This is a genomic window from Geodermatophilus bullaregiensis (assembly GCF_016907675.1).
Classification (GTDB): Bacteria; Actinomycetota; Actinomycetes; order Mycobacteriales; family Geodermatophilaceae; genus Geodermatophilus; species Geodermatophilus bullaregiensis.
Genome location: NZ_JAFBCJ010000001.1, coordinates 1 through 230,686, shown reverse-complemented (window position 1 = coordinate 230,686; position 230,686 = coordinate 1). Strand labels below are relative to the sequence as shown.

At 73.2% G+C, this 230,686-nt stretch carries 197 protein-coding genes, 1 tRNA gene and 3 pseudogenes; 103 read left to right on the top strand and 98 right to left on the bottom strand.

Features of this window, described 5'->3' with window-relative positions; translation table 11 throughout:
* Positions 1 to 33 precede the first annotated feature (33 nt).
* From JOD57_RS00995 to JOD57_RS00970, 6 genes are all read right to left on the bottom strand, one after another.
* Positions 34 to 1,119 carry a hypothetical protein gene (locus tag JOD57_RS00995; RefSeq protein WP_204690181.1) on the bottom strand — a complete coding sequence of 362 codons (1,086 nt, stop codon included), beginning with the start codon at positions 1,117 to 1,119 and terminating at the stop codon, positions 34 to 36.
* Complete coding sequence (locus JOD57_RS00990) at positions 1,103 to 1,699, bottom strand: sigma-70 family RNA polymerase sigma factor (protein ID WP_204690180.1); 597 nt, start codon at positions 1,697 to 1,699, stop codon at positions 1,103 to 1,105. Before JOD57_RS00990 ends, JOD57_RS00995 begins: the two co-directional genes overlap by 17 nt.
* A 75-nt stretch (positions 1,700 to 1,774) precedes the next feature.
* Complete coding sequence (locus JOD57_RS00985) at positions 1,775 to 2,215, bottom strand: ATP-binding protein (RefSeq protein ID WP_204690179.1); 441 nt, start codon at positions 2,213 to 2,215, stop codon at positions 1,775 to 1,777.
* A gap of 365 nt (positions 2,216 to 2,580) precedes the next feature.
* Positions 2,581 to 3,828 carry a polyhydroxyalkanoate depolymerase gene (phaZ, locus tag JOD57_RS00980; RefSeq protein ID WP_204690178.1) on the bottom strand — a complete coding sequence of 416 codons (1,248 nt, stop codon included), beginning with the start codon at positions 3,826 to 3,828 and terminating at the stop codon, positions 2,581 to 2,583.
* A 111-nt stretch (positions 3,829 to 3,939) separates the two neighbouring features.
* Positions 3,940 to 5,532: an acyl-CoA synthetase gene (locus tag JOD57_RS00975; RefSeq protein ID WP_204690177.1), complete on the bottom strand. Its 1,593-nt coding sequence runs from the start codon at positions 5,530 to 5,532 to the stop codon at positions 3,940 to 3,942.
* Between the two features lie 32 nt (positions 5,533 to 5,564).
* Positions 5,565 to 7,340, bottom strand: coding sequence for a PHA/PHB synthase family protein (locus JOD57_RS00970; RefSeq protein WP_204690176.1), 1,776 nt, complete (start codon positions 7,338 to 7,340; stop codon positions 5,565 to 5,567).
* Positions 7,341 to 7,619: 279 nt separating this feature from the next.
* On the opposite strand from JOD57_RS00970, the gene JOD57_RS00965 reads away from it, so the two are divergent.
* The 6 genes from JOD57_RS00965 to JOD57_RS00940 all read left to right on the top strand — a co-directional run bounded on the left by JOD57_RS00965 (position 7,620) and on the right by JOD57_RS00940 (position 13,600).
* On the top strand, positions 7,620 to 8,408 hold the full coding sequence (locus JOD57_RS00965) for an ABC transporter ATP-binding protein (RefSeq protein ID WP_204690175.1): 789 nt from the start codon (positions 7,620 to 7,622) through the stop codon (positions 8,406 to 8,408).
* Entirely contained in the window at positions 8,396 to 9,271 is an 876-nt protein-coding gene (locus JOD57_RS00960; protein WP_307824351.1) for an ABC transporter ATP-binding protein, read from the top strand. Before JOD57_RS00965 ends, JOD57_RS00960 begins: the two co-directional genes overlap by 13 nt.
* Entirely contained in the window at positions 9,268 to 10,158 is an 891-nt protein-coding gene (locus tag JOD57_RS00955) for a branched-chain amino acid ABC transporter permease (RefSeq protein WP_204690174.1), read from the top strand. Before JOD57_RS00960 ends, JOD57_RS00955 begins: the two co-directional genes overlap by 4 nt.
* Entirely contained in the window at positions 10,151 to 11,389 is a 1,239-nt protein-coding gene (locus JOD57_RS00950) for a branched-chain amino acid ABC transporter permease (protein ID WP_204690173.1), read from the top strand. The genes JOD57_RS00955 and JOD57_RS00950 overlap by 8 nt, the downstream gene beginning before the upstream one ends.
* An 8-nt stretch (positions 11,390 to 11,397) precedes the next feature.
* Positions 11,398 to 12,630 carry an ABC transporter substrate-binding protein gene (locus JOD57_RS00945; protein WP_239568014.1) on the top strand — a complete coding sequence of 411 codons (1,233 nt, stop codon included), beginning with the start codon at positions 11,398 to 11,400 and terminating at the stop codon, positions 12,628 to 12,630.
* A 148-nt stretch (positions 12,631 to 12,778) separates the two neighbouring features.
* On the top strand, positions 12,779 to 13,600 hold the full coding sequence (locus JOD57_RS00940; RefSeq protein WP_204690171.1) for a competence protein CoiA family protein: 822 nt from the start codon (positions 12,779 to 12,781) through the stop codon (positions 13,598 to 13,600).
* Between the two features lie 120 nt (positions 13,601 to 13,720).
* Here the strand turns inward: JOD57_RS00940 and JOD57_RS00935 are convergent, their stop codons facing one another.
* Entirely contained in the window at positions 13,721 to 14,041 is a 321-nt protein-coding gene (locus tag JOD57_RS00935; RefSeq protein ID WP_204690170.1) for a hypothetical protein, read from the bottom strand.
* Between the two features lie 170 nt (positions 14,042 to 14,211).
* Between JOD57_RS00935 and JOD57_RS00930 the strand changes: the two genes are divergently transcribed.
* The 4 genes from JOD57_RS00930 to cydC are packed head-to-tail and all read left to right on the top strand — an operon-like array spanning position 14,212 to position 19,958.
* The gene (locus tag JOD57_RS00930; protein ID WP_204690169.1) at positions 14,212 to 15,636 is read left to right on the top strand and encodes a cytochrome ubiquinol oxidase subunit I; all 1,425 of its coding nucleotides are present in this window, start codon (positions 14,212 to 14,214) and stop codon (positions 15,634 to 15,636) included.
* Positions 15,637 to 15,638: 2 nt separating this feature from the next.
* Positions 15,639 to 16,673, top strand: coding sequence for a cytochrome d ubiquinol oxidase subunit II (cydB, locus tag JOD57_RS00925; RefSeq protein WP_204690168.1), 1,035 nt, complete (start codon positions 15,639 to 15,641; stop codon positions 16,671 to 16,673).
* Between the two features lie 16 nt (positions 16,674 to 16,689).
* The gene (gene cydD / locus JOD57_RS00920; protein ID WP_204690167.1) at positions 16,690 to 18,348 is read left to right on the top strand and encodes a thiol reductant ABC exporter subunit CydD; all 1,659 of its coding nucleotides are present in this window, start codon (positions 16,690 to 16,692) and stop codon (positions 18,346 to 18,348) included.
* Positions 18,345 to 19,958, top strand: a complete 1,614-nt coding sequence (cydC, locus tag JOD57_RS00915; RefSeq protein WP_204690166.1) for a thiol reductant ABC exporter subunit CydC — start codon at positions 18,345 to 18,347, stop codon at positions 19,956 to 19,958. Before cydD ends, cydC begins: the two co-directional genes overlap by 4 nt.
* A 10-nt stretch (positions 19,959 to 19,968) precedes the next feature.
* Here cydC and JOD57_RS00910 read toward each other — a convergent pair whose 3' ends face one another.
* Positions 19,969 to 20,913 carry a quinone oxidoreductase family protein gene (locus JOD57_RS00910; protein WP_204690165.1) on the bottom strand — a complete coding sequence of 315 codons (945 nt, stop codon included), beginning with the start codon at positions 20,911 to 20,913 and terminating at the stop codon, positions 19,969 to 19,971.
* Between the two features lie 67 nt (positions 20,914 to 20,980).
* Between JOD57_RS00910 and JOD57_RS00905 the strand changes: the two genes are divergently transcribed.
* The 4 genes from JOD57_RS00905 (at position 20,981) to JOD57_RS00890 (ending at position 26,024) form a co-directional block, all read left to right on the top strand.
* Positions 20,981 to 21,652, top strand: coding sequence for a cysteine hydrolase family protein (locus JOD57_RS00905; RefSeq protein ID WP_204690164.1), 672 nt, complete (start codon positions 20,981 to 20,983; stop codon positions 21,650 to 21,652).
* 215 nt (positions 21,653 to 21,867) lie between these two features.
* Positions 21,868 to 23,025, top strand: coding sequence for an NAD(P)/FAD-dependent oxidoreductase (locus JOD57_RS00900; protein WP_204690163.1), 1,158 nt, complete (start codon positions 21,868 to 21,870; stop codon positions 23,023 to 23,025).
* A gap of 81 nt (positions 23,026 to 23,106) precedes the next feature.
* Entirely contained in the window at positions 23,107 to 24,636 is a 1,530-nt protein-coding gene (amaB, locus tag JOD57_RS00895) for an L-piperidine-6-carboxylate dehydrogenase (protein WP_204690162.1), read from the top strand.
* A gap of 65 nt (positions 24,637 to 24,701) precedes the next feature.
* Entirely contained in the window at positions 24,702 to 26,024 is a 1,323-nt protein-coding gene (locus tag JOD57_RS00890; RefSeq protein WP_204690161.1) for an ATP-dependent 6-phosphofructokinase, read from the top strand.
* 85 nt (positions 26,025 to 26,109) lie between these two features.
* Here the strand turns inward: JOD57_RS00890 and JOD57_RS26590 are convergent, their stop codons facing one another.
* Both JOD57_RS26590 and JOD57_RS00880 read right to left on the bottom strand, forming a co-directional pair.
* On the bottom strand, positions 26,110 to 26,883 hold the full coding sequence (locus JOD57_RS26590; RefSeq protein WP_204690160.1) for a PadR family transcriptional regulator: 774 nt from the start codon (positions 26,881 to 26,883) through the stop codon (positions 26,110 to 26,112).
* 288 nt (positions 26,884 to 27,171) lie between these two features.
* Entirely contained in the window at positions 27,172 to 27,657 is a 486-nt protein-coding gene (locus tag JOD57_RS00880; protein WP_239568009.1) for a VanZ family protein, read from the bottom strand.
* A gap of 114 nt (positions 27,658 to 27,771) precedes the next feature.
* Here JOD57_RS00880 and JOD57_RS24955 point away from each other — a divergent pair.
* From JOD57_RS24955 to JOD57_RS00865, 4 genes and pseudogenes are all read left to right on the top strand, one after another.
* Positions 27,772 to 28,302, top strand: a pseudogene (locus tag JOD57_RS24955) (DUF4956 domain-containing protein); the annotation flags it as partial.
* Positions 28,303 to 28,472: 170 nt separating this feature from the next.
* Positions 28,473 to 28,637, top strand: coding sequence for a hypothetical protein (locus JOD57_RS24950; protein ID WP_239573220.1), 165 nt, complete (start codon positions 28,473 to 28,475; stop codon positions 28,635 to 28,637).
* Positions 28,638 to 28,857: 220 nt separating this feature from the next.
* Complete coding sequence (locus JOD57_RS00870) at positions 28,858 to 29,436, top strand: hypothetical protein (protein WP_204690158.1); 579 nt, start codon at positions 28,858 to 28,860, stop codon at positions 29,434 to 29,436.
* Positions 29,437 to 29,604: 168 nt separating this feature from the next.
* A complete protein-coding gene (locus JOD57_RS00865) occupies positions 29,605 to 30,030 on the top strand; it encodes a hypothetical protein (RefSeq protein ID WP_204690157.1) in 426 nt (141 codons plus the stop codon).
* Positions 30,031 to 30,090: 60 nt separating this feature from the next.
* Here the strand turns inward: JOD57_RS00865 and JOD57_RS00860 are convergent, their stop codons facing one another.
* Positions 30,091 to 30,381: a DUF1540 domain-containing protein gene (locus JOD57_RS00860; RefSeq protein WP_204690156.1), complete on the bottom strand. Its 291-nt coding sequence runs from the start codon at positions 30,379 to 30,381 to the stop codon at positions 30,091 to 30,093.
* Positions 30,382 to 30,609: 228 nt separating this feature from the next.
* Here JOD57_RS00860 and JOD57_RS00855 point away from each other — a divergent pair, with 228 nt between their 5' ends.
* Positions 30,610 to 31,206, top strand: a complete 597-nt coding sequence (locus tag JOD57_RS00855; RefSeq protein WP_204690155.1) for a P-loop nucleotide/nucleoside kinase family protein — start codon at positions 30,610 to 30,612, stop codon at positions 31,204 to 31,206.
* 3 nt (positions 31,207 to 31,209) lie between these two features.
* Here JOD57_RS00855 and JOD57_RS00850 read toward each other — a convergent pair whose 3' ends face one another.
* Entirely contained in the window at positions 31,210 to 33,732 is a 2,523-nt protein-coding gene (locus JOD57_RS00850) for an HAD-IC family P-type ATPase (RefSeq protein ID WP_204690154.1), read from the bottom strand.
* A 113-nt stretch (positions 33,733 to 33,845) separates the two neighbouring features.
* Here JOD57_RS00850 and JOD57_RS00845 point away from each other — a divergent pair, with 113 nt between their 5' ends.
* Positions 33,846 to 35,429, top strand: a complete 1,584-nt coding sequence (locus tag JOD57_RS00845; protein WP_204690153.1) for a sensor histidine kinase — start codon at positions 33,846 to 33,848, stop codon at positions 35,427 to 35,429.
* Between the two features lie 97 nt (positions 35,430 to 35,526).
* Here the strand turns inward: JOD57_RS00845 and JOD57_RS00840 are convergent, their stop codons facing one another.
* On the bottom strand, positions 35,527 to 35,736 hold the full coding sequence (locus JOD57_RS00840; protein ID WP_204690152.1) for a hypothetical protein: 210 nt from the start codon (positions 35,734 to 35,736) through the stop codon (positions 35,527 to 35,529).
* 263 nt (positions 35,737 to 35,999) lie between these two features.
* Here JOD57_RS00840 and JOD57_RS00835 point away from each other — a divergent pair, with 263 nt between their 5' ends.
* From JOD57_RS00835 to JOD57_RS00785, 11 genes are all read left to right on the top strand, one after another.
* On the top strand, positions 36,000 to 36,890 hold the full coding sequence (locus JOD57_RS00835) for a PP2C family protein-serine/threonine phosphatase (protein ID WP_204690151.1): 891 nt from the start codon (positions 36,000 to 36,002) through the stop codon (positions 36,888 to 36,890).
* Positions 36,891 to 37,065: 175 nt separating this feature from the next.
* Positions 37,066 to 39,150: an elongation factor G-like protein EF-G2 gene (locus JOD57_RS00830; protein WP_204690150.1), complete on the top strand. Its 2,085-nt coding sequence runs from the start codon at positions 37,066 to 37,068 to the stop codon at positions 39,148 to 39,150.
* 127 nt (positions 39,151 to 39,277) lie between these two features.
* Positions 39,278 to 39,973 carry a cardiolipin synthase ClsA gene (clsA, locus tag JOD57_RS00825; protein WP_307824349.1) on the top strand — a complete coding sequence of 232 codons (696 nt, stop codon included), beginning with the start codon at positions 39,278 to 39,280 and terminating at the stop codon, positions 39,971 to 39,973.
* Positions 39,970 to 40,902: a DUF881 domain-containing protein gene (locus tag JOD57_RS00820; protein ID WP_307824348.1), complete on the top strand. Its 933-nt coding sequence runs from the start codon at positions 39,970 to 39,972 to the stop codon at positions 40,900 to 40,902. Before clsA ends, JOD57_RS00820 begins: the two co-directional genes overlap by 4 nt.
* 3 nt (positions 40,903 to 40,905) lie before the next feature.
* Positions 40,906 to 41,238, top strand: coding sequence for a small basic family protein (locus JOD57_RS00815; RefSeq protein WP_204690149.1), 333 nt, complete (start codon positions 40,906 to 40,908; stop codon positions 41,236 to 41,238).
* A complete protein-coding gene (locus tag JOD57_RS00810; RefSeq protein ID WP_204690148.1) occupies positions 41,235 to 42,122 on the top strand; it encodes a DUF881 domain-containing protein in 888 nt (295 codons plus the stop codon). Before JOD57_RS00815 ends, JOD57_RS00810 begins: the two co-directional genes overlap by 4 nt.
* A gap of 23 nt (positions 42,123 to 42,145) precedes the next feature.
* Positions 42,146 to 42,553: a glycine cleavage system protein GcvH gene (gcvH, locus tag JOD57_RS00805; protein ID WP_204690147.1), complete on the top strand. Its 408-nt coding sequence runs from the start codon at positions 42,146 to 42,148 to the stop codon at positions 42,551 to 42,553.
* Between the two features lie 262 nt (positions 42,554 to 42,815).
* On the top strand, positions 42,816 to 43,334 hold the full coding sequence (gene odhI / locus JOD57_RS00800) for an oxoglutarate dehydrogenase inhibitor Odhl (RefSeq protein WP_204690146.1): 519 nt from the start codon (positions 42,816 to 42,818) through the stop codon (positions 43,332 to 43,334).
* A gap of 4 nt (positions 43,335 to 43,338) precedes the next feature.
* A complete protein-coding gene (gene ftsR / locus JOD57_RS00795; RefSeq protein ID WP_204690145.1) occupies positions 43,339 to 44,100 on the top strand; it encodes a transcriptional regulator FtsR in 762 nt (253 codons plus the stop codon).
* A 92-nt stretch (positions 44,101 to 44,192) separates the two neighbouring features.
* The gene (locus JOD57_RS00790) at positions 44,193 to 44,678 is read left to right on the top strand and encodes a bifunctional nuclease family protein (protein ID WP_204690144.1); all 486 of its coding nucleotides are present in this window, start codon (positions 44,193 to 44,195) and stop codon (positions 44,676 to 44,678) included.
* A 299-nt stretch (positions 44,679 to 44,977) separates the two neighbouring features.
* Positions 44,978 to 45,553: a MerR family transcriptional regulator gene (locus tag JOD57_RS00785; RefSeq protein WP_204690143.1), complete on the top strand. Its 576-nt coding sequence runs from the start codon at positions 44,978 to 44,980 to the stop codon at positions 45,551 to 45,553.
* A 165-nt stretch (positions 45,554 to 45,718) separates the two neighbouring features.
* Here the strand turns inward: JOD57_RS00785 and JOD57_RS00780 are convergent, their stop codons facing one another.
* Positions 45,719 to 46,267, bottom strand: coding sequence for a VOC family protein (locus tag JOD57_RS00780; protein WP_204690142.1), 549 nt, complete (start codon positions 46,265 to 46,267; stop codon positions 45,719 to 45,721).
* 134 nt (positions 46,268 to 46,401) lie between these two features.
* Here JOD57_RS00780 and JOD57_RS00775 point away from each other — a divergent pair, with 134 nt between their 5' ends.
* Positions 46,402 to 47,391, top strand: a complete 990-nt coding sequence (locus JOD57_RS00775) for an AraC family transcriptional regulator (protein WP_204690141.1) — start codon at positions 46,402 to 46,404, stop codon at positions 47,389 to 47,391.
* A 10-nt stretch (positions 47,392 to 47,401) separates the two neighbouring features.
* Positions 47,402 to 50,392 carry an aminomethyl-transferring glycine dehydrogenase gene (gene gcvP, locus JOD57_RS00770; protein WP_204690140.1) on the top strand — a complete coding sequence of 997 codons (2,991 nt, stop codon included), beginning with the start codon at positions 47,402 to 47,404 and terminating at the stop codon, positions 50,390 to 50,392.
* A 61-nt stretch (positions 50,393 to 50,453) separates the two neighbouring features.
* On the opposite strand, the gene JOD57_RS00765 is transcribed toward gcvP, so the two are convergent.
* Positions 50,454 to 51,350, bottom strand: coding sequence for a DUF5701 family protein (locus tag JOD57_RS00765; protein ID WP_307824346.1), 897 nt, complete (start codon positions 51,348 to 51,350; stop codon positions 50,454 to 50,456).
* On the opposite strand from JOD57_RS00765, the gene JOD57_RS00760 reads away from it, so the two are divergent.
* Positions 51,316 to 51,999 (top strand): hypothetical protein, encoded by a 684-nt coding sequence (locus tag JOD57_RS00760; RefSeq protein ID WP_204690139.1) that lies wholly within the window; start codon positions 51,316 to 51,318, stop codon positions 51,997 to 51,999. The genes JOD57_RS00765 and JOD57_RS00760 overlap by 35 nt on opposite strands.
* A gap of 16 nt (positions 52,000 to 52,015) precedes the next feature.
* Here JOD57_RS00760 and JOD57_RS00755 read toward each other — a convergent pair whose 3' ends face one another.
* Both JOD57_RS00755 and coaA read right to left on the bottom strand, forming a co-directional pair.
* Positions 52,016 to 52,219 (bottom strand): DUF5999 family protein, encoded by a 204-nt coding sequence (locus JOD57_RS00755; protein WP_204695053.1) that lies wholly within the window; start codon positions 52,217 to 52,219, stop codon positions 52,016 to 52,018.
* Positions 52,220 to 52,487: 268 nt separating this feature from the next.
* Positions 52,488 to 53,450 carry a type I pantothenate kinase gene (gene coaA / locus JOD57_RS00750; RefSeq protein ID WP_204690138.1) on the bottom strand — a complete coding sequence of 321 codons (963 nt, stop codon included), beginning with the start codon at positions 53,448 to 53,450 and terminating at the stop codon, positions 52,488 to 52,490.
* Between the two features lie 115 nt (positions 53,451 to 53,565).
* On the opposite strand from coaA, the gene JOD57_RS00745 reads away from it, so the two are divergent.
* Entirely contained in the window at positions 53,566 to 54,390 is an 825-nt protein-coding gene (locus JOD57_RS00745) for a GNAT family N-acetyltransferase (protein WP_204690137.1), read from the top strand.
* Positions 54,391 to 54,406: 16 nt separating this feature from the next.
* Here the strand turns inward: JOD57_RS00745 and JOD57_RS00740 are convergent, their stop codons facing one another.
* Complete coding sequence (locus JOD57_RS00740; protein WP_239568003.1) at positions 54,407 to 55,309, bottom strand: serine hydrolase; 903 nt, start codon at positions 55,307 to 55,309, stop codon at positions 54,407 to 54,409.
* An 81-nt stretch (positions 55,310 to 55,390) separates the two neighbouring features.
* Positions 55,391 to 55,936: a YbhB/YbcL family Raf kinase inhibitor-like protein gene (locus JOD57_RS00735; protein WP_204690136.1), complete on the bottom strand. Its 546-nt coding sequence runs from the start codon at positions 55,934 to 55,936 to the stop codon at positions 55,391 to 55,393.
* A gap of 186 nt (positions 55,937 to 56,122) precedes the next feature.
* On the opposite strand from JOD57_RS00735, the gene JOD57_RS00730 reads away from it, so the two are divergent.
* Positions 56,123 to 56,872, top strand: a complete 750-nt coding sequence (locus JOD57_RS00730; RefSeq protein WP_204690135.1) for a beta-phosphoglucomutase family hydrolase — start codon at positions 56,123 to 56,125, stop codon at positions 56,870 to 56,872.
* A complete protein-coding gene (locus JOD57_RS00725) occupies positions 56,869 to 59,241 on the top strand; it encodes a glycoside hydrolase family 65 protein (RefSeq protein WP_204690134.1) in 2,373 nt (790 codons plus the stop codon). The genes JOD57_RS00730 and JOD57_RS00725 overlap by 4 nt, the downstream gene beginning before the upstream one ends.
* Positions 59,242 to 59,563: 322 nt before the next feature.
* Here the strand turns inward: JOD57_RS00725 and JOD57_RS00720 are convergent, their stop codons facing one another.
* The 4 genes from JOD57_RS00720 to JOD57_RS00705 all read right to left on the bottom strand — a co-directional run bounded on the left by JOD57_RS00720 (position 59,564) and on the right by JOD57_RS00705 (position 62,639).
* Positions 59,564 to 60,268, bottom strand: coding sequence for a M50 family metallopeptidase (locus tag JOD57_RS00720; protein WP_204690133.1), 705 nt, complete (start codon positions 60,266 to 60,268; stop codon positions 59,564 to 59,566).
* Positions 60,269 to 60,661: 393 nt separating this feature from the next.
* Positions 60,662 to 60,820 carry a hypothetical protein gene (locus JOD57_RS00715; protein ID WP_204690132.1) on the bottom strand — a complete coding sequence of 53 codons (159 nt, stop codon included), beginning with the start codon at positions 60,818 to 60,820 and terminating at the stop codon, positions 60,662 to 60,664.
* Positions 60,821 to 61,317: 497 nt separating this feature from the next.
* Positions 61,318 to 61,683, bottom strand: a complete 366-nt coding sequence (locus JOD57_RS00710; RefSeq protein WP_307824345.1) for a VOC family protein — start codon at positions 61,681 to 61,683, stop codon at positions 61,318 to 61,320.
* A 56-nt stretch (positions 61,684 to 61,739) separates the two neighbouring features.
* A complete protein-coding gene (locus JOD57_RS00705) occupies positions 61,740 to 62,639 on the bottom strand; it encodes an ABC transporter permease (RefSeq protein WP_204690131.1) in 900 nt (299 codons plus the stop codon).
* A 20-nt stretch (positions 62,640 to 62,659) separates the two neighbouring features.
* Between JOD57_RS00705 and JOD57_RS00700 the strand changes: the two genes are divergently transcribed.
* Both JOD57_RS00700 and JOD57_RS00695 read left to right on the top strand, forming a co-directional pair.
* The gene (locus JOD57_RS00700) at positions 62,660 to 63,610 is read left to right on the top strand and encodes an ABC transporter permease (protein ID WP_204690130.1); all 951 of its coding nucleotides are present in this window, start codon (positions 62,660 to 62,662) and stop codon (positions 63,608 to 63,610) included.
* A gap of 544 nt (positions 63,611 to 64,154) precedes the next feature.
* Positions 64,155 to 64,400 (top strand): hypothetical protein, encoded by a 246-nt coding sequence (locus JOD57_RS00695; RefSeq protein ID WP_204690129.1) that lies wholly within the window; start codon positions 64,155 to 64,157, stop codon positions 64,398 to 64,400.
* Positions 64,401 to 64,429: 29 nt separating this feature from the next.
* Here JOD57_RS00695 and JOD57_RS00690 read toward each other — a convergent pair whose 3' ends face one another.
* The gene (locus JOD57_RS00690) at positions 64,430 to 64,879 is read right to left on the bottom strand and encodes a hypothetical protein (RefSeq protein ID WP_239567999.1); all 450 of its coding nucleotides are present in this window, start codon (positions 64,877 to 64,879) and stop codon (positions 64,430 to 64,432) included.
* Positions 64,880 to 64,985: 106 nt separating this feature from the next.
* Here JOD57_RS00690 and JOD57_RS00685 point away from each other — a divergent pair, with 106 nt between their 5' ends.
* The 5 genes from JOD57_RS00685 to JOD57_RS00665 all read left to right on the top strand — a co-directional run bounded on the left by JOD57_RS00685 (position 64,986) and on the right by JOD57_RS00665 (position 69,337).
* On the top strand, positions 64,986 to 65,762 hold the full coding sequence (locus tag JOD57_RS00685; protein WP_204690128.1) for a glycerophosphodiester phosphodiesterase family protein: 777 nt from the start codon (positions 64,986 to 64,988) through the stop codon (positions 65,760 to 65,762).
* Positions 65,759 to 66,646 (top strand): lysophospholipid acyltransferase family protein, encoded by an 888-nt coding sequence (locus tag JOD57_RS00680; protein WP_204690127.1) that lies wholly within the window; start codon positions 65,759 to 65,761, stop codon positions 66,644 to 66,646. The genes JOD57_RS00685 and JOD57_RS00680 overlap by 4 nt, the downstream gene beginning before the upstream one ends.
* A 46-nt stretch (positions 66,647 to 66,692) precedes the next feature.
* Complete coding sequence (locus tag JOD57_RS00675; RefSeq protein WP_204690126.1) at positions 66,693 to 68,042, top strand: MFS transporter; 1,350 nt, start codon at positions 66,693 to 66,695, stop codon at positions 68,040 to 68,042.
* Complete coding sequence (locus JOD57_RS00670; RefSeq protein WP_204690125.1) at positions 68,039 to 68,788, top strand: thymidine kinase; 750 nt, start codon at positions 68,039 to 68,041, stop codon at positions 68,786 to 68,788. Before JOD57_RS00675 ends, JOD57_RS00670 begins: the two co-directional genes overlap by 4 nt.
* 204 nt (positions 68,789 to 68,992) lie before the next feature.
* Complete coding sequence (locus JOD57_RS00665) at positions 68,993 to 69,337, top strand: RNA polymerase-binding protein RbpA (RefSeq protein WP_204690124.1); 345 nt, start codon at positions 68,993 to 68,995, stop codon at positions 69,335 to 69,337.
* Positions 69,338 to 69,435: 98 nt separating this feature from the next.
* On the opposite strand, the gene JOD57_RS00660 is transcribed toward JOD57_RS00665, so the two are convergent.
* The 4 genes from JOD57_RS00660 to JOD57_RS00645 form a co-directional block, all read right to left on the bottom strand.
* On the bottom strand, positions 69,436 to 69,954 hold the full coding sequence (locus JOD57_RS00660; RefSeq protein ID WP_204690123.1) for an FxsA family protein: 519 nt from the start codon (positions 69,952 to 69,954) through the stop codon (positions 69,436 to 69,438).
* A gap of 41 nt (positions 69,955 to 69,995) precedes the next feature.
* Positions 69,996 to 70,790: a polyprenol monophosphomannose synthase gene (locus JOD57_RS00655; protein ID WP_204690122.1), complete on the bottom strand. Its 795-nt coding sequence runs from the start codon at positions 70,788 to 70,790 to the stop codon at positions 69,996 to 69,998.
* A complete protein-coding gene (gene lnt, locus JOD57_RS00650) occupies positions 70,787 to 72,433 on the bottom strand; it encodes an apolipoprotein N-acyltransferase (RefSeq protein ID WP_307824343.1) in 1,647 nt (548 codons plus the stop codon). The genes JOD57_RS00655 and lnt overlap by 4 nt, the downstream gene beginning before the upstream one ends.
* A gap of 185 nt (positions 72,434 to 72,618) precedes the next feature.
* A complete protein-coding gene (locus tag JOD57_RS00645; protein ID WP_204690121.1) occupies positions 72,619 to 74,157 on the bottom strand; it encodes an amidohydrolase in 1,539 nt (512 codons plus the stop codon).
* Between the two features lie 78 nt (positions 74,158 to 74,235).
* Between JOD57_RS00645 and JOD57_RS25960 the strand changes: the two genes are divergently transcribed.
* A complete protein-coding gene (locus JOD57_RS25960; RefSeq protein WP_204690120.1) occupies positions 74,236 to 74,763 on the top strand; it encodes a GNAT family N-acetyltransferase in 528 nt (175 codons plus the stop codon).
* Positions 74,764 to 74,769: 6 nt separating this feature from the next.
* On the opposite strand, the gene JOD57_RS00635 is transcribed toward JOD57_RS25960, so the two are convergent.
* Together JOD57_RS00635 and JOD57_RS00630 are read right to left on the bottom strand one after the other, a co-directional pair.
* On the bottom strand, positions 74,770 to 75,639 hold the full coding sequence (locus tag JOD57_RS00635) for a lysophospholipid acyltransferase family protein (RefSeq protein ID WP_204690119.1): 870 nt from the start codon (positions 75,637 to 75,639) through the stop codon (positions 74,770 to 74,772).
* A 29-nt stretch (positions 75,640 to 75,668) separates the two neighbouring features.
* Entirely contained in the window at positions 75,669 to 76,835 is a 1,167-nt protein-coding gene (locus tag JOD57_RS00630) for a carboxylate-amine ligase (RefSeq protein WP_204690118.1), read from the bottom strand.
* Positions 76,836 to 76,976: 141 nt separating this feature from the next.
* Here JOD57_RS00630 and JOD57_RS00625 point away from each other — a divergent pair, with 141 nt between their 5' ends.
* Positions 76,977 to 77,840 (top strand): hypothetical protein, encoded by an 864-nt coding sequence (locus JOD57_RS00625; protein WP_204690117.1) that lies wholly within the window; start codon positions 76,977 to 76,979, stop codon positions 77,838 to 77,840.
* Between the two features lie 18 nt (positions 77,841 to 77,858).
* On the opposite strand, the gene JOD57_RS00620 is transcribed toward JOD57_RS00625, so the two are convergent.
* The 3 genes from JOD57_RS00620 to JOD57_RS26580 all read right to left on the bottom strand — a co-directional run bounded on the left by JOD57_RS00620 (position 77,859) and on the right by JOD57_RS26580 (position 80,746).
* A complete protein-coding gene (locus tag JOD57_RS00620; protein ID WP_204690116.1) occupies positions 77,859 to 79,001 on the bottom strand; it encodes an Rv2578c family radical SAM protein in 1,143 nt (380 codons plus the stop codon).
* Positions 79,002 to 79,152: 151 nt separating this feature from the next.
* The gene (locus JOD57_RS26585; protein WP_204690115.1) at positions 79,153 to 79,632 is read right to left on the bottom strand and encodes an Lrp/AsnC family transcriptional regulator; all 480 of its coding nucleotides are present in this window, start codon (positions 79,630 to 79,632) and stop codon (positions 79,153 to 79,155) included.
* Positions 79,607 to 80,746 carry a M24 family metallopeptidase gene (locus JOD57_RS26580; RefSeq protein ID WP_204690114.1) on the bottom strand — a complete coding sequence of 380 codons (1,140 nt, stop codon included), beginning with the start codon at positions 80,744 to 80,746 and terminating at the stop codon, positions 79,607 to 79,609. The genes JOD57_RS26585 and JOD57_RS26580 overlap by 26 nt, the downstream gene beginning before the upstream one ends.
* A gap of 77 nt (positions 80,747 to 80,823) precedes the next feature.
* Here JOD57_RS26580 and JOD57_RS00605 point away from each other — a divergent pair, with 77 nt between their 5' ends.
* Positions 80,824 to 81,741 (top strand): 5'-3' exonuclease, encoded by a 918-nt coding sequence (locus tag JOD57_RS00605; protein ID WP_204694493.1) that lies wholly within the window; start codon positions 80,824 to 80,826, stop codon positions 81,739 to 81,741.
* A gap of 16 nt (positions 81,742 to 81,757) precedes the next feature.
* Here the strand turns inward: JOD57_RS00605 and JOD57_RS00600 are convergent, their stop codons facing one another.
* The 8 genes from JOD57_RS00600 to JOD57_RS00565 form a co-directional block, all read right to left on the bottom strand.
* Entirely contained in the window at positions 81,758 to 82,345 is a 588-nt protein-coding gene (locus tag JOD57_RS00600; protein WP_204690113.1) for a DUF4333 domain-containing protein, read from the bottom strand.
* 111 nt (positions 82,346 to 82,456) lie between these two features.
* Positions 82,457 to 85,303, bottom strand: coding sequence for a DEAD/DEAH box helicase (locus tag JOD57_RS00595; protein ID WP_204690112.1), 2,847 nt, complete (start codon positions 85,301 to 85,303; stop codon positions 82,457 to 82,459).
* A 160-nt stretch (positions 85,304 to 85,463) separates the two neighbouring features.
* Positions 85,464 to 86,384 carry a diacylglycerol kinase family protein gene (locus JOD57_RS00590; protein WP_204690111.1) on the bottom strand — a complete coding sequence of 307 codons (921 nt, stop codon included), beginning with the start codon at positions 86,382 to 86,384 and terminating at the stop codon, positions 85,464 to 85,466.
* 56 nt (positions 86,385 to 86,440) lie between these two features.
* Positions 86,441 to 87,403 carry a twin-arginine translocase subunit TatC gene (tatC, locus tag JOD57_RS00585; protein WP_307824342.1) on the bottom strand — a complete coding sequence of 321 codons (963 nt, stop codon included), beginning with the start codon at positions 87,401 to 87,403 and terminating at the stop codon, positions 86,441 to 86,443.
* A 20-nt stretch (positions 87,404 to 87,423) separates the two neighbouring features.
* On the bottom strand, positions 87,424 to 87,714 hold the full coding sequence (gene tatA / locus JOD57_RS00580) for a Sec-independent protein translocase subunit TatA (protein WP_204690110.1): 291 nt from the start codon (positions 87,712 to 87,714) through the stop codon (positions 87,424 to 87,426).
* Between the two features lie 107 nt (positions 87,715 to 87,821).
* The gene (locus tag JOD57_RS00575) at positions 87,822 to 88,049 is read right to left on the bottom strand and encodes a hypothetical protein (protein ID WP_204690109.1); all 228 of its coding nucleotides are present in this window, start codon (positions 88,047 to 88,049) and stop codon (positions 87,822 to 87,824) included.
* 10 nt (positions 88,050 to 88,059) lie between these two features.
* Positions 88,060 to 89,049 (bottom strand): helix-turn-helix transcriptional regulator, encoded by a 990-nt coding sequence (locus JOD57_RS00570; protein WP_204690108.1) that lies wholly within the window; start codon positions 89,047 to 89,049, stop codon positions 88,060 to 88,062.
* A complete protein-coding gene (locus JOD57_RS00565) occupies positions 89,046 to 90,023 on the bottom strand; it encodes a helix-turn-helix transcriptional regulator (RefSeq protein WP_204690107.1) in 978 nt (325 codons plus the stop codon). Before JOD57_RS00565 ends, JOD57_RS00570 begins: the two co-directional genes overlap by 4 nt.
* Before the next feature lie 113 nt (positions 90,024 to 90,136).
* Here JOD57_RS00565 and JOD57_RS00560 point away from each other — a divergent pair, with 113 nt between their 5' ends.
* Entirely contained in the window at positions 90,137 to 91,246 is a 1,110-nt protein-coding gene (locus JOD57_RS00560) for a DUF3866 family protein (RefSeq protein WP_307824341.1), read from the top strand.
* 130 nt (positions 91,247 to 91,376) lie between these two features.
* On the opposite strand, the gene pafA is transcribed toward JOD57_RS00560, so the two are convergent.
* Genes pafA through prcB form a run of 3 tightly spaced genes read right to left on the bottom strand, consistent with a single transcriptional unit; the run spans position 91,377 to position 94,560 of the window.
* On the bottom strand, positions 91,377 to 92,735 hold the full coding sequence (pafA, locus tag JOD57_RS00555; RefSeq protein WP_204690106.1) for a Pup--protein ligase: 1,359 nt from the start codon (positions 92,733 to 92,735) through the stop codon (positions 91,377 to 91,379).
* A gap of 56 nt (positions 92,736 to 92,791) precedes the next feature.
* Positions 92,792 to 93,712, bottom strand: coding sequence for a proteasome subunit alpha (gene prcA, locus JOD57_RS00550; protein ID WP_204690105.1), 921 nt, complete (start codon positions 93,710 to 93,712; stop codon positions 92,792 to 92,794).
* Positions 93,713 to 93,717: 5 nt separating this feature from the next.
* On the bottom strand, positions 93,718 to 94,560 hold the full coding sequence (gene prcB, locus JOD57_RS00545; protein WP_204690104.1) for a proteasome subunit beta: 843 nt from the start codon (positions 94,558 to 94,560) through the stop codon (positions 93,718 to 93,720).
* Between the two features lie 223 nt (positions 94,561 to 94,783).
* Here prcB and JOD57_RS00540 point away from each other — a divergent pair, with 223 nt between their 5' ends.
* Positions 94,784 to 95,467 carry a hypothetical protein gene (locus tag JOD57_RS00540; RefSeq protein WP_204690103.1) on the top strand — a complete coding sequence of 228 codons (684 nt, stop codon included), beginning with the start codon at positions 94,784 to 94,786 and terminating at the stop codon, positions 95,465 to 95,467.
* A 10-nt stretch (positions 95,468 to 95,477) separates the two neighbouring features.
* Here JOD57_RS00540 and JOD57_RS26575 read toward each other — a convergent pair whose 3' ends face one another.
* The 6 genes from JOD57_RS26575 to JOD57_RS00510 all read right to left on the bottom strand — a co-directional run bounded on the left by JOD57_RS26575 (position 95,478) and on the right by JOD57_RS00510 (position 101,981).
* Entirely contained in the window at positions 95,478 to 95,918 is a 441-nt protein-coding gene (locus JOD57_RS26575; protein WP_204690102.1) for an endonuclease domain-containing protein, read from the bottom strand.
* Positions 95,919 to 96,134: 216 nt separating this feature from the next.
* Positions 96,135 to 96,344 (bottom strand): ubiquitin-like protein Pup, encoded by a 210-nt coding sequence (locus JOD57_RS00530; protein ID WP_204690101.1) that lies wholly within the window; start codon positions 96,342 to 96,344, stop codon positions 96,135 to 96,137.
* Between the two features lie 132 nt (positions 96,345 to 96,476).
* The gene (locus tag JOD57_RS00525) at positions 96,477 to 97,466 is read right to left on the bottom strand and encodes an acyl-CoA dehydrogenase family protein (RefSeq protein ID WP_204690100.1); all 990 of its coding nucleotides are present in this window, start codon (positions 97,464 to 97,466) and stop codon (positions 96,477 to 96,479) included.
* Entirely contained in the window at positions 97,466 to 98,971 is a 1,506-nt protein-coding gene (dop, locus tag JOD57_RS00520; RefSeq protein WP_239567996.1) for a depupylase/deamidase Dop, read from the bottom strand. The genes JOD57_RS00525 and dop overlap by 1 nt, the downstream gene beginning before the upstream one ends.
* 139 nt (positions 98,972 to 99,110) lie before the next feature.
* Positions 99,111 to 100,835 (bottom strand): proteasome ATPase, encoded by a 1,725-nt coding sequence (gene arc, locus JOD57_RS00515; protein WP_307824338.1) that lies wholly within the window; start codon positions 100,833 to 100,835, stop codon positions 99,111 to 99,113.
* A 141-nt stretch (positions 100,836 to 100,976) separates the two neighbouring features.
* The gene (locus tag JOD57_RS00510) at positions 100,977 to 101,981 is read right to left on the bottom strand and encodes a tRNA (adenine-N1)-methyltransferase (RefSeq protein WP_443667575.1); all 1,005 of its coding nucleotides are present in this window, start codon (positions 101,979 to 101,981) and stop codon (positions 100,977 to 100,979) included.
* Between the two features lie 87 nt (positions 101,982 to 102,068).
* On the opposite strand from JOD57_RS00510, the gene JOD57_RS00505 reads away from it, so the two are divergent.
* From JOD57_RS00505 to JOD57_RS00495, 3 genes are read left to right on the top strand one after another with little or no spacing between them, the layout of a single operon-like run.
* Positions 102,069 to 103,001: a RecB family exonuclease gene (locus JOD57_RS00505; RefSeq protein ID WP_239567993.1), complete on the top strand. Its 933-nt coding sequence runs from the start codon at positions 102,069 to 102,071 to the stop codon at positions 102,999 to 103,001.
* Positions 102,890 to 103,573 (top strand): GNAT family N-acetyltransferase, encoded by a 684-nt coding sequence (locus JOD57_RS00500; protein ID WP_307824337.1) that lies wholly within the window; start codon positions 102,890 to 102,892, stop codon positions 103,571 to 103,573. Before JOD57_RS00505 ends, JOD57_RS00500 begins: the two co-directional genes overlap by 112 nt.
* A gap of 37 nt (positions 103,574 to 103,610) precedes the next feature.
* Positions 103,611 to 104,798: an amidohydrolase family protein gene (locus tag JOD57_RS00495; RefSeq protein WP_204690097.1), complete on the top strand. Its 1,188-nt coding sequence runs from the start codon at positions 103,611 to 103,613 to the stop codon at positions 104,796 to 104,798.
* On the opposite strand, the gene JOD57_RS00490 is transcribed toward JOD57_RS00495, so the two are convergent.
* Together JOD57_RS00490 and JOD57_RS00485 are read right to left on the bottom strand one after the other, a co-directional pair.
* Entirely contained in the window at positions 104,795 to 105,499 is a 705-nt protein-coding gene (locus JOD57_RS00490; protein ID WP_204690095.1) for an HAD family hydrolase, read from the bottom strand. The genes JOD57_RS00495 and JOD57_RS00490 overlap by 4 nt on opposite strands.
* 194 nt (positions 105,500 to 105,693) lie before the next feature.
* Positions 105,694 to 107,097 (bottom strand): threonine/serine exporter family protein, encoded by a 1,404-nt coding sequence (locus tag JOD57_RS00485; RefSeq protein WP_307824336.1) that lies wholly within the window; start codon positions 107,095 to 107,097, stop codon positions 105,694 to 105,696.
* 272 nt (positions 107,098 to 107,369) lie between these two features.
* Between JOD57_RS00485 and JOD57_RS00480 the strand changes: the two genes are divergently transcribed.
* Complete coding sequence (locus tag JOD57_RS00480) at positions 107,370 to 108,824, top strand: amino acid permease (protein ID WP_204690094.1); 1,455 nt, start codon at positions 107,370 to 107,372, stop codon at positions 108,822 to 108,824.
* A 110-nt stretch (positions 108,825 to 108,934) separates the two neighbouring features.
* On the opposite strand, the gene JOD57_RS00475 is transcribed toward JOD57_RS00480, so the two are convergent.
* The 3 genes from JOD57_RS00475 to JOD57_RS00465 are packed head-to-tail and all read right to left on the bottom strand — an operon-like array spanning position 108,935 to position 111,770.
* Positions 108,935 to 109,960 carry an NAD(P)-dependent alcohol dehydrogenase gene (locus JOD57_RS00475; protein WP_204690093.1) on the bottom strand — a complete coding sequence of 342 codons (1,026 nt, stop codon included), beginning with the start codon at positions 109,958 to 109,960 and terminating at the stop codon, positions 108,935 to 108,937.
* A complete protein-coding gene (locus JOD57_RS00470) occupies positions 109,957 to 110,715 on the bottom strand; it encodes a metal-sulfur cluster assembly factor (RefSeq protein ID WP_204690092.1) in 759 nt (252 codons plus the stop codon). Before JOD57_RS00470 ends, JOD57_RS00475 begins: the two co-directional genes overlap by 4 nt.
* Before the next feature lie 11 nt (positions 110,716 to 110,726).
* Complete coding sequence (locus JOD57_RS00465; RefSeq protein ID WP_204690091.1) at positions 110,727 to 111,770, bottom strand: amidohydrolase family protein; 1,044 nt, start codon at positions 111,768 to 111,770, stop codon at positions 110,727 to 110,729.
* 197 nt (positions 111,771 to 111,967) lie between these two features.
* On the opposite strand from JOD57_RS00465, the gene JOD57_RS00460 reads away from it, so the two are divergent.
* Complete coding sequence (locus JOD57_RS00460; protein WP_307824335.1) at positions 111,968 to 113,458, top strand: AAA-type ATPase lid domain-containing protein; 1,491 nt, start codon at positions 111,968 to 111,970, stop codon at positions 113,456 to 113,458.
* Positions 113,459 to 113,470: 12 nt separating this feature from the next.
* Here JOD57_RS00460 and JOD57_RS00455 read toward each other — a convergent pair whose 3' ends face one another.
* Positions 113,471 to 114,190, bottom strand: a complete 720-nt coding sequence (locus JOD57_RS00455) for a class F sortase (RefSeq protein ID WP_307824334.1) — start codon at positions 114,188 to 114,190, stop codon at positions 113,471 to 113,473.
* Positions 114,191 to 114,273: 83 nt separating this feature from the next.
* On the bottom strand, positions 114,274 to 115,041 hold the full coding sequence (locus JOD57_RS00450; protein WP_204690090.1) for a GVDTG sorting domain-containing protein: 768 nt from the start codon (positions 115,039 to 115,041) through the stop codon (positions 114,274 to 114,276).
* A gap of 281 nt (positions 115,042 to 115,322) precedes the next feature.
* Between JOD57_RS00450 and JOD57_RS00445 the strand changes: the two genes are divergently transcribed.
* The 3 genes from JOD57_RS00445 (at position 115,323) to JOD57_RS27165 (ending at position 117,947) form a co-directional block, all read left to right on the top strand.
* Entirely contained in the window at positions 115,323 to 115,997 is a 675-nt protein-coding gene (locus tag JOD57_RS00445; RefSeq protein ID WP_204690089.1) for a copper resistance CopC family protein, read from the top strand.
* Positions 115,994 to 117,475: a CopD family protein gene (locus JOD57_RS00440; protein ID WP_204690088.1), complete on the top strand. Its 1,482-nt coding sequence runs from the start codon at positions 115,994 to 115,996 to the stop codon at positions 117,473 to 117,475. The genes JOD57_RS00445 and JOD57_RS00440 overlap by 4 nt, the downstream gene beginning before the upstream one ends.
* Positions 117,476 to 117,635: 160 nt before the next feature.
* A complete protein-coding gene (locus tag JOD57_RS27165; RefSeq protein WP_204690087.1) occupies positions 117,636 to 117,947 on the top strand; it encodes a cupredoxin domain-containing protein in 312 nt (103 codons plus the stop codon).
* Here JOD57_RS27165 and JOD57_RS00430 read toward each other — a convergent pair.
* On the bottom strand, positions 117,911 to 119,260 hold the full coding sequence (locus JOD57_RS00430; protein WP_204690085.1) for an MFS transporter: 1,350 nt from the start codon (positions 119,258 to 119,260) through the stop codon (positions 117,911 to 117,913). The two genes, JOD57_RS27165 and JOD57_RS00430, sit on opposite strands and share 37 nt — an antisense overlap.
* 262 nt (positions 119,261 to 119,522) lie before the next feature.
* Here JOD57_RS00430 and pta point away from each other — a divergent pair, with 262 nt between their 5' ends.
* From pta to JOD57_RS00415, 3 genes are all read left to right on the top strand, one after another.
* Positions 119,523 to 121,592 (top strand): phosphate acetyltransferase, encoded by a 2,070-nt coding sequence (pta, locus tag JOD57_RS00425; RefSeq protein ID WP_204690084.1) that lies wholly within the window; start codon positions 119,523 to 119,525, stop codon positions 121,590 to 121,592.
* On the top strand, positions 121,589 to 122,785 hold the full coding sequence (locus tag JOD57_RS00420) for an acetate/propionate family kinase (RefSeq protein ID WP_204690083.1): 1,197 nt from the start codon (positions 121,589 to 121,591) through the stop codon (positions 122,783 to 122,785). The genes pta and JOD57_RS00420 overlap by 4 nt, the downstream gene beginning before the upstream one ends.
* Before the next feature lie 336 nt (positions 122,786 to 123,121).
* The gene (locus JOD57_RS00415) at positions 123,122 to 126,292 is read left to right on the top strand and encodes an NACHT domain-containing protein (protein WP_204690082.1); all 3,171 of its coding nucleotides are present in this window, start codon (positions 123,122 to 123,124) and stop codon (positions 126,290 to 126,292) included.
* Between the two features lie 131 nt (positions 126,293 to 126,423).
* On the opposite strand, the gene metH is transcribed toward JOD57_RS00415, so the two are convergent.
* Positions 126,424 to 130,224, bottom strand: coding sequence for a methionine synthase (gene metH / locus JOD57_RS00410; RefSeq protein ID WP_372440218.1), 3,801 nt, complete (start codon positions 130,222 to 130,224; stop codon positions 126,424 to 126,426).
* 139 nt (positions 130,225 to 130,363) lie between these two features.
* Here metH and JOD57_RS00405 point away from each other — a divergent pair, with 139 nt between their 5' ends.
* Positions 130,364 to 131,227 carry a PAC2 family protein gene (locus JOD57_RS00405; protein ID WP_204690081.1) on the top strand — a complete coding sequence of 288 codons (864 nt, stop codon included), beginning with the start codon at positions 130,364 to 130,366 and terminating at the stop codon, positions 131,225 to 131,227.
* A gap of 178 nt (positions 131,228 to 131,405) precedes the next feature.
* Here the strand turns inward: JOD57_RS00405 and JOD57_RS00400 are convergent, their stop codons facing one another.
* From JOD57_RS00400 to JOD57_RS00380, 5 genes are all read right to left on the bottom strand, one after another.
* A complete protein-coding gene (locus JOD57_RS00400; RefSeq protein WP_204690080.1) occupies positions 131,406 to 132,440 on the bottom strand; it encodes an HD domain-containing protein in 1,035 nt (344 codons plus the stop codon).
* The gene (mshC, locus tag JOD57_RS00395) at positions 132,440 to 133,696 is read right to left on the bottom strand and encodes a cysteine--1-D-myo-inosityl 2-amino-2-deoxy-alpha-D-glucopyranoside ligase (protein WP_204690078.1); all 1,257 of its coding nucleotides are present in this window, start codon (positions 133,694 to 133,696) and stop codon (positions 132,440 to 132,442) included. The genes JOD57_RS00400 and mshC overlap by 1 nt, the downstream gene beginning before the upstream one ends.
* Positions 133,697 to 133,845: 149 nt before the next feature.
* Entirely contained in the window at positions 133,846 to 135,363 is a 1,518-nt protein-coding gene (gene glpK, locus JOD57_RS00390; protein WP_204690077.1) for a glycerol kinase GlpK, read from the bottom strand.
* Positions 135,364 to 135,425: 62 nt separating this feature from the next.
* Complete coding sequence (locus JOD57_RS00385; protein WP_204690076.1) at positions 135,426 to 136,151, bottom strand: MIP/aquaporin family protein; 726 nt, start codon at positions 136,149 to 136,151, stop codon at positions 135,426 to 135,428.
* Between the two features lie 159 nt (positions 136,152 to 136,310).
* Positions 136,311 to 138,056 (bottom strand): glycerol-3-phosphate dehydrogenase/oxidase, encoded by a 1,746-nt coding sequence (locus JOD57_RS00380; protein WP_204690075.1) that lies wholly within the window; start codon positions 138,054 to 138,056, stop codon positions 136,311 to 136,313.
* A 175-nt stretch (positions 138,057 to 138,231) separates the two neighbouring features.
* Between JOD57_RS00380 and JOD57_RS00375 the strand changes: the two genes are divergently transcribed.
* Both JOD57_RS00375 and JOD57_RS00370 read left to right on the top strand, forming a co-directional pair.
* The gene (locus JOD57_RS00375) at positions 138,232 to 139,212 is read left to right on the top strand and encodes a sugar-binding transcriptional regulator (RefSeq protein WP_204690074.1); all 981 of its coding nucleotides are present in this window, start codon (positions 138,232 to 138,234) and stop codon (positions 139,210 to 139,212) included.
* Positions 139,213 to 139,280: 68 nt separating this feature from the next.
* Positions 139,281 to 139,997, top strand: a complete 717-nt coding sequence (locus JOD57_RS00370; RefSeq protein ID WP_204690073.1) for a maleylpyruvate isomerase family mycothiol-dependent enzyme — start codon at positions 139,281 to 139,283, stop codon at positions 139,995 to 139,997.
* Positions 139,998 to 140,000: 3 nt separating this feature from the next.
* Here JOD57_RS00370 and JOD57_RS00365 read toward each other — a convergent pair whose 3' ends face one another.
* From JOD57_RS00365 to JOD57_RS00345, 5 genes are all read right to left on the bottom strand, one after another.
* Positions 140,001 to 140,387 carry a VOC family protein gene (locus JOD57_RS00365; protein ID WP_204690072.1) on the bottom strand — a complete coding sequence of 129 codons (387 nt, stop codon included), beginning with the start codon at positions 140,385 to 140,387 and terminating at the stop codon, positions 140,001 to 140,003.
* Between the two features lie 107 nt (positions 140,388 to 140,494).
* Positions 140,495 to 141,241: an SCO1664 family protein gene (locus tag JOD57_RS00360; protein ID WP_204690071.1), complete on the bottom strand. Its 747-nt coding sequence runs from the start codon at positions 141,239 to 141,241 to the stop codon at positions 140,495 to 140,497.
* Between the two features lie 16 nt (positions 141,242 to 141,257).
* The gene (locus tag JOD57_RS00355) at positions 141,258 to 141,809 is read right to left on the bottom strand and encodes a DUF3090 family protein (protein ID WP_204690070.1); all 552 of its coding nucleotides are present in this window, start codon (positions 141,807 to 141,809) and stop codon (positions 141,258 to 141,260) included.
* Between the two features lie 41 nt (positions 141,810 to 141,850).
* Positions 141,851 to 142,555: a histidine phosphatase family protein gene (locus tag JOD57_RS00350; protein WP_204690069.1), complete on the bottom strand. Its 705-nt coding sequence runs from the start codon at positions 142,553 to 142,555 to the stop codon at positions 141,851 to 141,853.
* A gap of 201 nt (positions 142,556 to 142,756) precedes the next feature.
* Positions 142,757 to 143,590, bottom strand: coding sequence for an undecaprenyl-diphosphate phosphatase (locus JOD57_RS00345; protein WP_204690068.1), 834 nt, complete (start codon positions 143,588 to 143,590; stop codon positions 142,757 to 142,759).
* 179 nt (positions 143,591 to 143,769) lie between these two features.
* Between JOD57_RS00345 and JOD57_RS00340 the strand changes: the two genes are divergently transcribed.
* Both JOD57_RS00340 and JOD57_RS00335 read left to right on the top strand, forming a co-directional pair.
* Positions 143,770 to 144,750 carry an aldo/keto reductase gene (locus tag JOD57_RS00340; protein WP_204690067.1) on the top strand — a complete coding sequence of 327 codons (981 nt, stop codon included), beginning with the start codon at positions 143,770 to 143,772 and terminating at the stop codon, positions 144,748 to 144,750.
* Positions 144,747 to 146,705 carry an AAA family ATPase gene (locus JOD57_RS00335; RefSeq protein ID WP_204690066.1) on the top strand — a complete coding sequence of 653 codons (1,959 nt, stop codon included), beginning with the start codon at positions 144,747 to 144,749 and terminating at the stop codon, positions 146,703 to 146,705. The genes JOD57_RS00340 and JOD57_RS00335 overlap by 4 nt, the downstream gene beginning before the upstream one ends.
* A gap of 19 nt (positions 146,706 to 146,724) precedes the next feature.
* Here the strand turns inward: JOD57_RS00335 and JOD57_RS00330 are convergent, their stop codons facing one another.
* Together JOD57_RS00330 and JOD57_RS00325 are read right to left on the bottom strand one after the other, a co-directional pair.
* A complete protein-coding gene (locus JOD57_RS00330; protein ID WP_204690065.1) occupies positions 146,725 to 147,489 on the bottom strand; it encodes a DUF2470 domain-containing protein in 765 nt (254 codons plus the stop codon).
* Positions 147,490 to 147,573: 84 nt separating this feature from the next.
* Positions 147,574 to 147,834 carry an Rv3202a family protein gene (locus JOD57_RS00325; protein WP_204690064.1) on the bottom strand — a complete coding sequence of 87 codons (261 nt, stop codon included), beginning with the start codon at positions 147,832 to 147,834 and terminating at the stop codon, positions 147,574 to 147,576.
* Between the two features lie 139 nt (positions 147,835 to 147,973).
* On the opposite strand from JOD57_RS00325, the gene JOD57_RS00320 reads away from it, so the two are divergent.
* Entirely contained in the window at positions 147,974 to 148,177 is a 204-nt protein-coding gene (locus JOD57_RS00320) for a DUF5703 family protein (protein WP_204690063.1), read from the top strand.
* 28 nt (positions 148,178 to 148,205) lie between these two features.
* Here JOD57_RS00320 and JOD57_RS00315 read toward each other — a convergent pair whose 3' ends face one another.
* The 3 genes from JOD57_RS00315 to JOD57_RS00305 form a co-directional block, all read right to left on the bottom strand.
* Positions 148,206 to 149,159 (bottom strand): NADPH:quinone oxidoreductase family protein, encoded by a 954-nt coding sequence (locus JOD57_RS00315; RefSeq protein WP_204690062.1) that lies wholly within the window; start codon positions 149,157 to 149,159, stop codon positions 148,206 to 148,208.
* A 141-nt stretch (positions 149,160 to 149,300) separates the two neighbouring features.
* Positions 149,301 to 150,107 carry an SDR family oxidoreductase gene (locus JOD57_RS00310; protein WP_204690061.1) on the bottom strand — a complete coding sequence of 269 codons (807 nt, stop codon included), beginning with the start codon at positions 150,105 to 150,107 and terminating at the stop codon, positions 149,301 to 149,303.
* A 96-nt stretch (positions 150,108 to 150,203) separates the two neighbouring features.
* Entirely contained in the window at positions 150,204 to 151,526 is a 1,323-nt protein-coding gene (locus JOD57_RS00305; protein WP_204690060.1) for a M20/M25/M40 family metallo-hydrolase, read from the bottom strand.
* A gap of 87 nt (positions 151,527 to 151,613) precedes the next feature.
* Between JOD57_RS00305 and JOD57_RS00300 the strand changes: the two genes are divergently transcribed.
* Together JOD57_RS00300 and JOD57_RS00295 are read left to right on the top strand one after the other, a co-directional pair.
* Positions 151,614 to 152,726 carry a GGDEF domain-containing protein gene (locus JOD57_RS00300; protein WP_204690059.1) on the top strand — a complete coding sequence of 371 codons (1,113 nt, stop codon included), beginning with the start codon at positions 151,614 to 151,616 and terminating at the stop codon, positions 152,724 to 152,726.
* Positions 152,727 to 152,742: 16 nt separating this feature from the next.
* A tRNA-Leu gene (locus tag JOD57_RS00295) sits at positions 152,743 to 152,827 on the top strand.
* 416 nt (positions 152,828 to 153,243) lie between these two features.
* Here the strand turns inward: JOD57_RS00295 and JOD57_RS00290 are convergent.
* Positions 153,244 to 153,660, bottom strand: coding sequence for a hypothetical protein (locus tag JOD57_RS00290; RefSeq protein WP_204690058.1), 417 nt, complete (start codon positions 153,658 to 153,660; stop codon positions 153,244 to 153,246).
* 95 nt (positions 153,661 to 153,755) lie between these two features.
* Here JOD57_RS00290 and JOD57_RS00285 point away from each other — a divergent pair, with 95 nt between their 5' ends.
* The 9 genes and pseudogenes from JOD57_RS00285 (at position 153,756) to JOD57_RS00245 (ending at position 163,427) form a co-directional block, all read left to right on the top strand.
* On the top strand, positions 153,756 to 155,789 hold the full coding sequence (locus JOD57_RS00285; protein WP_204690057.1) for a hypothetical protein: 2,034 nt from the start codon (positions 153,756 to 153,758) through the stop codon (positions 155,787 to 155,789).
* A 797-nt stretch (positions 155,790 to 156,586) separates the two neighbouring features.
* Positions 156,587 to 157,768, top strand: coding sequence for a DNA cytosine methyltransferase (locus JOD57_RS00280; protein WP_204690056.1), 1,182 nt, complete (start codon positions 156,587 to 156,589; stop codon positions 157,766 to 157,768).
* A gap of 53 nt (positions 157,769 to 157,821) precedes the next feature.
* On the top strand, positions 157,822 to 158,238 hold the full coding sequence (locus tag JOD57_RS00275) for a very short patch repair endonuclease (RefSeq protein WP_204694483.1): 417 nt from the start codon (positions 157,822 to 157,824) through the stop codon (positions 158,236 to 158,238).
* Positions 158,239 to 158,294: 56 nt separating this feature from the next.
* Complete coding sequence (locus JOD57_RS00270; RefSeq protein ID WP_204690055.1) at positions 158,295 to 158,732, top strand: hypothetical protein; 438 nt, start codon at positions 158,295 to 158,297, stop codon at positions 158,730 to 158,732.
* Complete coding sequence (locus tag JOD57_RS00265) at positions 158,732 to 160,339, top strand: AAA family ATPase (protein WP_204690054.1); 1,608 nt, start codon at positions 158,732 to 158,734, stop codon at positions 160,337 to 160,339. Before JOD57_RS00270 ends, JOD57_RS00265 begins: the two co-directional genes overlap by 1 nt.
* A gap of 59 nt (positions 160,340 to 160,398) precedes the next feature.
* On the top strand, positions 160,399 to 161,562 hold the full coding sequence (locus tag JOD57_RS00260; RefSeq protein ID WP_204690053.1) for a serine/threonine-protein kinase: 1,164 nt from the start codon (positions 160,399 to 160,401) through the stop codon (positions 161,560 to 161,562).
* A 366-nt stretch (positions 161,563 to 161,928) separates the two neighbouring features.
* Positions 161,929 to 162,318 (top strand): annotated as a pseudogene (locus JOD57_RS00255) (transposase); the annotation flags it as partial.
* A gap of 32 nt (positions 162,319 to 162,350) precedes the next feature.
* Positions 162,351 to 162,638 carry a hypothetical protein gene (locus JOD57_RS00250; protein ID WP_204695052.1) on the top strand — a complete coding sequence of 96 codons (288 nt, stop codon included), beginning with the start codon at positions 162,351 to 162,353 and terminating at the stop codon, positions 162,636 to 162,638.
* A gap of 285 nt (positions 162,639 to 162,923) precedes the next feature.
* Entirely contained in the window at positions 162,924 to 163,427 is a 504-nt protein-coding gene (locus JOD57_RS00245) for a hypothetical protein (protein WP_204690052.1), read from the top strand.
* 7 nt (positions 163,428 to 163,434) lie between these two features.
* Here JOD57_RS00245 and JOD57_RS00240 read toward each other — a convergent pair whose 3' ends face one another.
* The 5 genes and pseudogenes from JOD57_RS00240 to JOD57_RS00220 form a co-directional block, all read right to left on the bottom strand.
* The gene (locus JOD57_RS00240) at positions 163,435 to 165,579 is read right to left on the bottom strand and encodes a CHAT domain-containing protein (protein ID WP_204690051.1); all 2,145 of its coding nucleotides are present in this window, start codon (positions 165,577 to 165,579) and stop codon (positions 163,435 to 163,437) included.
* Positions 165,580 to 165,623: 44 nt separating this feature from the next.
* A pseudogene (locus JOD57_RS00235) lies at positions 165,624 to 165,967 on the bottom strand (transposase); the annotation flags it as partial.
* 347 nt (positions 165,968 to 166,314) lie between these two features.
* Positions 166,315 to 168,054, bottom strand: a complete 1,740-nt coding sequence (locus tag JOD57_RS00230) for a DUF8724 domain-containing protein (protein WP_204690050.1) — start codon at positions 168,052 to 168,054, stop codon at positions 166,315 to 166,317.
* Positions 168,055 to 168,063: 9 nt separating this feature from the next.
* Positions 168,064 to 171,135 carry a helicase-related protein gene (locus JOD57_RS00225; protein ID WP_204690049.1) on the bottom strand — a complete coding sequence of 1,024 codons (3,072 nt, stop codon included), beginning with the start codon at positions 171,133 to 171,135 and terminating at the stop codon, positions 168,064 to 168,066.
* Positions 171,122 to 172,411, bottom strand: coding sequence for a sigma-70 family RNA polymerase sigma factor (locus tag JOD57_RS00220; protein ID WP_204690048.1), 1,290 nt, complete (start codon positions 172,409 to 172,411; stop codon positions 171,122 to 171,124). Before JOD57_RS00220 ends, JOD57_RS00225 begins: the two co-directional genes overlap by 14 nt.
* Positions 172,412 to 173,341: 930 nt before the next feature.
* Here JOD57_RS00220 and JOD57_RS26570 point away from each other — a divergent pair.
* The 4 genes from JOD57_RS26570 to JOD57_RS00200 all read left to right on the top strand — a co-directional run bounded on the left by JOD57_RS26570 (position 173,342) and on the right by JOD57_RS00200 (position 183,338).
* On the top strand, positions 173,342 to 174,841 hold the full coding sequence (locus JOD57_RS26570) for an AAA family ATPase (RefSeq protein WP_204690047.1): 1,500 nt from the start codon (positions 173,342 to 173,344) through the stop codon (positions 174,839 to 174,841).
* 920 nt (positions 174,842 to 175,761) lie between these two features.
* Complete coding sequence (locus JOD57_RS00210; RefSeq protein ID WP_204690046.1) at positions 175,762 to 176,049, top strand: hypothetical protein; 288 nt, start codon at positions 175,762 to 175,764, stop codon at positions 176,047 to 176,049.
* A 240-nt stretch (positions 176,050 to 176,289) separates the two neighbouring features.
* On the top strand, positions 176,290 to 182,172 hold the full coding sequence (locus tag JOD57_RS00205) for an AAA family ATPase (RefSeq protein ID WP_204690045.1): 5,883 nt from the start codon (positions 176,290 to 176,292) through the stop codon (positions 182,170 to 182,172).
* Entirely contained in the window at positions 182,169 to 183,338 is a 1,170-nt protein-coding gene (locus JOD57_RS00200) for a hypothetical protein (RefSeq protein WP_204690044.1), read from the top strand. The genes JOD57_RS00205 and JOD57_RS00200 overlap by 4 nt, the downstream gene beginning before the upstream one ends.
* A 156-nt stretch (positions 183,339 to 183,494) precedes the next feature.
* On the opposite strand, the gene JOD57_RS00195 is transcribed toward JOD57_RS00200, so the two are convergent.
* Entirely contained in the window at positions 183,495 to 184,400 is a 906-nt protein-coding gene (locus JOD57_RS00195; RefSeq protein ID WP_204690043.1) for a ComF family protein, read from the bottom strand.
* A 637-nt stretch (positions 184,401 to 185,037) separates the two neighbouring features.
* On the opposite strand from JOD57_RS00195, the gene JOD57_RS00190 reads away from it, so the two are divergent.
* From JOD57_RS00190 to JOD57_RS00180, 3 genes are read left to right on the top strand one after another with little or no spacing between them, the layout of a single operon-like run.
* Positions 185,038 to 185,988: a DNA-processing protein DprA gene (locus tag JOD57_RS00190; RefSeq protein ID WP_204690042.1), complete on the top strand. Its 951-nt coding sequence runs from the start codon at positions 185,038 to 185,040 to the stop codon at positions 185,986 to 185,988.
* Positions 185,967 to 186,557 carry an HAD family hydrolase gene (locus JOD57_RS00185; protein ID WP_204690041.1) on the top strand — a complete coding sequence of 197 codons (591 nt, stop codon included), beginning with the start codon at positions 185,967 to 185,969 and terminating at the stop codon, positions 186,555 to 186,557. The genes JOD57_RS00190 and JOD57_RS00185 overlap by 22 nt, the downstream gene beginning before the upstream one ends.
* The gene (locus tag JOD57_RS00180) at positions 186,554 to 187,660 is read left to right on the top strand and encodes a hypothetical protein (RefSeq protein WP_204690040.1); all 1,107 of its coding nucleotides are present in this window, start codon (positions 186,554 to 186,556) and stop codon (positions 187,658 to 187,660) included. Before JOD57_RS00185 ends, JOD57_RS00180 begins: the two co-directional genes overlap by 4 nt.
* A 121-nt stretch (positions 187,661 to 187,781) precedes the next feature.
* On the opposite strand, the gene JOD57_RS00175 is transcribed toward JOD57_RS00180, so the two are convergent.
* A complete protein-coding gene (locus JOD57_RS00175) occupies positions 187,782 to 188,924 on the bottom strand; it encodes a hypothetical protein (RefSeq protein WP_204690039.1) in 1,143 nt (380 codons plus the stop codon).
* Between the two features lie 1,244 nt (positions 188,925 to 190,168).
* Here JOD57_RS00175 and JOD57_RS00170 point away from each other — a divergent pair.
* Genes JOD57_RS00170 through JOD57_RS00160 form a run of 3 tightly spaced genes read left to right on the top strand, consistent with a single transcriptional unit; the run spans position 190,169 to position 192,048 of the window.
* A complete protein-coding gene (locus JOD57_RS00170; protein WP_204690038.1) occupies positions 190,169 to 191,101 on the top strand; it encodes a tyrosine-type recombinase/integrase in 933 nt (310 codons plus the stop codon).
* 25 nt (positions 191,102 to 191,126) lie between these two features.
* The gene (locus tag JOD57_RS00165) at positions 191,127 to 191,702 is read left to right on the top strand and encodes a hypothetical protein (RefSeq protein WP_204690037.1); all 576 of its coding nucleotides are present in this window, start codon (positions 191,127 to 191,129) and stop codon (positions 191,700 to 191,702) included.
* 22 nt (positions 191,703 to 191,724) lie between these two features.
* A complete protein-coding gene (locus tag JOD57_RS00160) occupies positions 191,725 to 192,048 on the top strand; it encodes a helix-turn-helix domain-containing protein (protein ID WP_204690036.1) in 324 nt (107 codons plus the stop codon).
* Positions 192,049 to 192,091: 43 nt separating this feature from the next.
* Here the strand turns inward: JOD57_RS00160 and JOD57_RS00155 are convergent, their stop codons facing one another.
* On the bottom strand, positions 192,092 to 192,556 hold the full coding sequence (locus JOD57_RS00155; RefSeq protein WP_204690035.1) for a nucleotidyltransferase domain-containing protein: 465 nt from the start codon (positions 192,554 to 192,556) through the stop codon (positions 192,092 to 192,094).
* A gap of 1,251 nt (positions 192,557 to 193,807) precedes the next feature.
* Between JOD57_RS00155 and JOD57_RS00150 the strand changes: the two genes are divergently transcribed.
* Entirely contained in the window at positions 193,808 to 194,185 is a 378-nt protein-coding gene (locus JOD57_RS00150; protein WP_204690034.1) for a hypothetical protein, read from the top strand.
* A gap of 227 nt (positions 194,186 to 194,412) precedes the next feature.
* The gene (locus JOD57_RS00145) at positions 194,413 to 194,607 is read left to right on the top strand and encodes a hypothetical protein (RefSeq protein WP_204690033.1); all 195 of its coding nucleotides are present in this window, start codon (positions 194,413 to 194,415) and stop codon (positions 194,605 to 194,607) included.
* A gap of 113 nt (positions 194,608 to 194,720) precedes the next feature.
* Here JOD57_RS00145 and JOD57_RS00140 read toward each other — a convergent pair whose 3' ends face one another.
* On the bottom strand, positions 194,721 to 196,031 hold the full coding sequence (locus JOD57_RS00140; RefSeq protein WP_204690032.1) for a hypothetical protein: 1,311 nt from the start codon (positions 196,029 to 196,031) through the stop codon (positions 194,721 to 194,723).
* Positions 196,032 to 196,534: 503 nt separating this feature from the next.
* Between JOD57_RS00140 and JOD57_RS00135 the strand changes: the two genes are divergently transcribed.
* Genes JOD57_RS00135 through JOD57_RS00125 form a run of 3 tightly spaced genes read left to right on the top strand, consistent with a single transcriptional unit; the run spans position 196,535 to position 204,635 of the window.
* On the top strand, positions 196,535 to 197,809 hold the full coding sequence (locus tag JOD57_RS00135) for a hypothetical protein (RefSeq protein ID WP_204690031.1): 1,275 nt from the start codon (positions 196,535 to 196,537) through the stop codon (positions 197,807 to 197,809).
* Positions 197,806 to 198,867, top strand: a complete 1,062-nt coding sequence (locus tag JOD57_RS00130; RefSeq protein ID WP_204690030.1) for a hypothetical protein — start codon at positions 197,806 to 197,808, stop codon at positions 198,865 to 198,867. Before JOD57_RS00135 ends, JOD57_RS00130 begins: the two co-directional genes overlap by 4 nt.
* On the top strand, positions 198,855 to 204,635 hold the full coding sequence (locus tag JOD57_RS00125) for a KH domain-containing protein (RefSeq protein ID WP_204690029.1): 5,781 nt from the start codon (positions 198,855 to 198,857) through the stop codon (positions 204,633 to 204,635). Before JOD57_RS00130 ends, JOD57_RS00125 begins: the two co-directional genes overlap by 13 nt.
* An 8-nt stretch (positions 204,636 to 204,643) precedes the next feature.
* Here JOD57_RS00125 and JOD57_RS00120 read toward each other — a convergent pair whose 3' ends face one another.
* From JOD57_RS00120 to JOD57_RS00110, 3 genes are read right to left on the bottom strand one after another with little or no spacing between them, the layout of a single operon-like run.
* Positions 204,644 to 206,788: a YidC/Oxa1 family membrane protein insertase gene (locus JOD57_RS00120; protein ID WP_204690028.1), complete on the bottom strand. Its 2,145-nt coding sequence runs from the start codon at positions 206,786 to 206,788 to the stop codon at positions 204,644 to 204,646.
* Positions 206,785 to 207,693, bottom strand: a complete 909-nt coding sequence (locus JOD57_RS00115; protein ID WP_239568818.1) for a protein phosphatase 2C domain-containing protein — start codon at positions 207,691 to 207,693, stop codon at positions 206,785 to 206,787. The genes JOD57_RS00120 and JOD57_RS00115 overlap by 4 nt, the downstream gene beginning before the upstream one ends.
* Before the next feature lie 13 nt (positions 207,694 to 207,706).
* A complete protein-coding gene (locus JOD57_RS00110) occupies positions 207,707 to 208,450 on the bottom strand; it encodes a vWA domain-containing protein (RefSeq protein WP_204690026.1) in 744 nt (247 codons plus the stop codon).
* Between the two features lie 672 nt (positions 208,451 to 209,122).
* Between JOD57_RS00110 and JOD57_RS00105 the strand changes: the two genes are divergently transcribed.
* The gene (locus JOD57_RS00105) at positions 209,123 to 209,440 is read left to right on the top strand and encodes an IolE/MocC family protein (RefSeq protein WP_204690025.1); all 318 of its coding nucleotides are present in this window, start codon (positions 209,123 to 209,125) and stop codon (positions 209,438 to 209,440) included.
* Between the two features lie 232 nt (positions 209,441 to 209,672).
* Positions 209,673 to 210,023, top strand: coding sequence for a hypothetical protein (locus JOD57_RS00100; protein WP_204690024.1), 351 nt, complete (start codon positions 209,673 to 209,675; stop codon positions 210,021 to 210,023).
* A gap of 168 nt (positions 210,024 to 210,191) precedes the next feature.
* On the opposite strand, the gene JOD57_RS00095 is transcribed toward JOD57_RS00100, so the two are convergent.
* Both JOD57_RS00095 and JOD57_RS00090 read right to left on the bottom strand, forming a co-directional pair.
* Positions 210,192 to 210,476 (bottom strand): hypothetical protein, encoded by a 285-nt coding sequence (locus tag JOD57_RS00095; protein ID WP_204690023.1) that lies wholly within the window; start codon positions 210,474 to 210,476, stop codon positions 210,192 to 210,194.
* A 360-nt stretch (positions 210,477 to 210,836) separates the two neighbouring features.
* Entirely contained in the window at positions 210,837 to 211,226 is a 390-nt protein-coding gene (locus tag JOD57_RS00090) for a hypothetical protein (protein WP_204690022.1), read from the bottom strand.
* A 1,434-nt stretch (positions 211,227 to 212,660) separates the two neighbouring features.
* Here JOD57_RS00090 and JOD57_RS00085 point away from each other — a divergent pair.
* Both JOD57_RS00085 and JOD57_RS00080 read left to right on the top strand, forming a co-directional pair.
* Positions 212,661 to 213,005 (top strand): hypothetical protein, encoded by a 345-nt coding sequence (locus JOD57_RS00085; RefSeq protein ID WP_204690021.1) that lies wholly within the window; start codon positions 212,661 to 212,663, stop codon positions 213,003 to 213,005.
* A 25-nt stretch (positions 213,006 to 213,030) separates the two neighbouring features.
* The gene (locus tag JOD57_RS00080; protein ID WP_204690020.1) at positions 213,031 to 214,203 is read left to right on the top strand and encodes a site-specific integrase; all 1,173 of its coding nucleotides are present in this window, start codon (positions 213,031 to 213,033) and stop codon (positions 214,201 to 214,203) included.
* A gap of 219 nt (positions 214,204 to 214,422) precedes the next feature.
* On the opposite strand, the gene JOD57_RS25940 is transcribed toward JOD57_RS00080, so the two are convergent.
* Positions 214,423 to 214,548 carry a hypothetical protein gene (locus JOD57_RS25940; protein WP_275582047.1) on the bottom strand — a complete coding sequence of 42 codons (126 nt, stop codon included), beginning with the start codon at positions 214,546 to 214,548 and terminating at the stop codon, positions 214,423 to 214,425.
* A gap of 305 nt (positions 214,549 to 214,853) precedes the next feature.
* Between JOD57_RS25940 and add the strand changes: the two genes are divergently transcribed.
* From add to JOD57_RS00065, 3 genes are all read left to right on the top strand, one after another.
* Entirely contained in the window at positions 214,854 to 215,873 is a 1,020-nt protein-coding gene (gene add / locus JOD57_RS00075) for an adenosine deaminase (protein WP_204690019.1), read from the top strand.
* A 483-nt stretch (positions 215,874 to 216,356) separates the two neighbouring features.
* A complete protein-coding gene (locus JOD57_RS00070; RefSeq protein WP_204690018.1) occupies positions 216,357 to 217,445 on the top strand; it encodes an SDR family oxidoreductase in 1,089 nt (362 codons plus the stop codon).
* A gap of 489 nt (positions 217,446 to 217,934) precedes the next feature.
* On the top strand, positions 217,935 to 218,372 hold the full coding sequence (locus JOD57_RS00065; RefSeq protein ID WP_204690017.1) for a DoxX family protein: 438 nt from the start codon (positions 217,935 to 217,937) through the stop codon (positions 218,370 to 218,372).
* 731 nt (positions 218,373 to 219,103) lie between these two features.
* Here JOD57_RS00065 and JOD57_RS00060 read toward each other — a convergent pair.
* On the bottom strand, positions 219,104 to 220,201 hold the full coding sequence (locus tag JOD57_RS00060) for a glycosyltransferase family 2 protein (protein ID WP_275582046.1): 1,098 nt from the start codon (positions 220,199 to 220,201) through the stop codon (positions 219,104 to 219,106).
* 181 nt (positions 220,202 to 220,382) lie between these two features.
* Here JOD57_RS00060 and JOD57_RS00055 point away from each other — a divergent pair, with 181 nt between their 5' ends.
* From JOD57_RS00055 to JOD57_RS00045, 3 genes are read left to right on the top strand one after another with little or no spacing between them, the layout of a single operon-like run.
* Positions 220,383 to 221,219: an ABC transporter permease gene (locus JOD57_RS00055; protein WP_204690015.1), complete on the top strand. Its 837-nt coding sequence runs from the start codon at positions 220,383 to 220,385 to the stop codon at positions 221,217 to 221,219.
* 3 nt (positions 221,220 to 221,222) lie between these two features.
* The gene (locus tag JOD57_RS00050; RefSeq protein ID WP_204690014.1) at positions 221,223 to 222,419 is read left to right on the top strand and encodes an ABC transporter ATP-binding protein; all 1,197 of its coding nucleotides are present in this window, start codon (positions 221,223 to 221,225) and stop codon (positions 222,417 to 222,419) included.
* Entirely contained in the window at positions 222,416 to 223,411 is a 996-nt protein-coding gene (locus JOD57_RS00045; protein WP_204690013.1) for a glycosyltransferase family 2 protein, read from the top strand. The genes JOD57_RS00050 and JOD57_RS00045 overlap by 4 nt, the downstream gene beginning before the upstream one ends.
* Here JOD57_RS00045 and JOD57_RS25935 read toward each other — a convergent pair.
* The 7 genes from JOD57_RS25935 to JOD57_RS00010 all read right to left on the bottom strand — a co-directional run bounded on the left by JOD57_RS25935 (position 223,313) and on the right by JOD57_RS00010 (position 230,003).
* A complete protein-coding gene (locus tag JOD57_RS25935) occupies positions 223,313 to 225,211 on the bottom strand; it encodes a glycosyltransferase (RefSeq protein WP_307824330.1) in 1,899 nt (632 codons plus the stop codon). The genes JOD57_RS00045 and JOD57_RS25935 overlap by 99 nt on opposite strands.
* A 39-nt stretch (positions 225,212 to 225,250) precedes the next feature.
* Entirely contained in the window at positions 225,251 to 225,901 is a 651-nt protein-coding gene (locus tag JOD57_RS00035) for a class I SAM-dependent methyltransferase (protein ID WP_204690011.1), read from the bottom strand.
* Positions 225,898 to 226,689, bottom strand: coding sequence for a class I SAM-dependent methyltransferase (locus tag JOD57_RS00030; RefSeq protein WP_204690010.1), 792 nt, complete (start codon positions 226,687 to 226,689; stop codon positions 225,898 to 225,900). Before JOD57_RS00030 ends, JOD57_RS00035 begins: the two co-directional genes overlap by 4 nt.
* Positions 226,690 to 226,700: 11 nt before the next feature.
* Positions 226,701 to 227,651, bottom strand: a complete 951-nt coding sequence (locus JOD57_RS00025) for a glycosyltransferase family A protein (protein ID WP_204690009.1) — start codon at positions 227,649 to 227,651, stop codon at positions 226,701 to 226,703.
* Between the two features lie 299 nt (positions 227,652 to 227,950).
* On the bottom strand, positions 227,951 to 228,904 hold the full coding sequence (locus JOD57_RS00020) for a glycosyltransferase family 2 protein (protein WP_204690008.1): 954 nt from the start codon (positions 228,902 to 228,904) through the stop codon (positions 227,951 to 227,953).
* Positions 228,901 to 229,557 carry a polysaccharide deacetylase family protein gene (locus tag JOD57_RS00015; protein ID WP_204690007.1) on the bottom strand — a complete coding sequence of 219 codons (657 nt, stop codon included), beginning with the start codon at positions 229,555 to 229,557 and terminating at the stop codon, positions 228,901 to 228,903. Before JOD57_RS00015 ends, JOD57_RS00020 begins: the two co-directional genes overlap by 4 nt.
* A 23-nt stretch (positions 229,558 to 229,580) precedes the next feature.
* The gene (locus JOD57_RS00010) at positions 229,581 to 230,003 is read right to left on the bottom strand and encodes an NAD-dependent epimerase/dehydratase family protein (RefSeq protein WP_204690006.1); all 423 of its coding nucleotides are present in this window, start codon (positions 230,001 to 230,003) and stop codon (positions 229,581 to 229,583) included.
* Positions 230,004 to 230,077: 74 nt separating this feature from the next.
* On the opposite strand from JOD57_RS00010, the gene JOD57_RS00005 reads away from it, so the two are divergent.
* Positions 230,078 to 230,686 (top strand): glycosyltransferase family 2 protein (locus JOD57_RS00005; RefSeq protein ID WP_204690005.1); only part of this gene is annotated, 609 nt, incomplete at its 3' end.

Genomic DNA, 230,686 nt, shown 5'->3' with positions numbered 1-230,686 from the left:
CGGCGTCCCCGGCGGTGGCGGTGCCGACGGCGGTCAGCGCAGCCCCCGGGCGACGGCGAGGACCTCGTCCTCGCTCAGCGAGCCGGCGACCCCGGTGACGACGCCGTCCTCGACCCACACCACGCCGGTCACGGTGCCGTCGCGGGTGGCCAGGACGGTGGCCTCCTGCCCGCCGACGTCCGCGGTGGAGGACGTGGCCAGCTCGGCGGGCACCGGCAGCGGCAGCGTGGTGCCGTCGGCGGTGAAGTCCTCCAGCTGCGCCGCCAGCTCGTCGGGCAGCCCCGGGAGGGACAGCAGGTAGTCGCGCGCGGTCTCGAACGGGACGCCGGAGGAGAACGCGCTGGGCGCGGTCACCCGGGCGACGACGAGCGCGGGCACGCCCCGTGCCTCCGACCACACGGCGGCGACACCCGGGCCGGCCACCAGCCGGAAGGTGCTGCCGTCGAGCCCGGCCGGCGGCGGGGGCACCGTCTCGCCGGCCTCGGCGGCCGCCTGGGCGGCCCGGTCGGCGGAGAAGGTGAACTCCGCGACCGCCTGCCCGCCCACGGTGTAGGCCGGCTCACCGGTCACCCCGGCGGGGAGGGCGTCCACCTGCGGCACGTCGAGGCCGGTCTCCTCCTCGGCGGCCGCGGCGTCGGCGACCTCGTGCACGCCGGGGTCGGTGACCAGCTCCAGGTCGCCGTAGGCGGAGAGGTCCGGCAGCCCGACCAGGTCGGTGCTGCTGACCGGGAGCGCGGCGACCTCCTCGGTGCGGAAGACCTGCAGCCAGTCGGCGGCGGCCGCGGCACCGGCCCCGCCCAGGACCAGGGCGACGCCGAGGGCGGCGGCCACGGGGCTGCGCAGGGCCCGGCGCCACCGCCGGGCCGGCGCCGGAGCGGGCGCGGCCGCCCGGCCCCGGGCGTCGGCGGCGACGTGCGCGGCGAACCGCCCCCACGCCAGGTCGACGTCGGGGGTGGCGGCCGCGGACAGCGCGGCGGTGGCGGCCGCGGCGTCCTCCCGGACGGCGGTCAGGCCGCGCCGGCACTGGGCGCAGCCGGCGACGTGGGTGCGGTCGTCGTCGGGGACGCCGGCCGGCTCGTCGAGCAGGCGGCGCAGGGTCCCGTCAGTGGGATGGCGCATGGCGGGTCAACTCCTCGCGAAGGGCGGACTCGGCGCGTCGCACGGTCGTGCCGACGCTGCCGGGGGACAGGTCCAGGGCGGCGGCCACGTCGGCGTAGCTCAGGCCGCTGTGCCGCAGGACGAGGGCGACGGCCTGCCGGCGGGGCAGCCGGGCGAGTGCGGCACGCACCCGGCCGTGCTCCTCGCGGACGACGACGGCGTCGGCGACGTCGGGCGTCTCCGACTCGCCGTCCGCGGCGGCCTCCTCGCGGGCCGTGCGGCGGCGGCCCGAGCGCAGGTGGTTGAGCGCCGTGTGGGCGGCGGCGACCGCCAGCCAGCGCGGCGCCTCGGCGGCCGGGACGGCGGTGCGGCCGAAGGCCAGGAAGGCCTCCTGGGCGACGTCCTCGGCCTCGTCCCGGGAACCGAGGACGCGGGCGGCGACGCCGACCACCCCCGGGTAGCAGGCGCGGAAGACCTGTTCAAGGTCGGCCCGGACGGCGCCCCCCGCACCCGCCACGGTCCCGTCCCTCCGTCCGGTGCGCCCCGGCGCGACCCCGCGCACCGCGGCGGCCGACAGGGCGGCGACCGGTGCCTGCCTCATGACGTCCACACCCTTACAGCACCGCCGCCGTCCCGGATGTGACACCGGCCCGTCCGGCCCCCGGCCGCTCCCGGGTCAGGTGGGCGGCGCGGGCCGCACCCAGGCCCACACGTGCTTGCTCACCGGGTCGCTCCACCAGCCGTGGGCCGCGCTCAGCCGGGCGACCATGTACAGCCCCAGCCCCCCGTGCGCGGGGTCGCGGTCGAGGGCCGGCGCCGGCCAGCGGTCGGGCGCGGCGTCGGTGACGTCGACCAGCCAGCCCTCGTCGTCGTGCGTGACGGTGACGTGCACGGGCCGGCCGCCGTGGCGCAGGCCGTTGGACGTGAGCTCCTCGAACGCCAGGAGCAGCCGCGCGAGGTCGTCCTCGCCGGCCCGCGGCGGAGCGGCCTGCCGGCGCAGCTCCTCGCGCAGGCGTCCCCGGTGGTGGGTGAGGTCGGCCGCCGCGGCGATGTCGCCGTCGTACACCGGGGTGGGCAGGGGTGGCGGTGGCTGCTCCTGCCAGAGCGGCGCGTCCATGGGTCCGTCCTCGGGGCCGGCCGGCCCCCTCGGGGGATCGACGTCGCGGGGCCCGGCCGCGGAGCGTCGTCGTGTCGGAACCGGATCCAGGGGCTGGTCGAGCTGGACGGCGCTGCCGACGTTACCCGGGTCACGGCCGGACGGCCCGCCCGGGCGCTCGGCGCGAGACGGGGAGCTGCAGCCGCGACGGGTGCGCGGCGTCGTGGGACACCTCGGAGCGGCACGGCCACCCGGCCGTCGCACCACGGCTGCCCGCACCCCGCAAGGGTGCGCGGGCAGCCGTGGTGCTCGGTGGTGCCCGGCCGGACGTGCCCGCCGGAGCCGGCCGGCGCGGTCCCGCCCCGCCGTCCCCCCGCCGGCGGACGTCAGAGCGCGGTGGCCGCCGCCGTGCAGGCGTCCTCCTGCTCGGCGACGAACGCCCGGAAGACCGGGTAGATCTCCTGCTCCCAGCGCGAGCCGGCGAAGACGCCGTAGTGGCCGACGCCGTCCTGCAGGTGGTGGCGCCGGCGCTCGGCCGGGATCCCGGTGCACAGCGCGTGCGCCGCCTCGGTCTGGCCGGGCGAGCACATGTCGTCATGGGCGCCCTCGACGGTGAGCAGCGCGGTGCGGGTGATCACCGAGGGGTCCACGGGCTGCCCGCGCCAGGTGAACACGCCGCGGGGCAGGTCGTGCTCCATGAAGATCCGCTGCAGCGTCTCCAGGTAGAACTCGGCGGGCACGTCCATGACCGCGCCGTACTCCTCGTAGAAGGAGCGGGTGGCCGCGGCGCGCTCCTCGTCGCCGGCGACCATGGCCCGGTACATCCCGAGGTGGGCCCCGAGGTGCCGGCGGGGGTTCATCGACATGAACGCCGTCAGCTGGGTGACCCCGGGGTAGACCCGGCGCCCGGCGCCGGCGTGGCGGGCCGGGACGGTGGTGGTGAGCAGCCGCTCGTACCGCGACAGCGAGTGGCGGTCGGCGGTGAGGTTGACCCGGTTGGGGTTGACCCGGGTGTCGATGGGCCCGGCCATCAGCGTGACGCTGCGGGGCTGGGCCGGGTCGTCGGCCGCGGCCAGCACGGCGACGGCGGCCAGCACCAGCGGCGCCGGCTGGCACACGGCCATGACGTGGGTGTCCCCGCCGAGGTGCCGCAGCGCCTGCAGCACGTGGTCGACGTACTCGTCGAGCCCGAACCGGCCGGCCGAGACGGGGACGTCGCGGGCGTTGCGCCAGTCGACGACGTACACGTCGTGGTCGGCCAGCAGGGTGCGGACGGTGGGCCGCAGCAGGGTGGCGAAGTGCCCGGAGATCGGGCCGACGACCAGCACCCGGGGCTGCTCGCCCACGTCCGGCTTGGCGAAGTGCAGGACGTCGGCGAACGGCGTCGACAGGGCCGACCCCACGACCACCTCGGCGCTGCGCCCGTCGACCTCCACCGCGTCGATGCCCCACTCGGGGCGGACGTGGGTGGGGCGCGCGTCGGCCACGATCCGGCAGGCGGCCCGCAGCCGGCGCGGGGCGGGCAGCCCGGCCAGCGGCGCCGGCAGGGCCTCGATGGCCCGCGCGGTCAGCGCGGACGTCGTCCGGGCCGGGGCGGTGAGCCGCTGCTGCCACTCGTAGGCGGTGTAGAGCACGGGACGGTCTCCCTCGGGGTGCGTGGGTCTGTGGCCCACGCCACAGCTACCCGACGGTAACCGACGGTTCCGCCACCGGCCCGTCCAGCCCGTCCCCGGCGTGCCGTGCCGTCACCCGGCCAGCCCGGCGTGCGCCGTCCGCAGCTCGCGCTTGAGGATCTTGCCACTGGCGTTCTTAGGGAGGGCGTCGGCGAGGACGACGTGCCGCGGCGTCTTGAAGCCGGCCAGCCGCTCCCGGCAGAACCCGACGAGCTCCTCGGGGGCGACCGTGGCGCCCTCCCGCAGCACGACCACCGCCGCGACCGCCTCGATCCACCGGGGGTGGGGGATGCCGAAGACGGCGGCCTCGGCCACCGCCGGGTGCTGGTGGAGGACCTCCTCGACCTCGCGGCTGGCCACGTTCTCGCCGCCGGTCTTGATGACGTCCTTCTTGCGGTCGACGACCGTGACGTAGCCGTCCTCGTCGGCCACGCCGAGGTCGCCGCTGTGGAACCAGCCGTCGCGGAAGGCCTCCGCGGTCCTCTCCGGGTCGTTCCAGTAGCCGGCGGTGGCGTGCGGGCTGCGGTGCACGATCTCGCCCTCGACGCCCGGGCCCACCGGCCGGCCCAGGTCGTCGACGATGCGGGTCTCGCCGTTGATGCAGGCCGTGCCGGCCGATCCCGGCTTGCGCAGCTGGTCCTCGGGGGAGAGGACCAGGGCCAGCGCGGACATCTCGGTCTGCCCGTAGAAGTTGAACAGCGCCATCCCGGGCAGCCGGGCGCGCAGCTCCTCGACCACGGCGACGGGCATGATCGACGCGCCGTAGTAGCCCTTGGCCAGCGAGGACAGGTCCCGGCGGTCGAAGTCGGGGGAGCGCAGCAGCCCGATCCACACCGTCGGCGGGCAGAACAGGCTGGTGATCCGCTCGCGCTCGACGGTCGCCAGCACGGTGGCCGGGTCGGGCCCGTCGAGCACCACGTTGGTCCCGCCGAGGTAGAGGTTCGGGTTCAGGAAGCAGTGCTGGGCGGCGACGTGGAACAGCGGCAGCGCGTGCAGGGCGACGTCGTCGGCGCCGTAGCGGCCGTCGACGATGCAGCTCACGTACTGGGTGACCAGGCTGCGGCTGGTCATCATCACGCCCTTGGGCCGCGACTCGGTGCCGCTGGTGTACATCAGCTGCAGCACGTCGTCGTCGGCGACCGGCACCTGCGGGGTCGAGGCGTCCGCGTGCGCGGTCCAGGCCTCGAACGCCTCCCAGCCCTGCGGCAGCGGCCCGCCGTCGCTGCCCAGCACCCCGCGCACCCGCACGGACGGGTCGCGCCCGGACAGCTCGAGCGCCTCCCGCGCCACCGGCAGCAGCGCGGACTCCGCGACGACGCCGACGGCTCCGCAGTGCTCCAGGACGTAGGCGACCTCACCGGCCCGGAGCATGAAGTTGACCGGGACGGCGATCGCGCCGAGCCGGGCCAGGGCGAAGGTGAGCACCACGTAGCCGTCGTCGTTGTGCGACAGCAGCGCCACCCGGTCGCCCTTGGCCACGCCCCGCGCGGTGAGTGCGTTGGCGGTCCGGTCGACGACGGTGTCGAGCTCGGCGTAGGTGTGGCTGCGGTCGCGGTAGCGCAGCGCCGTCTTCCCGGGGGTGCGGGCCGCCGAGCGGTGCAGCAGGTCGCCGAGGGCGTGCCGGCGGCCCCGGGCGACGGTGGTGGTGAGTTCTTCGTCGAACACGGTCGTCCTCCTCGTGCGCGGTCGGGACGGGGTCAGGCCGGCGTGCGGTCCCGGACGTAGGAGCCCGGCGCGGCCTCGAGCGGCGGGTGCGCGGCGTCGCCGGGGGCCTCGGGCGCCGGCCGCTCCTCCCCGGAGCGCTCCAGCACCCAGTCGGCCCACGCCTCCCACCACGTGCCGGTGCGCTTCTCCGCCGACGCGCGCCACCGCTCCGGGTCGGTGCCGGGCTCCCCGCCGATCCAGTAGCTGGCCTTCGGGTTGCCCGGCGGGTTGACCAGGCTGGCGATGTGCCCGGCGTTGCTGAGCACGTAGGTGGCCGGGCCCGACAGCAGCTCCGTCGTCCGGTAGCACCCGGTCCAGGGCGTGAGGTGGTCGTTGACCGCGCCGGTGACGAACACCGGGACGGTGATCCGGCCCAGGTCGACCGGGGTGCCGAGCACCGTCAGCGCGCCCGGGGTGGCGAGGGTGTTGGACCGGAAGACGTCGAGGAACTGCCCGTGCAGCCTCGCCGGCAGGTTCGTGCCGTCGGCGTTCCAGGCGAGGATGTCGAAGACCGGCGGCGGCTCGCCCATCAGCCAGTTGTTGACCACGTAGTTGAAGACCAGGTCGTCGGGGCGCATCCAGCTGAACACCGCGCCCATCGACCGGGCGGTGATGACGCCGCTGCGGCGGGAGTCGGCGCCGGCCAGCTCGAGCAGGCGGGGCGCGGAGAAGGCGCCGATCGGCGCGCGGGTGCCGAAGTCGAGCAGCGTCACGCCGTAGGACGCGGAGTGCACCCGGTGGTCGCCGGTGGCCGCGAGGTGGTTGAGCACGGTCGACATGAGGATGCCGCCGGCGCAGAAGCCGAGGGTGTTGACGTCCTCGGACCCGGTGACGTCGGTGACGACGTCGATCGCGCGCAGGACGCGGCGGGCGTAGGTGTCCATGTCCCAGTCGGCCTGCTCGCGGGTGGGGTTGCGCCAGCTGACCATGAACACCCGCAGCCCGCGGCTGGCCGCGTACTCCACGAAGCTGCGCCCGGGCCGCAGGTCGAGGAAGTAGTAGCGGCCGATCGGCGGCGGGATCACCAGCAGCGGCCGCTCCCGGACCGCCGGCGTGCTCGGGCGGTACTCGATGAGCTCGGCGACGTCGTCGCGGTCGACGACGTCGCCCGGCGTGAGCGCGAGGTCCTCGCCGACGGTGAAGGCGCTGCGGTCGGTCTGCGACGGCATCCCGCCGTTGTGCCGGACGTCGTGCGCGAACTGCCGCAGGCCGCGGACCAGGCTGGCGCCGCCGGTGTCGAACGCGCGCTTGAGCGCGGCGGGGTTGCCCGGCAGCGTGTTGGTCGGCGCGAGCGCACTGGTCAGGATGCCGACGGCGAAGCGGGCCCGCTCGACGTCGTGCCAGTCCCCGGCGGTGTGCTCGTACTCGTCGACCAGCCGGGACAGCTCGTCCCCGAGCGCCGTGTAGCCCTGCGCGAGGCGGCGGTACACGGGGTTGGCCGACCAGGCCGGGTCGCTGAACCGCTTGTCCCGCGGCGCCGGCCGGTGCTCCTCGCTCCCGCGGGCGACCGCCGCCCAGGTGCGGACCAGCCGCCCCGCCCCGCGGGTGACCGGCCCGGGCTGGGCCAGGGCCGCGACCACGCCCCGGAGGACGCCGGCCGCCGAGGGGACGCCGACCGGTTCGCCGCCCTCGACGACGCCGGCCGCCTCGTCCTGGTCGGCGGGGACCTGCTCGGCCGGGGCCCCACCGGTCGCCGGGCGCCGCCCCGACCGGGGGACCGGCCCGGACCCCGCCGTCCCCGTCGGTGTGGTGGTCGGTGTCGTGGTCATCGCGGGCTCCGGTCGACGCGGTGGACGTGCTCGTGTGCTGTGCCTACCCGCAGTGTCCAGCCCCCGGGTGTTCCCACCTCCCCGGACGGGTCGCAACGTGGCCGGCACCAAGGACGCAGGCCCCCGGCATGGGGTAGGGGCACACGATCGACGCCGCGGGAGTCGGACGGTCCCGGCTCGTATCACCGGCAGGTCACGGTCTCGCGTTCCTGCCGATCAGGGCTTGACCAGCCGCCTATCGTTCCGCCGCATGTGGTCTCCGTCACCTCCGGTCCGCCCGTGCTGACCGTCGACTCGCTCCAGGTGACCTACGGCGGCGCGGTCGAGGCCGTCCGCGGGGTCTCCATGGAGGTGCCCGACGGCGCCGTCGTCGCGGTCCTGGGCAGCAACGGCGCGGGCAAGAGCACGCTGCTGCGCACCATCTCCGGCACGCTGCGGCTGCACCGCGGCCGGGTCGACGCCGGCTCGGTGCGCCTCGGCGACGTCGACCTGACCCGCCGCGACCCCGGCCAGATCGTCCGCTCCGGCGTCGTCCAGGTGCCCGAGGGACGGCGCATCTTCGGCCGGCTCACCGTCGAGGAGAACCTGCGCGCCGGCGGCATGGGCAACCGCGACCGTGCCGCCAAGGCCGCCGCCGTCACCCGCGTGCACGACCTGTTCCCCGTGCTGCAGGAGCGCAGCGGGCAGCGGGCCGGGCTGCTGTCGGGCGGCGAGCAGCAGATGCTCGCCATCGGCCGGGCGCTCATGGCCAGCCCGCGGCTGCTGCTGCTCGACGAGCCCTCGCTCGGCCTGGCGCCCCGCGTCATCGGCCAGATCGGCGAGGTGATCGCCGAGATCAACCGGCAGGGGACGTCGGTGCTGCTGGTCGAGCAGAACGCCACCATGGCCCTCGGCGTGGCCGACCGCGCCTACGTCCTCGACGTCGGCAAGGTCTCCCTGGCCGGGGACGCCCGCGAGCTCGCCCGGACCGACGAGGTGCAGCGGCTCTACCTCGGCCACACCGGCGCCGCACCCGGGACGCGGGCCGCCGCCGCGCCCCGCCGCACGCTGTCGCGGTGGACGGCGTGACCGGCCCGCAGGCGGCGGACGGCGCCGTCCGCTCCGACGTCCCGCCGGTCGAGGTCGAGCACGTCAGCGTCGCGTTCGGGGCCATCCGGGCGCTCAACGACGTCTCCTTCACCGTCGCCCCCGGCGCCATCCACGCCGTCATCGGCCCGAACGGCGCCGGCAAGTCGACGCTGTTCAACGTCCTCTCCGGGGTCTACCAGGCCACCGAGGGCGAGGTCCGGTTCGGCGACGCGCGGCTGAGCGCCATGCGGCCGTTCCAGATCGCCGGCGTCGGCGTGGCCCGGGCGTTCCAGAACATCGCGCTGTCCGGGACGCAGACCGTCGCCGAGAACCTCATGCTCGGCCGGCACCACCTGACGAAGGCCGGCTTCCTCTCCTCCGGGCTGCGGCTGCCGCGCGCCACCCGCGAGGGGAGGGTGCACGGCGAGCGGATCCGGGAGATCGCCGAGTTCCTCGACCTCGGCGACAAGCTGCACACCCCCGTCGGCGTGCTCTCCTACGGCGACCAGAAGCGCGTCGAGGTCGCCCGCGCGCTGTGCATCGAGCCGCGGCTGCTGCTCCTCGACGAGCCGGTCGCCGGGATGAACGCCCAGGAGACCACCCGGATGGCCGACGCGATCCGGGAGATCCGCTCGGCGCTGGGGATCTCGGTCATCCTCGTCGAGCACGACATGGGCATGGTCATGTCCCTGGCCGACCGGGTGACCGTCCTCGACTTCGGTCGCCGCATCGCCGACGGCACACCGGCGGAGGTCCAGTCCGACCCCGAGGTCATCCGCGCCTACCTGGGCTCGGGCAACGAGGACAACCCCGCCGACGCGGTCGTCCACCACTCCACCGAGGCCACGGGGGGCTCGTCGTGACCCAGTTCCTGTCCCTGCTGCTCAACGGCATCTCGCTGGGCGCCATCTACGCGCTCATCGCCCTGGGCTTCGTGATCATCTTCAAGGCCAGCGAGGTCGTCAGCTTCACCCACGGGTCGCTGCTGCTGCTCGGCGCCTACACGATCGCCCGGCTGTCGGACACGCTCGGCTTCCTGCCCGCGGTGCTGGTCGGCATCCTCGTCACCGCGCTGGCCGCGCTGCTCGTCGAGCGGTTCATCATCAACCGGCTCCGCGGCGCGCCGGTGATCAGCCTGGCCATCGTCACCATCGGCGTCGACATCATTCTGCTGACGGAGCTGATCCGGCAGATCGGCCCCGACATCCTCAACGTGCCGCACCCGTGGGGTGGGGACTCCGTCCGCATCGGCGGCATCGGCATCAGCGAGAACCGGCTGATCGCGATGGGCGTCGCCGCGGTGCTCATCGTCGCGTTCTTCGCCGCCTTCAAGTACTCCAGCTGGGGCGTGGCGATGCGCGCCTCGGCCGAGGACGGCGAGGCGGCGGCGCTGATGGGCATCCGGCAGGGCCGGGTCTCGGCCCTGGCGTGGGTGGTCGCCGGCATCCTCGCCGCGGTCGCGGCGCTCTTCCTGGTCGGCGCCCCCACCCCGGGCGTGAGCGCGGCCGCCTACACCGTCGCGCTGCGCGCCTTCCCAGCGGCGATCCTCGGCGGCCTGGACTCCACCGGCGGCGCGCTGGTCGGGGGACTGCTGATCGGGATCACCGAGGCGCTCGCCGCCGGCTACCAGGAGCAGCTGTCCTTCCTGGGCCGCGGCTTCGGCGAGGTCGCCCCCTACGTCGTGATGATCATCGTGCTGCTGGTCCGCCCCTCCGGCCTGTTCGGGACCAAGGAGCTGACACGTGTCTGACACCCTCTCCGCGCCGGCCGGCGCCTCCCGCTCGACGGCCACCCCGGCCGGGTCGGGCCCCCGGCGCTCGCCGGCGCGGTTCCTCAAGCCGCTGCTGCTCCTCGCGGCCCTGGTCGTGCTGCTGGTCCTCCCGCTGTACGTGGAGGAGTTCTGGCTGCGCACCGGGTTCGCCGTCGCCGGGGCGATCGTCGGTGCCATCGGGCTCAACCTGCTGGTCGGCACCACCGGGCAGCTGTCCCTGGCGCACGCGTTCTTCCTCGCCGTCGGGGCGGTCAGCTACACGTTCATCTCCGGGGAGTCCGGCGGGCTGGGCACGCGGGCGGCGCTGCGCGGGCTCGAGCTGCCGCCGATCGTCGGCATGGTCGTGGGCGTCCTGCTCGCCGGCCTGGCCGGGCTGGTCTTCAGCCCGATCGCGGCCCGGCTGCGCGGCATCTACCTCGGCGTCGCCTCGCTCGGCCTGGTGTTCATCGGCGTCCACGTGCTCAACACCTGGACGCCGGTCACCGGCGGGTTCAACGGGCGCTCGGTGCCGGAGTTCTCCCTGTTCGGGTTCACCTTCGGCAACAGCGACCCGCAGCTGTTCGTCCTCGGCGTCCCGTTCCGGGAGGCCGAGCGGCTGTGGTACCTCGGCATCGTCCTGGCCCTGGCCGCCTACCTCTTCGCCCGCAACCTGCTGCGCAGCCGGCCCGGCCGGGCGCTGCAGACCCTGCGCGACAGCGAGGTGGCCGCCTCCGTCATGGGCGTCAACGTCCAGGCCTACAAGGCGCGGGTGTTCCTGGTCAGCTCCATGTACGCGGGGCTGTCCGGGGTCATGTACGCGCTGTCGATCGGCAGCATCGCGCCGGAGTCCTTCGGCCTCACCGTCTCGATCCTCTACCTGGCGATGATCGTGCTGGGCGGCCTCGGCTCGGTCGCCGGCGCGGCGCTGGGCGCGGCCTTCGTCACCGCGCTGCCGCTGGTCTTCCAGCAGTTCGCCGACGTCCTGCCCCTGGTCAGCGCGCCCGGGGAGGGCGGCATCTCCGCCGGGGTGGCCGCCCGCTACCTCTTCGGCCTGGCGATCGTCCTCGTCGTCCTCTTCGAGCCCGGCGGCCTGGCCGGGTTCGCCAACCGCTTCCGCCGCCGGGGACACGGTCCCGGCCGCGGAGCCCCGAGCGCCGCCGCGGGCTCGGACCCGAGCACCACCGTCCCCGACCCGTCCGATCCACCCACACGAGGGAGCAGCACCACATGAGAGCAGGAATGCGTCTACGGGGGGCCACCGTCCTGGCCGCTGCCGTCGTCGTCGCGGTCAGCGGCTGCAGCACCAAGGCACCGGAGAGCGGCGGCGGCGGGGGAGGCGGAGGCGGTGAGGGGGACGTCACCACCGACGTCGGCATCGAGGGCACCACGATCCGGCTGGGCGTGCTCACCGACCTGACCGGCGTCTTCGCCGCGCTGGGCCAGGACATCACCAACGGCAACCAGCTCTACTGGCAGGACAACCAGGTCTGCGAGACCTACGACGTCGAGCTCGACGTCCAGGACACCACCTACGTGCCGCAGACGGGCGTGCAGCTCTACAGCGGGATGAAGGACAACATCCTGGCGATGCAGCAGACGATCGGCTCGCCGATCAACACCGCGCTCGCGCCGGAGTACGAGGCCGACCAGATCGTCAACTTCCCGTCGGCCTGGGCGCGGACGCTCACCGAGATCCCGGGTACCGGTGTCCTCGGCGCCACCTACGACGTGGAGCTGGCCAACGGCTACCAGTACCTGTTCGACCAGGGGCTGCTGGCCGACGGCGACACCGTCGGGCACATCTACTTCGAGGGCGAGTACGGGGAGAACGGCCTGGCCGGCACCCGCGCCGTCGCCGAGGCCCGGGGCCTGGAGGTGGTGGAGGCGCAGATCAAGTCCACCGACCAGGACATGTCGGCGCAGGTCACCCAGTTCGCCTCGGCGGGCGTGGACGCCATCGTCCTGACCGTCGCGCCCACGCAGACCGCCTCGGCGGCCGCGGTGGCGCAGGCCTCGGGCCTCGACGTGCCGATCCTGGGCAGCAACCCGGTCTTCGCGCCCGGCCTGCTGCAGGGCCCGACCGCGCAGTGGCTCAAGGACCACCTGTACGTCGCCTCGCCGATTACGGCGTGGGCGGCCCAGCCCGAGCTGCTCGAGCAGTACCAGGCCGCCTACCCGAACACCACGCCGAGCCTCGGCGCGATCTTCGGGTACGCCATGGGCGACGTCATGAACCAGGTGCTGACCGCGGCCTGCGAGAGCGGCGACCTCACCCGCGAGGGCGTCACCGCCGCGTTCGGGGAGCTGGCCGACATCGACACCGGTGGGCTGCTCGTGCCCATCGAGGGCTTCGAGACGGGGGTGTCGCCCAGCACGCAGAGCTTCGTCCTGCGGCCGGCCGACGTCCCCGGCGGTGCCGAGGTCGTCCAGGACGCCTTCGAGGGTGAGCTGGCCACCGACCTCGCCGGCTAGTCGAGGACCCCTGCAGGGACCGCACACCGGCGCCTCCTCCTCCGGGAGGGGGCGCCGGTCGTGCGTCCGGACCCGGACGGGGCCGGCGTGGCGCGGTCCTGTCGGTGTCCCCGCCTACGGTCCCGTGTGCCGAGCCGAGGAGGGATACGTGTCCACCGACCTGCTGTGGGCGGTCACCGACGGGCCGGCGGGGACCCGCGCCGTTCCCGTGCCGGAGGACCCGTCCGCCGCGCGCCGGCTCCAGCGGCACGACGACCTCTGGTGCGCGCGCCAGGCCGGCGGCTGCGGCGGGCGGCTCCTCCTGCGCACCGGTGCGGGGGCGCGGCCGCACCTGGAGCACGACGGCCCCGTGTCGTGCGCGTTCGCCGGCGGTGGGGGCCCCTCGGCGGAGCGCGCCTACGACCACCTGCGCTACCAGCACGTCCTGACGGCGTGGCTGTCCGGGCAGGGTCACCGCCCGCAGGTGCGCACGACCCGCCACCGGGACGGGAGCACGGACCTGCACCTCGTGGTGGACGACGCCCGCGAGGTCCTGGAGGTGGCGCTGGCGCCCGTGTCCGACGTCGCCTGGCGGCAGCGCGACGACCGGCTGCGTGCCCGGTTCCCGCACGTGACCTGGCTGTTCGGCCCCGCCGCCGCGGCCGCCGCGGACACCGAGGCGGCCGTGCGCGGCGTGTCCCTGGTACTCCGGCGTCACGGCGCCGATCTCGCGGTCGGCGTCCGGGACGACGCGGGCGGCACGCGCTGGGTCCGGCTCTCGGCCTGCTCGCTGACCGCCGACGGCTTCTCCGTGCCGGGCGCGGACGACGCCCGCACCCGGCACGCCCGGCGCTCCGCGGACCGCGAGGAGTCGGCCCGGCTCAGGGCGCGGCAGGCGACGCGGGAGCCGGGGCGGGGGGCGCGCGGTCGCCGGCCGGCCGCGGCGCGTCCGTGGACGGCGCTGCTGCCGCCGCTGCCCTTCCCCGGCTGACCCGGGCACGGGGCGCCCGGCCGGCGGTGTGTGCACGCGTCGCGGTCGCCGGCCCGCCGGGAGCGCGGGACGTGCACACTCCGCGCTCCCGGCCGGCCGGGCCGACGCCGCCGCCGCGGGTCAGGCGGCCAGCGGGTGGTGGTGGCAGCGGCCACCGGCGGCGGCCCGCGCGGCGCAGGGCGCACCGGCCTTCGTCCGGCCGCCGCTGTCCCCGCACCGGGCCGGGCCGGCCGGCCGGGCGGGGGCCGGCACCGGGACCGGCCGGGAGAACGGCAGGACGACGGCGTCGCGGTCGGTCCCGGTCACGGCGTCGGGGGAGCAGGCCGGAGCGGCGGCCGCCGGCGCGGGGGCGCGGTGGGCGGCGAGCCGGCGCAGGGCCGCCGAGGCGGTCATCCCGGCGGCGAAGGCGGCGAGGGCGGTGGCGACGGAGCTGGCACGCATGCCCCTCTCATCGGCACCTTCCGGGCCCGAGTGGAACGGCCCCGTCTGCCAGGGCTTTCACGGTGCCACCGGGCGCGGCGCGTGACACGCTGGCCTCCCGGACGCCCTCTTCCCCCGCACCAGCCCCGTGTCGTCACCGCGCGTCCGGCCACACGGAACGAGGCCGCCCCTTGGACGTCGTCGAGCTCTCGCGGTTCCAGTTCGCCTCGACGAGCATCTTCCACTTCTTCTTCGTCTCGCTGACCGTCGGACTGGCGTTCCTCATCGCGGTGATGGAGACGATCGCCTACGTCCGCGAGGACCGGCGCCACGTCTACGAGAAGATGACCAACTTCTTCGGTCACCTCTTCCTCATCAACTTCGCCGTGGGCGTGGTGACCGGGATCGTGCAGGAGTTCCAGTTCGGGATGAACTGGAGCGAGTACTCCGACTTCGTCGGCAACATCTTCGGCGTCCCGCTGGCGCTCGAGGTGCTCATGGCGTTCTTCCTCGAGAGCACCTTCATCGGGCTGTGGTGGTTCGGCAAGGACCGGCTCAAGCCCTGGATGCGGCTGGGCAGCATCTGGCTGGTCGCGATCGGCACGCAGATCAGCGCCTTCTGGATCGTGCTGGCCAACGCCTGGATGCACCACCCGGTCGGCTACGAGGTGGTCGAGGGCCAGGCCCGGTTGACCGACTTCGCCGCCGTCGTCTTCAACTACAAGGCCTGGCTCTACTTCTTCCACGTGCAGGGCAGCGCCTGGGTGGTCGCGGCGTTCTTCGTGCTCGGCATCAGCGCCTTCCACCTGCTGCGCCGCCAGGACGCCGACGTCTACTCCCGCTCGCTGCGGATCGGGCTGGTCTTCGCGGCCATCGGCACGGTGTTCTCCGTCGTCAGCGGGCACACCGCGGGCCAGGCCGCCCGCGAGGACCAGCCGATGAAGTTCGCGGCGATGGAGGCGCAGTGGGAGACGTCGGACTCGCCGGCGCCGTGGTCGCTGGTCGCCTTCATCGACGAGGACGCGCAGGAGAACTCGTTCAACATCGAGATCCCCATCGTCGGCTCGGTGCTGGCCTACAACAGCCTCGAGGGCCGCTACGAGGGCCTGATCCCGCTCAACGAGGAGTACCAGGAGCTCTACGGGGAGGGGGACTACATCCCTCCGGTCACCTGGGTCTACTGGTCGTTCCGGATCATGGTCGCCGTCGGCTCGCTGCTGCTGGCGACGGCGTTCCTCGGCCTGTTCCTGTGGTGGCGGCGCAAGGACGGGATCGACACCACCCGCTGGTTCCTCCGGGCGCTGGTGCTGTTCATCCCGCTGCCGTGGGTCGCCAACTTCACCGGATGGATCGTGACCGAGATGGGCCGCCAGCCGTTCATGGTCTACGGCCTGCTCACCGTCGAGGAGGGTGTCAGCGCCAACACCGCCGGCGAGGTGCTCGCCGGCCTGGTCGGGTTGTGGGCGGTGTACCTGGCGCTGATCGGGCTGGACGTCTACCTGCTGTCGGTGACCGCCCGCGCCGGGATCCACCGCAAGCCGGAGGCGCAGCTGGTGGCCGCGCCGGCGCCGGACTACGAGAGCGTCGGGCACCAGGGGTACGAGAGGAGGAACTGACGGTGGACCTCGTCACCCTCTGGTTCTGGCTGATCGCCTTCACCTTCACCCTCTACTTCTTCCTGGAGGGCTTCGACTTCGGCGTCGACATCCTGCGGCCCACGCTGGCCAGGACCGAGCCCGAGGAGCGGGCGCTCACCGGCACCATCGGGCCGTTCTGGGACGGCAACGAGGTGTGGGTGATCGCCGCCGCCGGGCTGATGTTCTCCACGTTCCCCGTCTGGTACGGCGCGGTCTTCAGCGGCATGTACCCGCTGTTCGTGCTGATCCTGCTGGCCCTGCTGCTGCGGGGCGTGGCCTTCGAGTACCGCAACCAGGTCGACAGCAAGCGGTGGCGCGACCTGTGGGACTGGATGTCCTTCGCCGGCAGCGTCATCCCCTCGTTCCTGTGGGGCGTGATCATGGCCAAGATCATCGAGGGGCTGCCGGTGGGCCGCGAGGGCCGCGTGCAGGGCGGGTTCGCCGAGATGTTCACGCCGTTCTCGATCGTCGGCGGGCTGTCGACGCTGCTGCTGTTCACCCTGCACGGCGCGAACTTCCTGCTGCTGCGCCTGCACAAGGACACCGTCCTCTACAACCGCGCCCGGACGGCGGCGCTGCGGTGGGGCGCGCTGGCCACGGTCGCGATCGTCGGCTTCGTCGTCATGGGCTACGTGACCGAGGACCTGTTCGAGGACTTCGGCATCCTCCCGTGGGTGTTCCCGGTGGGCGCGTTCCTGACGCTGGCCAGCATCTGGCTGGCGCTGTCGCGGCGCAGGGACACCCTGGCCTTCACCATGAGCGGCCTGACCGTCCTGTTCGCCACGGTCACGGTGTTCATCGCGCTGTTCACCCGCGGCGAGGTGCTGCCCTCGACCATCGACCCGGACTTCGGCCTGACGCTGGAGGAGACGGCGAGCCAGAACTACACGCTGGTCCTGATGACCTGGGTGGGCGGGATCTTCCTGCCGCTGATCATCGGCTACCAGATCTGGAACTACTACGTCTTCCGGGAGCGCGTCCGCCCCGACGAGGGCGCCCTCACCCACGGCTACTGAGGGACCACGGTCACTGATGGGCCACGGTCCCGCAGGACGCCTGCTCGCCCTCCCGGGCCCCCGCCGGCTGGCGCTCACCTGCGGCGTGCTCGGCCTGCTGACCTGGGCGCTGGTCGTCGTGCAGTGGGCGCTGGTGGCCGCCTTCGTCAGCGCGGTGGCCGCGGGGGAGGCCACGCCGGGCGCCCTGGCCGGCGCCCTCGCCGGGGCCCTGGCCGCCTGGCTGGCCCGCGCCGGCCTGCTCGCCGTCCGCGACCGGGCCGCCGCGCGGACCTCCGCGCGGGTCCGCCGGACGCTGCGGGCCGCGCTGCTGCGCCGGCTCCCCGCCCTCGGTCCCGCGGCCGTGGAGGGCGAGCGGGCCGGCGAGCTGGTCACCACCGTCACCGAGGGCGTCGGCAAGCTGGACGGCGTCGTCGGGCGGCTGCTGTCCGGCGGGGTGGCGGCGGCCGTCGTCCCGCCGCTGGTGGCCGCGACCGTGCTGGTGCTCGACCCGGCCAGCGGCGCGCTGCTGCTGCTCACCGGCCCGCTGGTGCTCCTCTTCCTCTGGCTGACCGGCACCTTCGCCGAGCGGGCGGCGCGCGCCTCGTGGGAGACGCTGGCCCGGCTCGGGTCGGCGCTGGTCGACACCCTCCGCGTGCTGCCGACGCTGGTCGCCTACGGCCGGGCGCGGACGACCACCGGGTGGCTGGCCGACGTCAGCGAGGCCCACCGCGCCAGCACGATGCGGCTGCTGCGCGCCGCCTTCCTGTCGGGCTTCGTGCTCGAGTTCGGCGCGGTGCTGTGCACGGCGCTGGTCGCGGTCACGGTGGGCGTGCGGCTCTTCGAGGGGGAGCTGACGCTGCAGCGCGCCCTGCTGGTGCTGCTGCTGACCCCGGAGTTCTTCGCGCCGCTGCGCGCGCTGGGCGCCGACCGGCACGCCAGCCTGGAGGGGCGGCCGGCCGCCGAGCGGGTGTTCGCGCTGCTGGACACCCCGGTGCCGGCCCGCGGCACCCGCGCCGTCCCGCCGGGCGTCCCCCACGTGCGGCTGCGGGGTGTCACCCTGCGCCACGGCGGGCGGGCCGCCCTCGCCGGGGTCGACCTCGACCTGCCGCCGCTGTCGCGGACCGCGCTGGTGGGGCCCAGCGGCGCGGGCAAGACCAGCCTCGTCCGGGTGCTGCTGGGCTTCGCCGTCCCCGACGAGGGCGCCGTGCTGGTCGGCGGCGTCCCGCTGGCCGACCTCGACCCGGACGCCTGGCGGGCCGCGGTGGCCTACGTGCCCGAGCGGCCGTGGCTGCTGCCGGGCACCGTCGCGGACAACGTGCGGCTCGGCCGCCCCGGCGCCGCCGACGCCGACGTCGAGGAGGCGCTGGCCCGCGCCCGGCTGCTCGACGTCGTCCGCCGGCTGCCGCAGGGCCTGCAGACCCCGCTCGGCGAGGACGCCGCCCGCCTCTCGGGCGGCGAGCGGCTGCGGCTGGCGCTGGCCCGCGCCTACGTCAAGGACGCCGCCCTGCTCGTCCTCGACGAGCCGACCGGTCAGCTCGACCCGCAGGGGGAGCGGGAGGTGCTCGCCGCGCTGGAGGACGTCGCCGTGGGGCGCACGGTCGTCACCGTCACCCACCGGAGCGCGCCGCTGGCACTGCACGACCGGGTGGTGCTCGTCGAGGACGGCGCGGTGCACGAGCCGGCGGTGCCCCGGTGAGGGAGGTGCTGGAGCTCGTCCGGCTCCCGCGGACGGCGCTCGCGGTGGCGCTGGGGTCGCTCACGGTGCTGTGCGGCGCGGCGCTGCTGGCCACCTCGGGCGCGCTCGTCACCGGCGCGGCGCAGCGGCCCACCACGCTGCTCACGCTCATGCCGCTGATCACCGGGGTCCGCCTGTTCGGCGTCTCCCGGGCCGCCGTGCGCTACGCCGAGCGGCTGGTCACCCACGACGTGACCCTCCGGATGGTGGCGGGGGTCCGCGCCCGGCTGCTGGAGCGGCTCACGCCCCTCGCGCCGGCCGCGCTCACCGGTGCCCGGGGCGGCGAGCTGCTGTCGCGGGTGCGGGCCGACGTCGACGAGCTGCAGGGCGTCGTCGCCCGCCTGCTCGTGCCCGCCGGCGTCGCCGTCCTCGCCGGCGGGGTGGCGGTCACCCTCACCGCCCTCGTGTCGCCGGCCACGGCCGCCGTCCTGGCGGGGCTGCTGCTCCTGCTCGGCGTCGGCGTGCCGGCCGCGGCCGCGCACCTGGGCCGGCGGGCGGCGGTGGCCGCCGCCCGCGCCGACGCCGACGTCGCGGCCGACACCCTCGACCTGGTGCGCGGCCTGGCCGACCACCTCAGCGGCGACGGCGGCGCCACGGCCCTGCGCGGCCTGGACGCCCACCTCGCCCGGCAGGAGGACGCCGAGCGGGCCGCGGCCCGCCTCGCCGCGCTGACGACGGCCTGCCGCGAGGGCGTCCCCGGCCTCGGCCTGGTCGCGGCGCTGTGGCTGGTCGGGCAGGACGTCGCGGCCGGGACGACCAGCCCGCTGCTGCTGGCCGCCTGCGCGCTCGGGGTGCTCGGGGCCTTCGAGGCGGTCGGCGGGCTGGGGGCGGCGTGGAGCACCGCCGGGGGGATCCGCGCCGCCGCCGGGCGGGTGCGCGCGCTCGGCGGGCTGCCGCCCGCGGTCACCGACCCGGACGCGCCGCTGCCGCTGCCGCCGGGGTCGGCGCTGCAGTTCGAGGGGGTCGCGCTCACCCACCCGGGGTCGGCGGCGCCCGCGCTCGCCGGCCTGGACCTCACCGTGCCCGACGGCGCCAAGGTGGCCCTGACCGGGCGCAGCGGGGCGGGCAAGAGCACCGTCCTCGCGCTCGTCCTGCGCTCCCGCGACCCCGACGCCGGCCGGGTCACGCTCGGCGGCACCGACCTGCGCCGGCTGTCCCTCGCCGCCGTCCGGTCCCGGCTGGCGTGGGCGCCGCAGGAGCCGCAGGTGCTCGCCGGCAGCCTGGCGGCGAACCTGCGCCTGGGCCGGCCCGGCGCGTCCGACGCCGAGCTGGCCGCCGCCCTCGGCGAGGTCGGCCTCGGTGCCCTGCTCGACTCCGTGGGGCTGGACGGCTGGCTCGGCGACGCCGGCGAGCGCCTGTCGGCCGGCGAGCGGGCCCGCGTGGGCCTGGCCCGGGCCCTGCTCGCCCCGGCCGACGTGCTGCTCCTCGACGAGCCGACCGCGCACCTCGACCCCGACCTCTCCGCCCGGGTGCTCGCCCTGCTGGCCGGGGACCGGCGGACCGTGCTGCTGGTCAGCCACGACGCGGCCGCCCTGGACGGGCGGTGGCGGGTCGTCCCCCTGGACGGGTGAGGGCGGCCGGTCAGGGGAGCAGCAGCACCTTGCCCGTGGTGCGGCGGCCCTCGAGGTCCTCGTGCGCCCGGCGGGCCTGCGCCAGCGGCAGGCGCGCGCCGATGCGGACGTCGAGGCGGCCGGCGGCCACCAGGTCGAGCACCGCGCCGGCCCGCTCGCGCAGCATCTCCGGGGTGCGCGTGTAGGTGGCCAGCGTGGGCCGCTGCACGTACAGCGAGCCGTGCGCGGCCAGCCGCTGCACCTCCAGCGGCTCGGGCTGCCCGCTGGCCGCGCCGTAGACGATCATCCGCCCGGTCGGCCGCAACGCCCGCAGCCCGTCGGCGAACGTCGTGCGCCCGACGCCGTCGTAGACCGCCGCGGCGCCCTCGCCGCCGGAGAGCTCGCGCACCCGCTCGGCGAAGCCGTCGTAGCCGACCACGACCTCGTCGGCGCCCGCGGCCCGCGCCAGCTCCGCCTTCTCCTCCGTCGAGGTCGTGGCCAGCACGTGCCCGCCGCGGTCACGCACCAGCTGGGTGAGCAGCAGCCCGACCCCGCCCGCGGCGCTGTGCACCACCACCCACTCGCCCTGGGCCACGGGGTGGGAGTCGGCGGCCAGGTACTGGGCGGTGCAGCCCTGCAGCAGCACGGCGGCGGCCACCTCCGAGCCCACGCCGTCCGGGACGGGCACCAGCGCGGCGCGCGGCGCGGCCACCCGGGCGGCGTAGCTGCCCGGGACGCCGAGCCAGGCGACCCGCTCCCCGGTCCCCACGACGCGGCCGGCACCCTCGGCGCCCAGGACCGCGGGCGGGTCGGCGGTGTAGGGCGGGCGGCCCTCCCGCTCGTAGACGTCGCGGAAGTTGACGCCGACGGCCTCGACGTCGACCAGCACCTCGCCGTCCCCGGGCTCGGGGTCGGGCACCTCGCGGACCGTGAGCACCTCGGGCCCGCCGGTGCGCTCGTAGACCACCGCCTGCACGTCGCCTCCCGGGATCGGCTGCACCCCGTGCCTACCACCGGGCCGGGGACCCCGCCGTGCGGGGCTGGTGCCCGCCGCCCGCGGCTGGGACGCTCCCGGCATGCAGCGGGCCTTCGGCGTGGACGTCCCGGAGACGGTGGCCGAGATGTGCCGCCCGGGGGCCGGGGCCGTCCTGGTCTACGACGCGCAGGTGGGCATCCTGGCCCACGTCCGGGACCGCGAGGGGCTCGTCGCGCGGATCGACGACGTGCTGCGCGCGGCCCGCGCCTCCGGCGTGCCCGTGTTCTACGTGCGGCACGTGTCGCTGCCGCCGTCGCACATGGGGGTCAGCGCGCTGCGCACGGCGATGGCCTGGCAGCGGACCGACCGGGCCGGGGCGGTCACCGCCGCCTTCCCGCCGGACGCCGAGCACACCCGCATCACCGGTGAGCTGGCCCCGGTCGACGGGGAGCCGGTGTTCGACAAGCTGGGGATGTCGGCGCTGGTCGGCACCCCGCTGGAGGCCGCGCTGCGCGACCGCGGCGTGACCACGCTGCTGCTGGTCGGCGCCGTCCTGGAGATCGGCATCGAGCCGACCGCCCGGCACGCCGCCGACCTCGGGTTCCTGCCGGTGGTGGTCGAGGACGCGTGCGGGGTGGTCGACGAGGACGCCGCCCGGCGCTCGCTGGCCGCCCTCGACTACAGCCTGCTCAGCCACCGCTGCACCGCCGCCGAGGCCGTCGCCGCCCTCGGCGGGTGACGCCCGCGGCCGGCCGGCCGGGCGTCCTGGTCATCGGTGGCATCCGCGGTGTGTGCACGTGCCGCGGCCCCGCGGGCCCCGCGGCCGCGGTGCGTGCCCAGGACGTGCACGCGGGGATCGTGTCCCGCCGCGGCGAGCCACGCCTCCGGGGCCTGGTGCGGCGGCGTGCGCACACCCAGGATGGAGACCCGTACCCGCCTTCCAGGAGGACCCCGATGAGCCAGCAGGTGCCGTCGTCCGCGTCGGTCGTGGTCGTCGGCGGGGGAGTGGTCGGCCTGGCGACGGCGTACGAGCTGGCCCGCGCCGGGGTCCGCGACGTCGTCTTGGTCGAGCGCGACGCCCTGGGCTCCGGGTCCACCTGCAAGGCCGCCGGCGGCGTCCGCGCGATGTTCTCCGACCCGGTCAACATCGCGCTCGGCGCCCGCAGCCTGGAGACCTTCCGCGACTTCCCCACGCGCTTCGGCCAGGAGATCGACTTCGCCCCGGTCGGGTACCTCTTCCTGCTCGGCACGCCGGAGGCGGTCACCGACTTCGCGGCCGCCGTCGCCCAGCAGAACGCCCTGGGCATCCCCAGCCGGATGGTCGACGTCGCCGAGGCCCGGCGGCTGTCCCCGCTGATCAGCCCCGAGGGCCTGCTGGCCGCCGCGTGGTCGCCGGCCGACGGCCACTGCACCCCCGAGTCGGTGGTCCTCGGCTACGCCTCGGCGGCCCGCCGCGCCGGCGCCACCGTCGTGCCGCACTGCGCGGCCACGGGCATCGACGTCGTCGACGGGCGGGTCACGGCCGTGCACACGCAGGCCGGGACCGTCCGCACCGGCGCCGTCGTCTGCGCCGCGGGGGCCTGGTCGGCGCAGGTCGGCGCGTGGGCCGGCGTGGACCTGCCCGTCACGCCCCTGCGCCGGCAGGTCCTGGTCACCGAGCCGGTGCCGGGGCTGGACCCGCACACGCCGTTCACCATCGACTTCGGCACCTCCTTCTACTTCCACCGGGAGGGGCAGGGCCTGCTCATGGGCATGTCCGACCCCGACGAGACCCCCGGCTTCCGGCTCACCCGCTCGGACGCGTGGCTGCCGCGGCTGGGCGAGGCGATCGAGCGGCGGGCCCCGGCGCTGGCCGGCGTCGGCGTGGCCAGCGGCTGGGCCGGGCTGTACGAGATGACGCCCGACCACAACGCGCTCATCGGGCGGGCGAGCGGGGTCGACACGTTCCTCTACGCCACCGGCTTCTCCGGGCACGGCTTCCTCATGGGGCCGGCCGTGGGGGAGGTGGTGCGCGACCTGTACCTGGGCGGGCAGCCGTTCGTCGACGTCGCCGCCCTCGACGTCCGCCGCTTCGCCGGCGCGGGCGCCCGGCCCGAGCTGAACATCGTGTGACGGGCCCCGTGCCCCTCACCACCCGCACACCCGCGGCGGCACCCCGCACGGGGCCGCCGGAGACCATGGAGGACCCCACCCGTGACCACCCTGCCCACCGCCGAGGAGCTCCAGACCCTGGCCCGTGACGCCGCCGGACGCTGCGGCGTCGACCTCGACGCGGTCGCCGGCGACCACCCGGTGACCTCGCCGGTCAACGGCGCACCGCTGGCCTCGGTCCGCTGGGCCGGCGCCGGGGACGTCGACGGCGTGGTCACCCGGGCCGGCGCGGCGTTCCGGACGTGGCGGACGACGCCGCCGCCGGTGCGCGGCCAGCTGGTGCGCCGCCTCGGCGAGCTGCTGCGCGAGCACAAGGCCGACCTCGCCACCCTGGTCAGCCTCGAGGTCGGCAAGATCACCTCCGAGGCGGCCGGTGAGGTCCAGGAGATGGTGGACGTCTGCGAGTTCGCCGTCGGGCTGTCCCGCCAGCTCTACGGCCGCACCATCAGCTCCGAGCGCCCGGGACACCGGCTCATGGAGACCTGGCACCCACTCGGCGTCGTCGGCGTCATCAGCGCCTTCAACTTCCCCGTCGCCGTCTGGTCGTGGAACACCGCGATCGCGCTGGTGTGCGGCGACCCGGTCGTGTGGAAGCCCTCGGAGCAGGCGCCGCTGTCGGCCCTGGCCGCCGCCGCGCTGCTGGACCGGGCGATCGCCGAGACCGGCGCCCCGGCCGACCTGAGCCAGGTCCTGCTCGGCGGCGCCGACGTCGGCGAGGCCCTGGTCGACCACCCCGGCATCGCCCTGCTCTCGGCCACCGGGTCGACCCGCATGGGCCGCGCGGTCGGGCCGCGGGTGGCCGACCGCTTCGGCCGGTCACTGCTCGAGCTCGGCGGCAACAACGCCGCGATCGTCACGCCGTCGGCCGACCTCGACCTCACGACCCGCGGCGTCGTCTTCTCCGCCGTGGGCACGGCCGGGCAGCGGTGCACCACGATGCGCCGGGTCATCGCCCACGTCGACGTCGTCGACGCGCTCGTCGAGCGGGTGGCCGCGGCCTACCGGAACCTGCCGATCGGCTCGCCGCTGGCCGAGGGCACGCTGGTCGGCCCGCTCGTCCACGACGCGGCGTACAAGGCGATGCAGGACGCGCTCGAGGCCGCCCGGCAGCAGGGCGGCGAGGTCGTCGCCGGCGGCGGGCGGCGGCTGGCCGAGGAGGCCCCCGACGCCTACTACGTCGAGCCGGCACTGGTGCGGATGCCCGGGCAGACCGAGATCGTGCGGCAGGAGACCTTCGCGCCGGTGCTCTACGTCATGACCTACCGGACGCTGGAGGAGGCCGTCGCGATGAACAACGACGTCCCCCAGGGCCTCTCGTCGAGCATCTTCACCTCCGACCAGGCCGAGGCCGAGCGCTTCCTGGCCGCCGACGGTTCCGACTGCGGGATCGCCAACGTCAACATCGGCACCTCCGGCGCGGAGATCGGCGGCGCCTTCGGCGGGGAGAAGCAGACCGGCGGCGGCCGCGAGTCCGGCTCGGACGCCTGGCGGGCGTACGTGCGGCGGGCCACCAACACGATCAACTACTCCGGCGAGCTGCCGCTGGCGCAGGGGGTGGAGTTCCCCATCTGACACGCCGGGCGCGCGACACGCACCCAGTCGTCATGACGACTGGGTGCGTGTGGGAGCGTCCTCCCATGGTCGACCACGCGGACCTCGCCGTCCGCACGCTGGGCCCCTGCCGCATCGACTCCCCGCTCGCCCCGAGGCTGGGCGCGCGCGAGACGACGCAGCACTCCGTCGTCGAGGAGGACCGCATCCTCTTCGACGACACGATCTCCATGATCGGGTCGCGGGGGGTGCCGCTGGACCAGCTGCCGAGCCTCGAGCCCGGCGGTCCCCGCAAGAAGATCTACTTCGACCCCGCCAAGACCCGCGTCGGCATCGTCACCTGCGGCGGGCTGTGCCCCGGCCTCAACGACGTCATCCGCGGGCTGGTGCTCGAGCTGAGCCGGCACTACGGCGTCCGGCGGATCGTCGGCTTCCGCAACGGCTACCGCGGTTTCATCCCCGAGTTCGGCGAGGACGTCCTCGACCTCTCGCCCCAGGTCGTCATGCACATCGACGACGAGGGCGGCACGATCCTCGGCACCTCCCGGGGCAAGCAGGACCCCGAGGCGATCGTCGACGCGCTGGAGCGCCTCAACATCAACATCCTGTTCGTCATCGGCGGCGACGGGACCATCCGCGGGGCCATGGACGTCGTCTCCGAGGTCGAGGAGCGCGGGCTGAAGGTCGCCGTCGTCGGCATCCCCAAGACCATCGACAACGACATCCCCTACATCGACCAGAGCTTCGGCTTCCAGACGGCGATGTCGGAGGCCACCAAGTCCATCCACGCCGCCAGCGTCGAGGCCCGCTCGGCGCCCGGCGGCATCGGCCTGGTCAAGCTCATGGGCCGGCACTCGGGCTTCATCGCCTGCTACTCGACCCTGGCCAAGGACGACGCCGACTACGTCCTCATCCCCGAGGTGCCCTTCGCCCTCGACGGCGAGCACGGGTTCCTGGAGAACCTGCGGCACCGGGTGGAGGAGCGGGGGCACGCCGTCGTCGTGGTCGCCGAGGGGGCGGGGCAGGAGCACGTCGAGGGGGAGGAGCCCGGCCGGGACGCGTCGGGCAACGTGCGCTTCGGCGACATCGGCCGGCTGCTGCGCCGGAAGGTCGTCGAGCACCTCGACGCGCACGGCGTGGAGAACAACGTGCGCTACTTCGACCCGAGCTACGCCATCCGCAGCGTGCCGGCCAACCCCTACGACAGCGCCTACTGCCTGCGCCTGGCGCACGCGGCGGTGCACGCGGCGATGGCCGGGCGCACGGAGGTGATCGTCGCCCGCCGTCGGCGCCGCTTCGTGCACCTGCCGATGTCGCTGGCGGTCAGCCGCCGCAACCACGTCGACCCGCTCGGCGACCTGTGGATGTCGGTGCTGGAGGCCACCGGGCAGCCCGTCCGCTTCGGGTGAGCCCCAGCGGGGCCGGGCCCCGGACGCGGCCCGCCGCGGCGCTCCCGACGGGAGCGCTACGGCGGGCGGGGTGGGACGCGCCGGGTCAGGCCCCGGGGGTCTCGGCGGTGCCCGTGGCGCCAGGGCCCCCCGGCCCGTCGGCGAGCAGCAGGTAGAGCGAGCGGCGTGCCTCGGCGAGGACGGCGGCGGCCGCGGTGAGCTGCGCCTCGGAGCCCGTCCGGCCCACCTGGCGCACGGCACCGTGGACCTCCTCGAGCAGGCCGCGCAGGTCCGGGCCGGCCGCGCCGCCCCGAGCGCCGCCGAACGGGTCGGGCCAGGTGGCGCGGCGCTCCTCGACGTGTGCGCGGCCGGCCTCGGTGAGCGTCACGAGCTTGCGGCCGGCGTCGGCGGTGACGGTGGCCAGCCCCTCGTCCTCCAGCGCGCTGATGGTCGGGTAGACCGCGCCGGGGCTGGGGGTCCACCGCCCGCCGCTGCGCTCGGCGATGGCCTGCATGAGCTGGTAGCCGTGCATCGGCTGCTCGGCGAGCAGCAGCAGGACGGCGGTGCGGACGTCACCACGCGGCGCGCGCCCGCGGCCGCCGCCGCGGCGACCGCGCCAGCCGCCCTCGGGACCGCCGGGGCCGCCGGGGCCGCCGAAGCCGCCAGGGCCGAACCCCCGTGGGCCGAAGCCGCGGGTCCCGGGGTCTCCGGCCTCGGGACCGCCGGGGCCGGCGAAGCCGAAGCCACCCGGGCCGAAACCGCGGTCCCGACCGTGCGCGCCGCGCTCGTGGGGGTGGTGTCCGTGCGGCCGGTGCTGGTGACCGCCGCGGCCGGGGTGCCAGGGGCCGGGACGGCCCTCGGGGCTGGGGAAGGGGGACACGGGGACTCCTCTGTGTCGGTTGATGACGCTAACGATATATCGTGAGCCGTCTTCCGTCCAGCGTCGGATCGGTCCCGGCCTCCCGGCGCCCGGTCCTGGGCGCCGGGAGGCCGGCCAGCGGACGACGGCGGCGCGCTGCGTCGGGTGGCTGCCGGCCACGAGCAGTGCCTCGGTGGCGAGCTCGACCACGAGCAGGGTCGGGCCCGGCCCGGTCAGGACGGCGAGCAGCAGGTGGCCGGCGGCGAGCAGGCCGGCCGCGGGCGCGGCGTGGCGGGCCGCCACCGCGCCTCACGCCGTGCTGTCGGTGCCGGTCCGGTCGGCGGCGGCCACCAGCAGCCCGGCGAGGACGGCGCCGGCCGCGTTGAGCAGCGCGTCGACCGGGGACACCACCCGGCCCAGCGGCAGGAGGAACTGCAGCACCTCGATCGTGCCGCCGGCGGCCAGGGCCGCGACCGCCAGCCGGGCCGGGTGTGCCAGCGCGGGCCACAGCCGCACGGCCAGCGCGGCGGGGACGGCGAGCAGCAGCAGGTTGCCGACCAGCTGCAGCAGCGTGGTCGGGGACGCGAGCCCGGTGAGGTACCAGTGCAGCTCGGTGAGGGGCGCGCCCCACGCCCACCCGGAGCCCTCGGGCACGAGGGTCAGCGACGCCACGACCGCCAGCGCGAGGGCCAGCGCGGCGCCCAGGAGGAGGCGCCGGCCCGGCGCCTCCGGCACGGGGCGCGCGGTGCCGGGACGGTCGAGGACGAGCACGGGGGAGCAGGGGTCGGCGGCCATGGCCCCACGGTGCCCCCGGCGGCCGACGCCCTCCTGGACGCCGCCTGGGAGCCGGCTGGGAGGACGGCCTGCCGGAGCGGGCACTCACAGCGACCTCGGAGGCGACGCACGGTGATGCCCCGTCCGCGGCCCGCAACCTCCTCGTCGTCCCGCCGTCGACCCCGGGGAAGCCGGATGTCACCCCTCGCACTCTCCGCCGCCGACCTCGCCGCCATCGGCGTCCTGACGTTCGGCGTCTCCTTCCCGCGCCACCGCCGCCGTGACCTGGTCGTGGCCTACCTCGGCGTGGACGTCGGCGTCCTCGCCGTCTCCGCCGCGCTGAGCAGCAGCGGCGTCGGCGCCGGCCGGGGTCCCGGCCTCTTCGGCGTCCTGTCGATCGTCCGACTGCGCTCCACCGAGCTCGACCAGCACGAGGTCGCCCACTACGTCGCCGCCCTGGCGCTGGGCCCGCTCGGCGGCCGGGGCGACGGCGCGCCCACCCTGACCGCCGCGCTCGTGGCGCTGGTCGTCGCGGTGATGTGGGCCGCCGGGCACCTCCGCCTGCCGTGCCGTTATCGCCAACACCTCATCGCTATAGACATCGGGGTCACCGACGAGCCGACCCTCGTCGGCCACCTGGAGGCCCTGCTGGGCGCTCGCGTGCACCAGGTGACCGTGCAGCGCGTCGAGCTGGTCAACGACACCACCTGGGTCGACGTCCGGTTCGAGCAGCTCCCCGAGCGGGCGTCCGCGGCCGTCGCGGCAGAGGCGCGGCCACCCTGGACCCCACCGTCCCCGAGGGCATCGTCGTCCCCGTCGTCGCCCCCGACGGCACGGTGCTGGCCACCTGCACCACCCAGGTCGAGTCCTCCTCGCTGGTGTACTCCTCGGCCGACGTCCAGAGCGGCGGCGAGTACACCGTGGTCGGCGGCGGCACCGCCTCCGGCGAGGAGGTGGGCGGCCTGACGGACGAGGGGACGCCGGTGACGACGAGCTCGTGACCGCCACCGCGGGGGAGGCGCTCGCGGGCGGCCCGGGCGGCGGGCAGGGGGAGGGGTGTGCCGAGCACGAGGACGCGCAGGCGCGAGGGATGGGCGTCCGGTCGGCTCCTGCCCGCGGGTCCACAGCTGTGCCGTGGGACGTTGACAGCTTCGTCACAGGGAGAGGCGCCATCCTGGTGGCGAAGGCCGGAGAGCCCGGCCGCCGGACAAGGAGTCTCCCGTGCGCAAGAAGATCGTCCTCGCCACCACCGCCGGTGCGCTGACCCTGACCGGCCTGGCCTTCGCGGTGCCCGCGATGGCCGAGGAGGACCCTGCCTCGACGACCACGGAGACCTCCGCCGAGGACCGCATCCGCGACGCCCTGGAGGACCTGGTCACCGACGGCTCGATCACCCAGGAGCAGGCCGACGAGGTGGCCACCACGCTCGGCGACGCCGGCTTCGGCGGCCACGGCTGGTGGCACGGCGGCGGCGACCTCTCCGTCGTAGCCGAGACGCTGGGCCTGAGCGAGGACGAGCTGCGCACCGCCCTGGAAGCCGACGGGGCCAGCCTGGCCAGCGTGGCCGAGTCCCAGGGCGTGGCCGTCGAGGACCTCGTCGCCGCGCTCACCGCGGCCGTCCAGGAGCGCATCGCCGCCGCCGTGGAGGACGGCCGGCTCACGCAGGAGCAGGCCGACGAGCGGACCGCCGACCTCGAGACCTGGATCACCGAGCGGGTGAACGCGACCGACGCCGACGACGACGGGTGGCGCGGCGGTCGCGGTGGCCCCTGGTGGGGCCACGACGGCGACGACGACTGACGTCGGCTCCCCATCCCGGCCGGCGACCCCGGCCGACCGTCCCGTACGCCGAGCGGCGTCGCCCCGTCCCGGGCGGCGCCGCTCGGCCGTTCCTGCCGCCGGATCCGGGCTGGACGAGTCCCGGTGCGTGAGGTTAGCCTCGCCTCACCGGAACCCGAGGGGGCGGATGTGGGACTGCGACTGCCGGTCGGCGACGTGACCGTGCTGCTGGGGCCGCCCGGCGCCCGGCGCGGCGTCATGAGCGCGCTCGACGACGCCAGCGGCCGCTGCGCCTCCGGGCACGCCTCGGTGCGGGTGCACCGGCTGGCCGCCCACGCCAGCGACGGCGTCCACGAGCGGCTCGACGCGATCGAGGCCGTCGCCGGCCAGGGCGCCACGATCGTGCTCGTCGACCGCTTCACCGACGGGCTGGCCGCCCCCGATCGCCGCCGCCTGCTGGCCGCGCTGCGGCCGGTGGCCACCGCGGGCCGCGCGGTCCTGGTCGACGACGCCGACCCGGTCGCCGCCCTGGCCGTGGCCGACGGTGCGCTGCGCGCCGACCCCGCGGGCGGGCTGGCTCCCGAGCCGCTCGGGATCGACGCCCTGGCCTCCTAGGGGACCCCGGCGCCCCGGCGCCTCACGTGCTCGGCGCGGGACCCGCTGCCGGGTCAGGGCCTAGCGGGCCTCGTAGGTCAGGCAGTCGGCCGCGTCGGCCTCGGGCCCGACGCTGATCCCCGGGGCGGTGCACTCGAGCTTGTCGTTGTGCCTGCAGTCGGAGCGGTGGCAGGCGCCGACCATCCCGTTGCGGGTCATCCCGCCGCGGAAGCTGATCTCCACGAAGGTCCCGCAGTGGGCGTGGTCGCCGCCGACGGTGATGGCCCCGGCGTGGCAGTTGTGCTCGGAGTTGTAGGAGCAGCTGCTCACTGCGCAGTCCTGCACCGAGGGCATGTCCTGGAGAGAGGTCATGCGTCTGAGGCTGGCAGGTCCCCGACGAGCCCGCCAGCCAACTGAGGCTTGCCTGACCTGCGCCGACGGCCTCCGCCGGGGTCCCCGCCGGAGTCCCCGACAGGCCCCGCGCACCGGGGCCGGCGGGCACGTTCGGCGCCTCCCGGTCGTCTTCCCAGCGACCGCCCAGCGGCCTCCCGGCTCCCGCCGAGGACGGCAGAGCACCGTGGCCGTCAGGAGGTGGGGGAGATGACCGGGTCGACCGGGGCGCTGCCGCGCCCGGGCCTGTCCGAGCCCGTGCCGGACGCGCCCGCGCTGGTGGTGGTCGGCGGGCTGCCCGGCAGCGGGAAGACCACGCTGCTGCGCCGCGTGCTCGCCCGCGACGTGCCCGGCGTCGTCGGCGTGGACTCCGAGCAGGTCGCCGAGCGGCTGCGCGGGGCCGCGGCGCTCCTGCCCTACCGCCTGCTGCGCCCGCTGGTGCACGGCGCGCACCGCCTGCGCGCCCTGCGGGTCCTCGCCGGGCCGGTGCCGGTCGTCGTCCTCACCGACCCCTGGACCAGCCCGTGGTGGCGCTGGGCCGTGCTCCGGGTCGCGCGGCGCGCCGGCCGCGCGGTGCGACTGGTGCTGCTGGACACCTCGCCGGAGGACGCCGCCGACGGCCAGCGGGTCCGCGGCCGGGCGATCCCGCCCGGGCGGATGCGCCGGCACGCCGCCCGGTGGGAGCACGTGCAGCAGGCGCTGGCGGAGGCCGCCGGGCCCGGCGGGGCCGACGACGTCCTCGTCGTCGACCGGGAGCAGGCCGCGCGCATCCCCCTCGGCGAGGTCCTGGGCCGGATCGACGGCTGAGCGTCAGCTCCCCTGCGGGGCGAGGCCCAGCGCCCGCTCCAGCAGCCGGAACCGGTACACGGCGGTGAGGATCGCGAACCACAGCAGCAGCGCCGGCAGCACGGTGCGGAAGACCGGGTCGGCGGCGTCGGTGAGGCCGAAGTAGCTGGTGAGCACCGGCACGAACAGCAGCGCGGTGAACGCCACGACCAGCCCCACCACGAGCAGCGCCGGGCGCCGGTCGCCGTCGGGGCGGGTCCACGAGGCGAAGAACCGGTTCGGCGGGCGCAGGAACAGGATGAGCAGGAACGCTGCGTAGGACACGAACGTCGACAGCCCCGTCTGCGCGCCGATGGTGGCCGCGGCCTCGGCGAACCCGACGTCGCTGGAGGACACGCCGGTGTAGCGCTCGAAGTCGGCGATGCCGTCGGCGGGCACGTGGTCGCTGCTGAAGAACCCGAGGACCCCGGTGTAGAGCGTGGCGTACACGGCGACGCCGCCGGCCGCGGTGACCACCATCGCCGGGACCACGAAGCGCCACAGCGTGGTGAGCAGCTGGGGGTCCGGGCGCTTCGGGCGGGCCCAGGTGGTGAGGAACAGCGTGGGGACGCCGACGGTGAGCAGCGTGAGCCCGACCTGCGCGGGGGAGTAGGGGAAGCCGAGTCCCAGCATGGTGACGGCGACGATCACCAGGCCCTGGGTGCCGACCCGGGCGAGGAAGACCTGCATCGAGGTCCCGATGCCGGTGATGATCCGGCGGCCCTCCCGCTGCGCGGGCAGGAGGGCGCCGATCGCGTCCTCGGTGAGCACGATGTCGGCCACGTCGCGGGTCACCGCGCTGCCGCTGCGCATGGCCACGCCGACCTGCGCCCGCTTGAGCGCACGGGCGTCGTTGACCCCGTCGCCGATCATCGCGACGTAGCGGCCCTGCCGGCGCAGCGAGTCGACCAGCCGTTCCTTCTGCTCGGGGGCGACCCGGCCGAACACCGCGGTGCGCGCCACGAGCGCGTCGAGCTCCGGGTCGGACAGGGCGGCGAGCTCGGCGCCGGTCGCCGGCTCCCCGGCGGCCAGCCCGGCCTGCCGCGCCAGGGCCGCGACGGTCAGCGGGTCGTCGCCGGAGACCACCTTCAGGTCGATGCCGTCGGCGGCGAACCGGGCGATCGTCTCAGGCACGCCGGGGCGCAGCTCGTCGGCCAGCACGACGACGGCCAGCGGCTCGAGGGCGGGCAGGCGGGAGCGGCCGGCGTCGTCGCGCAGCGGCGCCGCGGGGTCGACGGGGCGGGCGGCGACCAGCACCCGCAGGCCCTGCGACGTCCGCGCGGTGACGGCCTCGGTCAGCGGCGCTCCGGACAGCGCCGGTGCGAGGCTGTCCGGCGCGCCCAGCACCAGCACGCCGTCGTCGGTGCGCACCGCGCTCCACCGCAGCGCCGAGGAGAACGGGACCTCCTCCCGCACCGGCCGTTCCTCGCCGGGCAGCGCCGCCGCCAGGGCCGCGGTGGTCAGGTTCGCCGCGGCGGTGCTGCGGGCCGCCGTCCCGACGAGGCGCTCCACCTCCGCCGCCGGCAGCGACCCGACCGGCACGACCTCGGCCAGGCTGAGCCGGCCGGTGGTGAGCGTGCCGGTCTTGTCGGTGCAGACGACGTCGACGTTGCTGATCGACTCCACGGCGTTGACCTGCTGCACGAGCGCGCCGTCGCGGGCGCTCGCGGCGGCGCCGATGGTGTAGGCCAGCGCGACGAGGAAGAACAGGCCGTAGGGCACCAGGCCGGACAGCACGGCGGTGGTCTGCACGACCCGCACCAGCGAGAAGCCCTCGAGCGCGGCCTGCAGCAGGATCGTCGCGCTCATCAGCCCGACCAGCACCATCACCAGCCGCACGACGAAGTCGATCCTCCGCTGCAGCGGGGTGGCGTCGGTGCTCACCCGCCGCACGTCGGCGGTCAGCCGGGAGGCGTAGCTCGCCGCGCCGACGTCCCGGGCCAGCTGCCACCCCTCGCCCCCGGCGCAGAAGCTGCCCGACAGCAGGTCGTCGCCCGGGCCCCGGGGCAGCGCCTCGGACTCGCCGGTGAGCAGCGACTCGTCGACCTCCACGGCGCCCTCGAGCAGCGGGCCGTCGACGACCACCTGGTCGCCGGGGCGCACGTGCAGCACGTCGCCGCGCACGACCTCGTCGGGGACCACCTCGACGTCGCGGCCGTCGCGGACCACCGTCACCCGGCCGCGGGAGAGCAGCTGCAGCCGGTCGAGCTTGCGCCGCGCGCGGATCTCCTGGACGGCGCTGATCGCCGCGTTGACCAGGCCCAGGCCGACGCTGGTGACCGCGTCGCTGTAGCGGCCCAGCGCCAGCAGCGCGGCGCCGATGGTGAACAGCACGGTGTTGAAGAAGTTGAAGACGTTGGTGCGCACGATCCTCGCGTAGCCGCGGGTGGAGCCGCGCGGGGCGGCGTTGCCCTCCCCGCGGCGGTACCGCGCCTGGGCCTCGGCCTGGGTCAGGCCCCAGCTCGGAGCTGCGGTGCCGGTGTCGCGAGGGGTCCCCGTCTGCTGCACGGTAGGAACCCTGACAGGCCGCACCGGTCGCAGCGCGGTGGCGGGCCGGGCGTCCAGCCGGTTCCATCCCGCCGTCCAGGTGATCCCCAGCCGCCGCGCGGACTCTGGCCGCCATGACGAGTGGTCCCCGCAGGCGGTGGTCGCTGCGGACCCGGCTGCTGTGGGCGTTCCTCGTGCCCCTGGCGGTGGTCCTGGCCGTCGTCGGGGTCGTGGCCACCACCGCCGTCCGCGGGGAGCTCGTCGACCAGGTCGACACCCGGTTGGCCGCCGCCGTCGCCCGCTCGGCGTCGGCCGACCGCGCGCCCGGCGGCGGGTACGGCCAGGACGGCGGTGCCCAGGGCGGCGGTGCTCAGGGCGGCGGTGCCCAGGACGGGGACGGGCCGGACTTCCTGCTCGCCCCCGGCCAGGGCGACGGCACGCTCGGCGCCCGCGTCGAGGACGGCACGGTCACCGAGGCCGCCGTCATCGACGTCGACGGCGACGGCGAGCGGCTGACGGCATCCCAGACCGCCGCGCTGGCCCGCGCGCTGGCCGCGGTGCCCGCCGACGGCGTCGCGCGCACCGTGGACCTCGGCGGCCGGGGGGACTACCGCGTCGTCGCCACACCGGCCGGGGGCGGCGAGGCGATCGTCACCGGCCTGCCGCTGGCCTCCGCCGAGGCCGCGGTGCTGCGCCTGGTCGTCGTCGGGGTGGCCGCCGGGCTGCTCGGGCTGCTCGCCGCGGGCGCCGTCGGGACGGTCGTCGTCGGCCGCACGCTGCGCCCGCTGCACCGGGTGGCCGCCACCGCCGGCCGCGTCGCCGCCCTGCCGCTGTCCAGCGGCGAGGTGCGGCTGCCCGACCGGGTGCCGCCGGCCGACACCGACCCGCGCACCGAGGTCGGCCGGGTCGGCGCGGCGCTCAACCGGCTGCTGGACTCGGTGGAGTCGGCCATCGCCGCCCGGCAGGCCTCGGAGACGCGGCTGCGCCGGTTCGTCGCCGACGCCAGCCACGAGCTGCGCACCCCGGTCACGTCCATCCGGGGGTACACCGAGCTGGTCCGCCGGCGCGGCGGCCTGCCCGAGGACGTCGACGCCCCGCTGCGCCGGGTGGAGGCGGAGGCGGTGCGCATGTCCGGGCTGGTCGACGACCTGCTCCTGCTGGCCCGCCTCGACGCCGGCCGGGAGCTGGTGGCCGGCGAGGTCGACCTCACCGGGCTGGTCCTCGACGCGGTCAGCGACGCGCACGCCGCCGGGCCGGACCACCGGTGGCGGGTCGACCTGCCCGGCGCCGCCGTCCTCGTCCCCGGGGACACCGCGCGGCTGCACCAGGTGCTGGCCAACCTGCTGGCCAACGTGCGCACGCACACGCCGGCCGGGACGACGGCGACCACCCGGCTGCGTGCCGAGGACGGGCACGCCGTGCTCGAGGTCGCCGACGACGGCCCGGGCATCCCCGCCGACCTGGTGGGCGGGGTGTTCGAGCGCTTCGCCCGCGGCGACTCCTCGCGCTCGCGGGCCGGCGGCAGCACCGGCCTCGGCCTGGCGATCGTGCAGGGCGTCGTCACCGGGCACGGCGGCACGGTCGGCGTCGACAGCGTCCCGGGCCGGACCGTCGTCACGGTGCGGCTGCCGGGTGCCACGGTGGCCGAGCCCGACCCCGACGTGGACGTCCCGGCCGAGGACGCCGACACGGCCGCGGGGGCAGCCACGATCAGGTGACCTGATCGTGGCGCGTCCTCCCCGGCCGCCCACCGTGGGGGAGGACGCGCTGCGGCGAGGGAGGACGAGGGTGGACCCACCGGAGCGGCCCGGCGGGTCAGGCGGGCACGAGCCGCCGGCAGTCGGGGCAGGGGTCGGCCGAGCCGAGCCCGCGGCGCCCGGACCACGCACCCTGGACGACGGCGACCGGCGTCCCGCACGCGGCCACCCACGGCGGCGGGCCGTCGGCGGCCTGCCGCGGGACGGCGTGTGCCCGGTCGCTCTCCTGGTCCCGGCCCGCCGCGTGGCCGCCGGCTGCGCTCGTCACCACGCCAGTCTCGCCCCAGCGCGCGACCCCGGCCTCGACCCGCTCACCACCTCCACGGACCACACCGAGGACCACTGCGTGAAGTCCTTCGGCCCCGGCCAGGAGGCCCGGACGGGCAACGCCTGGGAGGCCTACCGCGCGCCGCGCGGCCGACCCTCCCGGCCGCGCCGTCCGGGCACCGCACGCCGCCCGCGGGGAGCACCCCGCGGGCGGCGTGCGGCGTCCGGGTCCGGGACGCGCCTGCGCGCGCCATGCTGTCCGGCGTGACCGCCCCGTCCACCCCGCTGCCGTGGTTCCCGGCAGCCGAGGCGCCCGGCGGGACGACCGTGCCGGTCCGGCGACCGGCCGCCGGCGCGCTCGACCGGCTGGTGCTCGACCCCGCGGCGGTCTCCCTGGCCGGCCCGCGCGGGGAGGACCAGGACGCCGGCTGGGCCGGACCGGCGCTGCTCGTCGTCGCCGACGGGGTCGGCGGCGGATCGGGGGGAGCGCAGGCCGCCCGCCTGGCCGTCGACGAGGTCAGCCGGCGGGCCGCCGCGGCGCGCGAGACCGGCGCCGACGCCGCACCCGACGCGGGCCTGGCCGCGGCGGTCGCCGCCGCCGACGCCGCCATCCGCGCCGCCGCCGCGGGCGACCGCGCCCTGACCGGCATGGCCACCACGTGCACCGCCGCCGTCCTCACCCGCGACGGCCGCGTCGTCGTCGCGCACGTCGGCGACAGCCGCGCGCACCTGCTCCGGGGCGGCGTCCTCACCCGGCTGACCACCGACCACACCCTGGTGCAGGCCCTCGTCGCCTCCGGGGAGCTCACCGCCGAGGAGGCCGCGGTCTCACCGATGCGCTCGGTGCTGCTGCGCGCGCTCGGCGGGTCGGCCGACCCCGGGCCCGCCGACCTGCTCGCCGTCCGCGCGGAACCGGGCGACCGCCTGCTGGTGTGCTCCGACGGCCTGTCCGGGGTCGTGCCGGCCGACACCCTGCAGCGGGTGCTCACCGCCGAGCGGCGCCCCGCGGCCGCCGCCGCCCGGCTGCTCCTCGCCGCGCTGGCGGCCGGCACCAGGGACGACGTCACCGCGGCCGTCGGCGACGTCATCCCCGCCGGCTGGGCGAGCACCAGCGCGCAGGTGGTCGTCGGCTCCGCCGCGCCGCCGCCGGGCTGACCCGGCGCGCCCGGGGGTCTTGCCCGGGCCACGCGGCGGGAGGCAGGGTGTGACACGAGACACATCCCGTGACCGACCCGGGAGGCCCCCGTGCCCGACCCAGCAGTCGACAGGACCGATCCCGAGGGCGGTGGACCCGGCCGCCCGGCCGGGCACGAGCGGCCGGGCGGCCTCCGTGGCTAGGGACGTCGTCCCCGCGCCGGCCCCGCGCGAGCCCGCCCGGGTCCGCAACGTGGCGCTGGTCGGCCACGCCGGCGCCGGCAAGACGACCCTCGCCGAGGCCCTGCTCGTGGCCACCGGCGCCCTGCCGCGCATGGGCCGGGTCGAGGAGGGCACCACCTGCCTCGACAGCGACGACGTCGAGGTCCGCCAGCAGCGCTCGGTCACCCTGGGCGTGGCCACCGTCGAGCACGCCGGCACCCGCATCACCCTGCTCGACACCCCGGGCAGCCCCGACTTCGTGGGCGAGCTGCGGGCCGGGCTGCGCGCCGCGGACGCCGCGCTGTTCGTCGTCTCCGCCGTCGGCGGCGTGGACGCGGCCACCGTCCAGCTGTGGGGGGAGTGCGCGGCGGTCGGCATGCCGCGCGCCGTCGTGGTCACCCAGCTCGACCGCGCCCGCGCCGACGTCGAGGAGACCGTGCGGCTGTGCCGGCAGGAGCTCGGCGACGGCGTGGCATCGCTGCACCTGGTCGCCCGCGGCCCCGGCGGCTCGGTGAGCGGGCTGGTCTCGCTGCTCGAGCCGCACGTCGACGACGACACGCCGGGCCTGGAGGAGGCCGACCGGCTGCGCGCGGAGCTCATCGAGGGCGTCATCGGCGAGAGCGAGGACGAGACCCTCATGGACCGCTACCTCGCCGGGGAGGAGCTGTCGGTCACCGACCTCGTCGCCGACCTGGAGACCGCCGTCGCCCGCGGCTCGTTCCACCCCGTGCTGTGCGTGGCCCCGCTGGCCGGGATCGGCGTGACCGAGCTGCTCGACCTGCTCGTGGCGGCCTTCCCGTGTCCCTGCGAGCACGGCTGCCCGCCGGTCACCCGTCCGGACGGCCGCCCGGCGCCGGCGCTGACCTGCGACCCCGGCGGCCCGCTGGTGGCCGAGGTGGTCAAGACGACGACCGACCCCTACCTCGGCCGCGTCTCCCTGCTGCGGGTGTTCTCCGGCACGCTCACCCCCGACACCCCGGTGCACGTGTCCGGCCACGGCGGCGCGGAGCGCGGTCACCCCGACCACGACGCCGACGAGCGCGTCGGAGCGGTCTCCTCCCCGCTGGGGGCGGTGCTGCGGCCGGTCCCGTCCGCCCCGGCCGGCGACGTCTGCGCGGTGGTCCGGCTGACCTCGGCCGAGACCGGCGACACGCTGTCCTCGCCCGGCGACCCCCGGCTGGTCCCGCCGTGGGAGCTGCCGGTGCCCCAGCACCCGGTCGCGGTCGAGGCCGCCTCGCGCAGCGACGAGGACCGGCTGGGCCCGGCGCTGGCCCGGCTGGCCGCCGAGGACCCGACGCTGCGCGTCGAGCGCTCCCGCGACACCGGGCAGCTGCTGCTGTGGTGCGTGGGGGAGGCCCACGGCGAGGTGCTGCTCGAGCGGCTGCGCACCCGGCACGGCGTGGCCGTGACGACGGTGCCGGTGCGGGTGCCGATGGTCGAGACCCTCGGCGGCCCGGCCCGCGCCACCGGCCGGCTGGTCAAGCAGTCCGGCGGCCACGGCCAGTACGCCGTCGTGGTGGTGGAGGCCGAGCCCGGGCCGCCGGGGTCGGGCATCTCCTTCGAGCAGCGGGTGGTGGGCGGCGCGGTGCCCTCGCAGTACCACGGCAGCGTGGAGAAGGGGATCCGCGCGCAGGCCGCCAATGGGGTCAACGGCGACCGGCCGCTGGTCGACGTCCGGTTCGTGCTCGTCGACGGCAAGGCGCACTCGGTGGACTCCTCCGACGCCGCCTTCCAGTCCGCGGGGGCGCTTGCGGTGCGGGAGCTGGCCGCGGCGGCGGGCACGAAGGTGCTCGAACCGTGGTGCGAGGTCGAGGTCGTCGTCCCGGCCGAGCACGTCGGCGCGGTGATGAGCGACCTCTCCGCCCGCCGCGCCCGGGTCACCGGCAGCGACGCCGACCCCACCCGCGACCGCACCACCGTCCGCGCGGAGGTGCCCGAGGTGGAGCTGCTCGGCTACGCGGGGGCACTGCGCTCGGTCAGCCACGGCACCGGCTCCTTCAGCCGGCGGCCGCTGGGTCACGAGCCGGCGCCGGCGTCACTGGTCGCCGTCCCCGCCTGAGCGGCCCGTCCCGGGCACCGCCGCGAGCCCGCGGCGGGGGAGGGTGGAGTCCGGGACGGTGCGCCGCGGCCGGTCGTCGGCGGGGGACACTAGCCTCGGGCACGGTGTGCAGCGGGGTGGAGGTGCAGTGACGTCGTCGCAGGGGCGCTCGGCCGCCGTCCCGGCGTCCCCGGGACGGCCGGCGCCCGGCACGCCGCCGGTGCCCGACCGCAACGAGCTCCCCGACCGCGTGTGGACGGTGCCCAACGCGCTGTCAGTGCTGCGGCTGCTCGGCGTCCCGCTGTTCCTGTGGCTGCTGCTGGGCCCCGAGGCCGACGGCTGGGCGGTGGTCGTCCTGATGGTCTCCGGCGTCACCGACTGGGCCGACGGCAAGCTCGCCCGCGTCCTCGGCCAGTCCAGCCGGCTGGGCGCGCTGCTCGACCCGGCCGCCGACCGGCTCTACATCGTCGCGACGCTGATCGCCTTCGTGCTGCGCGACGTCGTGCCGCCGTGGCTGGTCGCGGTGCTGGTGGGCCGCGAGCTCGTCCTCGGCGTCGCGCTCCTGGTCCTGCGCCGGCACGGCTACCCGCCGCTGCAGGTGCACTACCTGGGCAAGGCGGCCACCTTCATCCTCCTCTACGCCTTCCCGCTGCTGCTGCTGGCCGACGGCGGCGGTGCGTGGACCGGCGTCGTCCAGCCGGTGGCGTGGGCACTGACCATCTGGGGCAGCGCGCTCTACGTGCTGGCCGGCGTGCTCTACGTCGTCCAGGTGCTCGGTCTGGTGCGCGCCGAGCGGGCGGCCGGCCCGGTCCGCGCCGGTGCCGCGGCCGGCTCCGCGCCGTGACCGCGCCCCGGCCGGGTGCGCCCGGTCGTGGCGGCCCGCGCTCGATGGGCGCCTCGCTGCTCGACCAGGTGCTCGCCGAGACCCTCGACCCCGCCTACGCCCGCGCCGCCGCGGCGCGCACGGCCCGCGCCGACGCCGGCGAGCCGCCGCACGCCGCGTGGCGCCGCCGCGGGGCGCCCGCGGCCGTCGCGCTGACCATGGCCGCGGCCGGCCTGCTCGCCGCCGTCACCTACGCCCAGGCCGCGTCCGGCGAGGAGGGCCGCGAGGAGGTCCGCACGGCGCTGGTCACGGAGATCCAGACCCAGTCCGACACCGCCGACGACCTCGTCGCCGAGCTCGAGTCGCTGCGCGGGCAGACGGCCGACGCGCGGGAGGCGGCCCTGGCCGCCAGCGCCGAGGGCCAGCGCGCCATCGACGACCTCGACGCCGCCGAGCAGGCCGCCGGCCTGGTCGCGGTGACCGGTCCCGGGCTGCTGGTCACCCTGGCCAACGCCGAGCCCGACGCCGACGCCGACCCGGTGGGCGGCGCCGAGGAGGACACCCGCGGCCGGGTCCAGGACGGCGACCTGCAGCTGGTCGTCAACGCGCTGTGGGCCGCCGGCGCCGAGGCGGTCGCCATCAACGGCCAGCGGCTGGGCCCCACCACCGCCATCCGCTTCGCCGGGGAGGCGGTCCTCGTCGACTTCCGGCCGGTCGCCAACCCCTACGAGATCAACGCCATCGGCGACCCGGACGAGCTCCGGTCGCGGTTCCTGGCCAGCCCCGAGGTCAACGCCCTGGCCGTCATCTCGGAGTCCTTCGGCCTGCGTTTCGAGTTCGCCCAGGAGGACGAGCTGTCCGTGCCCGCCGGGGGAGTCCCCGAGCTGCGATCCGCCGTCCCGTCCGCCGGCCGGCCGGCGGAGGCCGCCGCCACCGGCACGGGGGGCTGAGCGGTGCTCCCCGTCATCGGCCTGGCGGTCGGCATCGCCCTCGGCCTGTTCTTCGACCCGACCGTGCCGCTGTGGCTGCAGCCCTACCTGCCGATCGCCGTGGTGGCCGCCCTCGACGCGGTCTTCGGCGGCGCCCGGGCCCGGCTCGACGGGATCTTCGACGCCAAGGTGTTCGTCATCTCGTTCGTGTCGAACGTCGTCGTCGCCGGGCTGATCGTCTTCCTCGGCGACCAGCTCGGGGTGGGCGCGCAGCTGTCCACGGCGGTCGTCGTCGTCCTCGGCATCCGCATCTTCGGCAACGCCGCGGCCATCCGCCGGCACCTGTTCCGGGCATGAGCGACGACCCGCGTCCCGCGGAGGGCGCCGAGCAGCCCCGGCCGGCCACGGCGGAGGAGCCGCCCGCGGAGGAGCCGCGCGTCGAGGAGTCCGCTGCGGAGGAGTCCGCTGCGGAGGGGCCGTTCGCGGAGGAGCCGGTCGCGGAGGAGCCTCCTGCCGAGGAGCCCGCGGTGGGCGTCGCGCCGCCCGGCCCGTCGCGCCGCCGCCAGCGGCGGGTGGCCGGCGCGCTGATCGCCGTGCTCACCGTCCTGCTCGGCTTCGCCATCGCGGTGCAGGTGCGCAGCACCGGCACCGGCCAGGCGCTCGCAGGCGCCCGCGAGGAGGAGCTGGTCGCCATCCTGGACGACCTCGACGCCCAGGAAGCCCGGCTGCGGCAGCAGATCGCCGACCAGCGCGCGGCCCTGCGGGAGCTGTCGGACACCGACAGCCGCTCCGCCGCCGCCCTCGAGAACGCCGCCGAGCGCGCCGAGGCCCTGGCGATCCTCAACGGGACCGTCGCCGCCGAGGGCCCCGGCCTGGTCATGACCATCCGCGACCCCGAGGGACGGGTGCGCGTCGCCGACCTGCTCGACGCCATCCAGGAGCTGCGCGGCGCCGGCGCGGAGACCCTGCAGATCGACGGCGTCCGGGTGGGCGTGTCCACCGCCGTCACCGGCGTGCCGGGTGACCTGCAGATCGACGGCCGGCCGGTCGCCGCCCCCTACGAGGTCGTCGTCATCGGCTCGCCGCCGGACCTGCAGACCGCGATGGGCATCCCCGGCGGCGTGGTGGACCGGGTCGGCCGGCAGGGCGGCACCGTCGACATCGAGCAGCGCGACCGGGTCGTCGTCGACGCGTTGCGGCCCCTGGACGAGCCTCAATACGCTCAGCCGCAGACCGAGTGAGGACGACCCTGGAGACCTGCCGCATGACGACCACCCCGGACGACCGCCGCTACACCGACCAGCACGAGTGGGCGCTCGTGCAGGGGACCGAGGGGGCGGGGACGGTCGTCCGGGTGGGCATCACCGACCACGCGCAGGACGCCCTGGGCGACATCGTCTTCGTGCAGCTGCCCGCCGTGGGGGAGGAGGTGGCCCCGGGCAACCCGATCGGCGAGGTCGAGTCGACCAAGTCGGTCTCCGACGTCTACTCGCCGGTGGCCGGGGTCGTCTCGGCGGTCAACGAGGTGCTCACCGACACCCCCGAGACGGTCAACGCCGACCCCTACGGCGCGGGCTGGCTGGTCGAGATCACCGTGACCGGGGACGACGGCGACCCGACCGCCGACCTGCTCGACTCAGCCGCCTACCAGGCGCTGGTCGACGCGACCTGACCGCCCCCGGGTCCCCCGGCCCCCCCGGGGCGGTGCCTATGCTGCCCCTCGGGAACCGGCTCCGGCCGGCCCGCCGGGACAGCTGTGACGTCGCGCTGACGCCTGGTTGACCCTCGGGACGACCGCTGGTTCCATGACCCACGGCCCGCCGTGCCCGGCACGGCGGCCGACCCACGACGGACTGCCCGGTCCGTCGTCCGCCGGCCGCCCGCGGCAGACCCCCTCGCCCGCGGCGGTGCCCCCTGCACCGGAGGAGACAGACGTGCACTGCACTCGCTGTGGCCACGACAACCCCGAGGGCAGTCGCTTCTGCGCGCAGTGCGGCGCCGCCCTCTCCCAGGAGCGCGTCGGCGAGTCGACCAGCGTCATCCCGAAGGTCGGCGGGGAGGACTCCGGCGAGGTCCCCGAGGTGTCCGAGCCGGCCGCCGACGCGCACCTCGGCGCCGTCGAGTCGCTGCCGGCCGGGTCGGCCCTGCTGGTCGTCAAGCGCGGCCCCAACGCCGGCAGCCGCTTCCTGCTCGACCAGGACGTCACCACAGCCGGGCGCCACCCCGACAGCGACATCTTCCTCGACGACGTGACCGTCAGCCGCCGGCACGTGGAGTTCCACCGCGAGGGCGGCGGCTTCTCCGTGCACGACGTGGGCAGCCTCAACGGCACCTACGTCAACCGCGAGCCGGTCGACGTCGCGACCCTGGCCGGCGGTGACGAGGTGCAGATCGGCAAGTTCCGCCTCGTCTACCTGACCGGCCCCCGCACCGGCGAGCCCGCCGCCCGCTGAGCCGGTGCCCGGAGCGCGTGCCGGCGCGTCCGGGGACGACGCCGCCGGCGTCCACGCACCCCGCCTGACCATCGGCGCGGTGCTGGCCGCCCTCCGCGACGACTTCCCGGACGTGACGATCAGCAAGATCCGGTACCTGGAGAGCGAGGACCTGGTCCACCCGCAGCGGACCCCCTCGGGGTACCGGAAGTTCTCCCGGGCCGACGTCGACCGGCTGCGGTACGTGCTGACCGCGCAGCGGGACCACTACCTCCCGCTGCGCGTCATCAAGGAGCACCTCGACGCGCTCGACCGCGGGCTGCCGCTGCCGGGCACCGGTCCGGCGGTGCCGCCGCCGGCGCCGGGGCCGGACCGGCCGCGGCAGGGCACGGACGGCGAGCCCGCGGAGGCCGCCGTGCCCCCGCTGACGCCCGACGAGTTCGCGCGCGCCGCCGGCCTGGACCGCGACCAGCTGGCCGACTGCGTGCAGTTCGGGCTGCTCGCGCCCGATGCCGACGGGCGTCACCCGGCCGGCGACCTGCCCATCGCGCAGGCCGCCGCGGGCCTGGCCCGGCACGGGTTCGAGCCGCGCCACCTGCGGGCGTTCCGCACCGGCGCCGAGCGGGAGGCGGGGCTGGTCGAGCAGCTGGTCGCGCCGGTGCTGCGGTCGCGCTCGGAGGACGCCCGCGCCCGCGCCACGGAGAAGCTCGCGGAGCTCGCGGCACTGTCGGCGCAGCTGCACCGGGCCCTGCTCGAAGCACGCCTCCGGGACCTCCTGCGCCCATGAGTCCGGCGTACGGTGGAGGGGCTGCCGGACCGGCCGCCCCGCGGTCCCGCCCCGGCGCCCACCCGTACCGCCGCAGCTGAGGGAGCAACACCGTGCAGGAACTCAGAGTCGTCGGGGTCCGGGTCGAGCTGCCCGGCAACCAGCCGATCCTGCTGCTCAAGGAGACGCAGGGCGAGCGCTACCTGCCCATCTGGATCGGTGCGGTCGAGGCCGCCGCGATCGCCTTCGAGCAGCAGGGCGTGCGCCCCGCGCGGCCGATGACCCACGACCTGCTGCGCGAGGTCGTCCGCACGCTGGGTGCCGAGCTCGAGGCGGTCAACATCACCGAGATGCGCGACGGCATCTACATCGCCGAGCTGGTGTTCGGCGACGACCGGGTGGTCAGCGCCCGCCCGTCGGACGCCGTCGCCCTCGCCGTCCGCACCGGCGCGCCGATCTACGGCGCCGAGGACCTGCTCGACGAGGTCGGGATCGAGATCCCCGACGAGCAGGAGGACGAGGTCGAGAAGTTCCGCGAGTTCCTCGACCAGATCTCGCCCGAGGACTTCGGCGCCGGGTCCGGTTCCGGCGGGGCGTGAGCCCCACGGGGCGGCGGTGCCCCCGGCGGTGCTCCGCGCGGGAACGCCCGGGGCGGCCGGGACCCCACCCGCCTCGTCCGTCACACGCGTCCCGACCCGCGCGCCTCGGCTGCACGCCGGTGCCGCGAGTGCCGATACCACCCCCTCGGGGTGAGTGGGGCGACACGCCGCCCAGGTCAGTTGACCGCCCTGGGGGCCCGGCTTACGGTCGCGGACGACACCGGTGTTGCTCCTGTGACCACGCAGGCGACGCCGGACGACCGCCGCGCCCGTGGCGGGACGCGAAGGAGGACGCTGACGTGAGCGACCAGAGCGAGGGCTCCCAGGGTCAGCTCTTCAGCGACGCCGCCGTGGGTGCGACGGACTACGACGAGGTCGACAGCGACCTGGTCGGGTACCGCGGCCCCACGGCGTGTGCCGCCGCCGGGATCACCTACCGCCAGCTGGACTACTGGGCCCGTACCGGCCTGGTCGCCCCCTCGGTCCGCAGTGCGACCGGGTCGGGCACCCAGCGGCTCTACTCGTTCCGCGACATCCTGGTCCTCAAGGTGGTCAAGCGACTGCTGGACACCGGGGTCTCGCTGCAGAACATCCGCAAGGCCGTCGACCACCTGCGCAACCGCGGCATCAAGGACCTCGCCAACGTCACGCTGTTCTCCGACGGGGCGACGGTCTACGAGTGCACCTCGGCCGAGGAGGTCGTCGACCTGCTCGCCGGCGGCCAGGGGGTGTTCGGCATCGCCGTCTCCGGCGCGCTGCGCGAGCTCTCCGGTGAGCTGGCCGAGCTGCCCGCCGAGCGTCTCGACGGCGCACCGCTGCACGCCGCGGAGGACGAGCTGTCGATGCGCCGCCGCCGCCGGGCCGCCACCGCCTGAGCCGCCACCGCCTCGGCCGCCTCAGCCGCACCGCCCGAGCCGCACCGCGGCAGGCCCGCACGTCCCGGAGGGGGCGTCCCGCACCCGCGGGACGCCCCCTCCGGCCATGTCCGCGGGGGAGGACCGTGCACCCCCGCGGAGGCGCGCGGAGCAGCGCCGGTCCGGTCAGCCGTGCCCGGGAGCGGGGCGCGGCTCCGGCAGGGCCAGGAGCGGGTCGGTGTAGAGCTCGGGGTCCCCGGTCGCGGTGGCGCGGACGCCGAGGAAGGTCCGCGGGCCGGCCGCGTCGTGCACCACGCGCAGGGCGATGCCGTCCGGGTCGAGGAACTCCGTCCACGCGCCGTCGGCGTGCCGGCCACTGGTCCAGGGGATGCCGAGGGCGTCGGCGCGCGCCCGCACCCGGGCGGCCGCGGCCGCGTCGGCGGCCTCGACGATCAGGGGGTGCTCGCCGCGCAGGTCGGCCCGTCCCGCGGTGGTCGAGCGCAGCCGCAGCGCGACCATGTAGTGCGCCGACCAGTCGGCCAGCGCGCAGCCGGTGACCTGCCGCCCGTCGCCGAACTCGCGGACGTAGGCGAGGCCGAGCAGGTCGCGGTACCAGGCCGCGCTGCGGGCGAGGTCGCTGACCGGCACGGCGACGACCACGACGCCGGTCACGTCCCCCGGGTGGTCGGCCGGCCTGGTCCGGCTTGCCGCGGCGGTCTGGTCGAGGGTGGTCATGGTCTCGTCCTCCTGCTCGGGTGGATGGTGCTCACGGGCATGGACGCTAGGGAGGCGCGCGGGCACGATCCACGTGCCGCCGTCTCGCGTTCTCCTCCATCCGTCTCGCGGCGGCGACCCGGCGGGGTGTGACCGTGGACCTGCTCAGCTCGGTGCTCCGGGAGGTGCGGCTGGAGAGCGCCGCCTACCGGCTGCTGGAGCTGCGCGCGCCCTGGCGGCTGCGCTTCGACGGCGGCCTGCGGGGCGTGCACGTGGTCGCGTCCGGCCGGTGCGTCCTGCAGCTCGACGGCGAGCCGCCGCGCGACCTGGGCACCGGCGACCTCGTCGTCCTCCCGCAGGCCGACGCCCACGAGCTCGGCTCCGTCGGCTCGGCCGGCCTGCCCACCCTGTCGAGCCTGGACCTGGCCCGCCGGACGCCGGGCACCCACCTGGCGGCCGGGGGCGACGGCGAGCGCACCACCGTCGTCTGCGGCGCCTTCACCTTCGGCGACGCGGACCACCCGGCGGTCGCCGGCTTCCCGCGCTGCGTCCGCGTCCCCGCCGAGGACGGTCGGCCGCCCGGGTGGGTCGCGGGGGTGGCCGGCGCCCTGCTCGCCGAGGCGCGCGACGGCGGACCGGGCAGCGAGGTGGTCATGGCGCGGCTGTCCGACGCCGTGGTCACCCGGGCGCTGCGCCACCACCTGCAGACCGCCGACGAGCCGGGCTGGCTGCGCGGGCTGCACGACCCGCACGTCGCCCGGGCGCTGGCGGCCGTGCACGCCGACCTCGCCGCGCCGTGGACGGTGGCGGCGCTCGCCCGCGTGGCCGGGCTGTCCCGGGCCGCGTTCGCGGCGCGCTTCACCGCGGCGGTCGGGCAGCCGCCGGCGCAGTACCTCTCCGGCGCCCGCATGCGCCGGGCGATGACCCTGCTCCGCGCGGAGGGCGCGACCGCCGCGGGGGTCGCCTCCCGGGTCGGGTACGCCTCGGAGGCGTCCTTCGCGGTGGCCTTCACCCGGCACGCCGGCTGTCCGCCCGGTGCCTGGCGGCGGCGGGCCCGGAGCCGCACCGCCGCGGCCGGGGCCGTCCCCCCGCCGCCCCCTGTGACGCCGGTCTCGGCGGAGGAGGCGCTGGCGGGCCGCTGGTAGCGTCGCGGTAATGGCGGACGCTGCTGCTGGCCCCCTCCCCTCGCTCCGGTCCCTGCAGCCCGCCGGCTCCTTCGCCGGCCGGCACATCGGCCCGCGCGCAGGTGAGACCGACGCGATGCTCGAGACGGTCGGGCACCCCTCGCTGCAGTCGCTGGTCGACGCCTGCGTGCCCGAGGCGGTCCGCGACCGCGACGCGCTGAGCCTGCCCCCGGCCGCCGACGAGGCCGCCGTCCTCGCGGAGCTGCGCGAGCGGGCCGCCGCCAACGAGGTGTTCACCTCCATGATCGGGCTGGGCTACTCCGGCACGCACACCCCGGCGGTGATCCAGCGCAACGTCCTGGAGAACCCCGCCTGGTACACCGCCTACACGCCCTACCAGCCCGAGATCAGCCAGGGCCGGCTCGAGGCGCTGCTGAACTTCCAGACGATGGTCGCCGACCTCACCGGCCTGCCCGTCGCCGGCGCCTCCGTGCTCGACGAGGCCACCGCCGCCGCCGAGGCGATGACCCTGGTCCGCCGCGCCGGCCGCGCGAAGCCCGGCGCGGTGTTCGTCGTCGACGCCGACACGCTGCCGCAGACCCTCGCGGTGCTCGCGACCCGCGCCGAGCCGCTGGGCATCGGCCTGCACGTCGCCGACCTGTCCGAGGGCTGGCCGGCCGACCTGCCCGAGGCCGGCGCGTTCGGCGTCCTGCTGTCCTACCCGGGGGCCAGCGGCGCGGTCCGCGACCACCGGGCGCTGGCCGAGGCCGCGCACGCGGCGGGCGCGTCGGTCGTCGTGGCCGCCGACGTCCTGGCGCTGGCGCTGCTCGAGGCGCCGGGGGAGTGGGGCGCCGACGTCGCCTGCGGCAGCACCCAGCGCTTCGGCGTCCCCCTGGGCTACGGCGGTCCGCACGCCGGCTACCTGTCGGTGCGCGAGGGGCTGGCCCGCCAGCTGCCCGGCCGGCTGGTCGGGGTCTCGGTGGACGCCGACGGCGACGTCGCCTACCGGCTGGCGCTGCAGACCCGCGAGCAGCACATCCGCCGCGAGAAGGCGACGAGCAACATCTGCACCGCGCAGGTCCTGCTCGCGGTCATGGCCGGCGCCTACGCCGTCTACCACGGGCCCGAGGGGCTGGCCGCGATCGCCGCCCGCGTGCACCGCAGCGCGCTGGCGCTGGCCGGGTGGCTGCGCGCCGGCGGGATCGACGTCGTGCACGGCGCGTTCTTCGACACCGTGCAGGCGCGGGTGCCCGGCCGGGCCGACGAGGTGGTCGCGGCCGCCGCGGCCCGGCGGGTGAACCTGCGCCGCGTGGACGCCGACACCGTCGCCGTCGCCTGCGACGAGACGACGACGCCCGAGGTGCTGCGCCTGGTCGCCGAGGCCTTCGGCGTGCCCGCCGACGACGCCGCCCTCGACGACGAGGGCCCCGGCGCGCTGCCCGAGGGCCTGCGCCGGCGCACGCCGTACCTGACCCACCCGGTCTTCTCCGCGCACCGCTCGGAGACGGCGATGATGCGCTACCTGCGCTCGCTGTCGGACAAGGACCTGGCCCTGGACCGCACCATGATCCCGCTGGGCTCGTGCACCATGAAGCTCAACTCGGCCGTGGAGATGGCCGCGATCAGCTGGCCGGAGTTCGCCGGGCTGCACCCCTTCGCCCCGGCCGAGCAGGCCCGCGGCTACCGGCAGCTGATCGACGAGCTGTGCACCTGGCTGGCCGAGATCACCGGCTACGCCGCCGTCAGCGTGCAGCCCAACGCCGGGTCGCAGGGCGAGTTCGCCGGACTGCTGGCCATCCGCGGCTACCACGCCTCCCGCGGCGAGCAGCACCGCGACGTCTGCCTCATCCCCAGCTCCGCGCACGGCACCAACGCCGCCAGCGCGGTGATGGCCGGCATGCGCGTGGTCGTGGTGGCCTGCGACGAGGCCGGCAACGTCGACGTCGCCGACCTGCGCGGCAAGATCGAGCAGCACGCCGGCCGGCTGGCCGCGATCATGATCACCTACCCGTCGACGCACGGGGTGTTCGAGACCGAGATCCGCGACATCTGCGCCGCGGTGCACGACGCCGGCGGGCAGGTCTACGTCGACGGCGCCAACCTCAACGCGATGGTCGGGCTGGCGCGGCCCGGCCGGTTCGGCTCCGACGTCAGCCACCTCAACCTGCACAAGACCTTCTGCATCCCGCACGGCGGCGGCGGGCCCGGCGTCGGCCCGATCGGCGTCCGCGAGCACCTGGTGCCCTTCCTGCCCGGCCACCCGCTGGTCGACACCGGCGGCCGGGGCCCGGCGGTCTCGGGCGCGCCGTGGGGGTCGGCCGGCATCCTGCCGATCTCGTGGGCCTACCTGCGGCTGATGGGTCCCGACGGGCTCACGAGCGCCACCGAGCACGCCGTCCTCGGCGCCAACTACCTCGCCGCCCGGCTGCGCGAGCACTACCCGGTGCTCTACACCGGCGCCGACGGGCTGGTCGCCCACGAGTGCATCCTCGACATCCGCCCGCTCACCAAGGCCACCGGGATCACCAACGACGACGTCGCCAAGCGGCTGGTCGACTTCGGCTTCCACGCCCCGACGATGAGCTTCCCCGTGGCCGGCACGCTGATGGTCGAGCCCACCGAGAGCGAGGACAAGGCCGAGCTCGACCGGTTCGTCGAGGCGATGGTGACCATCCGCGCGGAGATCGCCAAGGTGGCCTCCGGTGAGTACGACCGCGAGGACAACCCGCTGCGCAACGCCCCGCACACCCTGTCGATGCTCGCCGGGACGTGGGACCGCCCCTACACCCGCGAGGAGGCGGTCCACCCGACCCCGGCGCTCACCGGGCGGACCTACCTCGCGCCGGTACGGCGGATCGACCAGGCCTACGGCGACCGCAACCTGGTCTGCTCCTGCCCGCCGCCGGAGGCCTTCGCCGAGCCCGAGCCGGCCTCCGCGCCGGAGGCGCACGTGCCCGACCGTGGCGAGGGCGCCCCCGACGACCTCGGGACGACGGCCGACGTGGTGGGCGCCTCGGCCTGAGGGGGACCCCGCTGCCCCCCAGCTCGGCGCGGGACCCGGCAGGGGGCCGGGACGGAGCGCGTCAGGGGAGGGGCGTGCGGCCGGCGGCGGAGGCGATGCCGAGCCAGGTGTGCCGGTTGCCGGCCCAGCACCAGCCCACCTTGGGGCTGTCCCGGCGCTCCCGGCCGTCCCGGCCGGTGCCGTTGCTGATCCACAGCGCCGGCGTGCGGGCGTCCAGCGACCCGTTCGCCCGCCGCAGCCGGGAGCCGACGGTCATCGTGCAGGCGTTGCGCTCGAGCAGGTCCGGGCACTGCAGCAGCCACGTCAGGCCCTCGGCCACGCTCAGCGGGACGCGGCCGGCCGCACGGATCCGCGGCAGCGCCTCGTCCGGCGTGCAGTTGCGGTGGGTGTCCCCGCGGTCGGGCTCGCGCAGCAGGTACACCGGGGACGGCGGCGCGGCGTCCGCGACGGGGGCGAAGTCGTCGAGGTCGGTCATGTCCGCGACGACGAACGCCGGCCGGTCCCGCCAGCGGACCAGGGGCACCAGCGCCGACGGTGGCACCAGGTCGGCCGCCAGCACGACGAGCCCGTCGCCGGCCGCGGCGGCGGCCTCCCGGAGCCGCGCCGCGGGCATCCCGGCGCGCTCGTGCAGGCCGAGGGCCTCCAGCCGCGCCACCTGGTCGGCGGGGGAGGGCAGGGAGAGGGAGAGGGTCGGCACGGGGACCTCCGGCGGGACGTCGAGCGGCGGACCGTCGGCCAACGGCCGGGCGCCCGCCGGGGTTCCGGCCCCGGCGAGTCGACGGACGGGCGGCCCGCGGAGGACGATCGGCGCCATGACGGCAGCGGGACGGCGGGGACGGGTCCGGACGGCGGGTGCGGCGGCACTGGCGGCCGGTGCGGTGCTGACGGCGGGGTGCGCGGACGCGGGGGAGACGGCGAGCCCGGTGAGCCCCGCGTCGGCCAGGGAGTCGGCCTCCACGTCGGCCTCCACGTCGGCCCCGGCGGAGGCGGCGTCGATCGACGAGCTGCGCGACGCGCTGCTGCCGGCCCCGGCCTTCGGCGCCGACGCCACCGTCGTCGGCCTGACCCTCGAGCAGGTGGGCGCCGGCGGCCTCCCCGACTGGTCGGAGGACTGGTCCAACGGGCTCCCGGACGACGTCACCGTCGACCCGCCGCTGTGCGGCACCGCGCTCGGTGCACTGTCCGGGCTCCCCGGCGTGGGCGAGGACGGCGGTGCCGCACCGGTGCTGGCGGCACAGGCCGCGCTCGGGGACCGGGTGCGCACGGTCGAGGTGCTCGCCGAGTCACCGGAGCTCGAGGGCCTGCAGCTGCCGGTCGACCAGCTGCTCGGCGCGTGCTCGTCGGTCACGGTGAGCGGCCCGCAGGGGTCGAGCACCACCGTCGACCTCGAGGCGCTGGACGTCGCACGGCTCGGCGACCGGAGCGCCGCGCTGCGGGTGACCGTCAGCCGGGACGAGGCGGAGGCGATGACCGCGCTGGTCGGCGTCGTCGTCACCGGGGACCGCGGGCTGCTGCTGGCGCAGACCGCCGCGCCGGACGCGCCGGCGCCCGACGCGGCCGCCTTCACCGCCCTGCTCGGCGACGCGGCGGAGGCGGCCGCCGGCTGAGCGGGTGGCCCTCCTGTCAGGCGGTGACGAGCCCGGCGGTCCGCCACTGGTGGTGGGAGTCGACGGCCTGGCCGTCGGGGAGCAGCTCGCCGTCGTCGTCGAACAGGACGACGCCGTTGCAGAGCAGGCTCCAGCCCTGCTCGGGGTGGCTGCTCACGACGGCGGCGAGGTCACGCGCGTCGCTGGCGGCGTCGGGACAGGGGGCGGTGTGTACGCACATCAGGATCGACTCCCGATCGGCCGGCGGGGAAGCCGGGGTTACTAACAGTGAGTGTCCGACTACCGGACGGCTCCCAGTGTGCGCGTACGCCAGGGAATCGTCAGGTGACGAACCTCACCAGCTCACCCGTCCGGGTCGTCAGCACCTGCCATGGCGATCCCGCGGTGGCGAGGCGGACCATGCCCCGGGACGCCGGGCCCTCATCCGTTATCCCCAACTCTGGGCACGCCCGACAGCGAAGGCGGACGACCCACGACGAGGGGAGGGGTCAGAGCTTGCGGAGGAGCACGCGGCGCACCGAGTGGTCGGCGGCCTTCTGCAGCACCAGCCGGGCACGCGAGCGGGTCGGCGCGATGTTGCTCCGCAGGTTTGGCCCGTTCACCGCGGTCCAGATCGACAGCGCGGTGGCGCGGGCGTCGTCGTCGCTGAGGTCGGCGTAGCAGTGGAAGTAGGCGGTGCTGTCGGCGAACGCCGTCCGCCGCAGGGCGAGGAAGCGGTCGACGTACCACTGCTGGACGTCGGTCTCGGCCGCGTCGACGTACACGGAGAAGTCGAAGAAGTCCGACAGGAACACCTCGGGCGCCCGGCCGTCGTCGCGGCGTCCGGCCTGCAGCACGTTGAGCCCCTCGAGCACGAGGATGTCGGGCCGGTCGACCACCTGCCGCTGCCCGGGCAGCACGTCGTAGTACTGGTGGGAGTAGACCGGTGCGCTGACCTCGCCGCGGCCGGACTTCACGTCGGCGAGGAAGCGGACCAGCGCGCGCCGGTCGTAGCTCTCGGGGAAGCCCTTGCGCGCCATCAGCCCGCGCTGCTCGAGCACCGCGTTGGGCCACAGGAACCCGTCGGTGGTGACCAGGTCGACGCGGGGGGAGCCGGGGGAGGCGGCCAGCAGGGTCTGCAGCAGGCGGGCGGTGGTGCTCTTGCCGACGGCGACGCTGCCGGCGACGGCGATGACGTAGGGCACCTTGGCCGTGGTGTCGCCGAGGAACCGGCTCTGCGCCGCCCACAGCCGCTGGCTGGCGGTCACGTGCAGGGCGAGCAGCTCGGCCAGCGGCAGGTAGACGGTGGCGACCTCGTCGAGGTCGATGCGGTCGCCGAGGCTGCGCAGGGCGCGCAGGTCGGCCTCGTCCAGGGGCAGGGTGCGGTGGCCCGCCAGTGCCCTCCAGGCGTCCCGGTCGAACGCCGCGTAGGGCGAGATCTGCGGGCGGGTCCCTGCCGTCACACGGCCCATCGTGCCGCCCACCGTCCGGGGCCGGTGCCGCCGGGGTCCCCCGTCGGGGGGAGGAGCGGCCCCGACCGGCGCCTCCGCGGCGGCTCGCGGCGCGTCGCGCGTCTAGGGTTCCGCTGTGCCGTCCCGCCTCGGGCTCCTCGACCGCGTCGAGCAGTACGCCGCTGCCGCGCCGCTGGCCGACGCGCGGGTGGTCGCGGCCGGCCCGCTCGACGTGCCGATCGGCCCGTCGGCGTGGCCCTACCCGGCCCGCCCGCGCCCGGGCACGGGCAGCGTCTCGGCCGACGACGTCCGGGCCGCGGTGGCGCTGCAGGAGGAGGCCGGGCTGCCGGCCGCCGTGGAGTGGGTGGGGGAGCGGACGCCGTCGCTCGCCGCCGCGGCGCGCGCGGCCGGGCTGGTGGTCACCGACTTCCCGCTGCTGGTGGTCGCCGACCCGGTGGAGCTGGTGCTGCCGGTCGGGGTGCGGCTGTACCTGGTCGGCGGGGAGGACCCCCGGCTGCCGCACTACCAGCACCTGCTGGAGACCGCGTTCGCGCCGCACGCCGAGGAGGCCGGCGACGACGGCGACCCCCGGGCCGACGGCGGCGGGGCCCCGGCGGAGGACGCGCGGACCGCCGTCCTGCGCGAGCGGGTGGCCACCGGCCGGACGGTGCTGATGGTGGCCATCGAGGACGGCCGGCCGATCGCGGTCGGCTCGCACCACCCCGTCGACGTCGGCGGCAGCGAGGTCAGCGAGGTGGTGGGGGTGGCCACCTCCCCGCGCCGTCGCGGCCGGGGCGTCGGCGCGGCCCTGGCCTCGGCGCTGGTGGCCCAGGCCCGCGAGACCGCCGACCTGGTGTTCCTCACCGCCGGGGACGACGACGTCGCGCGGATCTACGAGCGGGTCGGGTTCGCGCAGGTGGGCACCACCGGGGTCGCCGACCGCCTGCCGCCGGTCTGCTGAGCACGCCCCTCCGGGGTCAGCTGCTCGGCGGGGGCAGCGCGGCCGCCGCGGCCGTCAGGGCCGCCCTGGCCCGGTCGTAGCCGACCGACCGCGGCACCTCGCTGAGCAGGACCACCACGCGCGTCCCGACGACGCCCACCGAGTGCAGGTGACGGTTGCCGCCGACGCAGCACATCCAGCCCTGCTTGACCGCGGGCATCCCCGGGGCGGTGCCGAAGACGCCGAAGCGCTGGTCGAACCCGTCGGCGGCCACGGGCGTCGCGGTGCGCATCCACACCAGCAGGGTGGTGGCGTCGGCCGGGGCGGCGACCGTGGGCAGCAGCGCGAGGAAGCGGGCGAGGTCGCGCGCGGTCGTGATGGTCTCGCCCCACTGCGTCGGGTCCGCCGGCGGCGTGGTGCCGGCGAGCCCGTAGCGGGCGGCGACGTCGCGCACCATCTGCGGACCGCCGAAGCGGTCCCACACCTCGGAGGCGGCCGGGTCGTCCGACGAGCGGATCATGTCCTGCAGCAGCCGCCAGTCCCGCGGCTCGAGCGCGAGCTGCCCGGTGCGCACCCGGTGCAGCACGTCCTCGGCCAGGAACAGCTTCACCATCGAGGCGGTGGGGAAGGGCCGGTCGGCGGCGCCGTTGTCGGCGGTGCGGTAGGACAGCCGGATGTCGCGGGCGTCGAGGGCCCGGTCGCTGAGGCCGTCCCGGGGCTCGACCTGGGCGGTGAGCGCGACGGCGAGCGTGCCGCCGGTGTCGCCGTAGGCGCTCACCATCGCCGGCACCACCTCGGCGGCGGGCGGGCCGGCCAGCGCGCGGCGGGCGCTGCCGAGGGCGAGGTCGGCCAGCAGGACCACCAGCAGGAGGACCGGGACGAGCGCGCGACGGGGCGGCACGGCGCGCGCTGCGGCCGGCCGGGGCACCCGAGTCGACATGGGTCCCGGTATACCCTGGCCGGCCCCGTGCACGCGATCCGGTGGGGAACGTCCTGGTTCCGCCCGTGTTGCGTCCCCGGGTCAGTCCTGCACGTAGGTGGGCACCAGGACCGCCCGGGCCAGGGTGTGGCCGAAGAGGTTGAACCCGTGGAACGCCGGCGAGGCGTCGGCGGGCACGCCCATGTCCTCGGTGTCGAGGGCGTGCACGACGACGAAGTACCGGTGCGGGCCGTGCCCGGCCGGGGGAGCGGCACCGACGTAGCCGGGGAAACCGGCGTCGTTGCGCAGCTGCCGGGCGCCGGCGGGCAGGCCCGAGCCCTCCCGGTCGCCGGCACCGGTGGGCAGCTCGGTGACCGAGGCGGGGATGCCGGTGACCACCCAGTGCCAGAAGCCGCTGACCGTGGGCGCGTCGGGGTCGAAGACGGTGACGGCGAACCCCCGCGTCCCCTCGGGGTGGCCCGACCACGACAGCTGGGGCGAGCGGTCCTCCCCGCCGGCGCCCATGACGCCGCTGACGTGCGGCACGGCCAGGGGACGGCCGTCGGCGACGTCGGTGCTGGTCACCGTGAAGGACGGGACCTCGGGCAGGAAGCCGTAGGGGTCGGGCGGGACGGGCCGGTCGGCCATGGTCGGTCCTCTCCTCGGATCGGGAGGCGGCCCACCGCCGCCCCGCGCCGACCCTAGCCAGGAGGCCCCCGCGGTCCCTCGCCCGCGGACCCGCGGCGGGGCGCTCAGCGGAGCCGGCGGGCACCCGGGAGGGTGGCCGCTGGTCTCGACAGGCTGGGGGCGGGGTCGCGCCGGTAGCGTCGCAGCGTGCTCGGACTCCCGGACGGCATCCGTGCCTGTCTCTTCGACATGGACGGCGTCCTCACCCGCACCGCCACGGTGCACATGGCCGCCTGGAAGCGGACCTTCGACGAGTACCTGCGCGCCACCGACCCGCAGGCCCCCGAGTTCACCCAGCTCGACTACAACCGCTACGTCGACGGCAAGCCGCGGGCCGACGGCGTCCGCGACTTCCTGGCCAGCCGGGGCATCACCCTGCCCGAGGGCTCCCCGGAGGACCCGCCGCAGGCGGCCACCGTGCACGGGATCGGCCGCCGCAAGAACGAGCTGCTGCTCACCGAGCTGGAGGAGAACGGCGTCGAGGTCTACCCGGGGTCCATGGCCTACCTGCGGGCCGTGAAGGCCGCCGGGCTGGCCACCGCGGTCGTCACCGCCTCGGCCAACGGCGAGCAGGTCATCACCGCCGGGGGCTTCGCCGACCTGATCGACGCCCGGGTCGACGGCGTGGTCACCGCCCGCGAGGGGCTGCGGGGCAAGCCCGCCCCCGACACCTTCCTCGCCGGAGCCCGCGCGCTCGGCGTCGAGCCGGCCCGGGCAGCGGTGTTCGAGGACGCCCTCGCCGGGGTCGCCGCCGGGCGGGCCGGGGGCTTCGGCCACGTCGTCGGCGTCGACCGGGTGGGGCAGGCCGACGCGCTGCGGGACAGCGGCGCCGACGTCGTGGTGACCGACCTCGACCAGCTGCTCGACGGCGCCGGCACGGGGGAGCGGGTGTCGTGACCGAGGGGCGCCCCAGCTTCCCGATCGAACCGTGGTCGCTGACCGAGATCGGCATGGACCACGCCTCCCTCGGCGTCCACGAGTCGGTGTTCACCCTCGCCAACGGGCACGTCGGCATGCGCGGCTCGTTCGAGGAGGGCGAGCCGATCGTCGTCCCCGGCACCTACCTCAACGGGTTCTTCGAGGAGCGGCCGCTGCCCTACGCCGAGGCCGGCTACGGCTTCCCGGAGCAGGGGCAGACCGTCGTCAACGTCACCGACGGGAAGCTGATCCGGCTGCTGGTCGGCGACACCCCGCTCGACCTCGACTACGGCGAGATCATCGACCACCGGCGCTCCCTCGACCTGCGCCGCGGGGTGCTGCGGCGGGTCACCGAGTGGCGCTCGCCCAACGGCCGCACGGTCAAGGTGACCAGCACCCGGCTGGTGTCGCTGCGCCGCCGCTCGATCGCCGCCATCGAGTACTCCGTCGAGTGCACCGACGACCGCGGCGACCTCTACATCGCGCTGCAGTCGGACCTGCTGGCCAACGAGCCGGTCGACAGCGGCAGCGAGGGCGACGACCCCCGGGCCGCCGCCGCGCTGCGCCGTCCGCTGGTCAACGAGCTCGCCGTCGGCCGCGGGCAGCGCGCGGTGCTGGTGCACCGCACCCGGCGCAGCAAGCTGCGCCTGGCCGCCGGCATGGACCACGTCGTCGACGTCCCCGACACCGCCAGCCAGGACATGGAGGCCGGCGAGGACCTCGCCCGCTTCACCCTCGCCGCCCGGCTGCCGCAGGGCTCGGCGCTCAAGCTGGTCAAGTACCTGTCCTACGGCTGGAGCTCCCGCCGCTCGGCGGCGGCGCTGCGCGACCAGGTCGAGGGCGCGCTGGCCACGGCGAAGCTGGCCGGCTTCGAGCGGCTGGCACGCGAGCAGAAGGAGGTGCTCGACGAGCACTGGGCGCAGGCCGACGTCGAGATCGAGGGCGACGACGAGCTGCAGCAGGCGGTGCGGGTCGGCGTCTTCCACGTGCTGCAGGCCGGGCTGCGCGCCGAGCGCCAGCCGATCCCGGCCAAGGGGCTGACCGGCCCCGGCTACGACGGCCACACCTTCTGGGACACCGAGACCTACGTGCTCCCCGTCCTCACCTACATCGCCCCCGACGCCGTCCGCGACGCCCTGCGCTGGCGGCACTCGACCCTGGACCTGGCCCGCGCGCGGGCCCGGGAGCTCGGTCGCCAGGGGGCGGCCTTCCCGTGGCGGACCATCCGCGGGGAGGAGACGTCGGGGTACTGGCCGGCGGGGACGGCGGCCTTCCACATCAACGCCGACATCGCCGACGCCGTGGCGCGCTACCGGCACGCCACGCTCGACGAGGAGTTCGACCGTGACTTCGGCGCCGAGCTGCTCATCGAGACCGCCCGGCTGTGGGCCTCGATGGGCCACTTCGACGCCGAGGACGGCTTCCGCATCGACGGCGTGACCGGCCCCGACGAGTACACCGCGGTGGTGGACAACAACGTCTACACCAACCTCATGGCGCAGCGGAACCTGCGCGAGGCGGCCGCGGCGGTGGAGCGCCAGCCCGACGTCGCGGGCCGGTTGCAGGTGACCGAGGACGAGGTCGCGCTCTGGCAGCGCGCCGCCCGGCTCATGCGGGTGCCGTGGGACCCGCGGCTGGGCGTGCACATGCAGTCGGAGGCCTTCACCCACCACGAGGAGTGGGACTTCGCCGCGACGCCGGCCGACCACTACCCGCTGCTGCTGCACTACCCGTACTTCGAGATCTACCGCAAGCAGGTGATCAAGCAGGCCGACCTGGTGATGGCGCTGCACCTGCGCGGGGACGCCTTCACCCACGAGGAGAAGGTCGCCGACTTCGCGTACTACGAGGCGCGCACCGTGCGCGACAGCTCGCTGTCGGCGGCCCAGCAGGCGGTGGTGGCCGCCGAGACCGGGCACCTCGAGCTGGCCTACGACTACTGGGGCGAGGCCGCGCTCACCGACCTGCAGAACCTGCACGGCAACTCCGGGCACGGGCTGCACATCGCCTCGCTGGCGGGCGGGTGGATGATCGCCGTCGCCGGGTTCGGCGGCATGCGCGACCACGACGGCCGGCTGCTGTTCGCCCCGCGGCTGCCCTCGCGGATCAGCCGGCTGCGCTTCCGGCTGGGCTATCAGGGCCGCTGCCTGGAGGTGACGATCGAGAAGGAACGGGCCACCTACCGGGTGCTCGACGGCGAGTCGCTCGACGTCCACCACCACGGGCGCCGGGTGACCGTCGGGGAGAAGGAGGTCGTCCTCGACATCCCGCCGGCGCCGCCGGTCGAGCCGGTGACCCAGCCGCCGGGTGCCGCACCCCGCCGCCGCGGGAGCGGCCGCCGGGACTGACAGCGCGTGCGCGGTGGTTGCCACGCGCTGGCTCAGGCTCGCACGCTCGCGGGAGCTGGTGCCGGTCGGCTGACCCTGGTGGGAGGCGTGACCTGCAGCGATGTGCGCCCACGGCGCACGTCGGTCTGCAGGACGAGCCCTGAGCGCACACCACCCCCGGCGTCGGAGGCCACGGCCGCCGACCGATCGGCACACCGCCATGAGGAAGGGCCCCTCTGGCCCCCACCCCTCGCAGGCCCGGCGCGGGCCCCTGCAGAGGGGCCGCCCGTCCTCCTCATCCCTCACCGGCTCGGAGTGGGCCTCGGGACGGGGTCGGGAGGGCTCAGGCGAGCAGCAGCCACCAGGCGGCGAGCGCCAGCGCGGCGAGGTCGGCCAGCAGGAACAGCCCCACCCACGCCGCCGCCGGGACACGGGTCAGGCGGGCCAGCTGGTCGGCGTCGGAGTCCGGGGCGGCCCGCCGCCGGCGGGCGCCCTGCAGCTCGAGGACCGTGCGTGGGGCGGCCAGCAGCAGGAACCAGGTGACGACGGCGGCGAAGGCGGCCTGCCCCGCCGGGGGCAGCCACTCGGTGACGCCGAGGACCACCGCCGCGGTGACCAGGACCGCCCACAGGCCGTAGAAGTTGCGGATCTGCAGCAGGAGCAGCGCCAGCAGGCCGAGGACCGTCCAGAGCACCCCGACCGCGTGCCCGGCGCCCAGCAGCGCGGCCGCGCCCAGGCCGAACAGGCCCGGCCCGACGTAGCCGGCGACCAGCGTGAGCACCATGCCGGGCCCGGTGGGCCGCCCGGCCGACACCGTCAGCCCCGAGGTGTCCGAGTGCAGCCGGATGCCGGCCAGCCGGCGACCGGTGGCCAGCGCGGCCAGCCCGTGCGCGCCCTCGTGGGCGATGGTCACGACCGTGCGGGCCGGCCGCCACAGGGCCGGACTCGCGACGACGGCCACCGCGACGACGGCGGCACCGGCGAGCACCTCGAGGGACAGCGGCACCTCGGCCGAGACCCGGGTCCAGAACGGGCCGAGGACGTCCACGGGCCTCCTCCAGAGGTGGGAGCGGTACGGCGCCAGCGTCCCAGAGGTCCCTGGGAACGCCGGCCGCGCCGGGCCGACCTACCGCATCCCGCCGTTATCCCCAACTGACGCGTCGCTCATCCGACTCGGGAAGACGATCAGTGACGGGGAGGGGAGTGCCGGACACGGAACGGCCCGGGAAGCGGTGCTCCCGGGGCCCACCTCCCGCCTCAGGCCGGACCCGTCACGACCGGTCCCCGCCGTCCGCGCCAGCGCCGCCGGCTCGCGGGCGACCACCACCTCGTGCGCCTGCTCGTCCTGCCGGGCACGGCGGGGGCTCCGCCGGCCGGCCATCACGCAGACGAAGGGCAGGACGAGCACCTGGCCGGCCGCGCAGACCCACTCCCACCGCTGTCACTGCCGCGCGTTGTCCTCGGCGGCGGCTGCGACCTCGTCGCCGTTCTCAGCGAGGTCCGCGGCCGGGATGGCGACGGCCTCCTCGAAGCCGGTGCCGTACCGCTGCACCAGCGCCAGGTCGGCCTGGACAGCCGCGTCGCCGAGGCCGGCGAGCACCGTGGTGGCCTGATCGGCCCCGATGCCCGGCCTCGAGGCGATCTGCCCCGCGGCGGCCGCGCCGGTGCGCGGGTCGGTCGCGTCGGCGGCGAGGAGTGGTGGTCAGCGCGTCGACGTCCGCGAGTCCAGCGACGTGACGAGACACGATCCCCATCCAACCCATCCGTTATCCCGAACAAACCGTCAACAAGAAGCCGGAACCAACCCACACCACGAGCGGGGGAGAGAGCTGGAGACGGCAGTCGTCGCCGAGGACGGAGACACTCCGGAGGACCAGGCACACGTGCGGAGGCCACGGACGCGCGCGTGGGCGGCGACCTCGGCACGACCCAGGTCGGTGACACGCAGGGATCGACGTCCCGGGACCCGGTCGGGGAACTGGGCAGCATGGCGGCGTCGAGGCGTGCGGGAACGGTCGACGCAGTTCAGCATCCGGTACCGTTATCCCTAACAAAATGGCCTTACTTCTTTTACAGGAACACAGAACGGTGACGCCGTCAGGGCTGCGTCGTGGTGAGGTTGACGGGGTTGCCGTCGGGGTCCCGGACGTGGGCGACGCGCTGACCCCACGGCATGTCGTTCGGGGCGTCGGGGGCGGTCCCGCCGTGCTCGAGGACACGGGGGAGGGCGGCGTCGACGTCGTCCACCTCGATGCTGAGCAGGACGCGGCCGAGGGAGCCGACCGCCACGTCGGCGTCGGCGACGATGCCGACGTCGGAGGTCCCGATCCGGAGCCCCTGGTAGAACACCGGCCCGTCGTCGGGCACGCGGTCGGTGGGGACCGCGCCCGCGACGTCGGCGTAGAAGCGCACGAGGCGCTCGACGTCACGGGTGACCAGCATCGCCTGCACGCTGCTCGGCACGGGGCCTCCTCGGGGGGTCGGGTGTGTACAGCAGTGACCGTCCGGGTCCGCCGGACTCAGCGGTGCACCGGGCGGCTCCGCAGGCCCTCGCCGAGCAGCACGAACGCAGCCACCGCCATGACCAGGACGACGCTGGGGCCCACCAGTGCGTGCGGAGCCCGCGAGGCCGCCTCGCCGCCCTGCTGCAGCAGGATGCCCCAGGAGTCGGTCGGTCGCTGCAGACCCACCCCGGCGAAGGTCAGGATCGCCTCGGCCGAGACGAGCACCCCCGCGTACGCGCTGGCGAACACCGCCAGCGGCCGGGTGGCGTTGGGCAGCACGTGCCGCCGGAGCAGCCGCAGGGGACCGGCGCCCAGGGCGCGCGCCGAGGTGACGTAGTCCAGGACCAGCACCTGACGGGTGCTCGCCCGCACGATCCGCACCATCGGCGGCCAGCTGAACGCCGACAGCACCGCGACCACCTGCCACACGCCGCGCCGGTCGGTCGAGCTGAGCAGGATGACGCCCCCCAGGACCAGCGGGATGCCCGACCACACGTCGGTGACGCGCGAGACGACACCGTCGACGAGGCCTCCGGCGTACCCGGCCAGGGTCCCCAGGACCAGTGCGGCGAGGCCGGCGACGGTGACGACGGCGACCGCCAGCAGCAGTGACGTCCGTGCCCCGTACACCACCTTGGCGGCCAGGTCGCAGCCGAAGAGGTCGAAGCCGAGCGGATGGCGCCACGACGGCGACGCGAGGGAGTCGGCGAGGTCGCACGAGCGCGGGTCGGCGCCGGTGAACGCGCCGGGCACCAGCGCCATCCCGCCGAGCAGCACGAGGGACACCGTGCCGACGATCAGCGGGGCGTTCCACCGTCGCCGTCCGGCCACCGGGCCCGAGGGCGGGAGTGGGGGCGGCGACGGCACCCGCGGAGTCTGACCGAGCAGCGGGACGACGTCGACCGTGCCGATCACGCCCTGCCACCATGTCGGCCGTGCTCGCCTTCGCGGTCCGCCGGCTCGTGCAGACCCTGCTGAGCCTGTGGGCGGCCGTGACCCTCGTCTTCGTCGCCGTGACGCAACTGCCCGGTGACCCGGTGCGCGCCCTGTTCGGCTTCCGGCCGCCGCCACCGGAGCTCTATGCGCGCATCCGCAGCGACTACCACCTCGACGAGCCGCTCCTGGTCCAGTACGGCCGCTACCTGCGCGACCTGCTGACCGGCGACTGGGGCCAGGGCCTGCCGACCCTGCGCGGGGAGGCCGTGGTGCCCGGACCGGCCGTGGTGGACGTCGTCGGCGCGACCGCGCCGGTGAGTGCGGTCCTGCTGGCCGGCGCCGTCGCCTTGCAGCTCGGGGTGGGCGTGGTCGCCGGGGCGCTCGCCGCGAGCGGGCGCTGGTCGGGGACGAGCGTGTACGCGGTGGCCACCCTGCTGGTGGGCACACCGGTCGTGGTCGCGGCCTACCTCCTGCGGTTCGTCTTCGTGTCCGAGCTCACCTGGGCGCCGTACAACGGCCGCGCCGGCGAGCCCGCGGCCTACGTCCTCCCGGTCATCGCCCTCGCCGCGCTGTCCACCGGCTACGTCGCGCTGATCACCCGGGCGGAGGTGGGGGACACCCTGCGGTCACCGTTCGTGCAGGCGGCGCGCGGACGGGGGCTGTCGGTGCGGCGGGTGATCGGCGTGCACGCGCTGCGTCCCGCGCTGACACCCGTGATGACCTTCGTGGCGGCCAACGCCGGCCAGCTCGTCGTCGGGCTCGTCGTCGTCGAGGGCGTGTTCGGGATGCCGGGGATCGGCAACGCCATCCTGGGGGCGATCGAGGGTCGCGACCGGGCGCTGCTGGTCGGGTTGACGATGGTCGTCATCGCCGCGGTGATCGTCGCGAACGCGGTCGCCGACGTCGCCGCGGCGGCGCTGGACCCGCGGGTGCGCCCGCAGGAGACGTGACGGGGAAGCGGGCGTCCAGCCGGCAGTCCGCCCGGTCGCTCCACCTCACCTGACATAATGTGCATTATCGGCGATGGTGTCAGAGGCCGAGCGACCTGCTCCGACGCCCGGATCCGTCCGTCCGGATCCGTCCGTCTCGATGGTCCCGGTCGACCGGTCCCGTCAGCGGGAACGGGTCGGCGTGCCGACGTCCGGGCAGCGGGATCGCCGCACTGGTCGGCGTGGGCCGACCCGCGGGACCACGCCGCCTGCACCGGTCAGGCGACGCCGACGGCGACCCGCCTCGTCGGCGTCCACCCGTCCGCACCCACCCGCCGTCGTCGGCCTGGCGTCCACCTGCCGGCCGCCCTCCGGGCCGTCCGGTCACCCGCGTCCCGGCCGGCTCCTGCTCCTGCTCCGGCCGACCTCCGGCCTCCGGACCGGCACCGGCGCACCCCTCCCCACCACCCGTCCACCCCACCGTCAATACGTCACTGTGACGTATTGACGGTGGGGTGGCTGCTTCGACGGGCGGCTGGCCCCGGCGCTCCGTAGGGTCGAGGGCATGCAACTCCGACGTCCGCTCGCCGCACTGATGACCGCGCTGGCTCTCCTCGGGGGCAGCGCATCCCTCACCGCCTGCGGCGACCCGGCCGGCCTGGACCGCAACGACGGGACGAGCGACCAGGACACCGAGAACACCAGCGGCAACGACCCGTCGGAGGAGTCGTCGGACAACCTGCCCGACAACAGCAACCCGGATCCGGGCGCGCCCGAGGACCAGGACGACGACACGCAGGACCCGGACTGAGCCGGGTCTGACGCCCGGGCGCGCGGGGCTCAGCCGGCGCGCCCGGCGCGCTCGGTGACCCAGAGCCGGTCCAGCCGGCCGGTGGAGTGCACCAGGTCGGCCAGCGAGCGCGCGAGCTCGGCCTTGGTGTGCCGCTCGGACAGCAGCGTCTGCACGTCCTCGATGGCGCAGCGCAGCTGGAACAGCCGGTCCTGCAGGCCGTCGAGCTCGGCGCGGGTGACCAGCACGACGTCGCCGGGCAGACCGGCCTTGGCCGTGGCGTTGCGCTGCTCGTAGGCGCGCTGCCGGCAGGCCTGCCCGCAGTACACGCGCGGGCGGCCGACCGACCCGCTCTGCGGCAGGACCCGGCGGCACCACCCGCACCGGCGTTCGGCACCGCTCCCCTGCCGGCCGGTGCCCGCTTCGCGGACCACCGTGTCCTGCTGCGTCGTCGTACCGACCACCTTCCCGACCGCCGTGCGGGCGTGCTGCTGTGCCACGGCGGGGACGTTAGACGCCACCACCGACAGTCCCGGCGGACACGCCCGACAGGGCTCCCCGCAGGCCGTCGTCGGCGTGTCGGCACCCGGCGCTACCGTGTCGCCCGTGCCTCCCGCCCGGTTTGCCTACCTCGAGGGACCGACCCCCCTGGCGATGGCCCACCGCGGCGGTGCGATCGAGCACCTGGAGAACACCATGCCGGCCTTCGAGGCCTGCGTGGCCATGGGCTACCGGTACCTGGAGACCGACGTCCGGGTGACCGCCGACGGCGTCCCGGTCGTCTTCCACGACCCGACCCTCGACCGCGTGACCGACCGGACCGGCCGGATCGAGCACCTGCCGTGGGCGGAGGTGGCCTCGGCGCGGGTCGGTGGCCGCGAGCCGATCCTGCGGCTCGAGGAGCTCTTCGGCGCCTGGCCCGACGTCCGGTTCAACCTCGACATCAAGGCCGCCGGCGTCCTGGCCCCCCTGGCGCACACGGTCCGCCGGGCGGGGGTCGCCGACCGGATCTGCCTGGGCTCGTTCTCCGACGCCCGCGTCGCGGCGGCCCGGCGGGTCTTCGGGCCCACGGTGTGCACCTCGCTGGGGCCCCGCGGGGTGGCGGCGCTGCGGCTGTCCTCCTACTCCCCCCGCGCCGCCGGCCTGGTCCGCCTGCCGGCCGGGTGCGCGCAGGTGCCGCTGCAGCTGGGCGGCCGGGCGCTGGTCGACGAGCGGTTCATCGCCGCCGCGCACGCCCGTGGCCTGCAGGTGCACGTGTGGACGGTCGACACCGTGGAGGAGGCCACCGCGATGCTCGACCTCGGCGTGGACGGGATCATGACCGACCGCCCGGCGCTGATGAAGGACCTGCTGGAGGACCGCGGCCAGTGGAAGACCCGGTGAGCGGCTGGGTTGAGCGGGTGCGCACCTGGCGGCCGGCGACCCCGCCGCTGCCCGACCACCTCGAGCCGATCCTGCGCGACGGGGACCCCGAGTGGTTCGCCCGCGAGCTGGCCGTCGCCGCGGCGCCGCCGTGGTGGGTGTGGCTGCTCCTGCTGCGCCGGTTCTCCTGGCTGGTCGACCTCTTCGGCCGGGTGGAGGTCACCGGGACCGTCCCCGAGGAGCTGCGCCGCGGCCCGCTGCTGCTGGCCGCCAACCACGTCGGCGACTTCGACCCCTTCGTCGTCGCCGTCGCGCTGCACCGTCTCGGGATCGTCCCGCGGATCATGGCCACCGGCGGCATCATCACCGCGCCGCTCGCCGGCCCCCTGCTGGAGCGCGCCGGCGGGATCCGGGTCGACCGCGGCACCCAGCTCGCCCGGCACGCGGTGCGCGTCACCGAGGTGGCGCTCGTGCACGGCGGCCACGTCGTCGCCTATCCCGAGGGGCGCGTCGGCCTGGACCCCGACGGCTGGCCCGAGCGCGGCCGCACCGGCATGGCCCGGCTGGCCCTCGGCGTCCGCGTCCCGGTGATCCCGGTCAGCCAGTGGGGTGCCCAGGAGGTGCTGCAGTACGGCAACGACTGGGGCAAGCTGCGCACCGTGGCCCGGTCCCTGGTGCGGCGCCCGGTGCTGCGGGTGCACGTCGGCCCGCCGGTGTTCATGGAGGACCTGCAGGTGGGCCGGGTGGGTGACGCCAACCGGGCGCGGATGCGGATCGCCGCGGCGATCACCCGCGGGCTGGTGCCGCTGCGGGAGGCGAGCGGCCCGCTGCGACCCGACCCGACCCGGCCGACGACGGGGGCCGCGGCCTTCCCCGGCGGGGTGGTCCCCGAGGACATCCCGTGACCGCACGGTGCTGGACCACACCGGTCGCGGCTGGCACCCTGCGCCGGTGACCGCCCCCGACGTCGACGCCGCCGCCGGCCCCGTCGATCCCGCGCTGCGCCGCGAGCGCCTCGGCTGGTACTCCTACGACTGGGCGATGTCGGTGTTCAACACCAGCGTCACCACGGTCTTCCTGGGCCCGTACCTGACGTCCGTGGCCGAGGAGGCCGTCGGCCCCGACGGGCGGCTGCCCTTCCTCGGACTGTCGATCCCGCCGGGCAGCTGGTTCTCCTACGTCCTGTCGGTCTCGGTGGTCCTGCAGGTGCTGGTCCTGCCGCTCACCGGTGCCGTCGCCGACCGCACCGGCCGCAAGCGGCACCTGCTCGGCGGGCTGGCCGCGCTGGGCGCCCTGGCCGCGACCTGCCTGTTCTTCGTCGCCGACGGCCGCTACCTGCTGGGTGCGGCGCTGTTCGTCGTCGCCAACGTCAGCTTCGGCGCCGCGACCGTCGTCTACTACTCCTGGCTGCCCGACCTCGCCAGTCCCGACGAGCGCGACGCCGTCTCCAGCCGCGGCTGGGCGTTCGGCTACGTCGGCGGCGCGCTGCTGCTGGCCGTCCACCTCGGGCTCTTCCTCGGCGCCGACGCGCTCGGCCTGACCAGCGGCGAGGCGGTGCGGATCTGCCTGGCGACGGCGGGGCTGTGGTGGGGCCTGTTCACCCTCGTCACCGTGACGCTGCTGCGCGACCGGCCGCCGGGAGCGGGGCACGGCCCCGCGACCAGCGGCTTCCGCCAGCTGGCGGCGACGCTGAGGGGGATGCGGGCGTTCCCGCTGACGCTGTGGTTCCTGGGCGCCTACCTGCTGTTCAACGACGGCGTCCAGACGGTCATCTCGCTGTCGGCCACCTACGCCACCGAGGAGCTCGGGCTGTCCCAGTCGGTGCTCACCGGGGCGATCCTCATGGTCCAGGTGGTCGCCGTCTTCGGTGCGCTGGGCCTGGGCCGGGTGGCGGCCCGGTACGGGGCCAAGCGGACCGTCCTGGGCTGCCTGGTGGCCTGGACGGCGGTGCTGGTGGCCGCCTACACGCTGCAGGAGGGGGCGGTCGCGCAGTTCTACGCGCTGGCCGCGGTGATCGGGCTGGTGCAGGGCGGCACCCAGGCCCTGTCGCGCTCGCTGTTCAGCCACCTGATCCCGGCCGGCCGGGAGGCGGAGTACTACAGCTTCTACGAGATCAGCGACCGCGGGACCAGCTGGCTCGGGCCGCTGCTCTTCGGCCTGACCTACCAGCTCACCGGCTCCTACCGGTACGCGATCATCAGCCTGGTGGTGTTCTTCGTCGCCGGGTTCCTGCTGCTGCTGCGGCTGCCGGTGCGCCGGGCCGTGGTGGCCGCGGGCAACACCCCGCCGGAGCGCCTGTGACCGACCCGGACCCCTCGCCCGACCTCGTGCCGGCACCGGTGTCGGTGCCGGCGGCCGGGGGGCGGCGGGCCGCTCCCGCGCCGGCCCACCTGCGCTTCTTCCACGGCCCCATGGACTGCGGCAAGTCCACCCTGGCGCTGCAGGTCGACCACAACCAGAGCCGGCAGGGCCGCTCGGGGCTGCGGCTGACCCAGGGCGACCGGTCGGCGCGGCCGGAGATCAGCTCGCGGGTGGGCCTGAGCCGCACCGCCGTCGAGGTCGACGCCGGCACCGACCTGCTGCTGCTGGTGCGCAGCCACTGGGCGGGGGGACGGCGGGTGGACTACCTGGTCGTCGACGAGGCGCAGTTCCTCACCCCCGCCCAGGTCGACCAGCTGGCCGAGCTCGTCGACGCCTCGCACGTCGACGTCTACGCCTTCGGCCTGACCACCGACTTCCGGACCCGCCTGTTCCCGGGCACCCAGCGGCTGCTCGAGGTCGCCGACGACGTCCAGCGCATCCAGGTCGAGGTGCTGTGCTGGTGCGGCGCGCCCGGGCTGCTCAACGCCCGCGTCGTCGACGGCGCGATGGTCCGCTCGGGCGCCACGGTCGTCGTCGCCGACACCGCACCGACCCCGGCCCCCGGCGAGGGCGACGGGCCCGACACCGGCGCCGAGGTGCACTACCAGGTGCTGTGCCGGCACCACCACGTCCTCGGTCAGCTGGGGCCGACGGCGGCCGGGCCGGGCCAGCTCGCCCTGTCCTGAGCCCTGTCCCGAGCCCGCCCCCTCACCCGGACGGGGGTCGGTGAGCGCGCCAATACCACCCCATGCGATGATGGGGAACCGACTCAGCGGAATCTCTTCGCGAAATCCGTCGTTGGTCTCTTTCGACTCCCCTGTGCAGTGGGTAGCTCCCTGCTGCGACGAGGACTCCTGACCGACTCCACAAGCACGAGAGGACGGTGTGCCATGGGCGAGCGTTCCCTGCGCGGCAGCCGACTGGGCAGCGTGAGCTACGAGACCGAGCGGAACACCGCGCCGATCGAGCGGCAGTACGCGGAGTACAAGTGTCCCGCGGGCCACCAGTTCACCGTGCCGTTCGCCGACGACGCCGAGGTGCCCGACACCTGGGAGTGCAAGTTCGACGGCGCCGCGGCCAAGCTGGTCGGCGGCAGCGAGCCGACCCCCAAGAAGGTCAAGCCGCCGCGGACCCACTGGGACATGCTCCTGGAGCGCCGCTCCGTGGAGGACCTCGAGGAGGTCCTCGCCGAGCGCCTCGAGGTGCTCCGCGGCCGGCGGACCCGCGCCAGCTGAGCTCCCCGCAAGACGCGGAACGGCCCCGGTGGGATCCCCCACCGGGGCCGTTCCGCGTCCTGGGGCTCCCCCGCCGGGCCGGTGCGGGCGGCCGGCCGTCAGGGACGGGCGGCGTGCCCGGGCTGCGCGTCCAGCACCTCGCCGGCGACCTCGCCCTCGATCACCCGGGTCGACGTCGCCCCCGACGCCCGCGGGGAGCCGGGCACGCGGGTGCTGCGGACCCGCACCGGGCCGGCCACCCCGAGCCGGGCGGCCAGGCCGGCGCTCAGCCCGCGCGTCACGGCGGCCCGCACCAGCGGCCGGGTGGGCGGCAGCAGGCACAGCAGCCCGACGACGTCGCCCAGGAAGCCCGGCAGCACCATCAGCGCGCCGCCGGCGGCGACCAGGCCGGCGTCCCCGACCGTCCGGCCTCGCCGCAACGACCCGCCGCGGGCCGGCGCGGGGCGGAGGGCAGCCAGGCCCTTCAGCTGGCGGGCCAGCAGCACCCAGCCCAGCACCGTGGTGGCCAGCGCCGCCAGCAGCGTCCAACCCACCCCGATCCACGCGGCGACCAGGATGACGACGACGACCTCGGCGAGGGCCCACAGCCCCGCCAGGACCCGAACGCGGTGTCCCACGACTCTCCCTCGACCCGCTCGCGCGGACGGCCCGGGTCCGCCTACCGGACCGCGCTGGACCGTCCGCCGTCGCGGACCCGTCCCGGTACGGCGCGGGGGACCCGGCCCGGCAGCCGGTCGGCCAGCCGGTCCTGCAGGCCCCACCACGTGACCCGTACCAACGCCTCTTCAACGATCGAGGCGGTCATCTTGCTCCTGCCGTGGGCCCGCTCGGTGAAGGTGATCGGCACCTCCACCACGCGGGCGCCCGACCGCCAGGCGCGCCAGGCGCAGTCGACCTGGAAGCAGTACCCCTGGCTGGCCACCTCGTCGAAGGGCAGCCGGTCGACCAGGTCGCCGCGGACGGCCCGGAACCCCCCGGTGGCGTCGGCCAGCGGCAGCCGCAGCGCCCAGCGGGTGTAGCGGTTGCCCACCCGCGACAGCAGCAGCCGCCGGCGCGGCCAGTCCTCCACCCGGCCGCCGGGCACCCAGCGCGACCCCAGCACCAGGTCGGCGTCGGCGAGGGCGGCCAGCAGCAGCGGCAGCTGCTCGGGGTGGTGCGAGCCGTCGGCGTCCATCTCCACCAGCACCTCGTAGCCGTGCGCGCGGCCCCACCGGAACCCGGCGACGTAGGCCGGCCCCAGGCCGGACTTCTCCGTGCGCCGCAGCACGTGCACCCGGGCGTCCGCCGCGGCCAGCTGCTCGGCGAGCTCGCCGGTGCCGTCGGGCGAACCGTCGTCGACGACGAGTGCGTGCGCCTCCGGGACGGCGGCGTGCAGCCGGTCGAGGATCGGCTCGAGGTTCTCGACCTCGTCGTAGGTCGGGACGACGACGAGGACGCGCGCTGCCGCCGTCACCGAGGGGACCCCGCCGGCACCCGGCGGCGCAGCGCCGGGGCGGCGACGGCCAGCACCGCGCCGGCACCCAGGGCGGTCAGCGCCCACTCCGGGGCGGCGCCCACCCGCGTGGCGAGCGTCGTCGCCTCCCGCTGGGCGATCCGCTCGACGAACACCGCCGGGGTGAACAACTCCGACTGCCGGGCCAGCGACCCGTCGGGTGCGATCACCGCGGAGATGCCGCTGGTGGAGGCGAGGGCGACCGACCGGCCGGTCTCCACCGCCCGCACCTGCGCGGCGGCCACCTGCTGCGCGCTCTCGTCGGTGAAGCCGAAGGTGGCGTTGTTCGTCTGGACGACGAGCATGCCGGCGCCGGCCTGCACGGTGTCGCGGACGAGGGAGTCGTACACCACCTCGAAGCAGATGACGTCGCCCACCCGGGCGCCGCCCACGTCGAGCACCCCGACCTCGGTGCCCGCGGTGAAGTCGCGGCGCACGAGGTCGACCTTGTCGCTGAAGAGGCGGAAGAAGTCCCGCGCCGGCACGTACTCGGCCAGGGGCACGGGGTGGCGCTTGACGTAGGTGTCGCCCGGGCCGGTCTCGGGGTCCCACACGATGGCGGTGTTGCTGATGAACCGGCCCGGCCCGTCGAGGACGGCGCCCACGAGGACCGGGGCGGCGACCGCCTCGGCCGCGCGGCTGATCTGCCGGGCGGCGTCGGCGTTGACGTAGGGGTCGATGTCGGAGCTGTTCTCCGGCCACACCACGAGGTCGGGCTGCTCCTCCTCCCCCGCGGCGACGGCCGCGGCCAGCTCGAGGGTGCGCTGCACGTGGTTGTCGAGGACCGCCCGGCGCCGGGCGTTGAACTCCAGTCCCGCCTCCGGGACGTCGCCCTGGACGACGGCGACGGTGACCGTCGGGCCGCCGCCGGCGAGCGAGGAGCCGGGTAGCGGCAGCCAGGCCAGGGCCGCGACCAGGGGGACGGCGAGCACTCCGGCGCCCGCGGCCGCCACCGCGCGCAGCGCCCGGCCGCGACCGGCCGGCGCGCCGGCGGCCGCCCGGCGGGCACGGGTCACGGCGAGCACCGCGGCGGCCAGCAGTGCACCGGTCAGGGCGACGGCGAAACCGACCAGCGGCACCCCGCCGTAGGCGGCGAGGGCGAGGAAGGGGCCGTCGGTCTGGCTGAACCCGAGCCGGCCCCAGGGGAAGCCGCCGAACGGCACGCGCCCGCGCAGCGCCTCGTCGGCCACCCACAGCGCCGCGGTCCACAGCGGCCACAGCGGCAGCCGGGAGGTGGCCGCCGTCGCCGCGCCCAGCAGGGCCGAGAAGGCCGCCTGCGACACGGCGAGCGCCAGCCACGGGAACGCGCCGACGTAGACGCCGCTCCACGACAGCAGCGGCACGAAGAAGGCCAGCCCGAACACCAGGCCCAGCCAGGCGCCGGCCCGTGCCCGCTGCCCGTGCACCGCCAGCGCGAGCGCCGCCGTCCCCGGCACGGCCATCAGGGTGAGGGAGTAGCCGGGAAAGGCCAGCAGCAGGAGCAGGCCCCCGGCCGCGGCCAGCGCGGTGCGCCAGGGCAGCCGCCGGCGCGGTCGGGTGCCCTGCGGCACCGCGGAGGCGCCGGTGCCCGGACGGCGGGCGGCCGGGACGGCGGGCGCGCGCACCACTGGCCTCCCCGCGACGTCGGGCCGCGGGCAGCGCCCGGGCGTCCGGCTGGCACCCGCCTCCCCGGCGGCTGCGGACCACCGCGTGGCCCGCCGACCAGCATCCCACCCCGCCGGTCCGGTCCGGGCTCCCGACCGGCCGGGTCGCCCGCCCGTGCGGTGACCGCACCCGGCCGGGCGGCCGGCTACAGCGGCTGCAACCGCTTCCCGGCCACGACCAGCGACCGGCAGGCGGGCCGCTCCCGGCGGTCGAGCACCCCGGACAGCGTGGCGTCGGTGGCCCACAGCGCCAGGTCGGCCGGCGCGCCGACCGACAGCGGCCCGGCCGCGGTCTCCGCCCGGACGGCGTGCCAGCCGCCGTGGGTGGCGGCGTCGAAGGCGTCGTAGGGCCGCAGGCCGGCGCCGGGCGTGTGGTGGTCGACGGCGGCGTGCACCCCGCCCCACGGGTCCATCGGGGTCACCGGGGCGTCGCTGCCCAGCGCGAGCGCGACCCCGGCGTCGGCGAGGTCGGCGAACGGGTTGGTCCCCAGCGCGCGCTCCACCCCCAGCCGCTCGGCGTACATCCCGGCGTCCCCGCCCCACGCGGCGTCGAAGGCCGGCTGCACGCTGGCCACCACCCCCCACGCGCGCATCCGCCCGACGGCGTCCGGCGCGGCCATCTCCACGTGCTCGAGCCGGTGCCGGCAGGCGCGCACCGCGGCCACGCCGAGCTCCTCGACGACGATCCCGACCGCGTCGAGCACCTGGCCCACCGCGGCGTCGCCGATGCAGTGGAACCCGGCCTGGATCCCCGCCGCGGTGCACGCCCGCACGTGGTCGACGAGCTGGGCGGTGTCGAAGCGCAGCGCGCCGGCCGTCTCGGGACGGTCGCGGTAGGGACTGCTCAGCGCCGCGGTGTGCGACCCGAGGGCGCCGTCGCAGAACAGGTCGCCCCCGGCGCCGGCCAGGCCGAGCTGGCGCACCAGGTCCAGTCCGCCGCGCTCGGCCAGCTCCCCCCAGTAGCCGGTCACCCGGGGCCCGGGGCGCTCGCGGGCCAGCACCAGCAGGGCGCGCAGGTCCTCGGCCCCGGACACCTCCGGCCCGGCCATCTCGTGCAGGCTGCCGATGCCCAGGCGCGCCGCCTCGGCCAGGGTCGCGGCCTGGGCGGCCGCGCGCTGGGCCGCGGTCACGGCGCCGTAGGCGGCCTGCCGGGCGGCGTGGTGGGCGTCGAGGCGCAGCTGCCCGTCGGGCGAGAAGCCGGGCAGCTCCCGCACGCCCGGGACGAGGTCCAGCAACGCCGTCGACACCGTGGCCGAGTGCACGTCCACGCGGGCGAGGTAGGCCGGCCGGTCGCCGACGACGGCGTCGAGGTCGGCCCGGGTCGGCCCGCGGCCCTCGGGCCAGCCGGTCTCGTCCCACCCGGTGCCGAGCAGGATCCCCGGCGCGGTCCGTGCCGCCTCCGCGACCGCCGCGACCGCAGCGGCGAGGCTCGACCTCGAGTGGAGGTCGAGGCCGGTGAGTGCCAGCCCGGTCGCCGTCGCGTGCACGTGGGCGTCCACGAAGGCCGGGGTGAGCAGCGCGCCCTCCCCCGCCAGCACGCGCCCGGCGCGCGGGGCGTCCCCGGCGTCGCCCAGCCAGGCGATCCGCCCGCCGACGACGTGCACCGCACGGCCGGGACGGTCGCCGACGGTGACGTCGGAGAGCAGCAGGTCCGGAGCGCCGGGGTGGGTGCCGTCGGGGTGCATGCCGCCGAGCATGACCGTGGGCGCACGTCCCGCCGTGCCCGGGTGGCCGGGCCGGGGCCCCGGCGGTAGGCAGGAGCGGTGCCGGTCGGGGAGCTGCTCACCCCGCGGCTGCGGCTGCGCCCGTGGACCACCGGCCGCGACGACCTGGCGCGGCTGGCCGACACCTACGGCCGCGAGGAGGTCACCCGTTGGCTCGGCGGGCCGCCGACGGTGGGGCCGGCGGAGCTGGTGGCCCGGTGGGCGCAGATCCCCCGCACCCACCCGTACTGCGGCTGCTGGGCGATCGAGGTCCGTGGTCCCGCGCCGGTGGTGGCCGGCACGGTGCTGTTGCGGCCGCTGCCCGGCGGTGTCGGCGAGGTGGAGGTCGGCTGGCACCTGCACCCCGACAGCTGGGGGCACGGGTACGCCACCGAGGCGGCGCGCGCGGTGGTCGAGGAGGCCTTCGGCGCCGGTCTGCCCGAGGTCTACGCCGTGGTCCGGCCCGGCAACGAGCCGTCCCTGGCGGTCTGCCGGCGGCTGGGCATGGTGCCCCTGGGGCGGATGCGCCGCTGGTACGACGTCGAGCTCGAGGCCTTCCGGCTCATGGCCCCGCCGGTGGTCGAGTAGCCGGGCTCAGCCCCGGCGGCGCGCGCGGCCGAGGCGGGCGCGCAGCCGCGCGCGGCGGGAGGTGCGCGCCCTGGTGCGGTGACCGGCGGCGTCGGCCCGGTCGCGGGCGTCGGCCTCCTCCAGCGTGGGCGCCGTGCCGCCCAGGTGCACCGGCAGCCACCACAGGTCCTCCGGGCCGGCCGGCTGTTGCGGATAGGTGCGCTGGGCCTCGTCGAGCAGGGCCTCCATGACGGTGCGGGTGCGGGCCAGCAGCGCCGCGGGCCGCTCCCCCGGCTCGGGCGTGATCGGCTCGCCGAGCAGCACGGTGACCGCCCTGCCCCGCGTGAGGTCGACCGGGTGCTTCTTGGTGGCCACCCGGTGCCCGCCCCAGACCGCGGCCGGGATGACCGGCACGCCGGCGTCGATGGCCATCCGGGCCGCGCCGGCCTTGAGGCTCTTGACGGTGAAGCTCTGGCTGATGGTCGCCTCGGGGAACACCCCGACGAGCTGGCCGTCCTTGAGCGCGCGGACGGCGGCGTCGAACGCCGCGGCGCCGGCCTTGCGGTCGACCGGGATGTGCTGCATCGCCCGCATGAACGGCCCGGCGAACCAGTGGCCGAACACCGAGGCCTTGGCCATGAAGCGCACCAGGCGGTGCTGCGGTAGGGCGGCCAGCCCGAGGAAGGTGAAGTCGAGGTAGCTCACGTGGTTGCTGCAGATGACCGCGCCGCCGGAGGCCGGGACGTGCTCGGCGCCCCGGACGTCGAAGCGCAGCCCCAGCAGCCGGAAGACCACCAGCGCCAGCCGGATGACGAACCGGTAGGGCCGGTCCCGCGGGTCGGTGGAGCGACCGAACAGGTCGCCCCGGACGACGTCACGCCAGCTCGCGGTGTACATGGCCGGACGATAACCGGCAGGGGTGCCGGTCACCCGCCGAGCTGTCTCCCCGCCGTCACCGCCACGGCGGCACGGACGACGGCGGCCAGGTCTGCGGTGTCGCGGTGCACCCGGCGCTGCAGGTCCGCGCCGGTCCCCCGGGTCAGGACCTCGCCCACGCCCGCGGACACCCGCGCGGCGTCGCCGGTCGCCTTGAGCGCGGGCGTCAGGTGCTCCAGCAGCGCCGCGACGACGTCGGCGGCCGGCGCCGGGCGGCCGGTGCGCGGGTGCACCAGCTCGCCGGCGGTGCCCGACCGGCCGGCCCGCCACGCGGCCACCCGCAGCAGCTCGCTGCGCACCCGCGGCGCCGGGGTGCCGGCCCGCCACTCGCGCGCGGCCGTCTCCACCAGCCCGCGGACCAGCCCGGCGTGCGTGACGGCGTCCTCGACGCGCAGGCAGACGTCGGCGGTGCGCACCTCGACGGTCGGCCAGGTCTGCGACAGCCGGGCGTCGAAGTAGACCATCCCGGCGTCGACGATCGTCCGGGTCGCGACGAGGTCGGCGACCACCCGGTGGTAGGTCGCGGCGTCCCCGAACAGCTCCGTGGCCCCCGAGGAGGGCCAGTGGCTCCACGACTGGGAGCGGAAGCTGGCGTAGCCGCTGTCCCTGCCGAGCCAGAACGGCGAGTTGACGGTCAGCGCGGTGAGCACCGGCAGCCAGACCCGGATGCGGTCGAGGACGGCGACGCCCTCCTCGTCGTCGGCGACCGAGACGTGCACGTGGCAGCCGCAGGTCAGCTGCTCGAGGGCGGTGAGGCCGAAGGTCTCCGCCATCCGGGCGTACCGCTCCCCCGGCGTGGTCACCGGGTCGACGGCGACCGGCGAGCTGGCCAGGGCCGCCACCCGGGCGCCCACGGCCTGCGCCGCCGCGTCGGCCCGGCTCCGCCAGTACCGCAGCTCCCCGGTGACCTCGGCGAGGTCGGTGCACACGCGGGTGCCCAGCTCCAGCTGCTGCTGCTTGAGCTCCGGCACGAGGTGACCGGGCGACCCGCCGTCCCGCCCGTGCCCGGCGCGCTCGTGCTCGGCGCGCTCGTGTTCCGCGGGCGTCTCCCCCTCGCCCCGGCGGGAGGCCACCTCCAGGGCCTCGGGACCCAGCGGCACGGGCACACCCGACGGGTCGACGACCAGCAACTCCTCCTCCACCCCCACCGTGCGCACCGGCACATCGTGGTCGCGGAGCCGAGGTGGTGCAGTGCGAGCGCGTGCGCAGTGCCCCGGTTGGTCGTCATCGTTGTTCTTGGCGCTTTGGACGTTGTCAAAAAACTTTGATTCAGTTGGGGATAACGGTATGGTGGGACCGTGAGCCGGAGTTGGCAGCACCCCCTGCCCGAGATGCCGTCACCGCCGGCGGCGCGCGCCTGGCAGCGGCTGGAACCCCCCGAGGGTTACGCCGTCCAGTGGCGACGGCTGATCGACGCCGCGCTGGAGCTGGGGCTCGGCCCCGAGGAGCTGGCTGCCGGCGGCATGGACGACGTCGCCGCGGCGCGGGGTTGGAAGCCCGCCACCGTCACCCTCTACAGCAAGGTCGCCCGCTACGGCGGCGTGCCCCTGCCCGTGCCGCCGACACCGGAGCCCGACCCGCGGACGCTGGACCTGCGACCGCTCACCGAGGTGCGCAGCGAGGAGCCCGAGCACCTGCGCACCGTCGTCTGGTGCGCGATCGCCCTGCGGTGGCCGGCTCCCGTGGGCGCCTTCCGCGACCTGCGCCGCGAGCAGGTCCACCCCACGGCCCGCCGGCTGCTGGTGCGCACCGACGACGGCGAGTGGTCGGTGCCGGGCGCCCTCTCCGCCTGGCACGCCTGGGAGGCCGTGCGCAACCGGTTCCCGGCGCTGGCCGGGAGCCCATGGGTGCTGCCCGCCCTGCGGCGGGGCCCCGGCTACAGGTCACAGGTGGGCGGGCGGCTGTCCAGCCAGGCCCTGCAGGTCACCTTCACCAAGCACGCCGTCCGCACCGCGCTGTACCTGCGCGCGACCAGCGCGGGCGCCCGCCGGGCGCGGGCCGAGGCGCTGGCCGCCGTCTACGAGACGCTGTCCTACGACTCCTACCGGCGGCTGGCCCTGGCCGGCGGCGCCGAGCCGGTGGCCGAGCGCGGTGCGGTCCGGGCCGAGCGGGCCGCACGGGCCAACCGGGCCGGCGGCGCTCCGGGGACACCGGCGGGCTGAGCCCTCCCCTCCCCCGGCTCACAGCAGGCTGAGCTGCTCGGGGACGGCGCCGTCATCCCCCGCCGCCGGGGCGCGGGGCCCGGCACGCCGGACGGGAGCCGCTCCCCCGCCGCGGACCGGCGGGAGGCTCCCGGCCGGGAAGGCCGCCTCGTCGTCGCCGGGCGCCCCGGAGGCCGCGGTCCCGTCGACGCCCCTGGCCTGACCGCCGGAGTGCCCGTCCAGGCCGTGACGGCGCAGCAGGGGCGTCACCCGCTCGGCCAGCCACGCCCGGTACTCCGCGGAGACGTAGGCGCCGCCGCGGTAGAGCTGCCGGTAGCGGCCGACCAGAGCCGGGTGCTCGCGCGCCAGCCAGGCGGAGAACCACTCGCGCGCGCCGGGGCGCAGGTGCAGCGGGACGACGGTGACGCCGGTGGCCCCGGCGGCGCCGATGGCCTCCAGGGCGGCGTCGAGGTCGCTCTGCCGGTCGGTGAGGCCGGGCAGGACCGGGGCGAGGAAGACGCCGCACGGCAGGCCGGCGTCGGTGACCGCGCGGACGAGGTCGAGCCGGGCCCTCGGCGTCGGCACGCCGGGCTCGAGACTCGTGTGCAGGTCCTCGTCCCAGACGGCCACGGAGACGCCGAAGCCGACCGGGACGTCCTGGGCCGCCGAGGCCAGCAGCGGCACGTCCCGGCGGGCCAGCGTGCCCTTGGTGAGGACGGAGAACGGCGTCCCCGAGTCGGCCAGTGCCGCAATCACCCCCGGCATGAGCCGGTAGCGGCCCTCGGCGCGCTGGTAGGGGTCGGTGTTGGTGCCCAGCGCCACGTGCTCGCGCTTCCACGAGGCCCGCGCGAGCTCCCGCCGCAGCACCTCGACGAGGTTGGTCTTCACCACGATCTGCGTGTCGAAGTCCCGCCCGGCGTCCAGGTCCAGCCACTCGTGCGTCGAGCGGGCATAGCAGTACAGGCAGGCGTGGAGGCAGCCCCGGTAGGGGTTGATCGTGTAGGCGAACGGCATCCGCGAGCCCCGCGGCACCGGGTTGAGCGCCGACCGGCTGAGCACCTCGTGCAACGTCACACCCGGGAACTCGGGCACCTCGACGCTGCGCAGCAGACCCCGGAGGCCCGGCATCCCGGGCAGCAGCGCCTCGTCCCCGTCGTCGAGGCGCTGGCCGTCCCATCGCACACCGCCATGCGAACACACGTTCGACACCCTGTCCAGCCGGTGGCCGGTGCAGGTGGATCGGGGTTTGCGCTCGCCAACCCGGTCGAACCATTGCGTAGTTGGGGATAACGGTCAACCGGTCGGCGCGGCGTGCCACGGCCCGACCGCGGGCTCACAGCGGCGGGCGGTCCTCGTAGAAGGTCGAGAGGACGACGGTCGTGCGGGTGCTGACGTTCGCCGTCGCCCGGATCTCCCGCAGCAGCGCCTCCAAGGCCTCCGGTGAGGCCACCCGCACCTTGAGCAGGTAGCTCTCCACCCCGGCCACCGAGTGGCAGGCCTCGATCGCGTCGAGGTGGGCCAGCTTCGCCGGGGCGTCGTCGGCCTCGGCCATGTCCAGCGGCGTGATCGAGACGAACGCCGTCATCCCCAGGCCGAGCAGGCGGGCGTCGATGCCGGCGCGGTAGCCGGTGATCAGCCCGCGCTGCTCGAGCCGCCGCACCCGCTGGTGCACGGCCGACACCGACAGCCCGACCCGCTCGGCCAGCTCGGTGTAGCTCGCCCGCCCGTCACGGGCCAGGGCGGCCAGCAGGGCCCGGTCGACGTCCGGGGCGGCCCCTCCCCCCGGCTCAGCCGGCGAGGACGACGAGCTCACGGGGACCCTGGTTGAGCGCGCGCACGCCGTCGTCGGTGCAGACCACGATGTCCTCGATCCGCGCGCCGCACCGGCCGGCGAGGTAGATGCCCGGCTCCACGGAGAAGGCCATGCCGGGTTCGAGGGGCAGGTCGTTGCCCGCGACGATGTAGGGGGCCTCGTGGGTGTCGAGCCCGATGCCGTGCCCCGTGCGGTGGATGAAGTGCTCGCCCCAGCCGGCGGCGGTGATCCGGTCGCGGGCCACGGCGTCGACCGCCTCGGCGGTCACGCCCGGGCGGACGGCGGCCACCGCGGCCTCCTGCGCGTCCTGCAGCACGGCGTACCACTCGGCCACCTCGGGACCGGGCTCCCCGCCGACGGCGTAGGTGCGGGTGCAGTCGGAGCGGTAGCCGGTCGCGGTCTCCCCGCCGATGTCGACGACGACCAGGTCACCGGCCTGCACCACCCGGTCGGAGAGCTCGTGGTGCGGGCTGGCGCCGTTGGGCCCGGACCCGACGATGGTGAAGTCGACCCCCACGTGACCCTCGGCCAGGATCGCCGCGGCGATGTCGGCGCCGACCTCGGCCTCGGTGCGGCCCACCCGCAGCCACTCCCCCATCCGCGCGTGCACCCGGTCGATGGCCGCGCCCGCGGCGGCGAGCTCCTCGACCTCGGGGGCGGTCTTGACCACCCGCAGCCGGTCGAGCACCGGCGTCGCCAGCTCGAGCACCGACCCGGGCAGCGCGCGGTGCACACCGAGCGCGTGCTCCGCCCAGGTGCGGGCGCCGACGGCGACCCGGGCGGGTGCGGCGCCGAGGCGGGCGGTGACCTCGCGGGCGACCACGGCGAAGGGGTCGTCGGTCTCGTCCCAGGCGTGCACCTGCAGGCCGAGCGCGCCGGCGGGACTCGCGTCGACCATCGGCGCCTCGAGCCGCGGCACCACCAGCAGCGGGTCCCCGCTGCGCGGGACGACGAGGGCGGTGAGCCGCTCCATCGCGTGCGCGTCGTAACCGGTGAGGTAGCGCAGGTCCGAGCCCGGGGTGAGCACGACGACGTCGACGCCCCGCTCCGCGGCGACGGCCCGCGCGGCGTGCACGCGGTCGATGGTGACGAGGTCCCCCGCACGACTTCCCACGTCGGGACACTAACCCCGGACACCGACCTGTCCCGCCCGGGTTTCCCGGACCGTTACCGTCGCCGCCCGTGACGACGATGCTGCTCGACGCCGCGAGCCTCTACTTCCGGGCCTTCTACGGCGTCCCCACCAGCGTGACCTCCCCCGACGGGCGGCCGGTGAACGCCGTGCGCGGGTTCCTGGACATGACCGCCCGGCTGCTCACCGCCCACTTCCCCGACCGGCTGGTGGCCTGCTGGGACGACGACTGGCGCCCGGCGTTCCGCGTCGAGGCGCTGCCGTCCTACAAGGCGCACCGGCTCTCCCCCGACGGCGGGGAGGAGACACCCGACGAGCTGGCGCCGCAGGTGCCCGTGCTGGTCGACGTCCTCGCCGCGGCGGGCATCGTGCGCGTCGGGGCACCGGGCTACGAGGCCGACGACGTCATCGGCACGCTGGCCACCCGGGCCCGGGGACCGGTCGACGTCGTCACCGGTGACCGCGACCTGTTCCAGCTCGTCGACGACGCCCGCGGTGTGCGGGTGCTCTACACCAACCGGGGCATCGCCGACATCGAGATCGTGGACGAGGCGGCGGTGACGGCGAAGTACGGGATCCCGGGGCGGGCCTACGCCGACTTCGCCGTGCTGCGGGGCGACCCCAGCGACGGGCTGCCCGGCGTGGCCGGCGTGGGCGCGAAGACCGCGGCGGCGCTGGTCACCGAGTTCGGCGACCTGGCCGGCATCCGCGCGGCCGCCGCCCGCACCGCCGTGCCCAGGGCGCCGCTCACCGCGGCGGTGCTCAAGCGGCTGCACGCCGGCAGCGACTACCTCGACGCGGCGCCGGTGGTGGTGGCCGTGGCGCGGACCATCGACCTGCCGCCCGTGGACGGGACGCTCCCGCGCCGGCCGGCCGACCCCGCGGCGCTGGCCGCCCTGGCCGACGCGCACGGGCTGCGCTCCTCGCTCGGGCGGCTCGGCGCCGCCCTGGGGTGGCCGGCCGACGCGCTCGGCTGAGCCCACCGGCCGGTGGTCAGACGACCTCCCAGGTGTAGGCCGCCGCGTCCTCGTCGGTGATCGCGACCCGGATGGTCACGTCGTCGCCGTCCTCGGTCGTGCCGCTGCACTCGTAGGTCTCGTCCTCCTCGACGACCATCTCCTCGCCGCAGGAGACGTCGATGCCGACGCCGAAGGTCTCCTCGTACTGGGCGGCGATGTCCTGTTCCGCGCGGGTGGGGTCGAGGACGTCGTCCCCGAGGGTCAGCAGCAGGGTGACCGCCACGGCGATGACGACGACGGCGACCGCGACCAGGCCGAGGACGAGCCGGGTCCGCGACCTCCCCGGCGGCCGGCCGGGGCCCCCGGGCTGCCCGTACTGACCCGGCCCGTAGTGACCCGGCCCGTACTGCGCGGGCTGCCCGTACGGGCCCGGCGGCCCGTACTGCCCGGGGTACCCGTAGGGACCCGGCTGCTGCCCCTGCTGACCCGGCTGGCCGTACTGCCCGGGCTGCCCGTACTGCCCGGCCGGCTGGCCGTACTGCCCCGGCTGGCCGGGCTGCTGGCCGTACTGCCCCGGCTGCCCGTACTGGCCCGGCTGGCCACCCGGCGGTGGGTTGGTCATCGTCGCTCCTGTCCCGTCCGACCCCCGGGGGTCCTCCCGCGACACCGCGTCACGGGAGCGGGAGGATTGTGCACCACCTGCCCGGCGACCCCGCTCCTCCGCGCCCGGGCGTCAGCCGCTGACCGCGACGGCGACCACCCCGCGCCGGACGCGGCCCACGGCCGCCCGGGCGACCGCGGCCACCGACTCGTCGGCCACCTTGGCCAGCTGGTCGAGCACGTCGACGAGCTGGCGGGCCCACCGGACGAAGTCCCCGCCGGAGAGCTCGGTGCCGGCCTGCTCGGCGCCGGCCAGCACCCGGTCGAGGCTCTGCCCGTCGGCCCAGCGGTAGGCCGCCCAGGCGAACCCGAGGTCGAGGTCACGGGTGGCCGGCAGCCCGCGGTCGAGCTCGACGTCCTGCAGCCGGGCCCGGATCCGGCGCATCTCGCCGATGGCCGCGGCGACCTGCCCACCGGGCACGGCGGGCTGGCCCGGGGTCTCCCGGCGCGCCTCGAAGACCAGCGTGGAGACGGCGGCGGCCAGCTCGGCCGGGCCGAGGCCGCGCCAGGCGCCCGCGCGCAGGCACTCGGCGATCAGCAGGTCGCCGTCGGACCAGATGCGGGCCAGCCGCCGTCCCTCGTCGGTCACCCGCGGGACGTCGTCGACCGGCACGGCCTCCGCGGTGTCGGCCGGCACCAGCGGCGCCACCTCCGGCACCAGGTAGCCCAGCTCCTCGAGCACGTCGCAGGTGCGGTCGAACTGCCGGGTCAGCGAGCCGGTGCGCTCGGCCATCCGGCGGTGGGTGGCCTCGGCCTCGGCGACCTCGCGCAGGTACCGCTCGGCGGCGCGCACCCGCTCCTCCCGGTCGGGCAGCCCGTGCACGGGGTGCGCGCGCAGCGCCCGGCGCAGGTCCTGCAGCACCGGGTCGTCGGCGGCCGCGGACCGCTGCCTGACCCGCCGCGCCCCCAGGTCGTGCTCCACCCGGGCGGAGCGCAGCGTCGAGGCCAGGTCCCGCCGGGCGTGCGGGCTGCGGTGGTTGAAGTTCCTGGGCACCCGCACCCGGGCCAGCGCGGCCACCGGCGTCGGGAAGTCCACGCTGCCCAGCCGGCCGGCCCACTTGTCCTCGGTGAGCACCAGCGGGCGCGGGTCGGCCAGGTCGGTGACGCCGGGGTCGAGCACGACGGCCAGCCCCTGCCGCCGGCCCGAGGGCACCCGGATGACGTCGCCGGGGCGCAGCGCGGCCAGCGCGTCGGCGGCCTCGATGCGCCGCTTGGCCGCCGAGTCGCGGGACAGCTCGCGCTCACGGTCGGCGATCTCCCGCCGCAGCCGCGCGTAGGCGGCGACGTCCCCGCCCTCGGAGGTCATCTCCGCGGCGAAGCGCTCGGCGTCGCGCTCGTGCCGGGCGGCGGCCCGGGCCAGGCCCACCACCGAGCGGTCGGCCTGGAACTGGGCGAAGGAGGAGGCCAGCAGCTCCCGGGCGCGGGCCCGGCCGAAGGAGCCGACCAGGTTGACCGCCATGTTGTAGCTGGGCCGGAAGCTGGACCTGAGCGGGTAGGTGCGGGTGCTCGCCAGCCCGGCGACGACGGAGGGGTCCATGCCCGGCGCCCACACGACGACGGCGTGCCCCTCCACGTCGATGCCCCGCCGCCCGGCCCGGCCGGTGAGCTGGGTGTACTCCCCCGGCGTGACGTCGACGTGCGCCTCGCCGTTCCACTTGACCAGCCGCTCGAGGACGACGGTGCGTGCGGGCATGTTGATGCCCAGTGCCAGGGTCTCGGTGGCGAAGACGGCCTTGACCAGGCCGCGGACGAAGCACTCCTCGACGGTCTCCTTGAACGCCGGCACCAGCCCGGCGTGGTGGGCGGCCAGCCCGGCGAGCAGTCCCTCGCGCCACTCCCAGAAGCCGAGGACGTGCAGGTCCTCGTCGGGCAGGCTGCCGGTCCGCTCGTCGACGATCCGGGCGATCTCGGCGCGCTCGGCCTCGTCGGTCAGCCGCAGCCCCGACTGCAGGCACTGCGCGACGGCGGCGTCGCAGCCGTTGCGGCTGAAGATGAAGGTGATGGCCGGCAGCAGGCCGGCGCGGTCGAGCCGCTCCACGACGTCCGAGCGGGCCGGCGGCCGGTAGCGGGGCCGGTGCCAGTCGCGGTCGCGCCGCGACCCGCCGTTGCCACCGCCCCAGCTGTCCAGCCGGCGCTCGTACTCGCGCACGTAGCGGACCAGCTCGGGGTCGACGACGCTGGCGCCGCGGTCGCGGGTCGACAGCACGCGCGGGGTCTCCCCCTGCTCGGCGGCGTGCGCGGCCGGCCGCAGGCTGAACAGGTCGAACACCCGGCTGCCGACCAGCATGTGCTGCCACAGCGGGATCGGGCGGACCTCGCTGACCACGACCCGCGTGTGGCCGCGGACGGTGACCAGCCAGTCGGCGAACTCCTCGGCGTTGCTCACCGTCGCCGACAGCGACACCAGGGTCACCGACTGCGGGAGGTGGATGATCACCTCCTCCCACACCGCGCCCCGGAAGCGGTCGGCGAGGTAGTGCACCTCGTCCATGACCACGTAGCCGAGGCCGTCGATGGCCGGCGAGTCCGCGTAGAGCATGTTGCGGAGCACCTCGGTGGTCATCACCACCACCGGGGCGTCGCCGTTGACGGCGTTGTCGCCGGTCAGCAGGCCGACCCGGTCCTCGCCGTAGCGCTCGACGAGGTCGTTGTACTTCTGGTTGGACAGCGCCTTGATCGGCGTCGTGTAGAAGGCCTTGCGCCCCTCGGCGAGCGCCTTGTGCACCGCGAACTCGCCGACGACGGTCTTGCCGGCGCCGGTCGGCGCGCAGACCAGCACGCCGGCGCCCTCGTCGAGCGCCTCGCAGGCCTCCACCTGGAACGGGTCGAGGGCGAAACCGAGGTCGGCGGTGAAGTCGGCGAGGGTCGGGTGCGCACTGCGCCGCCGGGCAGCCGCGTACCGCTCGGCGGGGCTGGACATGCTCTCCACGTTAGGCGTCCTCGGGGGCTTCGGCGCGGCCGACCTGTTGGTCGTTAGCAGTTGGGGATAACGGTTGAGCTGCGGACGGTGCGCGACCTCGTCCTCCCGCACCGCAGCGCGTCCTCCCGCACCGCACACCGCCGGGGAGGAGACGCGACGATCAGGTCACCTGGTCGTCGCGGGACCCGCGGGCGGAGCCCACCACGCGCAGCGCCCCCGGCACCGCCTCGGCCGTCACCGGCAGCGCCGCCACCGGCTCCCCGTCGGCGTACGTGCTCAGCCCCGCGCCGGCCAGCCCGACCCGCGCGGCCCGGTGGACCGTGACGGCGGGGTGCCCGACGTGCGTGCCGTCGGCCAGCCGCGGGCGGGTGCCCACCAGCTCCCGGCGCGACACCGGCCCCACGACGGTGACGTCGAGCAGGCCGTCGGCGGGGTCGGCGGCGGGGCAGATCCGCAGGCCCCCTCCGTACCAGGCGGTGTTGCCGACGGCGACCAGCGTGACCGGCAGCGTCCGGGACCCGCCGTCCAGGGTGAGCGTGACCTCCCACGGCCGCAGCCGGGCCAGCTCGGCCAGGATCGCGACGTCGTAGCGGCGCGGCCCGCGCGGCCAGCGCAGCCGGTTGGCCCGGTCGGTGACGGCGGAGTCGAACCCGCAGCACAGCACGGTGGCCCACCACCGCCCCGCGGTGCACCCGGCGTCCAGCGTGCGGACGGCGCCCTCGCGCAGGTCCGCGGCCGCCGCCACCGCCGCGGTCACCGGCTCGGGCGGCACGCCGAGGGCCAGGGCGAGGTCGTTGCCGGTGCCGGCCGGCACGACCGCCAGCGGGGTGGGCGTCCCGGCGACCGCCTGCAGCGCCGCGTGCGCGGCACCGTCACCCCCGACGGCGACGACCGCGCCGACCCCCGCCGCGACGGCGGCCGCCGCGGCTCCCTCCGCCTCCGCGCGGGTGGCGGCCCGCAGCACGTGCGGCGCCAGGCCGCCCCGCCGCAGCACGTCGAGGACGGCGCCGGAGACGGTGCGGGCCCGCCCCCGCCCAGCGGCCGGGCTGACGAGGACGACGACGTCGGTCCCGGTGCCCACCCGGCCCCCTCCCCCTGCGTCCCGGGCGTCCCGGCCCGAGCGCGTGTGCCGGCGGCTCAGCCGCGGGAGCGGGCGCCGGGGCGGTCGGTCGCGGCGGCGTCGGCGGCGCCGTCCCGGCGCAGGTCCTCGCGCGGGGTCGGGGTGGCGTCGAGGGAGGAGGGCCGGGCGTCCAGCGGCGAGGCCTCGCCGTCGGCGACGTCGTGGAAGTGCTCGTGCGCCTCGCGCCGGGCGCGCCGCCGGTCCACCACGCGGGCGACCTGGATGGCCAGCTCGAACAGCAGCACCATCGGCAGCGCCATGGCCAGCATGGTGAAGGGGTCCTGCGTCGGCGTGATGAACGCGGCGAAGACGATGGTCAGGAAGAAGATCCAGCGCCGGCTCCGCGCCAGCACGGCGTGGCTGAGGACGCCCACCAGGTTGAGCGCCACGGCGATCAGCGGCAGCTCGAAGCTGAGCCCGAAGGCCACCAGCAGGCTGATCACGAAGCCCAGGTAGTCCGGCGCGGTGAGCTGGAAGGCCACCTCGTCGCCGGCGAGCCCGAGCAGCAGCTCCAGGCCCGTGTAGAGGGTGAGGTAGGCCAGCACCGCACCGAGGGCGAACAGCGTGGTGGAGGCCGCGACGAAGGTGACCGCGTACCGCTTCTCGTTGCGCTTGAGCCCGGGGGTGATGAACGCCCACAGCTGCCAGAGCCAGAACGGCGAGGACAGCACGGCCCCGGCGATCAGGGCGATCTTCAGCCGCAGCAGCACGCCGCCGAAGACGTCGAGCACCACCAGCCGGCAGGCGTCGTCCCCCTGGAAGCGGAGCTCGGGGGGCAGCGAGCAGTAGGGCTCGCTGAGGAAGGTGAGCAGGCCGTGGTCGTACCAGAGGAAGCCGGCGACGGCGCCCAGCGCGAGGGCCAGCAGCGCCTTGGCGACCCGGTTGCGCAGCTCGGTGAGGTGCGCGACGAGGGTCATCGTCGCCTCGGGGTCGCGCGGGGGCCGGCGCCGGCGGCGTCCGCGCGACCCGGGCCCGCTCACGTCGCCGCTCCGCGGTGCGGTCAGCGGGGGTCGGCGGCGCCGGGCCGGCCGGCGCGCGCCCGCAGCTCGGCCGCGCGCGCCTCGGCGGCGGCCGCCTCGGCCTCGAGCGCGGCACGGCGGTCGGCGTCGGAGGGCTCGAGCGGAGCGGGGGCGGGACGGCTGCGGTCGTCGTCCTTCATGCCCTTCATCTCGCCCTTGAAGATCCGCAGCGAACGGCCGAGCGAGCGCGAGGCGTCGGGCAGCTTCTTGTACCCGAACAGCAGCAGGATCGCGAGGATGATCAGGATGATCTCCGGCGCGCCGAGGTTCATGCGTCCTCCAGGTCCAGGGGGCGGGGGCGATGCTACGCGCGGGGTGTTCGTCCCCGGGGTCCTCGGCGGACGGCTCGCGGAGCCGGCGGGTGGTCCCCGCCGGGCGCTCAGCCGGCGTGCGCACCCCGGGCGGCCGGCGGCCGCTCGCCGGCGGCCTGCAGCGCGGCCGCCCGGTCGGCGGTCGCCTGCACCTGCTGCAGCAGCGGCACGACCTCGCGCTCGGCGGCCTGCAGCTCGCGGCCGAGCCGCCGGAACGCGCCGAGGACGGCGAACACGAGCGCGCCGAGGACGACCAGGGACAGCACGACGACGGCGATCCAGACCACGAGCAGCACGGCGAGGACCCTAGGCCCCCGGGCCGGCACCGGCGCCGGCCGCGTACCGGTCCAGCGCGGCGCGGGCGTCGGCGGCGACGGCGGCGGCCAGCTCGGCCGGCTCGTCGACGGTGGCGGCGCCGCCGAGGGAGGCCACCAGCCGGCGGGCCCAGGCCAGGTCGGCGGTGCGCAGCGCGACGGCCAGCCCGCCGGGCGGGTCGGGGACCTCGCGGACGTCCTCGGCCGGGTAGTACTCGGCCACCCAGCGCGCGGTGCGGGCCAGCCGCAGCCGCACCACCGGCGAGCCCGGCTCGGGCTGGTAGAGGCCGGACTCGACGTCGCGCGGCGCGGCCTGCGGCGGCGGGGCGGCCGGCTCGTCGAGCACCCGGACGTCGTCGATGCGGTCCAGCCGGAACAGCCGCACGCCGGCGACCTCCCGCGACCACGCCTCCAGGTACCAGCGGCCGTCGACCAGGAGCAGCCGCATCGGGTCGACGGTGCGCTCGGTGCGCTCGTCGCGGGTGGGCACGTAGTAGTGCAGGTGCAGCGCCCGCTTGCGCTCCAGCCCGTCGCGGACGACGGCGAGGGCCTGCTCGCGGGCGTCGACCGACAGCGCCACCGGGGTGACCCGCTCGGCGGCGTGCCCGGCGGCGGCCGACACCTTGGCCAGCGCGCGGCTGACCGCCTCCTGCTCGGCCAGGCCGGGCAGGTCGAGCAGGGTGCGCAGCGCGACCACCAGGGCCACGGCCTCGTCGGTGGTCAGCCGCAGCGGGCGGACCATGCCGGCGGTGAAGGTGACCCGCACGCGGTCGCCCTCGAAGGCCAGGTCGATGAGGTCACCGGGGCCGTAGCCGGGCAGGCCGCACATCCACAGCAGGTCCAGGTCGCGGCGCAGCTGCCGCTCGGGGACGCCGAAGTCGCGGGCGGCCTCGGCGAGGGGCACGCCCTCCGGCCGGGCGGTGAGGTACGGGACGAGCGAGAGCAGCCGGGTCATCCGCTCGTTGGTCGCCGGGCCGGTCACGCCCCCTCCCCCGTGGTCGCCAGGCGCGTCAGCCGCTCGACCACCGCGGCGCGCACCGCCTGCGGCGACTCCACGACGACGTCGGGGCCGTAGGCGGCCAGCTGGTCGGCCAGCCGCCAGGGCTCGGTGGTGCGCAGCTGCAGCCGGTCGTCCCCGTCCTCGGCCGGCCCGAGCGACGTCGCCCAGCGGCGCAGGCCCACGGCGCCGCCCGGGCGGGCGCGGACCACCACCAGGTGCTCCTCTCCCCCGGCCTGGCGGGCGACCAGGGCGGACAGGTCGACGTCGGCCGGCGGCTCGAAGGCGTTCTCCGGACCGGTGGCCCGCGGCGTGCCGACGACCCGGGACAGGCGGAACACCCGCGGGGCCTGCCGGTCGAGGTCCAGGCCCACGAGGTACCAGCGCCCGTGCCAGGCCACCACCCCCCAGGGCTGCACGTGCCGGCGGGCCGGAGTGTCCTCGTCGGGACGGCGGTAGTCGAACTGCAGCACCCGCCGGTCGCGGGCGGCGGCGTAGCAGGGCTCGAAGGCCGGCTCGTCGACGTCGAGTCGCGGCTGGACGGGCAGCGCGCGGGTGGGGTCGACGTCGACCCCGGCGGCGCGCAGCTTGACCAGGGCGCTCTGCGCCGCGCCGGCCAGCTGGGCGGACTCCCACAGCCGCAGCGCCAGGCCGACCGCGGCGGCCTCCTCACCGGTCAGGGTGATCTCGGGCAGCTCGTAGTCGGCGCGGGCGATGCGGTAGCCGTCCTCGGTGTCGAACACGCTGGTGCGGCCGGTCTCCAGCGGGACGCCCATCTCCCGCAGCTCGGCCTTGTCCCGCTCGAACATGCGCTTGAACGCCTCGTCGGCGCGAGCGGTGCCGTCGTCGGGCTCGTAGCCGGGCACGATCGCCCGGATGCGGGCGGCGGTCACGTACTGCCGGGTACCCAGCAGGGCGATGACCAGGTTGACCAGCCGCTCCGCCCGTTTCGCCGACACGCACCCAGCCTAGACAACGGACCCCCTGCCCCCCGCTGCTCGCACGCCCGCAGCGGGGGCCCGCGGGGGGCCACGCGAGGCGCGGGGGGCACCGGGGTCCTTACTCTCCCCCCGTGGGGGAGAACCAGACGGCGGTGCACCGGATCCGATGGCGACGCGGGCGGGTGACCGCCCTCGGACGGAGCTGGCGCGACGCCCAGGAACTGACCGTCGAGGTCCCCGGCGACGGCGCGGTCCGGTCGCTGGCCCACCCGTCGCTGGTCGGCGTCCCCGAGGTGGGCGACGAGGTGCTGCTCAACACCACCGCCTGGGCGCAGCGCCTGGGCACCGGCGGCTACGCGCTCGTCGTCGCCGTCCCCGACCGGCTGCCGCCGGACCCCACCGGCCCCGGCCACCTGGTCAAGGCCCGGTACACGCCGCTGCAGGTGAGCGTGCAGGGCGTCGACGAGCAGGACACCGAGCACCACACGGCGATCGCCGAGGCCGAGGACCTCGGCGGCATGCCGGTCGTCGTCGCCGACCTGCACTCGGCGCTGCCGGCCGCGCTGATCGGCGTCTTCGCCACCGACCCCGACCTCAGGGTCGCCTACGTGATGACCGACGGCGGCGCGCTGGTGGCCGGGTTCTCCCGCACGCTGCACACGCTGGCGCCGTCGCTCACCGGCGTGGTGACCGTGGGCCAGGCCTTCGGCGGCGACCTGGAGGCGGTCACCCTGCACACCGGGCTGCTGGCCGCGCGGCACGTGCTCGGCGCCGACGTCACGATCGTCACCCAGGGCCCGGGCAACCTGGGCACCGGGACGTCGTGGGGCTTCTCCGGCGTCGCCGCCGGCGAGGCGTGCAACGCCGTCTCGGTGCTGGGCGGGGAACCGGTCGGCGCGCTGCGGATCTCCGACGCCGACCCGCGCCCCCGCCACCGCGGCGTCTCGCACCACTCGCTGACCGCCTTCGGCCGGGTGGCCCTGGCCGGGGTGACGCTGGTCGCGCCGCGCGGGCTGGGCTCCGAGCTCGGCCAGCAGGTCGAGGAGGACCTCGCCGGGCAGCCCGAGCGCAACGAGGTGGTGTGGGTCGACACCGACGGCCTCGACGAGGCGCTGCAGCTGTCCCCGGTGACGCTGTCGACCATGGGCCGCGGCTGGCCCGAGGAGCGCGCCTACTTCCTGGCCGCCGCGGCCGCCGGCCGCTACGCCGCACTCCAGGTCCCGCTGCCCGAGGAGGGGTGAGCGGCCGCCGCAGGTGCCGCGCCCGAGTGGGCCCGGAGGGGTCCGCGACGGGTGCGACGGTGGGGCTCGGCGCAGCGGGGGGACGGCACCTGGCCGCGGCGCGGTCCGGCAGGACCGCGCCGTCATCGCGTCACATCGAGGCGATGAGCTTCTCCACGCGCTCGTCGACGCTCTTGAACGGGTCCTTGCACAGCACGGTGCGCTGGGCCTGGTCGTTGAGCTTGAGGTGCACCCAGTCGACGGTGAAGTCGCGCCGCTTCTCCTGGGCCTTGCGGATGAACTCGCCGCGCAGCTTCGCCCGGGTGGTCTGCGGCGGCACGTTCTTCGCCTCGAACACGCGCGGCTCGTGCGCCACCCGCTCCACCTGACCGGCCCGCTCGAGCAGGTAGTACAGCCCCCGCTTGCGGCTGATGTCGTGGTAGGCGAGGTCCATCTGGGCCACCCGCGGCGAGGACAGGGTGAGGTCCCGCTTGGCGCGGTAGCGCTCGATGAGCGAGAGCTTCGTGGCCCAGTCGATCTCCCGGTCGATGAGCGAGAGGTCCTCGGTGTCGACCGCCTTCAGCACCCGGCCCCACAGGTCGAGCATCTGCCGGTGCACCGGGCCGAAGCCCTCGCGGTCGACGAACTCCGCGGCCCGCGAGTGGTACTCGGCCTGGATCTCCAGCGCCGACATCTCCTTGCCGTTGGCCAGGCGGACCTTGCGGCGGCCGGTGATGTCGTGGCTGATCTCGCGGATGGCGCGGATCGGGTTCTCCAGCGACATGTCCTTGATCGGGACACCGGCCTCGATCATCCGCAGCACCAGGTCGGTGATGGTGACCTTGAGCAGCGTCGTCGTCTCGTTCATGTTCGAGTCGCCGACGATGACGTGCAGCCGCCGGTAGCGCTCGGCGTCGGCGTGCGGCTCGTCGCGGGTGTTGATGATCGGCCGCGAGCGGGTCGTCGCCGAGGAGACGCCCTCCCAGATGTGCTCGGCCCGCTGGCTCACGCAGTAGATGGCCCCGCGCGGGGTCTGCAGCACCTTGCCGGCGCCGACGACGAGCTGGCGGCTGACCAAGAACGGGATGAGGACGTCGGCCAGCCGGCTGAACTCCCCGTGCCGGCCGACCAGGTAGTTCTCGTGGCAGCCGTAGCTGTTGCCGGCCGAGTCGGTGTTGTTCTTGAACAGGTAGATGTCGCCGGTGACACCCTCCTCGGCCAGCCGCTGCTCGGCGTCGACCAGCAGGCCCTCGAGGATCCGCTCACCGGCCTTGTCGTGCACGACCAGCTCGGTGAGGTCGTCGCACTCGGCCGTGGCGTACTCGGGGTGACTGCCGACGTCTAGGTAGAGCCGCGAGCCGTTGCGGAGGAACACGTTGGAGCTGCGCCCCCACGAGACCACGCGCCGGAACAGGTAGCGCGCGACCTCGTCCGGGGACAGCCGCCGCTGCCCGCGGAAGGTGCACGTGACGCCGTACTCGGTCTCGATCCCGAAGATCCGTCGGTCCACGGACCGAGCCTAGGCGCCGCGTGCGACTCCGGCCGGTTCCCGGCGCCGCGGGCCGGTCAGGACCTCGCGCCCCCGTCGGTGCCCCCGTCGGTGCCGCCGCCCTGGCCGTCGGCCGGACCGGGCTGCGGGCCGCCGCCCTCCCCCGTGCCGGCGGTGCCACCGGCCGTGTCGGGAGCGGCCGGGTCGCCCAGGCCCGCCGGGGTGCCCGGCTGCGGGGTGCTCGGCGTGTGCGCGGCGGTGGCGCCCTCGGACGCCTCCCCGGCCGCCCGGTCGCCCAGCAGCGTGCCCAGGGCCGCGCCGACGACGCGGCGGAAGGCCCGCTTGGGCCGGCGGCGGTCGAGGACGGCGACCTCGAGCTGGCCGGCGGGGAGCAGGCCGCCGCTGCCGTTGCCGCTCGACATGGCGGGGCTGACCGCGGACAGCGCCCGGACACCGGTCATCAGCGCCCCGCCGAGGTCCAGGCCGCGGCGGAAGTTCTCCCGCAGGTGCCCGGTGACGGCCTCGGCCTGCCCGCCCATGACGACGAAGTCGGGCTCGTCGACGATCGACCCGTCGAAGGTGAGCCGGAAGAGCTGGTCGGTCTCGGAGCTGTCCCCGACCTCGGCCACGCACAGCTCGACCTCGTAGGGCTTCATCTGCTGGGTGAAGATCTCCCCCAGCGTCTGCGCGTAGGCGTTGGCGATGACCCGGCCGGTGACGTCGCGGCGGTTGTAGGAGTAGCCGCGGACGTCGGCCAGCCGGACACCGGCCACCCGCAGGCTCTCGAACTCGCTGTAGCGGCCCACGGCGGCGAAGCCGATCCGGTCGTAGAGCTCGCCGACCTTGTGCAGCGTCGAGCTCGGGTTCTCGGCGATGAACAGCACGCCGTCGGCGTAGGTGAGCACGGCGACGCTGCGGCCGCGGGAGATGCCCTTGCGGGCGTACTCCGAGCGGTCGCGCATCAGCTGCTCGGGCGAGGCGTAGTACGGCATGGTCATGGCGCTCAGCCCTGTCCCTCGGCGGCGGCCCGCTCGTCGATGACGGTCGTGGCGACCCCGGCGACCTCGTCGTCGGCCAGGCGGACGGCGCCCTCCGCGTCGACCCGGTAGACGATCGGGTAGAGCCGGCGCACCGGGTCGGGACCGCCGGTGGCCGAGTCGTCGTCGGCGGCGTCGTAGAGCGCCTCGACCAGGGTGCGGGTGGCGGCGTCGCCGTCCAGGCCGGTGCGCCACGTCTTCTTCAGCGAGTTCTTCGCGAACAGCGAGCCCGAGCCGACGGCGGCGTAGCCGCGCTCCTCGTAGTTCCCGCCGGTGACGTCGTAGCTGAAGATCCGGCCCGGCGTGGTGCCGGGCGCGGCGTCGAGGTCGTAGCCGGCGAACAGCGGGACGACGGCCAGGCCCTGCAGGGCGGCGCCGAGGTTGCCGCGGATCATCTGTGCCAGCCGGTTGGCCTTGCCGTCGAGGCTGAGCGTCAGGCCCTCGATCTTCTCGTAGTGCTCGAGCTCGACCTGGTAGAGCTTCACCATCTCGATGGCGATGCCGGCGGCGCCGGCGATGCCGATGACCGACCAGGAGTCGGCCGGGTAGACCTTCTCGATGTCCCGGCTGGAGATCAGGTTGCCCATCGTGGCGCGGCGGTCGCCGCCCATGAGCACGCCGTCGGCGCAGGTGACCGCCACGATCGTGGTGCCGTGCGGGGTGAGGTCCCCGACCGGGATCTGCGGCACCGGCCGCCGCCCGGGCAGCAGGTCGGGAGCCGCGGAGGCCAGGAAGTCGGTGAACGAGGAACCCACCCGGTCCAGGTAGGCGGGCGGGAAGCCGCTCCGGCCGGTGTGCGACTGGCTCAACCCGTCCACCCTCTCCGCCCCTCACGGGGTGCTGTCCGCGCTGTTCGGCAGCCCTCGCAGGCCCCGTCGGTCGTCGCCCGCACACCGGTCGGGGGACCGGCGGCGGCGTCAGGACGACCCTACCGGCGGAGCCGACGGCCCACCCGGGGCGCGGGCGGAGGCCCCGCCGGGCCCGCGGCGGGACTACCGTGCGCGCCACCTCGCAGCGACCGGAGGGGGTGCGGTGGCCGACGAGCCGGTGGCTCCGGAGCGGGACGACGCCGGACCGGGCGGCCCCGCGGCACCCGTCGCGGTGGACGTCCCGCACGTGCCCGGGCGACGGCGCCGCTGGGCCCTGGCCGGCGCCGGAGCGCTCGTGGTGGGGGTCTGCGGGCTCGCGACGGGGGCGTCCCTGGCCGCCCTCGCCTCGGGGGAGCGCGGCTGGGGCGTCGTCGTGGCGATGACGTTCCTCGTGATCGCTGCGCTGACGCTGTTCTCCCGGGTGCGGCAGAACGGCGCCGGCGAGCTGTCGTGGGACGGGCGGGTGCTGGCCGGCCGGACGCTGCTGGGCTGGCACGGCGTCGACGCGACCCGAGTGTACGCGGTGGCCGTGGTCGACGGCGACGGCGGGCCCACCGGGCTGCTGCTGGCCGACGACAGGACTCACCTGCGGGTGTCGTGGTACCGGCTGGGGCGGCTGCCGCACGCCGACCGGCTCCGCGCGGCGCTGCTCGAGCGGCAGGACCGGCACGCGCTTGACCTGCCGCTGCAGCTCTGCACGGAGTGGGGCCTGACGCCGGTGCCGGGGGCGCCCGCGGCCGGCCGGCTGCCCGGTGACCTCCGGGACCCGGCCGACGGCCTCATCACGGCACTGACCGTGGTCGGCACCCTGGTGACCGTCGTGGGAGCCGGGCTGCAGGTGCTGTGACCGGCCGCGGTCACCTCCGGGCGAGCGGCTCCTCGCCACAGCGGCCGTGGCGCGCGCGGTGCCGGGCGACGTACTCGACAGCGGCGTACAGGGGTTGCGGATCGTCCCCGAACCGGCCCGGGCCACCGTTGCAGTCGAAGCGGAGCAGGACCCGCACCTTCCCCGTCACGTGGTCGTGGTCGACGTGCTCCGCCGGCGCGACCTCACGGGTGGCGCAGAGCCCGCGCTGCTCGGCGAGCACCGCATCGGCCTCCTCGGCCGTGATCCCGTACCGCCGCTTCAGGTGGTACGTGCGAGAGCCGCCGACCTCCTCCCGCGATGCGCGCCCGCGGGCGTCGTGGCAGAGCCGGCAGTACGTGTGCCGGCCGGTCTCGCTGACCGGGGTCTTCGGGAACTCGACGAGAGGCTTGACGGTGTCGCGGTCCGGACACCACGTGTGCCCCTCGGGCACCGTGCGCTCGAGGTCATGCCGGTGCCTGGGTGGGCCCTGGCGGCGCTCCTTCGAGATCCGGAGGCGGCGCCGGGCGTGGTCCCGGCAGTACCAGGCGAGTCCATCGACCCGACGCCGGTCCCGTGTGAACTGCTCTACGGCGCGGTGTTCACCACAGTCGGGCCAGTACTTGACAGCACCGTTCTCCGCGGCCGTCTTGGCCTGAGCCAGGAACGGTCACTCGCCGCCTTTTTGCACATAGCTCCTGACGAACTCTTCCGCATTCTCCTCGAGGACGTCGTCGATCTCGTCGAGGATGGCGTCGACGTCCTCGGACATCTCCTTGTGCCGCTCGGCGACCTCCGTGTCGACCGACGCCTCGACCTCCTCGGTCTCCTCGCGTGAGCGGGTCGTCCGCTGCTGCCCGCCGGTGTCCCTGGTGGCCATGTGCCCTCCCCTGGTGCGCGCCGAGTGCGTGCTGTCGCTGAAACTACCCGCAGGTACCGACAGCCGTGGGTCCCCCGGCCCGGACCGGGGACGGTCGCGGCGGGCAGTTGGGCATAACGGTCGTGCGCGGGCTCAGCCCCCCGCGCCCAGCCGGCTCAGCAGCGACGCCCGGATCGCCGGCCGCGAACCGAACACCAGCAGGAACACCGCCTCCCGCACGGTCCGCTCGGCGGCGCTGCCGGCACGGACCGCACCGCTCCCGGTGGCCACCACCAGCGCGCCCGCCGCACGGTGCGCCAGCGCCGCCGCCTCCCCGCGGGCGTCCGGCAGCTCCTCCGGCGCGGCCGCGTCGAGCCGGGCGCGGGCGGCGGCCAGGTCGTCGTCCAGCGGCGAGGGGCCGATCAGCCGGGTGCAGCGCAGCGCCAGGCCGAGCGCCAGCGACCCGTTGACCCGCAGCGTGGCCGCGTCCGCAGCCAGCAGCCCGGCCAGCGGCGCGCGGTGCACCAGCCGCCCGGCCGGCACCCGGTGCCCGGCGAGCCGCAGCTCCACCGTGGCACTCGCCTGCACCGCCACCATCCGCTGCGGCGCCACGGCCAGGGTCGGCCCCTCGACCGCGTCGGCCAGCACGAAGACCACCTCCTCGCCGTCCCGGGCCGCCACCAGGACGACGTCGACGGCGCCCCAGCCGGTCACCCACGGGACCGCGCCGTCGAGGACCAGGTCCCCGCCGTCCGCCCGCACCCGGATCGCCGGCGGGCCGGGCCGCACCGCCGCCTGCAGCGCGATCCCGGCCCGGAGCCGGCCGGCGCAGAGGTCGGCGAGGCGCGCGCGCACCGGCGGCGGCCCGTGCGCGGCCACCCGCACCACCACGCCCAGGTGCTGCAGCCACACGAACGTCGTGGCGAGGTCGCCCGCGGCCAGCTCCTCGACGACCGCCGCCACCGCCGCCACGTCGCCGCCCAGCCCGCCGGACGAGCGCGGTCCGGTGAGCCCGTACAGGCCGGCGGCGGCCAGCGCGTCGAGGTGCCCGCGCGGCAGCGCCCCGGCCGCGTCGACCGCCCCGGCGGCCGGCGCGAGCAGGTCGGCGGCCAGCGCCCGCGCGGCCGCGACGACGTCCGCCATCAGCCGCCGGTGATCGTGTCGACCAGCTCCTGCGCCGACGACGTCGACTCGAACAGCAGGCCGACGTGCTCCCGGGTGCCGCGCAGCGGCTCCATCGTCGGGATGCGCACCAGGTTCTCCCGGCCGAGGTCGAAGACCACCGAGTCCCACGACGCGGCGGCCACCTGGGCCGGGAAGCGCCGCAGGCACTCGCCGCGGAAGAACGCCCGGGTGTCCGACGGCGGGGTGACCATCGCGCGGGTCACCTCGTCGTCGGTGAGCAGCCGCTGCATCGAGCCGCGCGCCACGAGCCGGGCGTAGAGGCCCTTGTCCGGGCGGACGTCGGCGTACTGCAGGTCCACCAGCTGCAGTCGCGAGTCCCCCCAGTCCAGGCCGTCGCGGGCGCGGTAGCCCTCGAGGAGGCGCAGCTTGGCCGGCCAGTCCAGCCGGTCGGCGCAGCGCATCGGGTCGACGGCGAGGTCGTCGAGCACCTCGGCCCAGCGGCGCAGCACGTCGGCGGTCTGCTCGTCGCCGCTGCCGGTGCGGTCGACGAAGCGCGCGGCCTGGTCGAGGTAGGCCCGCTGGACGTCGAGGGCGCTCATCCGGCGCCCGTCGCGCAGCCGCACCCGGGTGGCCAGCGTCGGGTCGTGGCTGATCGCCTGCAGCGCGGCGACCGGCTCCTCGATTGAGAGGTCCTCGGTCAGCGCCCGGGCCTCGATCATCGCCAGCACCAGCGACGTCGTCCCGACCTTGAGGTAGGTGGCCAGCTCGGCGAGGTTCGCGTCGCCGATGATGACGTGCAGGCGGCGGTACTCGTCGGGGTTGGCGTGCGGCTCGTCGCGGGTGTTGATGATCGGCCGCTTGAGCGTCGTCTCCAGCCCGACCTCGACCTCGAAGAAGTCGGCACGCGAGGAGATCTGGAAGCCCCTGGTGCGGCTCTCGGTGCCGATGCCGACCCGGCCGGCACCGGCGAAGACCTGCCGGGTCACGAAGAAGGGGATGAGCCCGCGGATGATGTCGATGAACGGCGTCCGCCGGTCCATCAGGTAGTTCTCGTGCGCGCCGTAGCTGGCGCCCTTGCCGTCGGTGTTGTTCTTGTACAGCTGGATCGGCTGGGTCCCCGGGATGCGCGCGGCCCGGCGGGCCGCCTCGGCCATCACCCGCTCCCCCGCCTTGTCCCAGAGGACGACGTCGCGCGGGTTGGTGACCTCCGGCGTCGAGTACTCCGGGTGCGCGTGGTCGACGTAGAGCCGCGCGCCGTTGGTGAGGATGACGTTGGCCATCCCCGAGTCCTCGTCGAGGTCGGTGTGGTCCAGCGCGTTGGCCGGCGAGAGGTCGAAGCCGCGGGCGTCGCGCAGCGGCGACTCCTCCTCGAAGTCCCACCGCGGCCGCCGGCGGGTCGGGGCGTCGGCCACCGCCCAGGCGTTGACCACCTGGCTGGACAGGGTCGTGGGGTTGGCCGTGGGCTGCCCGGGGACCGAGATGCCGTACTCGACCTCGGTCCCCATGACCCGGCGCACGCTCATGCTCCCGAGACTAGGCGCCGCCCACGCGGGGCCCGGTGGTGCGTGGAGGGCCGGCACCGAGCGGCGACGACCGGCTCGGGCGGGCGCCCCACGGGCAGCACCCGGCCGCCCTCCGCGCGGGAGGGCGGCCGGGTCCGGCTCAGAGGTACTGGCCGGTGTTGGTGGCCGTGTCGATGGCGCGGCCGGAGTCGTTGCCCTTGCCGCTGATGAGCGTGCGGATGTAGACGATCCGCTCGCCCTTCTTGCCCGAGATCCGCGCCCAGTCGTCGGGGTTGGTCGTGTTGGGCAGGTCCTCGTTCTCCTTGAACTCGTCGACGCAGGCCTGCATGAGGTGACCGACCCGCAGACCGCTCGACCCGGTCTCCAGGCTCTCCTTGATGGCCATCTTCTTCGCGCGGTCGACGATGTTCTGCAGCATGGCGCCGGAGTTGAAGTCCTTGAAGTACAGGACCTCCTTGTCGCCGTTGGCGTAGGTCACCTCGAGGAAGCGGTTCTCCTCGCTCTCGGTGTACATCCGCTCGACCGTGCGCTGGATCATCCCCTGGATGGTCGCCTCGCGGCTGCCGCCGTTCTCGGCGAGGTCGTCGGGGTGGATCGGCAGCGTGGTCCTCAGGTACTTGCTGAAGATGTCGCGGGCGGCCTCGGCGTCGGGACGCTCGATCTTGATCTTCACGTCGAGCCGGCCCGGCCGCAGGATCGCCGGGTCGATCATGTCCTCGCGGTTGGAGGCGCCGATGACGATGACGTTCTCCAGGCCCTCGACGCCGTCGATCTCGCTGAGCAGCTGCGGGACGATCGTCGACTCGACGTCGGAGGACACGCCCGACCCGCGGGTGCGGAAGATCGAGTCCATCTCGTCGAAGAACACGATGACCGGCGTGCCCTCGCTGGCCTTCTCCCGGGCGCGCTGGAACACCAGCCGGATGTGCCGCTCGGTCTCGCCGACGTACTTGTTGAGCAGCTCGGGGCCCTTGATGTTGAGGAAGTAGGACTTCGCCTGCCCCTCCCCCTTCACCGCGGCGACCTTCTTGGCCAGCGAGTTGGCCACCGCCTTGGCGATGAGCGTCTTGCCGCAGCCGGGCGGGCCGTAGAGCAGGATGCCCTTGGGCGGGCGCAGCTCGTACTCGCGGAACAGGTCGGCGTGCAGGAACGGCAGCTCGACGGCGTCGCGGATCTGCTCGATCTGCCGGGCGAGGCCACCGATGTCGGAGTAGTCGATGTCGGGGACCTCCTCGAGGACGAGCTCCTCGACCTCGCTCTTGGGGATCCGCTCGTAGACGTAGCCCGACCGCGACTCCAGCAGCAGCGAGTCGCCCACCCGCAGCGGCTGGTCGGTCAGCGAGTCGGCCAGGTAGACCACCCGCTCCTCGTCGGTGTGGCCGATGACCAGCGCGCGCTGCGTGACCCCGTCGAGCGGCTCGAGCAGCTCCTTGAGCATGACGACGTCGCCCTGCTTCTCGTAGCCGAGCGCCTCGACGACGTTCATCGCCTCGTTGAGCATGACCTCCTGGCCGGGGCGCAGCTCCTCGCCCTCGACCGCGGGCGAGACCGACACCCGCAGCTTGCGGCCGCCGGTGAAGACGTCGACCGTGCCGTCGTCGTGCCGGCCCAGGAAGACGCCGTAGCCCGACGGCGGCTGCCCGAGCCGGTCCACCTCCTCCTTGAGCGTGACCAGCTGCTCGCGGGCGTCGCGCAGCGTGCCGGCCAGCTTGTCGTTGCGCTCGGAGAGGAACGCCGCGCGGCCCTCCGCCTCGGCGATCCGCTCCTCCAGGACCCGCGTCTGACGGGGGCTGTCGGCCACCTTGCGGCGCAGCAGACCGATCTCCTCCTCGAGGTAGGAGATCTGGGCGAGCAGCGCGGACACGTCGCGCTCCCGCCGTGCTCGGAACTCGTCGGGACCATTACCAAGGCCGGGGCCCATCGCGCACCTCCGCAGATCGGGGGGAGCCAGGAGGCAAATCTATACACGCGGGCCGTCACCGCGCCGTGGGCTCGCGGGGCCCTCCTACTTGTGCGCGCGGCGCTGGCGGGCGGGTGCGACGACGCCCTCGGCGAGCCGGCGGGCGGTGACGAGGAAGGCGGTGTGCGCCACCATCCGGTGCTCGGGACGCACCGCCAGGCCCACGGCGTGCCAGGGCCGCACCAGCGACTCCCAGGCGTACGGCTCGGTCCAGACGCCCTGGGCGCGCAGCGCCTCCACGTAGGTGGACAGCTGGGTGACGGTGGCCACGTAGCCGACCAGGACGCCGCCGGGTCGCAGCGCCGCGGCGACGGTGGGCAGCACCGCCCACGGCTCGAGCATGTCGAGCACGACCCGGTCGACGACCTCCTCGGCGGGGTGGTCGGCGAGGTCGCCCGGGCGCAGGTCCCAGGTGTCGGGGACGCCGCCGCCGAAGAAGGCGGCCACGTTGCCGCGGGCGACGTCGGCGAAGTCCTCGCGCCGCTCGTAGCTGGTGACCCGGCCGTGCTCGCCGACGGCGCGCAGCAGCGAGCAGGTCAGCGCGCCCGACCCGGCGCCGGCCTCCAGGACGCGCATGCCGGGGCCGATGTCGCCGTTGCCGACGATCTGGGCGGCGTCCTTGGGGTAGACGACCTGCGCGCCGCGGGGCATCGACAGCACGAAGTCGGCCAGCAGCGGGCGGAAGGCCAGGTAGCCGGTGTTGGCGGTGGAGTGCACGACCGAGCCCTCGGGTGCGCCGATGAGGTCGTCGTGGGCGATGGCGCCGCGGTGGGTGTGGAACTGCTTGCCGGGGGTGAGGACGACGGTGTGCAGCCGGCCCTTGGGGTCGGTGAGCTGCACCCGGTCGCCGGCGACGAAGGGCACGGGCCCGGCTCCCGGCTCGGCGGGTCCGGCGGCCCGGACCGGCCCCGCGGCGGGGGCGGGCGCCGCGGCCGGCTGGTTGGTCGACGCCGCGGCCGGCTCGTCGGCCCCCTCCTCGGCGGGCACCGCGGCCGGCGCCGCCTCCGGGGCGGTCTCGACGGTCGCGGGGGGCTCGGGGTGCGGGTCCACGGGCGGCCAGCCTAGGCGAGCGCCGGACGCCGCCCGCCCGGCGCGGGGTGCGCGGGACTGTCGGTGGGGCGACCTAGCCTCGGAGGCATGACGGCGATGGTGCACACCGACTCCGCTGCCGGCACCGCCCCGGGCGCGCCCGGGCCCGACGCGGCGGCCGAGCGGGCACCGCGGCGGCCGTCGCTGTCGCCGAGCCGGGCGGCGGACTTCAAGACCTGCCCGCTGCTCTACCGGTTCCGCACCATCGACCGGCTGCCGGAGAAGAAGAGCGCCGCGGCGGTGCGCGGCACGCTGGTGCACACCGTCCTCGAGCGGCTCTACGACCTGCCGCCGGCCGAGCGCACCGTCGACGCCGCCCGCGGCCTGGTCGCGCCGGCCTGGGACGAGCTGCGGGCCGACCCGGAGGTCGAGGCGCTGTTCACCGCCGGCGACGACGACGCGGCTCCCCCCTCGCTGGAGTCGTGGCTGGCCTCGGCCGGGGAGCTGGTGGAGACCTACTTCTCGCTGGAGGACCCGACCCGCATCCAGCCCGAGGGCCGCGAGGAGCTGGTCGAGGTCACGCTGCCCGACGGGCTGCTGCTGCGCGGGTACGTCGACCGGCTCGACGTCGCCCGCAACGGCGCGCTGCGGGTCGTGGACTACAAGACCGGCTCGATGCCGCGGGAGGCGTTCGAGGCCAAGGCGCTGTTCCAGATGAAGTTCTACGCGCTGGTGCTGTGGCGCACCCGCGGCGTGGTGGCCAGCCAGCTCAAGCTCATCTACCTCGGCGACGGCGACGCGCTCACCTACGCCCCCGACGAGGGCGAGCTGGTGCGCTTCGAGCGGACGCTGCTGGCCATCTGGGCGGCGATCGAGCGGGCCGTGGCCACGGGTGACTTCCGGCCCAACCGCACGCGGCTGTGCGACTGGTGCGACCACCAGGCGCTGTGCCCGGCCTTCGGCGGCACTCCCCCGCCGTTCCCCGCCGAGGCCGCCGCCGCGGCCGGGTGGCCCACCCTGCCGGTCGTCGAGCGCGACTGAGGAAGGACCCCCCTGCCCCCCGCTACTCGCGAGCTCGCAGCGGGACCCTGCAGGGGGGCCGTGAGAGCGCCGCCCTCTACCGGCCGCCCCACGAGGAGCTCGACGTGCGGGCCGACGAGCGCGTGCGGGAGGCCTGGACGACGCTGGCGACGCCGGGCCGGACGGTCCTGCTGGCCGAGCTCGGCGGGCGGCCCGTGGGCACCGCGGACGTCACGGTCGTCGCGAACGCCGCCCGCGGCGGACGGCCGTACCTGCTGGTGGAGAAGGTCGTGGTCGACCGGGCACACCGCCGCGCCGGGGTGGGCCGGGCGCTGCTCGCCGCCGCCCGCACCCACGGGGAGGCGGCCGGCTGCTACCCGCTGCAGGTCTCGGCCGACGACCCGGCCGCCTCCGCCTCCTACGAGGCCGCCGGGCTGCGGCACACGGCCCGGACGTACGAGCGGCACCTCGACGGGGCAGAGCTCCCCCTCGCGAGTCCGGGGCCGCCGTACCCCCCGCCCCTGCGGCCGGCGGGCCCTCGTCCCAGCGGAACGCGGCAGGACCCGTCGACACCGCTCGCCGTCCGTCACTAGCGTCGCCCCTCCTCAGTCCCCGTCCCTGGGAGCCGGCGTGCACGGGTACCGGGCGGGCACCGCCTTCGACGGCGAACGGTTCCTGCGCGACGGCGCCCTGGTGCTGGTCGAGGGCGGCCGGATCGTCGGGGTCGAGCCGGCCACCGCGCCGGCGCCGGAGGGCTGCGCGGTCACCGACGTCCCCGGCGGCACGCTCCTGCCCGGGCTGGTCGACACCCACGTCCACCTCTGCGCCGACGGCGGTCCACGGGCACTCGACCAGGTCCCCGAGCTGGACGCGGCGCGGCTCGACGCCGTCGTCACGGCCGCGGAGCAGGCGACGCTGCGGGCGGGGGTCACCACCGTCCGCGACCTCGGCGACCACCACTGGACGGTCCTCGACCGCACCGGGCGCGACGGTGCGCGGCCGACGGTCGTCGCCGCCGGGCCGCCGATCACCTCACCCGGCGGGCACTGCTGGTCGATGGGCGGCGAGACGTCCGGGGTCGCGGCCCTGCGGCGTGCGGTGCGCGAGCGGGCCGAGCGCGGCGCCGGCGTCGTCAAGGTCATGGCCAGCGGGGGCCTGCTCACGCCCGGCACGGACCTCACCGCGTGCCAGTTCACCGTCGCGGAGCTGCGCGCCGTGGTCGACGAGGCGCACCGGTCCGGGCTGCCGGTGACCGCGCACGCGCACGGCCTGGCGGCGGTCGAGCGCTGCGTCGCGGCCGGGGTCGACGGCATCGAGCACTGCAGCTGCCTGACGCCCGCCGGCGTCCGCCTGCCACCGGGGCTCGCCGCCGCGCTCGTGGCCGGCGGCACCGCCGTGTGCCCCACCGTGGGGTTCCTGCCGGGCGTCGACCCGCCGCCGCACGTGCAGGCCCGCATGGTCGCGGCCGGGACGACGGTCGAGGCGCACCTGGCGCACGTGGCGGACCTGCACCGGGCGGGGGTGACCCTCCTCGCCGGCACCGACGCCGGGATCGGCCCGGCCAAGCCGCACGGTCAGGTGGCGTACGCGGTGGCCGACCTGGTGGGCGCCTGCGGCGTGCCGCCGGCGGAGGCGCTGACCGCGGCGACGTCGCGGGCCGCGCGCGCCTGCGGGCTGGGCGGACGCACGGGGCGGCTGGTGGCCGGCCACGACGCCGACCTCCTGGTGGCCGACGGCGACCTCACCGCCGACGTGACCGGCCTGCAGCGGCCGCGCGTCGTGGTCGCCCGCGGCCGCGAGGTCGCGCCGGCTGCCTAGGCGGGGGCGTCGACGGCGTCGCGGCCGGCCAGCACGCCGGCGAGCCCGTCGAGCCCGACCCCGGCCAGCGTGTCCCGCAGCACCAGGCCCGGCGCGGGCGTCAGCGGCTGCAGCGACGGCACGCCGAGCACCGCGGCCCCGGCGGCCAGGCCCGCGGCCACGCCGGCGGCGGAGTCCTCGACCACCACGCAGTCGGCCGGGTCGACGCCGAGCGCCGCGGCGGCCTGCAGGTAGGGCGCCGGGTCGGGCTTGCGGGCGGGCACCTCGTCGCCGCAGACGGTGAGGTCGAACGGCGGCACGTCGGGGAAGGCGCGCTCGAGCTGGGCGATCACCAGGTCGGCCAGCCGCCGCGGCGTCGTCGTCACCAGGGCGGTGGGCACCGCCGCCGCCCGCAGCTCGGCGATCAGCTCCCGGGCGCCCGGTCGCCAGGGGACGTCGGCGGCCAGGAGCTCCGCGACGGTGTCCATGACCCAGCCGGCGTCGGCCTGCAGCTCCTCCTCGCCGCGGTCGAGCCCCAGGTCGGCGTAGAGGACCCCCATGGAGGCGCGCACGGTCGTGCCCACGGTGGCCTCCCGGGCGGCGGCGCTGAGCTCGCCGCCCAGCCGCCGGGCGAGGGCGAACAGCGCCGTCCCCCAGTGCTGCTCGGTCTCCACGAGGGTGCCGTCCATGTCGAACAGGACTGCGGCGATGTGGTCGGGCATGCGGATCGCGGTTTCCTCGGCTACTCGTCCCCGGGTGCGCGACGCGTGCGCGTGGGGGGCTCGGACGGCGTCTGGACCACCGCCGGCGTCCCGCGGGCCCGGCGTCGGACCTCGGGGGCGTGTCCGCGCGGGTGGTCTCCGCACCCGAGTGTCCCAGCCGGCGCGGCACCGCGGGCCGGGGCGGGACGGAGGTCTCAGTCGGTGGTCGTCGCGCGCAGGCGCACCCGCCGGTCGAACCGGTCGTGCTCGCGGCTCAGCGGCCGGCCGAGGTGCTCGCCCAGCGTGACGCCGGCGGCCAGGCCGAGGCCGATCGCGGCGGCACCGACGAGGGCGTCCAGCCCGCCGGGGACGTCGGCGTCCACGACGATCGCGAACAGGCCCTGGTAGATCGCCAGCCCGGGCAGCAGCGGGACGATGCCGCAGACGGCGACCAGCAGCGGGGGGATCCGCAACCGGCCGGTCAGGGCCTCCCCGCAGAAGCCGACGAGCAGGGCACCGGCGGCGCTGGCGACCGCCGGCCCCGCGCCGAGCGACCCGGCCGCCGAGGAGACCGCCCACGACAGCGCGCCGGCCGCGGTGGCGACGGCGACGCCGCGCGGGCGGGCGTAGGACGCCAGCGCCCAGAAGCCGGCGATCCCGGCCGCCGCGGCGAGGGCGACGGCGGAGGGCACGTCGGCGTGCGAGGGGTCGACCAGCGCCAGCGGGACCCCCGCCCGCTGCGCCAGGTCCAGCACGCCGGCGATGCCGACGACGATGCCGGCGGTCAGGGTCAGCACCTCGAAGGCCCGCGCGGCGGCGGTGACCGGGAAGCCGCTGATCGCGTCCTCGGCGGCGCCCACCAGGGACAGTCCCGCGAGGAGCACCACGATCCCCGCGGCGACGACCAGCGAGCTGCGGACGCCGACGTCGAAGACCACCAGGAGCACGGCCACCCCCGTCGCCACTGCGGCGCCGACCGCCTGCTGGAAGAACAGCGGGAGCCCGCGCCGGTCCAGCGCGCGCATGACCTGCTCGATCGACGCCGTGGTCAGCGCCGCTACCAGGGCGACCAGCCACCCGCCGCCGAGCAGGAACCCGACGGCGCCGGCCACCCCCGACCACCCCAGCGCGTGGATGCGGCGGCGGTAGGGGTGCGGCGCGGCGACGACGCGGTCCAGCCGGCGGTGCGCCTCCTCGAGGTCGAGGTCGCCCGCCCCGACCTCCCGCGCCAGGTCGGTGACCCCCTGCAGGCGGGTGTAGTCCATCCCGCGGGTGTGCACGATGCGCATGACGGTCAGCGGCAGGGCGTCGTCCCGGTCGTAGCTGATCGTCAGCGACGTGAAGGTGACGTCGACCTGGCAGGCGGTCAGACCGTGGGCCGCCGCCACCCGGAGCACCGTGGCGGTCACGTCGGCCGCGGAGGCCCCCACGGCCAGCATCGACTCCCCGATGCGCAGGGCCAGGCCCAGCGCCGCGTGCGCGGTGAGGTCGTCCACCCGGCTGGGCTGGGAGCGCAGCCCGATCGGCGCGGTGGGCGGACCGGAGCCGGAGATGGCCCGCCGCGCCCGGTCGGGCAGGCGGACGAACCGCTGCGGGCGGTACCGGGTCACGGGGAGCACCGGACGAGGTTACGGACGGGTGACGACTCCGCGGTGTCACGGCCCGCCGGAGGCCGCTGTGGCGTCCCCGACACCTGCCGGCGGGCTGCTGTCCCGCGGCGGGCAGGCGCGCCCCGCCCGGAGGTGGGTCGGCGCCTCCTTTTGCCAGACGGGTGGGGGGCGAGGACCCTCGGCGCGGAGCCGCCCCGGCCGCGCGCCCCGGAGTGTCCGGAGCGCCTCCCCGTCCCCGGCACCCGCCGTGCCCGGACGCCCCACGTCGAGGGAGCACACCGATGAGCACTCCGGAACGGCGGTCCGTCTGGCGGCGCATGCCGGTCGAGCAGATGGACGAGATCGAGAAGGACAGCGGCGCCGGTGCGCTCGCCAAGAGCCTCGGGCTCTGGCAGCTGACCGCGATCGGTGTCGGCGGCATCATCGGCGTCGGGATCTTCTCCCTCGCCGGGTTGGTGGCCGCCGGTGACGCGGACAACCCCGGCGTCGGGCCGGCCGTGCTGATCGCCTTCCTCATCGCCGGTCTGGCGTCGGCGGCCGCGGCGGTCTCCTACGCCGAGTTCGCCGGCATGATCCCGCGGGCCGGCTCCGCCTACACCTACGGGTACGTCGCCCTCGGCGAGATCATCGGCTGGTTCATCGGCTGGGACCTGCTGCTGGAGTACATCGCCATCGTGGCCGTCGTGGCGATCGGCATCTCGGGCTACCTCGAGGCGTTCCTCGACGGCTTCGGCCTCAGCCTGCCGACCGCGGTCACCGCGTCCGCCGAGGAGGGCGGGATCGTCAACATCCCGGCCATCCTGATCTGCCTGCTCGTGACCTTCATCCTCAGCCGCGGCACCAAGGCCTTCGGCCGCTTCGAGCTCGTGGCCGTGGCCATCAAGATCGTGCTGATCCTGTTCATCATCGGGCTGGGCGTCTTCTACATCAACGCCGGGAACTACGACCCGTTCATGCCCGCCGGGTTCGGTCCGGTGCTCACCGGCGCGGCCACGGTCTTCTTCGCGGTCTTCGGCTACGACGCCATGAGCACCGCCGCCGAGGAGGCCGAGGACGGCAAGAAGCACATGCCCAAGGCGATCGTCCTGTCGCTGATCATCGCGATGACGCTGTACGTGGCCGCCACCCTGGTGCTGACCGGGATGCAGAACTACCGGGACATCGACCCGACCGCCGGCTTCGCCTCGGCCTTCACCAGCGTCGGCCTGCCGGTGATCGCCAGCATCATCTCGGTCTTCGCCGTGCTGTCGATCCTGACCGTGATGCTGACCTTCCTGCTCGGCGTCACCCGCGTCTGGTTCTCCATGAGCCGCGACGGGCTGCTGCCGCCGTGGTTCGCCCAGGTGGACCGGACCGGCACCCCGCAGCGGGTGACCTGGATCGCCGGGGTGGCCTCCGCCCTGCTCGCCGGCGTCTTCCCGATCCGCGCCGTCGCGGACCTGACCAACATCGGCATCCTGTCCGCGTTCATCGTCGTCTGCGCCGCGGTCATCCTGTTCCGCTACACCCGGCCCGACACCCCCCGCTCCTTCCGCCTGCCCTTCATGCCCTTCGTCCCCGCGTTCGGGGTGCTGTCGTCGCTGTTCCTGATCTGGCAGCTGCCCTGGGAGACCTGGGCGCGCTTCGGCGTCTGGCTCCTCATCGGGTTGGTCATCTACTTCGCCTACGGCCGCAAGCACTCGCTGTTGAACCCGGACAGCCCGCACCACCGGCGCGCGCCGACGCAGACCCCCTGACCGGCGGCGGGCCGCCCCGGCAGGGTCGGCCCGCCGCCGCGGGGACGGGCGGCCCTCCTGCGGGGTCCCGCCGCGAGCGTGCCAGCGGTGGGGGCAGGAGGGCCCTCCTCTCAGGGGACGAGGATGGCGCGCCCCCGGACCTTCCCGGCATCGAGGTCGCCGAGCGCGTCGACGGCCCTGTCCAGCGGGTACTGCTGGGTGTGCAGGGTGACCTTCCCGGCCTGCGCGAGCACCATCAGCTCGGCCAGGTCGGTGTAGGTGCCGACGATGTTGCCGACGACGTTCTTCTCGCCGGCGACGAGGTCCAGCGTCGGGATCCGGAGCTCGCCGCCGTACCCGATGACGTAGTACGAGCCGGCCGGGCCGGTCATGCGCCAGCCGTCCATCTCCGCGCCCTGCTCGGCGACGAAGTCGAAGACGACGTCCGCGCCCCCGCCGGTCAGGTCCTGGACCGCCTGCACCTGGTCACCGTCGGCGACCACGGTCTCGTCCGCCCCGATCTGCCGGGCGAGCTCCAGGGCGTCGGGGTTGCGGTCGACGACGACGACCCGGGTGCCCGACAGGGCGGCCAGGCACTGGACGCCGATGTGGCCGAGCCCCCCGGCGCCCTGCACGACCGCCGTCGTGCCCGGGTGCAGCAGCGGCAGGGCCTTGCGCACGGCGTGGTAGGCGGTGATGCCGGCGTCGGCGAGGGCGGCGACGTCGGCGGGGTCGGTCGACGGGTCGAGCTTCACGCAGGCGCGGGCGGTGGTGCGCAGGTACTCGGCCATGCCGCCGTCGTCGTTGGACAACCCGGGGAAGAAGGCGTTCTCGCACTGCATGTCCCGGCCGGCGCGGCAGGGCGTGCACAGGCCGCAGCTGGGCTGGGGGTGCAGGATCACGGTGTCACCGACGGCGACGTTGGTGACCCCCTCCCCGACCTGGTGCACCCACCCGGCGTTCTCGTGCCCGATCACGTAGGGCAGGTCCGGGTTCTGCAGGTCGGCCCACTGGCCCTCGAGGATGTGCAGGTCGGTCCGGCAGACCCCGGCGCCGCCGACCTTGACGATGACGTCGAAGGGACCCCGGAGCTGCGGTTCGGGGATGTCGTCGATCCTGGGGTCGGCGTGGTAGTCGTGCACGCGGACGGCCTTCACGGGCGGGTTCCCTTCGAGACGGTGAGCGGGAGCAGCGGTCGGTCCTCGGGGCGGGGCGCCTGGTCGGCCTCCGACCCGGGGTAGCGGGTGGTGAGCAGCCCGCGGCAGAAGTGCGCGTTGCCGTCGACGGAGATGCGCACCGACCGGGCCCGGCGCAGCACCATCGGCGCCTGGGCGGGGTCGGGGCGGGTGCCGTCGTCGAGCACGAGCACGGGTGCGGCGGCGTCGACCGGCAGCCCGAGGGCGGCGCGGCGGCGCAGCAGCGCGTCGGTGGTGTGCTCCCCCGGCGGGAGGTCGCCGAGGGTGAGCGCGGCGACGTCGGTGTCCGGGGCGGACCGCAGCAGCGCGCTCACCGCCCGCTCCATCGCGGCGGTGTGGCCCTTGCGGAGGAAGGTCGCCCGCAGCGCGTCGAGGGACTCCTCCGCCTCGGAGCCGAAGGTGCCGCGGTAGCCGGCCCCGGCGGCGAGACCGGCGTTGATGAGGTCGGAGTCGGAGTGGTCGTCGAGCTCGACCACCACGCGGCCCACCCCCGGGACGGCGGTCACCGCGTCGGAGGCGTCGGAGACCATCAGCCAGGCGAAGTTCGGCGCGCAGAACGACGTGGGCAGGCGCAGGTGCACCTCCACCGCGTCGCCGTCGACGGCCACCGAGCGGACGAAGCCGAGGTCGGTGATCGGCTCGTCGAGCTCGGGGTCGACGACGGTGCCCAGCGCCGCGCGCACCTCGCTGCGCAGGTCCGGCAGGACGGCGGTCATCGGCGTCCGCCTCAGACCGACGCGAGGTCGGCGGCCGCGGGCTCGCGCGGGCCGGTCTGCGTCTCGTCGGCCTCGGGCAGCCGCAGGTGCGCGGGCACCTCGAGGTCGTAGAGCCGGGCGGCGTTGAGCCCGAGCACCTTCTTCTTCACCTCGGTGCTCAGCGGCGCGTACTCGGTCATGTCCTCGGGGATCTGGAAGTCGACGAACCGCTCGACCAGCCACTTGGGCGTCCACAGCGCGTAGTCGCTGGAGAAGAGGATGCGGTCCTCCCCCAGCCAGTAGACGAGCTCGCCCATGATCTGCGCGAAGTACCGCGGCCGGGTGTGGATGAACGGGATCGCGACGGCCAGGCCCGCGACCACGTTGGGCTCCTGGGTGGCGATCCAGCAGAAGTCCTCCAGGCGCGGCAGGCCGCAGTGCTCCACCACGAACGTCAGGTCGGGGAAGTCGGTGGCCGCGTGGTCGACGTCGGCGACGTCGAAGGCGTCGCGGTCCAGCGGCCGGATGGTCGGGCCCTTGTGGACGTGGATGTTGCGGATGCCCAGCTCGCGGCAGGCCTCGAGGTACCGGTAGGCCATGGGGTCGGACAGCTTCCAACCGCGGGACTCGCCGTGCCAGTCGGCGGTGTAGAGCTTCACGCCCTTCAGGTGCATGCGCTCGGCGTCGGCGCGGAGCTTCTCCAGGCCGTTCTCGCCGTCGCGCGGGTCCCAGTAGTGGTTGTAGGTCAGCTCGTCCGGGTGGGCCTGCGCGAGGGCGAACGCCTCCTCGGTCTGGCCGAAGCCGCGGTGGTAGAACTCCGCGAGCCGCGCCGGCTGGAAGACCGCGTGGTCGACGATCCCGTCGGCGAACACGTCGCGCATCAGCCGCTCGCCGCCCTGGTAGAGGTACTCCTCGTAGGGCCACACCTCGGACTCCGGGCTGAGGTTGCGGTGGTAGTCGTAGAAGCAGTCGATGAACTGCTTGCCGTGGATGTTGCGCTGGTTGTCCGGGCGGGCGTCCCACAGCGCGATGTGGGCGTCCACGACGTAGTACTGCTCGCCGTCCTTGGTGTACATCCGGGGCCTCCGTCGGCTCGGTCGTGAGGTGGGTCACCTCTCGGGGTCGACGCTAGGCAGCCGGACCGGGCGGGAACACCCGTCCGGTGTCTCACTTCGGGACACCGGCACCGGCGCAGGCGCGCGTAGATTGCGTGGCGCACACCACACCCCGCACGACCACCCGTGGCCCAGCCCTCGATGCCCCGGAGGCCCCCGTGGACCCGGACCGGGACGACCTGCCGGTGCCCCGCGGCCCGCTCGCCGACCCCGCCCTGGCCGGCCGGGCGGCGGCTCCGCGGCTGCGCGCGTCGTGGCAGCGCAGCCAGGGCTACGGCGTACCGCCGGACGAGGTCATCCCGGTCTTCACCGGCTCCCCCGACACCGGCTCGCTGCTGTACGAGTGCGCGCACCGCGTCCTCACCGACCTGCAGTCGGCGATCGCCAACGAGCCGGTCAGCCTGATGGTCGCCGACGCCGAGGGGCTCGTGCTGGCCCGGCTCGGCGACGACCCCGGCATCCGGCGGTCGCTGGACCGGGTGCACCTCGCGCCGGGGTTCACCTACAGCGAGCGCAACGCCGGCACCAACGGGCTGGGCCTGTCGCTGGCCGACCGGGCGCCCTCCCTGGTGCGGGCCGGCGACCACTACTGCACCGACCTGCGCGGCTACACGTGCGCCGCGGCCCCGGTGCTCGAGCCGGTCACCGGCGAGCTGGCCGGCAGCATCAACCTGACCACCTGGTCGGACGCCTCGTCGGACCTGCTGCTGGGCCTGGCCCAGACGGCGGCGTCCGCCACGAGCGCGCTCATGCTCGTGCGCGCCGGCGGCCGCACGGTCCGTCCGGCGCCCCGCGGCGAGGTCTTCTCCGTCGTCCGGGGCTCGGTGGCCGCTGACGACGGCGACCCGTGCGTCTCGGCGGGCTGGCTCGCCGCGGTCGGCGAGGCGTCGGCGGCGGTCGCCGACGGGCGGGTGCTGGCCGTGGTGGGCGAGCCCGGCGCGGGCAAGGCGACGCTGGCCGCCCTGGCGCGGCGGCGGCTGCCCGGGCGGCAGCGGTTGCTGCACGCCCGCGCGCCGGAGGACGGGGACGTGGCGGCGTGGCTGGAGCTGTGGACGCCGGAGCTGCGCGACCCCGGCACCTGCGTGATCGTCTCCGGGTCGGCGCACCTGCCCGCCTGGGCCGCCGGCGACCTGGCGCAGACCCTCGCCGCCGCCCGCCGCGCGGGCCGGCCGCAGCCCTTCGTGCTGACCGCCCCGGAGTTCACCGTGCTGCCCGACCCGCTCGCCCGCCTGGTCGAGGCGGTCACCGAGGTCCCGCCGCTGCGCGCACGCACCGACGACGTGCTGCCCCTGGCGCGGTGGGTCGCCCGCCAGGAGCGCCACCGGGCGGTCGACCTGACGCCGCGCGCCGCGCGGGCGCTGGAGGCCTGCGCGTGGCCGGGCAACGTCCGGCAGCTGCGCCGCGTCGTCCGCGACGCCGCGGCGCGCGCCGACGTCGTCGACGTCCACCACCTGGCACCGGAGGTGCTCGACGGCGGCACCCGGCCGCTGTCGCGGCTGGAGCGGCTCGAGCGCGACGAGATCGTGCGGTGCCTGACCGAGCCCGGCACCACGATGACCCGCGTCGCCGAGGAGCTCGGCATCGGCCGCGCGACGCTCTACCGCAAGATCGCCCAGTACAAGATCGCGGTGCCGCCCCGGTCCGGGTGAGCCGCCGCGGGCTCAGGCCGGACGGGTGGTCACCAGCGTGGCGAAGGCGATCACGTTGTCCTCGTAGCTGCGGGCCGAGGAGTCGAAGTCCCCGCCGCAGGTGATCAGCCGCAGCTGGGCGTCGTCGGTGTTGCCGTAGACCTCGATGGTCGGGAAGTCGTCCTTGGGGTGCCGCTCGACGCGGTCGACGGCGAACACCGCGACCGTGCCGTCCTCCCGCGCGACGGTGACCTCCTCGCCCGGCCGGAGCGCACCGAGGTCGAAGAAGACGCCGGGCCCGTGCTCGGCGGAGTCGACGTGGCCGAGCAGGACCGCGGGACCGACCGCACCCGGCGCGGGGCCGCGGTCGTACCAGCCCGCCCGGTCGTCGGCACCGAGCGGCGGGACCTCGACGGTGCCGTCGTCGTTGAGCCCCAGCCGCTGCAGGTCGCTGGTCACGCCGATGGAGGGGATCGCCAGCGACACCGGCGCGGCGGCCGGCGCCGCGTCCGCGGCCGCCCCCGTGCCGCCAGCGGTCCCCGGACCGGGCGCGGTGTCGGTCCCGGGCGGGGGGCCGGCCTCCCGCGGCGCCGTGCTGGTGGTCGTGCCGGCGGCCCCGGACGGGGCGGGCGGCGTGGGTGCGCTCCGCTGCCCGGTGACCGCGATGACCACGGCCACGGCGCCGACGACGGCGAGCGCGGCGGCCAGGGCGGTCCAGGCGCGGCGCGGGGGGCGGCGGGTCTGCTCGGTCACGGGGATCCTCCGGGACGGGACCTGAGGGTGGTGGTGCCGGGCCGCGCGGGGGACGAGGCTCCCCGCGCGGCCCGGCGGTGCGGTCAGACCTGGTCGGCCTGGCGGCGGCGGTAGGCCACGGCACCCGCGGCGGCCGCACCGACGAGCGCGACCGCGCCCACGCCGATCGCGGTCTGCTGCTCGACGCCCGCGGTGCTGCCGGCGCCGGTCTCCGCGCCACCGGTGGGAGCGGTGCCCATCTGGGCCGCCACCAGCGGGGCACAGGCGGCCGGAGCGGTCGCCTCCATCGGCAGCGACGGGTCCAGGTCGCTCATGACGTCGCCGTCGTAGGCCCCGCTGCCGTCCTCGTCGACGCCGTGCAGGACCAGCACCGCGGTGCCGGCGGCGAAGGACTGCTGCACGTCCTCGGTCACGTCGAAGGTGCGCTCGTAGCTGATCGAGCCGTCGTCAGCGGTCGGGAACCGGTCGATCGCCAGGCCGCTGCCGGGGCTGGTGTCCCCCGAGGTCGTCAGCGAGGAGCCGATGGCGCCGTAGTAGGGCGCCCCCTCGGTGACGCTCACGAAGCCGTCGCCGTTCTCGTCGTCGGCGTCGGTCGGGCACTGGCCCTGGGCGGCGATGTGGAAGTGCTGGGCGTGCGGAGCGCCGGCCAGGAAGCCGCCGGCCTCGATCACCACCGTGGCCGAGTTCCCCTCCAGCGTGACCATGCCGGTGCCGGAGACGCCGGACTGGTTGAGCGCCACGAGGTCGGCCTGGTAGCTGCCGTCGTGGTCGGCGAGGGCGGGGGTCATCGTCAGCAGCGGGAACGCGGCGGCGGCGATGGCGACGGTGGGTAGGGCGAGTGCCTTGCGCACGGTGGCTCCTCAGGAGTCTCGGCTTGTCGTGGGCGCCCGGGGGCGGCCGCACCGGGAACGGTTCCGAACCGCTCCCGTCGTGCACCGCGGGCGCATCGGTGCGCCCGTCGGCCGGGTCGGGGAGGACCCGGTGGCCCGAGCGGGTCCCCCAGCCGGTGGTGCCTGGCTCCCGCGTCGTCCGCCAGGTGTACGCAGCGAGCCGCCGGATCGGTTCAGTTCTGATCGCAAACAACCTGATCGGGTGCTTTCGAGTGCCGCACCACGGGGGCAGGATCGGTGCCGTGGACCTCGAGGCGAACCGGGACCGTCCCCGGCCGCGAACGCCGGTCATGTCCCGTCCCCGGTCCACGCCACCCGCGCCCGCCGCCCGCCGACGGACGGCGGGGTCCCTGGCCACCGTCGCCGCCGCCACCCTCGTGCTACTGGGCGCCGGCGTGCCCGCGGCCGCCGCGCACGACGAGCTCGTCGGCACGGTCCCGGCGCAGGACGCGACCGTGCCGGCCCCGCCCGGGCTCGTCGAGCTCGAGCTGAGCGCGCCGGCGCAGGCCCTGGGCACCCGGGTGCTGGTCACCGGCCCGGACGGCACCCCGGTGTCGGAGGGGCCGGCCGAGCTGCGGGACACGACGGTCGGCCAGCCCCTGGCGGCGGACCTCCCGGCCGGGACCTACCGCGTCGAGTGGCGGGTGACCTCCTCCGACGGGCACCCGCTCGACGGCACGTTCTCCTTCACCGTCACCGGGAGCACGGCCGCCGGTGGGACGGCCGCCGCGGATGCGACACCGCCGGCGGCGCCCGCTCCCGGCGGAACCGTCGCGGAGCCGCCGGCCGCCGTCCCCGCCGAGGCGGCCGCGCCCGAGGACGCCGCGGCGGTGTCCCCCGCCGCCCTGGCGGTGGGCGCGGGCCTGCTGGTCGCCGCCGGGGCCCTGGGCGCCCGCCTGCTGCGCCGGCGGTCGTGACCGCCCCGGCCCGGACGCCGTCGCCCCCGGCGGGGACGGCGGACGGCACCGCCCTGCCGCGCACCGGCTCGCCGGACCGCGACCTCCCCGCCTCCGGCCTCCCGGACCACGACCGCCCGCGCCGCGTGCCGGGGGGCGCGCTCGTGGCGGCCGGGCTCGGGCTGGCCGCCGTCCTGGTGCTGGCCGTCGCGGTGGGCGGCGGCGCCCGGTCCGGCTCGGGCACCCCGGGGCTCGGCTCGGCCGGACCGTTCGTCGAGTGGGGCCTGCCGGTCACCCGCCTGGCGGGCCGGATCGCGGGGCTGGGCACGGTCGGCACGCTGCTGTTCGCCGCCGTCCTGCGCCCCGGCGTGCGGGGGGTCCTCCCCGCCGCGTCCCGGCGCGCGGCCCGGGCGGCCTCGGCGTGGGCACTGGCCTGGGCCGCGGCCACGGCGGCCGGCGCGGTGCTCACCGTGAGCGAGCTGCTCGGCGTCGGGCCGCTCGCGCTGCCCGCCTCGGCGGTCGGCGTCTTCGTCACCGACGTGGCCACCGGCCGGGCCGCGCTGGTGTCCGCGGGGGTCGCCGTGCTGGTGGCGCTGCTCGCCCGGCGGTGCACCCGCGCGCCGGCGGCCGGCGCGCTGCTCGCAGCGGCACTGGTGGGCCTGGTCGTCCCCGTCGTCCTCGCCGGCCACTCCGCCACGGCCGACGACCACGTGCCGGCCGTGACCACCCTGGGCGTGCACGTGGTCACCGCGGCGGTCTGGGTCGGCGGGCTGGCCGCCCTCCTGGCGTACGGCCGGCGCCGCGACGACCTGGTCCCCGCGGCGGCCCGCTTCAGCGCGGTGGCGCTGGCGTGCTTCGTGCTCACCGGCGCCTCGGGGCTGCTGGCGGCGTGGCTGGTGCTCGGCGGGGACCCCGGCGGGCTGCGCGCCGTCCCCGGCACCGGCTACGGCCGGCTCCTGCTGGCCAAGACGGCGGCGCTGCTCGCCCTCGGTGTCCTCGGGGCGCTGCACCGCCGGGTCACGCTGCGGTCCCTGCGGGCCGGCCGGCCCGGGGGCTTCCGGCGGTTCGCGGCCGTGGAGGTGGGCGTGATGCTGGGGACGGTCGCCCTCGCCGTCGCGCTCTCCGCCGCGCCGCCGCCCCCGGGCGGCACCCCGGCCACGGGCGGTCCCGCCGCAGCGGACGCGCAGCCGGGCCCGCCCGGGCAGCCGGCGCCGGCGGCGCCCGACCCGATGGCCGGTCACGACCACGGGGAGCTCTCGGTCACCGTGCTCATCGACGAGGAGCGCTTCCACGTCTCCGCACCGGTGGCGCCGGGCACCCGGGTCACCGTGCACAACGCGGGCACGACCGAGGTCACCGTCACCGCGGCCGACGGCAGCTTCGACGTCGTCGTCCCCGGGCGGGCGCTGCTCACCTTCCCGGCTCCGGAACGGCCCGGCGAGTACGCGTTCACCAGCCGCCACTCGGCCGCGTTCGCCGACGTCCTCGTCGTCCGCTGAGCCGTCGGCCGAGTCGTCGGCCGCCCCGTCCTCCTCGGCGGGCGGATCGGCGACCCCGGTCCCGGAGACGCCGGCCTCCTCGTCGCTCCCGGCCGGCCTGGTCGACGTCGCGATCGAGCTGCCGGACACCGAGCTCGAGGCGGGCACCTACACGATCGACGTGGCCAACGACGGCCGGGCGGGCCACGACCTGGTCGTCGAGGACGCCGGCGGCAGCGAGGTCGCGGCCACCGAGGTCCTCGCGCCCGGTGGGGCGGGCACCCTCGAGGTGACCCTGGAGCCGGGCGAGTACGCCTTCTCCTGCTCGGTCGGCGACCACCGCGGGATGGGCATGGAGCTCCTCGTCACGGTCGTCCGACGGCGCGGGGCGAGGCTCCGGCGAGGGACCGGACGCCGGTCACGCCCGCGCCCTGCTGGCCGCCTCGCCCGGCGGGGTCAGCCGACCTCGAGCAGGCGCAGGTCCCGCAGGTAGCCGCCGGTGCCGGCCCGCACCCGGGTCGTGGCCGGCCGCAGCGCGACGGCCACCGGCCGCATCCCGAAGCGCACCGGCTCCAGCCACGCCGGCCGCCGCGGCAGGGCGGGCCGGCGCAGCGCGTCGTCCTCGATGCCGAGCACCAGCACGGCGGCCAGCAGCGCCATCACCGCGACCGAGCCCAGCGCGGTGGGCAGGCCGGCGTGCTCGGCGAGGAAGCCGATGACCGGCGGGCCGCCGAGCAGGCCGGTGTAGCCGACCGTGGTCGACAGGGCCACGCCGGAGGGCCCGCCGAGCGCCCCGGCCCGGGCGATGGCCAGCGGGAAGACGTTGGCCAGCCCGAGACCGACGAGCACGAAGCCGGTGAGCGCGACCGGCAGCGACGTCGTCGTCACGGCGGCCAGGGCACCGGCGGCGGCCAGCAGCGCCCCGCCAACCAGCAGCCGCCGCGTCCCCAGCGCCGCGACGAGCCGGCCACCGGCCAGCCGGCCCAGCGCCATCGCCGAGGAGAACCCGGCGTAGCCCGCGGCGGCCAGCACCGGCGTGGCCTGCACCTGCTCGCGCAGGTGCAGCGCGCCCCAGTCCGACAGGGCGCCCTCGCCGTAGGCGGTCGCCCCGGCGATGCCGCCGAGGACCACGAGGACGGCGGTGGGCCGGGGACCCGCCGGCTCCTGCGCGGACGCGGACGACGGTCCGGCTGCCGGCCGGCCGGCGTCGGCCCGCACCAGCACCGGGCCGACCCAGGCCATGACGGCGAGGCCGGCCACGGTGACGAGCGCGAGGTGCGCGCCGACCCCGGCGACCGTCGAGGCCAGGCCGCCGACCAGCGCGCCGAGCAGCCCGCCGGCGCTGAAGGCCGCGTGCAGCCCGGACAGCAGCGGCCGCCCCACCCGCGCCTCCACCTGGACGCCGGCGCTGTTGGCCGCGACGTTCACCGCCCCGGTGGCGGCGCCGAAGACGAACAGGGCGGCGCACAGCGCGGGCACCGTCGACACCAGGCCCGGCAGCACCGCGACGGCGCTGACGGCGACGCCGGCGACCGCGGCGGTGCGGCCGGTGCCGAGCCGGGCGCAGACGCCCCCGGTGACCTGCATGCAGGCCAGCGCACCGAGCGACAGGCACAGCAGCGCGACGCCCAGGGCGGTGTGCCCGGCGCCGGTGACGGCACCGACGTCGGGGACGCGGGCCGCCCAGCTGCCGAAGACGAAGCCGTCCAGTCCGAAGAGGACGGCGACGGCGGTCCGCAGCCGGGACAGCGAGGGGGGCGCGGACGCGACGGGCGTCCGGACACGGGAGGGCAGACGAGAGAGCATCGGAGACCTTCGGGAGAGGGAGGGGACGCGCACCACCGCGACACGGCGGGCGGGGGTCGGGGAGCACACGACCTCGGGCGCCGTCCTCCACGGTGCCAGCCGGACGTGGACCGTGCGTGTCAGAGGCGTTTCCGGCGGCGTGAGTGTCCCCACGCACCCGTCCCGGCAGTGCTGTCCCGGCTCACCCGTCCCGACCCGCGCTCCGGGGGCCGGACCGGCGTCGGCTCACTAGGTTCGGGAGCGAGGGCGAGGAGGTGGGCCGGTGTCCGACGGGCTGTACGTGACCGGGTGCGAGCCGGCGACCGGGAAGTCGGCGGTGGCGCTGGGCGTGTTCGAGCTGCTGGCGCGGCGGGTCGGCCGGCTCGGCGTCTTCCGCCCGGTGGTGCACGCCCGCGACGGGGCCGACGGCGTCGTGGAGCTGCTCCTCCCCCGCGCCGCCGGGGACCTGCCGGCCGAGGCGTGCCTGGGCGTGCCGTACGCCGAGGTGCTCGCCGACGAGGACCGCGCGCTGTCGGAGATCGTCGCCCGCTACCGGGCGCTGGCGGCGCAGGTGGACCGGGTGCTGGTCGTCGGCTCGGACTTCAGCGAGGCCGCCGCCTCCCGGGAGCTGGCGCTCAACGCCCGCATCGCGGCCAACCTCGGGCTGCCGGCGCTGTGCGTCGTCTCCGGCCGCGACCGGGACGCCGAGGGCGTGGCCGTGGCGGTCGACGTCGGCCGCGACACCCTGCGCGCGGCCGGCTGCGAGGTGGTCGCCGTCGTCGCCAACCGGGTGGCGCCCCGCCAGCTGCCCGCCGTGCGCGACCGGGTCCGCGGCGGGCCGGTGCCGGTGTACGTGCTGCCGGAGACGCCGGTGCTCACCGCGCCGACGATGGCCGAGGTGGCCCTCGCCTGCGACGCGCGGGTGCTCACCGGCGACGACGCCGCGCTCGGCCGGGAGACCGCCGGCGTCCTGGTGGCCGCCATGACCCTGCCCAACCTGCTCGACCGGCTCGTCGACGACGTCGTGGTCATCACCCCCGGCGACCGGGCCGACGTCGTCCTCGGGGTCGTCGCCGCGCACCTGTCCGGAGGGCTGCCCGCCCCCGCCGGCCTGGTGCTCACCGGCGGCATGGAACCGGCTCCTTCGGTGCTGCGGCTGGCCGAGCACCTGCCCGCCGTCGTCCCCGTCGTGGTGACCGAGCACGACACCTACGCCACCGCCACGCTGGCCGGGTCGGTGCCCGGGCGGATCGGGCCGGGGGCGCCGCGCAAGGTCGACGTGGCGCTGGCGCTGGTCGAGGAGCACGTCGACGGCGAGGAGCTGCTCGACCGCACGGCGGTGGCCCGGCCGCGGGTGACCACGCCGCTGATGTTCGAGTACGAGCTGCTCGACCGCGCCCGCGCCGACCGCCGTCACGTCGTCCTCCCCGAGGGCACCGACGAGCGGGTGCTGCGGGCGGCGGAGCGGCTGCTGCGGCGCGGCGTCGTCGACCTGACCCTGCTCGGCGACGCCGACGAGGTGCGCGCGGCCGCCGCCCGCACCGGGGTCGACGTGGGCGGGGCGCGGCTGCTGGACCCGTGCGAGCCGGAGCTGCGGGAGCAGCTGGCCGTCGAGTACGCGCAGCGGCGGGCGCACCGGGGCGTGACCATGGACGCCGCCCGCGACGCCGTCGTCGACGTCTCCTACGCCGGCACGCTGATGGTGGCCCTCGGCATGGCCGACGGCATGGTGTCCGGCGCGACGCACACGACGGCGCAGACCATCCGGCCGGCCCTGGAGCTGGTCAGGACGACGCCGGGCGTCTCGATCGTCTCCAGCGTGTTCTTCATGTGCCTGGCCGACCGGGTGCTGGTCTACGGCGACTGCGCGGTCAACGTGCACCCCAGCGCCGAGCAGCTGGCCGAGATCGCCGTCACCTCGGCCGACACCGCCGCGCGCTTCGGCGTGCAGCCGCGGGTGGCGATGCTGTCCTACTCCACCGGGCGGTCGGGCAGCGGCGAGGAGGTCGACCGCGTGCGGGAGGCGACCGAGCTGGTCCGCGAGCGCGCCCCGCAGCTGTCGGTCGAGGGCCCGATCCAGTACGACGCCGCGGTCGACGCCGGGGTGGCGCGCACCAAGCTGCCCGGCAGCGACGTCGCCGGGCGGGCGACGGTGTTCGTCTTCCCCGACCTCAACACCGGCAACAACACCTACAAGGCCGTGCAGCGCAGCGCCGGCGCCGTGGCGGTCGGCCCGGTGCTGCAGGGCCTGCGCCGCCCGGTCAACGACCTCTCCCGCGGCGCGACCGTGCAGGACATCGTCAACACCGTCGCCATCACCGCCATCCAGGCCCAGGGGACGGCGGCGCGGTGAACGGCCGGGTGCTGGTGGTCAACTGCGGCTCCTCGTCGCTGAAGTACCGCCTGGTCGACGTCGGAGCCGGGCGGGCGCTGGCATGGGGGCTGGCCGAGCGGGTCGGCCAGCCGTCGGGCCGGCTCACCCACTCCCGCCCCGATGGGACCCCGGACGTCGTCGAGCGGCCGCTGCCCGACCACGGCGGAGCGCTGTCGGCGGCGCTGGAGGCCTTCGAGCACACCGGCCCGCGGCTGGCCGACGCCGGCCTGGTCGCTGTCGCCCACCGGGTGGTGCACGGCGGCGACCGGTTCTCCGCGCCGGTGCTCGTCGACGACGACGTCCTGCGCGCGGTCCGCGAGCTGGCCACCCTGGCGCCGTTGCACAACCCGGTCAACGCGGTGGGCATCGAGGTGGCGCGGCGGGCGTTCCCCGGGCTGCCGCACGTGGCGGTGTTCGACACCGCCTTCCACGCCACCCTGCCGCCGCACGCGCACACCTACGCCGTCCCGCCGCAGTGGGCCCGCGACCACGGCGTGCGCCGCTACGGCTTCCACGGCACGTCGCACGCGTTCGTCTCCCGCGCCGCCGCGGGGCTCCTCGGCCGCCCGCTGGAGGACACCAACACGATCGTGCTGCACCTGGGCAACGGCGCCAGCGCCACCGCCGTCGCCGGGGGCCGCAGCGTGGAGACCTCCATGGGCATGACCCCGCTGGAGGGGCTGGTCATGGGCACCCGGTCCGGCGACGTCGACCCCGCCGTGGTCGCGCACCTGCACCGGGTGGCCGGGCTCGGGCCCGAGGAGGTCGACCGGGCGCTGAACTCCTCCAGCGGCATGCTGGCGCTGGCCGGCACCAACGACCTGCGCGAGGTGCACCGGCGCGTCGCCGACGGCGACGCGGCGGCCGCGCTGGCCCTCGACGTGTTCTGCCACCGGGTGCGCAAGTACGTCGGCGCCTACCTGGCGGTCCTGGGCCGCACCGACGCGATCGCGTTCACCGGCGGCATCGGCGAGAACGACGCCGTCGTGCGGGCGCGGTCGCTGGCCGGCCTCGAGCCGCTGGGCATCCGCGTGGACGAGGAGCGCAACGCCGTCCGGTCCGGCGGGGGACGCCGCGTGTCGGCCGACGGCAGCCCGGTCGCCGTCCTCGTCGTCCCCACCGACGAGGAGCTGGAGATGGCCCGCCAGGCGGTGACCCTGCTCGGCGGCTGAGCCGGGTCCCACCCGTGGCGGGCAGAGGAGACCGCGCGGAGGCCACCAGCACGGTGACGCGCCGGTGACGCCCTGCGGTCAGCCTCTCCTCGTGAGCGGTCCTCTCCGCAGCGGGTACCCGCGCCCCCGAGCCGAGCGTCCCGTCCCGTTCAGGGTCCACGGGACCGCGCGTGCACCCCGGGGGACGGAGGCGTGAAGCCATCAACGATGACGAACCGGCTGCCGGAACGCCCCTCCCCCAGCCTGATGCGTCTTCACTTCGAGCACCTGGGGACACGCGCCACCGACCCGGTCCGGCGTCGGCGTGCGGCGCACCAGCTCCGCCCTCCGTCGCCGGTGACCGGCGCGGAGACCCCGTGGCGCGGTCGCCGGCGGGTGGCCTTGGCCCGGGTCATCACTTATGGCGGCGGCCTGCTCCTCCTGCTCTGGCTGGCCCGGGCCGGATACGTCGCCTTCGTCCGGCGGGAACCGTGGACGGAGCCGTTCGGCTTCGACCCCGACGGGACCTGCCGCCAGGTGGGCGTCTCGTGCGGTGCCATCACCGGCCTCGTGGTCTCGTGGCTGTCGGTGGCCGCCGGGTCGGCGCTGTTCCTGCTGCTGCGCTTCCGGGCGGTGGTCAACCGGTACCGCCGGACAGCACGGACGCGGCCGTTCGACCTGGTCCCCACCGCGAGCGGCGGCATCGTCGGGGACGTCGTGGGGCGCAACGATCTGTGCCAGGTGATCATCGATGACCTCCGGGACAGCGGCGACCGCCGGCCGCACGTGCTCGTCGGCGGCGTCGGCACCGGGAAGACCGCCGTGCTGGTGCTCCTGACGCACCTGCTCGCGCAGTGCGGCGCCGTCCCCGTACCGGTCCGGCTGAGGGACGCCCAGACGGACCTGGACTTCCAGGAGCTCGCCCGGCGGAGGTTCCACTCGCAGGTCGACGATGCCCTGCTGTCCCAGGGCGAGGGGGACCGGATCTGGCGGCACCTGGTCAAGAACGGTCAGATCGTCGTCCTCGCCGACGGCCTGGAGGAGGCTCTCAACGGCGAGGACCACGCCAAGGACCGTGACACCGTCATCCGGCTGGCCATCGCCCGCGCCCGGGAGGACCGGCTCCCGCTGGTCATCGCTTCGCGCCCGCACGCCCCCCTCCGGGGAGCCGACGCCGCGATCGTCGACCTTGAGCCGCTGAGCCGGATGGCCGCGCTGGACTACCTCGGGCGGGAGGACTCCTCCGAGGACCGCCAGCGACTGAACTGGATCGTGGAGACGGCCGACGTCGCAGAGGCACCGCTGTTCCTCCGCATCACCCGGGACCTGCACGAGCGGGACCTGCTCCGCCACCTCACCCACGGCGTCCGCATCCGCGGCGTGAACACCCGCAGCCTCGACCGCTCGGCCCTTCGATTGAACCTCCTCGACACCTGGGTGACAGCGCTCGTCGAGGGCCAGCTGCGCCGGCACGTCCCCTTGTCGCGGCCGGAGCGGACTGCCGCTGTTGCGTACGTGTCCGCGATGGCGGCCGAGGGACTGCGGAGGGACTCCCTGCAGGTGCGCTTCGAAGACGTCGTCGAAGCCGGTCCGGCTCAGGGAGGACCGCGGGAGGAACGCTGCCGGACCGCCGGGCTCCAGCGGTGCACGAGCGGGGCCCTAGCCCTCCTCGAGAGACGCCCGGTCCGGGTGCGGCTGGCGGCCACCTGGGGCGCCCAGCTCGGGCTCGTCGACGCGCAGACCGACTCGGTGAGCTTTCACCACAGCCTCCTGCAGTCCTACCTCGGCTCTCTGGTGCTCGACTCGGTGCTCGACGACGAGGACTTCCTGCGCACGGCGCTGCAGGCACCGGAGGGCCCGGGCCGGGAGCTCCTCATCGCGCTGGCGTTCCTCTCGCGCCGCCAGGCGCACGTGGAGGCCGGCTCGGCCGGGCTGACCTCACCCAGCCCGCTCCCGGCCTCCATACCGCCGGGGCCCGAGGCGATGCGGTCCGTCGTCGAGACGCTGACCCGGGCGGCGGCGGACCGCAAGGACGACAAGTCACTGGACATGTGGGCGGCGGCCCTGGAGATCGACAGCGTCAACCGCCCGTCGGTCCAGGCCTGGATCGCCGAGCACGTCGAGCGGAGTTGGCTGGAGGTGTTCGCTGCCGACCAGCGCACTCTGGACGAGGCCAAGTTGGGTCTGGTCCGCCGCTTCGGGGACGCACTCCGCCAGGTACAGCGCCGCATCGACACCACCTCGGCGGGCACTCCGTCCCCCGATCCGCCCGCCTACGCAGCCCTGTACGACATCGGCTGCCGGGAGGATTCGTCCTATGCCGTCCGGCACGCCGTCGCCCAGGAGCTCGGATCCGGAGGGGACGGGGCGTTTGTGACCCTGGAGCCCCGGCTCGCCGTCGGGCTGGACATCGCGGCGGCGGACCGAGACGTCAGCGAGGAGGAGTGGCGTCAGACGGTCATGTGCGCGTGGCTGGCGCCGTTGCTGTTCAGCTCGGTCAGCGACCCGGCCGTGCAGGCGAGGGCCCGGACGTACCTGGGTCGGTGGACGTCACGGGTCGGGCACCCGGACGTCCGGCGACCGCCGGGACCGCCGCTGCCGCCGTCGGTCGAGGTGGCCCTGGCCCAGGGCTTCACTTATGCCGCCAACCGCCGGCGCCGGCACCCCTACATGAACGCCGGCGCGCGGTCTCACCTGGTCGAGCAGGGCGGTGAGCTGCTCAAGCGCAGCGGCTTCTGGGCCGCCCAGCTCGCGCTCGTCCACGCCTTGTGTCTCTGGGCGCTGCCCGACGACCCCGGGATCCGGCGGCAGGACGAGGCACCGACCCGGCGCCCGGCCCGTGTGGTGTCCCCGCGCACCCGCGTCGAGGGTTGGCTCGACAGCGCCGGCAGCCAGCGGGATCGAGGACTCGAGCCCGGCGGGCCGGCGGAGCGGCAGCGGCACCCGTTCGTCCGGGAAGCCGCCGCACTCGCCGTGCGCGCGCTGGAGACCGGGCAACCCGAGCGCTTCCTGTGGGTGGACGTCTACGGCGTCACCAGCCGGATCGGGTCCCGCGCCGTGGGCTCGACGGGACTCCGACGGCACAACCTCTGGATCCCGCCGTCGGTCGGCTGGAGCGCCCTGGACCCCCGGGCCCAGCAGCTGGTCGCCGACGTGCTGCTGCTGGTCAACCTCGCCGACCGGGGTGAGCGCGCCGCCGAACGGGAGGCGCGGCTCCGGCGCGCCAATCGCCGCGACCTGCCCCCGTGCCTGGCCGGCAGCCGGCGATCCCTGGAGCCCGACGGCGCGGCCGCCGAGTACAGCGAGCCCGGCGCCAACTGCGTGGGCGGGTGCCCGTTCGCACTGTGCCCCTATCCCCCCAAGGGCGTGCAGTCCTACCGGGCCGAGCTGAGCGACGCGTTCTGCCGCCGCCAGCAGACCCTGCTGGGCCGGACCCAGCTGCGCCGCAAGGCGGCTCCCTGGCAGGGGACGCTCCCCGGCGAGCTCCGGTGGTTCTGGGAGCAGATGGCCTGCCGCGCACGCCGGTAACACGACGGGGGTGCCGTCAGCGCTACGACGACACCTCCGGAGGGTCTCTCTGCATGCGCGGCCAGGAGGAAGACGGTCTGCCTCCATCAACCCGCCGCGGGCGCAGCGAGTGGTGGGGGCGAGGGGGTCCTTCAGTCCTCGTCGGTGCGGTAGCCCAGGTTCGGGGATAGCCAGCGCTCGGCCTCGGCCAGCGTCCAGCCCTTGCGCCGGGCGTAGTCCTCGACCTGGTCGCGGCCGACCCGGCCCAGGACGAAGTAGCGCGACTCCGGGTGGGAGAAGTACAGCCCGCTCACCGACGCACCCGGCCACATGGCCATGCTCTCGGTCAGCTGCAGCCCGGTGTTCGCCTCGACGTCGAGCAGGTCCCAGATGGTCTGCTTCTCGGTGTGCTCCGGGCAGGCGGGGTAGCCCGGCGCCGGCCGGATGCCCCGGTACCTCTCGGCGATCAGCGCGTCCTTGTCCAGGTGCTCGTCGGTGGCGTAGCCCCAGAACTCCCGGCGCACCCGCTCGTGCAGCCGCTCGGCGAAGGCCTCGGCCAGCCGGTCGGCGAGCGCCTCGAGCATGATCGCCGAGTAGTCGTCGTGCTGGGCCTTGAAGGCGGCCACCCGCTCGGCCGACCCCAGCCCCGCGGTGACGGCGAAGGCGCCGACGTGGTCGCGCAGCCCGGTCTCCCTGGGCGCGACGTAGTCGGCCAGCGACTTGCGCGGGGAGCCGTCGCGGCCCTCGGTCTGCTGCCGCAGCTGGTGCAGCACCGCACGCACCGTCGTCCGCGACTCGTCGGCGTAGACGGCGATGTCCTCGCCGTCGACCCGGTTGGCGGGGAACAGCCCGACGACGCCGTTGGCGGTCAGCCACCTCTCCTCGACGACCCGGTCGAGCATCGCCTGGGCGTCCTCGAACAGCCGCCGCGCGGCCTCGCCGGTGGTCGGGTTGTGCAGGATGTCGGGGAACCGGCCGCGCATCTCCCACGCGTTGAAGAACGGCTGCCAGTCGATGTAGGGGCGCAGCTCCTCGAGCGGGTGGTCGCGCAGCACCCGCACGAACTGGGTGTCCTGCCCGTGGCGGTGCTCGCAGCCCGGGCTGGTGCACACGTCGCGGGCCTGCTGCAGGAGCATCCGCGGCCGCGGCGGGGTGTAGCCGGACCAGTCGATCGCCGGTGCCGCGGCGCGGGCGGCGGCCAGCGGCAGCAGCGCCCGGCTGTCGGTGCGCGCGGCGTGCCGCTCGCGCAGCGCCTCGTACTCGGTGTCCACCGAGGCCAGCAGGCCCGGCCGCTGCTCGTCGGACAGCAGCGCGGCGACGACGGGCACCGACCGCGACGCGTCCTTCACCCAGATCACCGGGCCGTGGTAGCGCGGCGCCACCTTCACCGCGGTGTGCGCGCGCGACGTCGTCGCCCCGCCGACGAGCAGCGGGACGTCGAAGCCCTGCCGCTCCATCTCCGCGGCCAGGTTCACCATCTCGTCCAGCGACGGCGTGATCAGGCCCGACAGGCCGATGACGTCGGCGCCCTCCTGCTTGGCGGTCTCGAGGATCTTCTGCGCGGGCACCATGACGCCGAGGTCGACGACGTCGTAGTTGTTGCACTGCAGGACCACGCCGACGATGTTCTTGCCGATGTCGTGGACGTCGCCCTTCACGGTGGCCATGACGACCTTGCCGTTGCTGCGCTCGGCGTCGCCGGGCTGCTTCTCCGCCTCGATGAACGGGATGAGGTAGGCGACGGCCTTCTTCATGACCCGGGCGGACTTGACCACCTGCGGCAGGAACATCTTGCCGGCGCCGAACAGGTCGCCGACGACGTTCATGCCGTCCATCAGCGGGCCCTCGATGACCTCGATCGGCCGGCCGCCGCGGGCGCTGATCTCCGCGCGCAGCTCCTCGGTGTCGGCCTCGACGAACTCGTCGAGGCCCTTGACCAGCGCGTGGGTGATCCGCGGCCCCACCGGCAGCGCCCGCCACTCCTCGGTGGCGGCCTCCTTGGCCACGCCGTCGCCGGCGTGGTCCCCGGCGATCTCCAGCAGCCGCTCGGTGGCGTCGGGGCGGCGGGCGAGGACGACGTCCTCGATGCGGTCCCGCAGCTCCCGCGGCACCTCCTCGTAGACCTCCAGCGCGCCGGCGTTGACGATGCCCATGTCCATGCCGGCGGCGATCGCGTGGAAGAGGAACACCGCGTGGATGGCCTCGCGCACGGGGTTGTTGCCGCGGAAGGAGAACGAGACGTTCGAGACGCCGCCGGAGACCAGCGCCCCGGGCAGGTTCTGCTTGATCCAGCGGGTGGCCTCGATGAAGTCCAGCCCGTAGCGGGCGTGCTCCTCGATGCCGGTGGCCACGGCGAAGACGTTGGGGTCGAAGATGACGTCCTCGGCGGGGAAGCCGACCTGCTCGGTGAGCAGGTCGTAGGCGCGCCGGCAGATCTCCTGCCGCCGCTGCAGGGTGTCGGCCTGTCCCTGCTCGTCGAAGGCCATGACGACGACGGCCGCGCCGTACTTGCGGCACAGCCGCGCCTGCTCGACGAACTCCTCCTCGCCGTTCTTCATCGAGATGGAGTTGACGATCGACTTGCCCTGCAGCTGCTGCAGGCCGGCCTCGATGACCTCCCACTTGGAGGAGTCGACCATCACCGGCACGCGGCAGATGTCGGGCTCGGCGGCGACCAGGCGGGTGAAGCGGGTCATCGCCGCGACGCCGTCGATCATGCCCTCGTCCATGTTGACGTCGATGACCTGCGCGCCGGCCTCGACCTGCTGGCGGGCGACGGCCAGCGCGGTGGCGTAGTCGCCGTCGCGGATGAGCCGGCGGAAGCGGGCCGAGCCGGTGATGTTGGTGCGCTCGCCGACGTTGACGAACAGGCTGTCGGCGTCGACGGTCAGCGGCTCCAGCCCCGACAGGCGCAGCGCGGGGCGCGGGGTCACCGGCGTCCGCGGGGACCGGCCCTGCGCCGCGGCGGCGATCGCCGCGATGTGCTCGGGCGTGGTGCCGCAGCAGCCGCCGACGACGTTGACGAAGCCGTCGTCGAGGAAGCCGCGCAGGACCGCGGCCGTCTCGGCCGGCGATTCGTCGTACTCACCGAAGGCGTTGGGCAGCCCGGCGTTGGGGTAGCAGGACACGAAGGTGTCGGCGATGCGCGAGAGCTCGGCGACGTACGGGCGCATCTCCTCGGCGCCGAGCGCGCAGTTCAGCCCGATGGTCAGCGGGCGCACGTGCCGCACCGAGTTCCAGAACGCCTCGGTGGTCTGCCCCGACAGCGTGCGGCCCGACGCGTCGGTGATGGTGCCGGAGATCATCACCGGCCAGCGCCGGCCGCGCTGCTCGAACAGCGTCTCCAGCGCGAAGACGGCGGCCTTGGCGTTGAGGGTGTCGAAGATGGTCTCGACCAGCAGGACGTCGACGCCGCCGTCGACCAGCCCGCCGGCCTGCTCCAGGTAGGCGGCGACCAGCTCGGTGAAGGTGACGTTGCGGGCACCGGGGTCGTTGACGTCGGGCGAGATGGACGCCGTCCGGCTGGTCGGGCCGATCGCGCCGGCCACGTAGCGCGGCTTGTCCGGCGTGCGGGCGGTCATCGCGTCGGCCTCGCGGCGGGCCAGCCGCGCGGCGGCCACGTTGATCGCGTGCGCGAGACCCGACATGCCGTAGTCGGCCAGCGAGATGGCCGTGGCGTTGAACGTGTTGGTCTCGAGCAGGTCCGCGCCGGCCTCGAGGTACTCGCGGTGGATGCCGGCGATCAGCTCGGGCCGGGTGAGGACGAGCAGGTCGTTGTTGCCCTGGACGTCGACCGGCCAGTCGGCGAACCGCGCCCCGCGGTAGCCGGCCTCGCTGGGCCGGTCCCGCTGGATCGCCGTCCCCATGGCCCCGTCGAGCACGAGGACGCGCCGCTCGAGCAGGGCGGTCAGCTGCGCCGTGGCGTCGGGGCGGGGGGACGGGGCGTCGGTCACGGGCATCCTCGGGGGTCGGTCGACGACGTGCGGGGCCTGGCGCACGAGCAGCGGCGCGGGGCCCGACCTTGTTCCGGGGGTCATCCTCCCACCTCGCGCCAGCCCGGCAGGACGGCGCGGGAGACGTAGGCTCGCAGGGGTGATCGACCCGAAGTCCGCTCCCGAGGACCTGCCCCAGCTGAACCAGCCGGTGGTGGTGGTCGCGTTCGAGGGCTGGAACGACGCCGGGGACGCCGCCACCGGGGCGCTCGAGCACCTGGAGCTGATCTGGGACGCCACCCCGCTCGCCGCCCTCGACCCCGAGGACTACTACGACTTCCAGGTGAACCGGCCGACCGTCTCGCTCGTGGGCGGGGTGAACCGGCGCGTGGAGTGGCCGACGACCCGCATCTCCGTGGCCCGCCCGCCGGACAGCGACCGCGACGTCGTCCTCATCCGCGGCATCGAGCCCAACATGCGCTGGCGCAGCTTCTGCGAGGAGCTCATCGAGCTGTGCCACGAGCTCGACGCCCAGACCGTCGTGGCGCTGGGCGCGCTGCTCGCCGACACGCCGCACACCCGGCCGACGCCGGTCACCGGCTCCGCCTACGACGACGAGTCCGCCCGCGCCTACGGCCTGGAGACGTCGGGCTACGAGGGCCCGACCGGGATCCTCGGCGTGTTCCAGGACGCGTGCGTGCAGGCCGGCCTCCCGGCGGTGAGCTTCTGGGCCGCCGTCCCCCACTACGTCTCCCAGCCGCCCTCGCCGCGGGCGACCGTCGCGCTGCTGCAGCGGGTCGAGGAGGTGCTGGAGGTGGCCGTGCCGCTCGGCGCGCTCCCCCAGCAGGCCGACGAGTGGGTCAAGACCGTCGACGAGATGGCCCAGGAGGACGCCGAGGTCGTCGAGTACGTCCGCTCCCTCGAGGAGCGCGCGACCCAGAGCGACCTGTCCGAGGCCAACGGAGACCAGATCGCCCGCGAGTTCGAGCGCTACCTCCGCCGCCGGGGCTCCTCCCCCAACTGAGGTCCGGCGGTCGCGGCCGTCGTCCCGGGTCCCGGCTCGGGGTCGCGGCAGACTTGGGGATAACGGTCGAGCGGCCGCTCCTGGGGCGTTCTCCGGCCTCCGAGGGCGCTGCAGGACCCCGGGAGCCCGGGGAACACCCCGAGGGGACGACGGCGGCCGCACCGCCTCCGGAACCCGCTCAGGCGGGGCGCAGCAGCGGGGTCATGCGGGCGGCAGCGTCCTCGCCGAAGAGCCGGTCGTGCGTGGCCAGCGCGAAGCGGTCGGTCATGCCCGAGACGTGGTCGACGACCTGTGTGACCAGGTCGGCCCGCGTGTCGCGGTAGGTCGGCGGGATGAGCTCGGGGTGGTCGAGGTGGTGGTCGACCAGCCGGCGGATGACGTCGACGGCGAGCTGCTTCTGCCCCGCCGCGGTCTCCGAGGCGTACACCCGCTGGAACATGAACGCGCGCAGCTCGTGCATGGCCGCCAGCGGACCGGGCGCCATCACCACCGCTCCCCCGTCGGCCAGCGACCCTGCGACGACGGCGTCGACCATCGCGCCGACCATCGCGCTGCCGGGCTCGCCGAACACCTCCCGGGCGCGGGCGGGCAGGTCCGACACCTGCAGCACCCCGGCGCGGACGGCGTCCAGCGCGTCGTGGGACAGGTAGGCGATCCGGTCGGCGTACCGGACGCACTCCCCCTCGCGGGTGGCCGGCGGCGGGCTGATCTTCCAGCTGTGCGCGCGGATGCCGTCGCGCACCTCCCAGGTGAGGTTGAGGTGCTCGAGCACCTCGACGATCCGCACGCCCTGGGCGGCGTGGTGCCAGCCGCCGGGGACGTAGGGGTCGAAGGCGTCCTCGCCGATGTGGCCGAACGGCGAGTGGCCGACGTCGTGGCCGAGGGCGATCGCCTCGGCGAGGGTCTCGTTGAGGCCCAGCGCCCGGGCCAGCGAACGGGCCACCTGGGTGACCTGCAGCGTGTGGGTCAGCCGGGTGACGAAGTGGTCGCCGTCGGGGTTGAGGAAGACCTGCGTCTTGTGCTTGAGCCGCCGGAAGGACTTGGCGTGCAGGATGCGGTCGCGGTCGCGCTCGTAGGCGGTGCGCAGCCGGTCCTCCGGCTCGGGGACGGCGCGCCCGCGGGTGGCCGCCGCGCGGGCCGCGGCCGGGGCGAGGCCGTCCTCCTCCCGCTCGCGCGCCGCGCGGTCGACGAGCGTGAACGCCCCGTCCCCCATCAGCCCTCCTGCAGCGCGACGCCCAGCAGCGCGTCGACGGCGTCGGCCACCACGGCCGGCGCCCCGTCGTCGACGTCGTCGTCCGGGCCGGCCGCCAGCGTGCGCTCCGCCCACGCGTCGACGACGGCGATCGCGCCGGGGCTGTCGAGGTCGTCGGCCAGCCGCTCGCGCAACCCCGCCAGCACCGGCGCGGCGGGCGCCCCGGCGTCGCGGGCGACGGCGCGCCGCCAGGTGGCCAGCCGCTGCTCGGCGGCGGCGAGCAGGTCCGGCGTCCAGGCGCGGTCGGTGCGGTAGTGGCCCGACAGCAGCGCCAGCCGGATCGCCATCGGGTCGACGCCCTCGCCGCGCAGCTTGGAGACGAACACCAGGTTGCCGCGGCTCTTGCTCATCTTCTCGCCGTCGAGGCCGATCATCGCCGCGTGCACGTAGGCCCGGGCGAAGGGCTTGGTGGCGGTGAGCGCCTCGGCGTGGACGGCGGAGAACTCGTGGTGCGGGAAGACGAGGTCGCTGCCACCGCCCTGCACGTCGAAGCCCATGCCGATGGTGTCCAGGGCGATGGCGGCGCACTCGATGTGCCAGCCGGGGCGGCCCTCGATGCCGTGGGGGCCGGGCCAGGCGGGCTCGCCCTCGCGGCGGCCGCGCCACAGCAGCGGGTCGAGGCGGTTGCGCTTGCCCGCCCGGTCGGGGTCGCCGCCGCGCTCGGCCGACAGGCGCAGCATCGTGGCCTCGTCGTAGCCGGACTCCTCGCCGAAGCCCGGCGCCTGGGCGATGTCGTGGTAGACGTCGCCGGTGCCGTCGTCGAGCACGTAGGCCAGACCCTCGTCGAGCAGGGTCTCCACGTGGTGCACGATCCGCGGGATGGTGGCCACCGCGCCCACGTAGTCGTCGGGCGGCAGCACCCGCAGCGCCGTCATGTCCTCGCGGAAGAGCGCCGTCTCGCGCATCCCGAGCACGACCCAGTCCTCGCCGTCGCGGTGGGCGCGCTCGAGCAGCGGGTCGTCGATGTCGGTGACGTTCTGCACGTGGTGGACGGCGTGCCCGGCGTCCCGCCACACCCGGCCGACCAGGTCGAAGGCCAGGTAGGTGGCGGCGTGGCCGAGGTGCGTGGCGTCGTAGGGCGTGATGCCGCAGACGTACATCCGCGCCACCCGGTCGGGTGCGGTGGCCACGACCTGCCCGCGCGCGGTGTCGAACAGCCGGAGGACCGGGCCGGAGCCCGGCAGGGTCGGCAGGAGCGGAGCGGGCCAGGCGAGCACGGGCAGGAGCCTAGTTGCGTGGCCGGGCCCACCCCCGCGGGCGCCGCCCCCGGCTGGGGACGGCGCCCGCGCAGGCCCCACGACGGGGGCGGAGCGGCCCCCTCCGGAGGCTCGCCGCGAGCGTGCGAGCGGTGGGAGGGAGGGGTCCTCTACTCGTCGTCCTCGTCGACCCAGTCGAGCGTGCGGGCCACCGCCTTCTGCCACTTGCGGTAGAAGCGGTCGCGGGTCTCGCCCTCCATCGCCGGCGACCACCGCTTGTCCTCGGCCCACTGGCTGGTCAGCTCGTCCTCGTCGGCCCAGAACCCGACCGCCAGGCCCGCCGCGTACGCCGCGCCGAGCGCCGTCGTCTCGGCGATCTTCGGGCGGACGACGTCGACGCCGAGGATGTCGGCCTGGAACTGCATGAGCAGCTCGTTGACCACCATGCCGCCGTCGACCCGCAGCTCGGTGAGGTCGACCCCGGAGTCGGCGTTCATGGCCTCCACGACCTCGCGGGTCTGGTAGGCCGTGGCCTCCAGCACCGCCCGGGCCAGGTGCCCGCGGTTGACGTACCGGGTGAGCCCGACCAGCGCGCCGCGGGCGTCGGAGCGCCAGTGCGGGGCGAACAGGCCGGAGAAGGCCGGCACGAAGTAGGCCCCGCCGTTGTCCTCGACGGACTTGGCCACCGCCTCGATCTCGCCGGCGCCGCCGATGAGCCGCAGGTTGTCGCGCACCCACTGCACCAGCGACCCGGTGACGGCGATGGAGCCCTCGAGTGCGTAGATCGGCTTGCGGTCGCCGATCTGGTAGCAGACCGTCGTCAGCAGGCCGTTCTTCGAGGCGACGGCCTCCTCGCCGGTGTTGAGCAGCAGGAAGTTGCCGGTGCCGTAGGTGTTCTTGGCCATGCCGGGTGAGAAGCAGACCTGCCCGAAGGTGGCCGCCTGCTGGTCGCCGAGCGAGCCGGCGACCTTGACCCCGGCCAGGGCGCCGGCCTTGCGGCCCTCGCCGTACACCTCGGAGTTGGAGCGGATCTCCGGGAGCATCGACGTCGGGATGCGCATGTCGGCGGCGATCGACTCGTCCCACGCCAGCGTCTTGTAGTCCATCAGCATGGTGCGCGAGGCGTTGCTGACGTCGGTGATGTGCAGGCCGCCGTCGGTCCCGCCGGTGACGTTCCACAGCAGCCAGCTGTCGATGGTGCCCATCAGCAGCTCGCCGCGCTCGGCGCGCTCGCGGGCGCCCTCGACGTTGTCGAGGATCCAGGTCACCTTGGGGCCGGCGAAGTACGTCGCCAGCGGCAGGCCGACCTTGTCCTTGTACCGGTCGGCTCCCCCGCCGAGCTCGCCGAGCTCGGTGACGATCTTGTCGGTGCGGGTGTCCTGCCAGACGATGGCGTTGTAGACCGGCTGACCGGTCGTCCGGTCCCAGACGACGGTCGTCTCGCGCTGGTTGGTCAGGCCGACGGCGGCCAGGTCGCCGGCGACGAGGTCGGCGCGGCCGAGTGCCTGCCCGACCACCTCGCGGACGTTGGACCAGATCTCCTCGGCGTCGTGTTCGACCCAGCCGGCCCTGGGGAAGATCTGCTGGTGTTCCTTCTGGGCGACGGCCACGACGGCGCCGTCGTGGTCGAAGACCATGCAGCGGGTGCTGGTCGTGCCCTGGTCGATGGCGGCGATGTACTGGCTCACGGGGTCCTCCGGGTGCGTCGTTGCAGGGAGAGCGGGGTCAGGATGGTCGCTCGGGACACGGGTCAGAAGACCCGGGCGAGCAGGCCGGCCAGGATCGCGCCGATGATCGGGCCGACGACCGGGACCCACGAGTAGCCCCAGTCGCTGCCGCCCTTGCCGCGGATGGGCAGGACGGCGTGCGCGATGCGCGGGCCGAGGTCGCGGGCGGGGTTGATGGCGTAGCCGGTCGGGCCGCCGAGCGAGGCGCCGATGGACACGACGAGGAAGGCGACCGCCAGGGGGCCGATCTGGGTGGGGGTGTTGCCGAGGGCCAGCACGACGTAGACGAGCACGAACGTGCCGATGACCTCGGTGACGACGTTCCACGGGTAGCTGCGGATCGCCGGGCCGGTGGAGAAGGTGCCGAGCACCTCGCCGGGGTCGGGGTGGGCGTCGTAGTGCTCGCGGTAGGCCAGCCACGCGACGACGGCGCCGAGGAAGGCGCCGACGAACTCGCCGGCGAAGTAGACCAGCGTGCTCGCGAGCGTCACGGGGACGTCGGGGCCGTACTCCTCGGAGCCGGAGGCCCAGAGGCCGACGGTGACGGCCGGGTTGAGGTGCGCGCCGCTGCGGTACGCGGCGAAGACGCCGACGAAGACCGCCAGCCCCCAGCCGAAGCTGATGAGCAGCCAGTCCGCGCCGCGGCCCTTGGAGTCGGTGAGCAGCACGTTGGCGACGACGCCGATGCCCAGCAGGAGCAGCAGCCCCGTGCCGAGGACCTCGGAGAAGAAGACGGAGACCAGTGACACGTCCAGAGACCTCTCTGTGTCCGGGTGTGCCTGACGGGGTCCCGCCCGATCCGGGCGGGTCGTGCGGGATCCCTGTGCGGTGCCTCCTCTGGTCGGGATCGGGGTCGACGGCGGGGTCGGTGCGGGCCGGCGGGGGAGCTACCCCGCCGGCCCGCGGCTTCAGGAGGCGCCGGCGAAGGGCCGGATCTCCGGCGCCTGCAGGCGGGCGCGCTCGGCGGAGGTGTCGTCGGGCATGGCCTCGGCGGCCCGCTCGGCCTCCACGCGCGCCAGGTAGGTGGCGATCTCCCGCTCCACCTGGGCGTCGTCCCAGCCGAGCAGGCCGGCCATGAGCTCGGCGGCCGGCCGCGCCGACGCCGTGCCGCGGTCGGCCTGCTCGTAGGACAGTCGCGTGCGGCGGGTGAGCACGTCCTCCAGGTGCAGCGCGCCCTCGTCGGTGACGGCGTAGACCACCTCGGCGCGCAGGTAGTCCGGGGCCCCCTCGAGCGGGCGGCCGAGGTCGGGGTCGGCGTCGACGAGGGCGAGCACCTCGTCGACGAGGCTGCCGTAGCGGTCGAGCAGGTGCTCGACGCGGGTCTCCGTCCAGCCGTGCGCGGTGGCCAGGTGGCTCTTGCGGTTCCAGCGCACCTGGTAGCCGTCGGCGCCGGCCAGCGGCAGCTCCTCGGTGAGCGAGGACGGGATCGCGGCGTCCGGGTCCTCGCCGGGCGCGCGGTCGGCCAGCGCCATGTCGACGACGTCGCGCGCCATCACCCGGTAGGTCGTGTACTTGCCGCCGGCGATGACGGTCAGCCCGGGCCGGACGGTGGCCACGGTGTGCTCGCGGGAGACCTTCGTCGTCGACCCGCTGCCGTCGTCGACCGGCTGCAGCAGCGGGCGCAGGCCGGTGTAGACGCCGAGGACGTCGGCGCGGGTCAGCGGGCGCTCCAGCACCGCGTTGGCGTGCTCGAGCAGGTAGTCGACGTCGGCCGAGGAGGCGACCGGGTGGTCCTTGGCGAGGTCCCACGGGGTGTCGGTCGTGCCGATCACCCAGTGGGTGGGCCACGGGATGATGAACAGCACGCTCTTCTCGGTGCGCAGGATGACGCCGTCGTCGCCGGAGATCAGGGCGCGCGGCACGGCGATGTGCACGCCCTTGGAGGCCCGCACGGTGAGGCCCTGGGCGCGGAAGAGCTCCTGCGTCTGGTCGGTCCACACGCCGGTGGCGCCGACGACGTGGCGGGCCCGGATGGTGAGCTCGCGGCCGGTCTCGAGGTCCACGGCGCGCACGCCGGCGACCCGTCCGTCCTCCTCGTGGTAGCCGGTGACCTGGGTGCGGCTGGCGGCCAGCGCGCCGTGGCCGACGGCGGTCCGCACGAGCACCTGCACGAGGCGGGCGTCGTCGACCTTGGCGTCCCAGTAGCGGATCGCGCCGATGGCGACGTCGTCGCGCAGCGACGGGGCGACCCGGCGCAGCGCCTTCTTCGACAGGTGCCGGTGCAGCGGGACGCCGCGGCCGCCCACCCGGCCGAGCAGGCCGCCGAGGGCGTCGTAGAGCGCGATGCCGGCGCCGGTGTAGACGCGCTCCCAGACGCGGTGGCGCAGCGGGTAGAGGAACGGCACCGGGTGCACGAGGTGCGGGGCGAGCCGGCCGACGAGCAGGCCGCGCTCGTGCAGGGCCTCGCGGACGAGGGCGAAGTCGAGCATCTCCAGGTACCGCAGGCCGCCGTGCACGAGCTTGCTGGCCCGGCTGGAGGTGCCGGAGGCCCAGTCGCGCTGTTCGAGCAGGCCGACGCTGAGGCCCCGGCTGGCGGCGTCGAGGGCGGCGCCGGCACCGGTGACCCCGCCGCCGATCACCAGGACGTCGAGGACGTCGGCGCTCATGCGGTCGAGGGCGGCGGAACGGACGCCGGGCGAGAGAGCTGTGGACACCGGGACTCCTGTGCTGTGCGGGTGGTGCAGGTCCGTGCGGGCGGCGGCGCGGGCCGTCGTCCGGACAAGGGGAACCTGCCCCTGTCCGGCCTCCGCCGCAATGTCCTGCACATCTGTGCACGGGAGCGGCCTACCGTGGGACGCCGGGCGGCCGACCGCCGCGGGAGGAGCACCAGTGACGCCGGACGACAGGCTCGAGCGCGTGGCCCGCAGGTACTGGCTCGACCGCGCCACGATGGAGGCGATCGCCGCGGAGGAAGGGGTGTCGCGTTCCACGATCTCCCGGATGCTCGACGCCGCGCGGGCGACCGGCGTCGTCACGGTCTCGGTCAACCCGGTGCACGGACGTGCAGCGGCGATGGGGGCGGAGGTGGGACACCGGTACGGCGTCGCCGCGCGGGTGGTGTCCGTGCCCGACGACGCCTCCGACCTCGTCCGGCTGCAGCTGGTGGCCACCGAGACCGCCGGGCTGCTCGACGAGGTCATGGGCGCGGGGATGACGCTCGCCCTGGCGTGGGGCACGACGACCAGCGCCGTCGGGCAGCACCTGCGCGCCCGGCCGCTGCGCGACGCGCACGTCGTCCAGCTCAACGGCGCGATGAACACCCACAGCAGCGGGATCGGCTACGGCAGCGACGTCCTGGGCCGGTTCGGCACGGCCTGGGACGCCCAGGTGCACCACTTCCCGGTGCCGGCGTTCTTCGACCGGCCCGAGACCCGCCAGGCCATGTGGCGCGAGCGCAGCGTGCGGCGGGTGCTGGGCATCCAGCAGGCGGCCGACGTCGCGCTGTTCGGGATCGGCGCGGTGGCCGGCGCGGTGCCCAGCCGGGTGTGGACGGAGGGGTACCTGACCGCCGCCGACCGGGCCGACCTCGCCGCCGGGCACGTGGTCGGGGACGTGTGCACGGTGTTCCTGCGCGCCGACGGCTCGTGGGAGGGCATCCCGCTCAACGCGCGCACCAGCGGGCTGACCCCGCCGGCGCTGCGCCGCATCCCGCGGCGGGTCTGCGCGGTGGCGGGCAGCCACAAGGTCGTCGGCCTGGCCGCGGCGCTGGCCGGCGGGCTGGTCACCGACCTCGTCCTCGACGAGCGGACCGCGTCGGAGCTGCTGGTGCGCCGCCCGACCGCGCGGCCACCGGCGCTGTGGAGCCCGTGACCGGCACCTCCGCCGGGTCCGCCGGGCTAGCCTCCGCTCCCGGCACCCGACGCCGCGAGGAGGCTGCGATGGAGCTGTCCCGGTACCTGCCCGCGCTGTGCCGGGCCGACGCCCGGTTCGCCGACGCGGCGGCCGAGGCCGTGCTGGCCGGCGGGTGGGCCGCGCCGGTGCCCGGCTGCCCGGGATGGGCGCTGGCCGACCTGGTCTGGCACGTCGGCTCGGTGCAGCACTTCTGGGCGTGGGTGGTGCGCACCCGCGCGCCGGATCCCGGCGGGTACGACACCCCGCGCCGCCGTCCCGACGACGAGCTGCTGGGCTGGTCGGCCGCGCAGTCCGCGGAGCTGGAGACGGCGCTGGCCGGCGCCGACCCCGCCGAGCCGGTGTGGACCTGGGCACCGCAGCGCGACGTCGCCTTCGTGCTCCGGCGGCAGCTGCACGAGGTGGTCGTGCACACCGTCGACGTCGAGCAGGTGCTCGGCGACGTCCGGCCGGTCCCCGCCGACATCGGCCTCGACGGCCTCGACGAGTGGCTGGAGGTCGTGGTGCCCGGCGTCCTCCCCGACGGGCCGCCCGAGGGCGCGCACCCGGTGGTGCTGCACGTGATCGACGCCGGCGTGGAGCGGACCCTGTTCGCCGGCAGCCGGCCGCAGCCGGTGGCCACGGTGCGCGGGACCGCCGGTGACCTGCTGCTGACCGCCTGGCGGCGGCTGCCGCTGGAGGTGCTCACCGTCGACGGCGACGGCCTGCAGGCGGCCGCGATGATCGACCTCGTCCGGCTGGACTGACCGTCAGGGCCAGGGGACGGCGTGGCGGTCGAACTCCGCGCCGGTCTGGACACCGACCACGCAGAACACCAGCCCGGCGGGGTCGGTCATCTGCCAGAACGAGCCCATGTCGGCCTCCCGCCGCGCGCCGAGCGCCTCGAGCCGGGCGACCTCGGCGTCCACGTCGTCGGTCTCGACGTCGACGTGCCAGCGCGGCGGCGTCCCCTCGCCCGTGCGCTGCACCTCGAGGTGGAGACCGCCGGCGAAGGAGCCCAGCGAGGCCCAGTCCCCGTCGGTGGGGTCGGGCGCGGCGGTGCGCCCGGTCGCGCCCGCCCAGAAGGCGGTCCCGGCCGCGTGCACCTCCGGCGGCAGGTCGAGCAGCAGGATCGCCAGGCGCGAGCGGTGCGGCACGGCCCTCAGCCTGCCGGGTCCCGGGCGGTGTGCGCCGAGGGCGCACGCCGGCGTCCGGAACGCGCCCCCGGCGCACACCGTCCCGTGGAGGTCGGGTGTGCCACGGCTCAGAAGGGGGGCCAGGGCAGCGCGGGCCAGTCACCCGACGGCTCGGGGTGCAGCTGGGTGCGCAGCAGCTCGGCCACCCGCTGCTGCGTGCAGCGGACCTCGCGGCGGGTGAGGTGCTCGTGCAGCCGCTCGCCGAGGTCGCCGCGCAGGTCGTCGGCCAGCCGCTCCAGCACGGCGAGGGCCTCCAGCGGCAGCGGCTTGCCCGCCCAGCGCCACAGCAGGGTGCGCAGCTTGGGGTCCGACGAGAAGCAGATGCCGTGGTCGACGCCGTACACGTGGCCCTCGGGCGTTGGGATGATGTGCCCGCCCTTGCGGTCGGCGTTGTTCACCACCGCGTCGAAGACGGCCATGCGGCGCAGGGCCGGGTGGTCGGAGCGGACGAAGCGGGCCAGGTCGACGCGGGGGTCGCCGTCGATCCACAGCTGCACCATGCCGGGGCCGAACGGGCCCTCGCGCAGCACGGTCGGCGGCACCACCGACCAGCCGGTGGCCTCGCTGACCAGCGCGGCCGACACCTCCCGGCCGGCGAGGGTGCCGTCGGGGAAGTCCCACAGCGGGCGCTCGCCGGCCACCGGCTTGTAGACGCACTCGGCCGCCAGCGTGCCGGTGCGGATGGCGCCGACCAGGGTGACGTTGCTCGCGTCGAGCATGCGGCCCTCGAGGTCGATCTCGCCCTCGAGCAGCAGCGTGCGCGCCTCGGCGTCGGTGGCCGGGGCGCGCAGCTCCTCGGCGGACCGCTCGCTCACCGCAGCGCTCCGGCGGTCAGCGGCGGTAGCCGTTCTGCCGGGGGCAGACGTGCCCGGTCGGGTCCAGCGGCAGCGAGCACAGCGGGCAGGAGGGCCGGCCCGCGGCGACGACGCGGCGGGCGCGGGCGACGAACGAGCGGGCCGCACCCGGGGTGATGGTCACCCGCAGCGCGTCGGGCCCGTCCTCGGCGTCGGAGAGGATCGCGTCCTCGTCGACCGGCTCCTCCCCCGCCGCCACCGCCTCGACGACGACGGCCTGCGCCTCGCCGTCCCAGGCCAGTCCCATCGCCGCGACGCGGAACTCCTCGTCGACGGGTGCGGTGAGCGGCTCGAGGTCGTCGACCTCCGCCTGCGCGGGGACGGCGGTGCCGGGCCGGGTGGCGATCTCGTCGAGCAGCTCGTCCATCCGCTCGGCGAGCACCTGCACCTGCGACTTCTCCAGCGCGACGCTGACCACGCGGCCCTCGGCGTCGGAGGCCTGCAGGTAGAAGGTCCGCTCCCCCGGCTGGCCGACCGTGCCGGCGACGAACCGGGACGGGCGGTCGAAGCGGTAGACCTGGCGGGACACGCGATCAGGTTACGCGGGGACGCCGACGGGCCGCCGTCCCGTCAGGGGACCGCCGCGCCGGCCCCGCCGCCGACGACGGCGTCGGAGTCCCGGCCCCGCCGGCGCCGGGGGCGCTTCCTGGGCGGGACGAGCGCCGAGACGTCGCCGCCGGTGTCGTTGACGCGCAGGACGAAGGGGCGGGTCTCGGTGTAGGTCACCACCGAGACCGACGCCGGGTCGACGACGATCCGCTGGAAGGCGTCCAGGTGCAGGCCGAGGGCGTCGGCGAGGACGGCCTTGATGACGTCGCCGTGGCTGCAGGCCAGCCAGACCGCATCGGGGCCCAGGCGGGCGTTCCACTCCCGGACGGCGGCCACCGCGCGGGCCTGGGTCTGCGCCAGCCCCTCCCCCTCGGGGCCGGGGAAGACCGCCGCGGAGGGGTGCTGCTGCACGACCTTCCACATCGGGTCCTTGACCAGCTCCTTGAGCGGCCGCCCGGTCCAGTCGCCGTAGCGGGCCTCGCCGAGGCGCTCGTCGGTCTGCAGCTCCAGGTCGCGGCCGGCGAGCACGGCACCGGCGGTCTGCCGGCAGCGGTCCAGCGGGCTGCTGACCACCGCCGCCAGCGGGACGGGCGCGAGGCGGGCCCCGACCGCGGCCACCTGCGCCTGCCCGGTCTCGTCGAGCTCGACGCCCGGCGTCCACCCGGCCAGCACGCCCCCTGCGTTGGCGGTCGTCCGGCCGTGCCGCAGCAGGATCACGGTGGTCACCCGCGCGAGCCTAGGCGGGCGCCGCGGACGGCGCCGTCACGCAGCCGGGCACCGCCGCCGGGCCGGCCATCGGAGCCGCGGACGGCGACCCGCCGGCCACCGGTGTGACCCGTCCTCCCCCACCGCAGCGCGTCCTCCCCGACCGCCCACCGTGCGGGAGGACACGCCACGATCAGGTCACCTGATCCCGGCGCGGCCCGCTCAGTTGGGGGCGAGCACGCCGACGCCGACCAGGGCGAGCAGCGCCAGGCCCAGCACCACCCGGTAGACGACGAACGGCGTGAACGTGCCGCGGTCGAGGTAGCGCAGCAGCCAGGCGATGACCGAGAGGCCGACGGCGAAGGCGATGACCGTGGCCAGCAGCGTCGGCCCCCAGGAGATCGTCTCGCCGGCCACTTCGCCGGTGAGGGTCTCGTACACCTGGAAGAAGCCCGAGGCGAGCACCGCGGGCACGGCCAGGAGGAAGGAGTACCGCGCCGCCGCGGCCCGGGTGTAGCCGAGGAACAGGCCCATGGTGATGGTGCCGCCCGAGCGGGAGACGCCGGGCACCAGCGCCATCGCCTGGGCCAGGCCGAACAGCAGCCCGTCGCGCACGGTCAGCTGCGCGAGCTCCCGGCGCTTGCGGCCCACCCGGTCGGCCCAGTAGAGGACCAGCGAGAAGGCCACCAGCGAGATGGCCACGACCCGCAGGTCGCGGAAGGTCGTCTCGATGTCGTCCTGGAACAGCAGGCCCAGGACCCCGATCGGGATGCTGCCGATGACGATGAGCCAGCCCATGCGGGCGTCGGGGTCCCCGCGCAGCGAGCGGTCGAAGAGCGCACGCACCCAGGCGCTGACGATGCGGCCGATGTCGCGGCGGAAGTAGAGCAGCACCGCGGCCTCGGTACCGATCTGCGTGATCGCGGTGAACGCCGCGCCCGGGTCACCCCAGCCGGCGGCCTCCCCGACCACCCGCAGGTGCGCGCTGGAGGAGATCGGCAGGAACTCCGTCAGCCCCTGCACCAGCCCCAGGACGACCGCCTCGAACCAGCCCACGGCCGGTCAGTCCCGTCGTCCGGACGACGGGCGGGTGGAGCGACCGGGGGGGTGTAGGAGCACGGGAGGACAGCCTAGGGCGGTCCCGGCCGCCGGTCCGGGCACGCCCCGGCGCGGCGTTGCCCACACTCGCCGCGTCCCCCGGCCCGGGGCCCGGCACGGCGGTAGGTTGGCCGGTCGTGGAACAACGGGCGCTGGGGCGCAGCGGCCTGGTCGTCTCCCGGCTGGCGCTGGGCACCATGACCTGGGGCCGGGACACCGACGAGGACGACGCGGCCGTGCAGCTCACCGCCTTCGTCGACGCGGGCGGCACCCTCGTCGACACCGCCGACGTCTACTGCGACGGCGACAGCGAGCGCACCCTCGGGCGGCTGCTGGCCGACGTCGTCCCGCGCTCGGAGGTGTTGGTGGCCACCAAGGCGGTGGGCCGCACCGGCGCCGGGCCGATGGGCCGCGGCGCCTCCCGCGGGCACCTCCTGGCCGCGCTCGACGCCTCGCTGGAGCGCCTCGGCGTCGACCACGTCGACCTGTGGCAGCTGCACGCCTGGGACGAGCACACCCCGGTCGAGGAGACCCTCGCCGCGTGCGACGCCGCCGTCTCCTCGGGCCGCGTCCGCTACGTCGGGGTGAGCAACTTCACCGGCTGGCAGACCGCGCAGGCCGCCACCTGGCAGCGCGCCTGGCCGGGCCGCACCCCGCTGGTGAGCACCCAGGTCGAGTACTCCCTGCTGCAGCGCGGCGTCGAGCGGGAGGTGGTGCCCGCCGCCGAGGCGCTCGGGCTCGGCGTCCTCGCCTGGTCACCGCTGGGTCGCGGCCTGCTCACCGGCAAGTACCGGGCGGGCACGCCCGACGGGTCGCGCGGGGCCTCGCCCGACTGGCAGGGCTTCATCGACGACCTGCGCTCGGCGGTGTCCGAGCGGATCGTCGAGGCGGTGGTGACCGCCGCCGACGGCCTGGGCACCAGCCCGCTGGCCGTGGCGCTGGCCTGGGTGCGCGACCGCCCCGGCGTGGTGGCCCCGGTGGTCGGCGCGCGCACCGCCGAGCAGCTGCAGGCCTCGCTCGACGCCGACGCGGTGCGGCTGCCGGCGGCCATCCGGACGGCGCTCGAGGACGTCTCCGCGCCGCACTTCTCCTACCCCGACCAGCGGTCGGCCCGATGAGCGCCGTCCCGACGCCGGCCGCCCCGGACCCGGTCTTCGCCGCCTTCTGCGCCGCCGGCCTGTGGCCGGGGCTGGGCAAGCGCGCCGCCGCGGAACTGCCCGCCGCCGGCATCACCACGCCCGACGACGTCACCGCCGCCAACCTGCTGAGGATGCCGCGCGTCGGCCGGCAGCGCGCCGAGCGGCTGTTCTCCTCGTTCCTGGCGGCTCAGCCCACCTACTCCGTCGTCGCGCTGCTGGTGAGGGCCGGCCTGGAGGCGAAGCTGGCGTCCTCGGCCGCCGACGCCCTCGGCGACGACGCCGCCCGCCGGCTGCGCGACGACCCGTGGGCGCTGCTCGCCCTGCACGGTGTCTCCCTCACCGACGCCGACCGGCTGGCCGTCTCCGTCCTCCCCGGCGCCGACCGGCAGGACTCCCGGCGCGGCCGCGCGATCGTGACGATGACGCTGCGCACGGCCGCCCGCGACGGGCACACGGTGCTGCCGGCCGACCTGGTGGTGGCCGCGCTGCGCGCCGAGGGCGTGGCCGACCCGGTGGCCGCGGTCGTCGCGGCGGTGGAGTCCGGCGACGTGCTCGACCACGAGCCGCCGGAGCCGGAGTCAGCCGAGGACGCCGATCCCGACGAGCTGCCCGAGCCGGACCCGGCGCTGCGCACGCTGTCGCTGGCCCGGTACGGCATGGCCGAGGAGGCGGTGGCCGAGGGCGTGGCCCGGCTGGCCGCCACGGCCGGGCGGATCGCCGACCCGGCCGCCGTCCGGTCGGTGGCCAAGGGGCTCGACGAGGCGCAGAAGCAGGCCGTCGCGCAGGTGCTCGGGGCCGGGGTCTCGCTGCTCACCGGCGGCCCGGGCACCGGCAAGAGCCGCACCGTGGCCGCCGTCGTGCGGCTGCTGCAGGCCAAGGGCACCGAGGTGGCGCTGGCCGCGCCCACCGGCCGGGCGGCCAAGCGCCTCGAGGAGCTCACCGACCACCCGGCGGTCACCGTGCACCGGCTGCTGGGCTCGCAGGGCTTCGGCGGCGGGTTCGCCCGCAACGAGGAGTGGCCGCTCGACGCCGACGTCGTGGTCGTCGACGAGGCCTCCATGCTCGACGTCGAGCTGACCGCCGCGCTGCTCGAGGCCTGCCCCGACGGCACCCACCTGCTGCTGGTCGGCGACCCGGCGCAGCTGCCCTCGATCGGTCCCGGGCACGTGCTCGGCGACCTCATCGACTCCGGCGTCGTCCCGGTCACCGAGCTGACCACGCTCTACCGGCAGGCCGAGGGCGGCGCGATCGCCCGGCTGGCCAACGCCGTCCGCGCCGGGGAGCTCCCGCCGGTGGACTCCCCCGACCGCGAGGTCGTCGTCGTGCCCGCCGGCGGCAGCGGCGAGGCCGCGCGCCGGGTGGTGCAGCTGGTCACCGACTCGATCCCGCGGGCGCTGCGGATCGAGCCGCGCAACGTGCAGGTGGTGACACCGGTGCACCGCGGCCCGGCCGGCACGATCGAGCTGAACAAGGCGCTCAAGGAGCGGCTGAACCCCGGCGACGGCACGGTGTTCGGCTTCGACGTCGGCGACCGGGTGGTGGCCACCGCCAACCACCTCGACCTCGAGCCGGTCGGCTTCGCCAACGGGGAGGTCGGCGTGGTCACCGGCACCGGCGAGGGGACGCTCGACGTCGCCTTCGCCTCCGGCCCGGTCACCGTGCCCGGCGACGCGCTGCCCGACCTCAAGCACGGCTGGGCGATCACCGTGCACCGGGCGCAGGGCTCGGAGTGGCCCGGCGTGGTCGTGGTGCTGCCCCCGGAGGCCGGCGGGATGCTCTCGCGGCCGCTGGTCTACACCGCGCTCACGCGGGCGCAGCAGCACCTGTCGATCGTGCACGCGTCCGGCGCGGCGCTGGCGCGGGCGGTGCGGGAGGTCGACGTGCGCCCCCGCCGCACCCGCCTGGCCCAGATCCTGCGCGACGACCTCGGGTGACGGCCCCGCTGCAGGGTCCTCACGAGGCGGGACCGGCGCGCAGGGCGCACAGCAGCTGCGCCGTCGCCGCGGGCAGCTGGCCGGGACAGGCGAGCGGGCGGGGGAAGGGCACGCGGACGTCGCGGTGCCCGCCCGGGCGCTCCACCCGCAGCCGGTAGCCGAACCGGTCGACGCCGAGCGGGCGCACCGTCTCCCCCGGGCCGACGGCGACCCGGCTGCGCAGCGCGGCGAGGACGTCGGGGTGGTCGCGGTCGAGGTGCTGCAGCATCCGCGCCTCGACGGCGGCCAGGGGGTCGGGGCGGGCGGCGGCGAACCCGGCCGGCGAGACCTCGGTGCACGCAGCGCCCTCGCGCAGCACCACCTCGGCGAGGTCGAGGCGCAGCAGCGTGGCCGCCCCGCCGACGTCGAGCAGCGCGCCCTCGGGGCGGACCTCGGCGAACGCGAGCGCGGCCGCCGTCCGGTCGGCCGGGCGCACCGGCGTCAGCCAGCCCGAGAGCCACAGCGTGGCGCGGACCGGGTCGCGCAGGGGCACCGGGGCGCGGTCGCTGACCATGAGCAGCGCCGAGACGTCGGGGTCGGGCCCGCGGTCGAGGGCGGCGGCGACGTCGCCGTCGGCGGGCACCAGCACCAGCACCTGCCCGTCCCGGGTGGTGGCGTGCGCCAGCGGCCGGCCCGGCGACCGGCCGGGGAGGCAGACGGCGGCCGCGCTGCGGGTGGCGGCGGTGCGGGCGCGCTCGGCGGCGCCGGCGAGCGACAGCGCCGGGGAACCGGGGCAGGTGGTCAAGGCTCCCCCTCGGGACGATGAGTTAGGGCAGCCTAACCACAGTCGCCGTCCCGGGGGAAGCGCCGGCCGACCCGGCCCTGCCGGTCAGTCGGTGCGCTCGTCGTCGTCGAGGGGGACGTCGGCCTCCTGCTCGAGGACGTCGGCCTCGTTCGCGTCGCGGTCGCCCACCCCCCTCGGGGTGCCGGCCGCTCCGGGCGCGGTGGCCAGCTGCTGCTCGAGGGCGTCGGCCTCCGGGACGCCGTCGCCGATCGCGTCGACGTCGCCGGCCAGCACGGGACCGGCCGGCTCGAGGAGCGCCTCCTGCTCCGCGCGGTCGGCGTCGCTGGCGGTACCGGGCTCGGTCACGTCGTCCTCCTCGGTGCGCGGTCGGGGTCCGGCGCCCATCCTGCCGCCCGGCCGCGGCCGCGGCAGCCCCGATCGCGCGGGTGACCGGGGGACGACGCGTGGATGACCTCGCCGGGTGGGCCGTGGCAACATCGGGCAGGTGAGCACGGCCGACGACTACGAGTACGCGCCGCTGCGGATCCCGCCGGGCACGTCCCGCTCCGCAGCGGCCACCATGCTGAGCCTCCAGGTCGACGTCGGCGGATGGGAGCTGGCCCGCCTGCAGCTGCACGCCGACGGCACCCGCAAGGCCATCCTGCGGCGCCGTGCGCGGCTGTCCTACCTGCCGATGCCGGTCACCTGAGGGGCGAGGACCTCCTCGCCGGGGGCCGTCAGGGCACCAGCACGACCTTCCCGACCGTGGCGCGGTCGGCGAGCGCGGCCAGCGCGCGCGGGGCCTGGTCGAGCGGGAGCACCTGCCCGACGAGCGGGTCGATCGCACCGGAGGTGACCAGGCGGACCAGCTTGTCGTGGGTCCGGCCGATGACGGCCGGGTCCTTCTTCTTGTACAGCCCCCAGTGCAGCCCGACGACGCTGTAGTTCTTGACCAGCGCGTGGTTGGCCGGCGCCTCGGGGATGCGGCCGCTGGTGAAGCCGACGACGACCAGCCGGCCCTCGAAGGCGATGCACTTCCGGCTCCTGTCGAACACGTCGCCGCCGACCGGGTCGTACACGACGTCGGCGCCCTCGCCGCCCGTGAGCTCCTTGACGACGGGGACGAAGTCCTCGGTCGTGTAGTCGACGACGTGGTCGGCGCCGAGCTCGCGGCAGACCTCGACCTTGTGCGCGCCGCCCGCGGTGGCGATGACCCTGGCGCCGGCGGCCTTGCCGAGCTGGATGGCCGCCGAGCCGACACCGCCGGCCCCGGCGTGCACGAGCAGCCACTCCCCCGCCTGCAGCTGTGCGCGGCGGTGCAGGCCGACGTGCCCGGTCTGGTAGGTCAGGTACAGGGCGGCGGCCTTCTCGTCGCTGAGCGAGTCCGGCACCGGCCAGGCGTCGTGCGCGTTCATCAGCGCGTACTCGGCGAAGGCGCCGGGCCCGCCGGCCGGTCCGCCGATCACCCGCCGGCCGTCCTCGGTCTCGCCGCACAGCTCGACGCCGGGCGTGTACGGCAGCGGCGGGCGCTCCTGGTACTTGCCCGCGGCCATGAGCACGTCGGGGAAGTTCAGCGCCGCCGCCCGCACCCTCACCAGCAGCTGGCCCTCGGCCGGGGTGGGCCGCTCGACGTCCTCCAGCCGGAGCACCTCGGAGGGGTCGCCGAGCTCGTGTACCCGCCATGCACGCATGCGCCCGACCCTGCCAGAGCCCCGGTGACCGCCGTCACGGGGTCCGGCGGTGGTCGGCCGCGATCAGGGGACCTGATCGTGGCGCGTCCTCCCTGACGGTGGGCGGTGAGGGAGGACGCGCTGCGGTGAGGGAGGACGGTGTCAGCGCACGGACGGCGGGCGCAGCGCCTCGGGGACGACGGCGGTCTCACCGGTCGCCGTCTTCGCGCTCGGCACGCCCTTGAACCGGTACGGCACCGTGCCCACGCCCGGCTGGATGACGTAGGCGGCGCCCGGCTCGCCCGACGTCCAGGCCATGACCATCGCGTCGGCGACCTCGGCGGCGGGGATGACCGGGAACTGCGCGGCCTCGAACTCGTGGCGGATGCGGTCGATGATCGCGGTGTCGGCGAACCCCGGGCAGATGGCGGAGATGGTGATCCCCTCGCGGCTCAGCCGCGGCGCCATCGACCGGACGAAGGCGATCGCACCGCCCTTGGCCACACTGTAGCCCGGATCGGTGGGCATCGGCGAGAGGCCGGCCAGCGACGCGGTCACCACGATCGCGCCGCCCCCGGCCCGCGTGATCGCCGGGCGTGCGGCCACCGCGCCGTAGACGACGCCGAAGAGGTCGACGTCGACCACGCGCATGAACTCGTCGAGGTCGAGGGCGTCGTCGCTCTTGGCCGCCGAGATGCCGGCGTTGAGGTAGGCGGCGTCGAGCCGGCCGTGCTCGGCCTCCACCCGGGCGACGACGGCCTCGTTGGCCGCGCGGTCGGTGACGTCGAGCGGGAGGAAGGAGGCGCCCAGCTCGTCCGCGGTGCCGCGGGCGCGGTCGCTGTCGAGGTCGGCGAGGACGACGGTGACGTCGCGCTCGTGCAGCTTCGTGGCGAGGGCGCGGCCGAAGCCGCCGGTCCCTCCGGTGATCAGCGCGACGGAGCCGGGGCCGGCAGGTGTGGGAGAGGTCACCCCGGCATCACACCACGGACCCGTTCCGCCTCCGTCGGCCGTCGGGACGCCTCCCCCGCGGTGGCCCGCTGCGACGGGAAGCGGCGGGACGGCGCGTCAGACCGCGCGCAGGAAGCGGTCGAGCACGCGGACGCCGAAGCGCAGCGACTGCACCGGCACCCGCTCGTCGATGCCGTGGAACAGCGAGGCGAAGTCCAGGTCGGCCGGCAGCCGCAGCGGGGAGAAGCCGAAGCAGCGCATCCCGAGGCGCTCGAAGCTCTTGGCGTCGGTGCCGCCGCTCATGGTGAACGGCACCGGGCGCGCGCCGTCGTCCTCGGCCTTGAGCGCGGCGACCATCTGGTCGACCAGCGGGCCGTCGAACGTCGTCTCCACGGCCTGGTCGTGGACGACCCACTCGCGCTGCACACCCTCGCCGGTGAGCGAGGCCAGCTGCCGCTCGAACTCCTCCGCCTGCCCGTGCAGGAAGCGGCCGTCGACGGTGGCCGAGGCGGTGCCGGGGATGACGTTGGCCTTGTAGCCGGCGTCGAGCATCGTCGGGTTCGCGGTGTTGCGCAGCGCCGCGCCGATCATCCGGCTGATGCTGCCGAGGCGGGCGAGCGCCTCCTCCGGGGAGTCCGGGTCGATCTCGATGCCGTAGGCGTCGCTGACCGCGTCGAGGAACTGCCGCATCGGCGGGGTGAGCACGGTCGGCAGGCGGGTGGACCCGATGCGCGCGACGGCCTGGCACAGCCGGGTGACGGCGTTGTCGTCGTGCACGAACGAGCCGTGCCCGGGCCGGCCGGTGGCGGTCAGCCGCATCCAGGCCAGCCCCTTCTCCGCGGTCTGCACCAGGTAGAGGCGCAGGTCGTCGCGGACGGTGATGCTGAAGCCGCCGACCTCGCTGATCGCCTCGGAGCAGTCCGCGAACAGGTCGGGGTGCTCGTCGACCAGCCAGCGGGCGCCGAGCCTGCCGCCGGCCTCCTCGTCGGCGACGAAGGCCAGCACGACGTCGCGCGGCGGCCGGACGCCGGTGCGCGCCCACTCGCGCACGAGCGCCAGGGTCATCGCGTCCATGTCCTTCATGTCGACGGCCCCGCGGCCCCAGACGTAGCCGTCGCGCTCCTCGCCGGAGAAGGGGTGCACGCTCCACTCGGCCGGATCGGCGGGGACGATGTCGAGGTGGCCGTGCACCAGCAGCGCCGGACGGCTGCGGTCCTCCCCGGGGATGCGGGCCACCAGGCTCGCCCTCCCCCGCTCCGACTCGAGGACCTGCGAGTCGATGCCGACCTCGTCGAGCTTGCCGGCCACCCACTCCGCGGCGCGGCGCTCACCGGCGCCGGTGGCGGTGTCGCCGGTGTTGGTCGTGTCGATCCGGATCAGGTCGGACAGCAGCTCCGCCACCTCGTCCTGGGCGCGCGGGGCGGACGTCGTCTCGGGCATGCCGTCGATCGTGCCACCGGTCCCGCCGGTCACCCCGCCGGGTGAGCAGTGCTGGACCCGGCGCCGGCCGCTGCGGATGCAGCGGGCATGGACACCCCGGCGGCGGTGCGAGCGCGCGACCCCGCAGCGGCGGCGCACTCGTCGACGCTGATCCTGTCGGTCAGCGCCGCGGTCGTGGCCGGTTTCGGGCTGGTCGTGCCGGACGGGACCGGCGCCGTCGTCCTGGTCGCCCACGCCGTGGTCGTCGTGGCGCTGCCCGCCGGCGCCGGCCGGGCGGTCACCACCGAGCGCTACGACCGGCTGCACCTCGGGCTGCTCACCGCAGTGGGCGGTGTCGCGATGGTCTGCGGGCTCGACCTCGTCACCCGCGACGCCTCGGCCGCCGCGCAGGCCTTCGTCTTACCCGTGCTGTGGGCCGGGTCGCGCCTGCGGCCGGCGGGGATCGTCCTCGCGACGACGGCCGCCGTGGGGGGTGAGGCCGTGACCCTGCTGGTCCTCACGCCGCCGGCCGTGGCCGTCGTCGACCTGGCCACGTTCGCCGCGGTCCTGGTCGTGCTGGCGGTGGTGCTCGTCCGCGCCGGCCGGGTGCAGCAGCGGCTGGTGGACGCGCTGAGCCAGCAGGCTCGGATCGACGCGCTGACCGGGCTGGTCAACCGGCGGGTGTTCGACGAGGCGCCGGCGGGGGCGCGCACGCGGAGGACGGCGTCCGGCACGGCGCTGCTGCTCACCGACGTCGACACCCTCGAGCAGATCAACGACGCGCACGGCCACCCGGTCGGCGACGCGGTCCTGGTGCACCTGGCCCGGATCCTGCGCGAGCAGGTGCGCAGCGAGGACGCGGTGGTGTCCCGGCTCGGGGGTGACGAGCTGGCCGTCCTGCTGCCGGACTGCCCGGCGGCGGTGGCGGCGACCCGGGCCGAGCGGGTGCACGAGGCCGTCCGATCGACGCCCCTGGCGCTGGCCGACGGGACGCTGCTGTCCCTGTCGATCAGCCTGGGGCTGGCGCACACCGCCGGGCAGGCGGCCGACGTCGAGGAGCTGTACTCGGCGGCCGACCGGGCGCTGTACGAGGCCAAGCGGGCCGGCCGTGGACGGGTGGCGGTGGCCACGGCCGGGCTCCCGCGGCAGGCGGCCGGGCTCCCGCGGCAGGCAGCCGGGCCGGGGCAGGGGGTGCGCCACCGGACCCCGGCGGTCGGGTAGTCTCTGATCCGCACTCGTCCGGGTGGCGGAATGGCAGACGCGCTAGCTTGAGGTGCTAGTGCCCTTTATCGGGCGTGGGGGTTCAAGTCCCCCCTCGGACACCCATCCCGGGGCTGTTGCCCCGGCCGCAGGGGTTCAAGCCCCGTCCGCGGGGCTGCCCCCCGCCCCCTCGGACACCCATCCGTGGGACGACGCCCAGTCGGCACGGACGTTCGCGCGGCGGCAGCGCCCTGGCACCCAGCAGGAGCCCCCGCGTCGACCGGCCGAGCCACCGGCGGAGTCGCTGGCACGGGCACCCGGCGGCGCCGATGCGGACAGAACCGGCCCGGGCCTGACGATCCTGCTGCCCCCAGGCGCCCGACTGATCATCGAACTGCCGACGGACGGAGCACCGATGGTGCTACGGCTCTCCGGCCCGGGAGCCGCGGAACCGACCGGAGGCTGCGGCGATGACGCCCCGCCGCGATGACGCCCGCTGCCCCCGCGACTGTGCGTGCCCGGCTCGCCTGGTGCTCGCTCAGCACCGAGGGCACCCCGGCCGGGGCCTGGCCGCCATGCTCCTGGCCGTCCTGGCCGGCACGGCGCCGCCGCGCTGCACGGTCCGGCTGGAGCGCGTCTGTGCGGCACCGACCTCCGAGGAGTCGGCGGTCAGCGCCGCGCGCGATGCGAGGAGGGTCAGCACGGCGGCGTCCACCGGGTCCGTGCGCCCCAGCAGCACCGATCCCAGTCGGACCCGCGGCAGGCCGAGCGCCACCGCGGCGACCAGCGCAGCGGCCCAGACCGCCGCGGCGGCCGACGGATGCCAGTCCGGCGGCGCCGGCAGGCGCAGTTCGTCGGGACGGCAGCGGGCGAGAGCCGCACCCACCGGTTCCCGGGGCCGCGGCCGTGGCGCCCCGGGCGCACCCCGGTAGACCAGGCCACTCGGCCCGGCCACGCGCCATCCCGCGTCCGCGGCCCCACGCGCGGTCAGCGCCCACCACAGTTCCACTCGGCTATTATGCTGCCAGCATCATACTCAGGGAGGCTCCGATGAGCCGTGCATCCCGACCGCGACGGTCCCGGCCCGGCCTGCTCCTGCAGCCGGGCTGCGATCCCGGCCTTCGTGTCCAGCTGCGTGCCGACGGCAGGGTGGTGCTGTCCAGCCGGGCCAGCGGCGACGGCGGTGTCCGGCCCCGCGACCTGGCGGTCGATGGGATCTTCAGCGCCGCCGACGGCCTCGCCGCCTGGGGCATCGACGTGCGACCACTGCTGCCGGACAAGGCCACTCTGCTCACCGGGTTGACCACCCTGGCCGACACGCGCACCAGCTACGACCGGCAGGGCCGCACCTTCACGAACCACCGCTTCGTCTACACCGACGCCGCTCCGCGCGGGCTGGTGCTGCTGCTGCAGTACGGCACCGGAGTGCAGATCGACCGCCACCACCGCCAGCCGGCGATCGAACTCGCCGCCGAGGCCATCCGGAAGTGGTCACCGGTCCTCGTGTACTGCAACGAGATCCGCGCCTGGGGACGGGCCGGCTTTCCGCTGGCCAGCCTGGTCTACGCCCTGGAGGACATCGGCGAGGAACACGGCCAGCCGGTGTACGTCGGCGATCTCAAGCACGCACCCCGCCCGTTGACACCGCAGGTGGCACGGGAACTGTTCAACGACGGAGCGGGCAGCGAGGAGGAGGCCCGACACACCAAGAAGCGCACCCGCGACGGCTACCGGCGGCGCACCGACAGCGGCGCCGCTCCGAAGGGACGATTCCGCTACGGGCTGGCGGCTCCCCTGCCGCCCCCGTTGGCACGGGCCCGCCTGCGGGACACCGAGATAGGTGGGGTCGGTGAGCAGATCGCCTTCCTCGACACCCCCGGCCCCCGCCCCGAACCCGAGGAGGTCCTCTACGGACTCCCCCAGCTGTTCGAGACCCGGGACGGCCGCAAGCAGCCGGTCGACCAGCTCGCCCTGGTCCGATGGTTCTACCGGCACTACCTGCTACCCGGCTGGGACGCGGTCGCCAGCGCCCGCTACCTGGCGGCGCACGGCTTCTCCACCGACGGGGTGCGCAGCCACAATCGCGATCCCGGCACCCCCGTGCACGTCCGCCACTACGACAAGCACGGCACCCAGGCCTACCACATCTGCCAGGCGATCCTGAGACACCGGGACTTCCACCGCACCCTCACGCTGACGGTGCGCGTCGGGGACGGCGGACCGGACCTCGCGCTCCAGCTGAGCACGCCGGACGGGCTCCCGATCTGCAGCGACGCCGACTACGGCCGCATCGCCGCGGCCGAGGCGCAGCTGCGCTCCCTGCACCGGCCCGGCCCCGGGCACACGTTCACCGGACAGCCAGTGACCATCGACGGAATCCCGGCCACGCTCGAAGCCCGCCACCGCAAGGACGCCGCCACCTATGCCGAGGGCACCACGTACTACACGTATCAGCGGGCCGGGTCGAAGGAGGAGCGGACCCGACGACGGCACTACCGCGGGCCCGTGTTGCTGCACAGCACGCTTGCCGTAGCGCTGCTCAAGGCCCTGGGCGCCAGCGACCCCCGACTTCGCCCCCGCCTTCCCGACGACGACCGTCTCCAGCGCCTGTCCACCGACCAGGCCGCGGCTGCGCAAGCCCTCGACCAGGAGGAGGACAAACGGCGGCGCGCCGAGGCGCACGTGACCAAGCCGCAACTGACCGGACGCGCGCTCGCGCTGGCCGTCGAGGCGGTGGCCACCGCGGACCGACGGGTCGCCGACGCCCGCCGAGCCCTGGACTCGGCGAGCACCGCCCTGGCCGCCGCGCAGGCGCCCACCGGCACCGGACTGCCAGTGAGCGAAATCTTCGCGTTCGCCCTGAGCCTGCGCGATCCGCGCTCCCCCGCCTTCAAGGACCTGCTGCGGCGCGACCTCGTTGACGTCACGCTCACCAGCCACAGCGACGTGCGCGAGGACGGTCGCACCTGGTGGACGCTGACCCTGGCGGGGTGCCTCGCCGTCTGTGGCGGCGACGGTCGCACCTACACGGTTCCCTTTGCCGCCGAGCACACGGCGCCGGCTTATCGGCCCTCCGCCGACTGACTTGGCGCAGTGAACACACCTGCTGACGACACCGGTCATCCCAGGACACGGGGGATCAGACGTGCCACCCCTCAGTTCCGGTCGCGGGCGAGAGCCGGCGACCGCGCCGGCGATCGACACCCCGGCGTTCTCGTGCGGCCTTGCCGGTCCCGGCCCGCGCCACCACTGAGACGATCCCGTCCCGCTCACCCTGTCGACGCAGCCTCGCGCCCGCAACGGCACCGTCGGGCCCGAGTCGGCAGCTGACAGCGACGCCCTCGGCATGCGCGCCACGGGCACGGTTGCGGACCCCACCGGTTGCCGCCAGGATACCAACAGGGCTTCGAACATATGATCGACACAGAGGGGCCTCATGGCTGGCCGGCGACGACGGATTCCGGACACCGCGCCGACGCGGGCAGCTTGGTATGCCGCAGCCCCGGACGTGCACGGCCCTTGTCCACCGGGCTCTGACTGCGCGGACTGCACGGCGGCGCTTGCCCAGTGGCGAGCCCTGTGGGCCGCCGAGCGCACGGGCTGGGCCCAGTCCGACCAGGTGGAGGCCGCCGCCCGGGCCTTGTTGACCGAGCGATACACCGCCGCCGCCAGGGTGACCCGCCCCAGCTAATCCCGCGCAGCGCCTCGCTGACGTGCTGGTTCGGGCGGCGTTGCGCTCTCGCGGCTCGCGCCGAACGGCCCACGCCATGCGCGGGCGGCAAGGTGCACATCAGAGGCGTACGTGATCCGTAACTCGCACCCGCACCCGCGTCGCGGGTTGTTCCACAAGCTTGTCGGTGGGCGACCCTAGAGTTCCCGGCATGCACGACGAGCGATCCGCAGCGGATCCCCTGACCGTAGCGGGCTTGTTCGCCGGGATCGGAGGCGTGGAGCTCGGATTCGCTCGCGCCGGAATCCACTCCGAGCTGCTGTGCGAAGTGTGGGACCCGGCCAAGGCCGTCCTCGCGGAGCAATTCCCCGACGTTCCGCTCGCGGACGACGTCCGCACCCTCGACACCCTCCCTCCGGTGGACGTCGTGGCGGCCGGGTTTCCCTGCCAGGACCTGTCACAGGCAGGCCGAACCGCGGGCATCCACGGGGAGCACAGCGGCTTGGTCGGTCACGTCTTCCGCCTGCTCGAGAGCCAGCCCCGGCTGCCCAAGTGGATCGTCTTCGAGAACGTCCGCAACATGCTGCCCCTCGACAAGGGCAAGGCCATGGCTTACCTCGTGAGGGAACTCGAAGATCTTGGACTGCGCTGGGCCTATCGGCTCGTGGATTCCCGCTTCTCGGGCGTCCCGCAGCGACGGCAGCGCGTTCTTCTGGTGGCCAGCCCCACCGAGGACCCTCGCTACGTCCTGTTCGCAGACGATGCCGGCGAACCGGAGGCCGACTTCTATGGCTCCGACGCCTTCGGGTTCTACTGGACCGAAGGCCTGCGAGGTCTGGGCTGGGCGCCTGACGCCGTACCCACGCTCAAGGGCGGCTCCACCCTGGGCATCCCCTCTCCACCCGCCGTCTGGGTGCCTGGGGCGCCGGTGGGCCGCCAGATCGTCACGCCGACGATCGAGGACGCGGAGCGGTTGCAGGGCTTCCCGACCGGTTGGACCGAGGCCGGTCAACACGGCCGCGCCAAGGGGCCGCGTTGGAAACTGGTGGGCAACGCCGTGACCGTCGGCGTGGCCGAGTGGCTGGGATCGCGGCTGCGACAGCCTGGCACGGCCATCGTGGGCGAGACGCAGCGCCTTGCCCCCGGCGCATCCTGGCCGACCGCTGCGTCCGGAGAGGCCGGAACCGTCTGGCGGCACCACGTGTCCATGTGGCCCGTCCGCCAGGACTATCAGCACCTGCCGAGCGTCGTGGACTTGACGGCCGCCCCCCGACTGAGCCACAAGGCCGCTGCGGGGTTTTTCTCTCGCACCGCGCGCGCCAAACTCCGATTCAAGGAGGAGTTCCTGGTCGACATGAAGGCCCATGTGGAGGCCACGGCGCCGGAGGAGTGACGAGACGCTTGCCGGACCGTCCCCGCGCCTCGTCGCCGGCCGCGTTGGCCAGGATGCGAAGGCAGCGACGGATCGACACCGCGCCGGAACTAGCCCTTCGCCGCGCGGTACATGCGCTAGGACTGCGTTACCGAGTGGACTACCCCCTGCCGGTCGGGGGCGTTCGCCGCAGGGCCGATCTCGCATTTCCGGCACTTAGGATTGCCGTCTTCGTCGACGGATGCTTCTGGCATCGCTGTCCGATCCATGCAACCTATCCCCGCGCCAACGCCCAGTGGTGGGAGGACAAGCTGAACGCCAATGCGGCCAGGGACCAGAACACGGACGCGCGCCTCGCCGAAGTGAACTGGGTGGCCTTCCGGGTCTGGGAGCACGAGGATGCCCGTGAGTCGGCCGAGCGACTGCGTTCCCTGGTGAGGACACGCAGGGAACAACTGGCCAAGCCCCCAAGGTTCAAGAACGGAGAATGAAGCTCGCAGAGATGAGTAACACACCTTTTCGGGGCTCACGATTGCATGACCCCTCGGTGGCCGGCGCCTCCCCGGACTACTTGGCCGCCGTCGAGCACCTCGGCTCACCGACGTGGCAGGAGCAGTCGCTCGTCGCCGAGGTCGTCAAGGTGAACCTCAGCGACGCCAACAGCACCAAGTGGAAGGCGCCTGCCGCCCTTCTGGCGGGCCTGCTCGATGGCGGGGAAGGTGCTTCGACGATCGGAGGGACGGGCATCGCGGACCGCAACACCCTCAAGCAGACGATGACCCGCATGCGCCAGGTCGGTGTCAGCGGCTCCGACATCTCGGTGATCGTCGTCGGGGAGCCCTCATGCCTCGATTACGTCGAGGAACGGGTTCGCCGTACCATCGCAGACCCCCTCTCCCGACTCTCCGCCGCCTGCATCATTCTTCGCGACGGCCACAGCGACCGGGCTCGGATCGTCAAGATCATGCGACAGAAGGGCGCCTGATGCCTTCTCTGGAAGACATCGCCCCCGACGCCGAAGTGGAACTGGTCCCCACCAAAACCGCGGCGGCCCACCAAGTTCCCGCCGCCGTCGATGCGGAGGCGGGCTCGTATCCCGACGAGGACGAAGAGTTCCGAACGGGACTTCTCGGCCCGAATGCGAACTGCTGGACGTTCTTGTACAGCGGAGAGTCCCGATACGCCGACATCGAGGGCCAGACCTACCACTACTGGAGAACGACTCGTGCAGCCAAGGACGGAGTACAGCCCGGCGACTGGGTCCTCTGCCACTGGGCGATCGACGAAGTAGGCGCCGATCGGGCAGTGATGTTCGGTGTCGGACGCATCGGCCGAGTGCACAGGTGCGACGAGGACCGACAGGCGATCTTCGATCGTTATCTTCCGCTCGACGAGCCTCTCCCATGGTCGTGGTTGGACCACGGTGATCCTCGAACGCAGCCGCGGAACTCGATCAACCCCATCGGTGCCGAGGTGATCGAGGAACTCCTCCTCCATCACGGAGTGGCTTCCGAGGACGACCTACCTGTGCCCAGCATGACGCTCGGCTTGGACAAGGTCTTCCACGCCGCTGCCGACGTCCGATTCCCGTCGAGCGTCGTTCAGTCCGCCGTGGCGGCACTGCGGGCCGGCAAGCATCTGATCCTCACCGGTCCGCCTGGAACCGGAAAAAGCACCCTCGCCGTGGCACTGGCCCAGGCCGCAACCTCCGTCGGCCTGTCCGGCCCGGCGCTGGTCACCACGGGGACCGCGGACTGGACCACGACGGACACGGTGGGCGGCTATCGACTGGACCCCAACACGGGGAACACCGGAATGGGGGGGCTCGTCTTCGCCCCGGGACTCCTATTGAAAGCCATCCACGCAGACTCCTGGCTGGTCATCGACGAACTGAACCGAGCCGACATCGACAAGGCCATCGGTCCGTTCTTCAGCGTTCTGAGCGGTCAGCCCGTCGTCCTGCCATTCGTCAACGGCGACGGCGAGCACTACAGCATCGTGCCGCCCGGCGCCTCGGTTCCGCCGAACACGGAGGTCTACCGGGTGCCCGCCTCGTGGCGGCTGATCGCCACGATGAACGAGCGCGACCGCGACCTGCTGTTCACCTTGTCCGAAGCGTTCATGCGGCGCTTCGCCGTCATCCGGGTGCCGGCGCCCGCCGCGGAAGCCGATTGGGACTGGATCCTCCGGACTCGCGCGACCGTTGGACATCCGTCCCTGGCCGAACGCCTCCGCCGGTTGACGCGCCTGAGCCATCCTCAGCTGGGCCCAGCCATCATCATCGATGCGGCCCGATACATCTCGCACCGCCTCAGCATGTCCTTCGAGACCTGCCAGCCGATAGACCCCGCCGCGATCATGAAGGATGCGGTCGAGGCCCTGGTAGAACCGCAGCTTGTTGCCCTGTTGGGCGAGGACGAGCAGAAGGCTCGTCGCTACATCAGGCGCGAGGTTCTGTATCCCGAGAGCGACAGTCACGCTCCGGGCACGGACGACGAGGACCAGGAGAAGTCCGACCACGGTCAGCAGCTTCTCGCGGGGCTGCTGTCGCTCGATGATGCCAGGTCGGAAGAAGACGAGCAGGATCTGTGAGTCCATCGCCTCTGCCGCTGCTCAGTCGGCAGGACGCTCTGGATCGTCTACAGCGCCACTTGTGGCGGTACGTCTACGAAGCCGCCGCGGTCGAAGACTTGCGCCCGGTCTTGTCATCGATGTTCGGCATGCGTCAACGGGACATGACCCGCTTGACGGCCCTGCACCTGCTGCTCTCCGACGAGACGATCAGCCTCGTGACAGCGGTGGAGCGTCTTCTGCCTGCTCTCCCCAGTGTCGCGCGCATGGAACGGCAAGAACTGCAGGGGGCGGTCGTCGGGCAGGTGGACTGGGCGGCCACGGTGCAGCGACGCTACGCGGCATGGGACCCGACGCTGTTCGTCTGTGCCCGTCCCGAGCGGCGCTACGACACCATGCTGGCGCGCGCCGTGCGGGAGGCCCTTCAGCACCTAGAGGCCGCCTGCAGAGCCGCGTCCCTACGTCCCACAGGAACTCTTGGTCGTGTCGCCTGGGAGCGTCTGGTCTGGGCGGGTGAGACGCTCCGACACCGGAAACTGCGCGATGTCCGCACGGTTTCGCTCTCTGAGCGGGACCTGGAGGCCGTCCGGTCGAGGACTCTGGGACGTCCGGTGGCCGACTTCATCCGCCTGTACCGAGACCTGTTCCACGACCGCAGTCAGGAGACGATTGCGGAACTGGTCAGCCGGAGGGTCCTGGCTCCGCGGGAGACGTCCACCCTTCTCGAGTTGCTTGCCGGCTTCGGCCTCGCGGAGGCACTCGAACGGCGTGGGTTCACCCGTTTGCCGCCCGAGAGGCTGCTGGGGGCGCGAACACCGATCGCGCGACTGCGCTCAGCGGACAGGGAAGCGCGCATCTACTGGCAGACGTCGCTCTGGTCGATCGGCGCAACAGCTCGATCCTCCGGGCGGCTCGCCGAGGTGGTACGTGCTGCGCGACTGCCTCACCGAGACCTTCGCCCAGACCTGTTGGTCGACATCGAATCAACGACCGACCGGCGCATCTTCATCGGCGAGGTGAAGTACACCGAGAGGAGCCCTTCGAGGGCGGAGAGCCGAGGGATCCTCGACGCACTCGCCTATCTGAAGGATGCGGACGAGTACTACGTCGACAAGTCCTGGCGTCCGCACGCCTTCGTCGTCGCCTGGGGAAGTGAGGCTCGTCCTGCTGCCGATCTCGTGTCGGTCACAGATCTCAAGCGTGTGGATGACCTGGCGGCCCTGCTGACCGCTGGCGCCGCCTGAGGAACCGGGCAACATCGCTCGACGGTTCGATGTCCAAGTCGGGCGTCGCGGCGAGAATCCAAGTTCCGTCGTCGAACTGGACCTCGTAGACGGGTCCATCCCTCGGGTCGTCGAAGACGTAATTGAGCCGAAAGAACGGCTTACCGTTGCGGTCGAGCGCATTGCTGTCGCGGGTAGCCACCGCGCGGAATATCCCCAGGGGTCGCTCTGGCTCGTTCATGATCAAACCGTTGCTCCTGGGTCGGCCGGCACCGGACGAGTGTCCGCGGGTCGCTGCACGCGCTAGCTAGGGCGCTTTAAAAGACGTAGAGGAAGTAGGTCGTTGGGCAGCGTCAGGATGAGGTAGGTCGGCGCAGGGTGCTGGTCATGTCATCGTCGGCGTCTTCCTCGCCGCCGCGGCTGATCAGTGACGAGTTGTGGGCGTTGGTCGATCCGCTGATCCCACCCCGCAAGCCGGCCGTGCACGGCCGCACGGGCGACCACGGACCGCGGATCGGGACGTGCTCGAGGGCATCGCCTTGGTGCTCAGCACCGACGTCGGCTGGACCAAGCTGCGTACCGAGTTGGGCTACGGGTCCGGCTGGACCTGCTGGCGGCGGATGCACGAATGGTCCGACGCCGGCGTCTTCGATCGACTGCACACCGCCGTGCTCGACCGACTTGGCGAGCGCTGCCGGATGAACTGGTCCCGAGCCAGCCTGGACTCGGTCGGCGTCCGGGCGAAAGGGGGATGAGCTGACCGGCCCGAACCCGACCGGGACGTGGGCTAGCGTGGCGAGCAGCCAGCGGTGCGCCAGCTGCTCACCAAGGCCGGCCAGGCCCTTGCCGGCCTGGAAGCATTCTCCAACGGTCGACCGCCGTCCAGCGACGGCGACCATCTGGATCAGCCGCACCGGCGTGGGGTGATGGCAGCGATTGAGGCCAGCTCGCCGGCGCGGAGCGAGCGGCGGATCAGCCGCCACCAGCACCCCCAATCGGCCGCATCGGCGCCGAGTCGAGGCGGGACGGGGCGGGCCGCTGAAGCCAGGTTCAGTCGCTCCAACCGTCCGCGCTACGCGTTCCTCATCGCGGTATGAGGTCGAACCGGAGCCTTGGGCGGCATCCTCGGCTGCAATATGTCTCGCTGACTCTGCTCGATCATCTCTTGCGGGCACCCCTTCTGCGTAGGCGTCGATCCACTTAGACTCCGCACATGACTGCCGATTCGCCGACCAACCAGCATCCCCCGAACGACAAATCACCCGGAGATAAGCAATCTCTGAGGTCGGAAGATCGCCCTCTTCCGCTGAGGCGCGGGAAGTTCCGCCTCGGAAGGCTAACGGAACAAGACACGCAGCAGCCTCAGCATCAGGAGAATCCTGATGAACGAGAACGATGACGGATTCCAGTACTACGCCGACTTTGTTACCCAGCAACTAGCGGCCGAGGAGAATGCTGCCGCAGGCCTCACGGGCCGGGCCACATCTACGATTACAACGTCCGGCGCGCTTGTTACACTACTCTTAGCCATCGGAGCCGTAGCCCAGGAGTACGGCAAGTTTCAGCTCAATACGGCGACCACCGTCCTCCTAGTCTCCGGATTGTTCCTTTACCTCTGTAGCTCGCTAATGTCGTTGGCGGTTCTAGCCCCAACCCTTCGACGATCCGTTGATGCACAGGAGATGGCGTCAGAATTCCGGTCCGGCTGGCAAGATCCGCCCTCCAAAGCCCGCAGGAAGACGATGGCAACGGAGATAGAACTGCTCACTGAGATTCAAGAAGTGAACGACCGCAAAGGCAGTCGGCTCTTCATTTCCGTCGCTAGTCAAGCTATAGCGACCGCGTGTACGACCGGGGCAGTTGCGATAATTATTGCGTCTGCCTAAGGCTGAATTATCCTGCACCGAAGGACCGATAGGCGGCGAAGTCCATGATGTCAGAGAAGGACTCGGCATCGATGTCAAGTAGCATTTCAAGCGTTCGACGCGCCTCCCCCCTTACTCCAGGACGTTGATCCCGAAGCTCAGAATAGATATCAACGAGGTAGGAGCGCCACTTCCCCGAAAGTAGGTCGAATTGAGCTCGTCGAAGCGCTTGACTGGGGCTCTCTCGCCGAAATAGGACGCCGATCACCAGCAGTAGAGAGGTGATAGCGGCGAGATGCTCCTCCACAGGCCACAACGTGGAGACGACTGAGCGTGCGCCAGCAATATTGACCGCGGCATCCAGACCTAAATACTCGTCGACTGCGTCATCTGTCGATCGTTCAGCACCCGTCTCGCAGCCCGAGAGGATGGCCATCTCCGCGTGATTGAGATGCCAGGTGTTCATTATCTCATAAGCAGTGTGACGCCGTCGTCCCGCACCAAGGTAGCTCGCCGCCCAGTCGCTAGGATCCGAAAGCGCATGACTCGACCATAAGAGAAAGGGGAAGTCCGAGAAGTCCTCTGACATCTCCGAGGCGCGCCCTACGAGGGTGTACCAAGAAGGCTCACCAATCAGCGCCTTCAGTGCGCTCCACTCAAGCGGTTCAGGAATGTCGAGTGCTTCCATGTCCACGAAGGCGAACAGGAGGTTTTGCTCCGACGGGGCAGACGGGCCGAAGCGGGAACGTGCAGCGATATTCGCCATCAGGGACGATGAGTAGCTAACTTCGGCTCTGTCTAAGAGTGCGTCAGTCTTGAAGTACCTTGACATCAACGCGTGAAGCGGTAGTGCATGCAACTTCTTGTACGGCAGGATGAGGATCCGCTCAACGCACTCCACTCGTGTAAGTACAGGCAGGAGCGCGTCCCCGAACTCGGCTAGTAGGTCAATCAAGTCCTCACTGATTGAGACAAGCGGTTCTCGGCGCCTTGCGTCGATAAGCGCGGAGAGGCGCCGATAAAGAAGGTGACCGAAATAGCCTGTGGCGATGCGGACCCGTTCCACCCTCGGTTGACCACCTACGGAGTAGCCGATTAGGGCGTAGAAGTCTCGATCTCGCGTGTAATAAAGATGAATGACGCAACGCTGCGATTCGCGGGCGAGAGTCTCGGCCACCTGGGAACTTTTCAAGCCATGCATCACCGCATCGAAGGGACCACTAACCAGCCCCGCAAGGCCTGAGTGCTCAAATCTTCGACGCCAGAGCAGTTCGCGACCGACCGTGGACTTCGCTGAATCCAAGAGGGCAAAGGCATCGAGTGCCGGCCAAGCCTCCATGGCGTCATTGAGCGCAGTCTCAACGGTGGAATGCTCGGCCTTGAGCAAGTCGATCTTGTCCTGGACGGACTCAAGCATGGACACTCGTACAGCCAATGCATCAAAGGCAACAGCGGATGGCTGCTTGGTAATACCAACGGGTGGGGTCCGGCGTTTAGTTTGGGCTTCAGCTGAAAGCAGTCCAGCCTCCCACGTAGATTTGTTGCCTGTATTCTGCTGCTCCTCTCGTCTGATGGCGTCAGTCAAGTTCTCGATCGCTCCCTCGATATCGCCGGACGTCAACAGATTGATGCCGAGGTTTCCTATCCACATCCCGAGGCGGGGGGACGACTGCTGTTTAGCCGATTCAATGCCCAGCCTCATGAAGTTTGCGCCCGCTGCTAAGGCACCGAGATTCGAGTAGCCTAAGCCGAGCAGACCATAGGCATCATCCACTCGGTCGCCAGCAGGACGGGTTCGAAGATGCACAACATCTAAGAGGTCTTTGATGGCGGCCCGCGTCTTCTGCAGGTCTAAGGACTGTATGCGGGCCCAACTCTGAAAGATGAGCGCATCAAATTCCCGGTCAGGATCTTCGAGATGTGTTGCTACGGAAAGTGCAGTCGCGAAGTACTCCTCGGCTTCCTCAAGTTGGCCGCGCTCCAGGAAGATTTGGCCCAGGTTGATGCACGAACCCCATTGAGCCTCTAGGCGATCCTCGCGACGCGCGCGATCCAGTAGGGCTCTGTACTGCTCGATAGCGCTCTCCAGATTCCCCTCGGAGAGCTCGTGTTCAGCTTGCTGTTCCTGACTAGTGAAGTCACGCGGGAGGTTCTCCATTTCTTCGCTCCACACGGTAGCAATAGGCTATTGATCGGAGGCGGGCTCGGCCCTGCCTGGGAGACGCCATCCAGGCTGGCCCGGGACCAGTTCATCCGGCAGCGCTCGCCAAGTCGGTCGAGCACGGCGGTGTGCAGTCGATCGAAGACGCCGGCGTCGGACCATTCGTGCATCCGCCGCCAGCAGGTCCAGCCGGACCCGTAGCCCAACTCGGTACGCAGCTTGGTCCAGCCGACGTCGGTGCTGAGCACCAAGGCGATGCCCTCGAGCACGTCCCGATCCGCGGTCCGTGGTCGCCCGTGCGGCCGTGCACGGCCGGCTTGCGGGGTGGGATCAGCGGATCGACCAACGCCCACAACTCGTCACTGATCAGCCGCGGCGGCGAGGAAGACGCCCACGACATGTGCCACAGCCTGCGCCTTTGCCTTGTGGGCAAACAGAGCCCGAGGACCTACGTCCGCCACGACTCCTTGGGCGCCTTGGGGTACCGGTCCGACTCTGGTGTTACGTGCGCCCGGCCTCCGTCACATTGAACGTGCCGATGCAGTAGGCCCACGACACAGCGAGGCGCCCTGCGGAGCTGCCCTCCCCCGCCGGTGACGAGACCTCCGTATAGCACTCGGACGGCAACCTCTCGGACAGCCAGCGTGGAGGCGTGCTGACCGCACTTCGTAAGCCCGTGAGGTCCCCAGCCGTCTAACGGCGGCAGCCCCCCGGGGACGGGACTACGTCGGGGCCGCAGCTTCACCCTCAAGACAGGTGGAAGTAGCCGTGCTCACCGAACAGCGCCTTGCGGCTCAGGTGCATGTTGAACGCTCGGCAGGAAGGCTCGCCGACGTGCAGGCACGCGTTGCACGCACCTGCGCCGCGACTGCAGCCCGGATCCAGAGGGCAGCGCGACTCGCTTCGCACCACGGAAGTCAACAGGTCGTCGAGGTCCGTCTCGAACACGGCCTGCAGTCCGCCCAGGACGAAATCCCCCTTCGCCGCTGCGTACATGAAGAAGCCGAGGTGTGTCGGGACTAGGTACTCGCTGAGAGCGTCGCGGTCGATACCGGCGAAGACGGCGGTCTGCCGCAGGAAGCGATGAGCCGTGCTGTGGACGAGCTCGAAGATGTCGGATCCGACGGTCGGCTGAGGACGAGGGTCGCCAGGCAGCGGCATGCGGGTAGCTCGCAAAAGCTCGGCTCTGGCGGCTGCGGGACCTGCGGTCGCATCGAAGCCCGGCAGTTGGTGGCCGCGCTGCAACAGCCACATCGCGACCCTCACCGGGTCGAGCCTGACGAAGTAGGCCTCTGTCTCAGCGAGATCACCGTGCAACCGGTAGCCGTTCCCCCGGCGAGAGCGGAAGGGCACGAGGTGGGTGGCTCCAGCCTCGCCGCCTCCACGGGTGTAGCCGTACATGATGTTGAGGACCGGAAAGCGCTCGACGAGTTCGACATCCACGAGTCCGGCGGTCCTGAGAGCTGCCGGATAGTCGTCGGCGTAGCGATGAGCGAGAACGCTGTCGACCGGGGCACCGATGAGGTCGCCTGTGGTGATGCGTGACTCGGACAGGGCCGTGGCGATGTCGAGGGCCTCGTTCTCGGCCTCGGCGCGCTGGGCATCGTCCAAGCCGGTCACGGATTCCGGTGCGTCGTCTGCTGCGAGCTCTCCCCCGGTCTGTGCCAGGTCGGCCGCTTGCCGCGCGAAGGCCTCGCCGAAGCCGTCCCTGAGCAACTTCGCGAGGAAGGCGTCTCGAGTCGGACGGCCCTGCATCGTCTCAGGGCTCCGTGCCGTCATGCCCTGAACCACCCACTCCAGGGACTTGCGGGCGCCCCCGGCCGCAAGGAGGTCGCGCATGCGCTCGGGGCGCGGCGGATTCACGAGCACGGCGCCGCGAGGTGCATAGACGCTGCGGGCCTTGTGCACGTTCCAGGAGATGGCGCCCTGTCCACAGCCGGGGCACGACCGGTTGAAGCCGAGCCCTCGCATGACTTCCTGCTGACACGTGGGGCAGACGAACCGGATGTCGGACGCCTTGGCGCTGCGTGGAGCCACGAGCCGTACGTCGTCGTGAGCCGGACAGCGCCGGATGAAGGGCTCGACAACTGCCCCACAAGAGTGGAAGCCGACGAAGTGCAACTGCCCCCACCGCTGGGCGCCGCACTTGCACGCACGGTCGGCACGCTTGCCGATGCGCTTGCACGTGTCACAGACCCAGACGTTGGGATACCGCTCGACGGTGACGCCGCGACGCTCGTCGAGTTCGACGACCTCGATCCGCGCGCCACTGCGGAGGTCGGCGGCGACGCCGTTGTCGAGGCCGGCCTGCTCCCACGGCCGGACCTCTCGGAGGAGACGGCGGCGAATGACATCGGGATCGACTGCCAACGGCTGGGCGCTGGTCCACTCGACGACGCGGTAGATGCCCCGGCGGAGGTCGGCGGTCTGCTGGGGCAGGAAGGTGCGGAGGATCTGGGATCCGGAGCGCGTACCCAGGTCGGTCATGATCGGCTCTCAGTCGTGGATCGGGGCGCTGGCTTCGACGTCGCGCAGGGAGATCATGGGGCGGTCGGGCAGGACATCCGGCGACAGCTTCGAAGCGAGAGCCGGATCCTGCATGTTGGTGAAGTAGCCGCCCAACCAGATGCGGATCTCGTCACGCAGGAGCTCGTCGACGGGCCCCTCGAACCCGAGCGCCGCCGCGATCACCTGCGCCTCCGACGCTGCGGAGATCCCGTTGTCGCGGACGAAGTCACGCAGAGCCCGCACGGTGGTCAGGCGCTGGTTGACTGCACGAGGCTCCTGCAGGGCGAGGCGGCGCGCCTCGACTATGCCCGGCAGTGTCAGCCGCAGCACTCGCCGGCTCCGGCGTGTGATCGGGATCGGCTCGATGAACCGGTCCCCCTGGGTGACGAACGCGCCGAACTGCCTGAACACCTGAGCGTCCCGCTCGCGCCCGATCTTGTGCAGCACGTGGACTAGCCCCGGATAGCGGCGGCCGACTCGGGCGGAGGTCTGGATGAACTCCGCTGTGCCGAGGGGCAGGCCGAGCATCACCATGACGTTCAGGCGGCTGACGTCGACGCCGTGGGACAGCATGCTGCTCGCCGCCACCACGTGGATGCGCTGGAAGAAGTCGTCCTGGGGCTTCTCCAGTTCATCGAGGATCTGTCGGACGTCGTCGAAATCGGTCTGTCCGGTCAACTGGACGCTGTTAAGCGGACCTTCGACGGTGCTGTTGCTGCTCAGGCTTCGTTCGGCGGCCTCGACGTCGTAGAGCGTGGACCCGTAGATCACGTCAGTGCCGTACAGGCCGAGAAGCGCACTCGCATGGGCTGGATCGATGCCGGCTTCTGCACAGACCTCAGCGGGCTCGGTGACGAGGCGCCGGACAGACTTCTGCATCACATCGACCGTGCGGTCGGTGACGTGCTCGAGCGTGACACCACGCGGGGCCACGGCGACGAAACGCCGGAGGGGCTGAACGGATGGTCGGGTCCAGAACGACTCGCCGGTCCTAGGGCCGGGTTGCGGGAACACCCTGCCGTGACGCCGGTAGAGGACCTCCACCTGTCGCTGGTAGCCGGTGAGCGTCGCACTGGAGGCGATCACCTTGCTCGGCGGACCCTGCAGGTCGCCTTGCAGGTGATCGAGCAGGCTCTCGTAGTGGCTGTCGACCGCACCCAGGCTGTCCCGCAGGAGATGCAGCTCGTCCTGCAACCGGAGGGTGGCCGCATATCGGCTCCTCGGCATGGGGAGTTCCCGTCGCTGCCCGGTGCAATCGGGGACCAGACAGCCATTGGGGCGGGCGCTGCGCGGCGCGTAGCAGTACCCGTGCCCCGGCTCGCTGCAGATCCCCAACGGAGGGCCGACGAGACCCCGCATGGCCGCCTGGAGCCCAAGGCTGGCGGCCTTGTCCAGCGTGCCCAGGACCACGGTCGGCAAGAACCGGAAGACCTCCTGGTCCACGACATAGACAGGCAACGAGCGCTCAGGCCACGGGCAACGTTCATTCGGGCACTCATGTGCCAGGCGCCAGAACCTGCGGTCGAACCGCATGTTCAAGTCCCCCCGACAGAAGGGGCAGTGCAACAGCACCTGGTATCGGTCGGGCATCCCCGGGCTGTCGGGATCAGGGTCGTCGTCGGTCGCCTGCGGGACGATCTTGTTAGGCGTCCCCCCCTTGCCTACGAGGAAGCCGAGGCTGATCGGGGCACCGCGGATTCCGGCGCGCCGACGCACCAACTCGGCGCCGGCCAGTGCGTCGGCGAATCGCTGAGTCTGCTGAAGGGACAGCAGGCGCAGGGGGAAGCGGGACCAGGCGGTCAGGCCACTCGACTTGCCGGTGATCCGATCGTGGAGGGCAGCGGTCACCAGGAGGCCCAGATAGGTCTCCGTCTTCCCACCACCAGTGGCGAACCAGACCGTGTCGACGACGTCTGCGTCATGGTTGCTGTCGATGAGACAGCCGATGGTCTGCAGCAGGAACCCGATCTGGAACGGACGCCACCTGTCGTACCCACGACCGTTGGCACTCAGCTCGATGGCGTTGTTCATCAACTGGAAGGCCCGACGTAGCTGAGCGTCCTGCTCTAGCAACTGGAGACCCGTTTCCAGGCGAGAGAGCTCGGCCAAGACCTCGTGGGCTGCTTCCCGGGCCTCCGCGATCGTCTCGGCCGTCCAACCGCTGACCCCCGCCCGGGTCTCCAGGGTCTGATCGGACCAGTGCTCTTCGTCGTACTCGCGAAGCGCGGCCACGAGTGCCCGCATCGGCGGAAGGCAGTCCTCGGCTAGGACAGAAAACCGGAGGTCAGGCTCGGGGCGAGAACTGTTCCAGAACGTCGGCCGATAGGTGGTGACAGTGACCGTGTCAGTGGTGCGGAAGCCCTGCGGGGTCTCGTCGAGCAACGCGATACCGACGTTGATGCCATAGGCCGGGATCCGGCGGTCGTAGCGGAAGGAGTCAGGAAGCTGCTCGAGCTCGAACGGAGTTGTGTCCAGGCCGCGGACCTGCAGCACGGTCTCGTACAGGTGCGTGTCCTTGAGGACCGGATGCTGCTCCGGGCTGGTGTTCACCAGCTGGACGACCAACTCCAGCACGCCGTCCCGCTCTTCGACATCGACCCTGACCTCGGCAGACAACCCGTCGGCTCCGACGTCTCTCAGTGCCTGGGTGAGCCGCCGACGGCCTTCGACGGTCGATTCGGTCGGCTCGACCTTGACAGGCAGAGTCACTGCGACCTCGTCGCTTCGCACCCAGGGGCCACGCGGGTCGGCGGCTCCGCCCGGAGGATCGCGCAGCCAAGCGCGCATCTGGACCGTGACGTCCATGCTCCAGGGACCGGCGCCGGTAGGCCGAAGCCTCATGCCAATGGCACAGGGGTCGAGTCGCTCCCCACGGTCGCCCAGAACGCTGTTCTGGACCTCCTCCTCGCTGGCGAGTCGCCCCAGCCAGAAGGTGGCCCCCGGATCGACGTCGAGACGTTCCAGACCGTCGCCGCGGCCGGCTGCCGTGACGGCCTGATCGAGCCAGTCGAGGAAGCGACCGGCCGCAACGTCCAGCGGCTGGTCCTCAGGTGTTGCCATCAACCGTTCTCCACTTCGCCAGGCTCCGGCTGTCGGGCCGTCCGTCTCGACGGGCTCGCTTGCGCTTTACCCCTTCCCCGGCCTCGGCCTCGTCCTCCGAGACCAGCTTGGGGACGGGTGTCGTCCGTGAGTGATCGATCAAGTACTCGTACAGAGCCAGACACCTCGGATGCCCTCGCAGCCTCGTGAGGGCCTTGCCCTGGATCTGGCGGACCCGCTCTCGGGTGACCCCCAGGCCGGCCCCGATCTCGTCCAATGTCCGCCCGTCGTCTCCGGTGTCCAGACCGAAGCGCTCGGTGATGATCCACCGCGACCGGTCGGACAGACCGGCGGCGAGTAGCGCCGCCACATCCTTCTTCAGGGCCACAGCGACCAAACGCTCCTGGGGATCCCCACGTCCGTCCTGGTCAGCCTCGTCCGCGAGCAGGTCGCCCAGCGTGATGTCCTCGTCTCCTACCGGCTGATCCAGGCTCACGAGCCCCTGGTTCCAGAACAAAAGATCCTTCGCCAGTTCGACAGTGCAGTCGAGCTCCCTGGCCAGGTCCGCCGGCTCTGGCACACGCCCGAACTCGACGCGCAGATCGCGTAGGACACGGCGAAGGCGGACGAGCTTCTCATGGGCGTGCACCGGCAGGCGGACGAGTCCTCCACGGTCTGCGATCCCTCGCTCGATGGACTGCCTGATCCACCATGTGGCATACGTGGAGAACTTGTTGCCCATGCTGGGGTCGAACTTCTCGGCGGCACGCATCACACCCACGTTGCCGTCCTGAATGCGGTCCTCCAGCTCGACGCCCGCCGACGAATAACGTCTGTGCTTCGCGACGGAGACCACCAACCGCAGGTTGGCCCGGACGAGGTCCTCGTGGGCTCTCTCTCCTGCGGCCACCAGACGACGAAGGTGCGGCAGTTCCCGACGCGTGACGTCAGCGGCAGCGAGGCGCGACCGTGCCTCCTGCCCGGCGCGGATAGCGTTTCCGAGCTGCACTTCCTCGTGTGCGAAGAGCAGGCGGTGCCGACCGATCTCCCGCAGGTAGACCTTCAGCGCACTGACACCGGTCTCCGTGGCCTCTCCAGCTGCGGCGGCCTCGTCGGCATGCCGGCCCTTGCTGGAACTGACCTCCACGCCCAGCTCGTCGAGCTGCAGGAGCACCTCGCTCGCCTGGGCGCCAGTCAGTTGGCGACGGACGACGAGCTGCTGAACCGTCCGCTCGTCGAGTTGTCCACCCATGCGCAGCCAGTCGTCATGGAGGTCCTCGACAGCCTGGGCGATCAAGGGATCGTCGTCGGACCGGGTAGCCCGGGTCGGCTCCGGCGGGATCGCGAAGGGATCGCCACCGTCGTCCCAAACGTCCGAGTCGCTCTTGGCCTCCGGTGCACTGCTCCCGGCGGCTGCGCCACCGAGATGCGGCGCGTCCAGGACGGCCGGGGTGAAGGACGTGGGCGAATTGGTAGGCGAGGTCGACGATGGCGTCGACCTCTGTGCGCGAGGAGGCAGCGCGGGCTGAACGGGCCGTGCACGTCCGCCGGCCCCAGTTCCTACCCCGGCCCGGCTCTCCGCTGGCCGGGAAGAGCCGGTCGCAGCGGCAAGAGTCTCCACCAATGTCTCGGCGTCCATCGACTGGACACGCAACAGGTGGCGCAGCTCCGCCGAGGTCGGCATCCGCCCCAGCTCGGCCGCAAGCCGAACGATCTCCGCGCGTAGCTGCTCGGCGGCACGGGCGTGCTGCGGGCTGTTCCCAGCGTCCAACATGCACCCCCGCTCAGGACACCGATACGGAGGAGGACCATAAGTCCCCTCCCCGACAGAATCGGCAGTCCGAGGTACGAATTGACACCAGGGGCCCAAAACACCGCGCCTGGTCACCGTGTCGAGCTGATGCCCACCGCATGATGCGGGCGCTGTCCCGGGGGCGATCGGGTTGCCGGCACGACGAGCGACATCGGAGGCACCGGGCGAGGCCCGGGCGGCGTCTTCAGCGGCTCCGGCGGCCACGTGCAGTTAAATCTCCGGCGGATGGAGGGACAGGCAGCTCGACGTCCAGCGAACAGAGGGTCTGATCGAGTCGAGCGCGTCGGTCGCCTCCGCCGCCGGCCTCCCGTGGTCCCGGCGAAGACCAGCGATAGCCGGTCGCAGCGCGCGCAACGACCAGAGGCCTCCCGCGCCGAGCCGAACGACATCGAGACCAACGGAGACGATCCAGCCGTGACGGCACCGCAGCACGAGCTGCCCAACGCACAGTCCACGCTCGACGAGCTGATCGGCAGCGTCGACCTGGCGGCGCCTAGCACGACGAAGTTCGCGCGTCTCGAGACTTTCCTGGCGAGTTTGATGGGACTGAGCGCCGACGATGTCGTGGCGGCCACGATCAGCAAGGCCGGCAACTTCAGCGTGCGCGCCAACCAGTCCCAACGAGCCCGGTCGGCGCAGGTCTTCGTCGGTGTGGTGCCCGAATCCGCCGAGGTGCCGGCCACTCAACGGGCAGCGATTGCCCGGGTCAGGGCCGGCCTCTCCCCCTCCGTTCTTCTCGTCTGCCGCGGGTCAGGGGGGACCTGGGACGCCTCGTGGGCAGTCCAGCAACGACGCGCCACAGCAGATGGCCTGGAAGCGCTTCGCACCAGCTTGGGAACCGAGCCGGTCGAGGTCGAGGGCCACGTCGAGGACCTAACGACGGGTCCCAGCGTCCTCCCTCCCACGCTTCCCGGCTCCGTCCCGGTCACACGTCTGACGCTCGATCCGCGCACTCGGCGAATGCTGCGGCGAGCGGTCGCCGGCCGGCCCGCGGTGATGTTGGTGGGCCCCCCGGGGACGGGGAAGAGTCAACTGGTGAGCGAACTCCTCGCCGATGTCGTAGCCGACCCCTCGGTAGTGGGCATGGCGACGGGGCACGAGGCGACGCTGGTCACCCCGGACGAGTCCTGGACAGCGCGCGAACTGGTGGGCGGCGAGACGATCGACGACCGCGGTCGACTCCGCTTCGTCCCCGGGGCGGTGTTGCGTGCCGTCGCCGAGGACAGGTGGCTGGTCTTGGACGAGGCCAACCGCGCCGATCTCGACCGCGTCTTCGGTCCGCTGCTGACATGGTTGTCCGGCCAGCCAGTGCAGGTGGGTCGGACCAGTGGGGAGCCCGATGCCGGCCCGATCACCTTGGGCTGGGCCGAGGCAGCGCACTGTGCTGTCTCGGGGGCGGAGAACCTCCGGTCAGACATTCCCAGCCCCGAGCCGGTGCAGTATCTCGCCGGAAGCGAGTGGAGAATGCTGGGCACCTACAACGCTCTCGACGCCCATCGCGTGTTCAAGTTCGGCCTCGCGCTGGGACGCCGCTTCGCGCATGTGCCGGTCGGGGCGCCAGACACGGACGGATTCGGCGTGGCCCTTGCCGGTCGCCTCTCGGTGTTGCCCGATGCTCTGCGGGTCAAGATCGCTGACATCCTCACGGCGATCTACGCCGCCCACCGCGAGGTCGAGGGGGCGGTCCTCGGGCCCGCCGCATTCCTGGAGATCCCCAGTTATCTGGCGGGTGACGAGTCGGAGTACCACGAGGTGCCCGAACTGCTAGCCGAGGGCTATGTGACAGCAGTCGGAACCTGGTTGGCGCGTCTCGAAGAAGAGCAGCTCGACGCTCTCGGCCTCCGCCTCGCTGACGAGGACGTACTGGGCGCACAGTGGGACTGGGTCCGCTCTCAACTGACCGCTCTGCGTTGAGCACCATCTCGACCGGCGCGGAAGGCGGATTACACGCTGGGGCGCCTCTGCCCTGGCATGGACTATTGGAGGTGTTGAGCAGCTACACGGGCAAAGGCCAGCTGTACTCCGCAGTCGCGGCTGCACCCGGCCCTGACGAATGGAGCCCGGACGACGTTCGCCGCCGCGCTCGGCGGCACCTGTTCGAAGAGTGCATCCCTCTCATGCGACGCCTGCCGACCGCGCCGGCTGCGTGGCTCGATGCTCTCCCCGCAGAGGTCCTGACCGCGAGGAGCGTCACCGCTGTGCCCTCGGGTCGCACCGACTGGCCGCGCACTCGCCTGGCCGGGTGGCCACCCACCAGTGGCTTCGTGGGTCGTGAACGCCGCAGGGTCCCCGACCGAAACCTCGCCGAGGTGCTTTGCTGGACGGCCGACCGGTTGGAGCAAGTTCGCGTCGACGCATGCACTGTTGCTCCCCACTTGGATGCACTCGTGGTACGTCAGGTCCGCGCACTGTTGGACGCGCGGGCGCACCTGCCCTCGGAAGTGGACGCCCGTCCAGATCGGGGCACAGTGGCAGCCGCCAGTCGAGCCGGAACCCCGTGGAACGCTCTCGCGCGACTCGCTGCGGTCCTGCGAGAGGAAGACCGCAATCTCGAACAGCTGGCTCGGCGCATGCTCCTGCCGGATCCGGGCGTTCGGGGACGCCTGTTCCATCTCGGGTGTCTCGGGGTCGTGTTGCTCGCGCTGCGCTCGGCAGGCGGCGTGGTGACGAGCCTTCGCCCCCTGGGATTGGGTAGCGGACCAACCCACAAGGCCGTGGACCGGTGGGGAAGAACGTGGGACATATGGTTCGAAGCCGCGGGCCTCTGGAGCTACTACGGCTGGTCCAGTCCCTACCGCCGCCTGACGCGTCCTCTGCCGTCAGCCTCGCAACCCGTGGGCGCAGACCTGGCCGTCGTGTTGCCCGGCCAGGCGGCGCTCGCGATCGAGTGCAAGTACACGGATGACCTGTCGTACGTCGTCAGAGACGGTTACCACCAAGGGATGACCTATCTGGCCGAACTGGCCGAGGTCAACCGGCTGGCCGCAGTTGCCGTCGTCGGTCCCGACGGCGTGGTGCCGCTCGGGACTCGCACCATGACGGCGCTGGGCTCCATCGACCTGGTCCCAAGCGCAACCTTGGCGGCATGGGTCACGACGGCTGGCTCTTTCGACCACGCCTGACCGAAGGCCCTGGCGCTGTCGAGCGGAAGGACCGTCGAGTGGATGCCAGCCACCCTTCGCGAGCGCTCTGAGCGCTCGTTGTCCCTTCCTCGTCTGCTTCGCGGCTGACTGCGTCCGCCGGCGAGGCACGGTCGTCTCGGTACTCCGTTTTCCGGACGGCATGTGCGACGCTCCGCTGACTGCGGGGGAAAGGACGAGTTGGTGACAGCTGGTTGTGAGCTTGGACAAGCCGTCACGGCCTTGTCCCAGGAGGACTGGAAGCAGGCACTCCATCATCTCGGCCAGGATGGTCGTCGGGCGCTCGGGAGCATCCTGAAGACGACGGTCTCCGGGCGTGCCAAGGAGATCGGGCTGCTCCAGTTCAAGGCTGCTGCGCTAGGCGACACGGGTAAGCACAAGGTTGCCCGGGTCTTGAGTGAGCCGGCACATCAAGTCGCCGTCGAGCTGTTGGGCGACTCCGTGGACGACCCGGATGTGCTGGATTTCCGTCGTATCTGGGACGAGTGGGCGTCCCGGTGCACACCGGCGTTGGCTCGGCTGTGCCTCTTAGTGACCGAAGACCTCGACGAGCCTGCTGCCGCCTCCGCGCGGGCATTTCTGACAGCGCTAGCCGGTGAGTCCGCGGCCACGGTGCCTCGCGACCCTGACGGCGAGGAGCAGGCGGAGCCGGCTCCGCAGCCACGGGAGCGGATCGTGCTCGAACCCCAAGAGGTGGTCCGCACGCTGCAAGCTCTCGCCGATGCGCTCGCTGAAGCGCAGCTGGCGGTCGGCGACGATGCGCGGCAGATCCTGGAGAGCGTGCACAGCGACGCGCTCGTGCCTGAGCAGCTCGTGGACTCATTGGGCGCCGCCGCGACGAGGGCTCGCCAGGCGGTGACCGAAGCAGCCGGCTTGCTCGCGGCCTCGCAGCTGGACGTGCAACTGGTGGAGCCCCTAACGCCATCGTTCGGCGAGGCGGTCCGGTCGGCAACCGAGGCGGCAGAAGCGCGCGAGCGGCAACTCGAGGCGGACAGGCGGCGCGCCGCGTTGGTGTCCCGTCGCGACCGTGTCGCCGCTGCCGCTCGTCCGTTGCGTTCGGTGGAGGGGCCAGCCGAGTACAGCGAAGCAGTCGAGGGGTTGCGGCGCGCGGCTACGCCGCCAGAGGACGAGGAGCAACTGCTTGCGTGGCTGGAGGCCGCGCCCGTTCTACAGATGTTGGTCGAGCACCTCCGCGGTGAGCGCACCCTCGACGCCGGCTCCTACGAGGCGCTGTCCGACCTGACCTCACCACTGGTTTTGGGCCTGGCTCTCGCCGGCAAGCTCCGGCTGGAGGCCATGCCGCGGTCTGCGGACGAGGCGCCACCGGAAGGGTGGCCGTCGACGTCCGATGCCGTGGAGACCACGACCTCAGCGATCGATGCCCCAACTCGCGACGGCGACGAAGGCAGATCGATGGAGCAGACGGTCGAGCCGATGGTGGAGGCAACACCGCCGGCTGAGCTCGTCGATACGACCGGCGATCCGGTAGGCCAGCAGGAGATCGACGCGCTCCCGTCCCCGTCGCTTCAAGTCGCCGAACCGGCCGCACTCGACGTCGGTGCTGCCGACCGGGACACCGCTTCCCCCCCTTCTTCGACAGCAGCCCGAGGACACCAGTGCTCGGCATCCGAAGGGACCCAATCGCGCACGGAGGACCAGGGGCAGTCCCAGTCAGACGGCGACGCCGCATGGCGCGACCACCACCTCCCACCGACATCCACGTATCCGGTGTCGGAATCGCCTTCGACACAGGGTTCGAGCGTCCGTGATACGGAAGCTCCGCCATCCACCGCCGCGATCTGGGCGGGCCTGCATCGCCTGATCGGAGACGGCCACATGGGTGCCGCCGCATGGGCCGCGCGCGGCCACGAGGCGGCCTGGGGTGCATCACTGGAAGTACTTGCTCTGGCCGCTGCCCTGCGAAGCGATGCAGGGCCGCTGTCGGCGGCGTTGTGGACCCGCACCCAGGCCTGGGTCGATCTGCCCACTGGATCCGCTGCTAAAGCCCTGGCGGCCGGTTTGTGTCTTGCCGCTCCGATCGCACCCTTTGCCGGCGCAGCGGACGTGCTTGAACTCCTCGGGCCGCAGCTACCCAAGGAGTCCTCCCTCCGGGAGTTGTCGACTGCAGTCGTGGCGGCCGCCCGTAAGGGCCTCGTCCTGGGGCTTGCCCCCGCTGTCCACCCCGGTGCCGCGGATGCAGCGGATGCAGATGGGCAGGTGATGGATGCCCGATCGGCTGCCGAGGCACAGCTGGACACCGCCCCTGCCCGGACCCTGAAATTCCACCGGGCGACGCGGGTGTACCAGGACTGGATGGCCGAGGGCGGCCTGCTCGGGAAGCTGCTCGTCGCCGTCCGCGACGATCAGCGAGCCCAGATGGACGGTGTCCGTCGGGCGGCCCTCGCCCTTCAGGACGACCGGACGCTGGAGCGGGCGATCGACGAGACCGACGGCCGCCTCCGAGGTCCGCAAGCCACCACGAGGATCGTGGCTGATCCCCGACTCAAGCTCATCGAGCTCGCCCGGGAGGCGCTGGCCGTCGTCGACGTCTGGTGTCGTGCGGTCGCCGCTCTCAGAAGCAGTGACTCGCAGCGACGTCCCGACAGCATCGCCGTCGAGATTCGCCGGTCAGCTACGTCGGTGTTGGAGGAGTTCCGGGGCGAAGACTCCGTCGGTAACGCAGGCACCGAGGAGACTGTCGCGCACCGCGCAGTCGTCCTGGGCACGGAGCTACTCGTCCGGCGTCTCGACGAAGGAGTACCCGGGGCGGAGGAGCGCTCGCCGGAGCAGGTGCTCGACGAATGGCTCCCGTACGTCTTCGAGGTGTCCCTCGACCGGACCTCCTGGTCCGCGGTGCCCGAGGCGGCGGTCCCCGGCCTGCTGGCGGCGCCGTACAGGACAGCCTTGACCGCGTACGAGGGCTTCGCCGCTCGTATGGACCACGCCGGAAGCCGCCGACTGCTCGATGCGCTGCACGACGAGAGCCCCGAGCTGCTGACCCGGCTGGCTGAACGGAGAGAGCTCGACCTCCGCGCTGCCCATGCGGCAATCGGTCGCCGGCTCCACCGCCTCCGGTCGACGTTCGCCGAGTTGGAGGCGTATCCCGGAGCCATCGAGGAAGGGCAGGCCGTCGTCCTCCGCGGGCTGCTCCTCGACGCCGAGCACCCCGTCGACGACGACCTGCTGAAGGCCTCGACCCGGCTCGACGAGAGCGAGGTCGTGCTGGACCGCGCTCGTGAGCACGTCACGGCCGACCTGCTCAACGAGCTCGGCTCCGCGGAACTCGACGAGGACAACGAGCGAGCGGTACTCGACCTACTGGCACACGGCGCCCTCGCAGCCGCCCACGAGCGCCTGGACGCGTCGCGCGGTCGCGTCTTGCGCAGCGCCGGGCCCATGGAGGGGTATCAGCGACTGCAGCGCGAGCTTTGGTCGAGCGGTATCGAAGCTGCCACTAGGGCGGACACCTTCGATCGGGCGATCGCTGCTCTCACCGAGGGAAGGTCCTTGGAGCCCTTCGGCCCGGGGCCGGCCGAAGCGGCCATGCGCCGCGGCCACGCGGAGGCCCTCGACGCCTGGCGTGCCCTCTTCCGCGACAAGCGGGCGGGCGACTTCGACGGGCGACTGCGCGCCGTCCTGGCGCTCCTGGCACTGCAGGGCCCCACGCCGAGGAGCGATCCCGGTGCTCGCCCCCAGGGAACCGACCTGGCGGTCGACGTCCTCGAGGCTCGCCCCGTCCTGCCGGTGGTCATGCACGAGCTGGGATCCGGCGCCGCGGGCCGCTATCGAGTCCACGTCGTCTGGGGCGAGATGTCGGCAGATCGGCTCGTCAGTCTCGCCCTCAGCGATCGCAAGGCCTCTCCCCACCTCGTCCTCTACCGGGGAGTGCTCACCCGCAATCAGCGTCACGCTCTGGCTGTCGCGGCGCGAGACGAGGGCGCATCATCGCGTCGAATACTCGTCGTCGACGAGGCAGTCGTCCTGACGATGGCCTTTTATCCTGCGCCGACGTTCGCGCTCCTGGAGCACCTGGTACTGCCCTTCGCGCGCGTGTCGGCGTTCACGCCCGACGTGGCCGGCAACGTGCCGCCCGAACTCTTCCGGGGACGCCGCCGAGAGCTGGAAGCAGTCCTCGACCCGCGCGGCAGCAGCTTCGTCTACGGCGGCCGCCAGGTGGGCAAGAGCGCGCTCCTGCGCGCTGCTGCCCGCGAAGTAGAGGGCGCACGCGATCGGGATCGGCGCGCGGTCTACATGGACGTCCGGAGTCTCGGACTCGGGCTGTGGCGGGATCCTGACGAGTTCTGGCTCGACCTGCTCGAGGAGCTGCAGCGCGTCGGCGTCGTTACCGAACGTTCCAGCAAGACCGCCCGTGGCGAAGCGGCCGTCTCGCACATTCGCAACTGGCTGCAGGCTGTCGAAGGCAGGACACTGCTGGTCCTCCTCGACGAGTGCGACGACCTCCTCGACGCCGACGCTCGCAAGGACTTTCCCATCGTCGAGCGCCTGCGGGGCTTGATGAACGTCACGGACAGACGCTTCAAGGTTGTGCTCGCCGGGCTCCACCAGGTGCAACGGTTCGAGCGGCAAAGGAACGTTCCCCTTGCTCACTTCGCCCAGCAGCCGGTCAACGTCGGTCCGCTAGATCCTGCCGACGCAGTAGAACTGCTGGGAGTACCGCTCTCGGCCCTCGGATACACCTTGAGTGACGCCGCCACGTGGCACCTGCTCTCGGAGACGAATTACCAGGCCGGAATGGTCCAGGTGTTCGGCCAGGCACTGCTGCGCGACCTCCTCTCCACACCTCGGCGCGGCGGTGTCATACCGACGGTGATCGAGCGGTCGGACGTCGAGCGGGTCTACAAGGACGCCGACCTGGGCGAGCAGATGCGCCGGCGCTTCATGCTCACCATCAATCTCGACGACCGTTATCGCTGCATCGCCTTCGTACTGGCTCTGCGCAACCTGCAGCAGGGGATGAACGCCGACTACGAGGAAGGCGAGCTCCGGGACGCCTGCGCGTACTGGTGGCCCGAGGGCTTCTCGTCGATGCGGCCGGCCCTCTTCGCCGGGCTGGTCGAGGAGATGCTGGGTCTGGGCGTCGTCATCCAAGTCGAGGGGCGCCTGCGCATACGAAACCCCAATGTCGTCCGTCTTCTCGGCAGTCGACCTCACATCGAGGCCGAACTACTCGACTTCGAAGGGCACCAACCGTCCCCTGGCTTCCAGGCGTCTTTGTATCGGCGTCCACTCCCCGACGGTGGCCGCAGCCCGCTGAGCGAGGAGGAACTGGCCGCCCTCGTAGAGGTCGACGCCCCCGGTCTTACCCTCGTCGGCGGGAGCACAGCCCTGGGCATCGAGCAGGTGGCGGCGGCCGTCGCCGCCAAGATCGGAGCTCGCCGGTCCGAAATCACATTCGCCGCGGACGTCCCCCCGGACGAGCTGGCGGCACGTCTGGCGGCCGCGGAGGACCGCGTCGTCCTCGCAGCAGACTGCCGAGGCCTGAGCCTGGAGGAGGCAGCCAAGGTCGCGCAGGAGACGCAGGCGGTGGTCGACAAGATGTCGTCCCGGACCGCGATGCGGCGCGCGATCATGGTGCTCGGCCCTGGGCAGCTTGCCCTCTGGGCAGACTTCGCTCCGTCGCGGCCGGGCCTTGAGCGCACCACTCGGTTGGGGCTCCGGCGTCTCGATCGAGGGGCACTCGAGGCGTGGGTCGGCGAGGAACGTCTCGACCTCGACCGCGCATCCTGCACGGTCCTCCTGAACGCCACAGGCGGCTGGCCTGCGGTGCTCAACCGCGTCCTACGGAAGGCACCGAGGATCCCCTGGGCGGTTGCCGCCTCGGGAGCACGGGACGAGATCCTCGCGGCAGGACGCTTTCCCGAGGATGCGCTCGGGGGCCCATCGAGCGTTCAGGAGGTGGTCCGGGCCCTCCTCGAGATCGGCGAGCCGGTCACCTGGGAGCTCTTGTCGGACCTCGTGGGCGACGCGGCCAGTGAGGACACCCGCGAGGCCCTCGCCGCGCTGCAGCTCACGACGGCGCGCGAGGATCAGCGGTTCGAGCTCGAGCCGTTCCTCGCCGCGGCCCTCAGGAACCGCAGCCGATGACCAACTCCCCCATCACCGGCTACTGGGCGTTACCCGGTCCTCGCGATTTCCTCAAGGATGTGGACCGCGCGCTGAGAGAAGCCGGCTGGCGGCAGCCAGTCGTCGTAGCGATTCCCGACTACGGAGGCCCTCCCGACCTCTTCTCCGAGTTGGTGACGCGGCCGTCACCACGGCGCCTCGTCGAGGTCCGGCTGACACGCGACGACACCGACTGCGTAGTCGCCGAGTGTCTGAAGGCGGCAGGCCATCCCCTGCCCGACCACGTCCCCAGTGTCCAGGACTTCGTCACAGCTGATCTCGCGGAGCATCTGCTCGTGATCGACGCGACATCGCTGAGCTCGGAGCAGATGGCCGAGCTCAATCTGGTCATGGCTGCCGCAGCAGCTTTGGCGCACAACGCCCCTGCGGGATCGATGCCTGTGCAGGTCGTTACCGTCGCTTCCGGCCGGCACGCGCGAGACGCAGCGGAGATTCCCGGCCTGACCGTCCTTCACTGGTGGGGTCGCCTCAGCCGCCTAGACACGGCGCTATTGCTGCGCACCGCCAATAGCCCACGTCGCTCCGACGCAACCCGCCAGACGGCCATCCTGGAGGTCGCGCGCTTCGACCTGACCTTGGCGCTGCACCTTCTCGATGCATGGGACGGCTGCCCTCAGTCCCTCTGCGGCGTCCTGTTGGACTACTCGGGCTCCAAGCCCGAGCTGCTGGCGGCCGCGCCTGCAGTGCGGACGGCGCCTGACGATCGACCGGGCACGGAGCTCATGGAGGCGTGGGCCTCAGGTGCCTGCGACCGCTGGGACGGCGAGGGCGTCACCTGGCACGCCAGCGCCGTCGCCAAGCACGACCCGGACCAACTCCAGCGAGCGCTCTGGCGTGCCCAAGCCGCGACGCTGCTCCCGCTGCTAGATCAACAGCGGGAACGCGTGCTGGCTTGGCTCGACCGTCAGGGGCATGCACAACGTCTGCGCCAGGAGGCCCGTGGTGACCTGATCGAAATCGCGGACCTCTGGTACTACATGCGCAAGCGAGCCGGCATGGACAAACGCCCGCAGATGGCCCTGGTGACGTGGCTGCGCGACGCACGGAACGACGTGGCTCACCTCAAGTGCCTGGACGAGGAGCGACTCCAGACGGGGCTGACCCTAATCGCCGAGACGCCCCTGTAGACCAACCGACCGGTCGCGCTCAAGCCGGCGGCTCCCCGCACGTCAAGGCATGACGGGCGTCGCTCGCCTTACGGACTGGCATCGGCGGCCAATCGCTGCCTCTTGTTGGCCGAGGTCGAGCAGCGAGGCATGCACGCCTCCACCGCGTAGGCGCATTCAGCCCTCGGTTTGGGCGAGGCAGCAGGCCAGGACCCGTGCTGCGCCCGCGTCGCGGAGTGCCTTGGCACAGGCGACCAGGGTGCCGCCCGTGGTGGTGATGTCGTCGACCAACAGCACAACCCGGCCGCGGACCCGGTCCGCCTGGCGCCCTAACGTGAATGCCTCCTGGGCCGCCTGCCGGCGCTCCTCGCGGTGCAGCTTCTTCATTTCGATGTGCGCCTTGTCGGGCCGCCACATCAGCGCCTCCGGTGCCTGTGGCATGGCGAGCATGCACTGAACGCCGCTGGCGAGCTCATCGGGGAGGCTGGCCATCCGGTTGGCGTAACGCGTCGGGTTCGGCGGCACGGGCACGACCATCTCGGCCGCCTTCGGCAGATCGGTGATCTCGATGAGATACCGGCAGAAGTACCCCACGGCCAGCCGGTAGATCGCCTCGCGTTCGGCCTCCTCCTCCGGCGGGGCCTTGCTCATCCTCAGGTACTGCGACCACGGCGCCTCGGCGCGGTTCCCCCAGGCGTAGTACGCACCGCAGGCGTAGACCGCGTGCACGTCCGGGCGCAGTCGGTTCGGGCGCAGCCAGGACGGAGGCGGCACCTTCGCCGCGATGACGCTGAAGCGCGCCTCGGGCAGGAGCGGTTCCCGTCTCCGCAGCAGCCCGAGCCGCTCCTGACGCGCCGGGGTGGGCTCGTACCGCGCGGCCTCGGCGGCAGCGTCCTCCGCCGCTCCCCACCGCCGGGCGTTCACGTGCTCCCGCGAGAGCGCGTCCTGACAGGCCGCCGCCAGCGCCGCTGGTCGATCGGCGGGAGCAAGCGCCTCTAGCCACTGCCATGCCGCGGCGGCGTCGCCACCGGCCAACGCGGTCGCCGCTTGAGCCACCGACAGGGCCACCAATGACGCGGTCATGTTGGCGAACCTATGCCGCAGTGCACGTGCGGGTCTCGACCCCTTCAGTGCGTCTCGCCCAGCCGCGTGACGAGAGTCCGCTCCCACGATGCCTTGTCGTGGTCTGTCGCCCTGGCCGCACATGGCGATTCTTTTGGGTCAGAACCGGCCGTCAATCGGTCCAGCGCTGGAAGCCCCACGGCAAAATCGTGGTGTGGCAGACGACGGCATGGAGGCGGAGTCCGTATCCGCAGAGTCCCTCTCGGGGCAGTCGCCCTCGGCAGAGCCTCCCACGGCGTCCCCACCCGCGGAGCCCCGGGCGACAGAGCCCCCCGCGACAGAGCCCCCCGCGACAGAGCCCCCCGCGACAGAGCCCCCCGCGACAGAGCCCCCCGCGACAGAGCCCCCCGCGACAGAGCCCCTCCCGGCAGAGTTTCTGCTGGAGCTCCGCCGGGCTGCGCAGCGGTTCCTCAGCCCTTGGACGGACGAAGTCCGCTTCGAGGATCTGTCGCCTGCGAGAACCAAGGCCGTGCGTGCCGCCGCGGACGATCTTGTTCGACTCGTTCAGTCTGCTCGAATCGCAGGCGCCGACGCCCCCCCGACTACAAAGCACGCTCCTAGGCGCCAGAGGCGATCAGTCGAGGACGATCTCGCCCGTGTGTCGCCCGAGCTGGAGGCTCAGGTCGGGGTGACGCATGATCGACTGACGCTGCTGTTCATACTCGACGGGCTCAAGGGATTCGGCCCTCAGAAGTTCAAGGCCCTCCACGACCATGCCGTGGATGTCGAGGCAGTGGTGCGGAACCCTGAGCATCTCCCGCTCCCTGGCAAGACCGGCGACCAACTGCGACAGGCCCTTGCCGGGCTGACCGATGCCGAGCGTGTGCTCGCCCACGACCGCGCCGCTCGGCAACTGGTCAGCGCGGCCGACCGCGGGGCGCAGATTCTCACCTACGACCATCCCGCCTACCCACGCAAGGTCTTCGTCAGCAACAACCCCGTCCCCGTGCTGTACGCCCGCGGTGACGTCCAGGCCTGGAACGGGGGCAAGGCCGTGGCGTGCGTCGGCTCGCGGAACATCAGGGAGCCGTACTCCGGGCTGCAGAGCCGGTTCGCCGCCCACGCAGCGGGCGCCGGTGCGGTGATCGTTTCAGGGTTTGCGTTGGGCGCCGACACGGTCGCTCATCGAGCCGCGGTGGAAGCCGGCGGCGCCACGGTCTGCGTCATGCCGGGCGGGCTCGACCGTCCCTTCCCCCCAGAGAACAAGGAGCTGTTCGAACAGCTCGTGAAGACGCCGAAGGTTGCGTTCCTGAGCGAGTTCCCGTTCGGCACGGGCGCGTCCGGGATGAATCTCCGCAAGCGCAACAAGCTCATCGTCGCCGCCGCAGCTGGGGTGTTCATCGGGCAGAGCTCCAGCGACGGCGGCGCCATGAACGCCTTCCGCTTCGCCCTCGAGCAACGCAAGCCGGTCGCGACCTTCCTGTCGGATGGCACCGGCGACACGAGCGGGAACCAGCAGATCGAGGCGGAGACCAAGGTGCCGACGGTGGCCTTCCCGACCGAAACCAATCCGGAGGCCTGGGACGCATGGCTGTCTCGGCTCTCCTGATCGATCTCGACGGCACGCTCTGGGACAGCGCCCCCTGGTACGCCTCCCTGCTGGAACCAGATGACCGGAGACGGCGTCAACGGCTGGCGGAACAGCTCCGCGACTCGTCGGCCGGGCTCCGGGCCGCTCCCCTCCTACGCGAGCGATACAGCGCGGCCGGCTTCACGACGGCCTGCATGCAGAGAGGTGCCCGCCTGCGCCTCTACCCGGGTGCAGAAGAGGTTTTGCGCCGGCTGCGCCGGCGGATCGCGCTTGGGGTGGTGACCAGCCTGCCGGGCTGGATGACCCATCCCATGCTCGCCGCCCACGGGCTCGACGACCTGTTCACGGTCGTTCAGACGGCAAAGTGGGGCGTGCCCTCCAAACCGCATCCGGCCGGGATCCGCCACGCCGTCGCGGCGCTGGCAGTGCCGCCCGCCGACGTCGTCTACCTCGGCGACGCCCGGACTGATCTGGCGGCCGCGATGGCTGCGCCGGTTCCCTTTCGCTGGGCCGCTTGGGGCTATGACGAGATCCTCACCCCGGTGGACCGGGCCAGCAGCTGGATGGACGTGGGAGAACTGGCATGAAGTGGGTCTACAAGATCTGGGGCGGGTACGACGGTTTCCGGCCGTCCCAGATCCCCGCCCGGATGCTGCCCGGCGGCGAACTGAATCTCGGGTGGGCCAGGTACGCCGACGTCGCCGAGCCCGGCGATGACGTCTGGGTGTGGTTCCACGAGGGCAACCGCTTCACGCCTGGGGTGTACGTCAAGGGCATCGTCGAGTCGATCGACCCCGTCGCGCAGCAGATCGTGTTGCAGACCCAGGAGTGGAGCGACGCCCATCCCCTGACCACGTCCGACGAACATGCCGTCCTCGCAGGTGTGGTCGCGCCGCGCAACCGGCAGGTGTTCGTCCTCCCCGAGGACTTCCGCCGCTTCGAGCACTGCACAGCCGCACTGACGGGAGCACCCAGCTGCGCCGCGCGGCGCTGCGACCACTGCACCCACTGGGCCGACCTGCCGCAGATCAAACCTACTCACGTCTACATGCCCGAGCTGATCGAGGACGACTTTTCGGCGTTCGCCCCGGCGTACTGGGTCATCGCCAACCGCTCGTACGGCTGGAACAACAGCTACAGGCTCCGTCCGGGGATTCACGCCACCAACAGGATGTTCTACCGCTTCAAGACAGGCGAGGCCGCACTTGCCTACCCCTTGGCCAAGGGGATCGTGGCGGCCCTCGCTAAGCAGCGCCTCCTGGAAGCGGACGCTATCGTGCCCGTGCCGCTCAGCCCGGAGAAGATCGCATCGGGGGAGATCCACCGGACACTGCTGTTGTCTCGGAGCCTCGGTCGGCTCATCCAGGTCCCCGTGATCGACGGCCTGGCGCTCACGGCTCCTAAGGGGAAGCGCGCCGCGCAGAACGCCGGCGAGAGCTTCGAACAGTTCCGCGAGGACTACTCGGCGCTGCTCTCGGTCTCCCCAGACCTCGCGGCCCTGGAACGGATCATCGTCGTCGACGACGTCTGCACGTACGGAAACACCCTGGCCGCTGTCGCGGCCGCGTTGCGCGCCGCGGGTGTCGAAGCGGAACTGGTCGCGGCCACCGCCGGCCAGATGACCGTTCGGGACGCGATCGCGGACGACCGGGCCCTGTTCCAGCCGTCACTGACCGAGATGTCGAACTAGCGACACAGGCCCGACCGGCTCACCGCAGGAGCGCGGTGCCGACTCATTTACGCGAGCCGTCGCGTGATTCGTCCGGACGGGCCGTTCCCACAGATCCCTGGATCAGCCCACAACCCATCGGTCAGTCGTTGCCGGTATCCGATCCAGCCGTCGTCGAGGCCTGTGCGGGGACGTCCACCCAGAGGGCTCCCCTACCGCCGAATTCCGCGTAGGGGTCGACGAGGTGAGTGCCGATGATCCGCGCCGCACGCTGGGTGAGAGGTGACTGCAGATTCGGCGGCTCCAGCTCGAAGACCAGCTTGCCGTCCTCGACGGTGAACGATCGGTCCCTCAACGGCCATGCCGCCAAGACCACACGTTTGCCCTTCGCTCCGGACGTCGTCGCCACGACGAACTTGGGCCGGATCGATTTTGGAGCCGCCATGGCACCTTGGAGTGTCCGACCGCTCGTTCGGCTGTAGGACCGGGAACCCTTGTCCCACCATCTCGAGGCGCGCGCGCGGATCACCGGCTCCGTCAGCCCTACTCCGATTGCACCCCGATCGTCGAGGCGATCGCGGGTCAGGTTCACCAGGACGAAGGGTGCGCCCAGCGTGCCGGCCAGCTGTTGGAAGGTCTGTTTCGCTCGGTATGGGAGCTCGGTGACCCCGGGCAGGAAGTCACGAACGTGGTTGAAGAAGCTGGTCCATGGCGCCGCTAGGGAGTCGCCGACCGAATTCAACTGCTCCAGCCCCGCCGCAACGGCGAGCGCGTTGGCCGCTGAGATGAAGGGTTGGCTCACCTCTACCCAAGTAGCGTCATCGGGAAGTTGGCGTTCGGGCCCCATGCCCAGGTAGTCGACCGACAGCAGGCGATAGGCCGTGCGTGACCCAGGGTCACCCTCGACGGCCCCATGTGCCCAAGCCAGGCGAAGAACCTGTCCGTTTGGCCCATCGGAAGCCGGTGAAGCGTCCACCTGTACCGGAGCGAACAGGTCATTGCCGGTGCTCTTGTTGCAGGTCGCCGAGCGCAGGCCCTCGTCCCACAGCAGCACCTCGATGAGCAGCCTCTCGGCATTTGCGAGGTCCTCGAGGTTCGGCTCGGGAAGCGGGAGTATGAGGAGACGAGGCCAACGTCCTTCGTTGACCGTCGTCCGCACCGCCTCGTTCAGAGTCGCGTTGTGCGTTCCAAACCAGTGATTCAACGCGCGCGCGGGCGTCGTAGCCTGTCCGGCATAGCGAGTGGCACCCGCCTCGACGATGTAGAGGTAGTCCGTTCGCGTCACCACACCGAGTGTCTACACGATCCGCGGGACAGCACCGTTGAGTCATCGACGGGGTGTCGTTGCAGGTGATCGTGGCTATGGCGTCTTCATCGTTGTCTGAGCATCGGTCTTGTTGGAGGTAGGCCAGAAGTTGGCCCCGCTGATGCCGTGCATCAGGGCACGTATCGGCGATGGCGACGTTCACCTTGCGTCCGGACAGATGGCTGAGGCCGTGAGGACGGCCCCGGTGCGGCCAGCGGCGATGCAGCCCACCCCTGATGGGACATGACGGGAAGCACCAAGCCAGCCGCGCTTCCTGCCCGGCCGTAATCGCCGCATCCACATTTCGATCGCACGGCCAAGGACGTGTTCCCCATACCGCTGCATCGTGAAGGCGGATCCTTGAAGATGGCTCCCTCAGGAGTGCTGTCTGACACGAACTGAGCTCGGCCGGAGCCGTTGCTACGACACCCACGACCTTGCTCCGCCCGTCCAAGCGGTCCCGTCCGGCTCACCGGATACAAGGTCGTTACTGGTTAGCCCTTAGCGGGCCGGTGGGGCTCAAAGAACCCAGGATCAACACCAGGGTAGTGCTACGCCCGCGATGATCCTGTGCAACCTTCTTGCACGACCCGCTAGCCCGTCGGACGAGGCATCCGGAACTGCAGGAGCCGTGCGAGCCACAGCTATTCAAGGGCCCGGGTGCCCCCACCCGCGAGCGATCGGCCATGAAAATGTCAGGCGCGGACCCCCCGGCGAATCAGTCCGCTCGGTTCATGGGTGGTCGTGGGCGATGAGGAAGTGCAGGACCTCGCGAAGGCTCTGCAGGATCCACCGTGAGGCAGCCGGCGCCACCGATCGCGACGCGTGATTGGTCGGCGGTGGCGGACACAGCAGACAGACCCCCTCCCAGTGCCCGCCGAAGAGCTCCGCGGCCCAAGCGGGGAGCCGGCGGGTTGCAGCTACGCCATCGTCACTGACGAAGTTGCCGCCCGTGAGGGCGAGGACGACAGCGAGGCTGTCAGGGTCGTAAGCCATCGAAATCCTTGTTCGTGCGCACACGGTGGCCAGCCGTGTCACGGCCCGAAGTTGCCTCGGCACAGTCCCCTGCCGCCAACCGGTCCACTACCTCCTCGCCGGACTGCTCGCCGTGCCTATCCCGACGGTTCCGTTTGGCGGCGACGCCGCTGCCCCAGTGGGGCCGGCGATGTCCGCGCTGCGTGTATTATGCTGTCAGCATCATACCTGATGCACGGGAGGTTGCCATGAGGGTCCACGAGCTGGTGCCCGAGGTCCTCTCTGCCATGTCGGACAAGAGCCGTCCCACCTATGCGCGCGGCATTCGCCTGCTCGACGCGGAGCTGGGTGGATACGAGCTAGCAGATGTCCGGCTCACCGACCTGGAGCGGCTGCGCGACCGGCTTCAATCGGAGGTCGGCGTGGCGACGGTGAAACGCGCCCGCGCTGTTGGTCGCCGGTTGCTCGCGTATGACCCCGATGCCCACGGCAAGGGCGCTGCCGAGAACTTCGTGCGCGCCGCCAGGTTCTTCTTCCGCTACGCGTGCAAGGCCGGTCTCTTGTCGCAGTCCCCGGCCATTGAGCTCAAGCCCCCACGACGCCGGCGAGCCCCTGAGCGCCCCTTGACCGAATCGGAGCTGATCCAGATCTGGGACGTGGCAGTCCACACGGGCAAGGATCCCCAGTTGGACGAGCTACTACTCACGTTCCTTCGCCACACCGCCGCTCGACGAGAGGGATGCCTCAACCTTTCGCTGGACCAGCTCCACCACGATCGCCGCAGCATCACGCTGACTGAGAAGGGTGGGGAGGCGCGCGAACTGCCGCTGGCCGCGTGGATCCTGGTTCGACTCGACAGCCTGGCTCGCGCCCGTGGCGCGGTGGGTCCTGGCTCCTCCGTCTTCCGGTACCGGACCGGTGCGCCCCTTACACGGCGCCACTTCAATGCCCTCTTCGACCGCATCGACCGGCACCTGGGCTGGACGGAAGCTCTCGACGTGGCGACCCACTGGATCCGACACACGACCCTTGCCGACATCGCAGCCGTCTCCGACATCCGGGTCGCGGCCGCCTTCGCCGGCCACGCTCCTGGATCACTGGGTGTGATTGGCCGCTACACGCAAGTGACGTTCGAGGACCTCGTCGCGGCCTACGAGAGGGTGTTCGGCCCCCGTGGCTGAGCCGGACGACACTGTGGACACCCCTGTGGCCAAGGCGCTCAGGCAATGGCTCGCCTGGCCGGAAATCCTCGCCGACCCGCTACAGACCGCTGCCGAGGGCGTGTGGACGCGTGCCGACGAGATCCTGCCAGGAGTGCTGTTCCGGCCGGGGACCATCGTGATCGCCGCATGGGGCGAGACCATCTGGCATGGCCGCGTCCACTGGGACTACTCCGAGATCGATCTCCTCTGGGTGGAGAGCGTCGGGGAGCCGATCACTGTTCCCGACCCGGCGGTCGCCTACGACGTCGAGGCCCTCGCCACCCGGATCGCGGATCTGGCCGCCGAGCGCTTGGCCCACTCGGAGCGTTCGACGAGTGCGGCACGTGGGGCGGTACGAGAGGCGGCGAGCGCCTCCCTCGAGGGTGTGATGGCCGACTTCCGAGCGACGCTGGCCGAGGCCGTCGCCGCCGGCCGACGTGACCGCGCCGCTGCCCGTGACGCACTAGGTCTGCTCAACGACCTACCGGCGAAGCAGCGTCAACGCATCCTGGGCGCCCCCGCCGCCTCCGGCCTCTTCCGCTTGGCCCGACTGGCTGCCCCGCCGGGCCGAGAGCACTGATTGGCGGCACTACGCTGCCCGAGTGGCCGCCAACGAGGAGCCCGACTCCCGAGACGACGGGCTGTTGTGGCTGGCCCAGCGCCTGCGATCGATCCGCGCCACCCAGGGGATCGACCTGGCCGTAGCAGCGGAACGAAGCGGCGTTTCCTATCCCTATCTGGCGCAACTCGAGCGCGGCGTCGGGAAGCAACCGACGCTGTCGACGTTGGACGCCATTGCGCGCGGATACGGCCTCCTTCTGACCGAACTCCTGGACGGCGTCTATCCCTACGGCACCCGCCAACGCCCCCAGCGGCGACCGGTTCAGGTTCCCGACCGCCGGTCGCTGCGGTCTCGCCAGCCCTGAAGATCCCGGCCGAGCCTACTAGGACCTCCCAGTGAGCGGGCCCTCACCGGAGCGCCAGCTGCTCCCATGCTGCAGGCCCCGCGAGCACGACCAGTTCGCGGCGCCACGCCTCGGCCAAGTGGTCGCCAGCGCGGACGCTCTCGATGAGCTCACTGAGGGAGATCTCGTAGATCTGGGCGGCGTTGCCGGTCATCGCCTGCACGGCGGTGCGTAGCCTCTCGACTTGTTCCGACCAGGCGACGGCTGGCGGCGTGCTAGCACCGTCGAGCGGACTTGGGACGTCGTCGGGGCGGACCAGGAGTAGGTCGATGTCGCTGTCGGTAGCACCGTCCCCACGAGCGGCCGATCCGAACAGCCCGGCCAGGGCCGGTGCCGGGTACCAGGCGGCGAGCAGGCCGCTCAGACGGGTGCGCAACTGCTGAGGCATGCCGACCAGCGTCTCGACCGCGGGCCAGGCCAGGTGGGTGCGGTTGGCGGTGTAGAGGCACGCGGCCCCGGCGGTGGTCACGCATACGAGACCGTGATCGACGAGCCGATGCAGGACGCGGCGTACGCCTGGTTCACTGCCGCGGCTGGCCAGCCGCGCGATCTCTCGCCCGGTGAGTGGTCGCGTGGTACCCGCCAGGACACGCAGGACCGGCCCGTCGAGAGTCGGCACGACGGCCCGCAAGGGAAGACTGAGATCCACGCCAGTCCCTCCAGGTGTCGTCGCGGACAAAAACAAAAGTACGCACCTCGATCACAAAGTACGCATTGCGTCCCGCCTGAGGCTGACCTGGCGCTTTTTCGATGCGAGAGGACCGACCGCGGGGACCTGCCCGCCTGGGTCCGCCGTGTAGGAGCCAGGCGGCCGGCGGCGCGGCACCTTGGACGACCTTTCAGGGACTGGCTTGTTTCCGGCTCGCCCCCTGGCTCCCAGGGCGCGGCCACTCGCCCTGGGAGCCAGCGCCTAGGAACGATAGGTCTCCCCACCCACACTGGACTTGCACTGCGCCGAGACTCGGGATCCCTTCGGGTCGGTTACTCCGTCCGCTTCTGGATCGGTTGGGCGGACCGACACTCCCGCGCTCGGCCTACGGGCGGTTGTCCCGCGGACCGGGTTGAGAGCCGCGCAGACGGATCGGCGGTTCGATGCCCTCCTCAGGCTCCTCGCGCCGGCGGTCCTCGCGCAGGGCCCGGACCACGTCGCCGAGGGGGGCGTGCCCTCCGCCGCGCTTGCCTATCCGGTCCAACACCGCGTCCGGACCCGGCTCAGCGGGTTCACTGTTCCTCTCCGCCATTCACCCAGTGTGCGCTCGCGGCGATCGGCACGGCTCCGCGCCGGTCCCGGCACCCGCGCCGCCTCGGTAATCTCTCGCGGGGGTCTGAATCCTTGGCAGGACCTGCACGCGCGACCTCGCCTGCGGGGGCAGGAGCGGGCGAGGCGATGCGCCCCACGCGCAGGACCGACCGGCAGCCCGACCGGCGTCGCTCGTGGGCGGAGGGGGCAGCGGCACCTAGCCACGCTTCCGGCGTCTGATCCGGGGCTTTCCCGAGCGGGGACCCATGGCCACGAAATTCAACACCGATCTCTTGACGCAGCGTATAAAAATCGCATATCCTTGCCTGTTTGACGGCTTCCGCCTGGCTTGCTACTGTGCGGCCGGAGGCGGACATGCAGGTCATCGACACAGATGTGGTTTCGCGGCGTCCTCGGCCCGCGACGATGCCGGGGCACCGAGAGGACGGGTGCTAGGTGGCGGCACCGACGAGACCCCCGATGGCCGCGCAAGTAACCAAGGGGCCGCGCTTTCGTCTGCCCCAGACCGTGACACCGTCCCACCCGCTGTACGTGGCGGCAATCGGCCCGGGATGGTGCGAGTTGACTGATCAGCAGTCGCACAGCCTGCCGGACGGCGCGGTACACGTGAGCGAGCGGCGACGCTGCTCGCTACCTGAGCACCGCGCCTATCACCTGCGGTGGGCCGTGCCGAACGGGGTGCCCGTGCTGGCGGCCAGCGCTGCGACGGCAGGCGGCCATCCCCGAATCCTGCTGGTGGAGCTGGCCTTGGCAGTCGAGGCCCTGCGCCACGAGGGAGCCCACCCACCGCTCCTGATAGCGGACGACTGGGTTCCGACTTCCTGGGCAGCACTGTGAGGACCGTGGCATGCGTGCCTGCGCGTGCCTGCGCGTGCACACGCAGGGCCGGGCGCCGGCACACGTCTACGGCGCATGACATGCGCGCCCTCAGCGGTGCCGGGACTGGATCGCCGCACGAGGCGGCGCCGGTGACATGCAGTTGGCCGGAGAGGTGGGGCGCCTGCACCAACCCCGTCGCGGCCGCCAAGGGCGGTGGCCAGACGCCGCAGTACTGCAATCAAGTCGTGGGCGAGGTGTTGCACAACCCACAGAAGGCCAGGGACGGCCGGGTACGCGAGGCGCGGTCGCTCGTCGGCCGGATCGGCGGATCCCTGGAGCAGATCGCGCGGGAGGTCGCACAGCCGCAGGACCGACTGCAGCAGACGCTCGAACTCCTGCCCGCCTTCACCGCTCCACTTGCCAGGCGCTCACCGCGGTGACCGACGTACTGGCGGCGCTACATGCCGCCTCGACGATCTGCAGGATGGGGAGAGCGTCCAACTGTGGGTTGCGGCCGCACAGGCGGAGGCTGAAGCGGCGCGGGCCGAGCCGCCTATCCGAGATCCTCGTGCCAACAAATCACTGGTAGGGAGACGTCCACGCTTCGGGACTGCAACTCACTGATCGTCGGGTCTGAACTTGGATGCGCCCCACGAAGCTCGGCCCGCACCTGAATGTCTGCCTGTTGGATCAGGTCCTTTGCGGTCTGCGTTATTCGGCCGCGGACCGCAAAGTGGTACTCATGAACCTCGCCCTGACGGATCGCCTCCTTGACGCCCTCTAATTGGCTCCGTAGATCTTCTGAGGGTCCGAAGGCGCGTGAGTAGTTCTTCGAATCGATGCCGATTTTGTGGCCATCGCCCTTTACCACCAGGATGTCGGCCTCGACCGTCCTTCGCCCCGGCGCAGAAGGGAGTTTCTGGCCAAAGATCAACTCATCCGATCCCTGATTGATGCGAACAGGATTGCCGCCGTTCCCTGGCGTTTTAGCCTCGTCGATGAAGCGTGAGGCTGCAATGATCTCATATGCGTATCCATGAACTTGTCCGCTTCCCGCCACGGTTGACACCCACACTGTTCCTCCGTGCCCTCTTGACGATCGACCGAGTTCGAGGCCAGCGATATGCTCCGTTGCAATTCCGGGCGCGTGTGAGGTGACGGCCTGAATTTTCTCCATCGCAGCAGGCAGTTCATCTCTCAAATATTGGGGGATTGCTGCGTTTCGGAGCGCAGGCTCCAGGAGCGCGGCGATGTCGAGAGGGACCGCGCGGGACGCAAGTACTGCATCGACGGCAGACATCGCACTCCGGCTAGGCGCCTTCACCTCCCCCTGCCATACGGACTGTTCACCTGAAGAAGTGGTAGCCGAGGGGGGCCTCATTCCGAGATTGATGGGTGCAAGTCGGTCGAGCACAGACGACGGTCGCTCCTCGATCGAGGACCGCTGTCCCGCGTACTGACCCTGCTGGTCGATCTCGGCCTGCCTGATCTTGGCCGTATCGAGCAACTTGCCGACCTTCTGCTCCAGTGCACGGACGGCACGGTCCCGTGCCTGCCTGTCGCCGCCGCTTCGTCGGACTTCCAGCAGCGCTCGCTGGGCATCGCGCAGCGCTGAGGAGATCTCTGACTTGGAACTCGCCGACGCGATGGCACGCTCCGCCTCCTCGACGCTCGCCTGACTGCGGGCGCGCTGCTGGTCGGCAATCGCGACGCGCTGCGCCTGGTCGATGGTCCGAGCGATACCCTGCAGCCCATGGCTGACAGCATTGGCGTAGGCGGCCCGATGCGACCCTCCGCCGGCTAGAGCAACCCGTCCGAGTAGGCGCACGGTCCTGGCAGACACGTCGTGGTTGCCGCAGGCCATGAAGTGTCCCCTCGCCGTCGCGAAGCAGCCTCGGTGCCCAGTCGACAGCAAACCGTCACCGGCCACGGGGCGTTACACCCGATTCATAGCACGCGATGCTTGCAGTAGTCACCCATCGCCAGGCAGGCTCGGCTTCCGCTGCACGAGTTGAGGCAGCGTCTGACGGATTCGTTCGCAAGACGTAGGATCGCGGGGGCACTGTGACGCATCCGATGGGCGCGAGCCTCGCGCTGCGCGACCACTTCCATGCGCGAGGACTAAGCGCACCTCCGCGGTTCTTGGATATCTACGAGTCAGATCTTCCCAGTAGACTGCAAGGCGTCTTGTGTGTCCCCGGTCCGGCCTCCCAGCCGATGACCATCGCGTGGGCTGAGTCAATAATCGAGACCAGCAGATGGCCACCCCACCGAAACCTAGTCCCATTTCTAGCAGTCGACGAAAAGTCCTTTGCCTGCGTCGTAGTGTCGGACGCCGACGGCCCAAAGCTCCCCGGACATGGCTCCGTGGTGCGCTGGCATCTCGACACACAGAGAGATGATCTACAGGCCGCTGTCCTGGACTTCGATGCACTGCTGTACGCCGAGTCGGTAGCCGAGGAGTTAGAGGCGCGGGACGCTGGGCTCTATCGCATGCTCGACGAGGTTGGGCCGGCGTACGAGTTGCAGTATCTCGAAGCCGACAAACGGCCGCGCGATTTCGTGATCCGCCCCGTGCGCATTGCCTGCCAGAACGTGATCGTAGGACTTGCGGCCTTCGCCCACGAGCCCTCGATCGACGGCATGTCGGTCTTGGCGTGGCAGACCTGCGAAGTGCCGCATGTTGCCACGCATGAGGCCAACCGAGCACTGGCCGCATTAATGCTGTGCGACGCGTTCGCAAGCGGTGGCACGATGGAGATCCGGTTCGATCGACCGGCTAATCTCACGGCCCACGGGATCACTGCGAAATCGGGTGAACGCGTCGACGTCGACGTGACCTACCGCGGGCATCCCGAGGGCGGCAGAGTGCCGGCAGGTCTCCGGCGCTACGGTCGGTCGGTCGGTGTCTTCCTGGGCATGGATGACATCCATGCCATCTCACCGCGTGAGGCGCGCGACCTGTTCCTCGCTGTCACGCCGATGCCGGCCGATCTTGGAGCCCGGGTCCATGAGGCCTACCGGCGAGGAGTGGCCAGCCCGGAACGCCTGTGTTTTGTGCTGCTCTCGCAGATCTGGCGTGAGCCAGAGCTTGACTTCATGCTCGCCGTCTCGGACCGCACTGGTTCAATCTTGCGTGGAGGCGCGGATTGGCGGTGCCGAGGTCAACGACAAGCCGAGTCGGAGATCGCCCGGGCGGCGTTAATGATCGGCATGCTCTACCGTCGACTCGATACGAAGGACGGGGCCGGAGACACCTCTAGTCCGGCGCGCGTACTCGAGGACAACCGGGTTGGCGTCACCTGGCAGATTTTGCCCGATGTCGCCGCAATCCGCTTCTTTGGCGTGCGCGCCGGGCCGGTGCCTTGGCAGCCGCCTCTGTCCAATGGGCGCGCCGCGATCGAAGGAGCAGCTACCATTACCGTCCTACCGCGCGCGATTCTGGACTCGACGACGTTGCACATGGCTTCGGAATTGGCGCGCGAGGGCCTCGTCGCGGTGGTTACCCCGTCGGACAGCGATAGTGATCCAGACGAGGCGAACCGCGCAGGGGTCCTCCTGCTGCGCTGCCCGGACCGTCTCGGCGAACTCGATCAGGCCATCGAACGCAAGCTCTTGAGCGCAAGGATCTCCAGGGCATGAGCGTCGAGCGCAGCATTCTGGTGCGTTTGCCAGTCGATCAGCTAGGGATCCGGACGTTGGTGGGAGACATCCGTTCAGCAGCGGCCCGAGTCGGCAAGGCGTTACCGGGCGAGCGCACCGACATCATCCGATACGAGGGTCTGTCGAGCCGACTGGAGCAAGCCGCGCGGCGGCACTTGGCGCGTGCCGGTGCGCAGTACGTCGAGATCGACATGATCGATGCGCCTGGCGATTCGGTGTTCGACCGAGACGACGCAGACCGGCTGCCCGCTGGCGCCGACGCGGCCAGAGCCTGGCTCACGGCGGGCGACGTCGCCGTCGAGTTGCGCGACCCGTTCGCCTCGGGTCAAACCGTCCACAGCGCGTTCGCCGCCCCGGCGCCGGAACCCGAAGACCCCTGGGAGGCGTTCGACGACCGCGGTCGGCCGCTTTTCGGCACCGCCGCCATCGCCGCGCGCTTCCGCCAGCAGGCCCAGGCCGCAGTCGACGGCGAGGACGGGGCGGCGCTCAGTCCCAGTGGTGTTTCGAACCGCGTATTGACCGAAGGCCTTCGCGAGTTTGTGGCTCAGGCTGGTACGCCTGCCTGGGTTCCGGTCATCTACAGGGATGGCTCGGCCGGCCCAGCCTTCCCGCTCCGTTCTGTGGCGCTCCGGGACGAGATCCCGGTTGGCTGGCGCACGCACCGGTTCGCCCTGCTCTCGATCCGGCACACCGAGATGGATGTGGAGGTCGACGGCGCATGGTTCCGCAACACGGACATCTCCCGTCCGCGGCCTGCTGGACAGACCGATGAATTGGCATACAAGCTGTCCCAAACGCAGCTCACCAAGGTGTGCGAGTCGGGCCCGGCGCTGATCTACCTGTATCAGACGGGGCTGGATACGGCCATCCTCGGGTTCTACCGCGCAGTGACAGAGCACCTCATGAGTCGTCCGGACAGCCTGGCTGTTGTGCCGATGTTCTTCCGCCGCCGGCGTGAGGGCGCGGCCGTGGATCGGTCAGTCGGCGGGTACGAACCGCAGTCGACCTTTGTGGAGGGCACGCCGTGGACAATCTGACGCCGCCGCCGCAGTCCGCCGAGGCTCCCACTACGCTGCGCGAAGTTCGCTGCAAGGACTGTCTCAAAGAGCGTGCCCGCGGCACTTCGCTGGATCCAGAAGCGCCGAAGTCGGAAGCCGATGAGCATTTCGAGTACAACGAGGCTTGGGCGCAGCGCCTGCTCGAGCGGGGTGGCAGCCGCACGGACCGTTGCACCCGCCATCGACGGCTGCACAACAAGGCTATCCAGGGGCTGGCGGTCGCGTACATCGACCTGAAGACCATAGGCGAAGTCGTCGACCGCGACTCCCCCATGGGGGCCCTCGGCGGGCTTGGTCCGCTGCCGGACGTGCACACGCCGATCCCAAAAGAGCCGAGAATTCCGTTCTCGAAGTTCGGCATGAAGGACCACCACGTCCGCGAGATCTTCCAGAAGATGACCGACCCGAACAAACGAGTGCTCGTCTTGAAGGCGGGCACAGGAACCGGGAAGTCTACGTTTGGGCCCTTTCGGCTTCTCGTGCCGCCGGAGGGGGTGGATTTCAGCTTCACAGACCGCGGCCCGATAGTCGTGACTGAGCCGCGCGTTCAGGCGACGATCGGCGTGGCGCGCTACGTCGGGGAGCGCCTGGTTATGGGCTGCCCGCTGATGGAATGCAGCGTGCATGGCTCGTTCAACCCCAGGGCGCACGTTGATGATCCGAATGCGCCGGCCGGTCCATCCTGCCCGGATGAGGAGTGCACCCGGCCGCACGTCGGTGACCATCCGGGCCCCAAGCAGGAGGACCCGGCGTGCGTCGGCCAGGCAGGCCACGCGGTCGATTGCGCCTGCTGCACTGTGTCAGACTGCGCCCGCCACATCGGACCGGGTTACCGGGTGGGCTATCAAGTAGCGGGCGACAAGAATCACGATGACGCCTGCGAACTCGTCTACGTTACCGATGGCACGATGATCAACTGGTTACGCGAGGGGCGCCTCGCCAATATCGGCACGGTCATCGTCGACGAAGCGCATGAACGCAGCACCAACATCGACTTCATCATGGGGTACCTGCGGCGCGAGATTGACCGCTACCCGCACCTTCGCGTGATCATCACCAGCGCCACCTTCGATGTCGACTTCTACGAAGACTACTTCGGCGGCCCCGAACGCGTCCACAAGATGGATGTCCCCGCGGAGAAGACATTCGGCTTCGGGGCTCCCCTATTCCCCATCACCAACGGCGTCCTCGAATGCGGCTGCGAGCGGGACAGGCGTGGGGCACTGCCACACCCCGAAACCAGCGATTTCGACGAATGGCTACGGGAGCATTGGCCGGAAGCCAACCGTATCGGGCCGGTACCCGACGACGGCTCTCCGGCCGAGGACCTGTGGGAGACGACAGCCAAGCTGCACGATCTCCGCTTCCCCAAGCCGCTGCCGATGCCTGAATGGCAGGTCGACATCTCCAATCAGGCCAAGACGCGACTCGGGCGCGATCTCGCCGAACACGTCGTCACGCTGGCGAATGCGCTCGATGAGCGACAGATCTGGGGAGACATCCTTGCCTTCCTCCCCAATCAGAAGCTAATCGACGACGCGGTCTGTCAGATCGAGTCGCGCGTCGACCCCGACAATGCGGACGTCTTCGCGCTGATTCAGTCCGCATCCACCGAACAGAAGCAAGCCGCCCTCGAATCGCGACCACGGGGCTCCAAGCGAAAGATCGTCGTATCGACCAACTTGGCCGAAACCTCCCTGACAGTGAGCGGCGTGCGCTTTGTCGTGGACTGCGCGTTAACAACCCAAGGGGCGTGGGACCCAGTACTTGCGTCGAAGTCTGTTCCTACCACGCTGCACAGCCAAGCGGGCGTGCGCCAGCGTTGGGGACGCGTCGGACGTGACGCGCCCGGCTGGGTCTTCCCGCTCTACACCAGGTCGCAGTTCGATCTTCTGCCGCGTGATACACCGCCCGGCTCCACTCGGGATAACCTCGAACAACTCGTCATGAAAGCCAAGGCGGGAGGTATAGACGACGTCACGAGCTTCAAGTGGCCCGCGGCGCACCGCTTCGGCGACCTCGACGAGAGCGCTCTCAACGCGATCGACATTTTCGAAGCCGAGCTTCGGCGCGCCGACAAGGCACTCGTCACCAATGGAAGCGTCGACGCTGACGGACACCTAACGCCGTTCGGCAAAGAATTAGAGCGGTTCGGGAAGCACTCCACCGCGTTCGCCGTGGCCACCATGATCGCCGACCAACTGGCCTGCGTTCCAGAGGTCGTAACCGCGCTCTGCCTGCTTGAGGACGCCAAGCCACAGGGCAACGAATCGGTCGACCTACGAAACCTGGCGCTGTTCAACAGGGACTGGCCCGGCGAGTGGCGGTTGATGGCCGACCGCGCCTGGCAGCAAATCCAGGTGGGCTGTCGAGATGACGTGGACCTTGTCCTCCGCATCGTCGGCCTGTGGGAACGAGCCGACCGAGGCCGACGCCCCTGGGAGCCATCGGCCGAGCGGGAAGCGTGGGCTCACCGCTGGTGGCTCGACCACGACATCCTCCTGAAGTTTGCCGAACTGCGCCGATCGGTGCTCGAGAGCTTGTCCACAGCCATGAAGGAAGAAGTCAAGCGCTTGCTCGACCCTCGGCTGGCTCCGCGGGCACGCGCCGTCATCAGCCGCGCCTACGTCGGCATGCGCTATGTCCAGCTCGACGACGGGTACTACCAGGCGGCGAACCAGCCCGAAGCGGATCCGGTCTCACTTGCCGCAGCCTCACGGCTGGCCCGCTATCCCGACGACATTATTGCGCTGACACGCGCCCGAGATCTGCGCAGCGGCAATCCTGAGATTCGTAACGTCGTGGCCACGACTCCGTGGGCGGCGAACGATTCCCTCAGCGCCCTGGACCTTCTTCTACAGTGCATGGACCACGCCGCTGCGCGCGACCTCGCCCGGACCGACATCGACCACGCGCTCAGCACCATCGAGATGTTCCCAGTTGGTGCGCACCTCGACGTACAGGTCGGCGCCGACAACGCCGTCTCCAGCGTTCACCGCCACGACGCCTTCGCCTTCCCCGGCGAGACCATCGCCGAGGCTGACGAGGAACTTCTCCAGGAGCCCCTGGCCGCTCAGACGGAGACGGCCGCCGACGATGACGCGACGGGCAGTACGGCCTGGCCAGGCGGGAACCGCACCCCGCACGAGGACGAAGATGCCCTCGAGGCCCGCCGGTTGGAGGAGCCCGACGACGACAGCCGCGATACATCCACGGGCCATTCACTGGGCATCGAGCTCAACGACGACGAGCCCGTCGGCCATGGACGGGTCGTCGATATCCTCCAAGACGACAAGAATGACGAGCGCCTGCACCCCCGGTACCGCCTCATGGCCGGCACTCAGCCGTTGCGCGAGACCGGCATCTACCGTTGCGCGGGATACGAACTGCAGGGCGAGGAAGTCGCGGTGCTGCTGGATCGCGTCAAAGCCGCAGCGGAAGGCGTCTCCGATCCGGCGCAGCACCCCGATCTCACGTACGGCAGCTATGTGGACACCATCGTCAGAGAACTGCTTCAGGTTCGCGGGCAAGCACTGCGGGTCCTCCACCGCGCCGACGGCAAGGGGCGGTTCCTGCTCGCCGCGGGTCGGCCGGGGACGGGCAACCCCCTGGTGGCACTCGATCCCTTCAACCAGCACATCGTAGAAGACCTACAGATCGGTGAACGGCTACCCGTGATGGTCGTCCCGACGCGCTACGGAACTGCAGCGGCCACCCTAGTTCCGCTATTGAGTCGCCACCTCGACCACAACAGCGTGCGGCGATGGGGTGCCCCGACAGCCGACGCTATGGGGAAGCGTCGCCCCTTTTGGGACGCCACCGTGCACGCGACCCCGAACGGCAGCAACTACGCAACGCTAGAGGTTCTCCCCCACGATCCCGTGCTCCGGATAACGCATCGGTTCGGCATGCGCATCGACCCCGGATCGCCTCTGGCGAAGCTTGTCGAGCACGAGACGACGCCGGTCAGGCTGAGCCTTCGTGGCAACTTCAGGATGCGACTGGTCCCGACGCTCGACGACGCAAAGCTGGAAGAGATCGCTCAGCGCCACAGGGGTGCTCTTCACGTCAATAGGGACGACCGCGGGCGAGTTTACCTCTCCGCCGGTAGGCCGCTAACGGACGCAGCACGCGACGACCTACTCAATGCCGATCGGTCGCGGAACTGGCAGCTCAGAGTGTGGGACTTCTATCTGAGCTCGCACACGAGGACAGTCGAGGGCCTGGAGCCCAACGAGACGACAACCCGTTCTCCAGTGCCGCTGCCCCGGCCGGAGGCCCCTGTCGAAGCCTACGAAGCCTTCGCCAAGGACGCGATCGTCCTCGGCGTGGTCGATGAGTCGACGGATGCAGGGGTGCGCGTCCGCTTCGCCACCGGGGCGACCGGCTTCTCGACGGCCGACCATCTGCCGCGCGGACGCGTATTCGTCCCTGGCGACGACGTGAGATGCCGGGTCCATCACGTCAGCCCCGGGGAGCGCCGGCTCACGCTCGACCTCAATGTGGGCTTCGCGGTTCATGCCGAACTACCGCCACACTGGCTGCCCATCATGAGGAGCGGGGAGCGGCGCCGAAAGATTGCCGAGATTCTCGGGTCGACTGTCCAGTCGTCCGGAGCAACTTTGACCGCGCATGCTGCCACGGAGGCGGAGGCCGATGCGCTCGTCCGTGCTCTACCTGCGCTCCTGAACAGCCCGGCCGCGGCCGTAGATGTTCCAGCCGACAGGGTGGGTACGGTCATCGGCAAGCAGGGTGCCAACATCGACGCCGCGAAGGCGATCCAGGGCGTGCTCCGCTGTGACATTGCAGACGGCCAGCTCATCGTTTCGGCCGTGTCGGATGCAGCACTCAAGGCTTGCCTCGACGTCGCGATTAGTCCGGCGCGCCTGATCCGAGGACGCATGACGGTGCCGCCGGGGAAGAACGGCGCGCTCATCGGACCGGGCGGGAGCATCGTCAAGGAGCTGAAGCGCGAATCCGGTTGCCGCGACGCCAATGCAGGGCAAGGTGGCTCACCCGAATGGACCCTTGGCGCGGGTTCGCAACAGGCCTTGGAACGGTTCGTCGAACTCGCAAACCAACGAGTTCACGGCTGCACGTTGCGCGTCGAGGGCGCTGAGGAAGCCGACGTGTATGACCTAGCCGCGGGCCGTCTTGTCAGCGACTGGCGCGCCCACGCTTTCGGGCGTTTCGCCGCAAGAGCCTGGCGCACCGAACAACCAATATTTAATTTGCGACCGACGAGCGCCGCTGTTGCTTCGCGGTCGACTGACCCGGGGCCGGACTCTCCATCGGACGTCAGCGTACTGAGTGAGGACGACTTTCACCTCCTGCTTTCCAGTCTGCGGCGAACGCTGTCGGTGAGGGCCGATACAACCCCCCTCAGCCCATCGCTTCGATCACGGGTCGCGTCCTACTTGTATGGGCTCGCTGGCGCCCATCATCGAGCCACCGTCGATGTAACACCGGATTCACTCAGCTTCGTCGTTCGCTGGCCTGATGTCCCGGCCCGTCCGCCAGTCGCCTTCGACGGTCACCTGACTACCTACGAGGTCTCAACCTGGGATCATCAGCTGGAGAGCATGGCGCGGGCTCTTCGCCTCGGGTCATCAATCGCCGCGGATGTTTCAAGCGCGGAAGAGCAAGTGCGGGATTCCCTATACTACTATCTCGCTGGCATTGCAATGGCGCTCGAACTGAAACTTTCGGTCGAGCCGAACGCCGTTATCATCGTCCAACGGCCATAACGTCCGCGTCACCTGTGGCGACCAGTTACGAGGAACCTGTCCCTCAATGCGATGGTTTCGCCCAACCACGCTGACACCAACTGCGGAAGAACGTAGGGGCCCACCATGAACGCATTGAAGACAACGAACAGGAGGGCACCAGTAGCGACGATCAAGCAATATGCAGCTGGGCCGGGATATGACATGTAGCCCCGACGACGAGCCAAATCGATCAGTAGAATCGCAATAAGCAGACCCACAATCAACTGAACTATCAGCCAGTAATCGGCGGACGACGATCGAAGGGCGGCAAGGTCGTTGCCCGTCGGGCTTAACTCATTCGCCGACTGGGATCCGGCGCCGAAAGCGACTTGCATCACGCTAACGAGTAGGGCTAATTGGACTGCGGCATGGGGGAACCTGCCCAGAGGGTTGTAGCCAAGGCGCTTTTGGAGCTCCATTACTTCTTGTGCGAACTGTTCTCGATCTCCCTGATGCCGCTTCCTGAGCGTGTCGATCTGAGGCCGCACGTGTCTTCCAAGGGCACGATTGTGAGCCGTGGTGATCGTAAGTGGACGGAGAATGAGCCGTATTAGTATGGCGAGTGTCACCGTTGCGCACGTCCATGAGATACCTGGATGCAGCGCCAGGTTGACTTTGTCGAATAGTGCATGGATGGAACGCCAGGCCCATCCGAGCACGGGGCGAGCCGGCGAAAACCACGTGTACCCATGCCACAATAATGGAATAAAGGAGACCGCAACCCATAAAAAGAGCGCTACACCGACCGTTCCTTCCAGACCGGCGACACTTCGAATTAGTCGACTTGGTCGCGTTGGGACCGACTGGGGTGTGGTGGGAGCGGTGGCCCGGGGCTGTGTCCCAACGGATTGGGGGCCGCCCAGCGGAGGCGGCGATCCGCTCGTCTTCGAGGGGCCCTGTTGGTCTTTGATCTGCAATGTCCCGTTGGAGCGCTCAGGGTCGGGAATTTGATCGTCATGCGGACGAGGTGGCCCTTGCATGCGGTCGATGCGTGGGCGCGGCGCAGGGATCTGAAAAGAGGACGGCGCTCCAGTCTCTGCGAGCCATGTCGCCGGAGCGGCGGATCCATCATCTCTTAGGGGATATGGATCGCGATGCTCCGTGGCCGCCCGTTCACACCAGGGGCAGTTGCGCAGTCCCCCGCGGTACTGGTGATTCCGGTTCGCGGAGCACCGTTTCAGATTCGCGCCCAGGTGTATTAGCGCGCGATACCACAGGTCGGCGCTTGGTCGCTGTGTAGGCTCCAGCCGTCCCGCCACAAAGCATTGCTCGGCGAGGCGGCGCAGTCTGGGCGGCAACAATGTAGGGCTGGGCACGGTACGCCCGACGACGAGCGTGGGTTGAGGTAGAACCCAGGAGCGACCCGCAGCGATATTCGAGACCTCCCGCTGGTCATCGTCATCGCCATCTGGGTCATAGTCAGCGGGGAAGCCGGCGAACGGCGAGTGCCCCTCGAGCAGAAGCTGGCAGATGACTACTGCCAGCGAGAACTCGTCGGCATGTCGCGTGCGCCAGGCCATCGATCCCGAACCTGCGACCTCGGGGGGACTGTTCTCGGGTCGCCACATCCGCGATCCGAAGCGTTGTCCGGTCGATCCCACGAACTGGAAAGAATCGACGTCTATAATTGTGATCCTGGCGTGTCGCCGATGCGCAAAGAGATTGTCCAGGCTCAGGTCGCCGATCACAAAGCTTTCCGCGTGCAGTTTGGCCACGACGCGCGCGAGATCCGCCGCGAAAGCTATGAAATGCTCATATGTCAGGAGCCCGCTGCGTCGCAGCTTAGAGTTCTGCTTGAACAGACCTTCTTGGAACCTCGCGTACCCGCCGTGTAGGCGTTGCATAATGAACCCTGAAGCGGCGCCCGATACGTCGCGGCAGACGGCGATGGGGTAGGCGATCTCCGGGTGATTACCGTTGACGTGCCAGTGCCTAGTTCCAAAGCGCGCTAGTTCCCGGAGTCGGGAATCAAGGTCAGGAATACTCGCCGGGTCGGCATAAATTTTGACGCAGAAGCTGGGGTCCTCCGGCAGTGTGTATACCCGCCCCTGCTGGCCGTCCCCGATGAGGTCGCCAGTCATCGAGAACTGAAAGGTGGTGCCGTTCATGAGGTCAGCGGTGTAGAGCGTCACGTCGTGATCCGTGATGCGGCACCGCGTGGCAGGGTGGCCACGATGAGCGTGAGGTCATCATCGCATTCTTGAACCATCTGGGGCGACCGCAGGATCCGCATGAGTCGCGCACTATCGTGCGTGCGCGAGCCGACGCCGTCAAAGAGCGGTGAGAAGAATCCCGCCTTTGGCCGACACGGAATGTGACCTTCGTACTCGAGCGCTATCTGCGCTAGCCCGTCAGTGGCCACTGCAAACCCACTGAGTTGAGCGTCCTCGATGATGGTAATAGTCGGGTGGCGGAGTCGTTGGTCGGTAATGAACTCCGTCTCGTTGGCATACTCCACCTCGCGCCTTGGCGTGATGAGTTGCACTATGGACTTATCGGTCTCAGCGACAACGAAGCCGTCTCCGATCTGCGCAACACCGAGCCACTGGTGATGCGCAACGACGATCTGCAGAGTTGTATGAAAGAGCCGATGGTCCAGGACCCGTTGCGTGTGACGACTCGCACCGTCCAGTGCCGCCAGCAGTGCAAGTCTAGTGCGCCACATTGCTGAGAGAAGTACGTGTTCAAGCGCCGCTCCAGCGTTGGCCCAGTTGACTTGGTCGAGGAGAGCTGAAGTGATCGAGAAGGAGATCGATGTGGCCATCTGTGCACCGGCTGCGCCGAACGCGGATGAGCCTGCGCCATCTGCCACTGTGACAAGAAGGGGTGCAGTCCCCTTCGCCCGTTCAATCGGATTGCGCTGTTGCGTGAAGTTTGTCTGGAACGCGTCCTGACACGGCAAGTCGCCATCGAGGTGCCCCGCTCCGGTAGCTGACGCGGCTGCGAAGCACCATGCGCGCGACTCGGCTGCGAAGGGTGCTAGAGGGGTCGGCGCGCCACGAGTAGACGGTGCGGGCGAGCGGCGCCACGGCAGCATGTGCATGCGCCCTTTACCCGTGCAGTCGCGCCAGGTGCTCTCGCGCAGCCGTGATCGGGTCGGCTGCACTCGCACTTGATGACACGAGCCGGAGGAACTCGCTGAAATCACCGTCGCCTAGGTGCCAAAATCCATTGCGCGCTATGCGCTGCAGTACGGAATTATTGGAACCCCTTACGCCGACACCGAAGAATGCCAGCTTCTTGCGCTCTTCCAATGCGGCAATCTCGTCTCCGGTTGGCGCCCAGCCCGCTTCCGGTAAGACCTTTCCTTCCGAGTCCGTGGGTGCGCCGTCGGTGATCATGAAGACTAGGGGGCGGAACCGCATGATGCGCAACTCGTCGAGCTGTCGCTTCCGCGATTCCGCCAGCTCAATAGCCGTCTTGATCGCCGGCATCATCGGCGTCACGCCGCCGGCCTCAAGCTGTGGGGGCTGCAACGTTGCCGCTGGAGCGAACGTCTGCCCGTCGCCAAGATCGTGTGTGGTAACACCACCTTTGCCGAACGTTATGATGGCGACCTCGGCGCGATGCATGAGTCGGGAGTTGGTGCGCAGGGCCTCTGACCAGTCCCGGAGGGCGTCGTTAAGTTGGTGAATTGGCCAGGGCGGCTCCTCGTCCTGGGGAGCCATGCTGCTCGAAGTGTCGAGAAGCAAGATTATTGACACACGCTTTTCAACGCCGCTCTCGAAGGTTGCGATATCGAAAGTGTCGTCGTCCTCGGGGGTCTCCTCGCCGTATGACGACAGGGTGGACATCAAGGCAGAACCCTCCTGGGACTACGAGGTGCACGCGAGGACGCTTGGGTCTGGGGGCCTCCGGGGACGACCGGAGAGGGAGCCTAACCGGCTGCGGGGCGTGAAGCGCGATTTGCTACGCGACCTGAATCGAGATCGCCAACGGGTGGGGCTGGCCAGCGGGTATTGCCCACGACCATGTTCGTGTCCTACGTGGTCGGGTTCTTGGCCAGGTCGGTTGCTCGCGGCCGGCCGTAGCGAGGCGAGCGGTGGAGGGCGTCGACTGACCGCGCCGACTCCCTGGCGTTCACCTCACCCAACCAGCGCTGATCGGATGGCGTGACCGCCTTCGCGGTGTCATGTCAGACGGGGCATGACGCGAGGCGGGCGCTGTGGGCGTCGTTCCGCAAGGACATCACCGCCAGGGCGGTCTTTGACGCGGAGCCTTGCGGCGCAGGCCGACGCCTCTGGCCAGCCGTCCCCGGCCGAACCCCTTCGCCGACCTATCACGCCGAAGCGAGGCCCGTCCCCTCCTCGACGTCGGCGCCGCAGTGCCGCCTGGCTCCACGACGCCGCGGCCACTGTCCATTGGGCGCCTCGCCGCGCAGCAGGCCGCCCGCGGCACGACGATGACGGCCCGACTGGTGGAGCGCCGGCCCCGAGCGGGGCCGAGCGGCGAAGCAGCGGCAGTTCATGCTGACCGCCGCGGAAGCGCTCGCCGCCCGTCACCTCAAGGTCACCCCCCACACCAGCGGGAAGCCGTGGGACGCCGGGCACTGGGCTTTCGAGTTCGCCGTGGTCGCCGGACAGGCCGCCGATGCCGGGGCACGCCTCGGCATCGAGTTCCTGCCCTGGTCCCACGTCCCCACCGCCTCCGACGCGCTGCGACTGGTTGAGGACGCCGGCCACCCCGCCGGCGGGATCGTCGTCGAGGCCTGGCACGTCGAGCGCGCGGTACACCCGCGGCCGAGCCCCCGCGCACCGGATCGCCGGAGGCCGCGATCACCCTGATGCGCGGCGGATACCGCCGCAGCACGTTGCCCTACGGTCCCGCCCTCGCGATCGGCTTCCTGCTCGCGACCAGGCTCTAACAGTGACGTCCATCCGAAGCGGCTCACAGTCGAGACATTCGAGCAGGATTTGCGGCACGACGGCAAGGCGCCGAGCAGGGCGGAGCCCGACCTGCGAAGACAGCCCTACTCTGGATCTCACCAACCTGCACGGAACGAAAGGAGGAGCCGGAGTGAACGATCGCATCCGAGAGGCGGGCCAGTTTTTGAAGGGCACCGTACGGGAGTCCGCTCGACAGACGTTGCACGATCACGGTGACGACGAGCACCGAAGAGGCTTTACCTCCGCCGCTGGCATCAGCCTCCGCCGTATCCACGCGAGAATCGACGCCCTCAAGGAGCAGATGAAGGGTCCCGGCCTGACCAAGGCCCAACAGGCGATCTACGCCCAGCTGGACGAACTGCAGTCCGAGCTAGAAGCGGACTATGACCGTTACTGGCAGGGTAGCGGCGTCGACTGGCGTCCTCTGAAGCCTGTCGCGAAGGGAGTCGTCATCAGACAGACCGGAGAATTGCAGTCCTAGTTGCCGACCGCGCTCAACGGATTCCGCGGCAGGGCAGACGGGCTGTCGATACCTGGACCTACCGTGCGGTACCGGGCCTACCTGGCCCGTGGCACGGAGGACCAGGAGGCTCGCCATGGGCAGCCCCGACGACCCTGGCGCCTGCCAATCGATTGGATCAGCGTCTCGTCAACCATGGACGTGACAGGCGATCGCACCGACAGCCTGCTTACGCAGCACATCGAGCGGGAGGTGCCCGATGATTTCCTCCCCCGCATCGCAGCAACGTTCACCGTCCTGGTCCTCACTCCAAACGACCCAGCCCTGGTCGCAATCGAGGTCCAGTGCCAGGAGGATGTTGGCCCCGTCCGTGTTGAGCTGTACCCCGAAGTAGCCGCCAGCGAGCGAAACCACCTTCCCGCCAGTGGCACCAGCCGCCCGGTCGATCTCCTGCAAGTACTCCGTGTACTCCACGTCTCCCCTTCCAAGGTGCAGAGTTCCGCGAACGCATAGTCCCGCCGACGGGGGACATGTAGACGAGAAGGGTGTTGCGTAACCGCCTCCTTCGTGCCAAAGGGGCCGCAACGCAACCGCTGCGTCAGGCGCACACGGCCTGTGCCAATAGGTTCCGGCCATCGTCCTCGCACAGTCCTTCGCGTCGTTGACTTGGCACCGCGGGACTGGCGATCTGCTGACCTGGAGCGCCAATGGCGGCGCCTACCCGCACACACCGCAGCGCCTCGCCATCGAGTGGCGAGGCGCTGCAGGGGTCCTTGAGGGCAGTTGTTGCCGCGCACTGCCCGCTGTGGCCCGACTTCCCGACTGCTGTGTCCCCTAGAAGGGCGGCTCATCACCCGGGAGGTAACCTCGACCCGAAGGCCCGGTAGAGGCTCGGCGAGCAACCCTGAACGGCGATGGAATGCTGCCGGCACGTGCGAAGCGAACCGACCACCCTCGGCCGGGCCAGTCACTCGTTACCGCGTCGACGACACCAAAGCCGGCTTTGTCCTCGAGCGTCGAGGCGTAGTGGCAGGCGAGATCGGCTAGGAGCAGCAGGCACAACGAGAGGTCCTCCCGCGCCAGTTCTCGCATGGTCTGAAGCGCATCCTGATACCGGTCCTCAAGAGGACCCAGGTCGCACTGATCCCCTCCGGAGGCTTGACGCGCGGAATGCAGGAGGACGAAATCCACGACGACCTGCCCTGGGTCGATGTTCTGGTACATGGCCTGTTGTCCTTTCAACGGGAGCAGGGACAACGGGGACATCGGCAGATGTTCGGACGGTTCGGACAGTATGCTCGGGGTCTTTTCATGAGATGCAGCGGAGAATGCTTTGTGAGCCCGTGAGCCCGTGAGCCCGTGAGCCCGTGAGCCCGTGGGCCTGCAGCCCTTCGCAGATTGCAGCATGCGTCCCTGCAATGTGGGTGTCAGGTCTGCCTCCAAGCCTGGTGTGGGATGTAGAGGCCGGTTCACCGTGTTTTCGTAAGCGAGTCGACCTGCCCGGGGGGCACGGCCTCTACTGAGAAACACAAGATCCGCCTCTCAAGCCGCAGGGTGGCAGGAAGACCACGCGGAACCGGTCGTCGCCTCAGACACTCGGCAACGCCTTATTGACGGGCCGCTCCAGTTCCACGTCCTCGGGGAGCTGTTCATAACGGCTTAGCCGCATGCAGGCGGCTAAGCCGCATCCAGGGAGGTTGCGAAGCCAGCGGCAGATGCTTGCGTAGCGTTGGACCGGCACATGCCCCAGCCAGGCATATGCAGCGGGAGACGCCTTCGTGCGGTTCGCCGATCCCGGGACCGATGACCAGCCGTGCTCCGCCGGTGCAGCGCTACCTCGCGCGATCTAGGGGGCGGACTCCGGCCGGAGCCTGCACGGGATCGCCGGAGCGCCGCACGGACCCTCCACGTCGGTAGACCGGTCGGTAGCAAGGCGCTCGGGCGGGCCTCCGCCTGGCAGGTCGCATCCACCCGCCCAGGCGACCGTGTGACGGGCCGCCACAAGATTCATTGTGCAAGTCCGGGCTGGGGCCCGATTGCCGACGGGCAAGTCGCGGCGTGTACCTGCAGGACGTTCCGCTCGCCCCACGGACTGTGACTCCTTGACACGTTGTATGCACAAGGGGTGAGGACACGCCGCGATCTGTGCCCTAGAGTGACGGGTGTTCAAGTACCTGAGCCGAGCAGCGGCTCTTAGCACGATCTCCTCGCGAGGGGCCCGTGATGGCCGAGCAATCCCCTCTCTCTCCGACGGTAGGTGTCGGAGCACCAGGCTTGGTGCCCCGACGGCGTCGACGACCCATCACCGCACCCGACGACCGAACCCCCACCGCGCCGCGGGTGCCCTCTACGCCGCGGAACCGAAGCCGTGACGACAAGGAGCCGACGGCCGGACCTCCCTGGAGCCCTACTAGTGGCGGCCCCGAGCCGGCACGGCCTCCGGCTCCGGAACCAACCGCCGCCGGCAACAGCCAGTCGCGGCGGGCGGCGCAGGTCGCGTTCCCGGCGAGCCCGCGCTTCCTGACCTGGACACCCGAGGGTGCACCCCTGATCCGGGAGACAGCGGTCGGCACCTCTCTCACCGCGCAGCCCAGGCACGTCCTTCCCGAGCCTCTCCATCCAGTTGAGGTGTGGGCAGCCGTCGTGCGCTCTCCACGCATGCAGTTGCCCTTCGTGCAGGCCCACAGGTCTCTGTACGTCGGAGCTCTCGGCCCGGGGTGGGTCAAGTTGACCGATCACGCCGAACTTGCTCTGGCCGGCAGCCGCACCGTCATCACCGTAGGCACTCGCCAACGGGTCCAGCTCCCGCCCGGACTGGTGCGAGAGCGCTGGCGGGAAGCTGCGCACGGGCACGACGACGCACTCGTCGTCGTGCAACGGCACGCGACTGCCCGCGGCTGGCAGACCTACGTCGACGTTCTCACCACGGAGCTGCTTCCGGCGCTGCTGGACGTCGTCCTTCCGCAGCATGCCGCCGACTGGCCGAGCCGCTGGTCGATCTGATTCACGCCTACACCTGGAGCTACTCATGACCACCGACCCTTTCGACGCCCGCGCCGCTCTGCTCGACGTCGCCCGGGCCTGGCGTGCCACGCCGGACGACCTGTATCAGCTCGCCGCCGAGCTCAGGCACGGGGCTGACACCCTGCGCGAGGCGCTCGACAAGATCGAGAGCAAGACCAAGCGTCCCGTCGCCGACCGCTATAGACAGGGAAGGGCCCGGTTGCTGGAAGGTCATCTCCCCGGTGACTGGCTCGTCAAGCTGACCCCCTACGGCGACCTGCCCTACACGGCGCTGGAACCGCTGAGCGTTCAGGCTGACCTCGACCGGCTCGTGGAGGCCAGCGGCGCTCAGGAGGTGGCCCGGGCGCGGGCCCGCGGGCATCCCTTCGCCGACGCCAATCCGAAGTGTCATGGCAGTGGGTCAGGACGCCAGTACCTCTGGGCGGCCAAGGAGGTCGACCGCCAGCTGTGCAGAGCCGGCTATCTACGCGCCCCCAAGCTGGGCGAACTTCCCGAGCCGCGCCGCCCCGGCCCGAGCCGTAGCAAGAACCTGACCGAGCAGGAGCTACTCGACTATGTGAACACGGTGCTGTGGACCAGCCCCGATCCGCGGCTGGATGCCCTCCTCTGGCTCTGCTACCGGATCACTCTCGCGCGCGGTAGCGAACTGCGCCATGCCGACCTGGCCAGCGTCAACAGGGCTCGACCGTCCCTATCCGTCGGCGGCAAGGGCGGCCGCGTCCGCGAACTCCCCGTGCACTCCCGCCTACTCGACGCGGTGGTGGACTTGGCGACCGGGCGGCCGGTCCCTGCCGATACCGATCAGGAGGAACCACTGTTCCGCACCCGCAACGGCCACCGGATTCGCGTCCGACAGGTCGAGCGCTGGTCGGCTGTGCTCCATGACCGCTGGGCGTGGGCTCAGGGCCACGAAATCCGCGTCCACACCCTGCGACACACCGGCTCCGCCGCCATCAATACCGCGGCAGGCCCGGTCGCCGACGGACTGGTCTTGGGGCACAGCCGTGCCCAGATCTTCAGCACCACCGGCATCTATCTGCCTGACGAAGACCCTTTCCCGCAGCGGTGCGCCGCCGTCGAGGCCGCCTTCGGGCCCCTCGACGGCTGGCCCGACCTGCCGGAGACTGATCTCATCTACCGCCTCACCGGTCTCGGCCCCGGGAGCGACCCGCGATGACCTTCGACCAGACCCGGGCGGACGCCCCAATGGGGACGCGCCGTCAACCGGCCAAGACACCGGCCGCCGGGCTCCCGCCCCGGTCACGGGGGCATCAACCCCAGAGTCGGAGTCTGAGTCCCCCCTCGGACACAGCATCGCCCCGGTGTCTCTGCAGGTCAGGCGCCCGTGGCGTTCGGCATTCAGGCTCGACGGCCTCTTGATGCTCATCACCAGGCCTCAGCCCTCCAGCAGGGCAGCGAAGCGGTCGGCGTCCTGCCTGCCCGTGCCCGGGTGCACGTGCTGGTGGACGGTGAGCGTGATGGTGGCGCTCGCGTGCCCCAGTCGCTCCGAGACGACCTCCACCGGCACGCCGTCGGCGAGCAGCAGGTGACGTGAGTGGGCCGGAGGCAGGCAGCCGGATCACCGGCAGCTGGTCCTCCCCCATCTCCCTGGGCACTCGGGCCACCTGGCCGGCGGAGCAGCGGGAGAACCGCTTCGGATGGCGGAAGTCGCCGTCGAGCTCACGCAGCCGAGCGCGGAGTCCCGGACGAGGTCGAGGGCGACCAGGCTCTGACCGGTCCTGGTGGGCCACCTGTTCCGACCAGACCGGGCCGGTCCCCGGAGTGGGACGGCTCGACGGGCCGATGGGATGGGGCAAGACTCCGATCATGACCACTGACCTGGACGTGGCGAGTTTGATCGCGGCGGTGCCGAAGTGTGAGCTGCACCTGCACATCGAGGGCACGCTGGAGGGCGAGCTCGTCTTCGAGCTCGCCCGGCGCAACGGCATCAACCTGCCCTACGCCGACGCCGCCGAGATGAAGCGGGAGAGCCCCTTCCACGACCTGGCCAGCTTCTTGGTCGGCTACTACCGCAACATGCAGGTGTTGATCACCGAACAGGACTTCTACGACCTGGCCACCGCCTACTTCACCCGGGCCACCGCGCAGAACGTCCGCTACGCCGAGATCTTCTTCGATCCCCAGGCGCACACGTCGCGCGGCGTGGAGTTCGGCACCGTCCTGCGTGGGTTGCGCCGGGCCGTCGTCGACGCGCGCCGCACCCTCGACCTGCGCGTCTCGCTGATCATGTGCTTCCTGCGCGACTTCTCCGCGGAGTACGCGATGGCAACCCTCATGGAGTCGTTGCCGTACAAGGACTGGATCGTGGGCGTGGGGCTCGACTCCGACGAGCGGGGCAACCCGCCGGTCAAGTTCGAGAAGGTCTTCGCCCGGGCCCGCGCGGAGGGCTACCTGTTGACCATGCACTGCGACCTCGACCAGCCGGGCACGCATGACCACATTCGCCAGGCGCTGGACGTCATCGGCGTCGATCGGATCGATCATGGCGTGAACGTGCTGGAGGACCCAGCGCTGCTCGCGGAGGTCGTCGAGCGCGAGATCGGTCTCACTGTCTGTCCGATCTCCAACAGCTTCGTCCGTGGCTCCGCCTGGGACGGCGCGACCAAGCGACTGCTCGACGCGGGCGTGCTGGTGAGCGTGAACTCCGACGACCCTGCGTACTTCGACGGCTACGTTGCCGACTGCTTCCTGCGGGTGCACCAGGAGACGCCGTTGAGCATCGCCGAGGTCCGTACCCTGGCACGCAACTCGTTCGAGATGGCCTGGCTGCCGCCGACGCTGCGGGCCCGCTTCCTCGACGAGGTCGACGCCGTTCTCCCGGGCTAGCCTCCCGGCGAGCCTGACGACGGCGTGGCGGATCGCTGCCGGCCCCGGCGTCGGCCGGCACCGGGGTTCGGCTCGACCACGTGTCGGCCGCGGGCTCTACAGGGAACCGGGGAGCGCTTCGGATCGTGTGCCGGATCCCCCTCGGGCACTTCTCGAGGAGGGCCGGGGCGCTGACCGTGGCGCTCGGGTCGTGGCACCCGTCGGCGCGACAGTGGTGACGAGTCCCCGGTGAGGAGGCACCGGGAGCGGACCAGGCCCGATCGGCCCGTCCCACTCCCGAACCGCGGATGACGCCTGCAGATCTCCCGCGGCGCGGGGTTGGCCGCGTCGGACTGCGGCAGGTGGCGACTCGGCGCCACAGCGTCAGGAACACCACTGATCCCTGAGGGGCCCGGCCGGCTGGCGCTGCCTGGTCTTCTCCGTGGAGTTGCCCTCTGCCAGCGTAGGAGACGAGTACCGGACGTCCGCCTGTAAGGGGGAACGATGGCCGAGAAGGTGCTTGTTGCCGGGGCGAGCGGTCTCGTCGGCGCGGCCGTCGTGGACGCCTTCCTCGACGATGGTTGGGGAGTGGTCGCGGTCTCGCGGCGCAAGCCCGAGGTCTTCAGCGATCGGTCCTTCCAGCATCTCTCGGTGGACCTGCAGGACGAGGCGGCGTGCAAGGCCGCGTTCTCCGACATCCGCGACGTGAGCCACGTCGTCTACACCGCGGTGTTCGAGAAGCCCGGGCTCATCGCCGGGTGGGCCGAGCGAGACCAGATGCAGACGAACCTCGCGATGCTGCGCAACCTCGTCGAGCCGCTGTCGGGAGACGCGGCACTGCAACACGTCACGCTCATGCAGGGGACGAAGGCCTACGGCATCCACCTGCACCCGATGCGCGTCCCGGCACGGGAGAGGCATCCCCGTGACGAGCACGAGAACTTTTACTGGTTGCAGGAGGACTATCTCAAGGAGAAGGCCGCCGAGCGGGGCTTCCGTCACACCATCTTCCGCCCGCAACTCGTCGTCGGCCCGAACTACGGCGTCGTGATGAACCTGCCGCCGGTCATCGGTGCCTATGCAGCCGTGTGCCGAGAGGAGGGTCGGCCCTTCTCCTTCCCGGGAGGCGTCCCCTACGTATGGGAAGCGGTGGACACCCGCCTGGTCGCGCACGCCATCCGCTGGGCCGCGACGACGCCCGAGGCCGATGGACAGCACTTCAACCTGACCAACGGCGAGGTGTTCTCCTGGCGCGACCTGTGGCCGTCGATGGCCGCGGTCCTCGGAGTGGACGTCGGGCCGGACGAGCCACTCAGCCTGGCCGACTTCCTGCCCGCGAGGGCAGACGTGTGGGACCGGATCGTGCAGCAGCACGGCCTGCGTCCCATCTCCATGGAGCAGCTCCTCGGCGAGTCCCACTTCTACGCCGACTTCTGCTTCGCCTACGGCGCGACCGAACAACCTCCGCCCGCGTTCGTCAGCACGGTGAAGATCAAGCAGGCTGGCTTCTGCGAGACCTACGACACCGAGGCGTCCTTCCTGTACTGGCTGGAGGTCCTCCAGGATCGCAAGGTCCTACCGCCCCCACACTGATCTCGATCGGCTTCTGCACACCCTCGTGTGCCAGGGTTGGAGGCGCCCGTACCACGACGAGCCCTGTCGGGGCGGCGCCGTCCTCGCCGAGGCCGTGCCGTGCCGTGCGGCGGTCGTCTCACGACTTCCGTAACCGTGTGCCCATGTAGCGAGTCCCCCCTCGGACACAGCATCGCCCCGGTGTTCCTGCAGGTCAGGAGCCCGGGGCGTTTCCGTGTCCGGCTGGCAGGCGCTGGTGACACCACCGTGGTCCTTCGCCGCCCGGTCCACCTCGCGGTGCGGACCAGGGCGACGCGGTGCCCTGCCGGGGTGTCCACGTGACCGGGCGCCGGTCGTGGCCGGGCCTCGCCGCGAACCGTGGTCACCAGCGGGAGGCCGGCGCGGCGGCGCCGAGGCGGGTAGTTGCCGGCTCAGGAGCCCGGGCCGCTCGCGCCCCCGACCGGGCACGACCGCCGGACCGACGGCAGCACGCCCGCCTACCGTGCGGTCATGGCCTCCGTCGCCCGCACCGCCACGCGTCTCCTGCTCGGTGCGGGGATGGTGGGCGCAGGCGTACTCCACCTGACGACCCAGCGGCAGCAGTTCCAGGCCCAGGTGCCCGACTGGTTCCCCGTCGACCAGGACCTGACGGTGCTCGCCTCGGGCGTCGCCGAGATCAGCCTGGGCGCGGCATTCGTCGCTTTCCCGCGGAGACGGCGGCTCGTCGGAGCGCTGCTGGCGGCGTTCTTCGTGGTGATCTTCCCCGGCAACATCGCCCAGTACCTCGAGGGCACCGACGCCTTCGGCCTCGACACCGACCAGGAGCGACTCATCCGACTGTTCTTCCAGCCCGTGCTCGCGCTCCTGGCCCTGTTCGGCGGCGGCTGGTTGCAGCACACCCGGCGACGCCGGGGCGGCCGACGCGACCACGAGGCGGCCGTACCGTAAACGGCGGCTCGCGGCAGGTCCTCACCGACAGCTGCACCGACCTGTCGACCGACGCCCGGGACCGGTCCGACGCCGAGCCGCGCGGCCGCCGGCGTCTCCCCCCGACCGCCGGCGAGGACGCCCGCCGGTGCCCTAGCTGCGGCAGGCCCGGGCGCCGCTGCCGGTCGGCTGGCCGTCAGCCACCGAGATCCCCTGGCGCCGACCGCCGGTCCCGCCGGGCCTGCGGGCCGTCCCGCAGCCGTACCTGGCGACACAGCCGGGCCTTCGGCCGCGTGCGTGCCACCGTCGGCATCGGCGAGGTGTCAGCCGTCCTCGGCGAGACCACCGCGGCACCGGAGGTGCTGCAGGAACTGCGGACGGAGCCGGGTGGCCGGCGGCTCCACCGGCGGATGGTCGGCGTCACCTGCGCGCGAGGGCGAACCGATCCGTCCGCCAACGGTCACGAAGGCACCGACACGCCGCTCTCGGAGCCCAGGGTCTGGCGGTCGGGCACCGGACGTCAGGCCGTGCGGAGCACACCACGTCCCCGAAGGCGCGATGCAGGAAGCGCTCAGCCAACAGTCGCCACCGACCGCCTCCCCGTCGTCGTGCGTCGAGGGACTCGGCACGGCGCCGCTGCCGTCCCCATGACGGCCTACCGCCGGAGGCAGCTCCCCGGGGCCGGACCGGCGACCTGTGGACGAGTGAGTGCCTGTGGAGGACGCAACCAGGGAGGACGCAGCCTGGCAGCCCTACTCGAGTCTCGTCTGCGGGCTCCAGTCCGTCCCCGGTGGTCCCTCCGGTGACGTCGCCCGGTCAGGCCCCGTGCGGTGCCGGGAGGGGTCGCGAGCCTGGATCGCGTCGGCTTCTCCGGGCGCCTCGTCCAGGAGGTCGAGCAGCCAGGGCGGTGCGGTGAGCGGCGCCGCGCCGCGGTTCTTGATGCGTCGCGCGAGAGCCCGGCCAGGGGCAGGCACGACGAGGCAGGCCAGTGAGCGCAACGCCGGAGCCGGATGCCGCAGCGACGCCGCGCGCCAGAAGGCCGCGGCAGCCCCTCGGCTGTCGCCGCCCCGCAGCATCGACGCGGCCATCCAGGTGTGGAACCAGGCCGGCTCCAGCCGGCACCCCGCGCGGAGGTCGGCCGAGAGCATCTCCACCAGGTGCAGTTCGTCCAGGACACCCTGGGACGAGGTGGACATGTTGGATCCGTGCATGCGGTAGCCCACCAGAGCCCTGGGCACCGTCGCCGGTGCGCACAGCCGAGCGAGACGGATCCACAGCTCCCAGTCCGCCAGGACCCGCAGCCGCGGATCGAAGCCCCCGGCGTCCTGGAACAGCCGTCGTTCCGCCACGACGTTCGAACACCCCCCCGGGACCCCGTTGCGCCACGGCAGCTCCGCCGCCAGCCGGTCTCCCGCCTGCGGCAGCGTCAGGTAGCGGGCGGTGCCGTCGGACTCGAAGCCCACCGCCCCGGTGACCGCCCACCGGCGGCCGGTGCTCCGGGCGGCGTCGATCTGGGACGCCAGCTTGTCGGCGGCCCAGAGGTCGTCGTCGTCGCAGAAGCCGACCCAGCCGCTCCCCGTCGCAGCCACTCCACGATTGCGGGCGGCGACGACCCCCTGCGACGCGGGGTTGCGCAGCACGCGGACGCGCGGATCCGCCAGCGCCCTGACGGCCTCGGCCGTGCCGTCCGTCGAACCGTCGTCCACGACGACGACCTCGAGCTCGACGTCCCGCTGGGCCAGCACGCCGGCCAGGCTGGTCATGAGGAGCGCCTTCCGGTTCCTCGTCGGGATCACGACGCCGACCGAGGGGAGGGCGTCAGGCGTGTCCCGAGCCGTGTCGGCCGGCATCCGGCCAGTATGGCGACCCGGCCTCCGACGACGCAGTCCCGGCTGCGCGCCAGTGCTGGGTGCGGAGGGACGGCAGCAAGGCTCCGGGCACGGGCTCACCGGCGTCCGCGGCTCGTGACGACCCACGGTCGGGCGACGTCGATCGCTGCTCCCAGGCGCGTCAGCCGTTCTAGTCTTCGGCGTGCGCACCACCGACGGGTCGGCGGAGTGGGTGGAGAACGCGCCGGGCTCGCGCGCCCGCACGCGTCACGGGACGGAGCTCTGGCACGCCCGCGAGCTGGTGGGCTTCTTCGCCCTGCGCGACCTGAAGGCACGGTACAAGCAGGCCGCCCTGGGCGCTGCCTGGGTCCTCGTGCAGCCGCTCGCGACGGTTGCCGCGTTCACGCTCGTGTTCGACGACCTCGCCGGCATCGGGAGCCAGGGGATCCCCTATCCCCTCTTCGCCCTGACCGGGCTGATCACCTGGACCTACTTCTCCAGCGCGGTGTCCCGGGCGAGCACCGTGCTCGTCGCGGACCCCTCCTTGATCACGAAGGTCTACTTCCCCCGGCTCGCGGCACCCACCGGCGCTCTCCTGCCCCCGCTGGTCGATCTCGGAGTGTCACTGGTCCTGGTCGTCCTCTTCATGTCCTACTTCGACACCGCGCCCTCCTGGCAGCTGCTCGCCGTGCCGGTCTGGCTGTTCCTGCTGGTCCTGACCGCGTCCGGCGTCTCGTTGTGGCTGTCGGCGCTCAACGTCCGGTACCGGGACGTGCAGCACGCGGTCGTACCGCTGCTGCAGCTGTGGCTGTTCCTGAGCCCGGTTGCCTACCCGAGCAGCCTGCTCTCCGGCTGGCGTGGACTCGCCTTCGCACTGAACCCCATGACGGGAGTCATCGAGTTCGGTCGGTGGTCGCTGTTGGGAGCGCCGTGGCCCGGCTGGCCACTCGCCGTCTCCGTTGCCGTGGCTGCTGTTCTCCTGACCGGAGGATCGTGGTACTTCCGGCGCGCGGAGCGCTTCTTCGCTGACGTGATCTGAGCCATGGACCGGGTCCAGTTCGACCGCGTGAGCAAGCGCTACGTCCTGGGCGAGCACGTCAACGCCCGCGAGGCGTTGACCGCCGCCGGCCGGCGACTGGTCCGCCGTCACCGGGACGACGAGCAGGTGTTGTGGCCCCTTCGGGACGTGAGCTTCACGGTCGGCGACGGCGAGGCGCTGGGCATCGTCGGACGCAACGGTGCGGGAAAGAGCACCGTCCTCAAGATCCTGGCCGGGATCACCTCACCCACGCGAGGCGCCTCGAGGACACGCGGACGAGTGGCCACCCTGCTGGAGGTGGGCACCGGCTTCCACCCGGAGCTCACCGGCCGGGAGAACGTCTTCCTCAACGGCGCCATCCTCGGCATGAGCCGTCGCGACACCACCCGGAGGTTCGACCAGATCGTCGACTTCTCCGGGACGGAGCGCTTCCTCGACACCCCGATCAAGCGCTACTCGTCGGGCATGCAGTTGAGGCTGGCTTTCGCGGTGGCCGCGCACCTGGAACCCGACGTGCTGTTGGTCGACGAGGTCCTCGCGGTCGGGGACGCCGAGTTCCAGCGCAAGTGCGTGGGACGGATGGCGGAGGCCGAAGAGGAGGGACGGACCGTCGTCTTCGTCAGTCACGACCTCGAGACGCTGACCCGGATCTGCCGGCGTTCCCTGTGGCTCGACGCGGGGAGGATCCGGCACTCCGGGCCCACCGGGGAGGTCGTGCGCACCTACCTGGCCTCGGGGCTGTCGTCCCACGGCTCGGAGGAGACGTCGGTGCACTCCGGTCCCGTGTCGGTCAGAGCCGTTCGGGTCCTGTCGGCCGACGGCCTGCCGAGCACGGCCCTGATGCGCGACGAGCCGCTGCACATCCAGGCGGAGTTCGCCGTCCGCGAGCACGTCCCCGGGCTGGACCTCGCTCTCTACGTGACCACGCGCGGCGGGGTGAGGGTGTTCGACGAAGCACTGAGCGACCACGGCGTGGAGCGTCTGCCGCCTGGCGCGTACTGCGCCGACCTGGCGGTTCCTCCGCTCCTCAACGTCGGCGAGTTCTCCGTGGGTCTCTGGATCGGCACCGCTCAGGAGGACCTCGTCCACGAGCCTGCGGCCGGCTCCTTCACGCTCGGTGGCAGTGGTCACGACCGCCCCGACCGGCTGCTCGTCCTGAGGCTCCCCCTCGTCGTCCGTCCGGTTCCGTCGGTCCCGTGACCGACCGAACGGTGCACCAGAGGGACACCCGGGCCGCTGGGGCACCACCCCGGGTGTCGGTGATCATGATCTTCCTCGATGGCGAGGCGTTCATCGACGAGGCGATCACCAGCGTCATGGCACAGAGCATGCAGGACTTCGAGCTGCTGCTGTGCGACGACGGATCGACCGACGGGAGCACGGCCATCGCCCGGCACTGGGCGTCCCAGCACCCCGGGAGGGTCCGGTACCTGCAGCACGAGGGCCACGCCAACCGGGGCATGAGCGCCACCCGGAACCTGGGGCTCGCCGCCGCGCGTGGCGAGTTCGTCGCCTTCATCGACGCCGACGACGTCTGGCGTCCTCGGAAGCTCGCCGAGCAGATCGCCGTCATGGAGGCCCATGCCGAGCTCGCACTGGTCGGCGGAACGGTCCGCTACTGGCGGTCATGGGCCGGCGGTGAGGACGTCCTCGTGCCGACCGGGCACGTGCAGAACCGGGTCGTGCGACCGCCGGAGGCGTCCCTCGCCGTGTATCCGCTGGGGTCGGCGCCCGCCCCGTGTCCCTCCGACATCCTGCTGCGTCGCGACGCCGTCGACGCCGTCGGCGGCTTCGAGGAGCACTTCACCGGAGCTCGCCAGATCTACGAGGACCAGGGCTTCCTCGCGAAGCTGTACCTGGCCCGACCGGTCTTCTTCTCGGACGCGGTGTGGCTGGACTACCGGCAGCACCCCGACTCCTGGGTGACCACCGTGACCCGTGACGGGCGCTACGACGAGGTCCGGCGCTACTTCCTCACCTGGTTCGACGGTCACCTCCGCCGTCTTCCGGATGAGCCGCCGCACGCCGTGCGGGTGGCGGTCTCCCGTGCTCTCCGGCCCTACCGGAGACCGGTGGCACACGCCCTGCTGTCCTCACCCGGCCGCTTGGCCACCGCCTGCCACCGGCGGCTCCGGCGACTTCGCCGAGCACTCCGTCGACGGGTCCGCGGGACGTCGGGCGCCGGTGGGTGACCGCGCGGTGAGGACGCGCCGAAGCCGCCGACTGCCCCGCCGCAGACCCCGTCGGCCGCCGGCGTGGATCCGGTGGACGAACGGGACGAGGACACCCAGCTCGCGGGCGAGGAGCACTCTGGTGAGGAAACGGGCGCCCTCGTCGCGGCGCCCGATCTCCACCCGCGGGATCCGCATGCGGTCGGTGCGAGGGTCCATCACGCCGGGGTCTGTCGTGAAGGCCGCGGTGATGCCGGCTCGGCGCACCGCCTCGTGCACGCGGCGGTCGTTCAGTCCGTACGGGTAGGCGAAGAAGCGGACCGGTCCCAGCCCGACCCCTGCGAGGTCGTCGACACTCCCCCGGACCTCGGCCGTGAGCACCGGTGGCGACAGGGTCGGGAGGGTGGGATGGGTTCGCGAGTGCGCACCGACCTCGAAGCCGTACTCCCGCAACCGGTGCAGATCCGCGGCGTCCAGCAGGCGCAGGGGTCGGCCACCGTGGACCCGGTCCCACTCGTTCTCGCGACCCAGCAGACCGGTGACGGCGAACACCACGGCGCCGACACCCTCGGCCCGCAGCTCGGCTGCCGCGTCGAGCAGGTCGCGGTAGCCGTCGTCGAAGGTCAGCAGCACCGCTCGTCGAGGGAGAGCGCCCCGCCCTTCGGCGAAGGCGGCGAACTCCTCCGGGGTGATCGGGTGGAAGCCGGTCGACCGGAGCGCGGTGAGCTGGCGACGGAACTGCTCGGGCGGCACCCCGTAGTCGGTCAGGGGGCCGCGGTCCCGCAGATCCGAGATCGCGTGGTAGACCAAGATCCGCAGGGTCGTCCGCCGGGGGATGCCACCGGCCTCGCTCACGCCGCGCCAGTACTCGAGGGCCCGGACTCGGAAGAAGACGTACTCCGGCACCCCGCCGCGCCGGTCCCCGATGCCGGCAGCCAGCGCACGGACCGGGCGCGTGATCAGGCCCCACAGCGGTGCCCGCGCCAGCGGGCGCGCGATGCGCCTGGCGAAGGGTGTGTGCAGGCCGTTGAGCTCGAAGAGGCTCAAGGCCTCCTGGGGGTGCCTGCGGGCGAAGAGCACGTCCGCGTGCCCGGCCTGCCGCCACTGCCGGAGGTGCTGCCGCGGTGTGACCACGTACCGCTGGGAACTGACCGCGGCGGGGTTGAACCGGATGTCGTACCCGCCGCGGAGGAGCCGGTGACCGAAGTCCACGTCCTCGTTGCCGAACGCTCCCCGGTGGGTGAAGGCGGGGTCGAAGCCGCCGATCGCGTCGAAGACGGCCGCCGCCACCGAGAGCTGCCCGGTCAACAGGTCGTGCAGCGTCAGCGGCGCACCCGGCTGGGACAGCCGCGTGAGGCGTTCCTCGGACCACTGGGCGACGGCATCGCTGAGAGCGCTGGGGACGGAGCTCGGGTGCAGCGGCAGGTGTCCCAGGACTGCATCGGCTCCCTGCCGGTGGGAGCGCTCGTGCTCGGCGAGGAGACCGGGAGCGGCTTCCATGTCGTCGTCGAGGAACAGCAGGATGTCGCCCCTGGCGTGCCGGGCGCCGCGGTTGCGCGCAGCCGCTGCCCCGGCATTCGGCTGTTCGAGGACCGTCAAGGGGAACGGGAGCGGCATGGCGCGCAGGGCGTCGGCCGTCCCGTCCGTGGACCCGTCGACGGTGACGATCACCTCGAACGGCTGGTCGAACGTCTGGTGCACGAGCGCACGCACCGCTGTCGTCACGAGCTCGCGACGCTGGTAGGTCGGCAGGACGACGCTGAAGCGGAGCCGGTCAGCGCCGGGCCGGGTACCGGACCCGACGGCCTCAGGATCGTCCACGGCCGCGCCCTGCTCGAGCCGCGAACGGCGCATCCCGGGTCACGCGGGCGTGGGCACGCGGAGCACCTTGACGTTCCACAGGTGGTCCCGGTGGGTGGCGACCCTGGTGTGGGCGACCACTGCGTACCGGCTCTCCAGCCATCTCCAGATCGATCGGGTGCGTGCCGTGTGGATCCCGGCGAACATCGACACGATGAAGTGCCCTCCCGGCTCGACGAAGGGCTCGTACCGCCGCACCAGCGCCAGCGGGTCGTCGAAGTACTCCAGGACCTCGTTGAACACGACGAGGTCGAAGGCGCGGTCCGGGACGTGGGCTTCGGCGTCGGCGCAGGTGAACGTGGTCCGGTCGTCCTCGAGCACGCGGGCACGGTCGACCGCGACCGAGGAGATGTCGACGCCGGCGAAGCGCCGGAAGCGACCGCGGTCGAGGTGCTCCAGCAGGATGCCCTCCCCGCAGCCGATCTCGAGGATGGAGCCTCCCGACGCCAGCAGGCGGCAGTACGCGGACACGACACCGAACCTCGGCGCCTCCCCGATCGAGCGGAGGTAGTCCCACTCCGCGCTCGCGTACTGACTGTCGAGCAGCTCCTTTCCCTGCCCCATCGGCTCGTAGGGCTTCAGGATCGAGAGGAGTCTCCTGCCCCGGTTGCCGGCCCGGACCAGTGCGCGCTCCACCCTGCGCGTGATCATGTCGACTGCGCCCGGGCGTCGGCCCGGACCGGGTCCGACTGCTTGACGGCGCGGACCGTGATCAGCAGTTCGTAGCTCGGGTCCCTGAGAGCGAGTTCCTCCGCCTCCAGTTCCTCTGCCGCGATGCCCTCGAGGAACGACACGGCGGCCAAGACGTTGCCGTGGCTCTCCACCGTCACGCTCGCCGGGGGGAAGCACTCGTGGAACAGCCGGGTCGCCGAGAGACTCGTGAACGCCCAGCACCAGTACGGGGCCCACTCGTCCTCGCTGCGCTGGCTGATCCCCGGGAAGGTCGCCAGGAGCACTCCGCCCGGCCGCAGCACGCGGTAGGCGGTCCGCAGCGCGGCAGGGACGTCGTAGACGAGGTGCAGCGTCTGGGTCAGCACCAGGCAGTCGAAGTGCGCGTCGGGGAGCCCCTCGCCGGACCTGAGGTCGGTGACGTAGGTGGCCTTCGGATTGCCCGCGTGCAGGTGCAGGACCTCGGGCGCGGTGACCGCGTCCCCGCCGAACCGCCGGGTGTAGCTGTCGTCACCGACCTCCAGCACGCGCCCCCGGATGTCGGTGGCGCGCTTGGCGAGCCACTCCTCGATGTAGTAGCGGTCCACGGGCAGCCCGCGGTCGTAGCCGAAGTTCCGGCTCACCGGGGCCGTCCGCCGCAGGTCACCGAAGTCGACCTCCCCCACCGGCGGCCGGTGGTACCGGCCGAGCACCGTGGCGCGCAACCGGCGCTGCAGCGCGCCCGGCAGCAGACGGACAGCCCGTCGTGGCCACCGGCGAGCGTCGGTCATGGCATCTCCCGTCATCGCGTGACCCGCCGCTCGGCGTGTCCGGCCCCGCCACGGCCGTGGCCCCGCGCCCTCGCATAGAACAGGATCCCGGCGAGCCACCCGCGCAGCTGCGGCCCGAGAAGTGCATCGGCCGGCCGGGCTGACCCCAGCAGTCGCCGTACCAGGAGCCCCGGGACTCGCCTGCCGTAGTACCGCGGCAGGCTGAGCAGCAGCCGCCGGATGTTGCCCGGGTCCCTGTGCCGTTCGAACTGCACGAGCAGGGCGCAGGCGTGCCCGCGCATGTAGGAGTACATCTGCCGGCGCAGCGCGTCGAGGTCGCGCCGGTGGTGGTGGTGCACGACGGCTGCGGGGTCGTAGCGGCACCGCCCGCCGGACGCGAGCAGCCGGTACCACATCTCCGAGTCGCCGCTGCAGCCCGCAGCTCCCACGTCCAGGCGCTCGTCGAACCCACCCACCTCCTCGACAGCGCTGCGACGGAACGCCATGTTCGCCCCGGCCCCGATCTCCCAGACCGGCGCTCCCCACCGCCTGTGGCGGGTGAGGAACCCCGCGTCGAAGTCCCGTCGGACGCAGCCGCGGCCGAACCCCGCGTGGTCCTCGAAGAGGACCTGCGCCTCGGTGTCGAGCTCCGCCGGCAGGACCAGCCCGGTCACGCCGACGATCGACGCTGCGTCGAAGGCCTGCCGGATCCGCCAGGTCCAGTCCGGGTGCGGCACGGCGTCGTCATCGGTGTAGGCCACGAACTCCGTCGTCACGGCGAGCAGGCCGGTGTTGCGGGCGATGTCGAGACCCGGTCGTGGCTCGCGGACGTACCGGACGCCCGGGAGCCGGCTGACCACCAACCGGGTGGCCTCCGACGAGGGCGCGTTGTCGACGACCACGACCTCGCGGGGCGGTGCCGTGGAGCGGCCGATGGCCGCGAGGCAGCGGGCCAGCCCCTCCGGCCGGTCGCGCGTGCACACGACGACCGTGACGTCGTCCGCAGCGGCCGGTACCAGCCCGGGTCGCGAGCCGGAGCCGGCGGCTGGGCCGATGCCGTGCCGGGCTCCCGCCGGTGACGCATTCGCCGGGGACGAGGGGAGCTCCGTGGCCGCGACGACACGTTGCCCGACGGGGACGCCCGCCGACCAGAAGACGAGCAGCGCTCCGGCGGGCGAGATGGCGGCCGGCGCGCGCGCGGGATCCGCGTCGAGGTCGACGTCGAGGATCGGCCTGGGGGCGAGCGGGCGCGGCGGGGCCCGGAGACGGCGCCGGCCCGTGTTCACCCCGTTCCCCCGGTCCTGGCCCGCGCGCCGAACGCGGTCACCCGTCCCCTCCACCGTGACGCGCGCGAGCGGCCGGCGTGCACCTCCCGGCGGATCCGGTACCGCACGGGATGCCGGTACGGCCACAGCGCCGCCTCCATCGCTGCCAGCACCTCGGGCCGCCGCTCGCCGTCGTCCCGGAGGTACCTGTCGAACCAGTCCAGGAACACCCGGTGCGCCGGGCTGGGTTCCGCGGGGTGGAAGGTGCCGGCCCGGATCGCCCGGGCGGATGCCGAGGCCTCGTGCTGCCGGTAACGGTCGAGGCACGAGCCGGCGACGTACACCGGGACGCTCCGGTAGACCTTCCCGAAGAAGGCGCGATCCTCGAACATGCCGCGGAAGGACTCCTCGAACCCGCCCACGCTCTCGACGGTCTCCCGGCGCAGCACGGCGGTGCAGGTCGCGGGGGCGTTGACCACCTCCCGCAGCATGCCGGTCAGGAGCAGGGGCGGCCGGATGACGGTGTCTCCCGGCACGCCGATCTCCCGGAGCTCGTCCGGCCGGCCGGCCTGGTCGTCTCGCCAGCTGTGCCAGTACTGCGTGGGTCCGCAGACCATGCCGACCTCCGGATGGTCCTCGGCGAGCCGCACCTGCGTCGCCAGCTTCTCCGGCAGCCACACGTCGTCGGCGTCGAGGAAGGCCACCAGACTGCCGCGGGCGTGCGCGACGCCCAGGTTGCGGGACGCGCTCATGCCCCGGTTCACCCGTCCGGGGTGGGCCAGACACCGCACCCGCTCGGGTTCCCGCCCTGCCCAGTCCCGCGCGATCGCGCTGCTCCTGTCCTCCGACCCGTCGTCGACCAGGAGCAGCTCCCAGCGCGGGAAGGACTGGGCGACCACGCTCCGGACGGCCTCGTCGAGGTACCGCTCGGCGTTCAGGAAGATGGTCACCACCGACACGACAGGCGTCATGCGTCCAGCGCCTCCAGCCGGAGACCCCGCTCCCGGATGGCCCGGACGATCAGGGGAAGGGCCGCCACGGTGGCCGACCGGTCGAGCGCCTCCGGAGCCACCGCCTGCTCGACCCAGTCGTGGAGCAGCACGACGTCCCCGGAGACGGCGCGAGCCGCCACCGAGACGATCTCGTCCACCGTCGCTCCGGGCCGCCAGTCCCGGGGGTCCACGGTCCACAGCCAGGTCGTCAGGCCCAGGCGCCGGATCACCACTGCGCCGACCGGACCCAGGTGCCCGTGCGGCGGGCGGAACAGAGGGGTGTCCGCCCCCAGGGCCTCCGCCACCGCTCCTCTGCCCTGCTGGTACTCCGCCCGGAGGTCCTGCGGAGCGGTCTCCCGCGGGTGGGGGTGGGTCAGGCTGTGGGACCCCACGGCGTGGCCCTCCGCCCGGATCCCCCGAACGAGGTGGGGATGGGCGCGGGCGTTGCGGCCGACGCAGAAGAACGTGGCCCGGACGTCGAGCTCGGACAGCACCTCGAGGATCCGGTCGGTCGAGCCGGGGTGGGGGCCGTCGTCGAAGGTCAGGGCCACACTGCCCTCCGGCGCTCGCCGGTGCACCTGCGCCACGGAGTCCTCGGCCCGCCAGCGCAGCCGCGAACTCCGGACGGCCACCGCGCCCGCCACCCTCCCCGGTGTCAGCACGGGCCGGTGCCCCGGTCGGGAGCCCGTCGGCCGGCCGCGCGTGGCCCCTCACCGCCGTTCCGCACGGCGCCGACCCGCGCGGTGGTGGTCGGGAGCTGCTCGCGGAACCGCGCGTTGGTCCGGAGGAGGCCGTCGCGCAGCGGGACCTCGGGCTGCCGTCCCAGCGCCGTCCGCGCCGGCGTGGTGTCCGGCCGCCGCACGGCGGGGTCGTCCTCGGGCTGCGGGTGGGCCAGGAGATCCCCGTACGTCTCACTGGTCGACGCGAGGGGCAGCAGGTGCTGCACGTCCTCGGGCCCGCCGGTGAGGGAGTCGTCGGAGCAGGCGACGTCGCACCCGTCCTCGGGCAGGCGGGTGCAGAGGTGGCTGCCGAGGAGACCGGCCCCGCCGGTCACGACCGCGCGCCCCGCTGTCGTCATGCTCCTGCCTAGCACGCAGGAACGACCCGCGGGAGGGATGCGCGCGCACCCTCGAGCGGGCGAAGAATGCGGAGATGACCATCCGGCCCGCCCGACAGCCGATGGTCACCGTCGTCGTCCCCACTCGTGATCGACCGCAGATGCTGACCCGCGCGCTGACCTCGATCCTGGCGCAGGACTACCCCGGCTCGATGGAGTGCATCGTGGTCTTCGACCAGTCGACCCCGGCGCTCCCCCCGGATCTCGTCGTGCCCCCCGGTCGCTCCGTGCGCGCCATCCCCAACGCGCGCACACCCGGCCTCCCCGGCGCCCGGAACACCGGCATCCTGGCCGGGAGGGGCGAGCTCGTCGCCTTCTGCGACGACGACGACGAGTGGCTTCCTCCCAAGCTCACCCGCCAGGTGGCGGACCTGATCGGTTCGACGGACCACATCGTCGCGTCGACGGGGATCGTCATCGAGGTGCAGGGCCACCGGCGGGAGCGCGTGCTGGGACTGCGCGAGGTCCCGCACGAGTCGTTCCTGCGCTCACGGGTCATGGAGGTGCACTCCTCGACCCTGCTCATCCGCCGCTCGGCGCTGCTCGACCAGGTGGGCCTGATCGACGAGGCCATCCCCGGCGGATACGCCGAGGACCACGAATGGCTGCTGCGGGCCAGCCGGCACGCCCCCGTCCTGGTGACC

Bases quoted from the DNA above. Each gene is read 5' to 3' on its own strand.
- JOD57_RS00645 (WP_204690121.1), bottom strand. From the start codon at position 74,157: ATGCACCCCGACGGCACCCACCCCGGCGCTCCGGACCTGCTGCTCTCC.
- prcA (WP_204690105.1), bottom strand. From the start codon at position 93,712: ATGACCATGCCGTACTACGCCTCGCCCGAGCAGCTGATGCGCGACCGC.
- JOD57_RS00180 (WP_204690040.1), top strand. From the start codon at position 186,554: ATGAAGTGGGTCTACAAGATCTGGGGCGGGTACGACGGTTTCCGGCCG.
- JOD57_RS00265 (WP_204690054.1), top strand. From the start codon at position 158,732: ATGCCTTCTCTGGAAGACATCGCCCCCGACGCCGAAGTGGAACTGGTC.
- JOD57_RS00945 (WP_239568014.1), top strand. From the start codon at position 11,398: ATGCGTCTACGGGGGGCCACCGTCCTGGCCGCTGCCGTCGTCGTCGCG.
- JOD57_RS00280 (WP_204690056.1), top strand. From the start codon at position 156,587: ATGCACGACGAGCGATCCGCAGCGGATCCCCTGACCGTAGCGGGCTTG.
- JOD57_RS00245 (WP_204690052.1), top strand. From the start codon at position 162,924: ATGAACGAGAACGATGACGGATTCCAGTACTACGCCGACTTTGTTACC.
- gcvH (WP_204690147.1), top strand. From the start codon at position 42,146: ATGACGACCACCCCGGACGACCGCCGCTACACCGACCAGCACGAGTGG.
- JOD57_RS00995 (WP_204690181.1), bottom strand. From the start codon at position 1,119: ATGCGCCATCCCACTGACGGGACCCTGCGCCGCCTGCTCGACGAGCCG.
- JOD57_RS00465 (WP_204690091.1), bottom strand. From the start codon at position 111,770: ATGTACACCAAGGACGGCGAGCAGTACTACGTCGTGGACGCCCACATC.
- JOD57_RS00225 (WP_204690049.1), bottom strand. From the start codon at position 171,135: ATGGCAACACCTGAGGACCAGCCGCTGGACGTTGCGGCCGGTCGCTTC.
- JOD57_RS00695 (WP_204690129.1), top strand. From the start codon at position 64,155: ATGCAACTCCGACGTCCGCTCGCCGCACTGATGACCGCGCTGGCTCTC.
- JOD57_RS00665 (WP_204690124.1), top strand. From the start codon at position 68,993: ATGGGCGAGCGTTCCCTGCGCGGCAGCCGACTGGGCAGCGTGAGCTAC.
- JOD57_RS00740 (WP_239568003.1), bottom strand. From the start codon at position 55,309: ATGTCGACTCGGGTGCCCCGGCCGGCCGCAGCGCGCGCCGTGCCGCCC.
- dop (WP_239567996.1), bottom strand. From the start codon at position 98,971: ATGAGCGTGCGCCGGGTCATGGGGACCGAGGTCGAGTACGGCATCTCG.
- JOD57_RS00150 (WP_204690034.1), top strand. From the start codon at position 193,808: ATGGCCGCGCAAGTAACCAAGGGGCCGCGCTTTCGTCTGCCCCAGACC.
- JOD57_RS00990 (WP_204690180.1), bottom strand. From the start codon at position 1,699: ATGAGGCAGGCACCGGTCGCCGCCCTGTCGGCCGCCGCGGTGCGCGGG.
- JOD57_RS00200 (WP_204690044.1), top strand. From the start codon at position 182,169: ATGACCAACTCCCCCATCACCGGCTACTGGGCGTTACCCGGTCCTCGC.
- JOD57_RS00090 (WP_204690022.1), bottom strand. From the start codon at position 211,226: ATGTACCAGAACATCGACCCAGGGCAGGTCGTCGTGGATTTCGTCCTC.
- JOD57_RS00970 (WP_204690176.1), bottom strand. From the start codon at position 7,340: ATGACCACGACACCGACCACCACACCGACGGGGACGGCGGGGTCCGGG.
- JOD57_RS00370 (WP_204690073.1), top strand. From the start codon at position 139,281: ATGGAGCTGTCCCGGTACCTGCCCGCGCTGTGCCGGGCCGACGCCCGG.
- JOD57_RS00525 (WP_204690100.1), bottom strand. From the start codon at position 97,466: ATGGCGGACGTCGTCGCGGCCGCGCGGGCGCTGGCCGCCGACCTGCTC.
- JOD57_RS00285 (WP_204690057.1), top strand. From the start codon at position 153,756: ATGAGCCGTGCATCCCGACCGCGACGGTCCCGGCCCGGCCTGCTCCTG.
- JOD57_RS00080 (WP_204690020.1), top strand. From the start codon at position 213,031: ATGACCACCGACCCTTTCGACGCCCGCGCCGCTCTGCTCGACGTCGCC.
- JOD57_RS00305 (WP_204690060.1), bottom strand. From the start codon at position 151,526: ATGCCCGAGACGACGTCCGCCCCGCGCGCCCAGGACGAGGTGGCGGAG.
- JOD57_RS00880 (WP_239568009.1), bottom strand. From the start codon at position 27,657: ATGGCCGCCGACCCCTGCTCCCCCGTGCTCGTCCTCGACCGTCCCGGC.
- JOD57_RS00010 (WP_204690006.1), bottom strand. From the start codon at position 230,003: ATGACGACAGCGGGGCGCGCGGTCGTGACCGGCGGGGCCGGTCTCCTC.
- JOD57_RS00855 (WP_204690155.1), top strand. From the start codon at position 30,610: ATGACCGGGTCGACCGGGGCGCTGCCGCGCCCGGGCCTGTCCGAGCCC.
- cydD (WP_204690167.1), top strand. From the start codon at position 16,690: ATGGGCCACGGTCCCGCAGGACGCCTGCTCGCCCTCCCGGGCCCCCGC.
- JOD57_RS00300 (WP_204690059.1), top strand. From the start codon at position 151,614: ATGGACACCCCGGCGGCGGTGCGAGCGCGCGACCCCGCAGCGGCGGCG.
- JOD57_RS00335 (WP_204690066.1), top strand. From the start codon at position 144,747: ATGAGCGCCGTCCCGACGCCGGCCGCCCCGGACCCGGTCTTCGCCGCC.
- JOD57_RS00505 (WP_239567993.1), top strand. From the start codon at position 102,069: ATGACGGCGATGGTGCACACCGACTCCGCTGCCGGCACCGCCCCGGGC.
- JOD57_RS00230 (WP_204690050.1), bottom strand. From the start codon at position 168,054: ATGACCGACCTGGGTACGCGCTCCGGATCCCAGATCCTCCGCACCTTC.
- JOD57_RS00035 (WP_204690011.1), bottom strand. From the start codon at position 225,901: ATGATCACGCGCAGGGTGGAGCGCGCACTGGTCCGGGCCGGCAACCGG.
- JOD57_RS00115 (WP_239568818.1), bottom strand. From the start codon at position 207,693: ATGCTGCCGTGGCGCCGCTCGCCCGCACCGTCTACTCGTGGCGCGCCG.
- JOD57_RS00470 (WP_204690092.1), bottom strand. From the start codon at position 110,715: ATGACCGCCGTCCTGCCGGACCTGCGCAGCGAGGTGCGCGCGGCGCTG.
- JOD57_RS00050 (WP_204690014.1), top strand. From the start codon at position 221,223: ATGGACCGGGTCCAGTTCGACCGCGTGAGCAAGCGCTACGTCCTGGGC.
- JOD57_RS00600 (WP_204690113.1), bottom strand. From the start codon at position 82,345: ATGACCAACCCACCGCCGGGTGGCCAGCCGGGCCAGTACGGGCAGCCG.
- JOD57_RS00605 (WP_204694493.1), top strand. From the start codon at position 80,824: ATGCTGCTCGACGCCGCGAGCCTCTACTTCCGGGCCTTCTACGGCGTC.
- JOD57_RS00735 (WP_204690136.1), bottom strand. From the start codon at position 55,936: ATGGCCGACCGGCCCGTCCCGCCCGACCCCTACGGCTTCCTGCCCGAG.
- tatA (WP_204690110.1), bottom strand. From the start codon at position 87,714: ATGAACCTCGGCGCGCCGGAGATCATCCTGATCATCCTCGCGATCCTG.
- JOD57_RS00070 (WP_204690018.1), top strand. From the start codon at position 216,357: ATGGCCGAGAAGGTGCTTGTTGCCGGGGCGAGCGGTCTCGTCGGCGCG.
- add (WP_204690019.1), top strand. From the start codon at position 214,854: ATGACCACTGACCTGGACGTGGCGAGTTTGATCGCGGCGGTGCCGAAG.
- JOD57_RS00400 (WP_204690080.1), bottom strand. From the start codon at position 132,440: ATGGGGGACGGGGCGTTCACGCTCGTCGACCGCGCGGCGCGCGAGCGG.
- JOD57_RS00810 (WP_204690148.1), top strand. From the start codon at position 41,235: ATGAGCGACGACCCGCGTCCCGCGGAGGGCGCCGAGCAGCCCCGGCCG.
- JOD57_RS00170 (WP_204690038.1), top strand. From the start codon at position 190,169: ATGAGGGTCCACGAGCTGGTGCCCGAGGTCCTCTCTGCCATGTCGGAC.
- JOD57_RS00130 (WP_204690030.1), top strand. From the start codon at position 197,806: ATGAGCGTCGAGCGCAGCATTCTGGTGCGTTTGCCAGTCGATCAGCTA.
- JOD57_RS00635 (WP_204690119.1), bottom strand. From the start codon at position 75,639: ATGTACACCGCGAGCTGGCGTGACGTCGTCCGGGGCGACCTGTTCGGT.
- gcvP (WP_204690140.1), top strand. From the start codon at position 47,402: ATGGCGGACGCTGCTGCTGGCCCCCTCCCCTCGCTCCGGTCCCTGCAG.
- JOD57_RS00275 (WP_204694483.1), top strand. From the start codon at position 157,822: ATGCGAAGGCAGCGACGGATCGACACCGCGCCGGAACTAGCCCTTCGC.
- JOD57_RS00105 (WP_204690025.1), top strand. From the start codon at position 209,123: ATGCTGACCGCCGCGGAAGCGCTCGCCGCCCGTCACCTCAAGGTCACC.
- JOD57_RS00890 (WP_204690161.1), top strand. From the start codon at position 24,702: ATGGTCGACCACGCGGACCTCGCCGTCCGCACGCTGGGCCCCTGCCGC.
- JOD57_RS00085 (WP_204690021.1), top strand. From the start codon at position 212,661: ATGCAGTTGCCCTTCGTGCAGGCCCACAGGTCTCTGTACGTCGGAGCT.
- coaA (WP_204690138.1), bottom strand. From the start codon at position 53,450: ATGGGCCGTGTGACGGCAGGGACCCGCCCGCAGATCTCGCCCTACGCG.
- JOD57_RS00140 (WP_204690032.1), bottom strand. From the start codon at position 196,031: ATGGCCTGCGGCAACCACGACGTGTCTGCCAGGACCGTGCGCCTACTC.
- JOD57_RS00065 (WP_204690017.1), top strand. From the start codon at position 217,935: ATGGCCTCCGTCGCCCGCACCGCCACGCGTCTCCTGCTCGGTGCGGGG.
- JOD57_RS00195 (WP_204690043.1), bottom strand. From the start codon at position 184,400: ATGACCGCGTCATTGGTGGCCCTGTCGGTGGCTCAAGCGGCGACCGCG.
- JOD57_RS00780 (WP_204690142.1), bottom strand. From the start codon at position 46,267: ATGACCACCCTCGACCAGACCGCCGCGGCAAGCCGGACCAGGCCGGCC.
- JOD57_RS00030 (WP_204690010.1), bottom strand. From the start codon at position 226,689: ATGACCGACGCTCGCCGGTGGCCACGACGGGCTGTCCGTCTGCTGCCG.
- JOD57_RS00480 (WP_204690094.1), top strand. From the start codon at position 107,370: ATGAGCACTCCGGAACGGCGGTCCGTCTGGCGGCGCATGCCGGTCGAG.
- JOD57_RS00595 (WP_204690112.1), bottom strand. From the start codon at position 85,303: ATGTCCAGCCCCGCCGAGCGGTACGCGGCTGCCCGGCGGCGCAGTGCG.
- JOD57_RS00110 (WP_204690026.1), bottom strand. From the start codon at position 208,450: ATGTCCACCCTGTCGTCATACGGCGAGGAGACCCCCGAGGACGACGAC.
- JOD57_RS00845 (WP_204690153.1), top strand. From the start codon at position 33,846: ATGACGAGTGGTCCCCGCAGGCGGTGGTCGCTGCGGACCCGGCTGCTG.
- JOD57_RS00755 (WP_204695053.1), bottom strand. From the start codon at position 52,219: ATGTGCGTACACACCGCCCCCTGTCCCGACGCCGCCAGCGACGCGCGT.
- JOD57_RS00060 (WP_275582046.1), bottom strand. From the start codon at position 220,201: ATGCCGGCCGACACGGCTCGGGACACGCCTGACGCCCTCCCCTCGGTC.
- JOD57_RS00020 (WP_204690008.1), bottom strand. From the start codon at position 228,904: ATGACGCCTGTCGTGTCGGTGGTGACCATCTTCCTGAACGCCGAGCGG.
- JOD57_RS00490 (WP_204690095.1), bottom strand. From the start codon at position 105,499: ATGCCCGACCACATCGCCGCAGTCCTGTTCGACATGGACGGCACCCTC.
- JOD57_RS00530 (WP_204690101.1), bottom strand. From the start codon at position 96,344: ATGGCCACCAGGGACACCGGCGGGCAGCAGCGGACGACCCGCTCACGC.
- JOD57_RS00985 (WP_204690179.1), bottom strand. From the start codon at position 2,215: ATGGACGCGCCGCTCTGGCAGGAGCAGCCACCGCCACCCCTGCCCACC.
- JOD57_RS00315 (WP_204690062.1), bottom strand. From the start codon at position 149,159: ATGCGTGCATGGCGGGTACACGAGCTCGGCGACCCCTCCGAGGTGCTC.
- JOD57_RS00860 (WP_204690156.1), bottom strand. From the start codon at position 30,381: ATGACCTCTCTCCAGGACATGCCCTCGGTGCAGGACTGCGCAGTGAGC.
- JOD57_RS00430 (WP_204690085.1), bottom strand. From the start codon at position 119,260: ATGCTCTCTCGTCTGCCCTCCCGTGTCCGGACGCCCGTCGCGTCCGCG.
- JOD57_RS00900 (WP_204690163.1), top strand. From the start codon at position 21,868: ATGAGCCAGCAGGTGCCGTCGTCCGCGTCGGTCGTGGTCGTCGGCGGG.
- JOD57_RS00185 (WP_204690041.1), top strand. From the start codon at position 185,967: ATGGCTGTCTCGGCTCTCCTGATCGATCTCGACGGCACGCTCTGGGAC.
- JOD57_RS00935 (WP_204690170.1), bottom strand. From the start codon at position 14,041: ATGCGTGCCAGCTCCGTCGCCACCGCCCTCGCCGCCTTCGCCGCCGGG.